The organism is Clostridioides sp. ES-S-0001-03, from assembly GCF_020676075.1.
In the GTDB taxonomy this organism is placed as follows: domain Bacteria; phylum Bacillota; class Clostridia; order Peptostreptococcales; family Peptostreptococcaceae; genus Clostridioides.
Genome location: NZ_JACVWJ010000005.1, coordinates 1 through 230,686 on the forward strand (window position 1 = coordinate 1; position 230,686 = coordinate 230,686).

At 28.3% G+C, this 230,686-nt stretch carries 207 protein-coding genes, 2 pseudogenes and 1 other annotated feature (1 of these 210 cut by a window edge); of the genes and pseudogenes, 32 read left to right on the forward strand and 177 right to left on the reverse strand.

Going from position 1 to position 230,686, the window contains the following annotated elements:
- Positions 1-265: 265 nt before the first annotated feature.
- From IC174_RS11120 to IC174_RS11210, 19 genes are all read right to left on the reverse strand, one after another.
- On the reverse strand, positions 266-1,240 hold the full coding sequence (locus IC174_RS11120) for a glycoside hydrolase family 73 protein (RefSeq protein ID WP_227482915.1): 975 nt from the start codon (positions 1,238-1,240) through the stop codon (positions 266-268).
- Positions 1,241-1,361: 121 nt separating this feature from the next.
- A complete protein-coding gene (gene wecB, locus IC174_RS11125) occupies positions 1,362-2,471 on the reverse strand; it encodes a non-hydrolyzing UDP-N-acetylglucosamine 2-epimerase (protein WP_227436609.1) in 1,110 nt (369 codons plus the stop codon).
- Between the two features lie 57 nt (positions 2,472-2,528).
- On the reverse strand, positions 2,529-3,614 hold the full coding sequence (locus IC174_RS11130; protein WP_227436611.1) for a glycoside hydrolase family 113: 1,086 nt from the start codon (positions 3,612-3,614) through the stop codon (positions 2,529-2,531).
- Between the two features lie 37 nt (positions 3,615-3,651).
- On the reverse strand, positions 3,652-5,733 hold the full coding sequence (locus IC174_RS11135) for a cellulose biosynthesis cyclic di-GMP-binding regulatory protein BcsB (protein ID WP_227482916.1): 2,082 nt from the start codon (positions 5,731-5,733) through the stop codon (positions 3,652-3,654).
- A 22-nt stretch (positions 5,734-5,755) separates the two neighbouring features.
- Positions 5,756-7,012 (reverse strand): glycosyltransferase family 2 protein, encoded by a 1,257-nt coding sequence (locus tag IC174_RS11140; RefSeq protein ID WP_227482917.1) that lies wholly within the window; start codon positions 7,010-7,012, stop codon positions 5,756-5,758.
- Between the two features lie 49 nt (positions 7,013-7,061).
- The gene (locus IC174_RS11145) at positions 7,062-8,726 is read right to left on the reverse strand and encodes a DUF2334 domain-containing protein (protein ID WP_227482918.1); all 1,665 of its coding nucleotides are present in this window, start codon (positions 8,724-8,726) and stop codon (positions 7,062-7,064) included.
- On the reverse strand, positions 8,716-9,564 hold the full coding sequence (locus IC174_RS11150; protein ID WP_227436619.1) for a diguanylate cyclase domain-containing protein: 849 nt from the start codon (positions 9,562-9,564) through the stop codon (positions 8,716-8,718). The genes IC174_RS11145 and IC174_RS11150 overlap by 11 nt, the downstream gene beginning before the upstream one ends.
- A 340-nt stretch (positions 9,565-9,904) precedes the next feature.
- Positions 9,905-10,957, reverse strand: coding sequence for an ABC transporter substrate-binding protein (locus IC174_RS11155; protein ID WP_227482919.1), 1,053 nt, complete (start codon positions 10,955-10,957; stop codon positions 9,905-9,907).
- Positions 10,957-11,631: an ABC transporter permease gene (locus IC174_RS11160; RefSeq protein WP_227436781.1), complete on the reverse strand. Its 675-nt coding sequence runs from the start codon at positions 11,629-11,631 to the stop codon at positions 10,957-10,959. The genes IC174_RS11155 and IC174_RS11160 overlap by 1 nt, the downstream gene beginning before the upstream one ends.
- Before the next feature lie 104 nt (positions 11,632-11,735).
- The gene (locus tag IC174_RS11165; RefSeq protein ID WP_227436623.1) at positions 11,736-12,572 is read right to left on the reverse strand and encodes an ABC transporter permease; all 837 of its coding nucleotides are present in this window, start codon (positions 12,570-12,572) and stop codon (positions 11,736-11,738) included.
- Between the two features lies 1 nt (position 12,573).
- The gene (gene potA, locus IC174_RS11170) at positions 12,574-13,617 is read right to left on the reverse strand and encodes a spermidine/putrescine ABC transporter ATP-binding protein (protein WP_227436625.1); all 1,044 of its coding nucleotides are present in this window, start codon (positions 13,615-13,617) and stop codon (positions 12,574-12,576) included.
- Positions 13,618-13,635: 18 nt separating this feature from the next.
- The gene (locus tag IC174_RS11175) at positions 13,636-14,175 is read right to left on the reverse strand and encodes a helix-turn-helix domain-containing protein (protein ID WP_021383760.1); all 540 of its coding nucleotides are present in this window, start codon (positions 14,173-14,175) and stop codon (positions 13,636-13,638) included.
- Between the two features lie 430 nt (positions 14,176-14,605).
- On the reverse strand, positions 14,606-15,295 hold the full coding sequence (locus IC174_RS11180) for a hypothetical protein (protein ID WP_227482920.1): 690 nt from the start codon (positions 15,293-15,295) through the stop codon (positions 14,606-14,608).
- A gap of 306 nt (positions 15,296-15,601) precedes the next feature.
- Positions 15,602-16,267 (reverse strand): amino acid ABC transporter permease, encoded by a 666-nt coding sequence (locus tag IC174_RS11185; protein WP_227482921.1) that lies wholly within the window; start codon positions 16,265-16,267, stop codon positions 15,602-15,604.
- A gap of 9 nt (positions 16,268-16,276) precedes the next feature.
- Positions 16,277-17,077 carry a transporter substrate-binding domain-containing protein gene (locus IC174_RS11190; protein ID WP_227482922.1) on the reverse strand — a complete coding sequence of 267 codons (801 nt, stop codon included), beginning with the start codon at positions 17,075-17,077 and terminating at the stop codon, positions 16,277-16,279.
- Positions 17,078-17,495: 418 nt separating this feature from the next.
- Positions 17,496-19,376 (reverse strand): CotH kinase family protein, encoded by a 1,881-nt coding sequence (locus IC174_RS11195; protein ID WP_227482923.1) that lies wholly within the window; start codon positions 19,374-19,376, stop codon positions 17,496-17,498.
- 16 nt (positions 19,377-19,392) lie between these two features.
- The gene (locus tag IC174_RS11200; protein WP_407812130.1) at positions 19,393-20,067 is read right to left on the reverse strand and encodes a DUF4956 domain-containing protein; all 675 of its coding nucleotides are present in this window, start codon (positions 20,065-20,067) and stop codon (positions 19,393-19,395) included.
- Positions 20,068-20,144: 77 nt separating this feature from the next.
- Positions 20,145-20,834 (reverse strand): polyphosphate polymerase domain-containing protein, encoded by a 690-nt coding sequence (locus tag IC174_RS11205; protein WP_227436630.1) that lies wholly within the window; start codon positions 20,832-20,834, stop codon positions 20,145-20,147.
- 343 nt (positions 20,835-21,177) lie between these two features.
- A complete protein-coding gene (locus tag IC174_RS11210; RefSeq protein ID WP_227436633.1) occupies positions 21,178-21,765 on the reverse strand; it encodes a LysE family transporter in 588 nt (195 codons plus the stop codon).
- 106 nt (positions 21,766-21,871) lie between these two features.
- Between IC174_RS11210 and IC174_RS11215 the strand changes: the two genes are divergently transcribed.
- Positions 21,872-22,759, forward strand: coding sequence for a LysR family transcriptional regulator (locus IC174_RS11215; RefSeq protein ID WP_227436635.1), 888 nt, complete (start codon positions 21,872-21,874; stop codon positions 22,757-22,759).
- Positions 22,760-22,812: 53 nt separating this feature from the next.
- Here IC174_RS11215 and IC174_RS11220 read toward each other — a convergent pair whose 3' ends face one another.
- On the reverse strand, positions 22,813-24,675 hold the full coding sequence (locus IC174_RS11220) for an ABC transporter ATP-binding protein (protein WP_227482924.1): 1,863 nt from the start codon (positions 24,673-24,675) through the stop codon (positions 22,813-22,815).
- A 35-nt stretch (positions 24,676-24,710) separates the two neighbouring features.
- Positions 24,711-26,438, reverse strand: a complete 1,728-nt coding sequence (locus IC174_RS11225) for an ABC transporter ATP-binding protein (RefSeq protein WP_227482925.1) — start codon at positions 26,436-26,438, stop codon at positions 24,711-24,713.
- Between the two features lie 72 nt (positions 26,439-26,510).
- Here IC174_RS11225 and IC174_RS11230 point away from each other — a divergent pair, with 72 nt between their 5' ends.
- Entirely contained in the window at positions 26,511-27,341 is an 831-nt protein-coding gene (locus tag IC174_RS11230) for a MerR family transcriptional regulator (RefSeq protein WP_227482926.1), read from the forward strand.
- 161 nt (positions 27,342-27,502) lie between these two features.
- On the opposite strand, the gene IC174_RS11235 is transcribed toward IC174_RS11230, so the two are convergent.
- Together IC174_RS11235 and IC174_RS11240 are read right to left on the reverse strand one after the other, a co-directional pair.
- Positions 27,503-28,126 (reverse strand): hypothetical protein, encoded by a 624-nt coding sequence (locus tag IC174_RS11235; protein ID WP_227482927.1) that lies wholly within the window; start codon positions 28,124-28,126, stop codon positions 27,503-27,505.
- 54 nt (positions 28,127-28,180) lie between these two features.
- Positions 28,181-29,260, reverse strand: coding sequence for an amidohydrolase family protein (locus IC174_RS11240; RefSeq protein WP_227482928.1), 1,080 nt, complete (start codon positions 29,258-29,260; stop codon positions 28,181-28,183).
- A gap of 206 nt (positions 29,261-29,466) precedes the next feature.
- On the opposite strand from IC174_RS11240, the gene IC174_RS11245 reads away from it, so the two are divergent.
- The 4 genes from IC174_RS11245 (at position 29,467) to IC174_RS11260 (ending at position 32,298) form a co-directional block, all read left to right on the forward strand.
- Positions 29,467-31,032: a helix-turn-helix domain-containing protein gene (locus tag IC174_RS11245; protein WP_227482929.1), complete on the forward strand. Its 1,566-nt coding sequence runs from the start codon at positions 29,467-29,469 to the stop codon at positions 31,030-31,032.
- 97 nt (positions 31,033-31,129) lie between these two features.
- Entirely contained in the window at positions 31,130-31,537 is a 408-nt protein-coding gene (locus IC174_RS11250; protein ID WP_227436649.1) for a helix-turn-helix domain-containing protein, read from the forward strand.
- A gap of 14 nt (positions 31,538-31,551) precedes the next feature.
- On the forward strand, positions 31,552-31,884 hold the full coding sequence (locus tag IC174_RS11255; RefSeq protein WP_227436650.1) for a hypothetical protein: 333 nt from the start codon (positions 31,552-31,554) through the stop codon (positions 31,882-31,884).
- 9 nt (positions 31,885-31,893) lie between these two features.
- On the forward strand, positions 31,894-32,298 hold the full coding sequence (locus IC174_RS11260; protein WP_227482930.1) for a DUF2185 domain-containing protein: 405 nt from the start codon (positions 31,894-31,896) through the stop codon (positions 32,296-32,298).
- A 187-nt stretch (positions 32,299-32,485) separates the two neighbouring features.
- Here the strand turns inward: IC174_RS11260 and IC174_RS11265 are convergent, their stop codons facing one another.
- From IC174_RS11265 to IC174_RS11275, 3 genes are all read right to left on the reverse strand, one after another.
- Positions 32,486-34,099: a sensor domain-containing diguanylate cyclase gene (locus IC174_RS11265; protein WP_227482931.1), complete on the reverse strand. Its 1,614-nt coding sequence runs from the start codon at positions 34,097-34,099 to the stop codon at positions 32,486-32,488.
- A 216-nt stretch (positions 34,100-34,315) separates the two neighbouring features.
- Positions 34,316-35,803, reverse strand: a complete 1,488-nt coding sequence (locus tag IC174_RS11270) for a sensor histidine kinase (RefSeq protein WP_227482932.1) — start codon at positions 35,801-35,803, stop codon at positions 34,316-34,318.
- Positions 35,793-36,509, reverse strand: coding sequence for a response regulator transcription factor (locus IC174_RS11275; RefSeq protein ID WP_054269556.1), 717 nt, complete (start codon positions 36,507-36,509; stop codon positions 35,793-35,795). The genes IC174_RS11270 and IC174_RS11275 overlap by 11 nt, the downstream gene beginning before the upstream one ends.
- A 480-nt stretch (positions 36,510-36,989) precedes the next feature.
- Here IC174_RS11275 and IC174_RS11280 point away from each other — a divergent pair, with 480 nt between their 5' ends.
- Positions 36,990-37,409 carry a hypothetical protein gene (locus IC174_RS11280; RefSeq protein WP_227482933.1) on the forward strand — a complete coding sequence of 140 codons (420 nt, stop codon included), beginning with the start codon at positions 36,990-36,992 and terminating at the stop codon, positions 37,407-37,409.
- Between the two features lie 90 nt (positions 37,410-37,499).
- On the opposite strand, the gene nagB is transcribed toward IC174_RS11280, so the two are convergent.
- The 3 genes from nagB to IC174_RS11295 all read right to left on the reverse strand — a co-directional run bounded on the left by nagB (position 37,500) and on the right by IC174_RS11295 (position 40,229).
- Positions 37,500-38,249 (reverse strand): glucosamine-6-phosphate deaminase, encoded by a 750-nt coding sequence (gene nagB, locus IC174_RS11285; RefSeq protein WP_227436662.1) that lies wholly within the window; start codon positions 38,247-38,249, stop codon positions 37,500-37,502.
- Positions 38,250-38,351: 102 nt separating this feature from the next.
- On the reverse strand, positions 38,352-39,485 hold the full coding sequence (gene nagA / locus IC174_RS11290; protein ID WP_227436664.1) for an N-acetylglucosamine-6-phosphate deacetylase: 1,134 nt from the start codon (positions 39,483-39,485) through the stop codon (positions 38,352-38,354).
- Between the two features lie 9 nt (positions 39,486-39,494).
- On the reverse strand, positions 39,495-40,229 hold the full coding sequence (locus IC174_RS11295) for a GntR family transcriptional regulator (protein WP_227436666.1): 735 nt from the start codon (positions 40,227-40,229) through the stop codon (positions 39,495-39,497).
- Between the two features lie 292 nt (positions 40,230-40,521).
- On the opposite strand from IC174_RS11295, the gene IC174_RS11300 reads away from it, so the two are divergent.
- The gene (locus IC174_RS11300; protein WP_227482934.1) at positions 40,522-41,364 is read left to right on the forward strand and encodes a S1 RNA-binding domain-containing protein; all 843 of its coding nucleotides are present in this window, start codon (positions 40,522-40,524) and stop codon (positions 41,362-41,364) included.
- Positions 41,365-41,452: 88 nt separating this feature from the next.
- On the opposite strand, the gene IC174_RS11305 is transcribed toward IC174_RS11300, so the two are convergent.
- From IC174_RS11305 to IC174_RS11500, 40 genes and pseudogenes are all read right to left on the reverse strand, one after another.
- The gene (locus IC174_RS11305; RefSeq protein WP_227482935.1) at positions 41,453-42,268 is read right to left on the reverse strand and encodes an ABC transporter permease; all 816 of its coding nucleotides are present in this window, start codon (positions 42,266-42,268) and stop codon (positions 41,453-41,455) included.
- Between the two features lie 10 nt (positions 42,269-42,278).
- Positions 42,279-42,965: pseudogene (locus IC174_RS11310) on the reverse strand (response regulator transcription factor).
- A 167-nt stretch (positions 42,966-43,132) separates the two neighbouring features.
- Positions 43,133-43,564 (reverse strand): hypothetical protein, encoded by a 432-nt coding sequence (locus IC174_RS11315; protein ID WP_227436674.1) that lies wholly within the window; start codon positions 43,562-43,564, stop codon positions 43,133-43,135.
- 116 nt (positions 43,565-43,680) lie between these two features.
- Positions 43,681-43,944 (reverse strand): zinc ribbon domain-containing protein, encoded by a 264-nt coding sequence (locus IC174_RS11320; RefSeq protein WP_227436676.1) that lies wholly within the window; start codon positions 43,942-43,944, stop codon positions 43,681-43,683.
- Between the two features lie 182 nt (positions 43,945-44,126).
- Positions 44,127-45,308, reverse strand: coding sequence for an NADP-dependent malic enzyme (locus IC174_RS11325; RefSeq protein WP_227436677.1), 1,182 nt, complete (start codon positions 45,306-45,308; stop codon positions 44,127-44,129).
- A 71-nt stretch (positions 45,309-45,379) separates the two neighbouring features.
- On the reverse strand, positions 45,380-45,928 hold the full coding sequence (locus tag IC174_RS11330; RefSeq protein ID WP_227436679.1) for a Fe-S-containing hydro-lyase: 549 nt from the start codon (positions 45,926-45,928) through the stop codon (positions 45,380-45,382).
- Between the two features lie 13 nt (positions 45,929-45,941).
- Positions 45,942-46,781: a fumarate hydratase gene (locus tag IC174_RS11335; RefSeq protein ID WP_227482936.1), complete on the reverse strand. Its 840-nt coding sequence runs from the start codon at positions 46,779-46,781 to the stop codon at positions 45,942-45,944.
- 183 nt (positions 46,782-46,964) lie between these two features.
- On the reverse strand, positions 46,965-47,444 hold the full coding sequence (gene ybaK, locus IC174_RS11340) for a Cys-tRNA(Pro) deacylase (protein ID WP_227482937.1): 480 nt from the start codon (positions 47,442-47,444) through the stop codon (positions 46,965-46,967).
- A 120-nt stretch (positions 47,445-47,564) separates the two neighbouring features.
- Positions 47,565-48,263: an ABC transporter ATP-binding protein gene (locus IC174_RS11345; protein WP_227482938.1), complete on the reverse strand. Its 699-nt coding sequence runs from the start codon at positions 48,261-48,263 to the stop codon at positions 47,565-47,567.
- Entirely contained in the window at positions 48,251-49,036 is a 786-nt protein-coding gene (locus IC174_RS11350) for an ABC transporter permease (RefSeq protein WP_227436688.1), read from the reverse strand. Before IC174_RS11350 ends, IC174_RS11345 begins: the two co-directional genes overlap by 13 nt.
- Positions 49,008-50,003: an ABC transporter substrate-binding protein gene (locus IC174_RS11355; RefSeq protein WP_227436690.1), complete on the reverse strand. Its 996-nt coding sequence runs from the start codon at positions 50,001-50,003 to the stop codon at positions 49,008-49,010. Before IC174_RS11355 ends, IC174_RS11350 begins: the two co-directional genes overlap by 29 nt.
- A 122-nt stretch (positions 50,004-50,125) precedes the next feature.
- A complete protein-coding gene (locus tag IC174_RS11360) occupies positions 50,126-52,060 on the reverse strand; it encodes a YgiQ family radical SAM protein (protein ID WP_227482939.1) in 1,935 nt (644 codons plus the stop codon).
- 233 nt (positions 52,061-52,293) lie between these two features.
- Complete coding sequence (locus IC174_RS11365; protein WP_227482940.1) at positions 52,294-55,836, reverse strand: diguanylate cyclase domain-containing protein; 3,543 nt, start codon at positions 55,834-55,836, stop codon at positions 52,294-52,296.
- An 880-nt stretch (positions 55,837-56,716) separates the two neighbouring features.
- Positions 56,717-57,967: a DUF1015 family protein gene (locus IC174_RS11370; RefSeq protein ID WP_227482941.1), complete on the reverse strand. Its 1,251-nt coding sequence runs from the start codon at positions 57,965-57,967 to the stop codon at positions 56,717-56,719.
- Between the two features lie 31 nt (positions 57,968-57,998).
- On the reverse strand, positions 57,999-58,940 hold the full coding sequence (locus tag IC174_RS11375) for a D-2-hydroxyacid dehydrogenase (protein ID WP_227436698.1): 942 nt from the start codon (positions 58,938-58,940) through the stop codon (positions 57,999-58,001).
- A 239-nt stretch (positions 58,941-59,179) separates the two neighbouring features.
- Positions 59,180-60,256: a pyridoxal-phosphate-dependent aminotransferase family protein gene (locus tag IC174_RS11380; protein WP_227436700.1), complete on the reverse strand. Its 1,077-nt coding sequence runs from the start codon at positions 60,254-60,256 to the stop codon at positions 59,180-59,182.
- Between the two features lie 355 nt (positions 60,257-60,611).
- Positions 60,612-61,127 (reverse strand): PaaI family thioesterase, encoded by a 516-nt coding sequence (locus IC174_RS11385; RefSeq protein ID WP_227436702.1) that lies wholly within the window; start codon positions 61,125-61,127, stop codon positions 60,612-60,614.
- Positions 61,128-61,434: 307 nt separating this feature from the next.
- Positions 61,435-62,505: a 3-isopropylmalate dehydrogenase gene (leuB, locus tag IC174_RS11390; protein ID WP_227436704.1), complete on the reverse strand. Its 1,071-nt coding sequence runs from the start codon at positions 62,503-62,505 to the stop codon at positions 61,435-61,437.
- Positions 62,506-62,511: 6 nt separating this feature from the next.
- A complete protein-coding gene (gene leuD, locus IC174_RS11395; RefSeq protein WP_227436706.1) occupies positions 62,512-63,003 on the reverse strand; it encodes a 3-isopropylmalate dehydratase small subunit in 492 nt (163 codons plus the stop codon).
- 14 nt (positions 63,004-63,017) lie between these two features.
- On the reverse strand, positions 63,018-64,295 hold the full coding sequence (gene leuC, locus IC174_RS11400) for a 3-isopropylmalate dehydratase large subunit (RefSeq protein WP_227482942.1): 1,278 nt from the start codon (positions 64,293-64,295) through the stop codon (positions 63,018-63,020).
- On the reverse strand, positions 64,252-65,994 hold the full coding sequence (gene leuA / locus IC174_RS11405; protein ID WP_227436712.1) for a 2-isopropylmalate synthase: 1,743 nt from the start codon (positions 65,992-65,994) through the stop codon (positions 64,252-64,254). Before leuA ends, leuC begins: the two co-directional genes overlap by 44 nt.
- 129 nt (positions 65,995-66,123) lie before the next feature.
- Positions 66,124-66,368: a binding site (T-box leader), on the reverse strand.
- A gap of 156 nt (positions 66,369-66,524) precedes the next feature.
- Positions 66,525-66,971: a hypothetical protein gene (locus IC174_RS11410; protein ID WP_227482943.1), complete on the reverse strand. Its 447-nt coding sequence runs from the start codon at positions 66,969-66,971 to the stop codon at positions 66,525-66,527.
- Between the two features lie 20 nt (positions 66,972-66,991).
- Positions 66,992-67,711 carry a phosphatase gene (locus tag IC174_RS11415; protein ID WP_227482944.1) on the reverse strand — a complete coding sequence of 240 codons (720 nt, stop codon included), beginning with the start codon at positions 67,709-67,711 and terminating at the stop codon, positions 66,992-66,994.
- Positions 67,712-67,829: 118 nt separating this feature from the next.
- Positions 67,830-69,095 (reverse strand): 30S ribosomal protein S1, encoded by a 1,266-nt coding sequence (locus tag IC174_RS11420; RefSeq protein ID WP_227436716.1) that lies wholly within the window; start codon positions 69,093-69,095, stop codon positions 67,830-67,832.
- Positions 69,096-69,307: 212 nt separating this feature from the next.
- A complete protein-coding gene (locus IC174_RS11425; protein ID WP_227436718.1) occupies positions 69,308-70,675 on the reverse strand; it encodes an MATE family efflux transporter in 1,368 nt (455 codons plus the stop codon).
- Positions 70,676-70,917: 242 nt separating this feature from the next.
- Positions 70,918-71,355 (reverse strand): COG2426 family protein, encoded by a 438-nt coding sequence (locus tag IC174_RS11430; RefSeq protein ID WP_227436720.1) that lies wholly within the window; start codon positions 71,353-71,355, stop codon positions 70,918-70,920.
- A 31-nt stretch (positions 71,356-71,386) separates the two neighbouring features.
- The gene (locus IC174_RS11435) at positions 71,387-72,016 is read right to left on the reverse strand and encodes an HAD family hydrolase (RefSeq protein WP_227436722.1); all 630 of its coding nucleotides are present in this window, start codon (positions 72,014-72,016) and stop codon (positions 71,387-71,389) included.
- Between the two features lie 21 nt (positions 72,017-72,037).
- Positions 72,038-72,925: a decaprenyl-phosphate phosphoribosyltransferase gene (locus IC174_RS11440; RefSeq protein WP_227482945.1), complete on the reverse strand. Its 888-nt coding sequence runs from the start codon at positions 72,923-72,925 to the stop codon at positions 72,038-72,040.
- 28 nt (positions 72,926-72,953) lie between these two features.
- The gene (locus IC174_RS11445; RefSeq protein WP_227436727.1) at positions 72,954-74,177 is read right to left on the reverse strand and encodes a DUF6080 domain-containing protein; all 1,224 of its coding nucleotides are present in this window, start codon (positions 74,175-74,177) and stop codon (positions 72,954-72,956) included.
- 396 nt (positions 74,178-74,573) lie between these two features.
- Entirely contained in the window at positions 74,574-75,716 is a 1,143-nt protein-coding gene (locus IC174_RS11450; protein ID WP_227436728.1) for an aldo/keto reductase, read from the reverse strand.
- Between the two features lie 139 nt (positions 75,717-75,855).
- Positions 75,856-76,722 carry a cation diffusion facilitator family transporter gene (locus IC174_RS11455; protein ID WP_227436730.1) on the reverse strand — a complete coding sequence of 289 codons (867 nt, stop codon included), beginning with the start codon at positions 76,720-76,722 and terminating at the stop codon, positions 75,856-75,858.
- A 253-nt stretch (positions 76,723-76,975) separates the two neighbouring features.
- A complete protein-coding gene (locus tag IC174_RS11460) occupies positions 76,976-78,523 on the reverse strand; it encodes a glycine betaine ABC transporter substrate-binding protein (RefSeq protein WP_227482946.1) in 1,548 nt (515 codons plus the stop codon).
- Positions 78,516-79,652, reverse strand: coding sequence for an ABC transporter ATP-binding protein (locus tag IC174_RS11465; protein WP_227436734.1), 1,137 nt, complete (start codon positions 79,650-79,652; stop codon positions 78,516-78,518). Before IC174_RS11465 ends, IC174_RS11460 begins: the two co-directional genes overlap by 8 nt.
- A 274-nt stretch (positions 79,653-79,926) precedes the next feature.
- Positions 79,927-81,021: a DNA polymerase IV gene (gene dinB, locus IC174_RS11470; protein ID WP_227482947.1), complete on the reverse strand. Its 1,095-nt coding sequence runs from the start codon at positions 81,019-81,021 to the stop codon at positions 79,927-79,929.
- 394 nt (positions 81,022-81,415) lie between these two features.
- On the reverse strand, positions 81,416-82,921 hold the full coding sequence (locus IC174_RS11475; RefSeq protein WP_227436738.1) for a DUF1846 domain-containing protein: 1,506 nt from the start codon (positions 82,919-82,921) through the stop codon (positions 81,416-81,418).
- Positions 82,922-83,182: 261 nt separating this feature from the next.
- Positions 83,183-83,533, reverse strand: a complete 351-nt coding sequence (locus tag IC174_RS11480) for a DUF6483 family protein (protein WP_227436740.1) — start codon at positions 83,531-83,533, stop codon at positions 83,183-83,185.
- Positions 83,534-83,756: 223 nt separating this feature from the next.
- Positions 83,757-83,948: a hypothetical protein gene (locus IC174_RS11485; protein ID WP_054272897.1), complete on the reverse strand. Its 192-nt coding sequence runs from the start codon at positions 83,946-83,948 to the stop codon at positions 83,757-83,759.
- A gap of 120 nt (positions 83,949-84,068) precedes the next feature.
- Positions 84,069-84,984: pseudogene (locus IC174_RS11490) on the reverse strand (ComEC/Rec2 family competence protein).
- Positions 84,985-85,154: 170 nt separating this feature from the next.
- Entirely contained in the window at positions 85,155-86,651 is a 1,497-nt protein-coding gene (locus IC174_RS11495) for a 4Fe-4S dicluster domain-containing protein (protein ID WP_227436744.1), read from the reverse strand.
- Between the two features lie 262 nt (positions 86,652-86,913).
- Positions 86,914-88,404 (reverse strand): 4Fe-4S dicluster domain-containing protein, encoded by a 1,491-nt coding sequence (locus IC174_RS11500; protein ID WP_227482949.1) that lies wholly within the window; start codon positions 88,402-88,404, stop codon positions 86,914-86,916.
- Between the two features lie 466 nt (positions 88,405-88,870).
- Here IC174_RS11500 and IC174_RS11505 point away from each other — a divergent pair, with 466 nt between their 5' ends.
- The gene (locus IC174_RS11505) at positions 88,871-89,071 is read left to right on the forward strand and encodes a cold-shock protein (RefSeq protein WP_227436749.1); all 201 of its coding nucleotides are present in this window, start codon (positions 88,871-88,873) and stop codon (positions 89,069-89,071) included.
- 173 nt (positions 89,072-89,244) lie between these two features.
- Here the strand turns inward: IC174_RS11505 and speB are convergent, their stop codons facing one another.
- The 15 genes from speB to IC174_RS11580 all read right to left on the reverse strand — a co-directional run bounded on the left by speB (position 89,245) and on the right by IC174_RS11580 (position 108,850).
- Complete coding sequence (gene speB, locus IC174_RS11510; RefSeq protein WP_227436751.1) at positions 89,245-90,123, reverse strand: agmatinase; 879 nt, start codon at positions 90,121-90,123, stop codon at positions 89,245-89,247.
- Positions 90,113-90,964 carry a polyamine aminopropyltransferase gene (gene speE / locus IC174_RS11515; RefSeq protein ID WP_227436752.1) on the reverse strand — a complete coding sequence of 284 codons (852 nt, stop codon included), beginning with the start codon at positions 90,962-90,964 and terminating at the stop codon, positions 90,113-90,115. The genes speB and speE overlap by 11 nt, the downstream gene beginning before the upstream one ends.
- A 35-nt stretch (positions 90,965-90,999) precedes the next feature.
- Complete coding sequence (gene speD / locus IC174_RS11520; protein WP_227436754.1) at positions 91,000-91,413, reverse strand: adenosylmethionine decarboxylase; 414 nt, start codon at positions 91,411-91,413, stop codon at positions 91,000-91,002.
- 60 nt (positions 91,414-91,473) lie between these two features.
- Positions 91,474-92,949: an aminotransferase class I/II-fold pyridoxal phosphate-dependent enzyme gene (locus IC174_RS11525; RefSeq protein ID WP_227482950.1), complete on the reverse strand. Its 1,476-nt coding sequence runs from the start codon at positions 92,947-92,949 to the stop codon at positions 91,474-91,476.
- A gap of 528 nt (positions 92,950-93,477) precedes the next feature.
- Positions 93,478-94,782, reverse strand: coding sequence for an MATE family efflux transporter (locus IC174_RS11530; protein ID WP_227482951.1), 1,305 nt, complete (start codon positions 94,780-94,782; stop codon positions 93,478-93,480).
- 97 nt (positions 94,783-94,879) lie between these two features.
- Entirely contained in the window at positions 94,880-95,719 is an 840-nt protein-coding gene (locus IC174_RS11535) for a MerR family transcriptional regulator (RefSeq protein ID WP_227436759.1), read from the reverse strand.
- Between the two features lie 143 nt (positions 95,720-95,862).
- Positions 95,863-96,501: a GntR family transcriptional regulator gene (locus IC174_RS11540; protein WP_227436760.1), complete on the reverse strand. Its 639-nt coding sequence runs from the start codon at positions 96,499-96,501 to the stop codon at positions 95,863-95,865.
- Between the two features lie 233 nt (positions 96,502-96,734).
- Entirely contained in the window at positions 96,735-98,600 is a 1,866-nt protein-coding gene (locus IC174_RS11545) for a glycoside hydrolase family 13 protein (RefSeq protein ID WP_227482952.1), read from the reverse strand.
- A gap of 6 nt (positions 98,601-98,606) precedes the next feature.
- Positions 98,607-101,027 carry a glycogen/starch/alpha-glucan phosphorylase gene (locus IC174_RS11550; RefSeq protein WP_227482953.1) on the reverse strand — a complete coding sequence of 807 codons (2,421 nt, stop codon included), beginning with the start codon at positions 101,025-101,027 and terminating at the stop codon, positions 98,607-98,609.
- Between the two features lie 13 nt (positions 101,028-101,040).
- Complete coding sequence (gene glgA, locus IC174_RS11555) at positions 101,041-102,483, reverse strand: glycogen synthase GlgA (RefSeq protein WP_227482954.1); 1,443 nt, start codon at positions 102,481-102,483, stop codon at positions 101,041-101,043.
- 28 nt (positions 102,484-102,511) lie between these two features.
- Entirely contained in the window at positions 102,512-103,642 is a 1,131-nt protein-coding gene (gene glgD, locus IC174_RS11560; RefSeq protein ID WP_227436767.1) for a glucose-1-phosphate adenylyltransferase subunit GlgD, read from the reverse strand.
- Position 103,643: 1 nt separating this feature from the next.
- Complete coding sequence (locus IC174_RS11565; protein WP_227436768.1) at positions 103,644-104,804, reverse strand: glucose-1-phosphate adenylyltransferase; 1,161 nt, start codon at positions 104,802-104,804, stop codon at positions 103,644-103,646.
- 759 nt (positions 104,805-105,563) lie between these two features.
- A complete protein-coding gene (locus IC174_RS11570) occupies positions 105,564-106,607 on the reverse strand; it encodes an SPFH domain-containing protein (protein WP_227436770.1) in 1,044 nt (347 codons plus the stop codon).
- A 20-nt stretch (positions 106,608-106,627) separates the two neighbouring features.
- Positions 106,628-107,074, reverse strand: coding sequence for an NfeD family protein (locus IC174_RS11575; RefSeq protein ID WP_227436772.1), 447 nt, complete (start codon positions 107,072-107,074; stop codon positions 106,628-106,630).
- Between the two features lie 189 nt (positions 107,075-107,263).
- Positions 107,264-108,850 (reverse strand): NAD(P)H-hydrate dehydratase, encoded by a 1,587-nt coding sequence (locus IC174_RS11580; RefSeq protein ID WP_227482955.1) that lies wholly within the window; start codon positions 108,848-108,850, stop codon positions 107,264-107,266.
- An 816-nt stretch (positions 108,851-109,666) separates the two neighbouring features.
- Here IC174_RS11580 and IC174_RS11585 point away from each other — a divergent pair.
- The 7 genes from IC174_RS11585 (at position 109,667) to IC174_RS11615 (ending at position 117,174) form a co-directional block, all read left to right on the forward strand.
- Positions 109,667-110,569, forward strand: coding sequence for an ABC transporter permease (locus tag IC174_RS11585; RefSeq protein ID WP_227482956.1), 903 nt, complete (start codon positions 109,667-109,669; stop codon positions 110,567-110,569).
- Positions 110,556-111,311: an ATP-binding cassette domain-containing protein gene (locus IC174_RS11590; RefSeq protein ID WP_227482957.1), complete on the forward strand. Its 756-nt coding sequence runs from the start codon at positions 110,556-110,558 to the stop codon at positions 111,309-111,311. The genes IC174_RS11585 and IC174_RS11590 overlap by 14 nt, the downstream gene beginning before the upstream one ends.
- 153 nt (positions 111,312-111,464) lie before the next feature.
- Positions 111,465-112,502, forward strand: coding sequence for an ABC transporter substrate-binding protein (locus IC174_RS11595; protein ID WP_227482958.1), 1,038 nt, complete (start codon positions 111,465-111,467; stop codon positions 112,500-112,502).
- Between the two features lie 799 nt (positions 112,503-113,301).
- Positions 113,302-114,204, forward strand: a complete 903-nt coding sequence (locus tag IC174_RS11600; RefSeq protein ID WP_227482959.1) for an ABC transporter permease — start codon at positions 113,302-113,304, stop codon at positions 114,202-114,204.
- Positions 114,191-114,946 (forward strand): ATP-binding cassette domain-containing protein, encoded by a 756-nt coding sequence (locus IC174_RS11605; protein WP_227482960.1) that lies wholly within the window; start codon positions 114,191-114,193, stop codon positions 114,944-114,946. Before IC174_RS11600 ends, IC174_RS11605 begins: the two co-directional genes overlap by 14 nt.
- A 156-nt stretch (positions 114,947-115,102) precedes the next feature.
- Positions 115,103-116,125 (forward strand): CD0873 family tyrosine ABC transporter substrate-binding lipoprotein, encoded by a 1,023-nt coding sequence (locus IC174_RS11610; protein WP_227433317.1) that lies wholly within the window; start codon positions 115,103-115,105, stop codon positions 116,123-116,125.
- Positions 116,126-116,157: 32 nt separating this feature from the next.
- Positions 116,158-117,174, forward strand: a complete 1,017-nt coding sequence (locus tag IC174_RS11615; RefSeq protein ID WP_227433318.1) for an ABC transporter substrate-binding protein — start codon at positions 116,158-116,160, stop codon at positions 117,172-117,174.
- Between the two features lie 213 nt (positions 117,175-117,387).
- On the opposite strand, the gene IC174_RS11620 is transcribed toward IC174_RS11615, so the two are convergent.
- From IC174_RS11620 to modA, 4 genes are all read right to left on the reverse strand, one after another.
- The gene (locus IC174_RS11620; RefSeq protein ID WP_227433319.1) at positions 117,388-117,945 is read right to left on the reverse strand and encodes a sugar O-acetyltransferase; all 558 of its coding nucleotides are present in this window, start codon (positions 117,943-117,945) and stop codon (positions 117,388-117,390) included.
- A 5-nt stretch (positions 117,946-117,950) separates the two neighbouring features.
- Positions 117,951-119,027: a sulfate/molybdate ABC transporter ATP-binding protein gene (locus IC174_RS11625; RefSeq protein ID WP_227433320.1), complete on the reverse strand. Its 1,077-nt coding sequence runs from the start codon at positions 119,025-119,027 to the stop codon at positions 117,951-117,953.
- Positions 119,028-119,711 (reverse strand): molybdate ABC transporter permease subunit, encoded by a 684-nt coding sequence (modB, locus tag IC174_RS11630; protein WP_227433321.1) that lies wholly within the window; start codon positions 119,709-119,711, stop codon positions 119,028-119,030.
- A gap of 148 nt (positions 119,712-119,859) precedes the next feature.
- Complete coding sequence (gene modA, locus IC174_RS11635) at positions 119,860-120,672, reverse strand: molybdate ABC transporter substrate-binding protein (RefSeq protein ID WP_227482961.1); 813 nt, start codon at positions 120,670-120,672, stop codon at positions 119,860-119,862.
- 192 nt (positions 120,673-120,864) lie between these two features.
- Between modA and IC174_RS11640 the strand changes: the two genes are divergently transcribed.
- The gene (locus tag IC174_RS11640; protein ID WP_227482962.1) at positions 120,865-121,794 is read left to right on the forward strand and encodes a helix-turn-helix transcriptional regulator; all 930 of its coding nucleotides are present in this window, start codon (positions 120,865-120,867) and stop codon (positions 121,792-121,794) included.
- Between the two features lie 171 nt (positions 121,795-121,965).
- Here IC174_RS11640 and IC174_RS11645 read toward each other — a convergent pair whose 3' ends face one another.
- The 8 genes from IC174_RS11645 to IC174_RS11680 all read right to left on the reverse strand — a co-directional run bounded on the left by IC174_RS11645 (position 121,966) and on the right by IC174_RS11680 (position 130,560).
- A complete protein-coding gene (locus tag IC174_RS11645; RefSeq protein ID WP_227433324.1) occupies positions 121,966-122,415 on the reverse strand; it encodes a hypothetical protein in 450 nt (149 codons plus the stop codon).
- A gap of 200 nt (positions 122,416-122,615) precedes the next feature.
- Complete coding sequence (locus IC174_RS11650; protein WP_227433325.1) at positions 122,616-123,587, reverse strand: alpha/beta hydrolase; 972 nt, start codon at positions 123,585-123,587, stop codon at positions 122,616-122,618.
- 189 nt (positions 123,588-123,776) lie between these two features.
- Complete coding sequence (locus IC174_RS11655) at positions 123,777-124,631, reverse strand: protein-ADP-ribose hydrolase (RefSeq protein WP_227433326.1); 855 nt, start codon at positions 124,629-124,631, stop codon at positions 123,777-123,779.
- A gap of 327 nt (positions 124,632-124,958) precedes the next feature.
- Positions 124,959-125,903 carry an ABC transporter ATP-binding protein gene (locus IC174_RS11660; RefSeq protein ID WP_227433327.1) on the reverse strand — a complete coding sequence of 315 codons (945 nt, stop codon included), beginning with the start codon at positions 125,901-125,903 and terminating at the stop codon, positions 124,959-124,961.
- Positions 125,896-126,921, reverse strand: a complete 1,026-nt coding sequence (locus IC174_RS11665) for an ABC transporter ATP-binding protein (protein ID WP_227433328.1) — start codon at positions 126,919-126,921, stop codon at positions 125,896-125,898. The genes IC174_RS11660 and IC174_RS11665 overlap by 8 nt, the downstream gene beginning before the upstream one ends.
- A 73-nt stretch (positions 126,922-126,994) precedes the next feature.
- Positions 126,995-128,563 (reverse strand): ABC transporter substrate-binding protein, encoded by a 1,569-nt coding sequence (locus IC174_RS11670; RefSeq protein ID WP_227433329.1) that lies wholly within the window; start codon positions 128,561-128,563, stop codon positions 126,995-126,997.
- A 115-nt stretch (positions 128,564-128,678) separates the two neighbouring features.
- Positions 128,679-129,590: an ABC transporter permease gene (locus tag IC174_RS11675; RefSeq protein ID WP_227433330.1), complete on the reverse strand. Its 912-nt coding sequence runs from the start codon at positions 129,588-129,590 to the stop codon at positions 128,679-128,681.
- Positions 129,574-130,560 carry an ABC transporter permease gene (locus IC174_RS11680; RefSeq protein WP_227433331.1) on the reverse strand — a complete coding sequence of 329 codons (987 nt, stop codon included), beginning with the start codon at positions 130,558-130,560 and terminating at the stop codon, positions 129,574-129,576. Before IC174_RS11680 ends, IC174_RS11675 begins: the two co-directional genes overlap by 17 nt.
- Before the next feature lie 329 nt (positions 130,561-130,889).
- On the opposite strand from IC174_RS11680, the gene IC174_RS11685 reads away from it, so the two are divergent.
- Both IC174_RS11685 and IC174_RS11690 read left to right on the forward strand, forming a co-directional pair.
- Positions 130,890-131,324, forward strand: coding sequence for a MarR family winged helix-turn-helix transcriptional regulator (locus tag IC174_RS11685; RefSeq protein WP_255605859.1), 435 nt, complete (start codon positions 130,890-130,892; stop codon positions 131,322-131,324).
- Between the two features lie 2 nt (positions 131,325-131,326).
- Positions 131,327-131,725 (forward strand): HsmA family protein, encoded by a 399-nt coding sequence (locus tag IC174_RS11690; protein WP_227433332.1) that lies wholly within the window; start codon positions 131,327-131,329, stop codon positions 131,723-131,725.
- 121 nt (positions 131,726-131,846) lie between these two features.
- On the opposite strand, the gene IC174_RS11695 is transcribed toward IC174_RS11690, so the two are convergent.
- The 5 genes from IC174_RS11695 to IC174_RS11715 all read right to left on the reverse strand — a co-directional run bounded on the left by IC174_RS11695 (position 131,847) and on the right by IC174_RS11715 (position 136,694).
- Complete coding sequence (locus IC174_RS11695) at positions 131,847-132,071, reverse strand: NifU family protein (RefSeq protein WP_227433333.1); 225 nt, start codon at positions 132,069-132,071, stop codon at positions 131,847-131,849.
- 36 nt (positions 132,072-132,107) lie between these two features.
- Complete coding sequence (locus tag IC174_RS11700) at positions 132,108-133,475, reverse strand: M20 family metallopeptidase (RefSeq protein WP_227433334.1); 1,368 nt, start codon at positions 133,473-133,475, stop codon at positions 132,108-132,110.
- 82 nt (positions 133,476-133,557) lie between these two features.
- On the reverse strand, positions 133,558-135,072 hold the full coding sequence (locus IC174_RS11705) for a DUF6179 domain-containing protein (protein WP_227482963.1): 1,515 nt from the start codon (positions 135,070-135,072) through the stop codon (positions 133,558-133,560).
- A 23-nt stretch (positions 135,073-135,095) separates the two neighbouring features.
- Complete coding sequence (locus IC174_RS11710; protein WP_227433336.1) at positions 135,096-135,530, reverse strand: DUF6323 family protein; 435 nt, start codon at positions 135,528-135,530, stop codon at positions 135,096-135,098.
- 252 nt (positions 135,531-135,782) lie between these two features.
- Positions 135,783-136,694 (reverse strand): recombination protein NinG, encoded by a 912-nt coding sequence (locus tag IC174_RS11715; protein ID WP_227482964.1) that lies wholly within the window; start codon positions 136,692-136,694, stop codon positions 135,783-135,785.
- A gap of 287 nt (positions 136,695-136,981) precedes the next feature.
- Here IC174_RS11715 and IC174_RS11720 point away from each other — a divergent pair, with 287 nt between their 5' ends.
- Positions 136,982-137,335 carry a GIY-YIG nuclease family protein gene (locus tag IC174_RS11720; RefSeq protein ID WP_227482965.1) on the forward strand — a complete coding sequence of 118 codons (354 nt, stop codon included), beginning with the start codon at positions 136,982-136,984 and terminating at the stop codon, positions 137,333-137,335.
- A 333-nt stretch (positions 137,336-137,668) separates the two neighbouring features.
- Here IC174_RS11720 and IC174_RS11725 read toward each other — a convergent pair whose 3' ends face one another.
- From IC174_RS11725 to treC, 10 genes are all read right to left on the reverse strand, one after another.
- Positions 137,669-138,607, reverse strand: a complete 939-nt coding sequence (locus IC174_RS11725) for a cell wall-binding repeat-containing protein (RefSeq protein ID WP_227433339.1) — start codon at positions 138,605-138,607, stop codon at positions 137,669-137,671.
- Between the two features lie 102 nt (positions 138,608-138,709).
- A complete protein-coding gene (locus tag IC174_RS11730; RefSeq protein WP_227482966.1) occupies positions 138,710-139,945 on the reverse strand; it encodes a glycosyltransferase family 4 protein in 1,236 nt (411 codons plus the stop codon).
- 44 nt (positions 139,946-139,989) lie between these two features.
- Positions 139,990-140,844: a hypothetical protein gene (locus tag IC174_RS11735; RefSeq protein WP_227433341.1), complete on the reverse strand. Its 855-nt coding sequence runs from the start codon at positions 140,842-140,844 to the stop codon at positions 139,990-139,992.
- 128 nt (positions 140,845-140,972) lie between these two features.
- Entirely contained in the window at positions 140,973-142,148 is a 1,176-nt protein-coding gene (locus tag IC174_RS11740; protein WP_227482967.1) for a phosphoribosylaminoimidazolecarboxamide formyltransferase, read from the reverse strand.
- A gap of 98 nt (positions 142,149-142,246) precedes the next feature.
- Positions 142,247-143,131, reverse strand: coding sequence for a fumarylacetoacetate hydrolase family protein (locus tag IC174_RS11745; protein WP_227433343.1), 885 nt, complete (start codon positions 143,129-143,131; stop codon positions 142,247-142,249).
- 354 nt (positions 143,132-143,485) lie between these two features.
- Positions 143,486-143,998: a PTS glucose transporter subunit IIA gene (locus IC174_RS11750; protein ID WP_227433344.1), complete on the reverse strand. Its 513-nt coding sequence runs from the start codon at positions 143,996-143,998 to the stop codon at positions 143,486-143,488.
- A 60-nt stretch (positions 143,999-144,058) separates the two neighbouring features.
- The gene (locus tag IC174_RS11755; RefSeq protein WP_227433345.1) at positions 144,059-144,841 is read right to left on the reverse strand and encodes a sulfite exporter TauE/SafE family protein; all 783 of its coding nucleotides are present in this window, start codon (positions 144,839-144,841) and stop codon (positions 144,059-144,061) included.
- Positions 144,842-144,933: 92 nt separating this feature from the next.
- Positions 144,934-146,055 (reverse strand): radical SAM/SPASM domain-containing protein, encoded by a 1,122-nt coding sequence (locus IC174_RS11760; protein WP_227433346.1) that lies wholly within the window; start codon positions 146,053-146,055, stop codon positions 144,934-144,936.
- Between the two features lie 47 nt (positions 146,056-146,102).
- Positions 146,103-147,467: a sulfatase gene (locus IC174_RS11765; protein ID WP_227482968.1), complete on the reverse strand. Its 1,365-nt coding sequence runs from the start codon at positions 147,465-147,467 to the stop codon at positions 146,103-146,105.
- A gap of 18 nt (positions 147,468-147,485) precedes the next feature.
- Positions 147,486-149,144, reverse strand: coding sequence for an alpha,alpha-phosphotrehalase (gene treC, locus IC174_RS11770; protein ID WP_227482969.1), 1,659 nt, complete (start codon positions 149,142-149,144; stop codon positions 147,486-147,488).
- Between the two features lie 281 nt (positions 149,145-149,425).
- Between treC and treB the strand changes: the two genes are divergently transcribed.
- Complete coding sequence (treB, locus tag IC174_RS11775; protein ID WP_227433349.1) at positions 149,426-150,865, forward strand: PTS trehalose transporter subunit IIBC; 1,440 nt, start codon at positions 149,426-149,428, stop codon at positions 150,863-150,865.
- 112 nt (positions 150,866-150,977) lie between these two features.
- Here the strand turns inward: treB and treR are convergent, their stop codons facing one another.
- From treR to nifV, 9 genes are all read right to left on the reverse strand, one after another.
- Positions 150,978-151,691, reverse strand: a complete 714-nt coding sequence (treR, locus tag IC174_RS11780) for a trehalose operon repressor (protein ID WP_227433350.1) — start codon at positions 151,689-151,691, stop codon at positions 150,978-150,980.
- 321 nt (positions 151,692-152,012) lie between these two features.
- A complete protein-coding gene (locus tag IC174_RS11785; RefSeq protein WP_227433658.1) occupies positions 152,013-152,708 on the reverse strand; it encodes a CPBP family intramembrane glutamic endopeptidase in 696 nt (231 codons plus the stop codon).
- A gap of 28 nt (positions 152,709-152,736) precedes the next feature.
- Positions 152,737-153,048, reverse strand: coding sequence for a helix-turn-helix domain-containing protein (locus tag IC174_RS11790; RefSeq protein WP_227433351.1), 312 nt, complete (start codon positions 153,046-153,048; stop codon positions 152,737-152,739).
- Between the two features lie 189 nt (positions 153,049-153,237).
- Positions 153,238-153,759 (reverse strand): nitroreductase family protein, encoded by a 522-nt coding sequence (locus tag IC174_RS11795; protein ID WP_227433352.1) that lies wholly within the window; start codon positions 153,757-153,759, stop codon positions 153,238-153,240.
- Positions 153,760-153,856: 97 nt separating this feature from the next.
- A complete protein-coding gene (locus IC174_RS11800; protein ID WP_227482970.1) occupies positions 153,857-154,351 on the reverse strand; it encodes a GNAT family N-acetyltransferase in 495 nt (164 codons plus the stop codon).
- Positions 154,352-154,384: 33 nt separating this feature from the next.
- Positions 154,385-154,834: a MarR family winged helix-turn-helix transcriptional regulator gene (locus IC174_RS11805; RefSeq protein ID WP_227482971.1), complete on the reverse strand. Its 450-nt coding sequence runs from the start codon at positions 154,832-154,834 to the stop codon at positions 154,385-154,387.
- Between the two features lie 242 nt (positions 154,835-155,076).
- Positions 155,077-156,069, reverse strand: coding sequence for an isocitrate/isopropylmalate dehydrogenase family protein (locus IC174_RS11810; RefSeq protein WP_227482972.1), 993 nt, complete (start codon positions 156,067-156,069; stop codon positions 155,077-155,079).
- Between the two features lie 20 nt (positions 156,070-156,089).
- Positions 156,090-158,015 carry an aconitate hydratase gene (locus IC174_RS11815; RefSeq protein ID WP_227482973.1) on the reverse strand — a complete coding sequence of 642 codons (1,926 nt, stop codon included), beginning with the start codon at positions 158,013-158,015 and terminating at the stop codon, positions 156,090-156,092.
- A gap of 24 nt (positions 158,016-158,039) precedes the next feature.
- A complete protein-coding gene (nifV, locus tag IC174_RS11820) occupies positions 158,040-159,233 on the reverse strand; it encodes a homocitrate synthase (RefSeq protein WP_227433357.1) in 1,194 nt (397 codons plus the stop codon).
- Between the two features lie 445 nt (positions 159,234-159,678).
- Here nifV and IC174_RS11825 point away from each other — a divergent pair, with 445 nt between their 5' ends.
- Positions 159,679-160,806, forward strand: a complete 1,128-nt coding sequence (locus IC174_RS11825) for a DEAD/DEAH box helicase (protein ID WP_227863168.1) — start codon at positions 159,679-159,681, stop codon at positions 160,804-160,806.
- Between the two features lie 294 nt (positions 160,807-161,100).
- On the opposite strand, the gene IC174_RS11830 is transcribed toward IC174_RS11825, so the two are convergent.
- The 13 genes from IC174_RS11830 to IC174_RS11885 form a co-directional block, all read right to left on the reverse strand.
- Positions 161,101-162,291, reverse strand: a complete 1,191-nt coding sequence (locus tag IC174_RS11830; protein WP_227482974.1) for a hypothetical protein — start codon at positions 162,289-162,291, stop codon at positions 161,101-161,103.
- A 646-nt stretch (positions 162,292-162,937) separates the two neighbouring features.
- Positions 162,938-163,753, reverse strand: a complete 816-nt coding sequence (locus IC174_RS11835; RefSeq protein ID WP_227482975.1) for an MBL fold metallo-hydrolase — start codon at positions 163,751-163,753, stop codon at positions 162,938-162,940.
- Positions 163,754-163,930: 177 nt separating this feature from the next.
- Positions 163,931-165,382 (reverse strand): glutamate synthase-related protein, encoded by a 1,452-nt coding sequence (locus tag IC174_RS11840; protein ID WP_227433361.1) that lies wholly within the window; start codon positions 165,380-165,382, stop codon positions 163,931-163,933.
- 133 nt (positions 165,383-165,515) lie between these two features.
- Positions 165,516-165,902, reverse strand: a complete 387-nt coding sequence (locus tag IC174_RS11845; RefSeq protein ID WP_227433362.1) for a desulfoferrodoxin family protein — start codon at positions 165,900-165,902, stop codon at positions 165,516-165,518.
- Between the two features lie 37 nt (positions 165,903-165,939).
- The gene (locus IC174_RS11850; RefSeq protein ID WP_227433363.1) at positions 165,940-166,329 is read right to left on the reverse strand and encodes a Fur family transcriptional regulator; all 390 of its coding nucleotides are present in this window, start codon (positions 166,327-166,329) and stop codon (positions 165,940-165,942) included.
- A gap of 31 nt (positions 166,330-166,360) precedes the next feature.
- The gene (rbr, locus tag IC174_RS11855) at positions 166,361-166,897 is read right to left on the reverse strand and encodes a rubrerythrin (protein WP_227433364.1); all 537 of its coding nucleotides are present in this window, start codon (positions 166,895-166,897) and stop codon (positions 166,361-166,363) included.
- A gap of 107 nt (positions 166,898-167,004) precedes the next feature.
- Complete coding sequence (locus IC174_RS21390) at positions 167,005-167,145, reverse strand: [Fe-Fe] hydrogenase large subunit C-terminal domain-containing protein (protein ID WP_413926929.1); 141 nt, start codon at positions 167,143-167,145, stop codon at positions 167,005-167,007.
- On the reverse strand, positions 167,100-167,264 hold the full coding sequence (locus IC174_RS11860; RefSeq protein ID WP_413926625.1) for a [Fe-Fe] hydrogenase large subunit C-terminal domain-containing protein: 165 nt from the start codon (positions 167,262-167,264) through the stop codon (positions 167,100-167,102). The genes IC174_RS21390 and IC174_RS11860 overlap by 46 nt, the downstream gene beginning before the upstream one ends.
- Positions 167,265-167,447: 183 nt before the next feature.
- Entirely contained in the window at positions 167,448-167,750 is a 303-nt protein-coding gene (locus tag IC174_RS11865) for a PTS sugar transporter subunit IIBC (RefSeq protein ID WP_227433365.1), read from the reverse strand.
- A gap of 21 nt (positions 167,751-167,771) precedes the next feature.
- Positions 167,772-168,182: a universal stress protein gene (locus tag IC174_RS11870; protein ID WP_227433366.1), complete on the reverse strand. Its 411-nt coding sequence runs from the start codon at positions 168,180-168,182 to the stop codon at positions 167,772-167,774.
- Between the two features lie 205 nt (positions 168,183-168,387).
- The gene (locus IC174_RS11875) at positions 168,388-170,316 is read right to left on the reverse strand and encodes an EAL domain-containing protein (protein WP_227433367.1); all 1,929 of its coding nucleotides are present in this window, start codon (positions 170,314-170,316) and stop codon (positions 168,388-168,390) included.
- A 189-nt stretch (positions 170,317-170,505) separates the two neighbouring features.
- Positions 170,506-170,994, reverse strand: coding sequence for a flavodoxin family protein (locus IC174_RS11880; RefSeq protein WP_227433368.1), 489 nt, complete (start codon positions 170,992-170,994; stop codon positions 170,506-170,508).
- A gap of 114 nt (positions 170,995-171,108) precedes the next feature.
- On the reverse strand, positions 171,109-172,119 hold the full coding sequence (locus tag IC174_RS11885) for a DUF4116 domain-containing protein (RefSeq protein ID WP_227433369.1): 1,011 nt from the start codon (positions 172,117-172,119) through the stop codon (positions 171,109-171,111).
- Positions 172,120-172,631: 512 nt separating this feature from the next.
- Between IC174_RS11885 and IC174_RS11890 the strand changes: the two genes are divergently transcribed.
- Positions 172,632-172,976: a hypothetical protein gene (locus IC174_RS11890; RefSeq protein ID WP_227482976.1), complete on the forward strand. Its 345-nt coding sequence runs from the start codon at positions 172,632-172,634 to the stop codon at positions 172,974-172,976.
- Between the two features lie 162 nt (positions 172,977-173,138).
- On the opposite strand, the gene IC174_RS11895 is transcribed toward IC174_RS11890, so the two are convergent.
- The 10 genes from IC174_RS11895 to nadE form a co-directional block, all read right to left on the reverse strand.
- The gene (locus tag IC174_RS11895) at positions 173,139-174,515 is read right to left on the reverse strand and encodes a sigma-54 interaction domain-containing protein (protein ID WP_227433371.1); all 1,377 of its coding nucleotides are present in this window, start codon (positions 174,513-174,515) and stop codon (positions 173,139-173,141) included.
- A 98-nt stretch (positions 174,516-174,613) separates the two neighbouring features.
- The gene (locus IC174_RS11900; protein ID WP_413926925.1) at positions 174,614-175,633 is read right to left on the reverse strand and encodes an electron transfer flavoprotein subunit alpha/FixB family protein; all 1,020 of its coding nucleotides are present in this window, start codon (positions 175,631-175,633) and stop codon (positions 174,614-174,616) included.
- Between the two features lie 13 nt (positions 175,634-175,646).
- The gene (locus tag IC174_RS11905) at positions 175,647-176,441 is read right to left on the reverse strand and encodes an electron transfer flavoprotein subunit beta/FixA family protein (RefSeq protein ID WP_227433373.1); all 795 of its coding nucleotides are present in this window, start codon (positions 176,439-176,441) and stop codon (positions 175,647-175,649) included.
- A gap of 10 nt (positions 176,442-176,451) precedes the next feature.
- Complete coding sequence (acrC, locus tag IC174_RS11910) at positions 176,452-177,594, reverse strand: acryloyl-CoA reductase (protein WP_227433374.1); 1,143 nt, start codon at positions 177,592-177,594, stop codon at positions 176,452-176,454.
- An 18-nt stretch (positions 177,595-177,612) separates the two neighbouring features.
- Positions 177,613-178,845 (reverse strand): CaiB/BaiF CoA transferase family protein, encoded by a 1,233-nt coding sequence (locus tag IC174_RS11915; RefSeq protein WP_227482977.1) that lies wholly within the window; start codon positions 178,843-178,845, stop codon positions 177,613-177,615.
- Between the two features lie 137 nt (positions 178,846-178,982).
- The gene (locus IC174_RS11920) at positions 178,983-180,323 is read right to left on the reverse strand and encodes a GntP family permease (protein ID WP_227482978.1); all 1,341 of its coding nucleotides are present in this window, start codon (positions 180,321-180,323) and stop codon (positions 178,983-178,985) included.
- 100 nt (positions 180,324-180,423) lie between these two features.
- Positions 180,424-181,218, reverse strand: a complete 795-nt coding sequence (locus IC174_RS11925; protein WP_227482979.1) for an enoyl-CoA hydratase-related protein — start codon at positions 181,216-181,218, stop codon at positions 180,424-180,426.
- 603 nt (positions 181,219-181,821) lie between these two features.
- The gene (locus tag IC174_RS11930) at positions 181,822-181,980 is read right to left on the reverse strand and encodes a hypothetical protein (protein WP_227433378.1); all 159 of its coding nucleotides are present in this window, start codon (positions 181,978-181,980) and stop codon (positions 181,822-181,824) included.
- A 156-nt stretch (positions 181,981-182,136) separates the two neighbouring features.
- Positions 182,137-182,859, reverse strand: coding sequence for a YebC/PmpR family DNA-binding transcriptional regulator (locus IC174_RS11935; protein WP_227433379.1), 723 nt, complete (start codon positions 182,857-182,859; stop codon positions 182,137-182,139).
- 82 nt (positions 182,860-182,941) lie between these two features.
- Complete coding sequence (gene nadE, locus IC174_RS11940) at positions 182,942-183,697, reverse strand: NAD(+) synthase (RefSeq protein WP_227433380.1); 756 nt, start codon at positions 183,695-183,697, stop codon at positions 182,942-182,944.
- 177 nt (positions 183,698-183,874) lie between these two features.
- Here nadE and IC174_RS11945 point away from each other — a divergent pair, with 177 nt between their 5' ends.
- Together IC174_RS11945 and IC174_RS11950 are read left to right on the forward strand one after the other, a co-directional pair.
- Positions 183,875-184,261, forward strand: coding sequence for a sulfite exporter TauE/SafE family protein (locus tag IC174_RS11945; RefSeq protein WP_227433381.1), 387 nt, complete (start codon positions 183,875-183,877; stop codon positions 184,259-184,261).
- The gene (locus IC174_RS11950; protein ID WP_227433382.1) at positions 184,261-184,632 is read left to right on the forward strand and encodes a sulfite exporter TauE/SafE family protein; all 372 of its coding nucleotides are present in this window, start codon (positions 184,261-184,263) and stop codon (positions 184,630-184,632) included. Before IC174_RS11945 ends, IC174_RS11950 begins: the two co-directional genes overlap by 1 nt.
- Positions 184,633-184,750: 118 nt before the next feature.
- Here the strand turns inward: IC174_RS11950 and IC174_RS11955 are convergent, their stop codons facing one another.
- The 4 genes from IC174_RS11955 to hflX form a co-directional block, all read right to left on the reverse strand.
- Complete coding sequence (locus IC174_RS11955; RefSeq protein WP_227482980.1) at positions 184,751-185,395, reverse strand: YigZ family protein; 645 nt, start codon at positions 185,393-185,395, stop codon at positions 184,751-184,753.
- 289 nt (positions 185,396-185,684) lie between these two features.
- Positions 185,685-186,128: an NUDIX domain-containing protein gene (locus tag IC174_RS11960; RefSeq protein ID WP_227433384.1), complete on the reverse strand. Its 444-nt coding sequence runs from the start codon at positions 186,126-186,128 to the stop codon at positions 185,685-185,687.
- Positions 186,129-186,213: 85 nt separating this feature from the next.
- Positions 186,214-186,882, reverse strand: a complete 669-nt coding sequence (locus IC174_RS11965) for a HEAT repeat domain-containing protein (protein WP_227433385.1) — start codon at positions 186,880-186,882, stop codon at positions 186,214-186,216.
- Positions 186,883-186,889: 7 nt separating this feature from the next.
- Positions 186,890-188,173: a GTPase HflX gene (hflX, locus tag IC174_RS11970; RefSeq protein ID WP_227482981.1), complete on the reverse strand. Its 1,284-nt coding sequence runs from the start codon at positions 188,171-188,173 to the stop codon at positions 186,890-186,892.
- A gap of 208 nt (positions 188,174-188,381) precedes the next feature.
- Here hflX and IC174_RS11975 point away from each other — a divergent pair, with 208 nt between their 5' ends.
- On the forward strand, positions 188,382-188,642 hold the full coding sequence (locus tag IC174_RS11975; protein ID WP_227433387.1) for a cysteine-rich small domain-containing protein: 261 nt from the start codon (positions 188,382-188,384) through the stop codon (positions 188,640-188,642).
- 107 nt (positions 188,643-188,749) lie between these two features.
- Here IC174_RS11975 and IC174_RS11980 read toward each other — a convergent pair whose 3' ends face one another.
- The 4 genes from IC174_RS11980 to IC174_RS11995 all read right to left on the reverse strand — a co-directional run bounded on the left by IC174_RS11980 (position 188,750) and on the right by IC174_RS11995 (position 192,843).
- On the reverse strand, positions 188,750-189,391 hold the full coding sequence (locus IC174_RS11980; RefSeq protein WP_227433388.1) for a TIGR01906 family membrane protein: 642 nt from the start codon (positions 189,389-189,391) through the stop codon (positions 188,750-188,752).
- 28 nt (positions 189,392-189,419) lie between these two features.
- Positions 189,420-190,970 carry an ABC-F family ATP-binding cassette domain-containing protein gene (locus tag IC174_RS11985; RefSeq protein WP_227482982.1) on the reverse strand — a complete coding sequence of 517 codons (1,551 nt, stop codon included), beginning with the start codon at positions 190,968-190,970 and terminating at the stop codon, positions 189,420-189,422.
- A 469-nt stretch (positions 190,971-191,439) separates the two neighbouring features.
- Positions 191,440-191,616, reverse strand: coding sequence for a hypothetical protein (locus IC174_RS11990; protein WP_227433390.1), 177 nt, complete (start codon positions 191,614-191,616; stop codon positions 191,440-191,442).
- Positions 191,617-191,958: 342 nt separating this feature from the next.
- Positions 191,959-192,843, reverse strand: a complete 885-nt coding sequence (locus IC174_RS11995; protein ID WP_227433391.1) for an N-acetylmuramoyl-L-alanine amidase family protein — start codon at positions 192,841-192,843, stop codon at positions 191,959-191,961.
- Positions 192,844-193,070: 227 nt separating this feature from the next.
- On the opposite strand from IC174_RS11995, the gene IC174_RS12000 reads away from it, so the two are divergent.
- Positions 193,071-194,078, forward strand: a complete 1,008-nt coding sequence (locus IC174_RS12000; protein ID WP_227482983.1) for a SpoIVB peptidase S55 domain-containing protein — start codon at positions 193,071-193,073, stop codon at positions 194,076-194,078.
- A 261-nt stretch (positions 194,079-194,339) separates the two neighbouring features.
- On the opposite strand, the gene yunB is transcribed toward IC174_RS12000, so the two are convergent.
- Positions 194,340-195,038, reverse strand: a complete 699-nt coding sequence (gene yunB, locus IC174_RS12005; RefSeq protein ID WP_227433393.1) for a sporulation protein YunB — start codon at positions 195,036-195,038, stop codon at positions 194,340-194,342.
- A 214-nt stretch (positions 195,039-195,252) separates the two neighbouring features.
- On the opposite strand from yunB, the gene IC174_RS12010 reads away from it, so the two are divergent.
- A complete protein-coding gene (locus IC174_RS12010; protein ID WP_227482984.1) occupies positions 195,253-197,928 on the forward strand; it encodes a transglycosylase domain-containing protein in 2,676 nt (891 codons plus the stop codon).
- 204 nt (positions 197,929-198,132) lie between these two features.
- Here the strand turns inward: IC174_RS12010 and IC174_RS12015 are convergent, their stop codons facing one another.
- From IC174_RS12015 to IC174_RS12030, 4 genes are read right to left on the reverse strand one after another with little or no spacing between them, the layout of a single operon-like run.
- A complete protein-coding gene (locus tag IC174_RS12015; RefSeq protein ID WP_227433395.1) occupies positions 198,133-199,068 on the reverse strand; it encodes a DUF1177 domain-containing protein in 936 nt (311 codons plus the stop codon).
- Between the two features lie 39 nt (positions 199,069-199,107).
- Positions 199,108-200,253: a M20 family metallopeptidase gene (locus IC174_RS12020; protein ID WP_227482985.1), complete on the reverse strand. Its 1,146-nt coding sequence runs from the start codon at positions 200,251-200,253 to the stop codon at positions 199,108-199,110.
- Between the two features lie 13 nt (positions 200,254-200,266).
- Complete coding sequence (locus IC174_RS12025; protein WP_227433397.1) at positions 200,267-200,731, reverse strand: hypothetical protein; 465 nt, start codon at positions 200,729-200,731, stop codon at positions 200,267-200,269.
- A gap of 14 nt (positions 200,732-200,745) precedes the next feature.
- On the reverse strand, positions 200,746-201,579 hold the full coding sequence (locus IC174_RS12030; protein WP_227433398.1) for a DUF3100 domain-containing protein: 834 nt from the start codon (positions 201,577-201,579) through the stop codon (positions 200,746-200,748).
- A gap of 148 nt (positions 201,580-201,727) precedes the next feature.
- Between IC174_RS12030 and IC174_RS12035 the strand changes: the two genes are divergently transcribed.
- Complete coding sequence (locus IC174_RS12035; RefSeq protein WP_227482986.1) at positions 201,728-202,600, forward strand: LysR family transcriptional regulator; 873 nt, start codon at positions 201,728-201,730, stop codon at positions 202,598-202,600.
- Between the two features lie 130 nt (positions 202,601-202,730).
- Here IC174_RS12035 and IC174_RS12040 read toward each other — a convergent pair whose 3' ends face one another.
- The 8 genes from IC174_RS12040 to IC174_RS12075 all read right to left on the reverse strand — a co-directional run bounded on the left by IC174_RS12040 (position 202,731) and on the right by IC174_RS12075 (position 209,894).
- Positions 202,731-203,750: a LacI family DNA-binding transcriptional regulator gene (locus IC174_RS12040; RefSeq protein WP_227482987.1), complete on the reverse strand. Its 1,020-nt coding sequence runs from the start codon at positions 203,748-203,750 to the stop codon at positions 202,731-202,733.
- A gap of 169 nt (positions 203,751-203,919) precedes the next feature.
- Positions 203,920-204,282 carry a stage V sporulation protein AE gene (gene spoVAE / locus IC174_RS12045; RefSeq protein WP_227433401.1) on the reverse strand — a complete coding sequence of 121 codons (363 nt, stop codon included), beginning with the start codon at positions 204,280-204,282 and terminating at the stop codon, positions 203,920-203,922.
- Between the two features lie 12 nt (positions 204,283-204,294).
- Positions 204,295-205,308, reverse strand: a complete 1,014-nt coding sequence (gene spoVAD / locus IC174_RS12050) for a stage V sporulation protein AD (protein ID WP_227433402.1) — start codon at positions 205,306-205,308, stop codon at positions 204,295-204,297.
- A 168-nt stretch (positions 205,309-205,476) separates the two neighbouring features.
- Positions 205,477-205,914, reverse strand: coding sequence for a stage V sporulation protein AC (gene spoVAC, locus IC174_RS12055; protein WP_021425350.1), 438 nt, complete (start codon positions 205,912-205,914; stop codon positions 205,477-205,479).
- A 238-nt stretch (positions 205,915-206,152) separates the two neighbouring features.
- On the reverse strand, positions 206,153-206,917 hold the full coding sequence (sigF, locus tag IC174_RS12060; protein WP_227433403.1) for an RNA polymerase sporulation sigma factor SigF: 765 nt from the start codon (positions 206,915-206,917) through the stop codon (positions 206,153-206,155).
- Between the two features lie 22 nt (positions 206,918-206,939).
- Entirely contained in the window at positions 206,940-207,368 is a 429-nt protein-coding gene (gene spoIIAB / locus IC174_RS12065) for an anti-sigma F factor (RefSeq protein ID WP_227433404.1), read from the reverse strand.
- Between the two features lie 13 nt (positions 207,369-207,381).
- Positions 207,382-207,717, reverse strand: a complete 336-nt coding sequence (spoIIAA, locus tag IC174_RS12070; RefSeq protein ID WP_227433405.1) for an anti-sigma F factor antagonist — start codon at positions 207,715-207,717, stop codon at positions 207,382-207,384.
- Positions 207,718-207,803: 86 nt separating this feature from the next.
- Complete coding sequence (locus tag IC174_RS12075) at positions 207,804-209,894, reverse strand: molybdopterin-dependent oxidoreductase (protein ID WP_227482988.1); 2,091 nt, start codon at positions 209,892-209,894, stop codon at positions 207,804-207,806.
- Between the two features lie 178 nt (positions 209,895-210,072).
- Between IC174_RS12075 and IC174_RS12080 the strand changes: the two genes are divergently transcribed.
- A complete protein-coding gene (locus IC174_RS12080; RefSeq protein WP_413926627.1) occupies positions 210,073-210,258 on the forward strand; it encodes a DUF6506 family protein in 186 nt (61 codons plus the stop codon).
- 314 nt (positions 210,259-210,572) lie between these two features.
- Here the strand turns inward: IC174_RS12080 and IC174_RS12085 are convergent, their stop codons facing one another.
- Positions 210,573-212,186 (reverse strand): DEAD/DEAH box helicase, encoded by a 1,614-nt coding sequence (locus IC174_RS12085; protein ID WP_227433407.1) that lies wholly within the window; start codon positions 212,184-212,186, stop codon positions 210,573-210,575.
- Positions 212,187-212,276: 90 nt separating this feature from the next.
- Positions 212,277-213,272, reverse strand: a complete 996-nt coding sequence (locus IC174_RS12090) for a calcium/sodium antiporter (protein ID WP_227482989.1) — start codon at positions 213,270-213,272, stop codon at positions 212,277-212,279.
- Between the two features lie 360 nt (positions 213,273-213,632).
- On the opposite strand from IC174_RS12090, the gene pflB reads away from it, so the two are divergent.
- Complete coding sequence (gene pflB / locus IC174_RS12095; protein ID WP_227433409.1) at positions 213,633-215,864, forward strand: formate C-acetyltransferase; 2,232 nt, start codon at positions 213,633-213,635, stop codon at positions 215,862-215,864.
- A 159-nt stretch (positions 215,865-216,023) separates the two neighbouring features.
- Entirely contained in the window at positions 216,024-216,758 is a 735-nt protein-coding gene (gene pflA / locus IC174_RS12100) for a pyruvate formate-lyase-activating protein (RefSeq protein ID WP_227433410.1), read from the forward strand.
- Positions 216,759-216,860: 102 nt separating this feature from the next.
- On the opposite strand, the gene IC174_RS12105 is transcribed toward pflA, so the two are convergent.
- The 11 genes from IC174_RS12105 to IC174_RS12160 all read right to left on the reverse strand — a co-directional run.
- A complete protein-coding gene (locus tag IC174_RS12105) occupies positions 216,861-218,531 on the reverse strand; it encodes a GGDEF and EAL domain-containing protein (RefSeq protein WP_227482990.1) in 1,671 nt (556 codons plus the stop codon).
- A 127-nt stretch (positions 218,532-218,658) separates the two neighbouring features.
- Complete coding sequence (locus IC174_RS12110; RefSeq protein ID WP_227482991.1) at positions 218,659-221,274, reverse strand: cell wall-binding repeat-containing protein; 2,616 nt, start codon at positions 221,272-221,274, stop codon at positions 218,659-218,661.
- A gap of 171 nt (positions 221,275-221,445) precedes the next feature.
- Positions 221,446-223,149 carry a hypothetical protein gene (locus tag IC174_RS12115; RefSeq protein ID WP_227482992.1) on the reverse strand — a complete coding sequence of 568 codons (1,704 nt, stop codon included), beginning with the start codon at positions 223,147-223,149 and terminating at the stop codon, positions 221,446-221,448.
- Positions 223,150-223,902: 753 nt separating this feature from the next.
- Positions 223,903-224,574, reverse strand: a complete 672-nt coding sequence (locus IC174_RS12120) for a hypothetical protein (protein WP_227482993.1) — start codon at positions 224,572-224,574, stop codon at positions 223,903-223,905.
- A gap of 24 nt (positions 224,575-224,598) precedes the next feature.
- Positions 224,599-225,237 (reverse strand): nitroreductase, encoded by a 639-nt coding sequence (locus IC174_RS12125; protein WP_227482994.1) that lies wholly within the window; start codon positions 225,235-225,237, stop codon positions 224,599-224,601.
- Between the two features lie 255 nt (positions 225,238-225,492).
- The gene (locus IC174_RS21250) at positions 225,493-226,302 is read right to left on the reverse strand and encodes a prepilin-type N-terminal cleavage/methylation domain-containing protein (RefSeq protein ID WP_285894571.1); all 810 of its coding nucleotides are present in this window, start codon (positions 226,300-226,302) and stop codon (positions 225,493-225,495) included.
- 46 nt (positions 226,303-226,348) lie between these two features.
- On the reverse strand, positions 226,349-226,723 hold the full coding sequence (crcB, locus tag IC174_RS12140; RefSeq protein WP_227433417.1) for a fluoride efflux transporter CrcB: 375 nt from the start codon (positions 226,721-226,723) through the stop codon (positions 226,349-226,351).
- A gap of 38 nt (positions 226,724-226,761) precedes the next feature.
- Positions 226,762-227,937, reverse strand: a complete 1,176-nt coding sequence (gene thiI / locus IC174_RS12145) for a tRNA uracil 4-sulfurtransferase ThiI (protein ID WP_227482995.1) — start codon at positions 227,935-227,937, stop codon at positions 226,762-226,764.
- Positions 227,938-227,982: 45 nt separating this feature from the next.
- Complete coding sequence (locus IC174_RS12150) at positions 227,983-229,134, reverse strand: cysteine desulfurase family protein (RefSeq protein ID WP_227482996.1); 1,152 nt, start codon at positions 229,132-229,134, stop codon at positions 227,983-227,985.
- 657 nt (positions 229,135-229,791) lie between these two features.
- Complete coding sequence (locus tag IC174_RS12155) at positions 229,792-230,514, reverse strand: amino acid ABC transporter ATP-binding protein (RefSeq protein WP_227433420.1); 723 nt, start codon at positions 230,512-230,514, stop codon at positions 229,792-229,794.
- Positions 230,515-230,572: 58 nt separating this feature from the next.
- Positions 230,573-230,686, reverse strand: the final stretch of a protein-coding gene (locus IC174_RS12160; protein WP_227433421.1) for an amino acid ABC transporter permease. 564 nt of this gene lie beyond the right edge of the window; 114 of the gene's 678 nt are visible here — the last part of the coding sequence; the start codon falls outside the window, past its right edge; the stop codon is at positions 230,573-230,575.

Here is a 230,686-nt window from a genome sequence, read left to right on the forward strand (position 1 = left end):
AGCCAGGATCAAACTCTCAAATAAAAGTTTATCAGGCTCAGATACTATTGTTATCTAAATATCTGGCTTTATGGTTTGTTTCTTGTTTTATAAATTAACCTACTGTTTAATTTTCAAAGTTCATTTTGTTCTCTTTCGAGTACAGTAATAATAATATCACCTTTCAAATAACAAGTCAATACATTTTTTTATGTTTTTTTACATTTTTTCTATTCTTTTGTATAAAACAAATTTATCTTGTTACACTTTCATGTAGAATTAATCCTTATTTTGTTTCCACTTTATTATCTATTAATTGTAAGTTATAGCTTCTAATAACCTCTATTAGTAGTTCTGCATATATACGATTCCCACTTTTATCTTCAGCTGTACTATATCCAGCATCTTCTAATGCTTGTGCCTGACTAATATAGTCTTTTGCTTCAAACAATCCATTTTTTCTATACCTTTTATTATTTACTAAAAATAAACCATGGTCTTTTACAGAGTCCTCTAATGAACCATATGACCTAAAACTTGCTACAATTTTTTCATTATAATGTTCAGAAGTTGAAATTGCTACACTTTTTCCCTTCCACGCTTTATCTGCCTTTATACCAAATAAATTATTACTTTGCTTTGTAAGTTTAGAATTGCCCCACCCAGATTCTAATATTGCTTGTCCAATTGTTATAGATGGTAATATACCATAATCGATATACTCTCTTATAGCTGAGTCTTCTAATTTCTTTATAAACTTAATTTTTTCATCACTATCTTTTAGTTCCTTATTTCCAAGATATGTGTATTCTAAATCCTTCATGTATTTTTTTGCTCTACTTTTTTGAGAAGCGTCAAATTTCAATTCATTCAATACTTTCTTAAACTTTTTTACCTTGTATACTTTTTCTCCTTTATCATTTTTGTCTTCTACTATAAATTTTTCACCAACATTTAATGTATCTTTCTTTTTTATATTACTTAAATCTTCATCATAAATTACCATATCTATAGCAAGTAACTCCTTCCAGCTTAATTGAACTTTTCCGCCCCCTGCTTCATCAGCTACATCCATATAGTATTCAATTTTAGTAGTTTTTATATCTCTTACCTTATATAAGTCTTCAAAATATTTTGTTATATTAAAAACAGCTATTATACTTGCTATTATAAACACAGTAATAAGTATCTTCTTAAATACAAGCTTTAACCTTCTTACAGCTTTATTTTTGCCTAAATTTTTTATACATTTTCTAGCCATATTATTCCCCCTTGCTAATTGTATTCCTTATCTTATCATAATTTTTATATTAAGTCGTTATATTTTAATTCTGTCTTATATAAAATTTAAATTAAGCTAACAAAAGCTAATTTAAGTATCTTCAATTAAATTTTTTTACTATTATATCCACTATATACTTGCTTGCATTTCCATCCCCATATGGATTTGAAGCTTTACTCATTTGAATATAATTATTTCTATTTGTTAATAATTGTTTTACAGAATTATATATATTTTCTTCATTTGTACCTATTAATTTAAGTGTTTTTGCTTCAATTCCTTCTATTCTTTCTGTCTTTTTTCTTAACACAAGTACTGGTTTCCCTAGCGATGGAGCCTCTTCTTGTATTCCACCACTATCAGTCATTATCATATATGATTTGTTTAAAAAATTGTGAAAATCAACTACCTCCAAAGGCTCTATAATGTGAATTTTTTTAGTGTTTTTCCCAAATACTTCACTGGCTATACTACGTATTTCAGGATTTAAATGTATAGGATATACTACCTGTACATCTTCAAATTCATCTACTATTCGCTTTACAGCTCTAAATATATTTCTCATAGGTTCTCCTAAGTTTTCCCTCCTATGAGAAGTCAATAAAATCATTCTGTCATCACCAAGCTTATCCATTATAGGGTGAGTATAATTTTCTCTTATTGTCATCTTTAATGCATCAATTGCAGTATTGCCTGTTACAAATATATTGTCTTCAGACTTTCCTTCTGAAATTAGGTTTTGTTTTGCCAAATTAGTAGGAGCAAAGTGTATATCAGCAATAATTCCTGTAAGTTGTCTATTTAGTTCTTCTGGAAATGGAGAATATTTATCATAAGTTCTAAGTCCTGCTTCTATATGACCTACTAGAACTTTACTATAAAATGCAGTTAAACTAGTAGCTAGAGTTGTCGTTGTATCTCCATGTACTAAGATTACGTCTGGCTTTTCTTTATCTATAATCATGGGAAGTTCATTTAAAACTTTACATGTTATATCATTTAAACTTTGCCCTTTTTTCATTATGTCTAAATCATAGTCTACATTTATATTGAAAGTTTCTATAACCTGGTCAAGCATTTCTCTATGTTGTGCTGTCACACACACAATACTTTTTATATGCTCTCTTTTTTCAAGTTCCTTAATTAAAGGAGCTACTTTGATAGCTTCAGGTCTAGTTCCAAATACAGTCATAACCTTGATGTCATCCATTTATATCTCTCCTAATCAACTATTTATATACTATAATTGTCTATTTATATAACAAATTTATTTATACCAAGATTTAATAATCTTTATACTCTCTTTTGATGGATAAAAGTTTTTTTCTTCATCAATTTTACCTACACAAAACACAGAAAAACCATTTATCCAATCCTCTTTTTCAAAAACTCTCCTATATGCTTCAAAGCATCTCGCTTGTTCTTCATCATTTATAATTTCTGAAGGAACATGATTCCATGGTTGAGAACTTGCATTTTCTCTATTTGAAAAGCCTAATTCTCCAAAAAATATCGGTTTACGATGAACCTTATAAAGATTATATAGTTCTTCTTTTATATTTTGTCCTCTATTATTCACAGTAGATGAATGTAAAGCAGAAACCAATTCATCAACTGTATTGACAGATTTATCACTTAACTCAAAATACGCTGCTATGGATATAAAGTCTAACTTATCAAAAAAATTATTATTTAGTTTTTGTTCATAAGATAATTTACTATTTAAATCACCTTTTCTTGTATACCACCAATTAGTTCTATATGTTACAAGACCATCAAATTTTGATTGTACAAAATCTATTATTTCACCCCAATTTTGTTGATATTCTTCTAGGTATACAAAATTAGAGCCTACATTTAAAACCTTTACATCCAATGGATTTGCTACATCTTCTATAAGTTCATTTAATACAGTATTTTGCCAGTTATAAAAAAATCTTTTTTTATTCATAGGATTCCAATCTGTCTCATACAACTCTCCATTTTTTATCCATGGATATGCTTCCAATATTGTGGAAATACCCTGCTTGTTTAATTTTTTTATTAGTTTGATTGCCTTTTTTTTGCTATTAGTATCTATTGACATGATATCAGAATTAATATCATCTACAGTTATAACTATAGGTACATTTATTGTATTCAATCCTAGCTTATCTATATCCTTCATAACTTGATTTATTTCATAATCTATAGATAAATTGGCTGATTTAATCTTGCCCTCATACTGGCTATCTACTAAACTTCTATTTTTTAATTCAATATTTACAAAATAAATTATAAATACAAAAGTTAAAATAATTCCTAAGATTAAAATATTTTTCTTAAATTTAAATTTGTTTATATTTTTATTCAAATCATATACCTCATTTTAAAATAATAAGTTTACTGTATTATCTTCTTTTATATTTCTTGATAAATAATATTGATAGAATTATAGCTACAGTTATAACAATAAAAGAAACAACAAAAAAAACTTTAGCTGTTTTACTTATATTCAATTCTCTACTTGAATCTTTTATTTCTTTATTTATTTTTGTATTGTAATTTAAATCTTTTACTTCTCCATATTCATCAATTGTTAGTGTATCTCCTTTTAAATCATTGCCTTGACTTTTATTTAATAAATAATCCATTCCTAAATATAAATTTTTTTCATCTATTGAGCTGATTACCATAATATTTCTTTGATTATTGTAAGGTGATTTTATCAATTGTATTGATGAAATGTTTTTACCATAATCGTCAATAAAGCTTATCTTATCATTTGATAAAAAGTTAGAATAGTTTTTATTGAACTTTACATTTAAGTTGCTATTTATCATCTTTATAACAGAGTTGTTAAGTGGTACTCCAAAAACTATAATATTCGCATCTTTATATTTATTGATAAACTCTTTTCCTCTAATTACATTTATGTTTCCTTCATGTGAACTAATATTTGCACCTAAATTAACACCTAGTCTGGACATCCATGTCATTGCTTGAGACCCAGAATAATCTGGCATTATTACAGTTAAATCATTAAACTTATCATTCTTAACAAATGGATATGGATAACTTTCAAAATTCAGTGACTGATTTTCTTTTGTCGATAATTCCAAGTAAGAACTATTTGACACGTATGCCCAAGGATTATTACTTTCTCTTGTAACACAATTTAAATTTTTTATATTTAAATTAAACACCAACTTAACTTGATAGTAATTTTTATTATCTATATCTTTAGGTATTTTTAATTCTAGCTTGTCATTGTCTGAATATGCTCTATCTAATTTTTTACTTCCTACAACAACATCATTTATATATACTGTAACTAATGACTTGTCAAAATCCAAATTATCAGAATATCTTAAATTTAAAACAATCTTTGAACCATTATTTAACTTTCTACCTTTTGGTATTCTAACATCAAATAAAGCTTGTTGACTAAATGCACCTTCCAATAAAATATCTGCATATCCTAATTCTTCTAAAGTCATATGTCCTAAATTTAATTCTTGTTCACCATCAATCTTTATATTAGTATCTTTATTTACAAGTATTGATGATGATAGAATTTGATTAGAAAGTCTATTGTCTATCAATACTTTAGATGCTTTTATTAAATCTTCTTCATTACTACCTATTACCACCAGCATCTTCTTATTATTGTTATACGGAGAATTTATCTGCTTAATTATACAATTTGAAGATAATAAAGTTTGTTCCTTTGCACTTAGAATATTCAAAATTTCTTCTGCTGTATTTTCAGGTTTACCAATGTATATAATGTTATCATCTGACCAGTTCTTCATTTCTGAATATAATTTAACGTCAAACTGTAACTTATCGTTCTGTGTTATTTTTCCAAATTCTGATGCTAAATTAAACACAGCTGTAGATTCACCTCTACTCATATTATCTGGAACTACTAAAGTTGTATCTAATTTAAAATTTTCTTCAATTTCTATATATGGATATGGATACTCATTTATTGAATTGCCCAATTTTTTCTGCTTATATCTAATTGATGTATAAGATTCCTTATGAATAACCATCCAGTTTCCAGTGTTAGAATCATCCTGACATATTTTGTCAGATATTGTTTTATATGCTTTTACTTTTATTTCATTATATCCTTGTATTATATAATCTTTAGGTATTGATACTTTTAATGTATCTTTATAATCTTTTTTGGCATTTAGTTTAATCGATTTTATTGGTACATTATTTATTAAGATAGTTAAACTTGAAACATCTCCATTTAATATTTGACTCTTACTAAAATTAAGATTAAATAATACTTCCTCAACATCCCAATTTTTGTTTACTTCAAAAAAAGTACTATTGCTACCTATAACTCCATCAATAGTTACATCTCTTTCAAACTTATAATTTTTGACTTTGGTTTCATCAGCTTTTACTTCATCTACAAATGCGATATTTGAAAAAAACAATACTAAAGATACAATTAATACAACAAATTTTTTCATGTTAATACCTCCTGTACATGAATTAAAATCTTTCCGTTTTATACCATTTAACTTCTCTTTTGAAAATTATATCTTTTAAATACTCTACCATTCCTTTTATAGCAACAAATAGCCATAGTTGAGAATATGTAAAATACATAAGTGCTACTATAAATATATTCTCAATTGTAGCCTCACCTTTTTCTATAGTTAAGCTTATACTCACTTCTATGATAAATAAAATGTATGATAGTATCCATATTATAATAAAGTTGATTGGAATAGAAATCTCTATTAATTTAAATATACTTAAAACAAATAAAATATCTGAGATAATAACAGATGTTAAAAATAGAAAATATACAGAAAAAAAGTAGGCTATATCAAATACAATTTTATTTTTACCTTGTTTAAATATATTTTTTATATATTTCATTAAAACGTATATATTCCCTTTTGCCCATCTGGTCCTTTGCTTCATCCAAACTTTAATAGTTTCTGGTTCCTGTTCCCATGTTATCGACTGTGGCACAAGCTTTATTTTATATCCTAACTTATATATTCTAAAGCTAATTTCTGTATCTTCTGCAATTGCTTTGCTATCCCATCCCCCAATTTCTTCTATAATATTTTTTCTCAATATAAAGTTAGTTCCTGGTATTGTACATAAATTAAATAATTGCCATCTACCAGCTTGAGACATCCATTGAAAGCTTAAGGTTTCAATATTTATAAATTTCGTCAATAGATTTTTACTTTTATTTCTAGTTCTAAACTTTCCAATAACAGCACCTAATTCATCATCTAGAACTATTGTTTGTATTAAATACCTAAGTGCATCTCTATCTGGGGTGTTATCTGCATCATATACTGCTATAAACTCTCCTTTTGAAATTTTATATCCAATATTTAATGCATTTGATTTTCCCTTACCTCCAGTCATGCTATCTGTATTTATAATAGTAAAATTATAGTTTTTATATTTACTCTTTATGCTTTCTAAAATTTCTCTACTATTATCAGAAGAGTTGTCATTTATCACAATAAGTTCCATTTTATCTTTAGGATAATTAAGTAGTAATAAAGATTCCACAGTCCTACCTATCACCTTTGCTTCATTATGAGCAGGAACAAGTATTGATACCACTGGATATCTATCAATTTTTTTTATTTTTTTATCAAAGTTCTTAAAATAAAATAGATATCCTCCCATAGCTAAAACTATATTTATAAGTAGTAAAGACCATATACTAAATAAACTAAATATAAATAGATACTCTGATACATTTAATCCTCTCATAAAATTCACCTAAAATCTTTTTAAATATTAGCACTTCATCTAAACTTTTTTATTTTAAAAATTTCTTTTTATCTATTTTTTTAAAATATATAAATATAATTACAAAAACTAAAACACTTATAGATACTATTGATATTAAAATTTTGCTGATTTTAGATATAGATTTAAACCTAGTTTCATCTTCTTTATTTTTTTCTAAATTTCTATCATAGTTGACTTTAATTTCATTACCATTATTTCTTATTTGTATCTCATCAACCTTTACCCAATTATCAAAATCTCTTAAATCCAAAAACTCTATATTTTGTTTTTCTAGGTATTCTATTGTATCTTTCAAATATTTTATATCTAAATACGAATGAAAGAAAAAACCACCACTAAAACCTCTGACAATAGATAGTGTATCTAAATTTTCTTTTATGTTTTGAAAAGTAAGTTTATCTTCTGGGTCTATATATCCCAAATTTTCAGGAATGAATATGTTAAATTCTTCTGTATCCCTAATTACATATGGATACGTATTTGTGCTAAATTTTTTATCATTATTTTGATGTTGCCCTACATAAGTAGAAAAATATTTTTTTAATTCTTTATATCCTTCAGATTCTATTGCATAATGAGGAGCTTCAAATGCAAGAGGATAAATTCCATTTTCTATACATATTCTAAGCCCTTTTAAAACCCTATCTTTCACAAAAATTGTCATATTTTCTTTTAATGGCTCATCTTTTTCCCCATCCCAAAATTCATATCCTTCTCCAGAAACTTCTTCATTTTTATATTTATGTGTGTATCCATGTAATATCACTGTACCACCCTTATCTTGCATATATTTTACTGCTTTAACAATCTCAGGGCTTTCTGATAAAGTCGTTATCTTATGATTTTTAGGATTTACATAAGCTGGTATCAAAGCAATTGTAAATGGTATATTCTTATTGCTTAAATAATCAGCTATTTTTATTAATTCTTTTGGTTCTCTAAATGCATGTACATCTTCTATTCTTACGAATATACGACCTTTATTGAAAGTTTTAACATTAAACACATCATTTAGTGAATCACAAAATATATAAAATAAAACACCATCTAAATCCAACTTTGACACATAGAAAAGATTTTTATCATTTACAATATACGGATATTCATTTACTGTATCACTAATAGTTCCTATAATTTTATTGTTTTTATCTGTTGATTTTACAATATTAAATAAATAGTGTTCCTCCAAGTTATACTCTTTACCTTTATAGGTTACACTGTTTATATTATTTGTTTTTTTTACATATTCTAAGTTATATTTCTTATATTCCAACAGATTTTCTATACCATGCCCTAACCAGCAGATGACTCCTTTATAGGAATCTAATGAATTAATTAAGGTGTTAGTTTTTTCATCATTACTATATGAATTTTCATTTATTCCTATAATAAATATATGACTATAATAAGTTTCATTTATCTCATTATCATAGTTGCTTAATTTTAATAACTCTATATTTGAGCTAAATCTACCTAATAGAGTCCTCACAATTTTCAAGATATCTCGATTGTAAGATGTTTCTTTCTTAGAATCATAAATAACCAGTACCTTATTTGTATTAGAATAAGTCTCTACCGCATATGAGCATATATTAAAATTTGACATTATCAATACTATTAAAAGCACAATTAACACTTTAGATAAATTTTTATTGTAAGTTTTAAACATCATACTGCAATTCCTCTTCAACCATATTCTTAAAATTTATACTGTCTCCAAAAGTATCTTTATACTCTAAAATTGCAATTTTCACATCTATATTTACATATCTTCCTTTATTATTTAAATCTAAGTTTAACTCTTTTATCCTCTTCTTTATTCTATCTCTAACAACTTTTGAGCCTTCTAATGCTGTGTTTGGCATCAGTATTCCTATCATATCTTTTTGTAAACTGTATATTATATCTTCATTTCTTGTACATTCCACAATATTTGAACTAATATATTTTACTATTTTGTTAGTTTTACTTTCACCAAATATAGTCTGTAGGTTTTCATAATATGGTAATTTTACTATCATAAGAGAAAAAGTAGTAGTATATCTGACTGACTTACTTATTTCCATATCTACATCATTATAAAAAATTTTTAAGTTTCTAAGCCCAGTTTCATTATCTATAGTTACTAGTTCCTTATATTGTTCAGTTAATTTTATATTTGTAAGTTGTAATTCATTTATGTTTTTATTTATGTTCCCCATTATAATTGAAGATATTGGTATTGCTATTATCCATATATATGATATAAACTCAACATCTATATTGTGAGTAATATTGTTATATAAAATATAGGATGTATATATAAATATAGTTATTGAACTTGTTATTAAACCAACTACTGAGTTTGATAAATAAGTTAACATTATTATAAAAAAAATAACTGATAACATTATAAATACATTCAGTTTATTTTCTGTTCTAATAGATAGTATTACTATCCCAACAATTAAAAATATAAAAACAAACAAACTTAACATTAATAAATCTATCTTTTTATTTGTCCCATTCATTTTTTATAAATTTACACCTCCAATTATTTTATTAAGTTGCCCATTTTTTCTAATTATTATTAAAATCAATATGTAAATAATTTTTTAAATTAATAAAAATAAATTAAATTATATATATAAATAAATAATAAAAAAACAAGCAAATATTTAAGATTAATGCTATCTATTTGCTTATCTTTAAAATAATTATCATGTATGTATTTATAGTAAATAAATTATATATATCTATAACATACACATATTTATGTATAAGCAAAAAAATAAAACTGTTCAATAATTAGAAAATAATTTCTAAATAAGAACAGTTTTATTAAGTAAATATTATTAAATAAATAATACTCTATTTTGATTTTAACTCTATCCAAGCCTTATCGTATAACTTGATGTTTTCACCAATATCTTCAAAAGTTTCACATTTAGCAAGTACATCCTTAGATGGATATGCAACAGGATTGCTAGTTATTTCTGGGTCCAATAACTTTAGTGCTCCTGTATTAGGTGTTGAATATCCAATATACTCAGCATTTACTTTTGCATTTTCTGGGTCTAGCAAGAAGTTTATAAATAACTCAGCTTCTTTTTTATTTTGTGCTGTTGTAGGTACACACATAGCATCCACCCACTTGTTTGTACCTTCTTTAGGTATAGCATAATCAAGGTCAGGATTTTGATCCATCAATGTAACTGCATCTCCAGAATACAACATCCCCATTGCAACTTCTCCACCTAATAATCTATCTTTTCCTTCGTCGTTTACATATGCTAAGACCAAATCCTTTTGCTTTATTAAAAGATTTTTTGCTTCATTTATTTCTTTTGGATTTACACTATTCATACTGTATCCTAATTTTTTAAGGGTTATCCCTATAGTATCTCTAACAGAGTCAAACATCATCATGTTTCCTTTATATTTTGGATTCCAAAGTATATTCCAACTATCTATAGGCTCTTTAACTTCTTTTTTATTATATAAGATTCCAAGAGTACCCCACATATATGCAACACTATATTCATTAGTTTCATCATATACAGGATTTAAAAAACTCTTATCTAAATACTTCATATTAGGTATATTTTTAAAATCTATTTTTTCCAAAAGACCTTCATTTTTCATTTTTTCCACCATATAATCTGATGGAAAAACTAAATCATAATGAGTGCTACCACTCTTAACCTTTTGATACATCATTTCATTAGTATCATAAGTTGAATACTGAACTTCTATTCCTGTTTCTTTTTCAAACTTATCTATAAGAGATTCATCTATATAATCACCAACATTATATACATTTAGAACCTTTGTAGAATCTGTTGACTTATTACATCCTGTAAATAAAGTTGCTGTAATCATACCTACAGTTATAAGGGATATTATTTTCTTAAACTTAATCATTATTTAGTCCCCCTTACTATAGATTCTTTTTTATTAGCCAATAGAAGTAATCCTAAAACCACCGCAAACATTATCGTTGATAATGCATTTATTTCAGGCTTTATACCTCTTCGAGCCATTCCATAGATTTCTATAGAAAGATTACTTACACCATTTCCAGCATTAAAGAAACTTATTATAAAGTCGTCTATTGACATAGTAAATGCAATCAAAAATCCAGAAACTATACCTGGTTTTATTTGTGGTAAAATTACTTTTCTAAGAGCATACATAGGTGTTGCTCCTAAGTCCATAGCTGCATCTTCTATATTATCAGGTAATTGCTTCATTTTTGGTAAAACTGAAAGTATAACATATGGCAAACAAAACATTATATGTGCTAATAACATTGTTGTAAAACCAAATTCCATTTTTACAAATACAAATAGACTCATAAGGGCTACTGCTGTAACTATTTCTGTATTTAAAATAGGAAGGTAGTTTACATTCAGTATTAATTTTTTACTCTTCCCTCTCATCTTATGTATTCCTATAGCACTTATAGTTCCTACTATTGTTGATATTACAGATGCTAATATAGCTATAACAACAGTGTAATATAAAGCACTCATTATACTTTCATTTTGAAGTAATTGACCATACCATTTCCACGTAAATCCATTCCATCTTGCCATTGATTTTGAATCATTAAAAGAAAATAGTACCAATGCAAATATGGGTGCATACAAAAATAAGAATACTAATGCTAAATATATATTAGAAGTTATTTTCTTTAATTTTAAAATAGTAACCCACCACCTTCTTTGTCAGATTCATCTCCAAATTTTGACATTATCGACATGGATATTAATATTACTATCATCATAAATATCGATATAGCTGAGCCAAAGTTCCAATCTCCAACAACTGTGAATTGTTGTTCAATTAAATCTCCAACTAACATTATTTTACCTCCACCTAGCAGTCTTGATATTGCAAAAGTAGTAACTGCTGGCATAAATACCATAGTTATTCCAGACATTACTCCAGGCAAACTCAAAGGAAATATAATTTTTCTAAATACTGTCATGTTATTTGCACCTAAATCATGAGCAGCATTTATTAAATCATTATCCATCTTTGAAAGTGCTGTATATATTGGAAGAACCATAAATGGTAAAAAGTTATATACCATACCTAAAAGTATAGCAACATTAGTATACAAAATTGCTAATGGCTGTATTCCAAACCATCCTAAAAACGTATTTAAAAGTCCATTTTTTCCTAATATAGCTACCCATGCATACGTTCTTAAAAGAAAATTCATCCACATAGGAAGAATAAACAACAGTATTAATGAACCTCTTCTACTTACATGAGCTTTTGAAATTATATATGCCACTGGATAACCAACTACAAGACATATCAATGTAGCTACTCCTGCTAAAAGAATAGAACGAGCAAATACTTTAATATATATAGGGTCTATTACTTCTTTATAATTCTCAAGTGTAAATGCATAACCTGTACTTGAGTCTTTTGTAAAACTGAAAAATACTACTAGTATTAAAGGAATTATTACAAATATCGCACTCCAAACTACATATGGATATGCTAAAAAAGATTTCTTCTTCATATTAGTTACTCTCTTTTCTCATTATATGGATGTCTTCTGGATATATGTCCATGCCTAGTTCTACTCCAACTTCAGCATTTTTAGTATTATGAAGTATCCACAATCTTCCATTTTCATTTAATTCTATTTCATAGTGCACTCCTTTAAATACTGTAGATGTAACTTTCCCCTTTAACATTCCTTCTTCTGGCTTTACCATTTTTATATCTTCTGGTCTTATTACTACTTCTATATTTTCATTTTTTTCAAATCCTTTATCTACGCACTCAAACTCTCTATTACAGAAATTTACTTTATAATCTTCCATCATAATTCCATCAAATATATTACTTTCACCTATAAACTTTGCTACAAATGAATTTTTAGGTTCATTGTATATATCTTGAGGTGTTCCCATTTGTTGTATTTTACCTTTATACATTACAACAATAGTATCTGACATAGTAAGAGCCTCTTCTTGGTCATGAGTTACAAACACAAATGTTATTCCTAATTTTTTTTGAATTCTTTTTAATTCTATTTGCATTTCTTGTCTTAATTTCAAATCTAATGCTCCAAGTGGCTCGTCTAGTAACAATACTTTTGGTTCATTAACTAAAGCTCTTGCTATTGCAATCCTCTGTTGTTGTCCTCCACTTAATGAGTCAACTTGTCGTCTTTCAAAGCCTTCTAGTGCAACAAGTTTTAAAACCTCTTTCACTTTAGCATCTATTACATCTTTTGGAGTCTTTTTAATTTTTAGTCCAAAAGCTACATTTTCATATACATCCATATGTGGAAATAAAGCATATTTTTGAAACACTGTATTTACTTGTCTTTCATATGGTGGCAAATTATTTATCTCTTTACTTTCAAATAAAACTTTACCATCATCAGCATACTCAAACCCTGCTATTATTTTTAATGTAGTAGTTTTTCCACATCCACTTGGTCCAAGTAAAGTTAAAAACTCATTTTTCTTTATATCTAAATTGAAATTATCTAAAACAGTAAGTTCCTCATAATGCTTAGATATATCTCTTAATTCTATTATATTTTCTACCACTTATTAAACACCTCTATTCTAAAATGATGGTGGCGTACTTACCCAAATCACTTTTGCTGTCGTTTTACCTTCGTTTGATATATAGTGATTTGCTCTTGGTCTAAAGTAAAAGCTTTCTCCTTTTTTTACCTTATTTTTCTTTTCGCCTATATGAACATATATTGAACCTGCTAATACATATCCAAATTCTTCACCTTCATGTGGCTTTTCTTCTTTATATTGTCCACCTGGATACAATGTTATTATTATTGGCTCCATTTCATTTTTTTGTGAATTTGGAATTAACCACTTTAATTTATATTTTAAATCTTCATCTTCAGTTTCAAACATGTCTTCTTTTGTAAAACTAATTCTTTCGTCATCTATTTCATTAAAAAATTCCCTTAAATTTGTACCTAATATCTCAAGTATATCTATAAGGGTAGCTATGGATGGTGATGTTAAGTTATTTTCTAGTTGAGAAATAAATCCTTTTGACAATTCACATCTATTAGCTAACTCTTCCTGGGTCAGTTGTTTTTCTGTTCTTAATCTTTTTATCTTTTCACCTATATCCATGTTGCACCTCCTAATTTTTGTTTTATTTTACTAAACATTTTGTTTACTAAACATTGAGTTTAAAATTTGTAAACAACATAGGTAATTATATATAAAATTTAGATATAATACAAGACTTTTTTGCTAATTTTTTTATTTTTTTAGTTAGAATAAATATAAGTATTTTAAAGGCTTTGAAAATACACAATTTGAATGTGTTTATATTAATATCTATAAAGTTTAGTATCTCTAATTATAAATAAATCAATTCATATAACATATATAAAAGCTTTTAAAGTCTTAGAATATGTTAAGTAAATAAAAAATTGCTAAAAATCTATATTTTATAGTTTTTTAGCAATCCATATCTTTTAATATTTGAAATTTTATATATTTACAAGAAAATTTTTATTTATAATTACTATATACTTCTAATTAATTCTTTATAGAGCTATTTAGCCATATTTTGAGTAGCAGGTTTTTTATCTCCGCTCACATACAATTTTATAAATTTTATATCATCTATTATAAATCTATGTTTGATTTTACTACAATCTAATTTAAACAAATTGAATAATATTTGTGTAAGATATCCTAGACCAAATGCACTTATTATAGTTCCTATGCCAACTTTTCCACCTAAGAAAAATCCAACTATTAATGCACCAACTTCTATAGTTCCTCTTATTAAGTTAAGTGATTTTCCTGTTTTCTTTTGAAGAGCAACCATCAAACCATCTCTGGATCCACTTCCTAGACCACTTCCCATGTAAAATACCATTCCAAGAGCTACAAGCCCCAAACCTAAAATTAACATAATTATTCCTATTAATACACTATCCGTCTTTGGAATTAAGTTAGTATATAGAAGTAAGTCCATAAAAAAGCCAATTAATAACATATTGAATACAGTTCCCCATCCTACATTTTCACCTAGAATAACATCAGCTATAACTACTATAGAGCCTACAATTATAGAGGCAGTCCCTATAGTTATTCCTACATGATTTGAAAGACCTTGATGAAACACATCCCAAGGAGATAAACCTAGGTTACAATTTATCGTCAATACTATACCAATTGAACATATAAATAGACCTAAAACCAGCTTTGAAAATTTCCATAATACTTTTTGTAACAAAATCTACCCCTCCTAAACATAATTTAACTACTCACCTTAAATACCAAAAGTCAGCAGTTTTCGTGCAAAAATCCTATCTTATAAATTTTATAATCTAACTCTATGATACATCATTTTATGCTAAATAACTACCATTTTATTACAATTTGGTTACAAATTTTCAGATTATTTTTTTGAAGAAATAATTTATGTTTTCTACAATTAAACACTATTTTTTCAATTTTATTTATAATTAAATAATAAAAGCTATTTAAACATATTTTATTATATTTAAATAGCTTTTATTTTATTATGGTAATATTATTGTTAGTATGCAGCATTTAGTTTTTCTTCTATTTTCTTTTGAATAAATCCAAATACAAATAATATGAACCAATACACAAATCCTGCTACTAAGAAAGCTTCTAGATATTTATATTTACTACCGCCATTATAATTTGCTGTTGCCATTATTTCTATTACCCCTATAGTAAAAGCTAGTGATGAACCCTTAATTAAATCTACAAAGTGATTAGACAATGCAGGTATAGCTACTCTTATAGCCTGTGGCATAACTATTCTTCTAAATATTTGTACATTTGTAAGTCCTATAGAAGCCCCTGCTTCATATTGTCCCCTATCAACAGAGGAAATAGCTCCTCTTATAGTCTCTGACATATATGCTGACATATTTACTGACAAAGCAATTATTATTGCAGTAAATGGAGACATTTCTACAAGTGCTGGAATAGCTCTTGGCAATCCAAAATATAATGCATACAATTGAACTAGCAATGGTGTGCCTCTAAAAATTGATGTATACACTTTGACAATTTGATTTAATACTTTAACCTCATTATAGCTTATCAATGCCATTACAATTGCTATCGCTAGAGATAGCGCTAGAGATATTAAAGCAATTATTATTGTTTCTTTAGATGCTATAAATATTTCTGGTAAAATTTTAAACATGAATGATATATCTAAACTCATAAAAGTCACCTATCTCTCAATTGTTATATCTTCCCCAAACCATTTTTTAGAAATTTCAGTAAGAGTTCCATCTTTTCTCATAGCTGTTATTGCTTCGTCAACTTTAGCTTTTAATTCTTTTGATTTTTCATCTTTTTTAAATGGATATGCATTTATCTCTTCATAGATAGGTTCTCCAACAGCTATAAAGTTTGAGCCAGCTTTTTTATTTCTAGCTGCTGTAGCTGAAACAGAAATTATTCTTGCATCAGATCTTCCAAGTTCAAGGCCTTCATATGAATCTGCTCCATCATTAAATACTAATTCCATTGAATTGTCTTTATTTTTTTCTTCCATTATAGCTCTTTCAGATGAGTTTGCACCAACCTCAACTTTCTTACCTTTTAAATCTTCAAGACTTTTTATCTTATCTTTATCTTCTGGTCTAATAGTTATCATTAAAGGATTATAAGCATATGGTACTGTGAAATCATATACTTCTTCCCTTTCTGGTGTTATACTTATTTGTTGAGCTGCTGTATCTGCTTTTCCACTATCTACCATACCAAGTAATCCACCTGTATCCCCATTGTTTACTTCATACTTAATTTCAGAATCTAATCTTTTCCCAATTTCATTCCATATATCAATTTCAAAACCTTGCATTTTCCCATCTTCTCTAAAATTAAATGGATAATACTTTGCTCCTGTAGCTACTGTAATAGTCTTCTTTTCTTCTTTTTCAGGCTCTTCTTTTGTTGAACAACCTATTGTTAATCCACAAATAACTAACCCTAATGTTAATAAGCTTAATGCTCTTTTCCAATACATTAAAATCCCTCCATACTTGATGATATTTTTATTTACATGAATTTAAACTTTATTTATATACCATAATTTAGTTTTATAATTTTTAAACTTACACATCACTCTTTACTTTAATATAAGTTAAATTTAAAACATTCATTTTTATGGATATTTCTACAAAATATAAATTTATTTTCCATTTACCCCAAAATAATCGTATTATACTTTTCATACTTTGTCTAATCGTTTTTTTCTATGTACTTTTTTAATAGAATTAAATTTTACTATATCATTGTAAAATTATAAATGTACGAAATTACAACGATTATTAATCTAACACTAATAAGAAAATACTTTTTATTAAAAACAAAGATATTAAAATAAAAAAAATACTGTTAAGTAGATATTTACTTAACAGTATCAATATTATTTGTATCTGAATCTATTTTGACTTTATAAATTTTCTTCGGTTTATCTTTGATACACCTACTAACATAACTGACATGATTATCATTGAAACTCCACCTAAAATTAATTTAGAGTATGTTGTTGTTTTATTCATAGAGTCGCCTCCTTTATTACCAAAACCCCCAGCTTCCTTTGGATTACCTTGACTTCTATCTATATTCATATCTCCATTTTTACCATTCATATCACCCTTATCCATATTTCCCATTCCTGGTGGTGTTTTACCATCCATGCCTTCAGGTGGCTCTGGCATGCCACTCATATTATCATCAGAATTTTCTGTGTCTTTACTTTCACTTGAACTATTATCATCAGAAGTTTCCTTAGTTGAAGAAGATTCTCCACTTAATTGAGCTTTTATAGTTTTACTCATATTTTCTGCAACTTCTAAAACTCCTGGTATTGACTTTCCACCTTTACCCATAGGCCCTCCTGACTTTTCATTAGTATCATCACCACTTTTATTGGTATTTGTATTATTCTCATTTTCACTATTATCTGTAGTGTTATTTTGAGTATCATTATCTGTATTAGTTTTGACTTTGCTTAATGTTAATTCAGCATTAACTTCTTTTTCATTACTTTTGTTTTCAAAACTATTATTTTCATTATTAAATTCTTTATTATTAGATTCTTTATCACCAAATCCCTTATTATCACTAGAGTCTTCAATTGAAGATGTTATATTTTTTTCAAATTCTTCATAAGTATAAAATGCTGTTGGGTCTTCTTTTACATATGATGCTATCAAGCCATGTAATTTTGTTGTCATATTTTCCAGATAATCTGAATCCAAGTACTTGGTTACTATTTCTTCTAGATATTCATGATACTTAGCTTTATATGTATCATTTTTTAATAATGCAGATATTAAAGGTCTATCTTCCAAATTACCTGTTGTAGGTTCATCAATAGCTATAGATTGACTACCTCCACCAAAACCACTAAATCCACCAAATGACATATTAAAGTCCCATGGCAACATAGAAAACACTCCATCTTGTTCATATAAATAGTAATTATGAGCGAAACTACCTTGATAACTATCAAGATTTAATAAAGCTGTACTTATTGCTATATTTTTGAGGACAGAATCTACATCAAGATATTTTTCAATATCCTCACCTGTATCTAAAGATTTTAGTAGTTTTGTAACTTTAGACCAATCAGCAGTTTTCTTGTCACTTTCAACGATTAGATTTGAATAACTATCTGGGTCATCACCCTCATATTGTAATGAGGCTCCTTCATCTGATTTGTATAGGTCTCCAGTTACATCTCCAAAATTATTTTCAAGATAAGATTCCTTTAACCCTTCTACTGCCAAATATAATCCATGATATTCACCATTTATAGAAACTTTAGCATATGCAAATTCTGGAGTAGCTAATCCCATCTCCTCACAGACACTATAAGTTAAAAATTCTCTCATATAAGATGGGTCAGAATAACAGTTATTAAGGTTTAATTGAGTAAGACCTTCCATACTTTGACTAGTATTATATTTATCGAAATTAATCTTATAGCTATATCTATCACTATCACTATTTGCTACAGATGTAAGACTTGAATTTCCTTTAGTTCTTATACCAACGTTTCCATATGTGTCTCCATTTACAGTTACTTTTGCAACTTTAAATTCTTCTTTTATAGCATTTTCATTCATATCTTCCAAGTCACTTTCATCTATTTCTATATTAACTTCCATAACCTTGTCTCTGTCAAAATATTTTTCAATATATACATTGCTATATAAATCAACATTTTTATTATCATATGTACTGTAAACTCCAACTACTGCACATAAAAATATAACCATAATTGAGATAAGAAGGGTAAATTTTTTATCTTTCATAAAAGATTACTCCTCTCTATGCTACATAGTCACCATTATAACTTACAAGAACTGCATTAGTAACTCCATCGACTTGGCTTAAGTCATTTATAAGACTTGTTTCTCCGTCTTTCATTCTTACTTCAAATACCAATTCTATACCTTTTTCTGGTGTAACACTTTTTGATTTTATTTGATATTTAGAAAATACTTTTTTAATTTTGTCAGTTGCAATATCTTCTGAATTCTCATTATTACAATTTACCATCAATATATATGGTGTTTCAGATATTGTTTTGTTTGAAAAGAATATTAGAATCAATCCCATGATTATTGAACCCATAACAGCTAATGGAATCAAACCTGCACCTAAAACTATGCCTGAGCCTAATGACCAAAATAGAAATACCAAATCCATTGGGTCTTTAATTGCTGTTCTAAATCTTACTATAGATAAAGCACCAACCATACCTAGAGATAAAACTACATTTGATGTAACTGCCAATATTACGAAAGTTGTAAGCATTGTAAGTGCTACAAGTGACACATTAAATGGTCGAGAATACATAATACCCATATAGGTTTTTTTGTAAATCATATATATAAACAAACCTACTAAAAATGCTGAACCTAGAGCTAAAGCACTATCTACAAATGAAAAACCTGATACATTTTCTATAAAACTTGATTTAAAAATATCGTTAAACGTCATAACTAAAATCATCCTTCCTATTTTTTAATTTTTTTATTTTATTTGGACGCTCTTTACCTAAAATTTGAATTTAAATCCTATATATACAATCTACTTGATGCATACTTTGAAACTGCTGTAGAAGTAGTTTTATTAATCTGAACCAAATCTTTTATAAAATCTGGTATAAACTCATCATATTTAACTTCTAATACAGTCATATTTTCATCAATAACTGATACTGTTGGCAATTCTTTATTGAATAAATTGACTGAATTTACAGAAGTCTTAATATTGCTATCGATTGTAACTCTTACATTTCCAAGTGGATAGACAAAAGCTTCTCTATCATAATCAACTATACTTTTTGCCTCCAATCTTTCACATTTTATTTTTAAATAAAATTCTCTTAATAAGCAGTTTGTCGATTCTTTTAAAAACTCAATGTCATTTTTTAATATCTTCTCTACTTCTTTTTTAGTTAAACTAGCTGACAGTTTTGATGTCATATTATAATGTTTTATTTTCTTCTCCAATTTTATATAAGAAAGGTCATTATTATAAAATCTTATTCTAAACTTTTCTCTCATTGCAACTCCATTTAACTTATCTAAAAGTGCTTTATCTTCAGGAGTGTCAAAATATAAACTTCTGATAAGATACTTTCCATCTTTTGATGCATTTCTATCTTTTTTCATTATTGGATAAAGCCTTGATTTTAAAGCTAGGACATCAGCTTCAGTTATTTTATGTTTCATCTCAAATCTATAGTTTAACTTCTTATCCATTATTATCACCTCTCAATTCATTTAACTATGTTTGATTTATTTTATATTTAGAGTATACTTCACTTGACTTTGTTAAATCTCCGTAAAATAAGTGCATCTTTATGGCATATATGTGGCAAACAAGATTAAGCTGATGAGATTTCTATAAATTTATTAAATTTTATATGGTATTAGATTCTGTATAGTCAATGAATAGTTGTTTTAGAGGTAAAAAAAAGAAGATGTTATTTATAGATAAATTAAATATTTCAAATAAAAAATCAAGTTTCTTATTCAAAATGATATAATCCATAATTCCATCTTCTAAATTTATAATACTAAATAATTAAATTTATATGCTTAATTATGTTAAAATTAGTTTTACTGCACTCCAAACAAGTACTAGTGCCATAATAATATTAATTACTTTATAATGCTTGTTTATATATTTTTGTAAAATACCTCCTGCTAGAGCCCATGTCAAAGTCCCAGATATGCCTACAATACTATTACAAACTGCTGCTGATAATAAATATTCAACTGACTGTGACACAGGTATTACATACCCTGTATATACAGTAATAGCAAATATTATAATTTTTACATTGACAAACTGCAAAATAAATCCAGTCCAAAAGGATTCTTTCTTCACATCACTATCATTGTTTGGTTTGCTCTTAGCTACTTGTATTGCTAACCAAATAATATAAAGTGCTCCTATGTACTTCATAATACCAGTAATCATTGGTATAAACTTTGATAATTCAAGGCATCCAAGAGCACATATAAACATAATACATATAAATCCCATACTAATTCCTATAACCACTGACTTTCCTTTTTTCCATCCATTATTACTAATTGTGTTTAATGCAAGAATATTATTAGGTCCTGGTGTAAAACCTGTAACAAATGCGTATGGTAAAAAAGACAATAAAACTTCACTCAACACTTGTAATCACTCTCCTTTTATATTATAATACTATAAATCAAACAATAAAAAAAATCGAAATATTTAAATCTATACTTCAATTATATTGAATGAAATGAGGATGAGCATGTATTTTAAATACCTACAAACTTTTAAAACCATAATAGAAGAAGGTAGTTTTTCTAAAGCAGCAAATAAACTCAATTACACACAATCAACAATAACATTCCAAGTGCAACAGTTAGAACAAGAGCTATCTACACACTTATTTGAAAAGATAGGAAGAAAAATGGTTCTAACTAAAGCTGGCAAAAATCTAATACCTTATGTGGATGACGTTCTATGTTCTGTTGATAAAATGAAGAATTTTGGTACTGACTTGTCTGAGTTACGTGGTGATTTACATATCGCAATGGGAGAAACTCTTATTTGTTATAAAATACCTCCTATTTTAAAACGTTTTCATGAAATGGCACCAAATGCAAGGCTATTTCTTCGCTCAATGAATTGCTATGATATTAGAAATTCTTTGCTTGCAGGAAGCATTGATTTAGGAATATTTTATAAAGATATTGGAGGCTTGGGAAATTCTATTTCTACCTATACTGTTGGAGAATCACCTTTGACACTAGTTGCATCTCCAAAAGTAAAAAAACAATTCCCTGATTTTATTACTCCAAACCAAGAATTAGATATACCTTTCATAATAGATGAGCCAGCATGTATTTTTAGACAAATGTTTGAATCATATTTAAATGAAAAAAATATTACTCTAGACCATACGATTGAACTCTGGAGTATACCTACTATTAAAAATTTAGTAAAAAATGATATGGGAGTGTCATACCTTCCTACGTTTGCAGTAGAAGATGATTTGAAGACAGGAGAACTATGTGCAATAGATACAGAGTTAGATGATAGAAGCATTGTAGCAGTATGTGGCCATCATAAAAATAAGTGGATTAGTCCCCTTATGCAATTATTTATTGATTTAGTTGTTTCAAATGAAAAATAGATAGACTTATTTAAAATAAGTCTATCTATTTCTTATCATATTAATTATTTTAATTACACAACTTCTTCGTCATATTCACTTGAAAATTGGCTATTATAAAGTTCTTCATAAAATCCTTTATTTTCAATAAGTTCTTTGTGATTTCCTTGTTCAATAATAGTACCTTCTTTCATTACTAATATTAAATCCGCATCACGAATAGTGGATAATCTATGTGCAATAACGAAGCTAGTTCTTCCCTTCATTAAGTTATTCATTGCCTTTTGAATCTCAACCTCTGTTCTAGTATCTACGCTAGAGGTTGCCTCATCAAGAATTAACACTGATGGGTCTGAAAGTATTGCCCTGGCAATTGTTAAAAGTTGTTTCTGACCTTGAGATAGATTAGAAGCATCCTCAGTCAATACGGTATCATAACCTTTAGGTAAAGTTCTTATAAAGTGGTCTACTCTTGCTGATTTTGCTGCATTTACAATCTCATCCATTGTAGCATCTGACTTACTATAAGCAATATTTTCTTTTATACTACCATTAAATAGCCATGTATCTTGTAGAACCATTCCAAACATAGTTCTAAGTTCTCCACGTTTTAAGTCTTTTATATTAACTCCATCAATAGTAATTCTTCCACCTTGTATCTCATAAAACCTCATAAGTAAATTTACAAGAGTTGTCTTCCCAGCTCCTGTAGGTCCAACAATTGCAATCTTATCTCCTGCATTCAATTTAATATTAATGTCTTTCATAAGAATAGAATCATCACTATATCCAAATTTAACATGTTCAAATTCCACTTTACCTTTAGGCATGTTGATAACTTTTGAATCTTCTTTGTCCTTTATTTCTTCAACTTCATCCATAACTTTAAAAACTCTCTCTGCAGATGCAATTGCAGCTTGAAGCATATTTACAATATAAGATATCTCTGTAGTAGGCTCTGATGCTTGATTTACATATTGTATAAACGCCTGTATACTACCAAGAGTCATTGCTCCAGTTGATGCAAATACACCTCCCACAACTGCTATAATAACATACCCAATTTGATTTATAAATCTAATAATTGGAGATATAGCATATGATGAGAATTGAGCTTTTCTACTAGCATTATAAAGATTTTGATTTAATTCTTTGAAGTTTTTTATAGTATCTTTTTCTTTACTAAATGCCTTGACTACTATTTGACCAGTAAACATCTCTTCTATATTGCTATTTAATTCTCCCAATGCTTTTTGATTTTCTGAAAATCTATTTTGTGATTTTCTTGCAATTATAACAGTAATACCTAAGGAAACAAGCAATGTTACAGCTGATACTATTGTAAGTGGTATACTTATGCTTATCATCATTACAATAGAACCAATCACTGTGACCACTGCCGTAATAAGTTGCATTAACCCTTCTTGTAAACTATCTGCTACCTTCTCTAAATCATTTGTGACGATACTAAGTGTTTCCCCTTTTTTGTGGGAATCATAGTACTTAAGAGGAAGCTTATTTAATTTATCACTTAAATCTTTTCTCATGTTAAGAACTAAATTTTGTGCAACCCCTGACATAATATATTGTTGTATATATATGAATACTGCACTAATCAAATATAACCCTAGAAGTATTGATATTATACCTCCCATAGTACTAAAATTCACACTGAACTTTGTACCTGTTTGAACTGCAGTTTTAATCCCATTAAATAATTGGTCAATAGCTTTTCCCATAACCATTGGTGCTAAAACTGTAAGAGTTGAACTTACTAATACTGAAATAAAAATCATTAATAACTTAAATTTTTGTTTCTTCATATATTTCAATAATCTTTTAGTAGTCTTTTTTGCATTTTTAGCTTTTTCTGCTGACATACCATCCTCAAAACTAAGTACATCTACATCTTGTTTTTCTGTTATTTTTTCACTCATATTACACCTCCAAATACACAGATTGATTCTTCACTCTATGCAAGTTCTTCTTTACTAAGCTGTGAATCTGCGATTTGCTTATAAACTTCACAATTTTCAAGTAACTCTTTATGTTTTCCTATACCTACAATTTCTCCATCATTCAAAACTATAATCTGATTAGCATCCATAATTGTACTTATACGCTGTGCTATAATTATGGCTGATGAATCTTTAATTTCATTCTTCAATGCTTTTCTAAGCCTTTTATCTGTATTGAAATCTAATGCAGAAAAGCTATCATCAAAAACATATACTTCTGGTTTTCTAACTAATGCCCTTGCAATAGATATTCTCTGTTTCTGGCCGCCAGATAAGTTATTTCCTCCTTGTGCTACGAACGAATCATACTTATCTTCCATATCAGAAATAAATTCATCAGCTTGGGCTACATTTGCAGCATATTTTACTTCTTCAATACTTGCATCTTCTTTTCCATATCTTATATTTTCTTCTATTGTCCCACTAAATAAAAAGGCTTTTTGTGGTACAAATCCAATCTTGTCTCTAAGCTCTTTTTGAGGCATGTTCTTAATATCTTGACCATTTATAGATATTTCTCCAGATTGAATTTCAAAAAAACGTGGTATTATATTTGCAATAGTAGATTTACCAGAACCAGTGCTTCCTATAATTGCAGTTACTTCTCCAGATTTTGCTTCAAATGTTATATTGTTTAAAACAGGTTCCTCCGACTGTGAATATGAAAAAGTTACATTTTTAAATACTAAATGGCCTCTTTCTGAAGTAATATCTTTATATCCATTTCCATCTACAATTTCAGGTTCTATGTCTAAGATTTGGTTTACTCTATCTGCACAAGCTCCTGCTCTAGGTATGTACATAAATACCATTACTCCCATAATTAAATAAAATAATATTAAGATACAATACTCAACCAGTGCCATTATATGACCTATCTCCATATTTCCATTACTTACTCTCATACCACCAAACCAAATTATACTCACTATACCTAAGTTCATTATTAACATTACAACAGGCATAAGTACTGCAAATATTTTATTTATTGAAATTGCTGTTTCAGAATAATCTATTGCAGTTCTATCAAATCTCTTTTTTTCAAAACGACTTCTATCAAAAGCTCTTATAACTCTTACTCCAGTTACTACTTCACGTAATACTCTATTCATATTATCCATCTTTATTTGCATCATTTTAAACAATCTGATAACTTTTTTACCAACCAAAAACGCAGATAACATGAATAGAAACATTACTGTAACAATAATAATTGTCATTACTTTATCTATAGAATATGCTAAGAATAAACCACAAACTGTTATGATTGGTGCTGGTAATACCAACTGAATAAACATAAACAAAGATTGACCTATTAAAGTAATATCACTAGTACTCCTAGTAATCATTGAAGCTGTTCCTATTTTATTAAAATCATTTATTGATAAATCTTGTGATTTTATAAATACTGCTTCTCTAATATCTCTACAAAATCCAGATGAGAGATTTGATGATACTTTGCAAACTAAAACAGCTGATAAAGCTGTTATACCTGCTGCTATCAACATAATTAAACCTGTCTTTACAATATAATCTACATCCCCCTTTACTACACCATTATTTACTATACTTGCTGTAAGTGTTGGTATATATAAAGTTCCAAGAGTTTGTAAAAATGTAAACATCAGCACTGTAACAATTAAAACTCTATATGGTTTTAAAAAACGAATTAATTTTTTCATACAATCACACTCCTTTATAGAATATTATGATAAACTATACTGTAACAGGATAGTCAAGGAGGAATTTTAATTATGAGTCAAATTTCGAAAAATTATTTCACAACTGGAGAATTTGCAAAGATTTGTGGAGTCAATAAAAAGACGCTTTTTCATTATGATGATATAGGTCTTTTCTCTCCAGAGTTAAAGAAGGAAAACGGATATAGATACTACTCATACCATCAACTCAGTATTTTTGGTATAATTTCTTCTCTTAAGGAAATTAAAATGCCTTTAAAAGAAATTAAAGCTTATATAGATAAACGAACTCCGAATTTACTAATTGAACTTTTAGAAAAGAAAACTCTTGATATTAACAATGAAATTGAAAAATTGAATAATATTAAGGCTTTAATGGAGTCTACTATTTCATTTACTAAAAAAGCATGTAATATAGATGCAAATACGATTACTTTAGAAGAACATGAGGAAGAGTATTTAGTCAAAACGCCTCTTACTTATAAAGAACCCTTTCTTGGAGATGATGATGAAAACTTTTTATATGAATGTATTAACTTTATGGATAACTATGATTTAGGTGATGATGGTATGATTGGTTCAATCATTAAAGGCGAAGATATAATGAATAGAGATTTTGAGTCATATTCATATTTATTTACAAAAGTTAATAAAGACTATAAGAAATATCCTACATCAATCAAACCAAAAGGGCTTTATGTAACTGCTTATCATAAAGGAAGTTATGAAACTATTAATAAAACTTATGAAAAACTATTAGAATTTTTCAATCAAAATAATTTATATATGGGAGATTTTGTTTATGAAGAATATCTTCTATATGATATAAGTGTAAGAGATTCTAATGAATATCTAACTCAAATATCAGCAGAAGTTAAAATGTAAAAGGAGATACTAAAGAATACAAAAATGAATGTAAAGATTAATAATGAGTATAGCAAATTAAATAAATTTTATAATAGTATTATCTAAAGCATACAGAAGTTTATTTAAAAAGATGTAAGTGATTTTATATAAAATCACCTACATCTTTATTTATATTTAAACTAATTTCTAGAGTTATCTAATAGCCATTTTTCTGCATCTTTATAAAGTCTATCAACCTTCTCTGGTCTATCTATTCCGGGGAGTTCTTGATTTATTTTATATCCATCTGTACTAAGCATATAAGAAAGACTTGCATATGAAGGTCTATAATCCTTTATATCTTCCTTAGAAATTTTGACATCCCCATCCTGATAAACAGGTAAAATTATATCTTTTTCATATATAGCATCCATAGATATTATATACCACATATCGTCTATCTTTTGAGTCTTATACAGAAACTTGACATCTGACTGAAGTTCAACTAAATTTCCATCTATTTCATTTCTAATATGGATAGCTCCCATTGTAATTGATACTGCCTTATCTTTATTTACCCAAACTAATGTATCACAAATTTTATGTGGCGCATAAGATTTCATCTTACTTGATTCTTCTACGAACCCCTCTCCACTACCTTGATACCAAGATATTGAAACAGTAGATTCCTTTGCAAAACATTTTTTCATTTCATCCCATAACGCATTATCTCTACAAAACCTTTCAAATTCTATAAGCTCTTTTACACTATTTTTATCCACTATATCTTCTATAGAATTTTTTCCTGGTCTACTTAATAACATGTTCTCAATCTCCTTTAACATAAACTTCTTTTATTTTTAACAATACTCAATTCATTATCTTACTTTATTACCCTTTATCCATACACCTTTTATATTTCTAGTTGCTGCTATATCTTTAATTGGGTCACCTTCAACCATTACTAAATCAGCTCTTTTTCCCTCTTTTATTACTCCACGGTCATTAAGACCTAATAATTTTGCTGGTAAACTTGTTGCACTCTCAAGTACTTCAATTGTATTAAGACCTGCCTTAACTAATAATTCAAATTCACGATGAAGAGATTCCCCATGTTTCACTATACTAATAGAATTTTCATCATTATTTGCATCAGTTCCAGCTAATATCATCACTCTAGCTTTTTTCAATGTAGCTGTATTTTCTATTGCTGTTTCTAACCTAACATCTTCTCTTCCTGTAGCTTTTTTTATATTTGATACTATACTTTCCATCATAACTATAGTTGGAATTGATATAAGATTTTTCTCTTTTATCCTTTTGGCTACATCATCAGATAATTTACCTATAAAAGGAATATGATTTATTACATCAACATTTGCTTTTTCTGCATATTCATAAGCTATAGTTGTAGGTGCATGAGCAAATACTTTTTTACCATGTTCATGAGATATTTCAACTACTCTTTTTATTGTCTCAAAATCAAAAGCCGTTTTAGATGTTTTAGGGTCTTCTATTATGATTTTTACAAAATCTGCTCCTTGTTTAATTTGTTTCTTAGCAAAATTTTCAGCATCTTCAATAGTGTGTATTTTACTATCTTTAAACCCCATTCCCATAAGATGAGGGTGCGATTCTGGTGCAACAGGTTCATATACACTACGAATATCAGTTAATCCGTCTAAATTTCTTAAAGATTCTACTACATCTTTACTATTAGTTGCCATATCAAGCATAGTAGTTATACCCCAATCAGTTGCGTCCTCCAAGTTTTTTAAACTATCCAAATGTATATGAGAATCAATAAATCCTGGAAGTAAAGTGCATCCTTCTCCATCTATAGTAATATCAGATATTGTTTTTGATGATATCACACCATCTTCTATTACAACACTCCTTTGTTCTGAAAGTTTTTCTCCATCAAATATTTTAACATTAGTAATTTTAGTTATTGCCATACTTCACCCTCCCTTTATTTTTATTTATTAAAAATTTAATTCTTATTTAATTAAAAATTTCTTACTTTGATATTTTCTTAATTTATATAACTAATTATATATAAATTAATTTACCTAAACTATGTGTTATAATCTAAACTTTAATGTAAAATATACTATATTGATTGTGCTATAGTACAATCAAGTATAATTAGAGAAGGTTTAGCATGAAATTAACAGATTTAATGAAAGATATATCTCAATATATCTCAGTATTAAAGCCATTTCCAGATGAATATATAGACATTACTAGCTTGAATATTTATAAGAATAATCAAACTGAATTTACTACTGGATGTTTATATTTAGGAAATATATCAGATATTACTGTGGATTTGAACAATATAAATTTTTTAGGTATATTTATACAAAATGAAGTTAACATTGATTTAGAAAGATATAATTTAAACTCAGATATTTGTATCATAAAATCAAAAAAAGAGAAATATGACCTTTTTAGTGAATTGTTAAATATTATGAATCAAGAAATACGTCTTAGTTTATGTTCTCAAAGGTTTTTTGATGTGGTTTCTGAGAATAAAGGCATACAATATTTAATTGATATAGCACATGAAGAATTTGGCTATCCCATGATAATTCGTGACTCTACCTTCAAAATTTTAGCTCATTCTTATGATGTTAGTGATATATTGCAACTTACTGAAGATTCTAATGGAGATAAATATTTAGACGAAGAAACTATAAATTACATAAAATATCAAAATATACATAAAAAAATACATTATAATAAATCTATTAAAGAAGAAAATAAACCAGACAACTGGATTGGTACATTAATCTCATCCGTGTGTGTAGAAGAAATTGAAATAGCTCATATAGCTATCTGTGAATGGAAAATTCCATTTAATAAATTTCACTTCAAATTATTAGAATCGCTTAATAAAGCTTTATCTCTAGAACTGCAAAAAAATAATCTGTTTAATATAGATAAAAAACTTATTCCTAATTATATACTTTCTGATTTGTTGGAAAAAAAGTATCTAGATGATGATACTATAAGCAGAAGATTTCATTATCTAAATTGGACTAAGTCAAATTCATTAAACATAATGGTAATAGTAAACAAAGATAATAATTACTTTGACAGTAAAGTTCCTTTTATTATGCAGTCTTTAAGTGCATTTATACCATCTAATAATTGTGTAGTATACAAGTCTACTTTAGTTGTTTTTATTAATGATTCTTTAATTCATAATTTAATTGAGCATGAAAATAAAGACTTTATTAATTACTTAAAACTAAATTCACTTTATGCTGGAATAAGCCCAAGATTTTCAAAGCTATCTGATAGTTGGAAGTATTATATTCAAGCCAAAAAAGCTAGTGAAATTGCTCAAAAATATGACATAAACTTTTCTCCATTTGGGAAAAGCATACCATATATCCTCTACGAGCTACTTAGTACCAACTATGATTTATATGACCTCAATCATCCTGCTGTAACCAAACTAATTGAAGAAGATAAAAAAAATGGTTCTAATTTTTTAGAGACCTTAAAGCAATATATCTACTTTAATAATTCACCAAGCAAAGCAGCTGAAGTTTTAAATATCCATAGAAATACTCTGTTTTATAGAATTAATAAAATAAAAGAAATTACAGGTATTACACTAGATTATGCTGATGAAATACTTCAGATTTATATTTCTATAAAAATGATTGAAATTAACTCAAGAAATAAGACCTGTTTCAACACATATACAGGCATGTAAAAATATTTTGACACACTTAAATCACTATTGTAAAAGATATTTGATAGATTTTATCCTCTCAATATGACAAAATAATTATAAAAGGAGCGATAGCTACATGGAAATTGGAAAGAAACTGAAAAATGCTCGTATAAATTCTGGATTGACACAGGAAAAAGTTGCAGAAAAAATTAATGTATCACGACAAACAATTTCAAATTGGGAAAATGAGAAATCTTATCCAGATATTATAAGCGTCATCAAACTAAGTGATTTGTATTCAATTAGCTTAGATGAATTATTGAAAGGAGATAATAAAATGATTGAACATTTAAAAGAAAGTACAAATCTAGTTAATAGTAATAAAAAGTTAATAACTGCAATTATTATCAATATTATATTACTTATTTTATTTGTGCTATTTAATAGCTTTATACCAGACAACTACTACTTTATGGTTAGTGTATTTTGTACAGCAATAATAAGTTCATCAGCATTGTTCTACCAAATTATAAGAAAATTTTAGGAGGTGTACTCATTATGGAAGTGAATAAAACTATGCTTATTTTGATATGTTTTGCTGTAGCTCTTGTGGGTTCAGTTGGTGTTGTATATCAAATTTATCATATGACTGTGATTGATGCAAAAGCTCGTGGATTAAAACATCCTAAATTGTGGGGATTATTTGCTATGAATGGTAATAATTCGAGTGGTTTAATAATATACTTAATAGGTAGACGAAAATACCCTATTATAGATATGTCTAAAGAAGATTGTAAAGAAATTGAATCTAGAAAAAAATCAGTTGGAGTTGGATTGATTTTTTTGGCTATCAGCGCTATAGGTTTGGTAATATGTATTACATTATTTTGAGTTAAGAAAATGCTAATTGCTTTTGGAGATACAGATACACAAGAGTATATTGATAATCCTAAAAACATGACAATTGTAGATTTTAATACTCTTGTTAATATTGAACCAACTACTTTAAATATTTTTTATATGCCTATAGGAACAGACCTAGAATTTCGCTCTGATAAAAGTGGAAAATATTTTATTGACACAAACACAAGGAAAGAAATTAGAGAACTAGTTAAACATCCTGCACAAATAGCATTTGAAAAGAATCTAAAATTTTTAAATCAGGAAAATTATCCAGTAGAATTCTTTCAAAACTTGTTTCAGAAAAGCCACAAACTTGAACCCTTCATTGTGGGAGAGACAGATTTTCCAAGTGGAGAAGTCACAGAACTTACAATACCATTTATGAATCCTACATATTTTTAAACTATAAAACTTATTGACAATTTGGTTTTAATAAATAGAATTCTTTTAAAATACATAGTGCTTAATTAGACATGAAAATAAGGCTATGCTTTTTATGGTCATAGCCTTTAACAAATACTTACAAATTCACTACATGAGTCAATTTTTTTAATAATTTAACTATATACTCAAACTATATCTTCTAAATTCACTGTATATATAATTCTTCTTCAAATAAACAGTAAGAATTTTTTCCAGAGGCCTTTACATTATAAAGAGCTCTATCTGCATTTTTAAACAATTCTAAAAATGAATTTCCATTTTGAGGATGTCTTGCAATACCTATACTAACAGAAGCCTCAAAGCTAAAACTTAAATCATTGTAGTTCTCATAAAGTACTCTATTTAATTCTTTAGCTTTTTTATGCAAATTTACTTCTGAATGATAATCTTGCATATATACTACAAATTCATCTCCACCAATTCTTCCAACTAAATCTTCATTCCCAAAACTATCTTGTATCTTCTCAGCAAAAGTTTTTAATACAAAATCACCAAATGGATGCCCAAAATTATCATTTATTTCCTTAAAATCGTCCAAATCAATAATGAATAATGCATCTTTTTTATTGCTTTTATTTGTAGATATAACTTCTTCTACTAATTTTTCAAAGGTACCTTTATTGTATATATTTGTCAATGAGTCACTTTCTGCTCTAGTTTTCAACTCTTCGTATTTTTTTATATCACTATCTACATCTACAATTACGCCTACAACCTTCAAAAGTTCATTTTCATCATTAAAAATCTTTGTTACTGATGTTCTACACCAAAGGTATTCGCCATTAGATTTTTTTAAACGATAGATTACCTGATTATGTTTGTTATTTTCTTTAATACACTTAAGAAACTCTTCAAATCCACTATAATCTTCCTGATGAACTAATTCTTTATCCATAATCTCTTTTAAAAGATTGTCACATTTACTACTATATCCAAATTTTTCATTCCATGCTTGAGATACAAATGATTTATTTTCTTTAGCATTCCATTCAAAGACAACAGAGTCAGTCTGTTCAACAATAATTTTATAACGTTCATTACTGAGCCTTAATTCTTCCTTATGAATTATTTCTTGCTCAAGTATTTCATACTTCATAGATAATTTAGTTTTATCTATAATAGATTTAAATAGATAAAACACGATAAAATTAATATATAAAATACCAACACTTGATATTAAGTTTAGAAATTTTAAACTTTCAGAACTAAAAAAATTATTTACATCAAAGATAGAAATAGTCAGAAATAAGCTGAACAAAGGTATTGCAAGTAAAATAACCCAATACTTTATTGGCATATCTGAATGTACATCTTTTTTAAATAAACAAACTATCTTGCATATAAATAAAAAAACTATCTTAGATAAAATTGTGGCTGGTACTCTTATAGTATTGTTTTCAAACATTATTTCGAAGCCTTCTTTTATAAATAAAACAAAAATACTTGTTACCACAATTTCTGATAATATAAAGAATACATTTAATAAAACAGTCGCAAACAATCGTGTCTTTGTATTTCCTTCATATAAAAATGATGATGAAAAAATAAGGATGAAAATTAAAGGTGTTGTGATTACAGGATTTAAAGTTATTAAATTACAGACTCCTAAACATATTATAAAACCCAATCTAGCATATCTTACAGCTCTTGTATATCCTTCTTTCTGACCTAAAAAATCTGATAAAAACATATGGACAACAAAAGCTTCAAAGATAACTGTTACTAAATTTGTAATATCAAAAAGCAGTTGTTCTTTCATACATATTTTTTATAAAATAAGAAGCTTACTTAAGCTAAATACACTTCAGATTTTACTTTTCCTTTCTGCATATATATTTAAGCACCTACTTTAATTGTCAACCATTATAATATATGTCAGCTTAATATTGTTCTTTTTTCAACAGTATACAATAGATATATGTAAAAAACAACTTCAAATATTGACATATTTCTTTAATATATATCAATATTATCTTTATAACTTAAATACTATAGTAAACTTAGCTCCTTTTTTACCATTTTCCGCATATATACGTCCACCATGTTTATTTACAATAGATTTAACTATTGATAATCCAATTCCATGATTTCCCCCAACTCCCTTATAAAATCGTTCAAAAATATGAGGTAAATCGTCTTTATTAATCCCAATCCCATCATCTTCAACTACAACAACTATATTTTTTTGATTATATTTACATACTATTTTAATTTCACTCTTAGCATACCTTAAAGCATTTTCTATAAGATTCATAAATGCTTTGGATACATTTTTTTCATCACATTCAAATAGAACCATTTCTTCATCAAACTCATAAATAAATTTTATACCTTTATTTGCCGCTCTTACATTTTGTCTAGAACCACAGTTTGAAAGTACTTCCCTTAAATCACATTCTACAAGGTCATAATCTTTAGTTATGTTATCAATTTTAGAAATATATAACAAATCTTCAACCATATCACTCAACCTATCACTTTCTTCAAGTATTATATCACTTGCATGTTTGCTATCTATTACATTATACTTTATGGCTTCTGCATAACCTTTAATGGACATAAGTGGAGTCCTAAGTTCATGAGAAGCATTTTGAAAAAATATTTTTTGTTCATTATCATACTTATCAAGATATTCAGCACTCTTATTCATAATATTTGAAAGTTCTACTAATTCCTTATCTGAAAAGTCAAAGTAAGTTCTTTTAAAATCTCCTTGACCCATTTTTTTTGCAAAACCACATAACTCTTTTATCGGCTTAGCAATTTTTTCAGATAAAACTACTGCTGTAAATATTGCTAATATCCCCGCAAAGCACATTACAAATATCAATACAATATTTATCTTTTGAACTAGATTTAAAGTCTTTGATATATCTATAAAAAGAATCAAATATTTATCTTGTTCTCCATATATACTAGTAATTTTTACAGTAGAAATATAATAATCTTTACTTCCAGTGGATATACGTGTGTTTTCATCTGAGTTTAAGTCGAATTTTTCATTTTGGATACACTTTTTAATCGATTCCATCTCATCAATATTCTTTAAGAAATCATCCTCTCTTGTTGGAAATATCAAGTTATACTTTGAATCAACCACCATAGCATCAGCATCTGATTGTGTTTCTGCCATCCTAACTTTATCTTGTACATTTCTCATAAAATTAGATAATGCTTTTGGAGGAAGCTTTCCATCATCTTGAGGAGGCTTAATAGGTCTAAAATTGCTATCCATATGTTCTACTATTTCTGTAGATTTTGTTAGTTCTTCATTTGCAGTCGTTTTTATGTACGTATCAAGCAATATATTAAAAGATACTAATATTATCATAAAGACTACAATTATTAAACACAATATGCTCAATAAAATTCTAGTTTTTATGCTTATATTTTTCTTTGAAAATTTTAATTTAAATATGGATTTAATCTTATTTCCTCTCTTTTTATCATTTTTATTTTCCATCTGAATTTTTCTCCTTTAATCTAAACCCAAAACCCCAGACAGTTTCTATCAAAATATTTGTATCTAAAATTTTTTTACGTAGTCTCTTTACCGTATCGTCAGCAGCTCTTGTCTCAACTTCTATATCATATCCCCATATTTTATTTAATAATTCATCTCTAGAAACTGCTCTGTCTCTATTTTCAAACAAATAAGTTAATAAGTTGTATTCATTTGGTGTTAAGTCTATATTGTCACTTTTATTTGTAACGATTTTATTTTTTTTATTTATTGTTATATCACCAAATTTCAATTCCATATCTACAGAATCACCATACTTATCATAAATTTGTTTCTTTTCAAATTCTATCCTTCTAAATATCGACTTTACTCTCATAACTAAAGACATTGGGCTAAATGGCTTTGTAAAATAATCATCACTACCCAAAGTTATCCCTGTAATATAATCTATATCTGTATCTCTTGCAGTAAGCATTATTATTGGAACAGTACTCTTCTCACGAAGTTTCGTACATACATCAAAACCACTTAAACCAGGCATCATTATATCTAGGATTACTAAGTCACACTCTTTTTTATTAAATTGCTCTAAAAGTTCGTCACCTGTTTTAAAATCCATAACATCATGGCCTTCATTTTTTAAGAATGTCTTTACCAAATTTCTTATATTATCTTCGTCATCTGCTATATAAATTAACTTATTCATACACTCACTCCTTAATAAACTCTTAATTTAAATTAAATAGTATAAATACATTGATTAAACAATAAAATCCCAATATGTAATATAAATAATATTTTTTACTATATTTAAATTATATCAGCTTTTTATGGTACATTAGTTTTAAAATTGTTTAGATTTTAAGGCAATTTTAAGGCAAAAACAAATTATTATAGAATTTATCAGACTCAATACAAAATGTTATAAAATAATAATCCAACTTCTAACTATATTTATTCATTTTCTACCAAAACTGATATTTCTCAGACTTTTTATTGAATATTCAAACAATTAATATTATAGTTATATTAAGTAATACAGTTTACTTCAAGCATAAAAAACATTTATTCATATATCATACTTATTCCATTCTCAATTAATTTTATGGATTTCTTAAACTCATTGACAAAATTATATTTCAACAAAATAAAACTAGGTAAAGTATCTCTGAAGGGAGAATTTAAAATGAAAAAAACGCTTAGATATCTTTTATTTTTAATTATTCTATTAAGTATGTATTTTTTAGCTGTTAAATTGAATTTTGACTTCTATCGTAAATTTGGCACTGGTTTTATGCAAGACTTTAAAAAATTTATTTTTATTAATTTAATCTCCTCTGGTGGCATTGGTTTATTGTTAGGAACTGAATTATTTATTAAGGAGTATAAAAAAAATGGCAATTGGTATATTGATATTCCAAGATTAATCCTTCTCTGTCTTCCATCTTTTTTACTAACATTAATGCCTGTATTAATATTTATGTTTCCAGTTGGCAAAATTCCAATTATAGGTAGTTTTATTATGCTTGACCGAATACCACTTAATATAATAATTTTTAATATATTATTTGGATACTTCTTGATAACGAGTTTTCGTAAAAAATAATAACTAAATAACTTAAGTAAAAAATAGCTATCTTTAAATAAATTTTATTATTTAAAGATAGCTATTTTTTACTTAAAACCAATTATATTCTTATACTAATTTATAATCTTTTGGATTCAGTTTACTTGCTGCTGCTTCATCTACTATAACTATAGTATCTTTGTGAAGTTGAAGTATAGAACCAGGAACTTCTGGAGTTATATCCCCATAAACAGTTTTATATACTGCATCAGCTTTTTCTTCTCCTGAAGCTAAAAGTAATATTTTTTTAGATTTTAAAATTGAACCAATTCCCATACTTACAGCTTTTTTAGGAACATCTTCTCTTGATTCAAAGAATCTTGCATTAGCTTCTATTGTAGATTCTGTTAATTCAACTACATGAGTTCTTTTTGCAAATTTATTATCAGGTTCATTAAAACCTATATGAGCATTACGACCTATTCCAAGTACTTGTACATCTATACCACCTGCTCTATCAATAGAAGCTTCGTAATTTATACATTCTTTTTCAATATCATCAGCCATTCCATTTGGTAAATGAGTATTTTCTGACTTAATGTTTACATGATTAAACAGATTTTCTTTCATAAAATAATCATAACTTTGGTCATTAGATATTGGCAACTTATAGTATTCATCTAAATTAAAGCTTATTACATCTGAAAAATCTACTATATTTTCATTATATTTCTTAACTAAATCTCTATACATACCTATTGGTGTACTTCCCGTAGCTAATCCTAATATTGAATTTGGCTTTAAAACTATTTGAGCTGCTATCATTTCAGCTGCTTTTTTACTCATTCCATCATAATCTTTACATACTAATACTCTCATTTTGTTCCTCCTAAATTTTAGCTAATACTTTAATTGATATAAGTTTAATTTATTACTATTTTTATATAACTTTTATTTTATTTAAAGCTTATTTTTTACATTCTACATATTTTTGTATACTACTTCACCCAAGCATAGAGTCATCTTGCAGTCCAAGTTTTCATCAAACACAGCTATATCTGCATCTTTACCTATATCTAGACTTCCTTTTTTATCATTTATGCCTAAAGATGTTGCTGGGTTCAAGGATGCTAAATTAATTGCTTCATTTACTCTAAGGTTTGTATTATTTAAAAAGTTAAGTACCATTTTATTTAAAGATAATACACTACCAGCTAATGCACCATTTTCAAGTCTTGCTTCATTGCCTTTTACTATAACTTTTTGACCTCCAAGAGCATAGTTTCCATCTTCAAGCCCACCTGCTTCAATAGAATCCGTTATTAAAATCAATTTTTCTCTACCTTTATTGTTCAATATAAATTGAAATAAATCTTTATTTATATGGATTGTATCTGCTATTAATTCACTATATACATCAGTTGTAAGTGCTGCACCAACAACACCAGGATCTCTATGGTTTAATCCAGTCATTGCATTAAACATATGAGTTATATTTGTTACACCTAAGTTTATAGCTTCTTTAGCTTGCTCATAACTTGCATTACTGTGACCTATAGATAAAACTATATTTGTACATCTTTTGATTTCTCTAGTAAAGTCAAAGTCTATATCCTTTTCTGGAGCATAAGTTATTACCTTTATAACATTCTTGTATTCTTTGATAAATTCATATTTTGAATTTATTATAAATTTTTCATTTTGTGCCCCCTTATAATTTTCATTTATAAAAGGTCCTTCTAAATGTGCTCCTAATACTTGAGCTCCTCCAAGTTTTCTACTTTTAGCTTTTTTGATAACTTCAAGTGCATCATAAACATGCTCTTTATCCATTGTCATTGTAGTTGGAAGAAAAGATGTTACACCATGTCTCATTATTGATTTTGAAATTGTCTCTATAGATTCATCAGTTGAATCCATTGTGTCTTTTCCCATGTTTCCATGTATATGAATATCAATAAGACCTGGAGAGATATATTTACCACCAACATCTATAACTTCACAATCATTTGGTATCTCATCAGATATATCAATTATTTTTTCATCAAATACTAGTACTTTGTTTTCTAAAATTTGATTCTTTAATATTATTTTCCCATTAATTAAACATTTCACCTTATTCACCTACTCACTCAATACTATTTCATATTGATATTTATCTGTTCTAAATATCGATATGGTATACTCTATAGGATTACCTTCTTTATTATAAGAATTCCTATGAAGTTTAAGGGCTAAAGAACCTTCTTCTGTTTCAAGTAGCTTACTTTCTTCATCTGAAAGTATAATTGGCTCCATTACTTGCTCAGCTTTTTGTATCTTATAGCCATATTTCTCATTCAAAACTCTATATAATGAAGAATTATCTAATATTCCTTTTGTAAGACCTTTACACATTTCTTCTGATAGATACACTATTTCTAATCCAAATGGCTCTCCATCTGTATATCTAAGTCTAATAATTTTATATATATTTGTTGTATTATCACTTATTCCAAGCTTTCTTTTTACTAAATCGTCTGGTAGTTCCATCTCAAAGGATAATATATCAGTTCTTATGTTTACTCCTTTTTCTTTCATTACATCAGTAAAACCTTTTACATTTGAAAACTGATACTTCTTTTTTTGCTTTGCGACGAATGTACCCTTTCCTTGTACCCTATAAAGAAGACCTTCTGTAACTAAGCCAACAATAGTTTTATTCACTGTCATGCGACTTACATTTTGTATATTACAAAGTTCTCTTTCTGGTATTATTGCATCACCTTCTTTAAGTTCACCAGTTTCTATCATCTCTCTTATTATGGCACTTAGTTGAGTATGCAATGGTATATTACTAGATTTATCCACTATTTTCATAAAATCACCACTTTTCAATATGGTATATACCAATTTTGGTATATACCAATTATACTTTAAAAGAAAATTTATTTCAATACTTTTAACTTATTTTGTAAAAATTTTAGGGAAATCTAAAGACAAAAAAGAAATTGGAGTTTATACTATATAAGAAGCTAAATAATTGAAAATGCATGAATAATTACATTATTTATTATAAATTTCACTAATACTAATATATATACTGTGAAACACTACTACATAAGAGTAGTATAACTAAATTGTAAATATAAAATGAGAGGATGATTTTAATTTGATAAAAATAGGTGATTTTAATAAACTTATAGTAAAAAGAAAAACAGAATTTGGATATTTCCTAGATGGACAAACTAATAACACCAAGGATGATGTGCTTCTTCACAATAGATTAATAGGAAAAAATGAAATAAATATAGGCGATGAAGTAGATGCTTTCATATTTAAAGATTCTGATGACAGAACTGCTGCAACTTTAATACCTCCTTTAGCTAAAGTTGGAGATGTTGCTTATCTAAAAGTGGTTGATAACACTGACATTGGTACTTTTATAGATATGGGGCTTACAAAAGACATACTAGTTCCTTTTAAATCTAAGACCTATCCATTGTTTAGAGATGAAAAATATTTATTTTATATATATTTGGATAAAAGCGGAAGAATCGCTGCTACTACAGACATAGATTCATATTTAGAAACAGACCATACTTACAATGTAGGAGATATGGTAAATGGAGTTGTATATGGGTTCCAAACCAATAACTCTGCTATGATATGTGTTGACAATAAATATGCTGGTGTAATCCTTCATAATGAATACTTTACAGAATTAAAAGCTGGAGATGTTCTTGAAAATTTACATGTTATAAAAATATATGATGATGGTAAATTAGGGCTTTCTCCTAGAGGAAACAGAAAAGATGAACTTGATACCTTAGAAAATAAAATTTTAAGCTATTTAGAAGGTTCAGATGGATATATGAGATTTAATGATAAATCTGACCCTAAAGATATTTCTATCTTATTTAATTCAAGTAAGAAAAATTTCAAACGTGCTCTTGGAGTACTTATGAAGAAAGATTTAATTTATCAAGATGAAGATGGAACTTATTTAAAATAAATTATATAACACAAAAATCGAAGTAAAAATGAAAGATATTTTCTATTTCATATTTACTTCGATTTTTTATTTAGGTTACTACCTATATTTATTGTGCATTTACTACATCTATTATGTCTAGTTCACAAATCTTTTTAATTGGTTTTCTTACTGAAAGTAAAGTTATTATTATCATAGTTACCACAATGATAAACAGCAAATCAAAAGGTATTTGCCACTCTATATGAAACTTTAATGTTACTAAAGATACAAATATATACCTATGTAATATTAATCCAAGTACACTCCCCAGTAAACAACCACTTAAAGCATATGTACTTGACTCTACTATTACCATTTTTCTTAATTGCTTATTGGACATGCCTATTGCACGCATAATACCATAGTAATTTATTCTACTTGTAACACTTATATTCATACTGTTTATGATATTAAACATACTTATAATGGCAATTATAAATACAAACCCATATACAAAAATTGCCATAGTGTAAAATGAATTTCTAGCTTCTAAGTTACCTTGTCGCTTATCTCGAACCTCTAAATTATCATCTAGTACACTTCTTATATTTTGAATTAAATTTCCAGGAGCATCTTCATCAACTTGAGTATCAATTATTACATAGTCTTTCATACCTGTTACATTTGTAAAAGTATTTTCAGATGTTATAATATTTCCAATATATTTATCTTTATTAGTAGTGAATACTACTGGTATTTTTGATTTATCAACACCCATACTATGTAAGTATCCAGCTATATTATAATCATGTTCTACCAATGCTCTTTTATAATCATTGGTTATATTTACAACTACTATTTGACCTACTACTATAAACATCAATAAAACGGATATAATAACCAAAAAAAATATTTTTATGTCTTTATTAGAAAATATCTTCATATTAACACCCTCACTTTATAACATTCCATTTGTAACCCATTCTTCTAACTGTTAATAGAAATTTTGGATTTTCAGGATTATCTTCAATCTTATTTCTAAGCCTTCTCACATATACTGACAGAGTGTTATCATCTACAAAACTACCATTTCCATCCCATAACTTGTCCAATATATTTTTTCTTGTAAGTACGATATTTTTATTTTTCATAAATAGGCACAATAATTTATATTCTGCTGTAGTAAGCTCCAGCTAAATTTCATTTTTAAAAACACGATTTTCAAGTAATTTAACAGTAATACTATTTGACTTTAGTTCAGTTACATTTTCATTTGTAAAATTATAACGTCTAAGTAAAGCTTTTATTCTTGAAATTAACTCATTTAATTTAAAAGGTTTTGTTATGTAATCATCTCCACCCATATCAAGCCCCATGACTACATTTACTTCTTCATCAGAAGCAGTTAAAAATATAATTGGCACATTAGAAACTTCTCTTACCTTTTTACAAATATCAAAACCATTACCATCAGGTAAGGATACATCCAAAATCAGTAAATCATAATTTTTTTCTTTGTACATTTGCAATGCTTCTTTTACTGTTCTTGCTATATCAACACTAAAGCCACTCTTTTGTATGGAAAATTCTAATCCATATATCAAGCTTAAATCATCTTCAACCAACAATATACTACTCATCTCAATCACTTCCATTTTATTTATTTTTATTTTTCATTTATTATATACTTAACTTATTATATTTTTACTCTTTTAAAAATACAATACTTTGAAATCCTAATAATTAAAAAAGCTTAAAATACACTAAGTATTCTAAGCTTTTTTTAATCACATTTTATCTATTTGTATTATTTATTTTTTAAAATACTATTTTCAATACTGACTTTATCAAACATTTCACTATCTTTACTATTATCTATAAAAATATCACTTATATTTCTAATATTTGTTGAATAGTTACCACTAAGTCCCATCTTATCGAAATTCATATTCCCTAGCTTTTGTATCACAAATCCCATTGATGCAAGTAAAATAGCAAATATTATATACTGACTAAAGTTACTCATATAATAATTTATAATAGTATATTCATTTCCTGTGAATGCCAACTGTTTTGTAGATAGCATAGTATATATGTATTCAGTACAATTTATAAATACATATATACCATAAATAACCAACATGACAGATAAACAATACATTGTAATTGAAACCTTTGATATTTTTTTTAATTGTTTAACTCTAAAAGCTTTTTTCAACTTCTCAATAAAATCTTTCATTTTAACTCCTCCAATACATTATTTAATAAAATATAATAATATTAGTATATAGAGTTAATGTGTTTATAGTATTAAGTTTTCATGAAGTTTATATGAGTTATTGATTTTGTATAAGCTTATTTCCAGCGTTTTAATTTTGGAAAGAAATTATTCATCATACTTCTTGCTTCATCTTCAGTCATACCTTTATTACTTTGAACCATAGGAGGTATACAGATTTCTATCATCTCTTCCATACTTATATCAGCAGTAAATTCACCATCTTTAAAACAATAACTACAGTAATCATCACTTTTACTTCCATCTTTATTTGTTCCATACAATTCATTAGTACATCCCATTGGCATGCCACAACATTGACAAAATCTAGTTTCTTCCATATATAATCACTCCTTGTATATTTTTCTTTGGCTCTTGACCATATTTAAATTATAGCAATATTAATATGACATGATTATGTCATATTAACAATAAAAAGACTAATAAAATTATATATTAATATATAAATTCTATTAGTCTATATTTTATTTACTCACTTAAGTTTTGGATTCTTAAATAAAAATTATATTCTATTTACTTTAGTCTTTATTGCTGCTTCTTTAACTGCTTCAGCAACATTTTTTACTACATTTTTGTTAAATACATCTGGTAATATATATTCTGGACATATTTCTTCATCAGTTATTGTATTAGCAATTGCATATGCAGCTGCTATTTTCATTTCTTCATTTATTTCTTTAGCTTTCACATCAAGTGCCCCTCTAAATATTCCTGGAAATGCTAAAACATTATTAACTTGATTAGGGAAATCTGAACGACCAGTTCCCATTATAAACGCTCCACCTAGTTTTGCTTCCTCTGGCATTATTTCTGGAGTAGGATTTGCCATTGCTAATATTATTGGTTTTTCAGACATACTTTCAACCATTTCTTTTGTTACAGTTTTTGGACCTGAAACACCTATGAATACATCTTTACCTTTTATAACATCTTTCAAAGAACCTTTTTCATTTCTTATATTAGTTACATCTAACATTTCTTTTTGAACCAAATTTAATCTTTCCATGTTGGCTTCCAGTGCACCACTTCTGTTACATAATACTATATTTTTAACATTCATTTTAAGTAATATTTTTGCTATTGCTATACCTGCAGCACCTGCTCCATTTATAACTATTTCTAAATCTTCTATTTTTTTGTTTTCAATTAACTTTATTGCATTTATTATTGCTGCTGCCACTACTATTGCAGTACCGTGTTGGTCATCATGAAAAACAGGTATACTCAAAGATTTTTTTAATCTATCCTCTATTTCAAAACATCTTGGAGAAGATATATCCTCTAAATTTATTCCTCCAAATACTGGTTCCATTAATTCCACAGACTTAACTATTTCATCTACATCATTAGTCTTTAAACATATTGGAAAGGCATCTACATCTCCAAATTGCTTAAATAATATAGATTTACCTTCCATAACAGGTATAGCTGCTTCAGCACCAATATTGCCTAATCCAAGTACAGCACTTCCATCACTAACTACTGCTACTAAATTACCTTTAGAAGTATATCTATAAACATCCTCTTGATTTTCATGTATTTTTAGACAAGGCTCTGCAACACCTGGCGTATATGCTGTTGATAAATCATCCTTAGTTTTAACTTCTACCTTACTTTCTACATTTATTTTCCCTTTATTAATTTCATGCATTTCTAATGCCAATTTTGCATAATCCTTAGACATCAATCTTCCTCCTTAAAATGTTTACAATTAAATTGTTTTGTATATTTAGTATTTATATAAATTTTCAAAATTTATTTACATTCATAAATTGCTCTTCCTTGTTCATAGATATTATTTCCATAACTATCTATAGCTACTGTAAGTTTAAGGTCTTCTACTACAATCTTTCTTATAGCTTCAGGTCCTAAGTCTTCATATGCAATAATTTCACATGATTTTATAGAATTTGAAATGTATGCACCAGCTCCTCCTATTGCTGCAAGGTAAACTGCTCCATACTTCTCCATACCTTGTATAACTTCTTCACTTCTTTTTCCTTTACCTATCATCAATCTAAGACCTCTCTCTAAAAGAGGTATCGTCAAATCATCCATTCTATAACTCGTCGTTGGACCTGCTGCTCCTATAACTTCTCCTGGTTTTGTTGGAGTAGGACCTACATAGTATATACCTTGACCATTTACATCGAATGGTAACTCTTCACCTTTATTTATACAATCTATCAATCTTTTATGAGCTGCATCTCTTGCTGTATAAAGTATACCACTTAGACTAATTGTATCTCCACAATTTAACTTAGCTATATCAATCTCACTTACAGGTGTAGTTATCTTTATCATTTTATTTTTCCTCCTAAATTACTACCTTTTTATGTCTTGATGCATGGCAGTTTATATTTACAACAACAGGAAGACCTGCTATATGTGTAGGAAAAGTCTCTATATTTAAACCTAAAGCTGTTGTAGTTCCTCCTAACCCCTGAGGTCCTATCCCCAATTTATTAATAGAGGCTAATAATTCACTTTCTAATTTTGCAATATTTTCATCTTCATTAAATTCGCCTAGTTCTCTAAAAAGTGCTTTTTTAGCTATTTGAGCACATTTATCTACAGTTCCACCTATACCAACTCCAATTACCATAGGAGGGCATGGATTAGGTCCAGCTTCTGAAACTGTATCAATAATAAATTTTTTAATTCCTTCTAATCCATCTGATGGCTTTAACATCTTCATTTTACTCATATTTTCGCTTCCAAATCCCTTAGCAGCAAACTCTATTTTAATTTCATCGCCTTTTACCATTTCATAATGAATAATGGCAGGAGTATTATCCTTTGTATTTATTCTACTAATTGGACTTACAACAGATTTTCTCAAATATCCTTCCTCGTACCCTTGTCTTACGCCCTCATTTATAGCATCAGTAATTGTATCTCCTTCAACTAAAACCTCTTGTCCTATTTCAACAAAAAATACAGCCATACCAGTATCTTGGCATATTGGTATATTTTTTTCCTTTGCTATTTCAGCATTTTCAACTAATATATTTAATATGTTTTTTCCCACTTCACTTTTTTCAGTTTTAGCTTTCTCTTTTATACAGCTTAAGACATCATCTCCTAAGTATAAACTAGCTTCTATGCAAAGTTTTTTTACTTGTTCAACAATTTGTTCAGATTTTATCTTCCTCAAGCGAACATCCCTCCATTACTTTATAAAAAATATTCGTAATCATATTTACACTTTACCATCATTTTTAAAATTTCTCAATATTTTTATATCAATTACATAATAGTAGTTAAATGTTTATTTTTAAGTCATTATTTATTTTATTAATCATATAATTTTTTGTCATCAATTTTTTATCTGAAATATCTATTTTTTTATTACATCTGTAAACTCTACTTTTATAAGTTTCTGTAAATCAAGTGGTGATAATTCTATTTGGTATCCTATTTTTCCAGCACTTACTATAATTGTATCTAATTGTTTTGCACTTTCATTTACAAAAGTCTTATAAAGCTTCTTCATCCCTACAGGAGAACAACCACCTCTAATATATCCTGTAAGCTTATTTATATCTTTTACATGAATCATATCCACACTTTTTTCTTTAGCTACTTTTGCAGCTTTTTTTAAGTCTAAATTTTCATGTACTGGTATTACATATACATAAATACTATTACTAACTCCTTGAGTTACTAGAGTCTTATATACTTCATTTACATCTCTTCCTATATCATGTGCTACCTCTACACCATCTACATGTTCACTTTTGACTTCATAAGATAGTACCTTATAATCAATTTTGTTTGAATCTAAAATTCTCATAGCATTAGTTTTTACTTTAATCATACATTCACTTCCTTTTTATAAAATACGAACATTATCCATATTTTCGAATATTCTGTACTATTTTAATAGAGTATTATAGTTAAAATAATTATATTTTAAAACAACAATATTATTATAACTCTATATTAACTTCAAAACTTCATTTTTTTCCAATTCACTAGAATTTTTTAGTTCTTTTTTTATTCTCATAGGAGAATCTCCTAAAATAAAGATATTATCTGCTAAAAATAATGCTTCTTCAATATCATGAGTTACAAATAAAACAGTTCTTTTTTCTTTTTTAAGTATGTCTTTAAAATTATCCATTATTATTTGTTTATTCTTTGCATCAATAGATTTAAAAGGTTCATCCATTATAATAGTCTTTGATGGATAGATAAATGCTCTAGCAATATTGACTCTTTGCCTAAGCCCTCCACTAAGCATCTGAGGATAAAAAATTTTATATTTAATAATTCCAACCAAATCTAAATATTCATCACAAATTTTATCTAATTGAGTTTTACTGTAGTATTTATTTACAACTATCTTTATATTTTCTTCTACAGTTAGCCAATCTATTAGCCTATCTTCTTGAAATATGTAACTTACATCTAGCTTACTCCCAATTTTATTTGAACTTTCTTTAATATTTAAATTACAAGTATCATTTTCTATAATACCACTTATTATATTTAAGAGAGTAGTTTTTCCACATCCAGATTTCCCAAGTATACAGTTAACATTATCTATATAAAAATCAATATTAAAATTTTTAAATATAATATGATTATCATATTTTTTATTTATATTCTCAATACTTAACCTTATCTTTTCCATAAAAAAGCTCTCCTTGACAAAAATTTTTGAGCTACTTGTAAAATGACTGATATTAAAACTATTATAATTATCCATGCAAATATCCCAGATGTATTAAAATTAATTTTTTCAGTTTGTATCATAGTCCCAATACCATATGTAGGTTGACTATATACCTCTCCTGCTATAGCGACTTTTAAGCTTAATGAAAATGTCGATACTAATATAGATATAATTTGAAATTTTATAGCTGGTAAATAGATTTTCAACACCTTATCTATAAACCTTATCTTATACACGCTTGCCATTTCTAATAAATTTTTATCAATATTCAATATTGCTCCTAAAACACTCTCGTATAAGATTGGAAAAACTATAGTAAACCCAACTATAAAAGGTGTAGTATCTTTTTTAAACCAAATTAGTGCAAGTATTACTAATATCATCGTTGGTATTGAACGTGCTAGAGCATTAATTGGCTTTAATAAATTTCTAAAAATCCTGCTTAAGTATGCTACTATAGACAATATGATAGCAAAAATCAAAGCAAATAAAAAACTAAAAAAACATCTACCTATTGAGTAAAGTATGTCTATATAGAAATTAGAATTCAATGCTATTTCTTTGATACTACTAGAGACTTGATTTATAGTTGGCAAGAATATATCATTGTTAATTTTTAAAGCAATAATTTGCCACAAAAATAAGAGGATAACACAAGAAAGTGTTACCTCTAATTTGTCTATAAATTGTTCTTTAATTTTCTTATTTTTCAACAAAGTATATTGCTTCATCTGGCACTTTGCCTCCTACTGTCTTATCATCAAAATTAGCTAATTTTTCATAGTAGTTTTTGTAATCATTAATCATATCTTTAACTGGAATATACTTTAAATTAGCTCTTTCAAGAGCTTTGCCTATTATTTTAGGTTCAGTAGATATTTCTATCTCCTCAGAATATTTACCTAATTCCTCAGGATTTTTATTTGCCCAATCTACACTATTTGATAATTGTCCTAAGAAAGAATCTACAAATTCTTTATTATCTCTTAAAAAATCAGATTTGATAATTAATGTAGATTGAGGATATCCATCCTTTGAACCACTTACTTCTTTCCATGAATCATTTAAACTTTTTATAATTTTTATATTTGGATTTTTGGACATTAAAGCACTAAGTGCAGGTTCTGGAACAATCCCTGTTGTAATTTTTCCTGTAGCCAATAATGGTACTAATTCACTTGCAGAGTTTACATAATTAAAATTTATATCTGCTGGATTTATATCCTTTTGTGATAAAAGACTTCTTATTGTTATATCTGGAGTAAGACCTTTCCCTGTACATCCAACTTCTTTCCCAATTAAATCAGAATAATCCTTTATATCATCTGTTGATACTAAATAAAGAGACCCCATACCTACAGTACCAACTATATTATAACTTGAAGTTTTATTATATGCTATTGCAGCCATATTTGATGGAACTATAGCTATATCTACATCTTTTTTCATTACTCTAGTAGAAATTGCCTCTGGTGTTTTCTCAATGCTATAAATTGTTTCATATCCATCTTTAATTGCTGGATTTTCATTTGCTAATTTCGCTACTGCTACCGCTGGCAATCCATCTGGAACAGCTACCTTTACTTCTTTAACAACTGCTGGTTCTTCTTTTGGCTTTTCATTTTGTCCTTGTGAACACCCCACTAAAAAAATTACACTTAATGCTGCTGATAACATTATATAAATATACTTTTTCATCTCTTCCTCCCGAAACTAACTTTTTATAAAATAATTATATTTATTTATATTAATTTCTGTTAATTTATCGAATAATCCTTCTTATTTAAATAATTTTATTTACTATTTACCTACACTCTATTTTAATATTTTTTCTTTCTCTTACTTGGACTTTTTTGTTGTTTTTTATTTTTTCTATTATTTGCATTATATTTTTTATTTTCAGTAGAAGACTTAGACTTATTTTTATTAGAATTATTTCTATTAAAATAAGGTTTCTCATCCTTTGGTTTTATTAGACATCTATGTCCAAAACCTATCAAATCCTCTCTTCCAGCTTCAACTAGTGCAGAATATACCAAGTCATAGTTTCTAGGTGCTCTATACTGTAATAAAGCTCTTTGCATTGCTTTGTCTCGTTTTGATTTTGGGACATAAACTGGCTTCATTGTAAGTGGGTCTATTCCTGTATAAAACATTGTAGTTGACAGTGTCCCAGGAGTTGGATAAAAATCTTGAACTTGCTCTGGTTGATAATGAGTATCCCTCAAATATTCAGCTAACTCTATGGCACTATTTAGTGTAGACCCTGGATGACTAGACATTAAATATGGTATCAAATATTGTTTTTTACCTAATTCTTCATTTATAGCAAAAAATTTCTGTCTAAACTTATCATAAGTTTTTCCTGCTGGCTTTTGCATATATTCTAAAACTTCTTCTGATATATGTTCTGGAGCCACCTTCAATTGACCACTTACATGATGTTCTATTAGCTCTCTAAGAAACTTATTATTTTTATCTGCCATTACATAATCATACCTAATACCAGAGCGTACAAACACTTTTTTTATGTTAGGTAATTTTCTTACAGCTCTAAGTAAATGTAGATACTCACTATGGTCTGCATCTAAGTTTTTACATGGTGATGGTGATAAACATTGTCTATTTTTACATGCACCTTTAGTAATTTGTTTGTTACATGCTGGTCTTCTAAAATTAGCTGTTGGACCTCCAACATCATGTATATATCCTTTAAAATCATTTAATTTTGTTATTCCTACTGCTTCATCAATAATTGATTTCTCACTTCTACTTTGAACAGCTCTTCCCTGATGAAAGGTTATTGCACAAAATGAACAACTACCAAAACACCCTCTTGAACTTACTATGCTAAATTTCACTTCTTCTATAGCTGGTATACCACCAGATTTCTCATATACAGGATGATATGTTTTTTGATATGGTAATCCATAAACTTCATCCAATTCTTCTCTATTTAGAGGTTTCTCTGGCTTATTTTGAACTAAATACTTACTTCCATGAGGTTGAACAATTATGTTTCCTCTAAATGGGTCTTGTTCATCATATTGAATTTTAAAAGCCTCTACATATTTCATTTTATCTTCACATATTTCTTTATATGATGGAATCAATATATAGTTATCGTATATTTCTTCTAGTGTATCTGCAACATAACATGTCCCATCAATATGTCTAATATATTTGGGGTCATATCCATCATTAAGTGCATTAGCTACATCCACAATCTGCTTTTCACTCATTCCATAAACTAATAAATCTGCTCCACTATCTATCAACATTGACTTTCTAACCTTATCACTCCAATAATCATAATGGGCAAATCTTCTTAAACTAGCTTCAATTCCTCCTATTACTATTGCAACATCGCTATATGCTTCTCTTATTTTATTACAATAGACTATTGTGGCTCTATCTGGTCTATAACCCATTTTTCCACCAGGAGAATACATATCCTTATCTCTATGCTTCTTACTCACTGAATAGTGATTCACCATTGAATCCATATTCCCTGCATTAACCAAAAATCCAAGTCTAGGCTTTCCTAATTTCATAAAATCATCTGTCGTCTTCCAATTTGGTTGTGCTATTATACCTACCTTATATCCAGCATTTTCTAAAACTCTAGATATTATTGCTGTACCAAAACTATGATGGTCTACATATGCATCACCTGTAACCAACACAAAGTCTAGCTCTTCCCATCCTCTATCTATCATATCTTGTTTACTTATTGGTAAAAACCTATTTTCCATATCATCACCTGCTCAATGTATATTTAACAAATACTTTCTTAAAATTAAAAATATCTTTTAATTTTGTTCTTAACGCTTAATTATAACACAAAAAATACTTAAAACCACAACTTAAATAATTTATATGAACGTTTTAGGTTCAATAAATCAAAATTGTGATTTTAAGTAAATCTATAATACAGTAGTTTAAACGTTTTATTCAATTAGTTAGGAAATCTTTACAAGAAGCTCATTTAAATATTTGCTTCAGACTCAACACTATTTACTTCACTACCAAATATTAAACATGCATCTTTACCATCAAACCATTTTAAAGCTGTTGCCGTTATATTTACATTTACACCAAACTTTTTGTTACGCATAAATGATTTACAAGTATCAGTTCCATCTTTTAAACAACTCATAGGGCATTTTCTACATTGTTTATTCTGATTGTTCCATAGTACTTTATAACATAAATCACCTACATGTGTATCTGGGGCTGACTCAAGCATCTTTTTATTGATAAATAACAGTTCATATGTGTTTCTGTCAACAACATAAGCCCATATGTCCATGTTATCCATTACAGACTTTTGAACTTCTAAAGATTCCTCTAGCTTACTTTGGATACGCATTTTTAATAAAAACACACTAAGCGTCTTGGAAATAAATGTCAGTGTATCCACTTCATCACTGGTCCACATACGATTATATGAACATTCATCAAATCCTACAAATCCTCTAAATTCATTACCTTCTAAAATTTTACATTGTAATATTGAACATATCCCTTGTGCTTTAAGCAAATTTTTTAAATCGCTATTGAGATTATCAACATCATTACAATAAAATAATCCATCTGCATTAAAATTTAAAAGATAATTGCCTAAATGACCATAGTAAATATTCTTAAGATTATCAATTTCTGCTGTTATTCCTTCATTACACCATTCAAATGTATTTTTACAGTAGAGGTTATCATCTGAGTTTTCAAATATATAGACACGACTCACATTAAAATGTTTACCCACAATATCAAGAATCAAATTTACAGCCATTTCTATATTATTTGATTCATACAATATATCAAATATATAATTTGTAATATGTTCCTTAAAAGACCTTGCTACATTGGTATTTTCATCTGTATTTCTTGTATTTGCTATATATTGTACTTTATCAATTTTTTTATCATACAAGGCATAACGATTCTTTCCTTTACCCTTAGCTGAATAAAGAGCTATGTCCGCATTTCTAAATAACTGCATGTAATCTGTTCCATCTTTTGGAAATCTAGCAATCCCTACACTCAAAGATATTTTATAATTATATCCTTTACCTACAAAAGACCTCTCAAACGTTTTGACCAATTCCTCTGCTTTGTTCATAATATCTTTTGTTTCAGAAATATCTTTCATAAAAACAATGAACTCATCTCCACCAATTCTTCCTACTATATCAGATGCTCTAAATAAATTTATTAAATCACTTGCAATTTCACTTAATACAGCATCACCATATAAATGACCTAAATTATCATTTATACCTTTAAAGTCATCAATATCAATAATCATTAAAGTACCTTGTCTGTTTTTATCCAATGTTATATATTCTTCTATAAGTGCTTGTGATGCTTTTTTATTATATAAACCTGTTAGTGGGTCTTTTTCCGCTCTCTCTTTTAATTTTTCAGCTTCTCGTTTTGATTCATCAATATCAGTTAAACTACCTACAACTTTATAAGGTATCCCATTATCATCAAACAGTGTCGTTGCTTTTATACTAAACCATGCATAAGTGGTATCTCTAAGTCTAATCTCACACTCCTCATACTCACTTCCTGATGAAGTGAGCTTAGTTAATAAAATAAACTTATCTATATCATCATGATATATATCAACTGATTTAATTATATTTTTCGTTGCATTTTCAGTTATAGGGTCATAACCAAATTTATTATACCAATTAGGAGAAATACTCATTTGGTCTTTTTCTATATTCCATTCAACTATAATATTTTGTGTCTGCTTTATAATAATCTCATGACGTTCTTCACTCTTTTTAAGCTCTTGCTCTAATAATTTAGCAGAAGTAATATCGACAATTACACTACATAGTACTGAGTTTCCATTTTCATCAACTATTTTTCTTCCTTTTAATAAAATCCATATAATACTACCATCTCGTTTTTCAACTCTTCGTTCGCATGCAAATGTATCATTTACTTTAAGTTGCTTATTTATATCATCAATCATTCCAGCTCTATCATCTCTGAAAATCAGCTTGATTAATTTATTATCTAATTCATCTTCTAACTGTTTACGTGTGTATCCAATCATATTTAAATAACCTTCATTTAAATATATACTATCAAAATCATCATTTATCTCAGTTATCACTATTCCACCAACAATGCTATCATTGATAGTCTCTATTTCAAACCTTTTTGAGTCTAATTCTTCTTGTATTTTCTTGAGTTCTGTTATATCAGTTAAGACTCCTTGTATATATTCATTCCCTTTACTCTCTTTTATAGATTTACTTCTATCTAAAACCCAAATTATACTTCCATCTTTTTTTACAATTCTATATTCAACTTCAATTTTATCTTGTCTTTTTAATTGATTTAAAACGATACTATTAACCTTGTCTACATCTTCTTTATAAATCATATTTTTAAATTTATTTTTAAAAACTACATCTAAATCCTCTTCAGAATAACCTGTAAGTTCCAAAAACCCCTGACTTACATAAGTCATAGTCATATATTTATCTTTTAAGCAGTTTTTAACACCTCCTAATATATTATCAGTAAGTGCCTTAAATTTTTCTTTTTCATTTATAATAGTCTTAGTATTGTTATTTATAATATAAGCTATATATACAACAAAAATTAATATAACTAATAATATTTCTAATGCAAATATGTATACATCATACGAAATATTATCTGACTGAATATATACTACTTCACTTGGTACAACAGAAAAAATATACCAATCATTAATTCCAAGTGGTTGATAATTTAACATAAATTTCTTATTATCTAAATTATAGTTAGAATATCCAGATTTATCATTTTTAATATTTTCTTTTATAACTTTTAAACAATTTACTTCCTCACAATTATCCTTATTAAAAAGTTTAAATACACATGATAACATTTTACTATTTTCGTTTGTATTTTGAGCAATTACATCTCCATTTTTTTTGGCAATATAAACGTGTGCTTTTTTATCAAATGCAGATAAGCCTAATAATTCATTTAATTTAGTTGAATCATAAGCTCCACTTAAAACACCTGCTACTTTTCCATCTTTATAGATAGGAGTAGCTAAAACTATTATTTCTTTCTTATCAATAATGGATTTTAAAGATTCTGATATGTTTTTTTCTCCATTTTTAGCTTTTTTAAAATAATCTCTATCTTTTAAATTAGTAATAATTCCATCATTAGAATAACTTTTTCCATCCAGTGTAGAAACAGACATTCTAATTAAAGAACTTCGCTTTACTCCAGACTCCATTAAATTAATCATCATATCATTATTTATATTATCTAAATTTCCCATAAAACTAGCAATAGATTCAAGCATGTCAAATTGACCACTAAGTTTTGTCTTAAGATTAATTATGTTATGCTCCGTAAACTCTGACAAATATGTATGCGTGGTCTCTTTCAACTTATTATCCAATTTAAACTTAAACTTAAAAATAGCCCCACAGGTTAAAATAATTATAATAATAAACAAGATACTAATACCTAAAATTTTTGGCTTTAGTCTGTTCACCATACTCACATCCTCATTACATATAATATATTATATGTTTATATTATATCTTCCTATTTTTATACATATTTTATTTCTTCCTATATTAGAATCAAACAACATATAGTTAAATTTATCTATAAAATTTTCATTTTACACTTCTTTTAATTATATATTAATTGATGTATAAAAATTATTCTCTTTTATAATACTTATATTAATAAATTCCTTATAATTCTTTTCATGCTTATAAATACCTCAATCAATTTTTTAAGTTCCTCTTAGATAAGATACTATTTAACATTGTCCCACTTTAATTTAAAGATAAAATTAAACTCAATATATCCTCATTTTCAACACTTTAATTTTAATGAATATTTTAAAAATATAACTTAATTTTCTTTTGATTTTAATAAGGCTTAATAACATAGTATATACTAATTATTATTCATTATTTTTCTAATTAATCACTATACTTTTTATATAATCAATCCTGTTTCCAAATTGAATTACCATTTTCTTAAGCTTCAACACTATAAAATAATTATAAGCTTCATACTCATCCTTGAAACTTAGTTTCCGAATAATAATTCTAGCATGTCACTTTAATATCCTTTTATTTTTCTAATTTTGCTCATATAACAATATAGTCTATAATAATAACAAATATCTTTTAACGCTTATTATAAATACTGTCTATATAAATTTCCATTCTAAATTATAACATACAATATTACTCTATTTCTGTTAAATGTAAATTTTTACCATATAAAAATCTAAAAAAAAAGATAGCTTTTTAGAAAAACTATCTCTTATAATTTAAAATTACTATACTATTATTTTTAATTAAAAATTAAAGGCTAAAAAGTAGTAGAGTTTACTTTTTAGCCTTTAATTTTATTAATTATTCATTTATTTCGTGTAAGAATAGCCCACATCTTACCTTAGGTTCAAACCATGTTGACTTAGCTGGCATTATCTTGCCTGCATCTGCTACTTTTATTAAATCCTCAATACTAGTAGGATACATTGCAAACGCTACCTTCATATCTTCATTAACTCTTCTTTCTAATTCCTCAATTCCTCTAATTCCACCAATAAAATCAATTCTTTTATCTACTCTAGGATTTTCAATTCCTAAAATAGCATCAATCACATAATTTTGTAGTATAGAAATATCTAATGAGTCAACTGGGTCTTCTATGTCTAATAAATTCTTATTTGCCTTCATTTTGTACCATTTATCACCTAGATACATTCCGAAAGTTCCTTTTTTGTCAGGTTTATATTTTTCTTTACCTTTCATTTGTTCTACATCAAAATTTTCTTTTATTTTATTTATAAATTCTTCTTCATTTAAACCATTTAAGTCTTTGATAACTCTATTATAATCTAAAACCATTAGATTTTCATCTGGTGCAATCATTGCTATAAAATAATTAAATTCTTCTTTTCCAGTATAGTTTGGATTTTTAGCTCTCATTTCTTTAGCTACATTTTCTGCTGAAGCTGTTCTATGATGACCATCTGCAATATATAAATAATCTAATTTTCCAAATGCATTTACTAAATTACATATTATATCATCATTATCAATCTTCCACACTGTATGCTCTATCTTGTCATCTGTTATAAAATCATATAAAGGCTCATGATTATCCATAAAATCATTTATCATATCATCTATTAATCTTTGATGTTTGTAAGTTACAAGTATAGTTCCCGTATTAGCATCACAGTATTTTATATGATTAGTTCTATCAACTTCCTTTTCTGGTCTAGTGTACTCATGTTTTTTTATTGTTCCATCTAAGCTTTCATCAACTGAAATACATGCAACTATACCAACTTGAGCTCTGCCATCCATAACTTGTTTGTATATATATATACAATCTTTTTCCTCTTTTACTAGAATTTCTTGTTTTCGAAATTCGTCCAAATTTTCTCGTGCTTTTAAATAAACTTTTTCATCATATAAATTTATATTTTCATCTAAATCAATTTCTGATTTATCTATATGCAAAAATGAATATGGATTCCCTTTTGCAATTTCTCTAGCTTCTTCACTATTCATAACATCGTAAGGAAGTGCTGCTACTTTATCTACTATATATTTATTTGGTCTAATCGCCTTAAATGGTTTAATCGTTGCCATTACTAAATTCCTCCTAATTGTATAAAATATTTTATAATGCTACCCCTATTAGATTGTTGAAGTCAAGAAAGTAGTCTTGAATCACATTTACAATTTCTTCTCCAATTCTTTCTTGAGCCTCTACTGTAGATGCTCCAATATGAGGTGTAGGAGAAACTCTTGGGTGATTTACTAAATCTAGATTTAATGTAGGTTCTTGCTCATAAACATCTATAGCTGCTGCTGATAATTTACCCTCATCTAATGCTTTTAGTAAATCTTTTTCGTCCACCAAACCGCCTCTTGCACAGTTTATTAAATAAGCTCCATTTTTCATCTTATTTATTTCTTTTTCAGTTATTACTGCCCCCTTATTCTTATCAAAAGGTATGTGTAAAGATAAGAAATCTGCTTTTTGTAAAACTTCTTCCATATCACAGAATCTATATTTGTTAAAGCCTTGTGCTTCACCCATTATATCAGTATATATGACATTCATTCCTAATAGTTCTGCCCTCTTTGCAACTTCTTTTGCAATTCTTCCAAAACCTATAAGTCCTAATGTTTTTCCATTAATTTCTGTACCTTTGTATTTTTTCTTTTCCCATTTTCCATCTCTCATAGTTACATTTGCAGTATTTATGAATCTTGCAAGTACAAATAATTGACCTATTGTAAGTTCTGCAACAGATATACTGCTTGCATTTGGAGTATTCATGACTTTTATTCCATTAGCTTCTGCATATTTAACATCTATATTGTCTAATCCTACCCCACCTCTTACTATCAATTTTAACTTTTTACCTTCTAATGCTTTGTCTATTACATCCTTAGTAACCTTAGTAGCTGAACGTACTACAAGCACATCAACATCTTTAAGTTTATCTCCTAAAACATCTTTTTCATAAAACTCTTCTATCACATTAAAATCTAACTCTCTCAATTTTCTCGCTGCATCTTTCTCTATTCCATCAGTAATTAATATATTATACATAACAAACTCCTCCAATTATATTCACTTAATTTTTCCAATTTTTATTTTTTAAAGTATTTTCATCACTAAAAAACTTTATTTAATTACACTTTCTATTTATATAATTTTCAAAATATTTTTTATTAAAGTCATATCAAATTTCATTAATGTTTGTTAAAAATTTAATATGTAATTTTCATAAAACACATTTTATTTTATATATTTTAAATTTAACTTAAAATACACATAATTTTGTAATATTACTTATTAAAACCTAATATATCATCAATATTATCTAATAATTCTTGTACATCTTCGACAGTATAGTCACCCATATGTGAAATTCTAAAAGTTTTTTCTTTTAAATTGCCATAGCCATTTGCTATTTGGAATCCTCGTTCTTGTAATTTTGAATTTAAATTTGATACACTAATACCTTGAGTATTTTCTATAACAGTAAGTGTATTGGATAAGTGATTTTCATTGGTAAAAATTTGGAAGTGTTTTTTAGCCCAGATTCTAACTAAGTTTGCCATGTCTTCATGTCGTTTGAATCTGTTATCTAGGCCTTCATCTAATATATTATCTAATTGGAAATCTAAAGCGAACATGTGAGAAAGAGATGGTGTTGAAGGGTATTGGTAGTTTTTCTTGATTAAGTATTCATACATTTCTAACAAATCAAAATAAACTCCTCTAAAAGGTACTTGCTTCGCTCTATCGATTGCTTTTTGAGAAAATGTGCAAATAGACATTCCTGGTGGTAATCCCAGTGCTTTTTGTAATGATGTTATACAAATATCTATTCCAATCTTATCAACCTCGACTTTTATTCCACCGGCTGAACTTACAGTGTCTACACAGTAGACCACATCTTTATATTTTTTAACAACTTCTCCAATTTCTTCTATTGGATTTCTTATTCCAGTTGAAGTTTCATTGTGAGTTACGGTTATTAAATCATATTCTCCGGTAGAAAGCACCTTATCAACCATTTCTGGTGTTGTTGCCTCTCCTAATTCAACTTTAAATATATCCGCTGGGACATTATTAGCCACTGCCATTTTGTACCATCTATCACCAAAGGACCCACAGGAAAATACTGCTGCCTTTTTGGATGTACAGGAACGAATGGAGCCTTCCATTAAACCAGTTCCGGACGACGTGGATAAAAGTATCGTGTTGTTGGTATAGAATAATTTTTGCATTTTTTCACTTATACTTTTTTGAAGTATAGATGCATCTTTCCCTCTATGTCCTATCATTGGTGTAGCCATCTTTTCCAAGACTTCTGCTCTAACATCAATAGGACCAGGAATAAATAATTTCTTACTCATTATAATTCCCTCCTTTTTTAGTTTGTAATATGGATAGTGTGTTTACTGTCCTTATTTTTAATATCTATAATATCAAGCTAAATTAAGTATGTCAACATAAAAATTATATTTTATATATAATTTATTTTCTATATTTTGTGAAATCATCCATTTTATACCTCATCATTAGTTTGAATTTTCTGAATTTTTCCCATAAAAAAAATACACTTTTTAAATATATAAATTATTTTTTTTAACGTGTAAATTTAATGCTATTATAAGAATTTTTTTTAAGTATAGCTAAGTTATTTTTATCTTATGTTTTTCAATTTTATATTTTTTTACACATCATTTTACATAGCAAATATGTAATCACTTAAATCTCAATATATTCAACTTTTTCTTCTGATTCAGCAAAGAACCATTCTTCATCAGAAAAATCACCTTCTGCTATTTGACCAATAGGCATCTTCATATATTTTCCAGTTGCTGTTACTGCTATCTCTCCATTTGGCAAAATTATTTCTCCTGTACCTTCAAATAATTTTCTATTTTCTTTAGTTATCCTTCCAACTACTTTTATAGTAGCATCTGTTGGTACTGGCTTTTTATATTTCAATTCCAAAGATACTGTAACCCCCCATATTTGGTCATCATTTATACTTACAGCTCTTCCAATAGTCTCATCTAATATTGCAGCAGACATACCTCCATGAACTCTCCCTGGATAACTCTGATGCCAATCTTTTGTATTACAAATTGATACAAGTTCTCCATTTTCAAGTTCATAAAAATCTGCTTTTAATCCTAATTCATTTTGCGTTCCACAAACTAAACAAGATTTACTACTATTTTGCTTTTTTAAAACCTTATATTTTCCCAAAAACTCCATCTCCTAACTAATATTGACAGTCACTTAATATTCATAATACTAAAATATATTATATAATATTAATTAAATCCCTGCAAATTTCTAATAAACAAAAATAGGCTATTTCAGCATTAAAATCTTAATCCAAAGTGTTATTTTATAAAAAAGCACAACGTGATTTTATGTAATTAAAATTACCTAAAATCATGTTGTGCTTTAAAAATAAAATATCTCTTCTACCCCAAATATAAAACTATTTCACAATAAATTTTTTACTAATGCCCCCCATTATATGACCAAATCGTATTATATAAATTAAACTATAATTCTAAATTTCATTTACTATTAATTCTCCCATTTTCTTTGTACCAACAACAGTTCCTATACTATTATATATATCACTAGTTCTGTATCCTTTTCTAAGTACATTTTGTACTGCATCTTCAATGCATTTAGCTTCATCTTCTAGATTAAAGCTATGTCTTAACATCATTGCGACAGATAAAATAGTTGCAATTGGATTTACAATATCTTTTCCAGCTATATCAGGAGCACTCCCATGTATTGGTTCATACATTCCAAAGCTATCTTCTCGAAGTGATGCAGATGGTAACATACCTATAGAACCTGTAACCATGGATGCTTCGTCAGATATTATATCTCCAAAGATGTTATTAGTCACTATTACATCAAATTGGCTAGGGTCTTTCACAACTTGCATAGCAGCATTATCAACATACATATGTGATAGCTCTACATCATCAAATTCTTTAGCTAAGTTCTCCATAATACCTCTCCAAAGTCTTGAACTTTCAAGCACATTTGCTTTATCTATACTGACAAGCTTCTTCTTTCTATCTCTAGCGATTTCAAAAGCCCTTCTTCCAATTCTTCTTATTTCATTTTCATTGTATACCTCTACATCATAAGCCTCTTCAACACCATCAATAATCTTTCTTCCACGTTCTCCAAAATAAATGCCCCCTGTTAACTCCCTCACAACAACAAAATCAATGCCTTTTTCTACTATATCTGCTCTAAGTGGTGAAGATTCCTTTATACTTTCATATATAGTTGCTGGTCTCAAATTTGCAAATAAGCCTAAGGATTCTCTCAATTTCAAAAGACCTGCTTCTGGTCTTGCATCCCCTTTACATTTATCCCACTTTGGACCCCCAACAGCTCCAAGTAATACCGCCTCGTTTTTTCGACATATTTCAACAGTTTTATCAGGTAGAGGTTCTCCAGTTTCATCAATTGCACATCCTCCAGCCAATACATATTCACAATCAAATTTATGATTAAATTTATAACAAATTTTATTTAAGACCTTTATACCTTCTTTTATAATTTCTGGCCCAACACCATCACCTTTTATGACTGCTACTTTACAATTCATACACCATTACCCCCTGTTTACCTTTATTGAGTTAATTAAACCTTCATTTGTTATGATATTTTGCATAAACTCAGGAAATGGTTCAGCCTTATATTTTGTTCCTTTTGTTATGTTTTTTATTACACCTGTTGAAAAATCCACTTCTATAGTATCACCTTCTTCTATGCTATTAGCTGCTTCCTCACATTCAAGTATTGGAAGCCCTATATTTATAGAATTTCTAAAAAATATTCTAGCAAAAGTTGATGCAATTACACAGGATACTCCACTTTCTTTTATTACGATTGGAGCATGTTCTCTTGATGAACCACATCCAAAATTTTTAGTTGCAACTATAATATCTCCTGCCTTTACTTTAGATACAAACTTATCATCAATATCTTCCATACAGTGTGTTGATAGTTCCTTATAATCAGCTATATTTAAATATCTAGCTGGTATTATTACATCTGTATCTATATTATCACCAAATTTAAAAACTCTTCCATTAGCAATCATAAACTTTACCTCCCTTAAATTATTTCTGATGGTTTTGATATTTTTCCAGTTATAGCTGATGCTGCTGCTACAGCTGGACTAGCAAGATAGACTTCTGAATCAACATGACCCATTCTTCCTACAAAGTTCCTATTTGTTGTTGAAACTGACCTTTCTCCTGCTGCAAGTATACCCATATGACCTCCAAGACATGGTCCACATGTTGGTGTAGAAACAGCTGCTCCTGCTTCTATAAAGATAGTAATATATCCTTTTTCTATTGCTTCAAGATATACTTTTTGAGTTCCAGGAAATATCATCACTCTAACCCCATCTGCAACTTTTTTACCTTTCATGATTTCAGCTGCAACTTCAAGGTCTGATATTCTTCCATTTGTACAAGAGCCTATTACAACTTGGTCTATCTTTATATCGTTATCAATCTCATCTACTGTTTTAGTATTTTCAGGAAGATGTGGAAAAGCTACTGTTTCTTTTAATGTAGCTAAGTCAATTTCATATACTTCATCATAAATTGCATCTTCATCTGCTTCGTATACATTTAAAACTTTTTCTGTTGTTGTACATTTATGTGAATTTATATATTCTATAGTTTTATCATCTACTGGAAAAATTCCATTTTTAGCCCCTGCTTCTATTGCCATATTACAAATAGTAAATCTATCATCCATAGATAGATTACTTACTCCATCTCCACAAAATTCCATTGATTTGTAAAGTGCCCCATCAACACCTATCTTCCCTATTATATGAAGTATCACATCTTTTCCAGTTATCCATTTATTTGGCTTATTCTTTAGGACAAATTTTATTGCACCAGGTACCTTAAACCAACATTTTCCTGTAGCCATGCCAGCTCCCATATCAGTTGAACCTACGCCAGTGGAAAAAGCGCCTAATGCTCCATATGTGCAAGTATGAGAATCGGCACCTATGACTACATCTCCTGCTGTTACTATACCTTTTTCAGGAAGAAGAACATGTTCTATTCCCATATCCCCTACATCAAAGAAATTGACCACTCCTTTGGATTTTGCAAAACTTCTTGTAAACTTACACTGCTCTGCACTCTTTATATCTTTATTAGGTGTAAAATGGTCCAAAACTATTGCCACTTTAGATTTATCATAAACATCCTCAATTCCTAACTTTTCAAATTCTCTAATAGCTACTGGTGATGTTATATCATTGCCTAAAACTATATCTAAGTTTGCTTCAATCAATTGTCCTTTCTTAACCTCATTTAAATTAGCATGTTTCGCTAAGATTTTCTGCGTCATAGTCATCCCCATTTTCTGCTTCCTCCTCAATATAACTTTTATTTATTGCATTCATAAGAGCATTAATAGCTGCTGTATTTATATTTTCTGATATGCTTACCCCAAAATAAACTTTATCATTATGTTCTATTCCCACATAGGCCACACCTCTTGAATGTGAACCTTCCTCTAATGCATGTTCCCAATAATATCTAAATTTATAATCTTTCATTCCACATTGTTTTAATGCATTATTAAATGAATCTACTGGCCCATTTCCTATTCCAACAATCCTTTGTTCATTACCCATATAAGTTACTCTTGCAGTCATCTCAATCATATTAGTATCATCAGAATCATCACTTTCATAGTTTATCTCATCCATTGATTTTATCTTATATTTCTTAACTTTATATGGACTCTCAACATCAATATATTCCTTCTTGAATAAGTTAAATATTGACTCACTGCTAAGTTCCGCTCCTATTCTATCAGATTCCATTTTAACCACATTTCCAAAATCAGCATGCATATTTTTAGGTATCATGAAACCATAATCTGTTTCCATTATATAAACAGCTCCACCTTTTCCAGATTGGCTGTTTATTCTAATGATTTCTTTGTATTCTCTTCCTATATCATGAGGGTCTATTGGTAAATATGGAACTTCCCAACAACCATCATTTCTATTGCTAATTGCTATCATACCTTTTCTAATAGCATCCTGGTGAGAACCTGAAAAGGCACAATGTACAAGATTTCCTGCATATGGATGTCTATCATGTACTGTAAGTTTTGTACAGTCTTCATATATTTCTATCATTTTATCAATATTACTAAAGTCTAATTCTGGGTTTATTCCTTGTGTATAAAGATTAAGACCCACATTTACTATGTCCATATTACCAGTTCTTTCACCATTTCCAAATAATGTACCTTCAAGTCTATCTGCTCCAGCTAATAATCCAAGTTCACTTGCTGCTGTACAAGTTCCCCTATCATTATGAGTGTGTAAACTCATTATAATAGAATCTCTACAGCTTATATTTTCACAAAACCATTCTATTTGGTCTGCATATATATTTGGTGTTGCCATTTCTACTGTTGATGGAAGATTTATTATAACTTTCTTTTGTGGCGTTGGTTTCCACACATCTATAACTGCCTCACATATCTCAAGTGCATAATCCATTTCTGTACCTGTGAAACTTTCAGGTGAGTATTCAAAAATAAACTCTGTTTCAGGATATTTCTTTGCTTCTTCATTGAATAATCTTGCTCCCTCAACTGCTATATCTATGATTTCTTGTTTACTCATATTAAAAACCACTTCTCTTTGAAGAACAGATGTAGAATTATATAAATGTATTATTGCTTTCTTACATCCTTTTACTGATTCAAATGTTTTTTCTATAAGATGAGCTCTAGATTGTGTAAGTACTTGTATAGTTACATCATCTGGAATCATATTTTCATCTATTAGCTTTCTTAAAAATGTATACTCTGTATTTGATGCTGATGGAAAGCCTACTTCTATTTCTTTAAACCCTGTATCCAAAAGCATTCGGAACATTCTGACTTTTTCTTCTACATTCATAGGTGTTGGCAGTGATTGATTTCCATCTCTTAAATCGACACTACACCAAACTGGAGCTTTTGTTATTTCGTTATCTGGCCATTTACGATTTACCATTTTCATTCTATTATATTTTTTATATTTTCCATATTTCATGTTATTTTCCCCCTTTTCTGTTTTTTGTATTCAGTATACCTTATATCGACGCAATTCTACCCCTTTTCAATTCATAAGTACAAATGTTAGATTTATCATTAGAATAAAAATAACCCCATCTCTAGTAAAACTAGAGACGAGGTTTTGCTCGCGGTACCACTCTATTTAGCTTTTTAAAAAGCTCCCTTAGTAATAGCTACTACTAATTATTATAATAGCTATTTTTCCTATAACGTGGAAATACGGTTATCCTAAGTTACACAACTCAGGAAACAGCTCCTAGACAAGTTCAGAATTATCAACTGCTAAATCACACCATACTTTAGCTCTCTGGAAGTTTCATGATTCTTACTACTTCTATTCATCGCTTTTAAAATCATTTAAATTTTCTAAATATTTTGATTTAATAGTTATTATATACACATTAAAATGTATTGTCAACATAAAAAAATAATTATCTGTATTTTTTTATTATTTATTTTTGTCAAGTAATATTCTAAATCATGCTAACTATTGAAAATAGTATGGTATTACCCCTTAAATTTTTTTATCTTTTCATCTATTGTACTCAATAATTTTTTTTCATCTTCCAAACTCAATGCATTTAATCTAATTTTGTAATTAAAATTATCAGAACATATATTTAATATATTTTTTGTTACTTCTATTTTTTCTATTACTTTATAGTTAAATTTTTGATTTTTTCTAGCTTTTATACTGAAAATACATTGATTATTTATTGATATTGAATGATTATCAAGAGTAAGATATACTTTTCCCTTATATCTATTTGAAAAATCACGACCTTGCTTAAAAAGAAAAACCGCTGTTATTATACATAAAAGATATAAAAATGTTGTTGAGTATATAAAAATTGTGGCCAAAATTATAAGAGCTAAAACCATATTTATAACCATTCCCTTTTTGAAATAACCATTGTCATAATAATTCATGTAGATAAACTTATTTTTACTCAAATTTTCTCACTCCTAAAATTCTAAAAATTTATATTAAAAAACTCTACAATTTCATCTTCATGATAATTTATTACTAGTTCTTCTGGAAAATCCACTGATTTTAAAACTTTCTCTGCACTTTCAAATTCACCTATAGAGTAACATATATGCGAATCTGTACCAAGAATAACTCTTACACCATATTGTTTACATAATAGTAACATTTCACTTGCATTTTCCCAAGTTCCAGTTCTATGAGAATTTGAACTTAATGAAGAGTTATTTATTTCTAAAAGAATATTTTTATCCTTTGCTTTTTTTACTATAGACTCATAATCTAAAGGATATCTACTATCATCTGGATGCCCAATTATCTTTACTCTAGGTTTATCCATCACTTTTAAAATAGCATTTGTATTTTCTTCTTTTGTACCTGAAGCTATACAAGGTCTATGCAAACTTGCAATTATATAATCTAAATGTTGTAGCATGTCTTCTGGAACATCTAAGTTTCCATCATAATCCATGATATTTCCTTCTATACCTCTAAGAATTTTTAAATCTTGTATTTGGCGTGGAAGTAGATGTAAATTATAGAAGTAAAATGGATGTGGTCCTCCTGGCATATTAGGACCATGGTCTGATATGCCTAAATATTTTATATTTTTTTGAATTGCTTCTTCAACATTTTCTTTAAAAGTACTATGTGCATGTCCACTTATTAAAGTATGACAATGTACATCTATAATAGCTTTTTTCATTAATTTTCCTCCTAATACTGTATATAAATTTTTATAGATAGTTGAAGGGCTATTTTAAAACTAAAGCTGTCAAAATAGACAGAGTAATGTTTTAAAACAGCCCCCCTTTTTGATTATTTTATATTTCTAAGTCTTTAAATTTATCTTTAAATAATTCTCCAATACTTCCTAGAGATTCTTCTACTTCTAAAAACTCTGTTATATCCTCTTCTGGCTCTCTAGTTGCTTCTTTTATCGAAACTAACATTCTCTTAGTTTTTGGTTTAAAATCAAGAATTTTAACTTTAATTTCGTCTCCAATATTAACAACATTAGTAACTTTAGCTACTCTAGTATCACTCAATTCAGAAATTGGTAAATAAGCATCTACACCTTCTTCGATTTGGACAAAAGCTCCCTTTTCTATAATTCTAAGAACTTTAGCATTAACAACATCATCAACTTGTAATTCTTTTGCTATTAAATCCCATGGGTCATTGTTTATATCTTTTAATGCTAGTGCAATTTTTTTAGTTTCTTGATTTACATCTAATACATAAACTTCCACTTCTTGACCTTCAGAGACAACATCTTCCACACTTTCAACTCTTGTCCAAGATAGGTTATTTATATGTGCTAATCCTTCAATTCCACCAATATCTATGAATGCACCATAAGACATTATCTTTGTTACTTTACCATCTCTTTTCTGACCAACTTCAAGGGAATTAAACAATTCTTCTTTAGCTAATTTAATACGAGCTTTTTCTTCTTCTCTTTCATGTTTTATTCTAGCTCTTTCGGCTTCCTTTTCTGCCTTAATTTGAACTCTTCTTTCTTCTCTCTCTTTATTTATACGTTCTTGTAATACGTCTCTATGAGATGCTACAAATCTATTTTTTCTAGCATCCATTTCTTTTATATATACTTCTAAGTTACGACCAACAAATTTAGACGTATCTGTAATAAACTTTGTGTCAAGCTGAGAAATTGGTATAAAAAATGTATATGTATTGTAATTAGCAAATACACCTTTTTCTATATTTTTTTCAACGTTTACAGTTATTATTCTATGTTCATCATAAGCTTTGTGTAAATCAGCAAAATCATTTTTTCTATCTAATTGTAACTTAGATAAAGTTATTGTTCCATCTTTTTGAGATACTTTTGTTATTATAGCAGTTATTTCATCATTTATATGATATAACTCTTCTATAGATTGATTTTTTTCTATGTTTAATTCACTTATAGGTATTATTCCATCAAACCCATAACCTAATTCTAGTTGTACTTCATCATTTCTCACTGCAGTTATTTTTCCAGTTATCAATTCCCCAACTTTCACTTTGCTGAACACTTGCTCTTGTTGCTCAAGTAGCTCTTGCATTGTTAAATCATTTTCCATTATATAAACATCCTTTCCTCTTATTGATTATCATATCTGTAAATATTATACCATTAATATTGCAAATACTTACATTTTTCTTACTATAATTTTAAATTTTAATTCTAGTTTGTATCTTTGTAAATTATAAAAAATATCTTCTTAAATTAAAATACAAATTTTAATTTTTAACTAATAATATATGCTCCTAAAAACTTTCTACTATTTATATTTTACTCCTCTATTACTTTAGGTTTTGATAGAGAACATTTATAAAACACAAAGAAACAAATTGCTGTAATAGTGGCTGCTGTTATATCTGCAATCGGCTCTGCTAAAAGTACAGCAAAAAGTTTTTCATCAAAAAACATTGGAAGTATAAATATTAAAGGTATCAAAAGTACAACTTTTCTAAGAAGAGCTAAAATTAAAGATATTTTTGCTTTTCCAAGCGCTAAAAATGTCTGCTGGCAAGCTAATTGTATTCCAAACATAAAAGAGCCAGCAAAATATATTTTTATACTCCAACTAGTCATACTAAGTAATTGTGGGTTTTTGTTAAATATACTTACAAAGAACGTAGGGAATATCATAAGTAAAATCCACAAAATTGCAGAGTATGTAAAACATGATAATAAACATAACTTAAAAGTCTTTTTTACTCTGTCAATCTGTCCTGAACCATAATTGTAACTTATTATTGGTTGTGCCCCTTGTGTAAATCCCATGTTAGGAAGCATAAGAATTTGCATTATACTACTCATTATTGCCATTGAACCTACTGCTAAATCTCCTCCATACATCTGTAATTTGCTATTTAGGGCTATAAGCACTAAACTTTCTGTAGATTGCATTATAAATGGAGAAATTCCCAGACCTAATACTGGCAAAATAATACTTGCTTTAGGCATCATGTATTTCTTTTTTATCTTAAGTATACTTTTCTTTCCAAATAGAAATACCAATACCCAAATAGCAGAAACTCCTTGTGCAATTATAGTGGCTAATGCAGCTCCTTTTACCCCCATACCAAATCCAAATATAAAAATTGGGTCTAGTATTATGTTTATCAAAGCTCCTATAGCAACCGTAATCATACCAGTTGTCGCAAATCCTTGAGTATTTATAAAGGTATTCATACCTAGTGAAATTTGAACAAATACTGTCCCTATTAAATAAATATTCAAATAATCCATTGAATATCCAATTGTAGATTCGCTTGCTCCAAATAGCCAAAGTAAGGGTTCTTTTCCAATCTGAAAACCTATAGTCAATAGTATCGCCAAAATAACTAATACAGAAAAACTATTACTCATTATTTTCTCTGCCCCATCATTATCTTGTTCCCCCATTTTTATAGCAGCTAAAGGTCCTCCCCCCATACCAATTAAATAACTACATGAAGTTATTATAATTATTATAGGAAATGCTACTCCAACACCTGCCATAGCAACTTCGCCACTTTCCATTCTACCAATAAAGATTCTATCTACTATGTTGTACAAAACATTCACAATTTGTGCAATAATAGCTGGTGTAGCCAATTTAAAAAGCAATTTGCCTACATTCTCACGACCTAAATCAGTATTTGAATTTTCCATCTTAAAACCTCCTTAATAATTTAATGTTTAAATCTATTACTATTAAAAATACATTTTATATAAAAACTTTATTTTATTGATAGGCAAGTTTAAATTAATTTCCTCATAAATACTACTATACTATATTTCTTTTATGATAGTAAACATTTTAAGACCAAATGAATTTAAATATTTTGTCTAAATAAAAAATATTTTTCACATATTTTCATAAAAAAACTATCCAATAGTATATTTGGATAGTTTTATATTATATGTAGAGAAAGGGCTGACACTATGACTCCAGACAATAAATTTCCTAAAAATACTCCTATAAAAGCATCTTTTATTCTCATTTTTAGTATTGAGGCTATCGCAGACGCAGTCCATGTTCCTGTTGTTGGAAGTGGTATGCCTACAAATAGTATTATACCTATTATTGAAACGCTTTTTAATTTCTTCATTCTTGAATTTATTTTTTTATCAATTGTGTTAGCAAGTCCCTTAAATAACTTTTTACCTTTCAAAAATTGCAATATATGTCTAAATGTCAATATCAAAGGAATTGATACTAATGTAGAACCAATCACACTAAATACATAAACCCATATAGGATTTAAGCCCATTGCAATACCTATAGGAATGGCTCCTCTTAACTCTGTTACAGGAACCATAGACAAAATTAATATGTGCAAATATCCCAAACTATCCCCTCCTATTCTAAGTGATATAAAGCTATGAATTTATTTGTTCTATAACCTCACCATTTTTCTTATTAACCAAAAATGCATTTTTAGCTAAGGAAAGCATAGGTAAATCACTTTTAGAGTCTGAATATGCATATGAATTTTCATAATCAATCTCAATTCCAAGTTTATCTAATACAGTATTTATTCTCTGTATTTTTTCAATTCCCTTGCAGTTTTCGCCAATGAATTGGTTTTTGTATCTTGAATTTTCACAAAATAGCTCAGTGCCTATAACCTCATCTGCGAAATCATAATACTTAAAGTACTTCATATATGCATATGGAGATGCAGTTATCATAATTACAACATTATGCTCTTCTTTGTTTTTATAAATTACTTTTTTTATAGACTCATTAATTTTTTTCATTATACAACTATCAAAAAAATCTTTTAACTCGTCTTCGCTAAAATCTACTATTGGATAAAAGATTGCCTCTTTTGCTTTTTTCAAAGGTACTATTTTAACCAAATACATCATTAGAGTAAAAATTATGTATGGCAATTTTATAATAGTCTTAAGTGTTTTATTTTTTAAAGAATAAATAAAAAAGTCTACCATACTATCAGTATTTATAACAGTATAATCTATATCGAGCAATAATACACTTTTTTTCATAAGTATTTTCCCATCCTATCACTAAAAAATTAATATTATTAAACATGTAATTACCCATAAGATTACGTTTATTTTTAAAGCATTATCTTTTAGTATAATGTCAGTAGGATTTCCTTCATTTGTTTTGTTAATTATATAATTATATCTAAGTACACCATAAACTACAAATATTGTTGTAAATATCATATCTGGTTTTTCTGGATTACTTGTAGAATATAATGCATAGCATACAATTGTAGAACTTAGTATAACTATCATCATTTGATTTAAATTTTCTATATCATAATCTTCTAGTATTTTTCTATGCTCAACTGCATTATCTTTTAAAATTATGATTTCTTTTTTGCGCTTTCCAAGAGCTAAATACAGAGATAAAAAAAATGTACATAATATTATCCAGTTTGATAATCTAACATCTATAGCTACACATCCTGCATAAACTCTAAGTATAAAACCAAGAGATATAGAAAACACATCTAATAGAATTATATTCTTTAACTTAAGAGAATATAATATATTATTTATCAAATATAAAATGAGAATTATAGTTAATTTAAAATTAATAACCGTTGACAAGCAAATTGAAATTAAAGCTAAAACAACAAATAATATATTCGCACTTCTTTTACTTATTCTTCCACTTGCTACTGGTCTATTACGTTTTTTAGGATGTCTTTTATCTTTATCCATATCTATAGCATCATTTAATGCATATGCTGATGATGATATCAAACAAAAACACACAAAAGCTATAAATGTATTTAACAATAGACTTATATTTAGTATATTGTTTGAAAATATTATAGCAGCAAATATAAATAAATTCTTTATATACTGCTTTATTCTCATTAATCTTATATAATCTGAAATTTTAGTAAGAAGATTAATTATTATATTTGTCTGTTTCATAAACTTACTACCCTTTCAACATTATTTTTTAAACAGGATATGATTTTATCCCAATATTTAAAATTTCTATAAATCCATTTATATTACTAATTATTATAGTGACTAGCAACAATGATAAAAATATATTGTACATACTTTTTTCATTTTTTCTAAGTGCTTTAGTAAAGTAAGCTAACAAAACTATAACAGCAAAACTAAAATTTATAGTCATTATACTTGAATTAGTCAGATTGTACCCTATTATACCATGTAAAACTAAATTAAATAAAATTATTCCCATACACAATTTAGGAACTCTTTTTTCTGAGTTCTCAATAACAGCTAAAACACAAAAACAAAATGCTAATAAAGTAAGGATAACTGGTATCGTTGCAACTTCTCCATTTTGTAAAAATAGTCCTTTTTTAATCTCTGCTCCAGGAAAATAAAAAACTGAATACAATAATCTTTCTATAATCATTGCAACTTTTTCTAAAATAGGCTCTCCACTTATAAACTTTGTATCATATTGTATTACATTTCCAAGATTCATAAAACTTTCATAAGATTTTGTTGAAACTACACAAATATATGCCATTAAAATAAATGTAATTAAATGCTTTAATATTTTTCCTATTTTTAATTTAAATTCAAATATTATGTTAAGCAAATACAAATATATATTACTAATAGTTATTCCAAATAATGGTATAGCTGCTAATTCTACTAAATAAGAGTTTTTTCCGTTCATTTTATTTGCAATAAATATAAAAAATATTAATGTAAACTGACTATATATAAATCTTTCTACATTTAAGGTCATAAATAGTTGTGGAAAAGAAAATATCATTATCATAGTAAGTAAAATTAAGGTTAACCTCTGCATTTTTATTTTTTTAATATGATTAAAAACTAAAGTTATAGATATAGCACTAGTTACTATTTGTAGACAAATCAATCCAAATCCATAAGCAGTATTAAAATCGGTTGTCCCTGGATTTGCTATCGAAGTACATAGTAAATATATTGGATATGCAAAAATTGATATAATAGCTGAAAATAATACGTGCTTGCTATTGTCTTGATTTATAGCAAATACATTTAAATTGAATAGTACACCTGTATCTGTATCTAATAACACATCATAAGTGTTGTTCAAATCATAAAATATTGTAGTTTTAGAAAAGAATGCTATTGTTATTATTAAATAAGTTATTATGACTAATATAAATAAAAACATCTCATTTTTATATTTAAATATATTATTTTTCAATATATATCACCCTCCATTCATTATATAGGATTTGTTACTACCTACAATTTATTCTTTTAATTATAATAATCACTTTTATAATATCCTTACTTGTTTTATTGTAATTGAATAATTCCTTATTTACAACCACAATATTTACTTTATTAAAAGCTATAATTAAATAAAAATTATTTGTGTAATATATATTGAAAGCTTATAAAATTAGAGTTTGCAAGTAATTTTATTGTAAAATATTGGAATAATTCAATGTGAAAATAGATACTGTCAGTTAGTATAGATAAAATTTACCCATAATAAATTAAAGCATAATATATAAGGAGACAAAATCATAATTTGTCTCCTTATATATTAAACCTTATTAAATACTATACAAATTTTAAGTACAATATAAACTGACTATACTGTGACATTATTGACTCCATGTTCTTCCCATTGCTTAATTTCTCTTAATCTGTCAATTATCGGTAAATGTTGAGTACACTCAATTTCACATTTTCCGCAAGCTATACATTCTTTAGCTTTTGCTTTACTATTCATTGTATAATTCCAATGTGCTAGCCCATAGACCGATTTTGTCATTTCTTCATCACTCTTTTTAAACATCTGTTTTTCATTATAAAAAAGCATATATGCTGGAGTGTTTATATCTTTTGGACATACTTTACAATATCCACAACCTGTACATATTTCATTCATATTTTTACTTAATCTAGTTTCAATATCATGTATATCTTCATCTGAATATATTTTATGCTCATCTGCAATTTTACAAGCATCATCTATATCCTGCTTTTTATTAACTCCTATTAACGATATATTTATTTGTGGAATTCCTATGTTAAATCTTAAGGCTGATTCTATAGTACTTTCACCTTCTCTTGCTAGAAAAGAAAGCTCTTCATTGTACTTTGGAATAGTTCCACCACTTAATGGATTCATAGCTACAACACCATATCCATTTTCAATAGCATGTTTAGCACCTTTTAATCTATATGGAAAGTTTAGTATATTAATTCCCATAGTAACACCTTCAAACTTATTTTCATCAAGAACCTTTATGACTTCATCTCCTGGCTGATGAGATGAAAATACTATGTGGTCTATCAATCCTTCTTCTTTACATTTTAATAGACCCTCATACTGACCTCCAGGTCTCATTGCAAATTCATAATGTTCCATCTTTCTAATATTCCATATATGATAGAAATTTATTTTAGATACGCCCAATCTTTCTATTGACTTTTTCACAGCATCTATTGCTTTTTCTGCTGTGTCGTATACTTTTGGCTTTCCTTTTGTAGATACGTAAAAGTCTGTTTTACCTTCTTTTATCATTTGTCTAAAAGCTAGTCCAAATATATCTTCGCTTCTGTCATCACAATACCCTGGTGCTGTATCAAAATAATTAATGCCCTTTTCATATGCATATTTAATTAAATCTGCATTTTCTTGGTCATTTTTTTCTAAATCAAATCTTAATCCTCCATATCCAACTACCGAAACCATTTTCCCAGTCTTTCCATATTCAACGTATCTCATAATAAATTCCTCCTTAGGTATATTAAGACTTAATTTCTCTATAAAAAATATTATACCATAAATATTTTCTGAAAATATTTATGGTATAATATTTTTTTTATGAATTATAAATTTTTATACTTATGTCTTTATAATCAAATTAAAAGCTATAAAAAGGTTCAATATGCACTATTACCTGAGCATTTTCATTAATTTCTTCTTGTATTTGTTTCTCAATTTTATGTGTTAAGTCATGTGATTGCTCTACACTTATAAATGGGTCTACCATTACATGCATATCAATATAAATAACACTCTTACTACCTCTACTTCTAATATTATGAACATCTCTCACTTCATTAAATTCAAATACAATTTCCCTTATATACTCTTCATCTACAGCTACTCTATCAACTAAAATTCCAATAGACGGTTTAAATATTCCATAAGCTGAATAAATTATAAACCCAGAAATAATAATAGGAACTACAGATTCTATTATTACTGGAAATCCTAACTTAACACCAACTAAAGTAACCAATACTCCTAAAGACACAAATATATCACTTCTTGTATGCAATGAGTCTGAAATTAAGACATAACTATTCAGTTTAGTTCCAACTCTATACTCATATATACAGACAAAAATATTTATAAAAAGAGTAATGACTAGAGCAATTAAACTTTCTATAGTTATAGAAGGTGTAACTGGGTTTGCCAGTCTTGATATAGAACTAAGAATTATCTTAACTGCTATAACAAATAGCATACCACTAATAAATAAACTGGTTATAATTTCAAATTTTTTATGCCCATAAGGATGATCTTTATCTTTTGGTTTAGATGCAAAAAAAATACCTATTAATCCTACTATATTAGATGCTCCATCTGACAGAGAATGAAACCCATCTGCTGTCATACTATAACTTTTAATTTTATTACCAATAATTATTTTTAATAATGCTACAGCAAAATTGGCAAATAAAATTATCCATAACACTTGCTTCACTTTTTTATAATTATCCATAACTGTATACCTCCTCCCTTCGACTTAATCGAAAAAAGACTATGTATCAATATCAATTGACTAGATAAAGCAAATTGTATATATGCACACTTACTATATTTATATTCAAAGTTGGTTGTACTTGTTCATTCAATTTAAAAATTAATTATGAATTAAAAATCATAATATAGGTTTTGTATACAAAAAAATAAGTTATAAATAGTATTTAAAATACTATCTATAACTTAAGTTCATAATATAAACTATTAATTTTCTATACTAAACCTTCTTTAACTAAGAATGAATGAGCAACCTCTTCTGGTGATTTTCCAAGCTCATCAACTTGATAGTTAAGTTCTCTCATAGTTTCTTCATTTATTTTTCCTGAAAGAATATTCATCACTTTTTCTAACTCAGGATATTTCTTAAGAGTATCTTGTCTCACTAATGGAGCCGCATAATATGGAACAAAGAAGTTTTTGTCATCTTCTAATATCTTAAGATTAAACTTCTTAATAAGACCATCAGTTAAAAACGCATCTACAACTTGAGATTCATTATTATCTAAAGCTGTATATCTTAAACTTCCATTCATAGCTTTTATATCTTTGAATTTTAGACCATAATCTCTAGAAATACCTACAAAACCATCTTCTCTATTTTCAAACTCTAAAGTTGGTGAGAAAGTAAAGTCACTACTATATTTAGTTAAATCAGAAATAGTGTTTATTCCATATTTCTCAGCAGTTTTAGGCATCATGGCTAATGTATAAGTATTGTTAAATCCAATAGGGTCAAGTAAAGTTAATTGATTCTCTTTTTCCATAGTATCTTTAACAACTTTATATGCTTCATCAGCATCTTTAATTGGAGCATGCTTCATTACATTTACTAAAAGTGTACCTGTATAATCTACATACATATCAAGTTCACCAGATTTAATAGCATTAAATGCAACAGATGAACCACCTAGATTTAAATTCTTTTTAACATTAAGGTCTGTATTTTTCTCTATCAATTCAGCATAAACATTACCAAGAATAAGTTGTTCTGTATAATCTTTTGAACCTATAGTTATTGTCTCTTTTTTGCTTGAAAAACTTGAACCAAAAGTAACAAATAACATTGCAATAATTATTATAGCAGATACTACTTTAAGCCCTATATAATTTTTCTTTGGAGCCTTTGGATTTAAGCCTTTTGGAGTAACTGCAACTTCAATCTTACTAAATAAATAATCAACTAGCAATGCAATTATACACGATGGAATTGCTCCTGCTAAAATCATATTGTTATTTACAGTTTGTACACCTGAAAATACTAAATATCCCAGACCACCAGCACCTATAAATGCTGCAAGAGTCATAAGACCAACCGCTGTAACAGCAGAAATTCTAACCCCACCCATTATTATAGGCAAAGCTAAAGGAAACTGTATTTTAAATAAAGTTTGATTTCTTGTAAGACCAATACCTTTAGCCGATTCTAATACTACTGGGTCAATACTTGTTATACCTATATATGTGTTCTTTACAATTGGTAATAATGAATATACTACTACCATAAATATTGCTGGTTTGCTTCCTATACCAAGTACTGGTACAAGAAGACCCAAAAGTGCCATTGATGGAACTGCTTGAACTAAGTTTACAAATCCAAGCACAATTTTTCTAAGAGATGGTATTCTTGAAATAATTATTCCTAGAGGAACACCCACTAGTATAGCTATCAAAATAGATGTAACAGTTAAGCTCATATGTTGTATCAAAAGCTCTATAATCTTATCTTTTTGCAATAGTATAAAATTAAAAAAATTATCCAAGGACACTCACCTCCATCTCTAGGAATTGCTCACTTAAAACAGAAAGTAAACTACTTCTAGTAATCAGTCCTACTAATTTATTTTCACTTGAAACAACTGGAATATATCCAACTGAATTACAGTTCATTATATTTAGTATTTCTACTAAATTATCACCTTCATTTACATGCAAAGGCTCTCTTGACATAATATCACCAAGCAATGTCGATTTATCATGACGGTCTTTCATATCTTTTACAGTGACAATACCTTTTAGTGTTCTAGCTCTATCTATGATTAGTAAGCTATCAACCTTACTCGTTCTCATAATTTCTATACCTTGAGTTACAGTTCTTGTTGAATTAACAGCAATAGGATTTTTTATCATAATATCTTTTGCTTTTATATATTCTGGATTATCCCAGACTCTATCTTCTCCAATAAAGTCTTTTACAAAATCATTTGCTGGATTTCTAAGTATGTTCTCTGGAGTATCATACTGCGCTATTCTTCCATCTTTCATAATACAAATCTTATCAGCTATCTTTAAAGCTTCATCCATATCATGAGTTACAAATATTATAGTTTTTTTCAGTTCATCTTGAAGAGAAAATAATTGTTCTTGTAAAGATGTTCTTGTTATTGGGTCTAAAGCACTAAAAGGCTCATCCATTAATATTATTTCAGCATCAGTTGCAATGGCTCTTGCAACACCAATTCTTTGCTGTTGACCCCCACTAAGCTCTGAAGGATACTTATTTAAAAAATCATCACTATCAAGACCTACCATTTCAAGTAATTGTAAAGTTCTTGCCTCAATTTCTTCAACTGACTTTTCCTTTTTTAAACGTGGAATTAACTCTATATTCTCTTTTATTGTAAGATGAGGAAATAGACCTGTGTTCTGTATAACATATCCTATTTTCCTTCTAAGTTCTATTTCATTTTCTTGAGAAATTGGTTTACCATTAATATATATTTCACCAGATGTAGGTTTTATTAATTTGTTTATAAGCTTCAAAGTAGTAGTTTTCCCACAACCACTTGAGCCAATTAAAACTACCAATGTGCCTGTTTCGACAGCTAGAGAAATATCATCTAATATTACATTATTTCCCATTTTCTTGGTTACGTTTCTTATCTCTATCATAATTTATCATCCCCTCTTTCGACAAGCAACCCTTGCCAACGCAATAAGTTGTTTTTATAATTATATCACAATATCCCCTTTATGTAAACAAAGTACGACTTTTGGGTTAATACATATTAGTAAACATTACTATAAATATCAAGTATTTGTATACAATACTCAAATTTAAAAGATATAAAAAAAAATAAAAAAATCTTAATAAAACAATACAACACTAGCCTTAATTATATATAATTAAGGCTAGTGTTAATTCATTCATTTAAACAAATAGTCATCACTGAATACTATCCATATACTCAAATAAAGTAATGTCTTTGTAAGTTTCTTTTTTGTCGCTTAAGTTTGATATTGTAACTCCTAATAGTCTAATTTGTTTTCCATTCATTTCAACATTTCTCAATAAATTGTCAACACTATTTCTTATATCATTATATTCATCAATATAATGTTCTAAACTAAGACTTCTAGTTATCTGTGTAAAATCCTCATACTTAACTTTTAATGTCAACGTCTTTCCAAATTTCTCAGAGTTTTTTAATCTATGGCACACTTCCTCACAAAGTTCATCAAGGATATTACGTGTTTCCTCTTCGTCAATATCCAAGTTATGACTTAGTGTAGTCTCTGCTCCAACAGATTTTCTAACTCTATTTGGCTCTACTGGTCTATCATCTATACCCCTTGCAAATTTATATAAGTCATATCCTTTTTTCTTAAATATGTTCTCAAGTTCAAATAAATCTAAACACCTTAAATCATATCCTGTTTTTATCCCTAAATTTTTAAGAGTATTTGAAGTGACTTTTCCAACACCAAAAAATTTATTTACAGGCAATTTATCTAAAAAATCCTGAGCATTTTCTTCATTTATTACAGTCAAACCATTAGGCTTTTTTAAGTCTGATGCTATCTTAGCAAGAAACTTATTATATGAGATACCCGCTGAAGATGTAAGTCCAACTTCCCTAAATATATCTCTTTTAATTTGCTTTGCTATTTCAATTGATGAATCAATATTCTTTTTATTTTTTGTTACATCTAAATATGCTTCATCTAAAGATAGTGGCTCTACTAAATCTGTGTATCTATAAAATATATTTCTTATTTGATTTGATACACTTTTATATACCTCAAATCTAGGTCTTACAAAAACTGCATATGGACATCTATTGTAAGCTACAGTGGATGGCATAGCTGAATGTATGCCAAATTTTCTAGCCTCATAAGAACACGTTGCAACTACTCCTCTGCTTTGTGGATTTCCACCAACAACCACAGGTCTACCTTTTAATTTTTTATTGTCTCTTTGTTCTATAGACGCATAAAAAGCATCCATATCTATATGAATTATTTTTCTATAAAATTCCATTCTTATCACCTTAAAGTATAACTAGATTAAATTTATTTACATCACTGTTTTAATTATACCAAACTTATGTTTCTTTATGCTATTTTTTCATCTATTTTATTTATATGTCAATACTTTCTCTTACTAAAACAGTTTATAATCAATTAATTCAATACAATTTATAAAAAATCATAAAAAACACTTGCAAAAACTAGGTAAAAGCTTTACAATAGGTATTCCAAGGAACTAAATTAAAATTCCTTATGGATAACAGTATATATATTAATTTAAATGGGATGTTTTAAAAATAAAAGACTGCCTTATACAAGACAGTCTACTGATTTTATTATAATTGTAATGGACTGCTCAAACTATTACTTTAAAACAGCCCATATTTTTTTGTATAATTATATTTTTAGCTATAGTAAAGATTTTGTGAAGGATACTCTGGGTCACAAGTTACATCTATACCAAGCTTTCTAAATGTTTGTTCATCATCTCTATTTAATATAGTAGTAGAATGTGCTTGACACCCTTTTAATAAAGCTAACTTTTCCATAGCAAATTGTGCAGTTGGATTAGTTACAGCACAAATACTAAGAGCAGTTAAAACCTCTTGACAACTAAGTGAAACATTTCTACTTGCTAAAGTTTTTGTTTTTAAATTTATAATAGGCTCTAATATTACAGGTGATATTAAGTGCATATCATCAGATATATTAGCTAAATGCTTAATTGCATTCAGTACTGCTGCTGCTGTTCCATTCATTAAGTCAGAACCTTTACCAGTTAATATTGTCCCATCTTCTAATTCTAGTGCCACTACAGGACAAGTATCATTTTTATCAGCATTTTCTTTTAACTTATTACTGTAATTTCTAGCAGGTAAAACAACGTTTCTATCTTCTGGCTTTAAATTAAGCTCTTCCATAATCATTTTCATTCTATCATAAGCACCTTTATCAACTTGTCCCTTTTTATACTCACAAGCAGTTTTAAAGTATCTTCTTATAATTTCTTCTATAGAAGCTTTTCTTATTACTTCATCATCTATTATTCCAAAACCAACTCTATTAACACCCATGTCAGTTGGAGATTGGAAAATTGATTCTTTTCCAGTTATTTTTTCTATTATTTTTTTTAGCACTGGGAATAACTCTAAATCTCTATTATAGTTTACTGACATTTCACCATACGTTTCAAGATGGAATGAATCTATCATATTTACGTCTTTTAAATCTACTGTAGCTGCCTCATAAGCTATGTTTAAAGGATGTTTCACAGGTATATTCCAAACTGGGAATGTTTCAAATTTAGAATATCCAACTACATTTCCTCTTTTATTTTCATGGTATAACTGACTTAAACAAGTACCAAGTTTTCCACTATTAGGTCCTGGTGCTGTTACTACTACAATTGGCTTTGTAGTTTCTATATAATCATTTGCTCCATATCCTTCATCACTAACTATAGTTTCAACATCTGAAGGATATCCCTTTGTTGGATAATGTTTATAAACTTTGATTCCTCTACGCTCTAACTTATTTATGAATACAGTCGTTGCAGGTTGTCCCTCAAATCTAGTGATTACTACACTGTTTACATCTAGCTCATAACCTCTTAAATCATCTATTAATCTTAAAACTTCCATATCATAAGTGATACCAAAGTCACCTCTTATTTTATTTCTTTCTATATCTCCTGCATACACACAAATTACAACTTCAACTTTTTCTTTCATATGTTGTAATACTTTTATCTTTGCATTTTCATCAAACCCTGGAAGTACTCTTTTTGCATGAAGGTCTCCCATTAATTTTCCTCCAAACTCCAAATAAAGCTTGTCAAAATTATTTACTCTTTCTAAGATATATTTAGACTGCTCTTCTAAATATTTTTTGTGGTCAAATCCTATTTTCATCTTAACACCTCACTAAATTAAATTTCTTTTTGATAACAGTATATTTATATATATTTTTTTAGTAAAACATCTTATAAAAAAATGTTAATACTTTTTCACTCAAAGTAATATTATACATTTAAGATTAATTTTTTTCAAGATAGTTTTATGGTAAATAAGATATACTTATATTATTAATAAAATAAGAATATTATATTTAAATATATAAAATATAATATTCTCATCTTAACATTAATTTATTTTAATATATTTATACATGCTTTATTCTAAATTTAAAACTTTCCTAATATCTTCTATCCCTTGATAAACTTCTTGTTTAGAAAAATTCATAGCCTCTAATTCTTCATCAGTTTTTTCCATAAGCATAGTATAAAATTCTATTGCTATATACTGCATATTTTCACTATTTACAGTTTTAGCTTTATCAAATAAAATTTCTTCTGCTTCATTCACATTTCCCTGGAAAACTAATCTTTTCAAGGTTATTAATATAACTTCTTCTTCAGTATTATATACTAAATCTTTCTCTTCATATTCACTGTATTTTTTCCCCAATAAGAATCTTGCAACCATCAATTTTATCTCATTGAAAATCTTATCCACTATAGCCATATTTACATCTCCTATAAATAAAATTTATTTTCTTTTTAATTATACCAAACTTTATAGAAAAAATTATTGTATGTAAATAAAATGATGAATAAATAAATTTTAAATAATAAAAAAAAGAAGGTAGCGGGGGATCTCCGACTACCTTCAAACACTAGATTGTGATTGGTTTGGTATTTTGTTTATACCCACCATAAGCTTTTTTAAATCATTTAAATTGATTTTTTTAGCATCCACATCCTCCATCAAAACCGTCACCACATTCGCAAAGTATTAATAATAATATTAAGAAAGGTATCCATGCACATAAGTCCATCTCAGCCCAACAGTCTTGGAATGCTAAGAATAAGAAAAATAATATTATTATCCACCAAGCACATCCGCCAAATCCGCCTTCACCAAAAAATCTATCCAACATAATATGTTACCTCCTAGTTATTTTGTATGTGGAGTTTCAGCTCCTAAAATATACTATGTTTAAGGTCTTATATTTGCTAATGATTTTTTTAAATTTTTTTATACAATTTTTCAGAAAACACTATTGACTTACACTTAATTTATTTCCATCACTATCTATAACTATCTCTCCATTATTAAGTAAGAAAAGTTTTTATATCTAATTTTTTTAATATTTCTAATACTTCTTTATCAGGTTCTTTTTTTTGTGAGCAAGTAATAGCAGCATATTTTGGTGAAATAGATTTTAAAAATGCTTCACTTAATTTATCATACCTTCCATGATGAGGAATTTTCACAAAATCGTATTTTAAAGTATTTTCACTTATAAATTCAGCTAAACGTTCTTCTTCTGCATCTCCTGCAAATAAAAAATTGTGTGTGCCATAATTTATACTAGTGATTATTGAGTAATCGTTTGAACTCTCATACTCACTTTTTAAAGCTGGTTGTATGCTTATATTTGCATTATTAACTACAATATTCATTTTTTCTTTCAATATTATGGGCTCTATACCAGTTTTTTTAAGTGAGTTAACATATTCATCATATTGTTTACTGTCTTTTTTATAATTTGCTTGTATTAAATTATTCACTTTAACACTGGACAACACACTATCAACTCCACCTATATGGTCTTTATCTAAATGAGTTAAAATTAGATAATCAAGTGTATTTATTCCTTTTTCTTTTAACTTATTAACTATTTGTTCACCATCTTTATCTTCTCCTGTATCAATCATTATGGCTTTTTTGCCTATCTCAATTAATATGCAATCTGACTTTCCAGTATTTAGTATAGTAGTTTTAAATGCAGTATTTCCTATATCATTTTGAATATTATTTTGACTCATACTATTTTTCTCACTATCTAAATAAGATTTACTTGTTGACTCTGTCTTACCATTAGCAGTTACATTTACTACAATCAATAGAACTGCAATCAAAGATACTGTTGTAATTAAAAACATGATGTCTTTTAATATTATTTTCTTCATCCAAAAGCTCCTATAAATTTTATTTATTACATATTTATAGTATAGCAATGCTGACATAATAAAATACACCTAGAAAAAGGGCAAATTCTAGGCATATTTGTGGCATTAAATATAACAAATAGTTTAGTTTTATAATTGTAACTAAGTATTTTTTAAAATATTAATTAATACTATCTTTCTAAATTTAAATCTTCAAACTCTTTTATTTTATCATTAGATAAAACACTCTTCTTAGTTGACTGTCCATTTTTTCTATCAAAAGTATTTTTAGCTTTTGCACCTGATAAGAACTTACCAGCTCCATTAATACAGCCTTCTTCGCACATCATTCCTTCTATAAAATTACCTTCTAATCTACCTAATTTAGCCATTGTCATTGTTTTCTTAATTTGTCTTGGTCCAGAAACTTTTATAGGCTCAAAATCAAAACTGATACCTTTTTCAGCAATATAATTTTGTATTGATTTTGTGAGCCCACCAGATGCTCCAAATCCTCTTCCAAAAATTGAACCATCATTTATATCATCATTTGAGCATTTTGACAAATCTACATTAAAAGCTTCAAATAATGCCATTAATTCTTCAAAAGTAAGTACATAATCTACTGCATCTTTTAAACATTCCTCAGTTGCCTCACTCTTTTTTGCAGTACATGGACCTATAAATACTACCTTAGCATCAGAATCAAATTTTTTTACGAATCTTCCTGTGGCTACCATAGGTGATACTGTAGAAGATATTTTATCAACTTCATCTGGGAACATCTTCTCTATATACTTAAAGAAGCCAGGACAACATGAATTGGTCATATACTTATCTCCAGATTTTATTCTTTCAATAAATTCATTACTTTCATGAACTGTAACTGCATCTGCTCCACAAGAAGCTTCTATCATATCTATAAATCCTAGTGATTTTACAGCATTTTTTAATTGTCCATATGTAATATTACTATCAATTTGACCTGTTATTGCTGGAGCTACTATAGCATACATATTTTCTTTTCTTGCAAGTTTTTTTGCAACTGGTGCTATCAAACTCTTGTCACATATTGCTCCAAATGGACAGGCTGACATGCATGCACCACAATTTATACAATTATCTTCATGTATCATAGCCTTCATAGTATCCCTGTTAAAATCTAACGCCCCAGTTGGGCATACACTTTTACATGGTCTTACAACTTCTGAGATAGCATCATATTGACATGAACTTTTACACATTCCACAAGCTTTGCATAAATCATGGTTTATATAAGCTCTTCCATTTATATAAGAAATTGCTCCAAACTTACAAGCTTCTTTACATCTATGTGCCAAACACCCTCTACAAAGTTCTGTTACTGTAAATTCATTTATTGGACATCTATCACATGCAGCTTCTACTATATACATAATTTGCTCATTAGAACCTAAATTTACTGAATCTGGATTTATATTTTCATATTTAGCATTTGGTGTCAAACTCAGTGCAAGCTGTGCTCGTTCAAGAACTACCTCTCTCTCTTTATAAACGCAACATCTATATCTTGCTTTCTCTCCTTTAATTATTTCATATGGAATTTTTTCTATATTTTCTTTTGTTAAATTTTCTTCAATTGATAACTTTGCTACAACTGTTAAAACTTCATGTTTTAATCTTTTTAGCTGTGTTTCGAACTCAAACATAAGTACTCCTCCCTATAAATCACCTATTTCACCTATATTTATACTATTATGTATATTGTATTTTTTATTTATTTCCATAAATTATTATAACACAGGCATAGTTTTTGTTAAGTTATATACAAAATATTATATATCTAATTTTTATTTTAAGTACTTAAACATCTTGATATAAATCTAAATAAAAATAGAGTTATCCTAATGTTAAATTACAACTTAGAACAACTCTATTCTCCATCTATATTTTTTATGATTATCTATAGATTTATTTTTCTAGATTTATATCACTAAAATCTTTTATTTTTGTATTTGCTAAAACACTTTTCTTAGTTGATTGAGAATTTTTTCTATCAAATGTAGCTTTAGCTTTTGCTCCTAGTAAGAACTTACCAGAACCATTAATACATCCACCTTCGCACATCATACCTTCTATAAAGTTTCCTTCTAATTTCCCTAAATTAGCCATAGTAATTGTCTTCTTAATCTCTCTTGAACCAGAAATTTTTACAGGTTCGAAATTAACTCCAATACCTTTTTCAGCAAGATAATTTTCTATAGCTTTTGTAAGTCCGCCAGCAGCACCAAAGCCTCTTCCAAATATTGATGCATCATCTATATCTTCATTTGAACACTTAGCTAAGTCTATATCAAAGGCTTCAAATAGTGCCATTATTTCTTCAAAAGTTAGTACATAGTCAACAGCTCCTTTTAATTCCTTTTTAGCTGCTTCATTCTTTTTAGCTGTACAAGGACCTATAAATACTACTTTTGCATCAGGTTCATAATTTTTTATAAATCTTCCACTAGCTATCATAGGAGATACAGTAGAAGATATTTTTCCTACAAGGTCTGGGAATGTCTTTTCTATGTAACCAACAAATCCTGGGCAACAAGAGTTTGTCATAAAAGTGTCTCCTTTTTCCATTCTTTCAGCAAACTCTAAACTTTCATGAACTGTAACTGCATCTGCTCCACAAGCTGCCTCTAGTACATCGACAAAACCTAATGATTTTATAGCATTTTTTATTTGACCATATGTAACATTTGCTTCAACTTGACCTGTTATAGCTGGAGCTACTACTGCGTACATTTTTTCTTTTTGTACTAATTTTCTAGCTACTGGAGCTATCAAACTCTTATCAGATATCGCTCCAAATGGGCATGCTGACATACAAGCACCACAGTTTAAACATTTATCTTCATGTATCATAGCTTTCATATTTTCTCTATCAAACCCTAAAGCATTAGTTGGACATACGCTCTTACATGGTCTTACAACCTCTGAGATGGCATCATACTGACAAGCTTTTTTACACATTCCACAAGCCTTACATAATTCATGATTTATATAAGCCATTCCTCCAACATGTGTAATAGCCCCAAATTTACAAGCTTCTTTACATCTATGTGCTAAACAACCTCTACAGATATCAGTTACTGTAAATTCATTTATTGGGCAACTATCACATGCTGCTTCTAAAATATATATTATTTGTTCATCTTCTCCTACATCCATTGTATCTAAATCTATTTTATCTTGACCTGGCAATAGTCCCATACTTACATTTACTCTTTCAGATATTATAGCTCTTTCTTTATAAACACAACATCTGTATGTAGGTTTCTCGCCTTTTATTATTTCATATTGAATATTATCCATTGCTTCTCTTGTAAGGTTATCTTCTTTTCCAAGCCTAGCTATTGCAGTTAAAACATCATGTCTTAATTTGTGTATTTGTGTTTCAAATTGAAACATGTTAATACCACCCCCGTAAATAATTTTATACGGTATTATTATAGCATAATATTTCCTTTTATTAATATATATGTAAAATATTATATATTTAATTTTTATTTTATCGAATTCATATATTGTTTTTTTATTTTATTATATAATAATAGTGATATTTCTGAAATTTCACTATTTTTAAATTTTATTTTTAACCTATTTTATAATATTTTTTATTATTTTTTTAAATTTTATTTTTTATTTTTCAATTTATATATTACATTTTTTGATATTAAATTTACCAGACTCTCTCAGATTTCTATTTTATTTTCTTTCATTATTAATATATTTTTTAATAAATTTTTTTAAATTATAAAATTGATTAACTTTTTTTAAAATTTCAATTGCTTTTTTTTAAAATTTATGCTATATTAATAGAACAGACTTAATTTATTTAGTTTGTATTTTTTAATAAAGCGGAGGTTTTTTTATAATGAAAAACGGAATAGTAAAATGGTTTAATAGTGAAAAAGGATTTGGATTCATATCAGTAGAAGGAGAAGACGATGTTTTTGTACATTTCTCAGCTATACAAACTGATGGATACAAAACTTTAGAAGAAGGCGAAAAGGTTAGCTTTGATATAACTCAAGGTAATAGAGGACCTCAAGCTGAAAACGTAAATAGAATATAATTATTTAATTTAAATATATATATTTTAGAAAAAGGAGCTACATAAGGCTCTTTTTTATTGTTTAAATTTATTGTTTAAAAAATAAAGAAGTTACCTTAAAAAAGTGCTAAGCTTAAAACAACTTATTTAAAGTAACTTCTTTATTTTATAGTATATTATTTATACAGACTTCTCTACCTAAATTTACTTGATATTATTAAACATAATTCTCTCAATACTTTGCATGCTATAACTGTTGATACTCCTGTCGTATCATAATCAGGGCTAAGCTCTACAATATCACAACCAACTATATTTATATTAGATTTTTTTATAATCTTAAAAACATCTTGAAATTCTCTATAATTTATACCACCAGGTTCTGGCGTGCCTGTTCCTGGAAATACAGATGCATCCAACACATCTAAATCTATAGTTAAATAAACATTTTTCCCATTCAATTTATTAATTATCTTTTCAAATGTATTTATTCCACCGACTTCCATATAGGTATGTTTTTGTTCTATTGCAAACTTAAATTCTTCTCTTGTTCCAGACCTTATTCCAAATTGAAATATTTTATCATCTCCAACAATATCCCATACTCTTTTAATTACTGTTGCATGAGAATTTTTACTGTTATTATATTCTTCTCTTAAATCTGTGTGAGCATCAAAATGAATTACATACACATCATTATACTTCTCATAAACTGCTTTAAAGGCTGGTAAAGTAACTAGATGTTCTCCACCAATCATAAATGGAATCTTTAAATCTTCAACTATACTAGCAGTTTCATCATATATTTCTTTCAAAACTTGTTCTGTATCTCCAACACTAATTTCCAAATCTCCATAATCACATATATTATAATCTTCTAAATCCAAGTCTAAAAAAGGACTATATGTCTCAAGACCATAAAATTCTTTTCTCATTGAGCTACTTGCAAATCTAGCTCCAGGTCTATTTGAAGTAGTTCCATCAAACCCTACTCCAAACACTATCAGATTTGATTCTTCATAACTTTTATCCATACCCATAAATGTATTTATATGATAGAAATTACTCTTCATTTAGCATCTCCTTTACATATTGAGGTAACATAAATGAACCTAAATGGATATCACTATTATAATACTTCGTTTTTAAATTTAATTTTTCCCAGCCATCTCTATCTTGATTCTTTATTGGGTCTAGTTTTTTTGAAGCAAAGCCAAATAACCAATGTCCAGATGGATATGTTGGTATATGTGCTTGATAAACTTTAGCTATTGGAAATATCCCTTTTAACTTATCGTTGGCTCTTTTCATTTCCTTAGCATTAAACTCGAAATAAGGACTTTCACTTTGATTTACCAAAATTCCATCATCAGTTAGTATTCTATAACAATCTCTATAAAAATCATTTGAAAAAAGTCCTTCTCCTGGTCCTATTGGGTCAGTTGAATCTACTATTATCAGGTCATAAGATTTGTCATAAGCTTCCTTAACAAATTTAACTCCATCTTCAAAATATAAATTTACTCTTTCATCATCTAATTTACACGAACATATATCTATATACTCTTTAGACACATCCACAACCATTTTATCTATTTCAACCATATCAATTTTTTCTATTTTAGGATAACGACTTAACTCTCTTACTGTACCGCCATCTCCACCACCTATAACTAAGACTTTTTTAATATTTAGATTTGTAGCCATAGGAACATGAGTTATCATGTCATGATATATAAACTCATCTTTATATGTCACCATCATTAAACCATCTATTGTCAGAAACTTACCAAATTCCTCACTATCAAACACATCTATTCTTTGAAATTCAGATTTTCCTTCAAACAAATGTCTATCTACTTTTATAGAAAATCTTACATTTTTTGTCCATTCCTCTGTATACCAAAGTTCCATATAATAATCCTCACTTTCATTTATCTATTTTACGTTTATACTGCTTCAGGTTTATGAGTGATTTTACCTAAATCTTTTTTTGAATATTTTTTTATTTTTGTTGTCAATCCTCTTGGAATTTCTGTGGACTCACTTCTTTCTGATTTTAGAAGCTGTTCCAATAATTCAAAACTTTTCCATGGGTCTATATCACCACAAGTGAAAAAATCCGCCGCTGCATAACCATATTCAGGCCAAGTATGTATTGTCAAATGAGATTCAGCAATTATTACAGCACCTGAAACCCCCCAAGGATTAAAATGGTGAAATACAGAATCAACAATTGTAGCCTTTGCGTTTAATGCTGAATCATTCATAAAATTTTCTATAAGATGTGGGTCTTTAAGTATACTCTCATCACAGTTATAGTATTCTACTAGTATATGTCTTCCTAGTGTTTCAAATTTCATTTCAATCCCAACTCCTTTTACATATTTATATGTACTATTGTATTTATCCAATAACACAATTTATTTTATAACGAGTATTGTATCTAAGTTTTTATCTTGCATATCAGTCAAATATGCATTACTCTTTTTTAAAAAAACAATATACTCCATAATTTCTTTTGTTATTAATTCTCCTGGAGTAACAATTGGTATGCCTGGTGGGTATGCCATTATTGATTCTCCACAAATTCTACCTATGCATGACTTAATATCTATGCTTTCTTTAGATGCATAAAAAGCTTCTCGCGGATTAAGCTCAATAGTTGGATTTATTTGAATCATATTAAACTCATTTAACTTGGTTTCTTTTCTATAATTTTTTTCAATTATAGAAAGAGCCTTAACCAATCTGTCAATATCTGATTTGTTGGTTCCAATAGACACAAGTGCCAAGATATTGTACAAATCGCCTAGTTCTACTTGAATTGAAAACTTTTTATACAACAAATCATACACTTCAAAACCAGTTAAATTTAACCCTTTTACATTTATACATAATTTAGTTTCATCTATAAATTTAACACCTTTTCTTTTTAATATTTCGGTAGACAAAACATCTATTCCATCTATTTTATTTAATCTAGCTTTTGCATATCTAGATAAATTTAATGCTTTTGATAATTGTTCTTCTCCATTTTCAACTAGGTTAACTCTTGCTCCATCTATACTTGCCATAAGTAAATAAGATGCAGATGTAGACTGTAACATGTTGATTGACTGAAGTACTTTTTCAACTCTTATATTTTCTCTATTCAATAAAAGTGCTGAAGATTGTGTCAATGCTCCTCCAGTTTTATGTATACTTACAGCCACCATATCTGCTCCTAAACTTATTGCAGAAGGAGGTAAATCTAAATGAAATGGAAAATGAGCACCATGAGCTTCATCTACTAATACTAAAAGATTATTTTTATGACATAATTCTATGATGCTCTCAAGGTCTGCACAAGCACCATAATAAGTTGGATTAAGTAAAAATAAAGCTTTTATATCGCAGTTTTTTTCTATTTCCTCTTTAACTTTCTCAATAGTAATATTTAAACTTATACCTAATTGCTCATCAAATTCTGGTTGTATAAATATTGGTATTCCTCCACAAAGTATTAAAGCATTTATTACTGACTTATGAATATTTCTTGGTAGCAATACTTTTTCTCCTGGATTTATTACACTTAAAATCATTGCATGTATTGCTTGTGTAGTACCATTAGTTATAAAGAATGCTTCATCAGCCATATAAGCCTGTGCTAATAAATCTTGTGCATTTTTTATGACTCCAGTTGGATTAGATACATTATCCATAGTGGGTGATGAGTTTATATCCATTTTCATGAGATTTTCACCTAGATATTTATTTAATATATCTACACCTCTATTTTTCACATGTCCAGGTACATCAAAGCAAGCTATATCTCTTTTTGAATATTCTTTTAATGATTCCAATAATGGAGCACATTCATAGCTCAATTCAACTGCATTTGCGAACTCACTGTCCATGACTTTAAATTCATCCCCTCTCTATATTCTAATATTTTCATTGTTTTTATTTATTATTTCTATTTTTTATTTTTACTTTTATTAAACTCATGATATTTATTATATTAACAAACAAGTATTTTTACAAGTGTTTTTTTATTTCATATCAAAAACCTATACCTTAGTGTTATCAATATTTATAAACTTTTATATTTTTTATTGTTTATATTAATTTTTTTTAAAATTAGTATTTGTAAACTTTCTTATTTTTAGTCAATTTCTTATTTTTATTTTTTTCAAGTTTTACTAACGCTTTAAGTTTAATATTTTTAATTAGTATGTATTCTATTACTAAACTTTTATACTATTTTTATTTTATATATTAAAATCCATAGTTTAGTGTAACTAAATAATTTTCATATTTGTAGATTTAAATTTTTTATAAAAATTATTAAAATTTAATCTAATACTATAGAATAAATTCTATTTATGCAAACAAAAATAGAGTAGTAAATAAATTCACTACTCTAGATTTATAGTATCATAACATTATAGACTTATAGCATTTTTTGTACATTCCTTTATATTTGCTACTTTACTCATAATTATAACTGTTAAAAGTTCTGAAACAGCCATACTTACCCATATTCCATTTACTCCAAATAACTTAGAAAAAACAAGTAGTATAATTGGCAACAGTAGGATTGAACGTAAAACGCCTATAATATTAGAATGTACTGGCATTTCTATCGCCTGATAATACATCATAGTTGTCAAATTCTTCCCAATCATAAGATAGGCTAAATTAGCCATATTAAGTGCAACATAGGCCATTAAAATAATTTCTCTATCACTTGTAAATATTTTTATAATTTCTTTTCCAAATAAAAAACATATTACTGTAAACATTATAGATACAAAGAAACTCATTTTTGTTGCCATATTATAATAGCCTAACATTTTTTTACTTTCTTTAGAACCAAAATTATAGCTTATAAGTGGTTGAACACCTAAAGTTATACCCATTAAGAGATTATAAATATTAGTAGTTACATAGTTTACTACAGCATAAGCAGAAAGACCTACATCTCCAACAACTCTTGTCAAAACTATATTATGTGCAAGTATAATTATTGAAAAAGCACTCTCTGCAAAGAATGAGGGAAATCCTATATTAAATAATTCTTTTAAAACATCCTTTTCTATCTTTGCTGAACCAAAAGATAACTTACCTTTTTTAAACATAAAATGAGGTAACATTATTAAAAGTGTGGATAGTTGACCTAAGCCACTTGCAATTGCTGCACTTTTTACACCAAATCCAAGCTTAAATATAAATAGATAATTTAAAGTTATATGAAATATTGTTCCTGACACAGTAGCTATCATAGCAAGTTTTGGTCTTCCATCATTTCTTAAAAAACTACAAAAAACAAGACCTAGCAAATTTGGTAGACAGAAAATAGCATAAAATGTTAAATATTCAGAAGATAATCCTACTAAATTTTCTGTTGCTCCCATAATTCTAACTATATGCTCTGAAAAAAGTATACAAATTATTGTAAGAGATAAACTACCTATTATTAAGATTTTTATCACTTGTCTAAATATATTTACAGCCCTTTCATCATCTCTAGAACCAAATTTTTTGGAAACTAGTACTCCTCCTCCAACTGCCATTAAACTGGATAATCCTAAAAATACCATTACAAGAGGCATTACTATACTAACAGCTGTAAGTGCTGAATCGCCTAGTCCTTTTCCCAAAAATATTCCATCTAATATTGTATTAAATGATGATACAAACATAGCAAGAGCTGATGGTATAGCATACTCTAAAAATTTTTTTGCCATTAAAAATCTCCCTCCCATAGATTATTATAATAAATATTATTTCACTATATAAAATACTAATCTATCCTCTGAGGGTAGAGTCAAGTTTTTTTGTATACTATTTTTTTCTTATTTCTAATTGAACCAATGTCTTTTCTTTTGTATCTGAATCTACTCTGGAAAGCATCCATATTTCATTAAAATTTCCAACAAGTTCTATATTATTATTCTTTGCATAATCTATTATTTTTTGATAATAATCATAGGCATTATTCCAATTATCATCATATATAATTGTTAAATATTCACCTGCTGGTAAAATATGCTCATTCTCATATTCTTCTCTTTCTTTAAAATCTACTATATCATCATATAATAATGCTTTACCTTCTTTGATTACTTTCTCATATGAAATACTACCTGAGATTATAGGATATACATCATTATACTTATCTTGAATGTGTAAAATAATATGTCTCAGATACATCTCAAGTTCCACTTCATCCTTTGAATTACATTTATATACATTTACTTTTCTTTCTTTATTGTATTTTATAAATACATTATTTAAATCATATTTTAACAATTCATTTACTTTAAATTCTATATCATTTAGATAATTTTTCACATCTGATAGTTCTTTTATTTTATTTTCTATCATTTTATTTTGTCTATCAATTGTATTCATCATAGAATCAATTGAACTGTCTGAATCAATTAATTTTTTTATATCTTCAAGAGCCATCCCCATAATCTTACAGTACTTAATTACATCTATACTCATAAATTGTTCTCTTGAATAATACCTATATTTATTTTCTTGATTTACATATGCTGGTTTTAATATACCTACTTTATCGTAGTATCTTAGAGTTTTTATTGATAAATCAAAAAGTCTAGACACTTCTCCTATTGAAAAATATGTTTTTATATTATCCCCTCCCTTTATATTTTGCATTAAAATAGTACTACATTAACCTATAAATATCAATATAAAATTAATTGTATTTTTAATTAATTTTATATTGATATTTATATATTAAAAATAATAAAATAATGATAGAATTATAAAAAAATAAGAGAAGCTTTTAAAAGCTTCTCTTATTCCATCTCTGCTATAGGTATCGTTTTCCAATGTTTTCTTAAAATTGCTTCAACATTTTCTGAATCCTTTGCTCTCATAAACTTCACTGCCTCAATATGTTGATTATTGCTGTAAGTTAGCATTTTATACAATTCTTCTTCATTGTCGCTAGTATATGACTTTGACATAAAATTATATCTAAGAGAGTTCAACATATTTATTAACACCTGATTATCTGATTTTGCTATGTATATATCGTGAAATTCATTGCTTAGTTTTAAGTAGTTATTGTAATTTTTATACTTTATAGAGATAGCCATCATTTCTGTTAACTCGTCCATTTTTATTAAATCTGATTCAGTTAAATTTTCTAAAGATGAAGAGCCTGCTAACGCATCTAACATACCAATTACAGAGTATGTGTCTAGTTTTTCCTTTTCCTGAAACTCTTTTACCACAAATCCCTTATTAGGTATCTTTTCTAGTAAATTTTCACCTGCCAACCTCGTTAGTGCTTCCCTTGCTGGTGTTCTACTAACTCCAATAGAGTTACAAATTTCAGATTCAGTAATTCTCTGATTAGCTTCATACTCTCCATTTTGGATTTTTTTTGATATATAGTCATAGACTTGAGTTGTAAGTGGATCTACTTTCATAAGACACTCCTCCATATTAAGATTATAAAAGTTAAATCTCCCTACAACTTCAGTAGAGAGGTTTTGTTTTATCTTACTTATCTATATAATATCATAACTTCTATATTTTTTACACTTCTTTGTATATTTTGAAATACTAAAATTTTTATGATAATTTAAAACAAAAATGTAGCAAAACCTTTGATAAATCAAAATTTTTGCTACATTTTTATTTTTAACTTAAATTATTATACTTAAAATACACTAAAAATAATAAATGATTTAGAATCCATATGGATTTTTAATTCATTGTTTTCTATCTGTATATTTTTATTTATATTTTTAAGATTATACTTTATAGGTATTTCCTCTATAAAGTTACCTTCTATATTTAATGATATATTTTCAGGATTGTTACTTCTATTTATTAAAATCAGTATCCTATCATTATATTCATTAAATCTTATAAATGCAAACACATTGTCATTTTTAGTATATATGAATTCTGTTTCTCCAGAACTTAAAATTTTATTTTTATTTCTGATTTTTATAATATTTTTATAAAAATTTAACATATCTTCATCTTCATTTTTCCATGGATATGTTCTTCTATTGTCTGGGTCTACATCTCCACAAAGACCTGCCTCATCTCCATAGTATATATATGGTACTCCTTCAAAGGTCATCTGCGTAGCTACAGCAAGTTTCATCAAATCTATATCATTATTTAATTCAGTTTTAGCTCTTGTGACATCATGTGTTCCAATTAAATTTAAATTAGACTTAAATGATTCTTCTGGATAATTTTCTTTAATTTGCATATATTTATTGCTAAGTTCATATGAATTAATTTCTCCTTTTAAAAATGAAAACATATTATTTCTAAATGGATATCCCATAACAGAATCTAATTCTTCACCTAATAAATAGCTTCTCCTTTGACCATAACTAATCTTATTTGAGGCATCTTCCCATACTTCCCCTATAAGTATAGAGTCATTATCAGCTTCTTTTAGTTCCTTTCTCAGCTCTCTTATAAACTCAGTTGGCAGTTCATCTGCAACATCCAATCGCCATCCTTTAATCCCCATATTCATCCATTTGTTTATGACACTATCCTTGTCATATATTATATAATCCATATAGCTTTTTTCTAATTCATTTGTATTTGGCAAGGTCTTTATATCCCACCAACTTTTATATTTATGAGGAAATTCTTCAAACACATACCATGAATAATATGGTGATTCTTTTGATTGATATGCACCTAAACTATCATAATTTCCATACATATTAAAATACTTACTATCTGCTCCAGTGTGACTAAAAACACCATCAAGTACTATTGATATATCTTTTTCTTTTGCTTTATCAATTAATTCTTTAAATGTATCTTCATCTCCAAACATAGGGTCAATCTTTTTATAATTTCCTGTGTCATACTTGTGATTACTAGAAGCTTCAAATATAGGACTCAGATATAATATACTCACTCCTAATTTTTTTAGATACCCAAGTTTATTAATTATTCCCCTTAAATTTCCACCATGAAAATCCCATCTTATAATATCCCCTCTATTGTCCTTTATGTACATAGGTATATCGTCCCAATTGCCATATATAAAGCTGTTTTTTTTAGGATTATCAACCTTCCCATTACGATTTCCATTGTTAAATCTATCTACAAATATATGGTAAAGTACTCCTTCTTTGTACCAGTTTGGCACTTTAAAGTCTCTATAAACAGTAATTTGATATTTATTGATATCATTATAATTATATTCACAAGTGTATCCATTTTCTCTATTCTTTCCATAGAATACAGTCTTTTTCTCACCATTTATTTCAGCAATCACTTTAAAATAATAAAAATAAACACCAGTTATATCAAATTTTCCAACCTTACAATAAAAATACTTTCTAAGTGTATTATTGTTTAATTCTTCATTTAAAATTATTGTTTTTGATTCATCTTCTTTGTTTATTTCTAGGGAAATAGACTCAACATTATATCCTTCATTTACTTTGACATTAATCATCAATTCTTCATCAAATTTTAAAGCTCCAAACGGAGCCTTAAAATTTTTATCCCAAGAGTTATATTCTATTATGTTTTGCATTTATAATCACACCCTTTTAAACCAAATGTCTTTTGCATATTCAGAAATTGTTCTATCAGAAGAAAAAAATCCTGAATTAGCTATATTAACCAAAGACATTGTATTCCATTTTTCTTTATCACGATATAGTTTGTTTATATTTGCTTGAGCTTGCCCATAATTTTCAAAATCCCTCAATACAAAGTATTCATCATTGTAAGTGGTAAGTGAATTATAAATACTTCTACCTTCTTCACCTAGGTTAGGAATAAATCCATTTATTAAGTCATCTACTACTCTTTTTATATCCATGTTAGAATGATACAAATCAAGTGAAGAATATCCACCAAACTTATTATAATTAAGTACTTGCTCTGCACTAAGTCCAAATAAAAACATATTTTCTTTTCCTACTTGTTCACATATTTCTACATTTGCACCATCTAATGTTGCTAAAGTTATAGCACCATTCATCATAAACTTCATATTACTTGTTCCTGATGCTTCTTTTGTTGTCGTTGAAATTTGTTCACTCACATTTGCTGCTGGTATTATTATCTCTGCTAATGATACACCATAGTTCTCTATAAATACGACTTTTAACTTGTCCTTTACTCTAACATCATTATTTATAGTACTTGCAACTGAATTTATAAATTTAATTATGCACTTGGCTAAATAATATCCTGGTGCAGCTTTTGCTCCAAATATAAAAGTTCTTGGGTCAATATTTAAATTAGGATTGTCAAGTAATTCATGATACATATGGAGTACATTAAAAATATTCAATAGCTGCCTTTTATAAGCATGCAACCTCTTAACCTGAACATCAAATATAGAATTAGGGTCGATATTTAAATCGTATTTATCATTTATAAAATTTGCTAAATTTACTTTATTATTGTATTTTATATCATCAAGTCTTTTTAAAACAGAAGAATCATTTTTAAATTTTTCAATATTCTTTAGCTGTAAAGTATCTGTTTTCCATGAATCACCAATTAAATCTGTTATTAAATTGCTAAGTTGCGGATTTGAACTTATAAGCCATCTTCTATGTGCAATTCCATTAGTTTTATTGTTAAATTTATTTGGTTCGTCTTGATAAAAATCTTTTAAAACTTCTGTTTCAAGAATTTGAGTATGAAGCTTAGCAACTCCATTTACACTGTGACTTGTTACAATACATAAATTTGCCATATTTATGTTGTCCCAGTCTATTATACTCATTCTTCTTATTTTATCTTGGTCATATCCTTTATTATTTAATTCTTCTACATACCTTCTGTTTATTTCTTCTATTATCATATAAATTCTTGGTAATAACTCTTTTATCATACTTACAGGCCACTTTTCCATTGCTTCTGACATTATAGTATGATTAGTATAAGATACTGTTTTTTTAGTTATCTGCCATGCTTCATCCCAAGATAAGCCTTCTTCATCAAGTAAAATTCTCATAAGTTCTGGTATACACAAGGTAGGATGTGTATCATTTATATGAATTGCCACCTTATCAAATAAATTACTGATGTTTAGTTTATTCTTTTTATACTTCCTTATTATATCTTGTACACCTGCACTTACAAAGAAATACTCTTGCTTCAGTCTCAATAATTTTCCTGCATAATTTGAATCATCAGGATACAACACCTGTGAAATTTCTTCAGTATAGTACTTGTGTTTTAGGGCCTCTTCATAACTTCCTGAATAATTTAGAGCATTTGAAGTAAGTTCTCCAAAGTCTCTTTTTGGTATCTCACTTTTAAATAATCTTAAAGTATTGATACACTGATTCTGGTATCCGATTATTGGTATATCATAAGGCATTGCCATTACAGGAAGATAGTTTTTATGGACTACTTTTAAATGGTTTCCCTCCTTAATCAACTCTACTTCTCCACCAAACTTTACCATCGTCGCTTCATTTGGTCTTACAGTTTCCCATGCATAACGTCCTTCTGTAAGCCAGTTATCAGGTACTTCGACCTGATAACCATTTACAAATTTTTGTTCAAATAAACCATATTTATATCTAATTCCATATCCTTGACCACTTATGTTCAAAGATGCCATAGAATCTAAAAAACATGCTGCTAATCTTCCAAGACCACCATTCCCTATAGCTGGGTCTACCTCAGCTTTGATTAAATCATCTAAGTTAATTCCTAATTCTAGTAATCCTTCTCTAACTTCTTCTTCAATATTTAAATTTAGTAAATTAGATTTTAATTGTCTTCCTATTAAAAACTCTAGACTAAAATAATAAACCTCTTTTTTCTTATCTAATTTCGTAGCAACCCATTTTTTTGCTATTTCATCTTTCAGTAGACTACATAATACATTTAACAATTGTTCATCAGTAGCTTCCTTGATAGACTGTGCATATAAGCTATACATTTTCACTTCAAATTTTTGCTTGAATTTCTTTTTGCTTATTGTTACCAAAAAAACCACTCCTTTAATCACATATGTCTCTATATGTTTCTATATACTCCTTAGCTGATTTTTTCCAACTATTATCAGTATTCATTGCATTTTCAACTACTTTAATCCATTTTTCTTTATCTTTAAAAACTTTAATTGCATTTTGCAAACAGAAAAACATCTCATGAGCATTGTAATTTTTAAAACTAAATCCATTACCTTCTCCAGTAAATTGATTGTAAGGTATTACAGTATCTTTAAGTCCTCCAGTTTCTCTAACTACTGGTAAAGAACCATATCTCATAGCTAGCATTTGACCTATACCACAAGGTTCAAATAGTGATGGCATCAAGAATATATCACTTGCAGCATAAATTTGTTGAGCCAACGATGCATTGAATGTAATTCTAGCAGATACTTTATCTGAAAAATTAGAATCATAATAATTAAACATTGATTGATATTGATGTTCCCCAGTTCCTAAAATGACAATTTGTAAATTTTCCCTCATAAGCTCAGGCATCATATAGGCTATTAAATCAAATCCTTTTTGAGAAACTAGTCTTGAAACTATCCCTATTAATGGAATAGATGAATCCTTTTTTAATCCTAATATATCTTGTAATCTTAATTTATTTTCCAATTTTTTCTCAATAGAATTTACATTGTAATTGACAAATATATCCTTATCTTTCTCAGGGTTATTCAGGTCATAATCTATGCCATTTAATATCCCTTTTAATTTGCCTGATTCCTTTCTAAGTAAACCATCTAATTGTTCTCCATAAAAAGATGTTTGTATCTCATTTGCATAAGTAGGACTAACAGTTATAACTTTATCTGCAAAATTTATTCCAGCTTTCATAAAATTTATTGAACCATAATACTCTATATCTCCATTATCAAAATATTTTTCAGGTAAATCTAATATATCATTTAAGACATACTTATCAAATACACCTTGATATTGTAGATTATGTATAGTATACATAGTTTTTATATTTTTATACCCCTCAAGGGTTGCATATCTCTCTTTTAAAATTAATGGTAACATACCTGTGTGCCAATCATTTATATGTATTACATCTGGATAAAAGTCAATTCTACTTATAGCTTCTAAGACAGCATCTGTAAAGAATGTATATCTTTCTGCATCATCTCCATACCCATAAATACTCTTTCTCTCATCTTCTCTTCTAAAATAAAATTCATTGTCTATAAAATAAAATTTAACACCATCTAGTTCCATTTCTAAAAGACCACAATATTGATTTCTCCATCCAACGCGTACACTAAAAACGGCTATTTCTTTTAATTGATCTTTTAAATAACTTGGTATAGTTGAATATTTAGGCATTATTACCCTTACATCTACACCTTCTTTTTTTAATTCTTTAGGCAATGCATAAGATACATCTCCTAATCCTCCAGTTTTAGCAAAGGGCCAACACTCTGCTGTTACATAAAAAACCTTCACTAGCTATTCCCCCTTCTAAAAAATATTTTTATATATTCGTATTTTTTTCTACTACAATAGGATATTTTTCATCTCCTTTTAACTCTTTTCCTTTTGATACACTTGTATTTTTATCTAGTATTGCATTATATAGTTTTGCATTTGACTTTATTACACAATTTTGCATTACTATTGAGTTTTCTATAACTGTTCCTTTTTCAACATTAACTTTTCTAAATATAATGCTATCTTTTACAGTACCTTCTATTAAGCAACCTGATGCTATAAAACTATTTTCTACCTTTGCACTATCTGTGTAAATTGTAGGTGACTCATTCTTTTCTTTAGTAAATATTTTTCTTTCAGAATACAGTAATTCATCAGCCACTTCTATTTCTAATAAATCTTTGCTCATTTGAAAATATGATTCAACAGAATTTACACATTTCAAATATCCTGTATACTCATAAGCTCCTATTTTCATATTTTCTGCTTCTTCAACAATGAACTCTTCTAAATAACAATAATTCCCTTTATTTACAATATTATATATACATTCTACAAAATCTTCACGTTTCATAATATATGTTTCCATACATATATTTGCTCTAGGGAATTTTCCTAAATTATTTCCTACATTTATTACTCTGTTATTACTATCTAAGTTTAAGGTTAGATTACCAGCAAAATCTTTATTTGCATTGTTTACATTTTTATATATTATAGTTATATCATTATGAGATTTTTTATGGTACTCCAAAGCCTGAGAGTAATCTAGGTTACATAACATATAACTTGGAGCTATTAAAATGTATTCTTCTTCACTTTTCTCTATATAATCAAGATTAGCTAGTATTGTGTATATATCTCCTTCTCTATGTGAGTAAGTATTTCTATACTTAGTATTTTCTGGGCTAAAAATTGATAAACCGCCCTTTTTTCTACTTAAATCCCAATCTTTTCCACTACCTATATGGTCTGTCAATGATCTATACTTTTCTTTTGCGAATATTCCAACTTTTGTGATTCCTGAATTTATCATATTAGATAGAGCAAAGTCTATTATTCTATATCTTCCAGCTATTGGTGTAGAAGCTATCGGTCTTCCATAATTAAGTTTATTTATTGCAGGGTCTCCTTTTTTGTTTAAATTTATTATACCTAAACATTCATTTCTCATCTTAAAGACCTCCTTCTATTAATACGCATCTAGGCTCTATATTTTCATATTCAGAAACTACATTTATCTCATTATTTACATTTTTTATCTGAACATTGTCATTTATAGTTGCACATTCACCTATCATAGCTTTTTCTATAGTTACATTTTCTCCTATTACAACATTTGGCATGATTACTGAATCAATTACTTTACTTCCTTTTCCAACAACAACTCCATGTGATAATACAGAGTTTCCTACTTCTCCTAAAATTCTACAACCATCAGCTATCATTGATCTATGAACATTTGCACTTTTGCCTATATATTGAGGAGGCATTGCCATTGTATTTGTATATATCTTCCATTTAGGGTCTGATAAATCCAGTGTTTCTGGAGATTTAATTATATCCATATTTGCATCCCATAAACTTTGTATAGTTCCTACGTCTCTCCAATACCCCTTAAATGGATATGCATACATTCCAACATTATCCTCTAACATTTTAGGTATTAAATTCTTTCCAAAATCATCATAATTTATATCTGAATTTTTTTCTGCTTCTTTAAAATAACTTCTCAACATTTTCCAATCAAATATGTATACTCCCATAGATGCCAAATTACTTTTAGGTTCACCTGGCTTTTCTTCAAATTCATAAATACTTGAATCTTCATTTGTATTCATTATGCCAAATCTAGAAGCTTCATCCCAAGGTACTTCAATTACTGCAATCGTAGCCTTAGAGCCTTTTTCTTTATGAAATTTTAGCATTTTACTATAATCCATCTTATATATATGGTCACCAGATAATATTAATACATATTCTGGATTATAGGTATCTACAAAATCCATATTCTGATATATAGCATGTGCTGTACCATTATACCAATTTCCCTCTTTTTCATTCATAAATGGTTGTAATACATATACTCCACCATTTATTCTGTCTAAATCCCAATGACTTCCCATACCTATATGAGAATTTAATATCAGTGGTCTATATTGAGTTAAAACACCTACAGTATCTATACCAGAATTTGAACAATTACTTAAAACAAAGTCAATAATTCTGTACTTTCCTCCAAATGATACAGCTGGTTTTGCAATTCTCTTTGTGAAAACTCCAAGTCTTGAACCTTGCCCCCCTGCCAAAATCATAGCTAACATCTCTTTTTTCATTTAATGACACTCCCCTCATCTAGTAATTAATATTTATAATTGCATTTTTACCTTTATAAACTTTTAGTCAATAAATGTTGTGTATAAATTTTGCCCAAATGATAATGTAATAAGAGTAAAATAATATAAACTATACAATTTCTATAATGTATACCCCATAATTACTTTATTGAAGTATACATTATTTTCCATAAGTGCTATAGTACTTATAATATTCAATTCCTAGTTAGAAAATAATATAAACATTTATTTTATAGATATAAAAAATATTTTTTATAAATCAATTTATATCATACAAACGTACTTAAATTTTTATGCTTTTTTGATTTGATAATAATAGAACATAATATGACATGATTATCTAAAAATCTTTAAATAATTACTAGCTAATTTTATTTTTTGTTATTTGCTCATCTATGATTAAATCATTGAATTATAAAATTTTAGTTCTATTGTTAGACATATTCATTATGTTTGATATTTTTATAACTATATATGTTATCAATATAAATATCCAAATTAAAGTTACTTTCTTTTCCTATATGTTTTATTTAATATTATATAACACTTTTTACATTAGTAAAGGGTAAATTGTATAAAAATTCTGTTAATTTATTTTTAAAATCGCGTTTTATAAATAAAAACAAAGAAGAAGACCTAAAAAACTATAAGTCTTCTTCTTTTCAATGTGCATTCTATACTATATTTAATTAATTCGACATTTAATTTCCATTTCCTTCCTACTATAAAAAAACTCTTTTATTTTTTTAATGAATCATTTCCACTAAATGCATCTTTTACATCTAATATATCATTTTTATCATCACTCATGACTTCTTTTATTCCTTTGAATGTTCCTAAGAAATTAACTGCTTCTGAAGGTAAAACCAATTTTGTTGACTTACCTTCAGCCATTTTTTCAAGTGCTTCCATAGATTTTAATGCTAAGATATTATTGTCAATGTCAGACTCTTTCATAGCTGAAAATACTAATTTCAAACCTTCTGCAGTAGCCATTTGAGTTCTTTTAATCATTTCAGCTTCACCTTGTGCTTTAGCAATAGCTGTTTGTCTTATAGCCTCAGCTTCACCTTCTGCTACCAATATAGCAGACTCTTTTTCTCCTTCTGCTACACGTACCATAGCTTCTTTTCTTGCTTCTGCTGTTAATATAGCAGATTGTTTTTCTCCTTCTGCTTGTAATATAGCAGCTGACTTATTACCTTCTGCTTGAAGTATTGCTTCTCTTCTTTCTCTTTCCGCTCTCATTTGCTTTTCCATCGCAACTTGAATATCATGAGGAGGCATTATGTTCTTTAACTCTACTCTATTTACTTTTATTCCCCATTTATCTGTTGCTTCATCAAGGATTGTTCTCATTTTTACATTTATTATATCTCTTGATGTTAGTGTTTCATCTAAATCAAGTTCACCAATTATATTTCTTAAAGTTGTAGCTGTTAGATTTTCAATAGCAGCTATTGGATTTGCTATTTCAAATACATATCTAACTGGGTCTGTAACTTTATAATATACAACTGTATCAATCTGCATAGTTACATTATCTTTAGTTATAACTGGCTGAGGTGGGAAATCTATTACAATTTCTCTCAAGTCAATCACATATGCCATTTTATCTAAAAATGGTATCAAGAAATGTACTCCTGTTTCAGCCACTTTTTGAAACTTACCAAGTCGCATTATTATACCTACTTTAGATTGTTTTATTACTCTTATACAAGTTAAACTTATTGCTACTACTACTATTATTAATACAATACTTAAAACAACTTTCATGCCCATAAATATATCCTCCTTTTATTTTATTGATTCGTCACACTAGTTGCAGAATTTACTTTTTTAACAACTAGTTTTACCCCTTCTATTTTTAATACTTCTACTGTAGAACCCTTATCAATCTTTTCATCATCTATAGAAATAGCAGTCCATGTTTCATGTTCAACTACAACTAAACCAGTTTGATTTGGAGAAATTTCCTCTGTAACAACACCTTTTTTAGATATCATTGCTTGTAAATTGGTGTTAGATTTATAAGTTTTATCTTTTTTTACAATTTTCTTAGTAGCTACAACTAACATAGCTATAGAAATTACAGCAAATATTAAAACTTGTAAAAATATACTCTTTATAAAAGTACTTAAAAATATAAGTATTACTGCTCCCACACTAAACCATATTAGTGTTAAGCTTGGAGTCAACATTTCTGCTATTCCAAATAAGACTGCTACTATTAACCATATCAACTTCATACTATCTACCCTCTTTTCATATGAATTATCAAACACTATATAAATCATATTCTTTATACAATATATTTGAATATGATTTTAAACAATCAACCAAAAACCAATAAAATAAGTCAATTTGAGATTAATTTAATAGTATTATATCAGCATACTTTGTTAAAGTTGTTACAAAGTAGTATCAAATATTAGTAATTAAATAATCAAAAACTTGTTCATTGTTAACGAAATGTTACTTATTAAATCTGTTGCATTTACTGTATACATACTTTTTCCTAACTTATCTCCTATATAACCATGTACATATGCTCCACTCACTGTAGCTTCAAGTATATCCATACCTTGACCTACAAAAGAAGTAATCATACCAAGTAAACAGTCTCCCATTCCACCAGTTGCCATACAACTATTTCCTGTAGGATTTATATATGTTTCTTTACCATCTGTTATGATAGTTTGATATCCTTTTAAAAGGACAACTACATTGTATTTTTGAGCAAATTCTTTTGCCACATCTACTCTATGTTCTCTTATATACCCAATTGAGTCACCTGTCAACCTGGCCATTTCTCCCAGATGTGGAGTAATTACAAACTTATTTTTCCACTCTAAAAACTTATAGCATCTATCCTTCATAACATTTAATCCATCTGCATCCAATATTATTGGACAACTAGAGTTTTCTACTACTCTAAGTAATCTCTCAAAAGTTTTGTGATTATCTCCCATTCCTGGACCAAAACCAATTGCATTGCTAGAGCTCAATAGTTTATCAACTCTCTCTTCTTCAAAATTTACAGTCATTGCTTCAGTGAGTCTAATAGATACTTTTTCTTGTACATCTTTACTACTAATCAAAGTTACAAGACCACTTCCACTTTTAACAGCAGATTCAGTTGCTATGAAACTAGCCCCATAAAATCCTTTTGAGCCTGCAACTATAGATACTTTTCCAAAATCACTTTTAAATCCATTCTTATCTCTTCTTCTAATATTATTTTTTACAAAACTCTCATCAGTTATGAATTCATCATTATGGTATTTTCTTGTAATAAAATCTGGAATACCTATTTTTTCTACAATTACATCCCCAATAAGTGAGTTTACATCATAATTTAAAAAACCTCTTTTATAAAACTCAAAACTAATTGTTTTTTTTGCTTTAATACAAATTCCAAGTATACTTCCTTTGTCACTATCTATACCAGATGGTATATCTATAGAATATGTATTTTTGCTGTTATCATTTACTATATCAATTACTTCTTTAAAAATACCAGTTATTTCTCTCTTTAGTCCTGTTCCAAATATTGCATCTATTACAACATCACTTTTAGATACTGCTTCCTTAAACATTGTTAAATTTTTATTTTTAATTATACTCTGTTTTTCTGTTTCAATAATTTTATCTACTTTATTTTTATTTATATAGTCATTATATTCCTCGCTTAAATCATTTTTATCAATATTTATAATATTAATCCCCATATTTAAAAGTATATTATAATTGATTTTAGAACATTCACTTAGTTTCTTGATATTACCAATTAAAAAGACATTTACATTTTTTTCTTTTAGCTTTAAATGTCTTGCTATTCCAAGACCATCTCCACCATTATTTCCAACACCACATACAATTGTATAATCATTATATATATCTATATCCATGTTTCTCATTGCAGATATTACTGCATTTTCCATCAATACAATCATTGGAATTCCCAATTCTTCTACGCATGCATTATCAACACTTCTACTTAAATTCGCTGTACCTATCAACACATATCATCACTCCTATAAAATTAAATACTTCCTAAAATATTTAAATAAAAACATATAAATATCTACTGAAGTCTTTTTAATCTTGTAAACATCTTGAATAAAAACATCAAAAATAAGATTCCTAAAAATAATTAAAAAAATAATAAAAATTCTGAATTGAAATAATCATTCAATTTATTATATCATATAATTTTGGTCATTATATTACTTCAAAATCTATTTTCATTAATTCTATAAAAAGTTTACCTTTTGCTCAATTTGTTTCTAAAATCCAAATGAATTTTAATTTTTATTTATAAATTAAAATTTAAGAAAACTACCCAATCCTATACATAAAACTTTTTTTATTCGAACTCAATTTTCTGACAATTTAATAATTTTTCAAAATTTATTGTTGACTTTTATTTTTTACTGTATTAAACTAATTACTATACAAAATATAAAACAAAATTTTCAAAATTATTAAATTAAAAGGAGAGGTAAATATGAAGACTTTATTAAACAAACAAGTACGATTTTTTAGTAGCCAATTTAGTTAGGGTTTGTAGCTAAGTTAAGACAAATTGTCATAACATAGATACAGACCCCTTAGGATTACCATTTTTAAGGATTGTATCTATGTTGGCTATAGTGATTGTTGTTAAAGTTTTTATTTTATCATCATATTATAGAGAGCCACATGGATTATACTGTGTGGCTCATTCGTGTTTTTGCCATACAGTTATATGTACTGTGTGGTTTTTTTATATCCAAAATTTAATTTTCAATTATATTTAAAAAATTATTTTAAAATATTTTCAAAGGGGTGTTTTATTTATGTCAGGTATTATATCTGTAATGACGCAAAGTTTAATTTTATCAATCATGGCACTGGGGGTTTATATAACTTACAAAATCTTAGATTTTCCCGATATGTCTGCTGATGGTAGCTACACAATGGGAGCTTCTATTGTAGCATTTTCTCTTACTAATGGGATTTCTCCTATAGTAGCAACTTTAATGGCTATTTTATGTGGTTGTATTGCTGGTCTTGTAACTGGTATACTTCACATTAAATTTAAAATATCTAACTTACTTTCTGGTATTTTAGTTATGGGAATGCTCTACTCTATCAACCTAAGAATAATGGGAAAATCAAATATCCCACTATTTAGTTTTAAACATTTATTCAATGGAGAAATATCTCCTATAGTTTTAGCTCTAGCATTTGTACTTATCTGTAAAGTACTTTTGGATTTATTCTTAAAGACAGGTCTTGGATACACTCTAAAAGGTGTTGGTGACAACTCTCAAATGATTAAATCTTTGGGTATAAACATCGGTTCTATAAAAATATTAGGGCTTATGATTTCAAATGGACTTATAGCTTTATCTGGTAGTTTGATGGCTCAATTCTTAGGATTCTCAGACGTAAATATGGGTATCGGAACTTTAGTACTTGGAATTGCATCTATCATAATTGGTATTACATTATTTAAGAAATTTACTTTTATTAAAAATACTACTGCAATAATTGTTGGTTCTTTCATATACCAATTCACTATATACTTTGCAATGAGTTTAGGTATGTTATCAACTGATTTAAAACTAATAACTGCCATAGTTATAATAGCTTTCTTAGCTACTGGTAACTTAAATATCTCACTAAAAAAAAACAAGTGCAAGGCTAGTACCAAAAATAAATCTGAAAAAAGAGGTGTTATAGATGTTACAAATTAAAAATATTTCAAAGAGTTTCCCAAATCCATATGGTCAACCTAATACTATATTTGAAAATTTATCCCTTAGTATAGAAGACGGTGAATTTGTAAGTATCATAGGTAGTAATGGAACTGGTAAATCTACTTTATTAAATATAATATCGGGATTATTAAAAGAATCCTCTGGTGAAATCACTCTAGATAATACTAATATAACAAATTTAGCTGAACACAAAAGAACTCAAATAGTAAGTAGAGTTTTTCAAGACCCAAGCTTAGGAACTTGTCCTTCTATGACAGTTAGAGAAAATTTATCTTTGGCTCTTAATAAGGGGAATTTGCTAAATTTAAAGAGATGTCTTCGTCATAAAACAAATGACTTAGAACACTTACTTGAAGGAATTTCTCTAGATTTAAAAAAATACTTAGATATCAAAGTACAATATCTTTCAGGAGGTCAAAGACAATCACTTTCACTAATTATGTCTAGTTTAGCAAGCCCTAAGGTTCTATTATTAGATGAGCATACAGCAGCACTTGACCCAAAGACATCAAATGAAGTAATTGAATTAACTGATAAAATTATAAGAGAAAAAAATATAACTACACTTATGGTAACTCACAACTTAAAGCATGCACTTCAATATGGAGATAGATTGATAATGCTCCATAAAGGTGAAGTGGTCTTAGATGTAAAGGGAAAAGAAAAAGAAGAATTAACAGTTGAAGAAATCTTAGAAAAATTTGAATATGCTGTTTAAAAGTATGTATTATGATAATTTAATTTTAGCTTAGTTACAAATTAGTTTATTTATAAAATAATTGTAAAATCATAATATTTTTAGCAATACTACAACCATTCATATGAATATATGAACATATATAATAATAAAATTTTTGAGGGGGATATAAAAATGATTAATAAAAAAAGATTGGTAAGTTTAATTTTAGCTGGTACTCTTGGAATATCTATGCTCACTGGATGTTCTCAAAATGGAGGCTCAGATGCTTCAAAAGACAATGAAAAAACAGACAAGAAAGAAATAAAAAATATAGGAATCACTCAATTAGTAGAACATCCATCTTTAGATAAGGCAAAACAGGGATTCATAAAAGCACTAGAAGATAAAGGTTATAAGGATGGAGATAATATAAAAATAGACTTCCAAAATGCACAAAATGATATGCCTACTACACAAAGTATTGCAAGTAAATTCGTATCTGATAAAAAAGATTTGATATATGCTATATCTACACCTTCAGCTCAAGCAGCTTATAATGCTACTAAAGATATACCTATAATCATGACTGCTGTTACAGACCCTGTAGAGGCTGGCTTGGTTAAATCTCTTGAAAAACCAGGTGGAAACGTTTCAGGTACATCAGATTATCTTTCAATTGATAAAACACTTGAATTGGTTAAAACTTTAACTCCAAAAGCAAAGAAAATAGGCGTTATATACAATACTAGTGAAGTTAATTCAAAAATACAAGTTGATTCTCTACATGATTATGCTAAGAAAAATAATTATGAAGTTGTTGAAAAAGGAATCAGTTCTTCAAGTGAAGTTAACCAAGCTATTTCTAGTTTAGTTGGCAAAATAGATGTTTTATATGTTCCTACTGATAATTTAATAGTTTCTTCTATGCCTATAGTTTCTAAAGTAGCTAACGAAAACAAAATACCTATAATAGCTTCTGAAGAAGGCTCTGTATCATCTGGTGCTTTAGCTTGTTGTGGAATAGACTATGAAAAACTAGGTTACAAGGCTGGAGAACTTGCTATTGAAGTGTTAGAGGGTAAATCTGTTGGTGATATACCTGTTGCTATGTTAGATGAAACTGAAATAATAATCAATGAAGATACACTAAAAGCACTTGACATGCAAAAGCTATCAGCAGATAATATAAAGTATATAAAGTCAGATAAAAATGCAAAATCTGCAGAGTAAAATGTAGTAAATTCAAAAAAGTAGGTAATATGAAAACTTTATATAGTAAGTACTCTTATCCACCCTAACCCTTTGAAAATTGTACTTATTGTAGCAATTTATTGCATATAAAGTTATTCATTTTCCATAAAGTCGTCTATTTTGACGACAGATTATGAAAGTTATATAACTTTCTAATCATTATTTGAGCTGTCTAAATAGAAATTTAAATTTCTTAGACAGCTTTTTTTTATAAATTTTAATATCTACAGCTTTATCTTCATTCCACATTTTTCTTTAATTAAATATTTTTTCACAAAATTCCCATTCAATTTATAAGTTTAGGATAACGTTTTTTCCAATTGATACATTTTCTTTTAAAAATTCCAAGTATACACTATGTAGTATCTTAATTAAATTTAGCAGTTGACTTTTATTATTGTATAATTTATAATTTATAACAAGTCAAGAATACATATAATTTTCTGACTAATTAAAATATTAAAAGGGAGAGATAATTATGAATACTTTATTAAACAATAAAAAATATTATTATTACTATAGCCACTATTTCTAGGGTTTGTACCTACGTTTTAACATAGATACAGACCCCTTAAGACTAGCAAAACTTTGGGATTGTATCTATGTAGGCTATATTGTTTATAGAGTTTTCATTTAACTATATAAGAGCCACATAGATTATACTATGTGGCTTATTCGTGTTTTTACCACATAGTTGTTTATACTATGTGGTTTTTTTATATACAAAATTAACAAATAATTAAAATTATAAAAATATTTTTAAAGGAGTGTTTTATTTATGTCAGGTATTATATCTGTAATGACGCAAAGTTTAATTTTATCAATCATGGCACTGGGGGTTTATATAACTTACAAAATCTTAGATTTTCCCGATATGTCTGCTGATGGTAGCTACACAATGGGAGCTTCTATTGTAGCATTTTCTCTTACTAATGGGATTTCTCCTATAGTAGCAACTTTAATGGCTATTTTATGTGGTTGTATTGCTGGTCTTGTAACTGGTATACTTCACATTAAATTTAAAATATCTAACTTACTTTCTGGTATTTTAGTTATGGGAATGCTCTACTCTATCAACCTAAGAATAATGGGAAAATCAAATATCCCACTATTTAGTTTTAAGCATTTATTCAATGGAGAAATATCTCCTATAGTTTTAGCTCTAGCATTTGTACTTATCTGTAAAGTACTTTTGGATTTATTCTTAAAGACAGGTCTTGGATACACTCTAAAAGGTGTTGGTGACAACTCTCAAATGATTAAATCTTTGGGTATAAACATCGGTTCTATAAAAATATTAGGGCTTATGATTTCAAATGGACTTATAGCTTTATCTGGTAGTTTGATGGCTCAATTCTTAGGATTCTCAGATGTAAATATGGGTATCGGAACTTTAGTACTTGGAATTGCTTCTATCATAATTGGTATTACATTATTTAAGAAATTCACTTTCATTAAAAATACTACTGCAATAATTGTTGGTTCTTTCATATACCAATTCACTATATACTTTGCAATGAGTTTAGGTATGTTATCAACTGATTTAAAACTGATAACTGCCATAGTTATAATAGCTTTCTTAGCTACTGGTAACTTAAATATCTCACTAAAAAAAAACAAGTACAAGGCTAGTACCAAAAATAAATCTGAAAAAAGAGGTGTTATAGATGTTACAAATTAAAAATCTTTCAAAGAGTTTCCCAAATCCATACGGTCAACCTAATACTATATTTGAAAATTTATCAATTGACATAGAAGACAGTGAATTTGTAAGTATCATAGGTAGCAATGGAACTGGTAAATCCACTTTATTAAATATAATATCGGGTCTTATAAAAGAATCTTCTGGTCAAGTATTATTAAATAAACACAATTTATCTAATTTGGCTGAACATAGAAGAACTCAAATAGTAAGTAGAGTTTTTCAAGACCCAAGTTTAGGAACTTGTCCCTCTATGACAGTTAGAGAAAATTTATCTTTGGCTCTTAATAAAGGTAAGTTATTAAATCTAAAAAAATGTCTTCGTTATAAAAGAGATTTTCTAGAAAATTTATTAGAAGGAGTTTCTCTAGATTTAAAAAAATACCTAGACGTACAAGTACAATTTTTATCAGGAGGTCAAAGACAATCACTTTCACTAATTATGTCATGCTTAACAAGTCCTTCAGTTTTATTACTTGATGAGCATACAGCAGCTCTTGACCCAAAGACATCAAATGAGGTAATTGAATTAACCGATAAAATTGTAAGAGAAAAAAATATAACTACACTTATGGTAACTCACAACTTAAAGCATGCTCTTCAATATGGAGATAGATTAATTATGCTCCATAAAGGTGAAGTGGTCTTAGATGTAAAGGGAAAAGAAAAAGAAGAATTAACAGTTGAAGAAATCTTAGAAAAATTTGAATATGCTGTTTAAAAGTATATATTATGATAATTTAATTTTAGCTTACTTACAAATTAGTTTATTTATAAAATAATTTTAAAGTCATAATATTTTTAGCAATACTACAACCATTCATATGAATATATGAACATATATAATAATAAAAAAATTTTTGAGGGGGATATAAAAATGATTAATAAAAAAAGATTGGTAAGTTTAATTTTAGCTGGTGCTCTTGGAATATCTATGCTTACAGGATGTTCACAAGGTGGAGACTCTAGCAATTCTAAACAAGAAAATAACTCTAAAGACAAAGAAGTTAAAAAAATTGGTATAACTCAATTGGTTGAACATCCAGCATTAGATGCTACTAAAACAGGATTTGTAAAAGCCTTAGAAAAAAATGGATTTAAAGATGGAGAAAATATTGATATAGATTTCCAAAATGCTCAAAATGATATGCCTACTACACAAAGTATTGCAAGTAAATTTGCATCTGATAAAAAGGACTTAATATTTGCAATATCTACTCCATCTGCTCAAGCAGCTTATAATGCAACTAAGGATATACCTATACTTATAACTGCTGTCAGTGACCCTGTCGCTGCTGGCTTAGTTAAATCAATTGAAAAACCAGGTGGAAATGTATCTGGAACATCAGACTTTGTTTCTGTAGAAAAAGGATTAGAACTACTTAAAATATTTGCTCCTAAAGCAAAGACTATAGGAGTTATGTACAATACTAGTGAAGTTAATTCAAAAGTTCAAGTTGATGCTTTAAAAGAATATGCTTCTAAAAATGGTTTTAAAGTTGTTGAAAAAGGAATAACTACTTCAAATGAAGTCAATCAGGGAATTTCTAGCTTAGTTGGTAAGATAGATGTTTTATATGTTCCTACTGACAACTTAGTAGCTTCTTCTATGCCAATAGTTTCTAAAATAGCTACTGAAAATAAGATTCCAGTTATAGCAGCTGAATCTGGTCCAGTTGAAAAAGGTGCTCTTGCTTGTCAAGGTATAAACTATGAAAAACTTGGTTACAAAACAGGTGAAATGGCTGTTAAAATTTTAAATGGTGAATCAGTTTCTGATATGCCTGTAGCTACATCAGATGATACAGATATCATTGTTAATGAAGATATACTAAAAGCTTTAGGTATGGAAAAACCTTCTAATGAAAATATTTCTTATGTAAAAACTAAACAAGAATAAATATAATAGATTTTTATGAGGGAGTGGTCAAAATGAAGTCCAGTAAGTTGATAAATTTAATTTTAATTGGTGTTCTTAGTGTATCTACCATTACAGGTTGTTCTAAAAATAATGAAGGTGAGTCAAATAAATCATCTGATAAAAATAATGAAATTAAAAAAATTGGTATTACTCAATTAGTTGAGCATCAAGCTTTAGATGCATCCAGAGAAGGATTCATTAAAGCTCTAGAAGATAATGGATTTAAAGATGGTAAAAATATAGAAATAGATTATCAAAATGCTCAAAATGATATGCCTACTACACAAACTATAGCTAGTAAATTTGTTTCTGATAAAAAAGATTTGATATTTGCTATATCTACTCCATCTGCTCAGGCATCATACAATGCTACTAAAGATATACCTATACTTATAACTGCTGTAACTGACCCTGTTTCAGCTGGATTTGCAGATTCTTTAGATAAACCAGGTAAAAATGTTTCTGGAACTTCTAATTTTACACCTATTGATAAGAGTTTAAAGGCTCTTGATATACTAATCCCACAAGCAAAGACTATAGGTGTTATATATAATACTAGTGAGGTAAATTCTAAAGTTCAAGTTGATAACTTGAAGAAATATGCAAATGATAAAGGTCTTAAAGTTGTTGAAAAAGGAATTAGTTCTTCTAGTGAAATAAATCAAGCTGCTTCTAGTTTAATGGGTAGCGTAGATGTTATTTATGCTCCTACAGATAATTTACTTGCATCTTCTATGCCTATCGTTTCTCAACTTGCTACTAAAAATAAAATACCTATAATAGCTGCAGAGGAAGGTATGGTAAAAGGTGGAGCATTAGCTTGCCAAGGTATAGATTATGAAAAATTAGGTTATAAGACTGGTGAGATGGCTGTTAAGGTCCTAAAAGGAGAATCTAAAGTTTCAGATATGCCTATAACAAGTTTAGAAGAAACTAATTTAATTATTAATGAAGATACTCTAAAGGCACTTTCTCTAGATAAACCTTCTGACAAGAACATAGTTTATATTAAAACTGAAAATAAATAATTTGACCACTCTAATTAATATAAAATATGAAAATAAAGTAAAATTTAATGATATTTTTATATACAATCAATATGCCTGTTTCTATGAATCTTTCCAAACATAAAAACAGGCATATTTTTTTATTTTAATATATTGTCTATTCAATTTTACATTGATATATTTCTTATCCAAAGATAATATATTAATAATCTTAACTTATTTATATAAATAAAATTATTCTTCTATATGTTTTATTACTCTACATGGATTTCCAACGGCTACAGTATTTGATGGTATATCTTTTGTCACTACACTTCCTGCACCTATTACCACATTATCACCTATAGTAACTCCTGGAGTTATAATCACGCCTCCACCTATCCATGCATTATCTCCTATCTTTACAGGTGAACCATACTCTATTCCTGAAATTCTAAGCTGTGCCTCAATTGGATGATAAGCTGTATAAATTTGAACATTTGGAGCTAACATTACATTATCACCAATTTCAATTTTACATACATCTAAAAAAATACAGTCATAGTTTGCAAAGAAATTTTCACCTACATGTATATTATATCCATAGTCACACCTTATATTTTGTTCAACATTTATTTGATTCCCAACTGAACCAAATAGTTTTTTTAAAATATCCACTCTTTTTTCATATTCATCTTCCAAAGAGTTATTAAACAACCTAGTTAATTTTTTACAATACTCTCTTTCTTTTACTAGCAATTCATCATTTGCATAGTAACCTTTCCCTGACAACATTTTTTCTTTTTCAGTCATATAAATTACTCCTTTTCTTTGCAATTGTACTTAAAGCAAAATAAATATTCCTGTGGAAAATCTAAATAAATGCTGTCTCCCTTATCAAATTTCATTTTGTTTTTTTCTAATTCTATCTGAATAGGCATACTTTTGCTAGATAAATTATTGTTTATAGCATATATAGTGTATGTAAATGGATTTTCTATAATGTTAATTAGTCTAAAACATAACTTGCCATCTAAATTTTCACTAGAATCTAAAACCTTAATATGATGCTCTCTGATTCCCACATATTCTATATTATCACCTATGTTTCCAGTTAATGTCAACTTACATCCCCAATCTGTAGCATAAATAGTATTGTTATCTATTCTATTTAATCGAGATATATTTTTACATCCTGTTATTTTTGCTTCTATAAGATATTTTGGAGACTCAAATAGTTCTTTTTTAGGTCTTTTTGGAAGACCTTCTCCTTTATTATAAACCATAATATCATCACAAACTCGGTAAGCTTCTTCAATATCATGAGTAACAAACAATATATCTCCCTTATAATCTTTTAACATATTCATAAGTTCTTTTTCCATATTACTTCTCAAATGATGGTCTAATGCAGAAAAAGGTTCATCTAAAAGTAGTATATCTGGAGATGTAGCTAAGGCTCTAGCTAGTGCTACTCTTTGTTGCTGACCACCAGATAATTGCCAAGGGTATCGACCCTCAAATCCATTTAATTTAAGTATTTCTAAATATTTCATTATTATTTCCTTTTTTTCATCTTTACTTAACTTTGAAAGACCAAGTTCGATATTTTGGCTTACAGTCATGTGAGGAAATAATGCATAGTTTTGAAATAAAAAACCAATGTTTCTTTCTTGTGTTGATAAATTTATCTTTTTTTCAGAATCAAACAATACTCTTTCATTTAATATAATCTTACCTCTTGTAGGTTTTTCAAGTCCTGCTATACATTTTAATGTCATACTTTTTCCAGAACCAGATTCACCTAAAAATCCTAAAATTCCTTTTTCCTGTTCAATTTTTACTTTTAATTTAAAAGAGGATAAATCTTTTTCAATATCTACATATAAACTCAACTATCTGCACCTCTTTCCTATTATTTTCTGCTGGAATTCTGACCAATAATTTAATAATAAAATCATTGCTATAGATATCGCTACAATAATCATAACCCACATCATAGCTTTATTCATATCTCCACCTTCAACTGCAAAAAATATAGCGATTGGCATAGTTTGAGTTTTTCCAGGTATATTTCCAGCTATCATAAGTGTAGCACCAAATTCTCCAAGTGCTCTAGCAAACGACAACACAAGTCCACCTATTATCCCAGGCCAAGCTAATGGTACTGCAATCTTTAAAAAAACTTTCCATTCATTAAGACCTAAGGTTCTAGCAGCAGACAACATGTTGCTATCAATTTGTTCAAAAGCTGACCTTGAAGTTCTATACATCATAGGAAAAGATACTACTACTGCTGAGATTACAGTTGCTGTCCAGCTAAATATTAAGGTTTTATCAAAATTCAGTAAAAATTTACCTACAAAGCCATTTTTCCCACATAACAACAATAAAAAGAATCCAACAACTGTGGGTGGCAAAATTAATGGAAGTGTAAAGATACCATCTATAATACCTTTCCACTTACCTCTATAGTTAGCCATAATATATGACACAAATATTCCTATTATAAAAGTTATTATCGTTGACAAAAAAGCTGTCTTAAGTGATATCCATAAAGGTGACCAATCTGTCCCCATTTTTTCCCTCCTTAATTTAAATGGAAATAGTGAAATTAATAAATATATTAATTTCACTATTTCCATTTTATTATAATATACAATTATTTTCAATTTTCATTTATTTATATACAACTTCTTTTTAATTACATATAAATTATTTGTAAGCTTATTCTACTTTTTTATATCCAAATTCCTCAAAAATCTTTTGTCCTGCATCACTCAACAGGAATTCTTCAAATTTCTTAGCAGCATCTGCATTTTTACTAGCTTCAATTACTGCAACTGGATATGTAATAGGTGAATGAGTTTTTTCATCTGTTTTCTCAACTACTTTTATTTTATCATTATTCACAGTGTCACTAAAATAAACGAATCCAACATCTGCATTACCTGATTGCACCCATGCTAAAACCTCTTTTACATCTTTTGCAAACACCAATTTATCTTTTAATGTCTCTTTTAAATTTAAATTAGTTAATACTTCATCTGCATATTTACCTGCTGGAACACTTTCAGCCTCTCCAACTGCAATTTTCTTTACTTTATCTGTAGTTAAGTCTTTCATACTAGATACATCACTACCAGCTGAAGAAATAAGAACTAAATCATTTTTAACTAAATCTTTCATAGTATCAGAAACCAATAACTTTTCTTCATCTAAAGCTTTCATTTGTTTCTGACCTGCTGAAATAAATAAATCACATGGTGCACCTTGTTCTATTTGCTGTTGAAGTGAACCTGATGCTCCATAGTTAACTGTAAGCTTTACATTGGAATCAACTTTTTTGTATTCTTCTTCAATTTTTGCCATTGCTTCTTTTAAACTTGCAGCAGCAGATATGTTTAGTTCTACTGTCTCACTGCTTTTATTTGTTTTTTCTTCTTTACTATCATCTTTTGGACTTTCTTTACTACTACATCCAACTGTCCCCAAAGTTAAACATGCAACTAATCCTAATATTCCCAATATTTTTTTCATAATACTCTCCCTTTTTGTAAATTTGATACATATTTTAATTCGTTTTATCATGTTTTATCACGTTTTGTTATGTATAACTTAATTATATATACCTGCTAATAAATTTTCAAGTAAATTATTTATATTACTTTTAAATATTTTTCTACATTTTTCTTTTTTTAATGTTAAAATAACCTTATATGGAGGTGGATTATGGACTCATTATCATCTTTGACACCTGTTGAAGTAGCTGAATTATTAAAGATAACAAAAAATACTGTATATGAATTAATCAAAAGAGGTGAACTTCCTTCTTACAAAGTAGGTAAAAAAATAAGAGTTGATATTAAAGATGTCGAAGAATATATCAACAATCAAAAAACTGGTAAAATTAAAGATACACATTTTAACAATAAAAATATAGATATTGATAATAATTGTAAAATTATTATTTCTGGTCAAGATGTAATATTAGACATTTTAGCTAGGTCTGTTGAAAAAAGATTAGATAGAGTAAATACATTTCGCTCTTATATAGGAAGTTATAATGCTTTATATGAATTATATAATGGCAGGGTTTCTATAGCATCATCCCATCTATGGGATTTTGAAACAGACGAATATAATAGTACTTTTGTTAAAAAACTATTGCCAGGAATCCCATGTGTACTTATAAATCTAGCATATAGAATGCAAGGTTTTTATGTTGCTAAAGGAAATCCTAAGGAAATAAAAGGTTGGAATGATTTAACCAGACCAAATATAACACTTGTAAATCGAGAAAAAGGGGCTGGAACTAGAGTTTTGCTTGATGGCAAACTTAGACTTTTAAATTTTAATGGCACTGATATAAATGGTTATTATAATGAAGAATTATCGCATTTAGGTGTAGCAAGCAAGGTTTCTCGTGGTATAGCTGATGTTGGATTAGGCAATGAAAAAGCTGCTCTACAAGTAAACAATATTGACTTTATTCCTCTTCACAAGGAACGTTATGATTTGGTTATTAAAAAAGAAGACTTGAAAAACCCTGTCTACCAAACTATAATTAGTATAATTAATTCAGCTGAATTTAAGGCCGAACTTCAAGGTCTTGGTGGATATGATTTGATTGACACAGGCAAAATCATAGCAGAAGTTTAAAAATAAAAATCGCAATCTATTTTTACATGATTTATAAATTAATTGTAAAGTAAATTGCGATTTTTATGTATGCCAAAAACGTACATCAAAAAACTCAGTCTATCATAAAAACCTATATTGTTCATTTTGGTAGCCACATATAAAATTCAATATACTAAATAGTTAAATATATTAATATATATTTACATAATAGTAATTTTCCTTAATGTAGATTAACGTATTATGTGTTTTTGATATGAATAATTTTCCTATCTTGTATACATGTGGTAAAATAAATGAGTTTAATAGGTTATATACAAAGTTGCTTTCTTCTTGTATCTTCTCAACTAATAAATTATTAATAAAATTATCTTTTTCATTTTCAATAACTTCACTCCAATTTATTTTAACTTTTAATATGTATCTTCCAACTAAGTATACACATTCTGTAACAAATAACAATAATACTATATAATCAGCTCCTCCTGATTGATATAAACTTCCTGATACTAAGGGTTTAGCAAAAAAGTTATAAAAATTTAAAGTATCTCCTGTATAGTCAAAAAATATTAATAGTAATCCCAAAACTCTTAATACTCTCATATTCAACATGCCTTTTTCTTTATTATTTTTGTTTTTCATATATACTACCTCTCTTTTCGTTAGATTTTATTGTATATAATACTAACTCTTTTATTTGAGGTACAGGTGAATTTAATTGGTAGTTATTTTCATTTTCATAATCAATTAATTCATATTAAATATTTATATTTAATATGAAAAATAGCTTATTTATTTTGTAATAAAATAAATAAGCTATTAAAATATACAACTAATTTCTATTAATTGATAATACTACTATCTATAAACCTAAAAATTCTATTGAAATATGCTCTACTATCAGAGTCATATCCAGCAACATGTTCAATACCTTCTATGAGCCATAGCTCTTTTTTATTATGCTTGACTAAGTCATACATGGTTTGGCTATTTTGATAATTACAAACAGTGTCTTTTGTTCCATGTATAAATAGTATAGGAACATTACTCTTTTCGATTGCCTTATATGGTTCTACATCACTATACCAAAATCCAGATTTAAATTTATTATACACATCCCCACATGCTACGACATAATTTACTAATACATTTGGTATATGTTTTTCTATTACTCCCATTCTAATGGCATCCTTCATTTCAGAATATGGAGAATCCAATATATAAAAATCGACCTCTTGACTTTCTGAGTTTATAGCTGTATGCATAGCAGCTGTTCCTGCACCCATAGAAAATCCATGGATTCCCAATTTACCATCTGGGAATTTATTTTTTACAAACTTAACTATACTATCTAAATCATATCTCTCATAAAGACCAAATGTATAATTGTCGCCTCCACTATTACCAGTATTTCTTTGATTGTAAATCAATACATTATAACCTTTATCTAAGTATTCATATGCTATTTTTAGCATTTCATAGTGATTACTTCCCATTCCATGAACAATTATAATAGTATTTTTTGTTTTTATATTTGAATTCATAAAAAGACTTTCAAGTTTGTAATTATTAGAACTTTGTATCATCAGCTCATCTGTCTTGTAGTTTTTCAATTTATCTAAGGGCTTATCTTTCCTCTTAGAAAATACTTTTAATACATCTTCTTTTTTTATTAACTGTTCTGAGCCAACTGAGCTATCGTACACCAATTTGCCAAATATATACGATATGATTAACGGTATTAACAGAAATACAACTGATACAATTATTACCTTATTTCTTAAACTAATATAATTCTTAAAACTATTTTTCATATTTATTTACCATTTAATTTTCCTATATTTTGTTTTTTAAAAGTAATACAATCGCTACTTATACTACTCTTATGATTTCTATTATACCTATTAATCTACTAAAATTACAAATTATATTTTATCAATCATTAATATTTATAAGCTATTGCCTTATCTAATAAATATTACTAGATACTTTATTGGCAAGTGCTATCTAAATATTCTTCTATATTTTTCTTCTTCCTCTTCTGTGAATACATTAAATACAACTTTTAAATTTTTCTCAGGATTTTCTTTTAGCCATAATCTCACTCTATTTACAGCAAGATTAGCTGCTTCTTTTTTTGGATATCCAAATACCCCTGTAGAAATACCACAAAAAACGATATTCTTTATTTCATCAATTTCTCTTATAGTATTTAGAGATGATTTGTAGCAATGTAGTAATTGTTTTTCCTGTTCTTTGCTTGGCTGACCACCAGATACAATAGGTCCAACAGTGTGTACTACAAATTTTGCAGGTAGACAATAACCTCTAGTTATTTTAGCATCTCCTGTATATTCTAAATGTCCTTGTTTTTTTATTATTTTGTCACAATCTTCTCTAAGTCTAGGACCTGCGCATGAATGTATCTCATTATCTACACATAAATGTAATGGTTGTAAACATCCTAATAGCTTATTGTTTGCAGCATTTACTATTGCATCTGCTTTTAAATTAGTTATATTGCCTCTCCATATAGCAATGCCTTCCTCAACTTCTTCTATATCATTTACATCTACTAACTCTCTTTCTTCACATTCAATTAACAATAAGTTATGTAACATACTAAGTATCTCTGGAGCAATTTCTTTTGGTGGATATACATTAAGAAGTCCTCTAAGTATATCTCTAGGCTTGATTTCATCATTTGATAAATTGTATATTTTAGAAGGAACTTCTTTTGAAAAATATGCAATTAAAGTGTTTATATTTTTCTTTCTTTGTTCGTCAGTTAGAGGTTTGATACTTCTATCAAAATCCTCAAATAAGTTTACATCATCAGCATAATCTCTCCACTTCATAGCTATCTCTCCATTCTTTTATTTTAGAATTATAAAAAATAATTATGTATTATGTACATACTTATTTATTTCTATAAACACTTACATAAATCCTGTTAAAAGTGTAAATTTTTTAATATTAATATATTTAAAGACAAAATATAGAACAATTTTAAGTATTTTATATAAACCTTTATAAAATAATATGCTACTTGCTAACACTTTAATCATAAAATTTTTAAATATAATAATTAAAGGGAACGTTCTAAAGCTTACACTTTTACACATAAATTTACATACATAAAAACCACTCTAAATAAGCAACTCTTACCTAGAATGGTTTTTACACTAAACAACTTTTAAATTTTGTTGGTATTTATTTATATCTGATTTAGAAGCATATACAAAATGACCATCTGAAACCTCAATCCAACTTGATAACTCATCACTTGAACAATTATACATACTATAATTATATTCCACTCTATTTCTTACCTTAGCATATCTTGGGTCAGGAATAGGAATTGCAGAAAGTAAAGACTTTGTATATGGATGTATAGGATTATTATACAACTCTTCTGAATTCGCTAATTCTACTAATTTTCCATTATGCATAACTCCTATACGGTCACTAATATGTCTCACCATAGATAAATCATGCGCTATAAATAAACAAGTTAAATTCTTTTCTTTCTGTAATTTTTTAAATAAATTTACTATTTGTGCTTGTATAGACACATCTAAAGAGGCTATCGGTTCATCAGCTATTATAAACTCTGGGTCTACTGAAAGAGCTCGAGCTATACCAATACGTTGTCTTTGCCCACCTGAAAAGTCAGAAGGATATTTATTTGCATAGCTTCTATCAAGTCCCACTAAATTTAACATCTCATAGACTTTATCCAGTCTTTCTGCTTTATTTTTACAGACACCCTGAATTTTAAGTGGCTCTGAAATTATATCTCCAATTGTCATACGAGGATTTAATGATGAGGTAGAATCTTGAAAAATAATCTGCATACTTTTATTTACATCTTTTTTTACAAATTTATATGATTTTTTATCTGAGATACAATTTCCCTTATAAATTACGTCTCCACCAGTAGGCTCATGTAACTTTATTATAGTTTTACCAGTTGTAGATTTTCCTGAACCAGATTCTCCTACTAAACCAAATATCTCTCCTTTATATATATCAAAACTTATATCATCAACTGCTTTTACAATAGTACTTTTATCCAAATGAAAATATTGTTTTAAATTTTTTATTTCTAGTATTTTTTCTTTATTCATTAGAAATCACCCTTCCACCATTTACCCTAACTGGTATATTTATTTTAGGTGCATCTGGATGCAATAACCAAGTTGCTGCACTGTGTGTATCATTAATTTTAAACATTGGTGGCTCCTTTTCATAATCTATCCTAAGAGCATTTTTATTTCTTACTGCAAATGCATCCCCCTTTGGAGGATTTAATAAATTTGGAGGCATTCCAGGTATATTATACAAATAATCTTCTTGTGAATCTAAAGTAGGTAATGAACCTAATAATCCCCAAGTATATGGATGTCTAGGGTCATAAAATATATCTTCTACTGTTCCTATTTCTACAATCTTACCTGCATACATAACTGCTATCCTATCAGCCATAGTTGCAACTACACCTAAATCATGAGTTATAAATATTATTGATAAGCCTATTTTATTTTGTAGTTCTTTTATTAAGTCAATTATTTGAGCTTGTATAGTCACATCCAAGGCTGTTGTAGGCTCATCAGCAATTAATACTTCTGGATTACAAGCTAGTGCTATAGCAATTACTATACGTTGCCTCATTCCTCCTGAAAAATGATGCGGAAATTGTTTAAATCTTTTTTCAGGATTATCTATCCCAACTAATTCAATAAGCTCTATAGCTCTTTTCTTAGCTTCACTTTTACTTATGCCTTGATGGATTACTATAGCTTCAGTTATTTGCTTTCCTATTGATATGGTTGGATTCAAAGATGTCATAGGGTCTTGAAATATCATTGATATATCTCTTCCTCTAATATCTTCCATTTCTTTCTCAGATTTTTTAACTAAGTCCTTTGATTTAAATAGAACCTCTCCACTTTTGATATATCCATTATATGGAAGTATCTTTATCAAACTTTTGCATAATACAGATTTTCCACAACCAGATTCTCCAACTATAGCTAGTGTTTCACCCCTTTTTAGGGTAAAGGACACATCTCTCACAGCCTGTACTTCGCCTTCTTCTATTTTAAAGCTTACAGATAGATTATTAACCTCCAATAAATGTTCCAAAAACCATCAACCCCTATGCTATTCAAACCTTAGGGATATATTTCATCCCTAAGGTTTCTAATTAATCTAACTATTATTCTATTGTCCAATCAGCTATGTTCCAGAATATCCCTACACCATGATGACCTAAAACTGTATCAGGTGTTAAACCTTTTATATTTGGTTTTCCAACATATATAGCATCTATATAAGCAATAAATGTATATGGCATATCTTTAGTCATCTCTACTTGGAATTGTTTATATAACTTTAATTTTTCATCTTTATTTTCTGTTTCTCTTGCTTGTTGAAGTATTTTGTCTATAGTAGGATTAGAATAAGCACTGTAGTTTGCACCTTTATCTGTTCCAAATACTTTATATGTATGGTCATCTGGGTCAAATGGACTTCCCCAACCGATTAAGTGCGCATCTTGATTAGCCCAATCTGTTTCAGTTACAACTACAGCTTTAGCATCAACACCTATTTCTTTTAGCTGTTGTGCACATATTTTAGCCATATCAACTCTAACTTGGTCACTTTCGCCAGCTGTTATTTCAAAAGCTAATTTAGTACCTTCTTTTTCATATATTCCATCAGAACCTAACTTCCAACCTAATTTTTCAATTTCTTGCTTAGCCTTTTCTGGATTATATTCAAATTTCTCTATATCAGGATTATTATATGGTCCCATTTGTAAAGGTGAATATGCGGCTACACCATGACCCAATAATACACTATCAACTATTGCTTTTCTATCTATTGCATAACTTAAAGCATTTGGTAATCCTTTAGTCTTTTCATCTTTAAAGAATTTAGAATTGAAGTTATATAGTATACCTCTATAATCTGCAGTTTTCATTATATTTACTTTAAAATTCTTTTCGTCTTTCTCAAAATTAGACATATCTTTAGGAGTTACTTGTGCTAAATCTAATTCACCTGATTTTAATTGCATTGCTTTAGCTTTGTCATCTGGTACAATCTTAAATACTACTTTATCCAGTCCTGGCTCTTTTACAAAATAATCACTATTTTTAACAAGTGTTATACTTTGCCCTTTATCCCATTTTTCAAGTTTGAATGGTCCAGTACCTATTGGTTTTTGATTAAATCCATCAGTAGTTATATCTTTACCTTCTAATGCATGTTTTGGTAATATTCCAACTGTTAAATAATCAAGCATTGCTGTATTTGGTGCTTTTAAAGCAATTTTTATAGTAGTATCATTAATTACATCAATTTTTGTTATATCTTCATAATTTGATGCTATTTCAGAAGCATTGTCTGGATTCATTATAGTTTCCATTGTGAATTTAACATCATTTGCTGTAAATTTCTCTCCATCATGCCACTTAACATCATCTCTTAAATTAAAAGTATATGTATTTGTTGCTTCATCAAATTTCCAATCTTTTGCTAGACAAGGAACTACTTTATTATTTTCATCATGAGCTGTTAATCCATTAAATATCAATGAATTTATTTCGCCATGTTCATATAGTGCTGGATTTATACTTGTATAGTCATTACTTCCATAAACAAGTACTTTACCATCTTTAGGTTTATCTGTTTTTTTGTCCCCATTTCCTGCACTCGAACAGCCTGCCATTAGACTAAGTATCATTACTAGACTTAAAACTTTTAATTTTTTTAATTTCATGATGCTCCCCCTTTTGCTTTTAATAATAAATATTTTTTAAAGCTTTGACCCCATTTATTTAAATAGATATTTCAAATACCTTAGTATTTGCTTATTTAACACTTAAAACGCTGATTTATAAATTACTTGATTTTTTATTATTGCTCTTTCTTATATAATTACCAATATTAGTTATACAGACCAATGTAGTAACTAAAAATATACCTGGAATTAGGATAATCCACCATCTATTTGAAAGCAGTGCTTCTTCTGATAAAGATAGCATACTTCCCCAAGAAACAATTTCTATTGGCAAACCAATTCCTAAAAAACTCAGTGTTGACTCAGTTCCAATAGCTGCACCTATATTTGTTACTACCATAAACATTATTGATGCAACAAAGTTTGGAAGTAAGTGCTGTTTTAATATATATAAAAATCCTCCACCCATACTTTTAGCTGCTAGTATGTACTCACTATTTCTTATTTGTCTAACTTCAGTCCTTACAATCTTAGATATATTCATCCAACTTGTTATCCCTATTACTATGGACATAGATATTGGATTTGAATTCCCAAGTATCGCTTGTACAAATATTATAATTAATATTGATGGTATACTAAGTATGATTTCTGTAAATCTCATCATTGCATCATCTACAAGCTCAGATGCTGAACCGCTTATGCTACCATAAACAATTCCTATAATAGTTGATATTATTGTCGAAAATATTCCTATAAATAAAGATATTTTTCCTCCATACCATATCATAGAATATATATCTCTTCCCATTGAATCTGTTCCAAAGAAAAAATCTTTACTTGGAGCTAAATTAGAACTTACTAAATCCATATATGTTGGCTCATGTGTCATTATCAAAGATGAAAATACACTTCCAATAACTATAATGGATAAAATTATGATTGATATATATGGTAACTGTTTAAATTTTTCAAACAGAGTTTTTTTTATTTCTATTTGTTCATCTTTTACTACTGAAATATAATTTTCTCCTACAATCTCAAAATCACTACATTGCGGCTTCATTGTTATCACCTCTATCGTACTTCATTCTAGGGTCTATTTTATTGTTTATAATTTGAGCTAGCATATTTCCAAATACCACTAAAGCTCCTGTTATTAGACATAAAACTAATAACATATTATAATCGTGATACTTTGCACTCTCAAAACAAAGAGTTCCTAACCCTGGATAAGAAAAAACCTTTTCAACTACATAAGTTCCTCCTAATATATGAGGTATTGAAATAGCCATGATACTTATATATGATGGCATTATATTTCTCAGGCAATGCTTAAAAACAATGGTTCTATTGTTTAAACCTTTTGCTTTACATAGCAATACATAATCTTCTCTTATTTCTTCTAGCAATTTATTTCTTATCATATATGTGTAATACCATAAATGGCTCAATATAAGTACTGTAAGAGGTAATATTAAATGAGATATCCTACTTGATATACTATATTCCTCTCCCATTGAATAAGCTCCACTACTTGGAAGTATACTTAGATTTATACTGAATATAAGTATAAGTACTAAAGCAACCCAGAATGATGGAATACAATTGGTTATCGTACCTAGTTTACATATAACCCTATCTATAAGCTTATCTTCATGCAATGTACAAAAAATTCCTAAAAGTAATGCTAGAACAAAGGTAAGTATGTATCCTGAACCACCTAATATGATAGTATTTATATAAACATCATTTATAACAGAAGTAACATTTTGCTTATATTTAAATGAAATCCCAAATTCTCCTTTTGATGCATCTGAAATCCATTTTATATATTGACTGTATATTGGTTCGTTTAGACCAAGTTTTTTCATAGCATTTTCTTTTTCTTGAGTACTCATTCTTTCTACACCATCTCCATAGTAAGAAATTAATGGGTCTCCTGGAGCAAGTCTTGCCATATAAAAAACCACAAAAGATAATAAAAACATTACTAAAATAAACTGCAACAACTTTTTAACTATATCCTTTAACAAACCCCTATTCCCCCTTTGTTGCAATAAAAAAAACCACCAAAAGCAAGCGTCAATCGACGTTTAAACCTTCGTGGTTTTATTATCATTAAATAAAAATTAAATTTTAAATATTTATCTATAAACCAATTTTAGCATCATTTATGTTGTGTGTAAACAAACTTTTGAAAAATTGTTAAAATTTCATCAAATTGTTTTATTTTTACCTAAAATTAAATTTTTATGATATTACTAATCTCTTATTTATTACATAATTATTAAATTTTATATTGACTATTTACTGAAACTATATTATATTAGTTTCTATGCAAACTATCTAAGAGGTGATTTTATTGAAAACTAATTATGATTGTTTTAGAATAGCTATGCTTCTAAAAGAACTCTATTCTAAAACAATGTACACAGTAGAGGAAAATTTTAAGGAAAATGGATTAACACATCAACAGATTATAGTTATAAAGCTAATAGCTCATAATCAAGAACTAACAATTTCACAACTATGCGATGAGATGTCTTTAGCTAAAGGAACGGTATCAGGTATAATCAGTAGATTAGAGCAATTTGGATATGTAGAAAAGTTCAAAAAATATGATGATAAGAGAAATACATATGTTAAATTTACAGAGGATGGACTTGAATTCGCCACAAATTTTAAAAGTAAAATGCAAGAAAGCTTTGATGGTATTTTTAAAAATTGTGATGAAAAAGAATTAAATGAATTAGTAAAAAATCTTAGAAATATATTAGCAAAAATAAAGGAGAGATAATTATGAGTTCTAAATTAATACTTGCAATAGTGTTTATAACATCAGCTTTAATTTTTTACACTATAGGTGTATTTGGAGAAAGAAAAGCTAAAATTTTAAAAAAGAAACATGTAATTATATTTTGGCTTGGTTTAATATTTGATACTTTAGGAACATTTACAATGAGTAATATAGCTAATAGCCACGCTTTTGAAGTGAAGTCTGTATTGTCCCAAAATCTTCATAGTATAACTGGTCTCCTAGCAATTGTGCTTATGCTTTTTCATGCAGGCTGGGCTACTTTTGTTTTGTATAAGGACGATGAAGATAAGAAAAAATTCTTCCATAAGTTTAGTATAGTTGTATGGACTATCTGGTTAATTCCATACTTTATAGGTATGTTTATTGGTATGGCTGGATAATAAATAAAAAAAAGTGTGTAGGAAAATGAATATACACTTACACACTTTTTCATATATATCTATAATGTTTTACTTACTCTTTTACACAGCTTAATAAATCCTTATGTATAATTTAAATTTATTAAACACCTAACACTTGAGTTACTCCTGGAACTTCGCTTACCAAAACATTTTCAATAACAGCTTTTATTGTCATAGTTGCTCCTGGACATCCACTACAAGCACCTTGTAATCTAACTAAAACTACACCATTCTCATTTACATCTATAAGCTCTACATCTCCACCATCTCTTTGTAATACAGGTTTTATCTTTTGTTCAAGTACTTTTTCAACTTGTTCTCTCATAGTTATTCCCCCCCAGAAATATTTTTATTACCAAGATTATACCAATGGTTTAAATTTTTGTCCATCTAATGATTTTTCAAACTCTATATTTGCCTCATCAATAATCTTAGTATTCATAAATACATCATAAGCACTACAAGCCAATACCTTAGCTGAATTTATCATAGCTGAAAATCCTATACTTGAACCAGCTGATGCACATGACTGCCATGTGTGGCTTGCCACACCAACAGGCCATGCTGCCATTGCAAATTGAGCTACTGGTATCACATAACTTACATCTCCAACATCAGTAGAACCAGCTAATCCCTTATCTTCTGCTCCATCAGCTATACCATGATGTATATAACTGTCCACAATAGATTTATCGTCTTGGAATGCTGTAGCTACACCTAGTCTCTCATCCTTAGTAAGAGTAGCACATAATTTTTTTGCAAATTCTTCTTCTTCAGGAGTAGTTTTAGGAGTTCCAACAAGAATCATATTATCGTATACTAAATCAGTTAAACACTGATTTGGTATATAATCATAAATCCCATCAGTAATTACATACTCCATTTCAGTCTCTGTCATCATAGCTGCTCCTTGTGCCACTTTTATTAGCCTATCAAGAACATTCTCTGCATCCTTTGCTTTTTTACCTCTTATAAAATACCAACTTTCCGCAAAACCAGGAACTACATTAGGTCTTCCTCCACCATTAGTTATAACATAATGCATTCTTATAGAGTCAATTACATGTTCTCTTAAATAATTTGCTCCTACATTCATAAGTTCAACAGCATCTAATGCGCTTCTACCATTATGAGGGGCTTGAGCTGCATGTGCTGTTATTCCCTTAAACTTAAATCTAGCAGATAAATTTGCCAGACTTCCACCTCTCCATGTGCCATTTATATCAAAAGGATGCCATGTAAATGCGCAATCTACATTATCAAAACATCCATTTACACACATTACAGTCTTTCCTCCACCTTCTTCTTCAGCAGGACAACCAAAATATTTTATTGTTCCATTAAATTTATTTTTTTCCATAAGTTCTTTGATAGAAACGACTGCTCCTACACCTGCTACACCCAATAAATTATGACCACATCCATGTCCAGATTCTCCCTCTACCAATGGATTTTTTTCTGTACTCACAGATTGTGATAGTTCTGGCAAAGCATCATATTCGCCAAGTATTCCAATTACTGGCTTACCTTCTCCAAAACTCGCTATAAATCCAGTGGGTAAATTGTCTACTTCTTCAATTTCAAATCCTTTTGACTTTAGATATTCCTTTTGAATACTGCTTGCATACTTTTCTTCAAAAGCTAATTCTGGATTTTCCCATATTTTTTTAGATAAATCAATTAATTCTTCTCTTATCTCCTCAATATTATTTATAATATATTCTTTCATAGTCTCCTCCACAGATATGTATTTTTGATATGCTTTACAAATTATATTATATACTAACATTCTATTTATTCACAATTTTTTGTTAATTAATTTGATTTATATATTCTTCTATACAATGTATTTTTTCCTTATTTTTTTTCTTCATAAATTCAATGTACTCTCTTTTCCATGGTGTAGTTTTATTATTTTTGTTTAGTAATAGTTCTAATAAATTAATTTCTTCCATTCTCATATCTTCATAAAATACTACACTTCCTAGTATTGCCAATTCAAATTCACTTAATGAAGCAAATAGCATTAGATAATCATCCCCAAATAAGCACTCAGATTCAAGAATATCAATAAAGTCTTTTTTTGCATTGATATTTTCCTTTATTATTTTTATTTTTTCAATTATAGAAGTACTCTCTAGTACAGCATTGAATATCGCTCTAAATGACTCATCATCTAATTTATTTTCATCATCAACAATATACTTTTCTAAAGGTTCACTTTCATTCTTACTTACAGTTATCATACTTTTAAAAGTGCCACTTTTTATTGAACTTAGTACAGACTCAATAAATATCTTCTCATATGCTTTTATGTATTTTATCATGGCTTCATCTTCTATATTTAATCTTTCTATCAAAACATCAATTGCTTCTTCAAGCAATAAAACTATTTTTTCATTTATTATACTTTCTTTATTGAGCTCTTCAGAATTATTAAAATCAAAACTATTACTTTCTTCAATAAATTCAACTACATTATTTTCCTCATATTGCTTAATTTCATCTTCAAAAGTATGATTGTATATGTTTTTAAATTGTTTTTCTAAAAATTCATATTCATATTCTGAAATCTTCAAATTAGTTGATTCATTACCTAAAATTGTAGAGAAAATAGAGTTATTTATAATAAGTTCAAATAAATTTATAAGTATAACATCACAATCTATTTTATAAGTTATTCCATAATCATAAAATAATTTTTCTCTATCTTTCTTTCTAAATAAATTACAAAATCTATTTTCTATATCCATACTCTCAATATAATTTTTCACATAATAAATTCCTTGAATATCCATATCATCTAATGCCAATGGATAATCTATACTCACTGGAATATCATATGCTTCAAATTTTATACTATAGTTTTTAAAGAAACCAGACAGTTCCATTAAAGTATCATTATACGCCATTAAATTAGTGTCTAATTTTCTACTTTTCATTACTTCATAAAATTTTTCTAACTCAAGTAAATCATATTCAAGAATTTTAATGCCTTCTAAGTATACATACTTAATATTTTTAGACGTCAATTCTGCAACTCTTTTTTCTATACTTTCAAGTTTACTTACATATGCATCAATAGAATACCAAATTGAAAGCAATAATTTTTCAGCAACTTCAGTCTTTACTGATGTACTTTGACCATTTGTATATTTTTTAATTAAATCTATAAGAATTAAGGATATTTCCTGTTGTATGTTATATACTTCTCTCTCATTTATTACTTTACAATCCATACATTCTTTAAGTAGAGATATTGCATACTGATTTTTTATTAGATTATTTTCATTTATATTGATGTTGGTTAGATTATTATTTGACATAGTAAGTTTCCCCTCTCATTAGATTAAACTTCTCCAAATTTAAACTTTTTTGCAAATTCCTCTGCTTCTCCCCTTACATTATCCATATTCCCTGTAAATTTTTCATAAAGTTCATCAAGTATTTCTATAATTTCATCATCACAAATTTTATCATCTGTTTCATTTTTTAAGTAATAAAAGATTTCTTGCATATCATTAATAATTTCTAAATAATCATCCATATTCGTAAACTGTGATGTATATATGTTTTCTATTAATTGTTTTGTAACTTTTATATCTAATTCTATTCTTCCATATCCCTTTAAAGTATCATTTCTTGAAGTTATTATATCTTTTACATCCGCTTCAGAAAGTACTAGACCATAACACTTAGATTCTTTATTAGTTTCAAGCAATTCATTTCTTTCTATTTCCTTTAAATTTTGATGCATAGAACTCAAAATAATAGGTGATATCATTTTAAAATTCTCCTTTTTTATTTTTTCTATTGACTTTTAATTCATTTTATGTTATATTTAAATTAGTATATTTATTAACTTATAGAACTACTTATAATAATATTATTATAAGTAGTTTTTGTCAACTCAAAATTACTATTTTAATTAAATTTTTCAATAAAAAAAATATATCATTACTCAGATATATTTTTTATAACTATTCATCAATTTAATAGTTATTTATAATTAAAATCTAAAGAATGATATATTAATTTACTTATCTTTTTTAGCTCTACTTCTGCTTTTCTTTACATTTGAGCAATTTCTACAGGAAGGTGAACAGTATTGAGATTTAGAATTTGTAGGTATATAAATCTTTCCACAATACTTACATTTATTTAAAGATGCAGGTTCACTTGTAATTGCAAATGCATATATAGTTTCAATAGCTGTTTTTAAAGAATTAAATTCCCATGCAATTGTGGGTTTATCTAATTGACTTATAGAAAATCCAATCTTTTGAGGGTTAAACCCTCCAGACATAATAGTCACACTTTCAGTTAGTAGGTTAGACATGTTTTTATAGACACAAATTTGATTAAAATGTCTACACATATCCTTAGCAAAATTTACAATCCAATCCAATTGTTCTGTATAAAACCTTGAAAATACTAAATCTAAAATCAATGGTCTTTTTCCAAAAAACTTGGGTGATTCCTCTCGTTTTGATACATCTATACCTCGTTTATATTTTTTAAAGTATACATCTTCATCACTTGCAAATGGGATGAACATATTTACATACTCATCATTATTCAATATATTCTCTTTTGTAATATAATTCTTTTCAATCATCAGTACTCTTTCTTCACCAACAATATCTCTATTATATACACTTGAATAAATTAATCCTAACAACCCATATTTCTTTACAAATTCAAGTACTTCTTTTTTTAATCTCATTTCTTTAGTTTCTTTTGATATCTCTTGTAATGCTTCTTGTCCTATGCGAATTATATCTACTATAATTTCATCTGCAACATCAAATGGATTGTACATAGTAAATACAGCATCTTCTGTTGGTACTATATACAGTTCATCTTCTTCAGTAATTTTATATTCATAATCACTATAGCGAATCCAATCACTTGCAAAGTTTCCAATTAATTCTATATTTTTATTCATAATAACAGCCTCCTTTGAATGTAATAGTTAAGATTTATTAACTATTACATTTTTAGTTTATTCTATAATTTTCATCATGTCAACTCTTCTTTTAATTTTATATAATATTAAGTCATATAATAACTCTAATTAGCCTAGATATTGATACTAAGTAATAGTAAACTTATAATTAATTTTATCAAAATCTATTTACATTTGAAATTAATCTCTTTATAATAATATGTAATATATAAATAATTTTACATATTACATATTACATATTAATTATAAAGAGAGGTACTAAGAAAATGGATAGAAAACGTGAATTAAAACAACTATATAAGGAAATGAAATTTGACATTGGTGTATTTATGATAAAAAGTGATACTACTAAAAAGATTTATCTTGGAAAGAGCAATGACATAAAAAGCAAGTTTAACTCCCTCAAATTTCAACTTGGTGCTGGGTCATGTATGGTAAGAGATTTAAACAATGATTGGAAAAAATATGGAGAAAAAACATTTACATTTGAAATTTTAGAACTTATAAAACACGATGATAACAAAACTAAAAAAGACTACTTAGAAGAATTAGATATTTTAGAAATGGTTTGGTTAGAAAAGCTAAAAGAAGATAACTCTTATGAGATTTATTCTTTATAAAAAATAGGCATCATATCTTCTTTTTTGATGTAAACGTGATAGGATGGAATTGTCATACAATTTTGTGTATGACTCCATTCACATTTTCACTTATGAGGATAATTGATTCGTATATATGAATAGCTCACGTACTCTTTTTTAACATATACAATTCAATTTAGTATATAATTTTGATACATAATTTTAATAAAAAAACCTTCTAATTGATTTTTATCATAAAATCAACTAGAAGATTCATATAGTTTAACATTTATACATTATATATCACTAAAATATAAGCATTATACTGACTTTTACTATATATTATGTATTCATTTTACTAACAACATTTTATTATTTTGTAGCTTCTAAACATTGCTCTATAACCTTATTATCATTTATACCTATTGCAGTAACTTTATTAGCATTATTTAATATACTCTTATCGCTTTTGTCTGAAACTAAAACAACAGGAGCGTTTTTAGCCATTGGTGAAGCAACTAAAGCATAAACTAAATCATCTCCACTTGCCACATAAAACTCTTTTGTTTCATTATAAAACTTCTTAATTACATTCTTATTAGTTTCATATCTATCACTACCATCAATTCTAGTTGCTCTATATCTACTTACTATATAATCACTTAGTGTAGATTTTCCTCCAATAGCATATACTGGAACAGGTGAAACACCAAACCATGGGTCTAAATCTGTATCTTCTTCTGCTGAAGCTATATCCTTTGTCAATAAAATAGGAGCACCATCTCTGTATGCAACAGACGCAACACTCACTGCATCAGCCTCGTCTTTAAATCCATTTACTAAAAACGTCTTATCACTACTCTTTATCTTTTCTATTTCAGCTGCAATTTTATAACTTGTATCTACTCTATCTACTCCATCAATTCTTATAACCTGCATTCTTCTCATAAGTAGCATTTTTTCTACATCTTTACTTATAGTATTTTCGCCACCTATTATATATATCTTAGTAACTCTATTAAGCCTTTGTAAAGTGGCTTCTGGTATATCATTCTTATTAGTTAATAAAATTGCTGCATTATTTACCCCTGCAAGACCACTAGCAGAAATACCATCGACCATCGTAGAATCCGAGTTGATAAGTACAGCTGTTGTATAATCTTGCTTATCAGAAATAATACCAGCTGTTTCATATTTATCCGTTCCCTTGATATTTTCGATTTTATCTAGTGCATTTGCTGATGTTGGAAAACTAACACTTAATAATAATGCTGAAATACCTAATGCTAATATTCTTTTACTAAACTTCATAAATTACCTCCCTCAAAATAAATATATTTAGTATTAGTATAATATAAATTCGCTTAAAAGTAGTGTAGAAATAGTTACACTTTTTTTATAATTTAAATCACTCTAAATTACACACATCTCATCCATTAAAATAACTTCATTCATCCTATAAGCTAAAGCGTCCCATGTTTTTTTTGACATATCTGCAAATGACCTTTTCTCTAAATTGGATAATAGATACTGTATTTTAGAGTCCATTGCATTATATAAATTCTTCTCAAATATAGATAACTCTTCTTCATTTGGAATACCTTCTCCATGCATAGAAGGTAGAGTTACATATTCTATCTTGCCAGAATCATTAATTTGGCTACCAATCCACTCTCTAACACCAGGAATATCAGTGGTAATTACATCTAACCCACATGATAAAGCCTCTAAAACTACAACTGGTAACCCTTCATAAAACGATGGTAATACAAGTATATGTGACTTATTAAATAACTCCGCTAAGTCACTTTGGTCTAATTTTCCTAGGAAATTCATTTTAAATGGAGATTGATTTGCAAGCTTAACAATCTCATTATAAGATTCAATATCACTTCCTGTACCTGCAAAATTGACTTCTATTAAATCTTTACGATATATTAGTTCAGATATAGCTTTTATAAATGGAATCAACCCTTTTGACTTACATATCTTCCCTGCAAACACTATCCTTATCTTATCACCTTGCATTTTATAATTTTTATCATAAAATACACTATCATTGTATCCACTGCCAATCACAACTACTTTACTTTCACTTACTCCAAAACTTTTTACAATATCATCTTTTTGCTTTTTATGAAGAGCAAATATTAAATCCAATTTTTTTATATTTGATATTATATATTCTTTTTCTAAATCTATAGTATTTAACTGTCTTAAACAAGTCCCATGACAAACAGACATAACTTTAATATCTTTCACAATCTCTCTGACAAATGCTGTTAAAAGATATAAATGATGACATATTATAATATCTGGCTTAAAATCTTCCATAGCTCTGTCTATATTTATTTTAAATTGATGTTTTAATCTATCTATCATTTCTACATTTAAATCTCTATATCTAGTACTTTCATATGGCATAGAATCACTCATTCCTACAACAGGAAAATTTAGTTCTCCACAATTATACTTTACTGGATAAAAACTTATATCACTTGAAAAACAGTTTACATTGTCATTAACATCTATACCTGCAATTACAGCTTGCTCATGACCTATTTTTTCAAACCCTTTTATCATACCGCACATGTATATTCCACTACCCGTACTATTTGGTTTTTGTGTTATTATATGAAGAATTTTCACTTTTTTACTTACCGCCCCTCTAAAATTAAACAATTTCATATAATCTAATCATTATATATATCTAGATACAAACAGGATGAATCATCTTTTACTTTAAATCTTGGAACCTTAATTGCTTTATAGTCGTTATCCTCAAAGTCTCTAACTTTATTATGTATATATCCTATACCAAATTTTTCTGCTATACGTATCAATTCTTCTTCTTTTATGAGGTTATACCTATCACATGCACTTGTAAAGCCATCACTTGTTAACATCAATTGAAAATCTTTTTTTATTTCTAAGTATCCATATATTGAATTTTCCACAGCATCCTCATCAAAATCCAATATCCAGTATCCATCTTTGGTATTCTTTTTCAATCTATTGCTTACTATTGTATCCATGACACTTGACTTTATCTCATCAAAAGTCATTTCTTTTAAATTAGAAAACTTACTCATTTCATCAAACACAGCATTATCAAATTTACAGATAGTTCTATCTTTTATGACTTTAGAATCTCCATTTTTAATAAACAAAGCACAATCTCCTAATAAAAAATACTCTACTTTATTTTCATGAAACTTAACAATGACTATAGAACTTGATGGCAAATCTAATTTTTCGACCTTTATTCCATTTAATTTCATCTCATACTCTTTTTTAACTTCTTTTATCCCACTACTGATAATACTCTTTAATGATTCTTCTCTATTCATATTTTTATATAAATACTTATTCCACCACTGAACATACCATCTTGCATCGCTTTCATTTGATACTAAGTTTTTTCCATTGAGCCCTGTCGCACCATCCAAAATCCACGCACCAAATGGGCTTATACCAACTACATCTTCATTAAATTTAGCTGTACCCTGACTACACAATAGGCTATAGTCTCTTATATTTAAAGCCATATCATCCTCCAAATTGAATATCTAAAAATAAAGTTCTATTTAAAATTATACAGCAAATAAAAAAATCTACAACAAAACTTGTTGTAGATTTTTAATTTAATCAGTATTTAATTTATATTCTTTACACTTTAGTGATGGAACAATCTATTTTTAGTAAATACCATAACTATATTGTACTTATTGCAAGTTAATATAACATTATCATCACGAATAGAGCCACCTGGTTGTGCTATAAAACTTACTCCACTTCTTTTAGCACGTTCTATATTATCTCCAAATGGGAAAAATGCATCAGAACCAAGAGCTACTCCTGTTAGAGTTTTAAGCCATGCTCTTTTACCTTCTCCAGTAAGAGGTTCTGGTTTTTCTTCAAAGAAATTTTGCCATATACCATCAGCAAGTACATCCATATAATCATCAGAAAGATATACATCAATAGTATTGTCTCTATCTGGACGACCTATATCTTTTTTAAATTTTAAATTTAATACTTTAGGATGTTGGCGAAGATACCAAATATCAGCTTTATTACCTGCAAGTCTAGTACAGTGAATACGTGATTGTTGTCCTGCACCTACTCCTATTACTTGTCCATCTTTAACATAACAAACTGAGTTTGATTGTGTATATTTTAATGTGATAAGAGCTATAATTAAATCACGCTTTGCGTTATCTGTAAAGATTTTATTATCAGTTGGGATATCTTTTAACAGGTCTTCATTTATTAATATTTCATTTCTGCCTTGTTCAAAAGTAATTCCATAAACATCCTTTGTTTCAATAGGTTCAGGAGTATAATTTTCATCAATTTTTACAATATTGTAATTACCTTTACGCTTTCCTTTTAATATTTCAAGAGCCTCATCTGTATATCCTGGGGCTATTACACCATCAGAAACCTCTCTCGCTATAATAGTTGCAGTTTCTTTATCACACACATCTGAAAGTGCTATAAAATCTCCATAAGAAGACATTCTATCTGCCCCTCTTGCCATTGCATAAGCACAAGCTAATGGAGAAAGCTCTAAATCATCAACAAAGTATATTTGCTTTAAAGTATCTGATAAAGGTATACCTACTGCTGCACCTGCTGGACTTACATGTTTAAATGAAGTTGCTGCTGGAAGACCAGTAGCCTCTTTTAATTCTTTTACAAGTTGCCAACTATTAAATGCATCCAAAAAATTTATGTATCCAGGCTTTCCATTTAATACTTCTATAGGAAGTTCTCCATTTTTCATATAAATCTTTGATGGTTTTTGGTTTGGATTACAGCCATACTTTAGTTCTAGTTCTTTTGCCATATACTCATCCCTCTCTATAGTAAATTAATCTTAAATTTGACTAATTCCATATTAATTAAATTATTCGTACTAATAAAATTATATGGCATATTTATCCATTAATCAACTATATTTTTTAAAACTCCTATTCCTTCGACTTTACATTCAACCACATCACCATGTTTTAAATATACTTGAGGATTCATTCCCATAGCAACACCTGCTGGAGTTCCAGTTGAAATTATATCTCCTGGTTTTAGAGTCATTCCTCTTGATAAATCACTTATTACAGTAGGTATATCAAATATAAAATATTTTGTATTAGAATCTTGTCTTACTTCTCCATTTACCACACTACTTATATCCAGTTTTAAAGGATGCTCAAATTCTTCTTTATGTACTATGCAAGGGCCCATAGAGGTATGTGTATCTAAACTTTTTCCTCTATACCACTGCACATGTTTGTCTTGAAGTGCTCTTTCACTTATATCATTCATTATTGTATATCCAAATATATATTCATAGGCATCTTCTTTTGATATATTTATACCTTCTTTTCCTATAATTACTGCCAGCTCTGATTCATAATCCAGCTTTTCTACTAAATCTCCATGCAGACTTATCTTATCATCTACTCCAATTGCCTTATCTGCTCTTTTAGAGAAATAAATAGGATAGTCTGGCATAACTACATTTTTTATAACACCATCTGGAATTTCATTGACATGGTCTTTATAGTTTAGACCTAAACATATAATATCTTTTTTAGGTCTTACAATTGGGGAACATAATTTCACTTCTTCTAACTTATAACACTTTGCATTTTCAAATGAATTGTTTTTTATTTTTTCTAAATCACCTGTAGATACATTTTCAATAAAATCATTCATATCTGTATATAATTTACTTAATCCTAAACTATTAATTTCATATATACTATTTGCTTCTGAGTTAAATACACCTATATTTTCTTCATTGCCAGTACAGAAAGTTACAAATTTCATTTCTATTCCTCCATTCAATAATTTGATTAATAATATTTTATTTTTATTAGTTTATATCAATTGTAATAGATAATATATATATGTCAATATATATTTAAAAATAGAGTTCTAAAAAGTATAACAATTCATAAATATCAGAAATTATTATAAGTAATATAATTAGTAAAAGTAAAATAATTATAAGAATGGAGTTTTAAAAACTTTATTTATGCAGATAAATTTTCTATAAAACACAATAAAAAAAAGGTATCCTTAATAAAATAAGCATACCTACACTCTTTCAATATTATTATATACAGCCATTTTATAGTTATAATATTTTTTATTTAGACAAAACCTCTTGGTAAAACCTATTTACTTATAAACTTTCATTAAATCTTCTCCAATACATATATCTCCAGTTCTTAAAATTTCAACTCTATCTATGTCATAAGAATTGGTTATAACTATAGGAGTTATAACAGATTTAACGCTTTTTTTAATTTTTTCTAAATTAAATCTTATAAGTTTTTGCCCACAGTAAACTTTATCTCCTGCATTTACTAATACTTCAAATCCATCTCCATTCATCTTTACAGTATCTAATCCGATATGTATTAGTATCTCCAAACCATCTTCACTCTTTATGCATATAGCATGTTTAGATGGCAAAAACACTTGAATCACCTCACCATCAACAGGAGAAGATACGACTCCTTCTTGTGGCTCTATAGCAATCCCATCACCTAGCATTTTACTAGAAAAAGCATCATCAGGAACATCAGTTATACTTAATACTTTCCCTGTAAGTGGCGATTGTAATATTCCTTTTATATAATTACTTTTTACTTCTTCATTTTTATTTTTTGAGAATAACTTTTTGAACATATTAAATCTCCTCATTCCAATAATTTAAATTAACTTCTCGTATTATCTACATTATACACTTTAATTCATAAAATATATTACCTGAAATATACTATATATATTTATTCCAGTAATAATTATAGTCATATACGAGAACATATATTTAACTCTTTTGTCATCCATATTTTTACTAATAGAGGAACCTATAATTCCTCCCAACACTGCTCCTATTATCATAAAAGGTAATCCAGATAAATCATATATACCAAACCCTGTATTTATGAAAACTGTAACTAACTTTGAAATATTAGAAAATAAAATAGTTATAATGGAATTAAACGCAGCTTCTTTAACTGATAATCCAAATAATATTGTAAACACGGCCACATTTATAGGACCTCCACCTATTCCTAAAAATGAAGATGTAACCCCTAAAAAAATGCCAACAATAAAATATGTAATGTTAGTATTAAACTTAACATTTAAACTTTTATCTCTATATAAATAAACCATTACTAACAAAATAATCATCATAATATTTTGAGTTATTTTTATTATAGAAGGATTATTTACATATGAAATAGATAAATCTAATAACCTTTGACCTATAGTACCTCCTAATACTGATGCTACACCAATTAAAATAAGTCTAAAGTTTATTTTAAAAAGTTTTGATTTAATTTGTTTATATACAGAAACAATTGCCATCGATAACACAGTAAAAGATGATAACACACTTATAGTTGAAACATCAAATATTCCAATCAAATCTAGTACTGGCTTTATTATTACACCTCCACCAATGCCTGTTATAGCTCCTATAGTTGTTGAAAGTACAGCTATTGCAAATAAAATTACATTCATTTAAAACCATCCTAACTAAATTTACTCTGCTCAAAACCCTTTAATTATACATAATTTTTAATCACTTTAACTTAGAATGCTAAATACTAAAATTATTTTGGTATTTGATTTTTATATACTAATACTGATATTTTTTCTAAATCACCAAAAGTAGACATTAAAAATTCTTTATATCCACAGTAATTATTACTAGAATCAATATACATAGAATTTTTCATTCTTTTGCATCCACCACCACATATTTTGTGAAAATTACACTTTAAACAAATACTTTCTTTGTTTATATCTTTATGCAAAAATTCTTGCATTTTAGATTTTCTTAAAATATCCAATAAAGTGTTATCTTTTATATTACCTAAATTAAAGTTATCTAGTACATAAAAATCACATGGATATACACTTCCATCAGCCTCTATTACAAATTGCGGTTGGCATTTCCCAATTATCCCACAGGTACTAGGAATTCCTGTAATTAAAACAGATATAAGATTATCGAACAAATTAATACTTATATAATTTCCTTTATCAAACTCATTTTTCCAAAGCTTAAATATTATTTTATAAAAGTATGCAAAATATTTAGGTTCTAAAGAGTACTCTGACTTAGTTTTACAGTCTAAATCATCTAAACAAGGTATAAATTGTATATACTTCACATTGTTTAATTTTATAAAATTAAAAACCTCTTTTGGATTAAGTGCAATCTGTTTTGTCAAAACACACAGTATGTTAAAGTTTATCTTGTGTGTTTCCAGTAGTTTTTTTGTATTTATTACATCTATATAACTTCCCTTATTATCTGAATATACACGATTTTTATCATGCAAGTCTTCTAGTAAATCTAATGATAATCCTACTAAAAAATTATTTTTCTTTAAGAACTCACACCATTGATTATCAATAAGAGTTCCATTAGTTTGAATAGAGTAGTTTACTGTTATATTTTTTTTTATTTTACTAACATACTCAATAAAATATTGGAAAAATCTTAATCCAGCTAAAGTAGGCTCTCCACCTTGAAAAGCAAATGTAACTATATCTCCATTATCCAAAATTTCAAATGTATTATTTACTATGTTTTTTATAGTGTCTTCCTGCATAATACCATAGGATTTTACTTCTCTTAAATCACTCACATTTCCATAAAAACAATATCTACATCTCAAATTACATAACGATGAAACAGGTTTAATTAAAACTGATATACTTTTCATTATAAAAGACCTTCTTTATTAAATATTTTTTACTTGTTTAATATTTTCTACTTATCAGATAATAGTCTATAATATTCGTCTCTTCCTGGATAAGCTCTACCCTCTTCTATTTCTGTTTTCCATCTACTTGAGCCTGTTCCTTTTACAGGTCCTTTTAAAAGTGGGTCATTCGTTTCTAACATCCAATTATCAACTTTCTTTCTCAATTCCTCTGCTATATCTTGATAATCTAAATCATTTATTAGATTATTTTCTTCTAGTGGGTCCTTTCTTAAATCATAAAGTTCTTCTTTATCATTAGGAACATAAAATTTATCTCTAACAGCTTTACCTGATAAACTCAAATGTGAATCAACTGTAATATATATTTTAGGCCCATCTTCAAAATTTTTAACATAGCTATATTCATTAGTCCTTATGCCTCTCATTGGTCTATATTGGTCATGCCATGTCATTTCTGTAAAGAATGAGTCTCTACCTATATCTTCATTAGTTTTTAATAAATTGGCAAAACTTTCTCCATCTATATTTTTAGGAATTTCAGCTTCAATTAAATCTAGTATCGTTGGCAATAAATCAACATTACATAATAATGCTTCTTTTTTTACATTTTTTTGAGAGGAATTAGGTAATAAAATTATAAGTGCTGTCTCTAATCCTGCTTCTTTTAACATTCCTTTAGCTCCTGGAAAAGCAACTCCATGGTCTGTTGTCAGTATAACAATTGTATTTTTATCTAATCCTGTTTCTTGTAATTTATTATATATTTTGCCTATTGCCTCATCCAATACTTTTGCTGAACCATTATATAAAGCTATATCTTTTCTTACATCTTCTGTATCGGGTAAAAACTTAAATACCTCTACTTCATCCAATTTATCTGCATAAGGTTTATATTCATCAAAATCTCTATGTGTTTCAAAAAATCCTATATTTAAATAAAATGGCTTTTCCTGATTTTCTTTATATTCCTCTAAAAATTTAACTGCCTCTTTAGCAACCTTAGGAGCTCTATCCCCTGGAACCGATATAAAATTATCATATCCTAAGTCATAAGTTGAAGAAAATACTCTATCTTTTATTGGTGGTGCTTCATCTATTGTTTCATGGCTTAGTCCTATTAATGTTGTTTCATATCCGTTTTTTTGTAACTCCATAGGAAGTGTTGTATGTTTAGAATCTATACAAAATCCTAGATGTGCAAGTCCCATTAACCCATTATTGTGAGGGTATAATCCAGTTAGTATACTTCCTCTACTTGGACTGCATTGAGGTGCTGCACAAAAATAATTATCAAATTGAATTCCTTCTTGAGCTAATTTATTTATACATGGAGTTTCCACATTATATCCATAGTTACTGAATTTTCTACCACTGTCATGAGAAATCATAAGTAAAATATTTGGTTTCATTAATACTACCTCTTTCCATTATTTTTTTATATCCTTACTATAAAATGCTACTGTTTCATAAGGTCTTAACTTTAACTTAGGTTCTAAATCTCGCTTTTCATAGTTCCCTATCAAATATGTAAATGATTTTCCTAAAAATTCCTCACTAATCTCAACTTCAACTTCACAATCATAGAAGTTGTTAAATACTATTAATCTTTCATTTTCTAAGCCTCTAACATAAGCATAAACCTTATCATTATCTAGTAAAATTCCCTTATAGGAACCTTCAGATATAATATTTAATTGCTTTCTTAAAGATATTAACTTTTGATAGAAGTTAAAAATTGACCCTTCTTTAAGTTCCTTTTCAACATTTATCTCTTTATAATTTTCAGCTATTTTAATCCATGGCTTCCCATTTGTAAAACCTGCATTTAATTTATCTGACCACTGCATAGGTGTACGACTATTATCTCTGGATTTGGACTTTATAATATTCATTATTGTTTCTTTTTCAATTTTATTTTTTAAAAATTCACTATACGCATTATGAGTTTCAACATCTAAATAATCATCTATTCTTTCAAAATTTGGATTTGTCATACCTATTTCTTCACCTTGATATATATATGGTGTTCCTCTTAATAGATGTATTGTAGCAGCTAACATTTTTGATGCTTCAACTCTGTATTCTTCATTACAAAATCTACTAATAGCTCTTGGTTGGTCATGATTATTCCAAAATAGTGCATTCCAGCCACCGCCACTTTCAATCTTTTCTTGCCATTCATTTAAGAGTTTTTTCAACATCATAAAGTCAAAAGGTATATCGCTCCACTTTTCTCCATTTTCATAATCTACTTTTAGATGATGAAAATTAAATGTCATTGAAAGCTCTTTTTCTTTTGGAGAAGAATATAATATACAATTTTCAATAGTTGTTGAAGACATTTCTCCAACAGTTGTTATGCCCTCAACTCTTCCAAAAGTTTCTTTATTCATTTCTTTAATAAATTCATGGACAATAGGTTTATCTGTATACATTTCTTTTCCTATATTATTTGTAGAGTCTTTCAATTCTTCATCTTTGCCAATTACATTTATTACATCAAACCTAAATCCCTTAACTCCTCTATCTATCCAAAAATTTACAACTTTATATAATTCTTCCCTAACCTCAGGATTACGCCAGTTGAGGTCGGCTTGTGTAACATCATATAAGTGTAAGTAGTACTTATCTGTATCCCCAAATTTTCCCCAAGCATCTCCACCAAATTTAGATTTCCAATTTGTTGGTAGTTGATTATTTTCTTTGCCATCTCTAATGAAGTAGAAATCTTGATACTTTTTATCTCCTGCCAAAGCTTTTTTAAACCATTTATGTTCTGTTGATGTGTGATTTAACACCATATCCAGCATCAACTCTATATTATATTTTTTACTTTCATCCACTAACTTTTCAAAATCCTCCATAGTTCCAAACATAGAATCTATTGATGTATAGTCAGCAATATCATATCCATTATCCCTTTGTGGAGAAACAAAAAATGGGTTAATCCAAATTATATCTACACCTAATTTATATAAATAAGGTAATTTCTCTATAATTCCTTTTAAATCTCCTATCCCATCATTATTAGAATCATTAAATGATTTTGGATATATTTGATAAATAACTTTCTTCTTGAAATCCATACGCAAATTTTTCCTTTCATTTTTGTCTAGACAATTTTTATATTTTTATAATAAACCTTTTTTTTGTTAAAATCAATATTTACTCTAAATAAAAAAATATATTCCCTATACTCCTTCCAAATTTTCTCTTACTTTTCTGATTTTCCAATAATATACAATTTATATTTTAGTAATTAAATTTCAGAAAAATTTAGGATAACGTTGACATAAAAATTTCTCTATGGTATATTATTTTCAAAATTTGTCTATACAACATCACATTCTAAGGGGGAGGTAATTTTATGAGTACATTAAAAGAAAATACATATCATAAAGAGCAGGTTGAACAAATCCTTGAAGCAATTGGGGGAGTAGAGAATATAATATCTGCAACACACTGTATTACTAGATTAAGATTTGCTCTAAATTCAGAAAGTAAAGTTAATGTAAAGCAATTAGAACAAATAGATATAGTGAAAGGAAGCTTTACCTCAAATGGTCAATTTCAAGTTATTATAGGTCCAGGTCTTGTGAATAAAGTTTATGCTACATTAATAGAAATTACGGGGCTTAAGGAAGCAACAAAATCTGAGGTTAAAGAGATTTCTAATAAAAAATTAAATCCACTTCAAAAAGCTATAAAGGTGTTGGCAGATATATTCATTCCTATATTACCTGCTATAGTTGCCTCTGGTTTATTGATGGGTATAAATAATCTACTTGCTAACCCAGGAATTTTCTATGAACAACCCTTTTTAGAAGTTCATAGCAATTGGGCTGGTATATCTAATATGATTAATCTTATAGCAAATACTTCTTTTTCATTTTTACCTGCACTAATAGGTTGGTCAGCCGTTAAAAAGTTTGGAGGAAATCCTGTACTTGGTATTGTATTAGGTCTTATTTTAATTAATCCAGATTTAATGCCTGGTGCACAATACTCTAAAACACCTGAAGCTGTTACTTACTGGAATATATTAGGTTTTAATATTGCTAAAATAGGCTATCAAGGACAAGTAATCCCTGTTTTATGTTCTTCTTATCTTCTAGCAACAATTGAAAAGTTCTTAACTAAAAAAATTCCTGAGATGGTTCAACTTATTTTTGTTGCTCCTCTTACATTATTAATAACTGGTTTCTTAACATTCTCTATCATAGGTCCTATAACAATGTCATTTGCAAACTTAATTACAAGTGGAATTCTTGGATTATTTGAAATTAATGCAGTCCTTGCAGGAGCACTTTTTGGATTCATATTATCTCCATTGGTTATAACAGGAATGCATCACTTATTCTTAGGTATAAATTTACAAATGATAGGTACTTTAGGATTTGCTACATTATGGCCAATACAAGTTATGGCTAGCCTTGGTCAAGGTGCAGCAGCTTTGACAATGTTCTTTATATTAAAAAATAAAAAAATCAAGGGTGTTGCATTAACAGCTTCAATTTCAGCTTGGTTAGGTATTACTGAACCTGCAATATTTGGTATAAACTTACGTTATCGTTTCCCATTCATAGCATCTATGATAGGTGCAGGTATAGCTGGAGGGGTTGTATCTTACTTTAATGTTAAAGCAAGTTCTATAGGTATATCAGGGTTACCAGCGTTTTTATCTATATTTACAGACCAATGGGGTGTTTACTTCTTGGCAATGGGACTTTCTATAGCCATTACTTGTATCCTTACATACATATTCTCAAAGAGCAAATACTTTAATAAAGAATTTATAGAAAATTAAATAATATATGGTCTAATAAAAAAAGAGTGTCTAAATATACTGAAACCCAATCATTAGAATTTTGATTTAACAATTGAGGGTACAGTACAAAAAAGACACTCTTTTTATATAATTAAAGATTTCTTCTTCTTGCAAAATCTACAAATCTAAATGTATCAACTCTATGTCTAGATTCATGATACTGAAATAATCTTGTATCTTCTAAATAAACTTCACTTCGTATCACTACAACATGTGTGTCTGTTCCAACATCTAGCAATATTTTATCTTCTTCTGTAACAGGAGCTACTGTTACTTCTTTATTTGCATAACCTATTTTTAGTTCTAAATTTTTCTCTATATAATTAAATATTGAACTTTGAACCGCTGTTAATGGTATTTCTGGTATTATTTCAGATATAAAGTAATCTTTATCTAAAATAACAGCTTCTCCATTAATTTTTCTAAGTCTTTCAACTGCTATAATCTTAGTTTTTGTATCTATATCTAGTTTTTTACAAATTTCTAAGGGCATAATCTCCTTTTTATTTTTTAGTACACTTATTTCTGTATCTAAATTTTTATTCTTTTGTAATTCATTGAAACTAATCAACCCTGACCCTTCTATTTCAAATTTATTTATATCTAAAACAATAGCCCCTTTACCTTGTTTTTTTTGTATAAACCCCTTCTCTAGTAAAAGCGACTGTGCTTTTCTAATAGTTTCTCTTGATACTCGATATTTTTGAGCAAGCTTTACTTCTGTTGGTAAAAGCTCTCCTACTTCATATACATTATTTCTTATATCTTTCTCTAAATCTAAATATATTTCATAAAATTTCTTCAAGTAAATCACTCTCATTCATAATTAGTTTTAGTTTGTACACTCATCTTATTTTATATAAATATCATATTATTGGCTAACCTGTCAAATAGTCTTCTTAATATTTAAAAAAATAAATTGTATAAGTAATACATTTATTTCTTACTTGTGATAGAAAATATATTTACATTCAATTTGTATTGTAGCAATTTATCCAGTTCTTATATAAATTTATTAAAATAACTTCATAAAAAAAATAAACTCCAGATACTAGAGTTTATTTTATATATATAGCTATCATTTATTCTCTTCATGCACTTATTACAATTATTTAAGTATATATAATCATATTATCTGTCTAGTAAGTATAGTAAACAGACTTCTCAATATTATACAAAAGCTTACATCTTTAAATCTTGACTTAACAATACCAAGTATAATACCAAAAACAGTACCTATAATAATTTTTGAAATAACAACTTCAAATGTATAGTAAGAGTTATTATATAACATTATGTAATTACGTATAACATCTATATATCCTATATTATAAATACCAGATAAGATAGATGTTATACATACAACTTTACTCTTTGATTTTATAAAATTGTTTAAATAATTCCAGATGTACTCTCTAAAAAATAATTCTTCAAATACTGGAATTATTAATACAGATAAAGTCATCATAGTTACATTAAAAAACATATAGCTTCTATTATAATAAATTGAGATTACAGCTAGAGATAAGACTACTATAAAAAGTATCAACTTACACCTTTTTATAAGTACACTATCTTTATTTTCCTTGAAAGCTTCTGTAATCTTTCTATTTCTCATTTTATTATACAAAGAACTATTTTTCAAAAATAAAATTAATGATAATCCAACTAGTGTAAAAGAAATTAAATTTACAATATTAAAATTTTCAAGAGTAAATTCAAATTGACTTAGAAGTATATAATTTAAAATCATTCTTACTATCTGAACTATGAACATCAATGAAATAGAATCTATTATACATTTTTTATAACTATACTTCATCCCCAATTTAAATCACCCCATGTGTATACTAATCGTAAAGTCCATTTAGTACTCTACTCACAGTTGCTTTACTCCAACTTGTTTCACTTGAAATTTCTTTATAGCTTAAACCATCTCTTCTCAAGTTTTTTATATTATTTATATCATCATCAGTAATTTGCTTTTCCTTTGGCTTAAGACTATTTTTATAACTTCTAAGTCTATCTAATTCTGATTTCAAACTATCTACTTCAAATTGTTTTTTTTGAAGCTTACTCTCATAAGAGTCTCTCATTTCATTAAATTCTTTGATGTAATTTACTTTCCAATCCTCATCAATTTTTGTTTTAAATATACCCATATTTGAACCTCCTTAAATTTTGTTACTATAGTTATGTATCGATTATAAACATTAATTTCTATACTTATCTTTAAAATCCTTGTACATAACCCTTATATAAGTTAGTAAAATTCAGATATATTTTTACAATTTTAAATATATATTAACAATATCAAAAAAACATACTGTCTTAATATAATATATTATACATTAAAATTTATTAAAATGGACTTTTTCATAATCCAAATCAGAGTCACAGTATGATTTTTTTTCTTCATCAGGGTAGCCTATAGAAATTATACATTCTACACTGTACTTATCAGGTATGTTCAGTTCATCTCTAATATATTTATCAGCATCTATACTATCATCATGCATCCTATTTCTTACCTGTATCCAACAAGAACCTAATCCAAGCTCATGAGATTGAAGCTGTATATATGAAGCAGCAATACTTGCATCTTCTATCCAAACATCATTTTTTTCTTTATCTCCAATAACTACAATAGCTAAAGGTGCATTTTTTAGGAAAAACCCACCACCTTTAGTCCTACACTGAGATAAATTAGTCAATGTTTCTTTATCGTCTACCACGATAAATTCCCATGTTCTAAGTCCCTTTGATGATGGTGCTAAAAGAGCCGCTTTTAATATCTTATCTAACTTCTCTTTTTCTACTTCAACATTTTTATACTTTCTAATACTTCTTCTTTTTTTTAGAAATTCAATCATCTAAATCAACCCTTTCATAATAGCATACATTTGGCTTACATTATTCCCCTACTAGTACTAAAAATGTATCCTTTAGCCTTTGTATGATAAATACTTTTTATAATATTTTATCATAACAATAGAAAGATTTCTCTTTTCCTAGGAAACTCATTTCACCAATTTTAATAAAGCCACATTTTATAAGCAATGAATTCATCTTTGAGTTTATTGAATATGTATCACTCTTTAAATATGATACATCGTTTTCTTTAGCTAATTCTTCAGCAAAATTAACTAGTCTAGATGCAATTCCCATCTTTCTAAAACTTGGATTTACTGCCATTCTATGTACTACCATAGCCTTATCATTAGATGACCAATTTAAATCTATATATTCTTTAGGTTCATCATAATTAATACATATAAATCCTGCTATTTTTCCATCTACTTCTTCTACATATAAATCTTGTTTCTCAATGTCAGAAATAAAGTCTTTATCTGATGGATAATTTTCATCCCACTGTGTATTATTATAGCCTTTCATTTCTTCTACTGTTGATTTTATAATTCCCATAATACTATCTAAGTCACTTATATTTGCTTTTCTAATCATAAAAATATCTCCTTATATTCATCCATTAATTTATTATCTTTTTACTCTAAACCATTCTTCTTCTATATTTTTTCTCATTTTCTCTAGTATATTATTTGCTGTTTGCTTCTCTTCATCTGTAAGATTATTAAAACATATTTCTATACTTCTATTTTCTTCTTCAATTATTAGCTCATATACTTCTAAAGATTTATTGGTAGGAGTTAAATTGTATCCTCTTTTGTCAAACTCATCTTGCTTTTTATCTACATATCCAGCTTTTATTAACTTCTGTATAGCTTTAGTTGTAGTGGCCTTATCTACTTTTAACACATTTGATAATTCTACAAGGTTTATTCCAGGATTTTCACAAATTCGTGTTAAAAAAGTAAATTGCCCTTTTTGTAACTTTAATTCTTTGTACTTCATATCATTTATTGAATTTACTGCTCTAGATAAAGTACCAACTTCTCTTAATATATTACTGTCTAAAGTTTTAATCAAATACACCTCCAATCAATATCTCTAAATTCAAAATATTTTTAGTTGAACTTTCAACCATATTTGTATATTACCATATATTGGTTGAATACTCAACTAAAAAAACAATCTTTTTACATTTATTTTTGTTTTTGACTGGATGTTTACAAATATATCATTACAAAACTAAATTAAGAGCTGTTAATTGTCCCGTATACAATTAACAGCTCTTTTTAAAACTTACATCATATTATTATAAACAACAACTAAATATACTTACATACCTCATCTGCAAATTCGGTAGTTGAAGCTGAACCACCTAAATCTACAGTTAATTTGCTTCCATCAAGAAATACTTTTTCTAGAGCTGTTTCTATCTTTTGTGCATTTTCATATTCTCCTAAATATCTAAGCATCATTACTGATGATTGAATAAGCGCTGTTGGATTAGCCTTATTTTGCCCAGCTATTTGTGGAGCACTTCCATGAACAGCTTCAAATATAGCACAATCTTTACCAATGTTTGCACTTGGAATTATACCCAAGCCTCCAACAAGACCAGCTCCTAAGTCAGATAGTATATCTCCATAAAGATTTGGCATTACCATTACATCATAATTTTCTGGATTTAAAACTAAGTTCATAGCTGCTGCATCTACAATTAAATCATCATACTCAACACCATGTTTTGATGCTACTTCTCTAAATACATCTAAAAACAAACCATCAGACATTTTCATTATATTCGCTTTATGTATAGCAGTGACTTTTTTTCTCTTGTTATCTTTAACATAGTTACATGCAAAGTCAACAATTCTCTCACTTGCTCCTCTTGTTATTATCTTTATACTTTCAGCTGCATAATCACCTATCTTATGCTCTATACCAGCATATAAGTCTTCTGTATTTTCCCTTACTACAACTAAATCAACATCTTCATATCTTGACTTTATACCTTTAAAACTCTTAATTGGTCTTAAATTAACATATAAATCTAATGCTTGTCTCAAAGTTACATTTACACTTCTAAACCCTTTCCCCACAGGAGTAGTGATTGGACCTTTTATAGCTATTTTGTTCTTTTTTATACTATCTATAATATATTGAGGAAGTGGAGTTCCATATTCCTCAATAACTGCTTCTCCTGCATTAACTTCTTCCCATTCTATCTCTACTCCAGTAGCTTCTACAACCTTTTTCATAGCTTTCGCAACTTCTGGACCTATTCCATCTCCTGGTATAAGTGTCACTTTATACATCAATATTCCCTCTTTTCATATTAATTAGCTTGATTCTTAGTGTAATTTAATTTTCCACCTGCTTTTAATACATCAACTTCTTTTGCTGATAATTCGACTTTAACTTTGAAAGAAGTTCCTTTACTTATATTCTTAACCTCTAAAACACTGCTATCTAAATTATCTAAAATATTTGGTATTTCCAGATTATCTAAAAGAGATAAATTTTCATAATCTTTTTCATCACAAAACTCCATTGGAATTATTCCACTGTTTATTAAATTGGCTTTGTGTATTCTTGCAAAACTTTTTACTATTACTCCTTTAACACCAAGATATAATGGTGCTAAAGCAGCGTGTTCTCTGCTTGAACCTTGTCCATAGTTGTCTCCACCAATTATAAATCCACCATTATTATCTTTTGCTCTTTGAGGAAACTCTGTATCCACAGTATTAAAACAATAGTTTGCAAGATATGGTATGTTACTTCTAAAAGGAAGTAACTTGGCATTTGATGGCATTATATGGTCAGTAGTTATATTATCTTCTGTCTTTAATATTACGTTTCCACTTATAGACTCACTTAGTTCTGTGTTAAGAGGGAAAGGTTTTATATTAGGACCTCTAACTACTTCTACATCACTTCCTACATCAGAAGGCTTTATTATCATACTATCATCTATTAAAAATTCACTTACATCTAAGTTTTCAAATTTAACATCAAATTCTCTTGGGTCTGTAAGTTCTCCTTTTATAGCACTTACTGCTGCTACTTCTGGGCTCACTAAATATACTTGTGCTGATAGAGTTCCACTTCTTCCATAGAAGTTTCTATTGAAAGTTCTTAAGGATACAGAATCAGTTCCTGGAGATTGCCCCATACCTATACATGGCCCACAAGAGTTTTCTAATATTCTAGCTCCAGCACTTATTATATCTCCTAAAGCTCCATTTCTAGCTATCATTTCCATAACCTGTCTTGAGCCTGGTGCTATTACCAAACTTACATTCTTATGAACTTTGTTTCCTTTTAAGATTTGAGCTACTTTCATTAAGTCTTCATAAGAAGAATTTGTACAGCTTCCTATCGCAACTTGGTCTATTTTTATCTTTCCTATATTTTCAACTTCATCTACATTATCTGGACTATGAGGCTTTGCAGCTAATGGTTTTAATTCATCTAAGTTTATAGTAATCTCTTCATCATAAACTGCATCTGAATCAGGTTTTAGTTCCATCCATGCATCTTCTCTTCCTTGACTCTTAAAAAACTCTAATGTTTTTTCATCACTTGGGAATATTGAAGTAGTTGCTCCAAGTTCAGCTCCCATGTTTGTTATTGTGGCTCTTTGTGGAACAGATAGATTTTTAACTCCTTCTCCTCCATATTCGTAGACTTTACCTACGCCCCCTTTTACAGTTTGTTTTCTCAACACTTCTAATATTATATCTTTTGAAGATACCATATTATTTAATTTTCCAACTAAGTTTACCTTACAGACGATTGGTGCTTTTATATAGTATGCTCCTCCTGCCATAGCTAGAGCAACATCCAATCCCCCAGCACCAATAGCCATCATACCAACACCACCAGCAGTAGGCGTGTGACTATCAGAACCCAAAAGTGTATCTCCTGGTGTTGAAAATCTTTCTAAAAATACTTGATGGCAGATACCATTTCCTGGTTTAGAAAAATAAACACCGTATTTGTCAGCTACTGTTTGTATATATTTATGGTCATCTGCATTTTCAAATCCTTGTTGTAACATATTATGGTCTACAAATGCAACACTTCTTTTTGTTTTTACTTTATCTATGCCCATAGCTTCTAATTGAAGATATGTCATTGTTCCAGTGGAATCTTGTGTTAAAGTCTGGTCTATTTTTATCCCAATTGAATTGCCAGCAACAGCCTCTCCATCCACTATATGTTTTTTGATTATTTTATAAACTATATTATCTCCCATACTTTCCTCCTAAACAATTATATCTTAAATATATGAACCTCTAACTGCTTCTTCTTCTGTTGTACCTTTTTCATGTGCTAGTATATCACAATATAATTGAAGAATCTCTTTATCCATCAAACTTCTTTTCAATCTTATAGATGTAGCTCTTATTGCATTTAATAATTTGGTAGCGTTTTCTGGAGAAATATACATTTCATATTCACTCAATTTATTTATTACTGCTGCTCTTCCTGAATGCTTTCCTATTACTATTTTTCTTTCAAGATTTACTTCACTTGGGTCAAATGGTTCATAGTTATGTGGGTCTTTTAATGCTCCATCAGCATGTATACCAGATTCATGTATAAACATATTATCTCCAACTACTGGTTTCCATGTAGGAAGTATTCTTCCTGATGCTTGTGACACATATTCACATATTCCTCTAAATTTTCTAGTATCTACGTTATTTAAATCACATTTATAGATGCATTTAAGTGCCATTAAAACTTCTTCTAATGCTGCATTTCCAGCTCTTTCGCCTAAGCCATTAACTGTAACTCCAACATAATTTGCTCCTGCTGCTAATCCTGCAAGTGCATTTGCAGTTGCCATACCAAAATCATTATGTGTATGCATTTCTATGTCAAAATTAGTTCTTTCGTAAAGAGTTTCTATTGCATTTTTTATAGAAAAAGGATTCATAACTCCTACTGTATCACAATATCTAAATCTATCTGCTCCTGCTTGCTTTCCAACATTTATAAACTCAGTTAAGAAGTCGATATCCGCTCTTGAAGCATCTTCTCCATTTACTGAAACATATAATCCGTTTTTCTTTGCAAATTCAACTGTCTTAGCCATATTCTCTAAAACCCAACCTCTAGAAGTTCTAAGTTTATTTTCTATATGAATATCAGATACTGATATTGATATGGCTACTGCATCAACACCACAAGAAATAGATTCTTCAACATCTTTTATCACTGCTCTATTCCAAGCCATTATATCTGCTTTTAAATTTCTATTACATATGTGCTTTATTACATTTTTTTCGTCTCCACCCATAGTAGGTATACCAACTTCAATTTGGTCAACACCTAAATCACTTAACATTTCAGCAATCATTATTTTTTCTCTATTCGCAAATACAACCCCAGCTGTTTGTTCCCCATCTCTTAAAGTAGTATCTACTATTTTGATTTCCTTTGCTCTATCTTTTGATATAATGCACATATTAATGCCCCCCTTAGTATACATTTAGTTTTAATAATATTAGGTCTTATCTTTCAGTGATGTCTCTAACTTTTGATTATTTTTTTATTTTTTATTCATTTTAATTTCATTTGCAATTTATTTTTTTAGCTTTTCATATCTTGTAATCTATTATATTACTTTATATTAATTATTGCACTATATTTTTTCCTTTTTGTGAAAACTTCTTAAAAATGAAAGTTATTATGTTTTTCTTGCATTTTAATTTAATTTATAAATAGATTTATTTTCAAAAAACCTTTTAAAATAAACCTCTAAAATTCTAGCTAAAATCTAATTTAATCTACACTATATTTTAAGAGTTATACACTATATTTTTAAACTATATAAATAATAATCGAAAAAATTACTAAAAATACTTACAAATATGATATTATTAATTGATTAATAAAATAGAAAATTTTTCATGAAAGGTAAGATAATAATGGATTTTAAGAGCTTAGGAATTAGCGAAAATACTATAAATATTATAAAAACATCAGGAATAACAACACCTACACCTATACAAAAAGAAAGTATCCCCTTAATAAAATCAGGAAAAGATGTCATAGCCGAAGCGCAAACTGGGACAGGTAAAACACTGGCTTTCCTGCTTCCGATATTTGAGAATATATCATTAGATGTAGATGATATACAAGTACTTGTACTGTCTCCAACTAGAGAACTTGCTATTCAAATAACAGAAGAAGCTATAAAACTTAAAGAATCTAAGGATATAAATATTCTAGCAGCTTATGGTGGAAAAGACATTGGTTCTCAGATAAAAAAACTAAAAGGAAATATTCATATGATTATAGCTACACCAGGTAGACTTCTAGACCACTTAAATAGAAAAACAATTGACCTTAGCAAATTAAAAACTTTTGTTTTAGATGAAGCAGACCAAATGTTGCTTATGGGATTTAAAAATGAAGTTGAAGCTATTTTAAAAGAAACTTCAAATAAAAAACAGACATTATGCTTTTCTGCAACTATGGATTCTCAAGTTAAAAAATTAGCTTATAGATATACAAAAAATCCTGTTGTTGTTTCTATTGAAAAAGAAGAAATTACTCTTACTAATATAAAGCAGGAAGTAGTAGAAACTACAGATAGAAAGAAATTAGATGCTTTATGCAGTGTTTTAAATGAAGACAATCCTTTTATGGCTATAATATTCTGTAGAACTAAAAGAAGAGTTGACAACCTTGAAGAGGCTCTTGCTATACGAGGATATAATTGTCAAAAGTTGCATAGTGATATTGCACAATCAAAGCGAGAAAGAATAATGAAATCATTTAGAAATTTAGAAATACAATATTTAATAGCCACAGATGTAGCTTCTCGAGGTCTTGATATATCTGGAGTAAGTCACATATATAATTACGATTTACCAGAAACGCCTGAAGACTATATTCATCGTATTGGTAGAACTGGTAGAGCTGGAGAACAGGGTTATACTTGTGCTTTTATTGACCCTAAAAATGAGAGAATGTTAAGTGAAATTGAAACAGCTATAGAATCTAAAATTAATAGAAGAATTATAGAATTATAATATATAAGGCAACTATCAAATAATAAAACATATTTTCAATATTTATTGTATAAATAAAGACAGTATAAATAAAAATTGAATAAAGTCATAAATAAAAATGTATGCGTACTTATCCTAGATAAATTCACATACATTTTTATATTTTACTTTATTTTCATATCATTTCATTTTAATAATATTGTTAACATCATTTTAAATTTTTTCTGCTATTAATATTATATTAATTTTTCACTTAAATCATCATTAATGAATCTTTTCTAGACCATCTTTTTATACTTAAACTACTAATTTATACTATAAATTCTCAACATTCTCATCTAAATCAGCTGGCCACTTAGCCTCTGGATGTTCTTTGGCAAATTTCTTATTCTTATAGTGACCTAATGTTAGAAAAGGTATAACTATAGTGAATAGACCAAGATAGCCACAATACCCATATCCATACTTAACTATGTTACTTAACCCTGTCAAAGATATAAGCATTGATACTACCATTATTGCACATGCTGTAAATACTCTTCTTTTCATTTTTGAAGAAAGGAAAGAAAGTGCTTTATGGTCTTCAAATCTATTTACAAGACCAAATATTGTAGTTACTCCTGTAGACATCAAACAAAGGAATAGTGCTACATTATAAATTATGTATATAGTGTTATTTCCAGATTGACCTGCAACATAAAGAGTAGGAAGAGTTGTTTGCCCAGCAGCAGTAAATTCTCTATACCATCCCATTAACATAGTTACAGCAAGCCCCAACGCAACTGCATTCATAACAAATGAAACTAGCATTGCTTTAGTAGCTTCTTTGGAATTTTTAAGAAGTGGTCTTGAACAGCTTGCAAGTGTAGGTATAACAACTGATTGGAATCCTGCATAAATAAGAGTATTAAGTATTGGCTTAAAGTATCCAGGTGTGAAGCTCGTTTTATTTGAAAATATTTCAGATATTTCTGGTACCTTAGCTTTTATACCCACTATGAAAATAGTAAGAGTACATACTAATATAGCTATTGTCATTGCTGTTGCTGCTTTAGATACAAGCATAGCTCCAAATATAGTAAAAACAAGAAGTACAATTCCGATAATAAAGACAGCTATAAAATAATTAATTCCTATACTTTGGAAAACTGCTGCTGCACCTGCTATAACAGCACTTACAGCTATTAAAACCATTAAATAATAATATATCTCCCATATTATTTCAAGCTTTGGATATGGATTCCAAAGTTCACAAAATAAGTCCTTATAATTCTTACAATTATTATTATTATACATTATAATAACTTCTCTCATAGTGGCAGTAAGTATAATCATTGCTAAAATTGCCATGAGTGGTGCAATCCATCCATATTGCACATAATACTGTGTTTCTTGATTACCTGTAGCAAACCCTCCACCTGCATGCGAACTAAAAAGAACACTTGCAACTCCAAATATAGCTAGAATAGAGCCTGTTGCTTTTGCTTTTTTTACATTTTTTTGCATAAAATCATCCCCTCTAGAAATAATAGTAAAAATTTATAATTTAACATACATTTGACAAAAGAATAACATTTTTGTCAAGTTAATTCAACCGTAATTTTTCTAAAAATTTACAATTTTAATTTTTTTATTTCTAATTAGGTAAATTTTATATATTTATTTTATTATTATGAATTAATAATATTTTTATATCCTGTTATTTTATATGAAATCGTTTTTACAGTGTTAAATTTTTTACAAATCAATTTCTATAATTAGAAAATACTTAACATACCTATAATGGTCATAATTATTTATTACTGTATTTGCGTTCTTATTGAAATCATTAAGATTTATATATAAAAATAAATTTATATTTAAAATAATATTGTATTTAGATAAACTAATTTAATTTATTTCTCTTATATCATTATTATTAATACATGATATAATTATCTACTAATGAAAATACTAAATAATTAAAAATAACTCTTCTTTCAACAAATTAATACTATACATTTCTATTTATCTTAAAATAAATACATAATATAAAAAAGATACTTTCTTTTAGAAAGTATCTTTTTGCTTTTAATTTATACACCTGTAGTTGTTGTTAATTCCCTTAATTTTTTTAAATAAAATTTATTTTTCCAAACTCATTATTAATATACTATATATTTATGGTTAATCCTACTCCAACTTCATTTACATTTAACATTTCATTCATCTTGGCTTTTACCTTAAAAGAAACACAGTGACAAGGATACAACATTTTTATTTCTTCTTTTTTTAAATATTGAATAGTACTATCTAGTCTATCATCCAATTCAAAAAGATGAAAACCACCCAAGGTTCCAGCAATTCTATCATCACCACATAATTTTTTGGCATACTCCACTATATTACAAATTCCACTATGAGAACATCCTGTAACAATAAAAACACCTTTATCGGTCTTACATGCTATAGCTGAATCATCTAAAACATAATCATCCTCCCATAAATCTTCTGATTTATATTTTCCTATTTTAGCTCTTTTTTCAAAATTATTTACAGATGGAATCTCTCCTAAGAATATACAATTTTCACTTATCTTAAAAGGTTTGTTAGTTGGTTCATACATAAAAGTATTTCTAACTTTCTCAATAGAAAATGGTGCTCCTATATTATCCTCCCCACATTTTTTAGGTTCAAAACAATTAGGGTGTGCTATAAGTTTAACTTTAGATAAATCATATTTATTTTCTAAAAATTGAATACCCCTTGTATGGTCATTATGTCCATGAGAAAAAATAATATGAGTCAAGTCACCTAAATCTATATCCATTTTTTCAGCATTTGATATAAATATTTCTGAATATCCTGCATCAAATAAAATTCTATTTCCATCAATTTCAATATAGTAACTAACTGCTGGTTCTCCAACAAAGTATCTATCAATATATGTATTATTATCAACGAGAACTTGTATCTGCATTTTTTCCATACTAATCACTCCTTAAATTGTTGTTTAGTTTAATAGTACGATATTACAAGGTATTTTACAATTTAATCTCTCCAATTTTCACATTAAAAAAGAGAATTCTATAATATAAAATTCTCTTTTTATAAAATCTATTTTCTTTTATAAACTCATATTTTTAAATAGTTTTCTTTATAAAATTTATACATGTTGTATATTCGTATAATTTGATATTTCAGAGTTAACTGTATATAAATCATCAACGCTCAAATCATGTATATCTTTATGACCAGAAATTCTAGCAAAAGTCTTAAGTTCTTCTAGACTAACATTTAAGAAATTTGCCACTCTATTTGCACTATTTTCTATATGTAATCTTTTTCTTAACTCCTCATCTTGAGTAGCTACTCCTACAGGACACTTACCAGAACCACATATACGATATTGTTGACACGCTGCTGCCATAAGTGCAGAACTAGCAATAGCAATTGCATCAGCTCCCATAGCTATAGCCTTAGCAAAGTCAGTAGATATACGAAGCCCACCTGTTATAACTAAATCTATATCTAATCCATGTGTATCTATGTATTTTCTAGCACGATAAAGAGCAAATATTGTTGGAACTGAAGTTGCATCCTTAAGTAACTTTGGACTTGCTCCAGTAGCTCCACCACGTCCATCAATAGTCATAAAATCAGGTTTAGCATAAGCTATAAATTCCATATCTCTCTCAATGTGCCCTGCTGAAATTTTAATACCAATTGGACGTCCTTCTGAAACTTCTCTAAGTTCATCTACAAGTTTCTTTAAGTCTTCTTTTGATTGTATTTCTTCAAAACAAGATGGGCTTATAACATCTTGCCCCACAGGTTTATTTCTAACTTTTGCAATTTCTTCAGTTACTTTTTCACCAGGAAGATGCCCTCCCATTCCAGGCTTTGTTCCCTGACCAATTTTTATCTCTATAGCATCAGAATTTTTAAGATTTTCTTCAGTTACACTATATTTGTTTGGTACATATTCAAAAATATACTTATATGAAGCTTCCTTTTCTTCTGGTAATATACCACCTTCGCCACTACACATAGCTGTTTTATTTTTAGCTGCACCTTTTGCTAAAGCTATTTTTAACTCTTTAGACAAAGCACCAAATGACATGTGAGAAATATAAACTGGATTTTCTATTACCATAGGCTTTTTTGCTTTTTTTCCTATTATCGTTGTTGTATTTACTTCATCATGTTCATTTAGCGGTAATGGATTTAATTGAGCTCCCATAATTAAAATATCATCCCAAGAAATTACTGGTAGTTTAGTTTTCATAGGCTCTATTATAGACTTTCCTGTAACAGCCATTTCATGAATTATATCCATATGTTGTTCAACTTCATCATCTCTTCTTAAATATGTATTTAAATAATTTAAATCGCCTGTTTTTTCACTACTCACATCAGATTTTTCTTGAACAGATGCTTCTATTTTATTTTCTTTCTTTTCTTCACCTTCAAAATACACTGTACTTATTTTTCCAAAATAACTACGACCCTTTGTACATACAGGACATGTCCAGTCTTCACTTAACTCATCCCATGTTTTATCATTTTTAGATTCATCATAAATATATCCACAAACACTACATTTATAAATTGACATATTATTTTCTCCTTATACGCTATTAATCTCAAAATAAATTAAGATTTGAGATTATATAAATTTATAGGAGGCTATTTTTATAGAAATAAATTTCTATTTTTTAGCCTCCTTTTTAATTCAGTTTATTTAAATATTACAATTCAGCTTTCCATAATCCATGTAAATTACAATAAGCATATGCAGATATTACTTTATCGTCATCATTCAAAGCAAATTTAACTACAGGTTCTCCATCTACTGCTAGACATTTACGTTGACCACCTTGTTCAGTCATAAGATACACCCATGCTATATGATGTTCTTTAGTCATTGGATGAGCAACACTACTCACTTTAACAGTAACATTATTTCCATCTACTTCAATCACAGGCACATGTTTTTCAACTGCTGCATCTGTTGTATTAGGAACAAGCTCTTTCATAGGCTTTCCACAACAGAAAACAGGAACACCTGCACTGTGTATCATCCCTATAAGATTACCACAAGTCTCACATATAAAAAATCTTTTTTCACTACACATAAACTCACCTCATTAATTATTTTTAGAATTTGAAAAGTTAACCTACTTGACTACACTTTCTACAATTATTACAAATCCCTTTAAAACTTATGTTATAAGATGTTATTTTTATGTCTGTTTCTTCTGATATTGATTCTTTTAAATTGCTAAGAATTTCAGATTCTAAATCGTACACCTCTCCACATACTTCACATATAATATGATAGTGATTTTCTATTCTACCATCAAATCTATCTGGATTTCCTGGAATACTAACTTTTTTTATAAAACCATGTTCTGTTAGCTGAGCTAAATTTCTATACACAGTCCCTAAGCTTAAGCTCGGATTATCTTTTTTTAGACTTTCATACAAACAATCAGCAGTAGGATGAACTGGATTATTTAATATTTCATTTAAAATCAGTTCTCTTTGTTTAGAAAATTTCATAGTTAACATTCCTTTTTAATTATAATAATTTTTAATAGTTTTCAGCTTTTATATTGAAATAAGCTTTTGGATGGTCACATACAGGGCATTTTTCTGGTGCTTCAGTACCTACATACACATGACCACAGTTTTGACATTGCCAAACAACTTCTTCTTCTCTTTTAAATATTTTTCCTTCATTTAGGTTTTCTAAAAGTTTTAAGTATCTTTCTTCATGTTCTTTTTCTATTCTTCCAACAGCTTCAAATAAATAAGCTATTTTGTCAAATCCTTCTTCTCTAGCTTCTTTAGCAAATGTTGCATACATGTCAGTCCACTCATAATTTTCACCTGCTGCTGCATCTTTTAAATTTTCTTCTGTTGAAGGCATTCCATCATGTAAAAGTTTAAACCATAGTTTTGCATGTTCTTTTTCATTGTTAGCAGTTTCCTCAAATATAGCAGCTATTTGATTGTAACCTTCTTTTTTAGCTTTTGATGCATAGTATGTATATTTATTTCTTGCTTCTGATTCCCCTGCAAATCCTGCCATTAAATTCTTTTCTGTTTTAGTTCCTTTTAAGTTCATAATTAATTCCTCCCCTTTTTAATAATAGTAATGATTACTATTTCTATATTTATATAGTATATTAATTTCCACATTTTGTCAACTATATATAATATTATTTTTTTTATTTAAATATTCTCATTTTCTAATATATTATTTAACATATAATTTTTAGAATTATATTCTGGATATAAATTTGGTATCAGTTCTGGATAAAATGTTTCTACAAACTTAACCCAAACTGGACAGCAACTTGTAAATTTAGTGATTTATCATTCTTTGTTATAAGCTCTATTAATTCAGATGCTTCTTCCATAATGGTTAAATCAGCTGAAAATGTAGTATCAAATACATAATCTGCCCCTAATTTTCTTAAAGCAGAAACCATCTTTTCTTCAACATATATTCATCCCTAAGTATTGCAAGATTGTCCTTTTCAATAGGAATTCTAACTTCAGTAAATGAGTGTTTCATCTAAATATTGTCTAATAACAAATATAATTTAATCCTCAATATTAAAAAAGCTTCAAGTAAATACTATTTACTTGAAGCTTTTCCTATATTTTTAAGATTAATTTAAATCTATTAAAATTTCATTTACTATAGATTTTGCATCACTTATTATATATTTTGGTTCGACCTCATAAAACTCCCTATCTATAAATCTATCAATCTTTTCTATACCCTCTATAGAATCACTTGTAACAAATAACACTATAGATGCATCTTCTATATCATACATAGAAAGTTCATTTTTTATACTTCCATCGTTTTGAATTTCATAAACTAAGTCAAACCCTAAAATATTTGCAGCTTCTTTAAGAGAATTTGAACTTTTTTCACTTTCACAAACTGCTGCTATTTTTTTATTCATATTTCAGATACCTCACTAATTCTACTCCGGTACAATCATTACTATACACTTTGCTTGTTTAACTACACTTGCTGTTACTGAACCTATCATTCGTGTTAGACCTTTTTTAGTAGATTTTGTCATAACTATAATATCTACATTATCTTCTTTTGCTTTTCTAATTATTTCATCTCCTGGATAACCAAAAGTAAAATGAACTTTAACATCATACTCTCCCATTATCTCTGCTGCTCTGTCCAGGATTCGTCTTCCTAAGTTCTCAGAATTCTTTATCTCTTCAGCTAGGGATATGCCATCAATAAATACTAGTTCTTTTACATTCATTATTTCCACTTCGACTTCATCTTTTTTGAATATTCCTTGTATAAATTCCAAAGAATGCATACTTCTTTCTGTTCCATCAATTGGTACTAATATTTTCTTTTTATTCATGTCACATCTTCCTTTCTTACGTTAGAATAATTAAGTAAAATATATATTTTAAGCTATAAAAATATATAATAAATCTTTACTCTAGGAATTAATATTAAATATTAATAATATATATAATAATTTTAATATTTATTATTGTGTTAATTTTATAATATTTAGCTAATAGTGTCAATGAACAAAATTGTAATTAAAAAAATAAAGGGTATTAAACTGTAAAAGCATTTTCTCTCAACAAATCCCTTAAAATTTCCTCTGGAACAGGTTTAGAAAAATAATACCCTTGTAAATATTCACAATTCATAGACTTTAAATCTTTAGCGTATTCAATGGTTTCAACACCTTCTGCTACAGCTTTCATATTTAATTTATTTATAAGAGATATAATAGTTTCAACTGTGAGTTTATGCTTACTATCTTCATTCATAGACCAAATCAGACTCTTATCTAACTTAATTACTGAAAATGGTAAGGAAAGCATATTAGTAACTCCAGAATAACCTATCCCAAAATCGTCAAGTGCAAATTTAACCCCTAAAGTAATTAATTTTTCCATTGTCTCTCTAATTATATTAAATGAACCTGATGCCACAGTTTCTGTAATTTCAAGTTTAAATTTATTTGGTGACACTTTGTATTTTTTCATAATATCAAACAAATCATCAGCCAAATTCTTTTGCATGCATTGTACTACAGAAAGATTGACAGCTATGGTATCTAACTTTAAATCTTCAAAATCATCACTAGCTATAAATTTACATACCTTCTCAAAAACCACTAACCCAATTGAATTAATAAGACCTGTCTGCTCTGCAATTGGTATAAATTCATCTGGTGGTATAAACCCTAACTCTTTATGTTCTAGCCTAATCAAAGCCTCTGCTAAAGCAAATCTATCTTTACTAGTAGAAAATATAGGCTGATAATATACATCAAAGCCATCATTTTCTAGAGCTTCTTTCAAACAATTTTTTATTATATGTTTTTTCTTTATCTTTTCACTTATAGATGCATCTGCATAAATAACTTGTCTTGATTCAGAGCGTTTTGCTTCATGTATAGAGAAATCAATTGCAACTATAACATCTTCTGTCGTTTCAGCATTTTCTGGAAAAGAAACAACTGCAATACTAGTTGATAAGTTAAAACTTATCTCTTCTATTAGCCATGCTTTTTTAAATCTTTCTTCTATCTGTTTAGTAATTTTCTCTGGAGATATACCTAACTGGCTATTAACAACAATAGAAAATATATCTCCTCCTATTCTATACACATGATTTACATCATGAATATGAATCAAATATTTACCAACCTCTTTTAATGCAATATCTCCATTTTTAGTTCCAAAGGTTTCATTCATAAATTTGAAATCATCAAGAGCAATTGTAATGATAAATCCTGATTGTTCAGTATTTATATTTAAATCTAGTTCTTGAATAAAGGATTGTCTATTAAGTACACCAGTAAGGTCATCAATGATAAGACCTCTATTCTGCATGGAGAGATATGTCAAGAGCAAACTACATGCACATGCTGTTCCTGTAAGAAGATACTGTAAAAAAATTGCCTGCAAAATAATTGCTATAATTGAAACTATGAGAAAACCTCTAATAGCCCATATTTTAGATTCATGCATTGCTTTTTTGTATTTAAAAGATAAAAATGCCGAATATATTGCATAAAAGAAAAATGATAAAAAAGTTGCAGCATATCCATAACCACGTACATAACCTGTTTCTTTTGACAGTCCAAATAAAATGTGTGTAAAAGGATTAGTTATAGATAGAATCATACAAATTATAAGTGGTATAGATAAAAATAAAAGCTTTTTTTTCATATATCTAATATCTTGATAAATAATAGCCATGACATAAAATAATACAAGAGCCGCTGGTATTGGCAATAAAAATAAATATATTTGATTCAATGAAGCAGTTAAAAAAATTGGAAGTTTGTCTATATTATTTAGACAAAGTGAGCCTAAAACATTTGAAATTATGAATAAAAATGAACAAATTAAAAGTGCACAATATATTTTATTTTGTAAAGTAGGTATAAATTTACTTTTAAAAAAGTATACCATCAAAAAAATAACTATAATTGCAGAAAAAATTTCATATTCTATATGCCATACCATAAACTTACCTCACTATTATCGTTTAATTTTATCTATTTTATTTAATATAATATGTTTACAATCATATTATAATTCATATTGATAGCATATTGAGTAATTTTATGGAAAATTTTTATTTGTATACAATTTTTACCTTAAATCCCCATTAAAACATTAAACTTATTTCAAGCATTGTTATGTATATAGAAATTAAGCAAATAATTCTTTTGCTTTTGTAGCAATTCTTTCTCCAAATATTACAGCTTTTTCGTCTTGTATTTCTGGTCCTTCAATTGAATGTACATGTCCTAAATGTATAAATGGTTTTCCTAAAGAGCCACCTCCAGAGTACACAAGCATTCCCTTAACCATTAAATGCCCTACTATAGTAAGAATTGCTACATCAGGACCTCCACAGACATAGTCACATGTAGCAAAAACTGCTCCCAACTTGCCAGCTAGATTTATCTTTTTTGAATCCTCATCAAACCATTTTTTTACTTCCCAAGTTGTATTAGCTAAATATGTTGGTGTTCCAAATATTACTGCTTTACTTTCATTTAAATACTCTGTATCAATACTATCTAATCTCATAAGTCTAACTTCTATTCCGTCTACCTTTTTAGCACCATCTTCTATTAACTTAGCTACCCTTTCTGTGTTTCCACTTCTTGTTTGATACAATATTGTAATTTTCAATTTCAATCCCTCCTTAATGTGTAATAAAAATAATTTATTATATGTCAAATTATAGCACTTATTTTACTATCCTACAAAGAACTATCCAATTATTATTTAATTAACTATTTTATATTAAAAAATCCCCAAACTCACCTTTAACTTATTTATTTCAATCTCAACTATATCTGATATATCTTCAAAAGACATGCCTCTATCATGAAGTTTTCCTGCAATTTTGATTTTTGCATTTTCTTCTCCTTTTTTAATCAAAGCTCTATTTTCTTTTTCTATTACATTTCTAACGTATCTTTTTGCAAATGGCTCATTGCCATCGCATAAAACTTTATATTTTTCTTTATCTCCTTTGACAAAACTAAGAGCTCTTTTATCTTGTTTAACAGCCTCTGTGCAAATTTCTTCTGTTTGTTCTTTCACAAATTTTAGAGCCATTCCATATTGTCTCACTGCTTTCAAGCATATTCCAACAGTCTGTTCCTTTACAAATTCTAAAGCCATACCGTTTTGTCTTACAGCTCTTAGACATATTGTTTCTGTCTGATTTTTTACAAACTTCAAATCAAGCCCATTTTGTCTTACTGCTTCCATACATATTTCTTCTGTCTGATTTTCCACCCATTTTAGGTTATAACTACATTGTTTAACTGCTTCCATACATATTTTATCTGTTTGATTTTTTACCCTTGCTAATCCAAATTCACTATTTCTAACTGCTTCTATACATATTTCTTCTGTTTGCTCTTTTACAAATGCTAAAGCTGTGCCATTTTTTTCAACAGCTCTTAAACATAATTCTTCTGTCTGATTTTCTATATATTTTAATGCTGTTCCATCTTGACTAAGTGCTAACATACATATTTCTTCTGTTGGATCTTCAACAAATTCTAACATTCTCCAATCTTGCTTGACTGCTTCTATACATATTTTTTCTGTTTGATTATCAACACACTTTATTGCATTACAATTTTGTTTAACAGCCTCCAGACATATCTTTTCTGTTTGATTTTTTATGTATATTAAATTTAATCCATTTTGCTTTACTATTTCTAAATACTCATCTTCTGTTTTATTGTCAAAGTCATCATTATCTATTGATTCAAATATATCATTTTTATTCTCTTGCATATTTTAAGTTCACTCCTTATAAATTTTATAAAATTCAATAAATTTACTATCATTTTTATTTTATCAAATAATATAAGAATTTTTCAGTCTTGTTTTTTTTTATAAAATCATTTGTGTGTTAAAAAATAAATTAATTGCTTTAATTCCAGTATACAATACCCAAAATATGTGGTATATTTTAACTATAATATATTTTTATATATTACAGTTGAGATATTTAAAGTTAAATTTATATAAAATACCTTTATTTATATATCATCTTTATTTATATATCATTTAGATTGGATATATTTTTTATTTTCTTTTTTAGTTTTTCGGGTTAGTAAGGGGTTAGTAATTTAGATTTTCATAGGAAATTATTTTTAAAATTAGTTTTTATTTATAGCTAATTTATTTATGTTGTAATTAAATAAAACTAAATATAATTTAAATAATTCCTTGAGATAAATTTAATAAAACTTAGAGTCCTTATCTAAGCTTAAAATACTAAAATTATTAGGAGGATATAAATTATGGACCAAATTAAGCGCTTACACGAATTGCAACAAAAGTCATACTTAACTAAAGAAGAATTTGAGGAGTTAAAAAACAACACATATATTGAAAAATTTGAATTGAGAGATGAATGTGACAACTCTTATATTTATAATTTTTACACTAATGATAAATGTAATGATATAAAATTTATAAAATCACAATTTATTGTTACTCTTATAAAAAACGGTTTTTTATGTGATTGTGGTGGTGTATTTAGACAAAAGAAAATAGTTGATGAATATAATTACGGATATAATGCTATATATAAATGTGATTCTTGTGGAAAAGAACTTGATAAAGAAGTGGAAAATTATGATTAAATAATAAGATAAATATTTTAAAACATTTTTTATAAATATTAAATAAAGTAAAAATCACTCTAATTTTGAACTATACCCACTGTTTTGTACAGTTAAAACAGTGGGTATGGTTCACTGTATAAGGGTGATTTTTTGTGTGCCTTAATCTTAATTCAAGTCATCTTAATTGTTTAATTCAATTTCATACTTTTTTATTTTCTTATACAAAAGACTTTTGTGTATTCCCATAACCTCTGCTGCCTTGGAACATTTCCAATTGTACTTCCTTAACACATCAATAATTAAACTCTTCTCATAATTTTCAACCATTTCATGAATTGAGCAATTACTATCCACATTACATTGAGCTACTCTGCTTATATTATCCATTTTAGATGGAAGGTCACACATCATAATGACCATATCATCACTTACAGCATAAGCACTTTTTATTACATTTTGCAGTTCTCTTATATTTCCTGGCCAAATATAGTTAATAAAACAATTTTTAACTTTATCACTTAAAACCTTCAATTCCTTATATTCAACATTTAATTTATTTAGTATATAATTTGCTAACAATAAAATATCATCTTGTCTGTCCTTTAATTCCATCATATGAATATTTATTACATTTAACCTATAGTATAAATCTTCTCTAAATAATCCCTCTTCAACCATTTTACTTAAATTCTTTCTTGTAGCAGAGATTACTCTTACATCTATTTTTATAGTTTTAAGACCTCCAACTGGTTCTATTTCACTTTCCTGAAGAACTCTTAAAAGTTTTGCTTGCATGGTCAAAGGCATGTCACCTATTTCATCTAAGAAGATTGTGCCATTATTTGCAACTAAAAACTTACCTTTTTTGCCTCCTTTTTTTGCTCCTGTAAAAGCTCCTTCGTCATACCCAAATAGCTCTGATTCTAATAGTTCTTCTGGTATTGCAGCACAGTTTATACTAACCATAGGCTTGTCTGCTCTACTGCTATTATTGTGAATTGCTCTAGCAAAGACTTCTTTACCTGTACCTGTTTCACCTGTTAAAAGCACTGAGAAGTTCGTTTTAGAAGCTTTCATACCTGTTTTCTTAAGTTCTATGAAATCTCTATTTTCACCTATGAGCTTGTCAAAACTACATTTATCCTTGAACTGTTCTTTATAATATTGGAGTTCCATATATTCTGACATTAACTTTTTAGCTACATCAAAGGATTGTAATCTAAATTTAACTTGAGCTACCCCTGCAACTACTTCTCCATTATCATTCTCCACATAAGACCTACTTACTATTACACTTTTTTCTTTTGTTTTTCCACCTGAGTAATGGTGTATAGCTCCTTCTTCACAATATTTATCTCTCATAATATCTAACATTTTTGTATTTGGTATAATACTTTGTATATTGTGTCCTATTATATCGTCTCTTTCTTTCCCTAAGAAGTCACAATATTTATCGTTAATATCTATGATTACTCCATCTTTATTTACAACAATAAAACCATCATCAGTCATGGATAATACTCTTGCAAATATATCCTTATACCAGTGCTCTTTCATTGTTTCATCCCTCCACTATAACCTTCAGCAAAAATAATAAGTCTTACAATACAATATTATAAGACTTACCATTCTATATATTCAATGTTTTCTAGAAGTTACCTATTTAATGATTCTATCATTTCAGGTAGAATTTCATATAAATCCCCTACAATTCCATAGTCACATATACTGAAAATAGGTGCCTTTGAATCTTTATTTATAGCAACTATATATTTAGAATCACTCATACCTGCTAAATGCTGTATTGCTCCAGATATCCCGCACGCAATGTATAACTCTGGTCTAACAGTAGTTCCTGTTTGTCCCACTTGATGAGAATGTTCTATCCACCCTGAATCTACTGCCGCTCTTGAAGCACCAATTTCTGCCCCCAATTTATCAGCTAATTCTTTTATTAGTTCAAATCCTTCTGCCCTCTTTAATCCTCTTCCTGCTGATACTATTATTCTAGCATCAGTTAGATTTATAGATTTCTTTTCTTTTGGAAGAATTTCTACTAATCTAGTTCTAATCATTTTTTCATTAAGTTCTGGAGTAACAACCTCTAAAACTCCAGTCTTTGATTCAGTTCTTACAGCTTTTGCCATAACACCTGGTCGAACTGTTGACATCTGTGGTCTATTTTTTGGACAAACAATAGTAGCCATTAAATTTCCACCAAAGGCTGGTCTTGTTTGTAATAACTTATTATCTGTTGAATCTATTTCAAGTTTTGTACAGTCAGCAGTTAGACCTGTTCCAACTTTACCTGCAATTCTAGGTGCGATATCTCTTCCTATAGAAGTAGCTCCAACTAGTACAACCTCTGGCTTTTTCTCTTCAATTAAACCTGCAATTGAAATTGCATATCCATCAGTTGTGAAATCTTTAAGAAGAGGGTCGTTGATATAATAAGCTTTATCAACACTATAGTGAAGTAACTCCTTTACTTCTTTCTCTACTTCATATCCAGCTATTACAACTGCAAGCTCTTTTCCTAATTGGTCAGCAAGCTTTCTTCCTTCACCAATAAGTTCTATAGTAACAGGATTTATTTTACCTTCCCTTTGCTCTCCTATTACCCAAACACCATTATAATCATTTAAATTTATACCTTGATTAACTTTTGCTCTCATCATCTTAACACTCCTATACTAGTTTCAAATCGAATAGTATTTCTATTAGTTTCTCAGCTTTTTCCTTTTTATTTATACCTTCGATTATTTCATTATGCTTGTCTTTAACTGGTACAAAAGACTTGTAAACATTTGTAGGCGAACCCTTTAATCCAATTTGAGTTGTATCAACAGCTAAGTCTTCAAGTGTTAACACAGTAATCTTTGCATCTCCATTATTGTAAGCTTCTAAGATTCCTTTGACACTTGGATATCTTGGATTATTTAACTCTTTTATAGCAGTTAATAAAACTGGCATCTTTGCTTCTATTAAATAATCTCCTGTCTCTGTATAACGAGTTACTAGTAATTTATCATCTTGAACCTTTACTTCTTTTGCATATGTAACCTGTGGGACACCTAAGAATTCTGCAACCTCTGGTCCAACCTGAGCTGTATCTCCATCTATAGCTTGTCTTCCACAGAATATTACATCATACTTTCCAACCTTCTCTATAGCAGCAGCAATAATTGTAGATGTAGCCCAAGTGTCTGAACCACCAAAAGCTCTATCTGAAATTAAATATGCTTCGTCAGCACCCATTGCCAAAGCTTCTTTTAAAGCACTTTTAGCTTGAGGGGGTCCCATGCTTACAACCTTAATCACTGCTCCTAGTTCATCTTTTATTTTTAAAGCTTCTTCTAAAGCATTTCTATCATCTGGATTGATTATACTTGGTACACCATCTCTTATTAGAGTACCTGTCTCTTTATTTATTTTAACTTCGTTAGTATCTGGAACTTGCTTTAAACAAACAACTATATTCATGCTCTTCCTCCTATCCTAGTACTGCTCTTGAAATAACAACCTTGTGTATTTCTGAAGTACCTTCGTAAATTTCTGTTATCTTGGCATCTCTGTACATTCTCTCTAATGGATAATCCTTCATATATCCATATCCTCCATGGATTTGAAGAGCTAGGTTTGTAACCTCTCTTGCAGTACGTGACGCATTGTATTTTGCCATAGCAGCTTCTTTAGTGTGTCTTTCCCCTCTAGCTTTCAAGTCTGCAGCATAATATACTAACAACTTTGCTGATTCCACCATAGTCGCCATATCTGCTATATACCATTGAATACCTTGCAAAGCTGAAATTGGCTTGCCAAACTGAACTCTTTCTTTAGAATATTTGATACTCTCTTCTAAAGCACCTTCCGCAATTCCTACAGCTTGAGCTCCAACTCCAATTCTTGCTCCATCTAGACAAGTCATAGCTATGTTAAAGCCTTTCCCTTCTTTTCCTAATAAATTAGACTTTGGAACTCTACAATTATCAAATATTAACTCTGCAGTTTCTGAACCATGGATACCCATTTTTTCTTCAATTTTTCCTATTGAAAAACCTGGCGTACCTTTGTCAACGATGATAGCAGACATGCCCTTTATTCCCTTTGATGGCTCTGTCAATGCAAATATTATTAATGATTCTGCTTGACCTCCACCAGAAATAAAACACTTAGTCCCATTTAAGACGTATTCATCAGTTGCTTCATCAATAATTGCAGTTGTTGCAGCTCTTGCAGCATCTGAACCAGCATTAGGCTCAGTTAAAGCAAAGGCACCTACACACCCACCTTCAGCCATCATTGGAAGGTATTTTTTCTTTTGTTCCTCAGTACCAAATTTCAAAATAGCTTGAGCGTATATTGTGTGTATTGATAATATTGCTGCAGATGCTGCACATTTTTTGGCAACCTCAGTAACAACAATTACCTTTTCTATATCTGCTCCACCAGAACCGCCATACTCTACAGGTGTTCCAATACCATTAAAGCCTATTTTAGCCATTTTGCTAAAAAGCTCTCTTGGAAAAATACCTGTTCTATCTGTTTCAGCAGCTATTGGTGCTATTTCATTCTCTGCAAATTCTTTTGCTACTCTTTGAAGCATTAGTTGTGCTTCTGTTAATCTAAAATCCATAAAATTTCCTCCTATTCATTAACGTACTTCACATGTTTCTTTATTCATTGCTACAATTCCAGACTCAATTAGAACTTCTATATCAGAATCACTGTATCCAAGCTCTCTCAATATCTCATCTGAATGTTCTCCTATAAGTGGAGCATCACAAGTCATGTTAACTTCAATGTTCCCAAACTTAACTGGAGTGGATGCAAGCATTGTCTTATTTCCATTTTTACTTGTATGTTCATATATATAGTTATTAGCAATAGCTTGTTCATCAGTTACCACATCATTAACATGTTGAATTCTCTCATGGGCTATATCCGCAGTAGTAAGCTTTTCAACCATCTCATTTTGAGTAAATTTTGCAAATTCACCATCCAAAATATTAATAAGTTCTGTAGCATTTTTCTTACTTTCTACTGAAGATGCAAATTTCTCTTCTTTTATTAAATCTTCTCTTCCAAATAATCTGCAAAGTGCCTCAAAATATCTTTCATGCTCTAGAATGCTTAAGAATATCCACTTTCCATCCTTACAACGATAAGAGTTTATTACTGGAGAAATGGCATTTTTTCTAGTTTTTGGATACTCATCACTAAACTGTGTAGATGCTAATAAAGATGATGCATTCCATATTGCTTGTCCAAATAAAGATGCCATTACTTTTTGTCCTTTTCCAGTCTTAGCTTGTTGGTATAAAGCTGCACATATACCTCCAGATAAACTGCAAGAAGTTGTGGCATCTCCAAAGGCTATAGGTGGGTTTATTGGACTTGTATCCTTCTCTGCAATATCAAGCATAGCTCCACTTCTTGCCCAAAAAGCAACTGTATCAAAACCTGCATTATCCTTAGCAGGTCCGAAATCACCAAAACCATTTATTTGTCCCCAGATAAGATGTGGATGCTTTTTACTTAATGATTCATAGTCAAGACCTAGTCTTTTTAGCGCTCCTGTTCTATAGCTTGAAACAAATACGTTTGCTTCACTTAAAAGCTTATCCATAATTTCAATTCCAGCCTCACTCTTAAGATTTATAGACAAGCCTCTTTTATTTGAATTATATGTGCTGTAAAAAGGATTATTATAATCATCTATTGGCATTGTCATTGTTGCCCCTGTCTTTCTTCCTGGGTCTCCAAAGCTTGGCTCTACCTTAATAACATCAGCACCCCAGTCAGCTAATATTTTAGAAGTACCTGGACCTGCTACAAAATATGTTAAGTCAATGACCTTAACTCCTTCTAATGGTTTATTTAACACTTTCAATTCCTCCTTATACTGTCAACTTGGTATTTTAAATATGGTATTTATGTTATTAAAACATAAAATTTATTATACATACTTTGAAAATTGATTCTACAATATCAAAATATAATTTATACTTTTTATCTTTTCTGTTATGGTAATCCTGGGAACATCGTAAACAGAAGAACTGCTACTACAGTTCCAATAATCGGGGTTAAAACAGTTACCCAGAATATTGGCATATAAGCATCCTTATGTGATTCATTACATAGACCATTTGTTACAGTAACGATATATCCATTATGTGGAAGTGAATCTAATGCTGCTGACGAAATTGCCATAGTTCTAGTTAATGCAGCAGCAGAAACACCCTTAGCTAAAAATACTGGTCCAAGAAGTGGAGCCGCAATTCCAAGTCCACCTGAAGCTGACCCACAGATACCTGCAATAACTGTAGTCCCAACTGCAGCCCCTGCAATAGGAGGTCCAGGAATATTAGTCATAGCATTAACTATGAAGTCAAAACCAACTGCTGATTTTACAACTGAGCCAAATGCAACTACAGCACAAGTATTACATATTGCTACTACTGTAGTTTTACATGCATCACCAACATGTCCAACTATTTTGGTATTATCTTGATATTTATTTAACAATAAATACACTAATAAAGCTCCAATAAATACTCCTACCTCAATTGGTACTATTGCTTTTCCATTAATTTTCACATTGATTATCAAGATTGATACTATTAATGGAATTAATGCAATTAGACCATTAGGACCATTTTCTCTCTTGGAATTAGTTGCTGCTACTTCATCAAATGTATCTGATTCATGTGCTATAAAATGCCCACCATTAGCCTTTTCTTTTGAAACCATTTTGTATAAAATAATGCTTCCAACTATAAACATTACTGCACATGATATAAATCCATTTACTGCTCCAGCCATAATATCTGTTCCTAATGTTGAAGCTGGGACAATATTCTGAATCTGAGGTGCCCCTGGTGCAACCATAGCAAAAGTTGAACATCCAAAAGTCAAGGCTGCTGGTATAAATCGTCGTGGCAAATCAGCTTCTTTAAAAATTTCTAAAGCTATCGGAAACACAGCAAAACTTACAACAAAAACGCTTACTCCCCCATAGGCTAATATTCCACAAGCTATTGGAATAGAAAGTAATGCTTTATCCTTCCCAATCCATCTTACAATCATCTTAGCAATAGATTTTGCTCCTCCAGTAATCTCCATTATTTTTCCCATTAAGGTACCTGTTAGGAAAATAAAGAAATTTGCCTGAAGAAATCCAACAAATCCTGTCATATAATCCACCTTAAGTGCATCATACACATTTAAATTTCCTGTTATAGCAACTAATAATGAACATACAATTGCTATTATAAAAATATTTACGCCCTTCATAACCATTACAACTAGAAGGGATAGGGCTATGATAATCCCTACTAAACTTATAATTACTCCCGTATTCATAAATTAACTCCTTTTAAAATTAAACTATAAAACTATATGTATTTTTTCACGAAATTTAGATTTTAAATATGTTCTATATTTGTTTCAATAGTTATAATAGCTACTTATTTTCAAAAATCGGTTTTCTCTTTTCTATAAAGGCATTCATTCCTTCTTGCTTATCTCTTGTAGCAAAAGTTAAACCTGCAATATCTTTCTCTAATTCAAGAGCATTTTTTAAATCCATATCTATCCCCTTATTAATAACAACTTTTGCATATCTTATTGCTATTGGTGCTTTTTCAACTATTTGGTTCATCATATTCATCGACTCTTGTAAAAGCAAATCACTTGGAACCACTTTATTAATAAGACCAATAGATTTAGCTTCTTCTGCATCTACTTGCCTTCCTGTAAAAATTAATTCTTTGGCTATCCCAGTTCCAACAAGTCTTGATAATCTTTGAGTTCCACCAAAACATGGAATGACTCCTAAATTAACTTCAGGTTGCCCAAATATAGCCTTTTCTGATGCAATTCTAATGTCACAGCTCATAGCAAGTTCACATCCACCACCTAATGCATATCCATTAACTGCTGCTATTACTGTTTTCTCAAGAGCTTCAATTTTATCGAAAATCCCTTGGGCATAACCTGCATATTTTCTGCCTTCTTCACTTTTATAGTTTTGCATCTGACGTATGTCAGCTCCAGCTACAAAAACTTTGCCTTCTCCAGTAATAATAACTCCTAATATTTCATCCTTTTCTGATACTACATCAATAACTTGAGATAATTCTCTAAGAGTGTCATTGTTAAGAGCATTTAAAGCTTTAGGTCTATTTATAGTAATAACACAGACTTTATCCTTAACTTCCACCTTAAGATTTTTCAAATTGTCCATTACAAATCCCATCATATTCCCCCCATTATTTATTGTTATTTTTTCTACACTTTCTTGTTAATATATAGTAGCAAGTTCTACGCCAACTTATATTTAATTTCTCTATTTTTGTTAAAAAACTGTTTTTTTTGATAAAATAAACAAAATATACATAAATTTCACTGAATTTTTAATAATTTTTAACTTTAGAATTGATTAGATTGTAATTCACGAAAGAATTTTTATCCAACAAAACCCATAAAACAATATTTTTGTCTCATTTTCGAGAAAATACTTAAAAAACACAGTCTCATTTTTGAGAATGCGGTCTCACTTTTGATATTTTCACTAAAATAGTTTAGGTAATATATTCACAAGTTTATTTGAACTCTAATAAAGAAGCCTTTATTCAACATATAAATAGTTTATTCTCTATTAATTTGAGTAGTTAATATTTTAGCTTAATATATCTATGTATCTGTTCCAATATTATAAATTTTTTAACGAAAATAGGAAAATCCAAAAAGACTTAGTGTCTAAATAGATTTTCCTATCTTAAATGCTTCTGATAATTTTAGATTTGATTTACAATTTTTAGAAGATAATGAATATTATATTTATACTTTTCCTCTAAAATTAGATAACTCCATTTTCTTTTAAATCATTTATTTTACCACTATCAAAGCCAAGCCAACTTCTATAAATCTCCTCATTATTTTCTCCTAAAGATGGCGCTGGTACATTAATTTGAGCTTTTGTTGTCATCAACTTAACTGGATTTCCATTGACTCTCATATCTCCTATAATAGGATGTTTAATATCTACAATATTTTATAAGATATATTTTTATAGAACAATTTTTATAGACATAAAAACACCTCTGAACCATATTAACATATTATTATGCAAACATGGCTCAGAGGTGTATACATTTCTAAGATATTAGAATATTTATTCTTCCATTTCCCAGTTATGATATATATCTTGAACATCATCATCTTCTTCAAGCATATCAACTAATTTATTCATCATTTTTAAATGAGATTCTTCAGTTAGTACAGTTGTAGTTTGAGGTATCATCTTTACATCAGCAGATATAAATTCATACCCTTTTGCTTTTAATTCATCACGAACACTAGAAAAATCTTCTGGTGTAGTTATTATTTCATAACCATCTTCTTCTGTTATAAAATCTTCAGCACCTGCTTCTAATGCAACATCCATTAATTCTTCCTCTGAAACGCCATCTCCTGCACCAACTAATATTTGTCCTTTGTTATCAAACATAAAAGACACACATCCAGTAGTTCCTAGGTTTCCTCCGTTTTTATCAAAGTAATATCTTACATTACCAGCAGTTCTATTTTTATTGTCAGTTAAAGTCTCTACTATAACAGCAACCCCACCAGGTCCATATCCTTCATAAACTATAGTTTCATAGTCTTCTCCAGCACCTGCACCAGCACCTTTAGCAACAGCTCTATCTATATTATCATTTGGCATATTATCTGCCTTAGCTTTTTCTATAGCTGTTTTTAATGCTGCATTATATTCTGGGTCTGCTCCACCTTCTTTAGCTGCAACGGCTATTGCTCTAGCATGTTTAGTAAATATTTTTGCTCTTTGAGCATCTTGTTTACCTTTTCTATTAATTATATTTCCTATACGTCCCATATTTCCACTCCTTAATACGTACAATTAATTATTCTAATTTTTATCACTTGTAAATTTTATCACAAATCTTGAAAATAGTAAATTAGAACTTAGGAGGTTGTGCAGGCGTTTTTCTCTTGTGTTCACTTATTCTATGAAGTCTTTCTATTATCTCTTGGTCTCTTTGAGGAACTTCATCTAATCTACCTTCTAATACAGCATCTATCATATTGTAAGTAGTTCCCATTTCATTTTCATCTGTTTGTCCTTCCCAAAGACCTGCTGAAGGAGCTTTATTTATTAAATCTTCATGAACACCAAGTTCTTTTGCCCATTCGTATACTTCAGCTTTAGTTAAATTTGCAATTGGTAAAATGTCAACTCCACCATCACCAAACTTAGTAAAGTATCCAGTGTGTATTTCTGCAGCATTATCTGTACCAACAACTAAATATCCTAAGTTATTAGCAATTGTGTAAATAGTACTCATTCTTACTCTTGCTCTTAAATTTGCATCTGTCATTTTTAAATATTCTTCTCTATATAAATGTTTCTCTTTTAAATTTCCTACCACCATGTCTAATATAGCACTTTGTGGTTCTATAAGGTCTAAATCAAGATATTCTATATCACATCCTTCTATAACCTTAAGTGCATCTTCTCTATCTTGAGGATTACTTTTTATGCTCATTATAACTCCCATAGAGTTTTCTGGAAAAGCTTTTTTAATTAAATTGGCAACTACTGCTGAATCAATTCCTCCAGATACACCAACAATTAATCCTTTTGCATTTGCCTCATTAACCTTATTTTTAAGCCATTCTACAGTTTTGTCTATTTGTATTTTTATATTCGACATTGTTATCTCCTCTCAATTTACTACTTTGTTTGAATATATTATACCATATATTAATATGTTGTTTTAACATGTTTTTTTTTATTCAAATTTAAGCAAAAATGAAAGATTATATTTAATATTATTTTATATAAATATAATTTGCCTATTTTGGTAAAACTATTTTAGAAGGTGGTTTTTATGAAAAATACTAATAACTTAAGGAAAAAATATTTTGATTTCAATATAAAAAATACGATAATTGGAGTATTTACAGGATTTATAAACGGAGTATTTGGCTCTGGAGGTGGTACTCTTTTAGTCCCAATATTAAATGATATTGTGAAGGTAGAAGAACATAAATCTCATGCAACAGCTCTTTCTATAATCATTTTCTTGACAACAGCAAGTTCTGTTTTATATGTTTCTAAAGGAACTTACGACATTAACTTAACAATAAAAGTTGCGGCAGGAAGTATTGTTGGTGGTATTATAGGGGCTAAATTACTAAATAAAGTTACTGGAAAGTTTCTTAGGATTTCTTTTGGCTTGATTATGATAATTGCAGCATTAAGGATGGTGTTTTAATGTTATTTGCTTTAATTGGATTTTTTGCAGGAATTATTGGAGGAATGGGAATGGGCGGTGGAACTATTCTTATTCCTGCTCTCGTTTTACTTGCTGGTATAGATACTAAAATAGCACAGAGTGTAAACTTACTTTCCTCCATACCTATGACTTTGATAGCATTAGCTATACATATCAAAAATAAAAACGTAATTTTCAAATTAGTTATTCCAATAGCTGTATTTGGAGTGTTAGGAGCTATATTTGGCTCACTATTAGCTAATTATTTATCGTCTGATATATTGAAGAAAATATTTGGAGTGTTTTTACTTTTAGTTGGTTTATTTGAAGTTAAAAAAGGATTCTGTGCAAAGTCTGATAAAAGCCATTAAATTATTTTAATATAAATTAATGGCTTTTATTTTCTATATAACTATTCTATTTTTATGCTTTTATCTTCTATATTGCTACTCTACTTTTTTACTTTTAGCTTAAATTACAGTAAGATTTTTATAGTAAAATTTCTCCATCCTGTTCAGATAAATAAAATTCTTCGCCTAAAACTATCTTTCCTGTTCCACTTGTTATATCAATCATTTTCTCTGATAGTTTTTCCACATCTTCTAACTTTGAATATACTATTATCTCAACATTATCCTCATATATGGTATCTTTTATAAAGTACCCTAAATTCATCAGTTCATTTTGTACCTTTCCAAGTTGAGTATAATCTATCTTAACTTTAACTTCTTGGTACATTACCTTACTAATTATTTTTCCAGCTTCTAAGCCTAATTTAGCACCTTTTGTATAAGCTCTAACCAGACCACCTGCACCTAATTTTATACCACCAAAATATCTAGTGACAACTACTACTACATCTCTCAAGTCCTCTTTTTTTATGACTTCTAATGTTGGTATCCCTGCTGTTCCTTGTGGCTCTCCATCATCACTATACCTTTGTATATTCATATTTTGTCCAACTGTATAAGCCCACACATTATGATTTGCATCTTTGTGTTTTTTCTTTATTTCATTTATAAATTCTACTGCTTCTTCTTCACTTTGTATAGGCTTAGCATATCCAATAAAAACAGATTTTTCAATTGTTATTTCATCTGTTCCAAATTCGTGTAATGTCCTATAATTACTCATTATAACTCCTCCTATTTTTGTCATTTGCTAAAATATATCTTTATTTATAAAAATTACTCCAATTAAAATGTAAATAGAATTTTTAGTATTCATTTAGTTAGCATTATAAGACAATTATATAATAAAATCACAAGATTTTTAATTTTTATTTTTAATATAATTTATTGATACATAAATCAATATAATTTATTAAAATACAAATCAGATAAACTATAAAGTATACATTTCTAAAACTTGGAATTAAAAAAGGAAGGGTCTATCCCTTCCTCAAAACTCTATAAATTCACTACTAGTTTGCTGGAACATCGTCGCCCTCTGAAACTAATTTCTTTAATTCTTTAAACTTTTTATAAGATACTTCAACTAAAGCTTGCTCTTTATGATGTGACAACATTTCTAAAGCATCTTTTATCTTGTAAAATCCACCTTCTTGGAATTCAGGAGCAAGTACACATTCAGTATTACAAGCTTCCATAACATACCACATTATCGCATTGCAAACTTCTTGTTGTCTACTTCTTGAGAAAAATTCATACATAGTATCGCCAGCTACATCTATCATTTTAGCGTCTATGCCAGTTTCTACTTTAACTCTTTCAACAGCACTTTCATATGGAAGTCCTCCTCCAAGTATCTTTCCTTTTGGAAGTGTCCATTCACCTCTATCATTTTTTACAATAAGTACTTTATTAGCATAAAACACTACTCCACCTGCACAACGTCTTACTATCATTTGAAACCCCTCCCATTAATTTATTAATTACCTTGTTAAACTCCATAAATAAATCATTAAGTAAACAAATTGCTTTAATAAAAAATTACTTTTTCAAATTTAATAATGCTTCAATGGCTTCATCATAAGCTCTAAGCACGTACTCTTTTTCAAAATTCTTATTCTTATCTTTTAACTGCTGTAAAATCTTTAAACTGTTTTCATCTCCTAATTTTGAAAGAGCTTTTGCACAATATTGTCTAGTTTGTGCATTTTTATCGTAGAGACCTTTTTGTAAGACTTCTCTACTACTTGGTGACTCAATCTTTCTTATTGCTGAATAAGTTATTCTTCTAATATCTGAGTGTCTGTGGTTTGTGAGCTGATGGAGTAACTTCAAAAATCTATCATCTTTTAGCTCACCTGTTGCCCAAATTAAAACAATCAAATCTTCAGCATTTTTCTCTACAAGGATTCTTTTGAAAACCTTTCTCTTAAAGTATACCATTTTTTCGTCATCTAAGCTATCCATAAAATCAAGTCTCTTAATTTTATCTAATTCTAAAAATTTATCTAAAATGTCCTTAGATGCCTCAAAATCATCTTTTTGCATTTCTTTTATCTTCAACTTTGCTTGTATAAGTTGCTCACTTGCTTCAACATTTGAAATGTTTCTAATTTTACTAATTTGAGATACTGTTTTAGATTCTTTGTAAAGAAGATAGGTTATAAAATAATCTTCAAGATTATCTATATTTTCCCAATTTATATCCATATCAAACCTATTTTTCTAATATGTACTCTCTATAGATATTAAAATCTTCTTCATCTAAATTTACATCTAATGTTACACCATTTTCCCCATACTCAAAATTCTCCACATTGTATTTATCTTTTATTCTACTAAATATATCACCTCTTTCATAAGGTAACATCAAACTTACTGAATAAGTATTTTCCATTAAAGCAATTTCTATCATATTTAATAGTTTATCCATATTTATGCCTTGTTTTGCAGATATATACACAATATCTTCTTGACTCTTAGGATATATATCTAACTCTAGCTTATCTACTTTATTGTATACAAGTATATGTTTTTTATCATTTGCACCAAGTTCTTTTAATACACCTTCAGTTGTACTTTTTTGCAATTCATAACTAGTGTTCGTTGTGTCAATTACGTGTAAAATTAAATCTGCATATTGTACTTCTTCTAGTGTAGCCTTAAATGCCTCTACTAAATCATGGGGAAGTTTACTAACAAATCCAACAGTATCTACTACTAAAAATTCTTTCTTGTTTGGCAAAAGAGCTTTTCTTAAAGTTACATCTAAAGTTGCAAAAAGCATATCTTTTACAAAAACTTCTTTTTCTTGTTCATAATCCTTGTGTGTCTTTATTAATTCGTTTAGTAAGGTCGATTTTCCTGCATTTGTATATCCAACAAGTGCTACAATTGGTATATTTGATTTTAAACGCTTAACTCTTTGTGTCTCTCTATTCTTTTTTACCTCTTTAAGTTCACGTCTTATATCCGCTGCTTTATTAAGTATATGTCTTTTATCTACTTCTAACTTTTGTTCACCAGGTCCTCTCGTTCCAATTCCTGCACCAGTTCTACTCATTTCACCACCCATTCCATAAAGTCGTGGTAATCTGTATTTTAATTGTGCTAATTCGACCTGTAATTTACCTTCTTTACTAAGTGCTCTTTGAGCAAATATATCTAAAATTAAGGTAGTTCTATCTATTACTTTTTTTCCAACAACATTTTCAATATTCCTAATTTGAGCGCCAGATAATTCATCATTAAAAATTACTAAAGTAGCATCTAATGATTCACTATATGCTCTTATTTCCTCTACCTTACCTTTTCCTATATAATAAGCTGCATCAACAGCTTGCTTATTTTGAATTAAGCTACCTACAACCTCTGCTCCAGCAGCCTTCGCTAATTCTTTTAGTTCTTCCATGGATTCGTTAGTGTCTATATCATCACTTTTTTTAACTATTGTTGTCAAATTCAGACCTACAAGAAGTGCTCTTTCTTGAATTTCTTTCACTTAATCACCTCATTTTTTGTTATAAAACATAATCTAATTGTATTAAAAACACTTACATTATTTCTCTGTTGACTAATTATACCATTAATAATATGATTAAGAGTACTATATTATCAACTATTAATAAAAATATTGTATAATTATATTATCACCAAAATCTTATATAGTTATAAAAGATTTCATATTTTATTTAAATTAGGAGGAAAATATGGGCGAAAATTATAAATTTTTTAATCACAAAGATTGTGAGTTTTTCCCTTGTCATAAAACTGATAAACCAGAAGAATTTAACTGTTTATTTTGCTATTGTCCTTTATATGCTTTAGGAGAAAATTGTGGAGGAAACTTTAAGTACACAGAGAAAGGCATTAAAGATTGCAGTAGCTGTATACTACCTCATAAAAAAGATAATTATAATTATATTATGGGAAAATTTCAAGACTTAGTTAAAATTACTTGCAAAAAATAATTTTTTATTAAAAATAGCTATGCATAAATATTTTTTGACTCCTTTTCGTCTAAATAATATTACATAGCTATTTTTATTATATAAGTTTTAATTTATATCGCTCTACCTTATATCTTTCTACTTTTAAATAATTTACATAATTTATACATTGCAAAAATCAACATGCTTACTGCAAAAATCAATATTAAAATCATCATTCCAGCATGAAAGAAAAATTCTTCTGGAAGCATATTTATAACTGGGTCTAAATCAGGATTAAATATCCAATAATCATTTCTAAATAATAATTTATGAAAAATAATAAATGATTTTTCAAAATTCAACAAAATAGGAAGTGCCAACACTACTGGCATTATTATCAATGTCATTGATATAGTTTTTAGTAGTTTTATATTTTTATTTTTTATACTTAATATAATTCCCACCAAAGAAATTATCATTAATAACTTAGCTAATTTATTGATATTTTGAAATATATTTCTCACTTCTTCAAAATGTATTTTCCCTTCTGGAGAAGATTCTAATGTTGGTAACTTAAACTCAGATACATCCTTGCTTAGGTTGTAATCTATTAAGTAATCATAATTTAATTTTATATCATCTTTAGATAAACCAGATAACTCTGATATGTTTAAATAATCAATATCAAAATAATAAAGTTGCTTAAATCCAACAGTAAAATTAATAGCACCTACTATTACAACCACACTTATACACACTGAAAAAATTATATTTAGAAACTTTTTCATGAAATCCCCCCAGTAACAAATTAATTACCTAAACGATTTTAGTAGTGAAATCTTCTATATTCCATACATCATCGACAATTTCTGAATAGAATTCTGGCTCATGGCATACTAAAAGAACTGTACCTTTAAATTCTTTTATAGCTTTCTTTAATTCGTCTTTTGCATCTACATCTAAGTGGTTTGTAGGCTCGTCTAATACTAAGAAGTTTATATTTTTTAGCATAACTTTACAAAGTCTAACCTTGGCAGCTTCGCCTCCACTTAATACTCTCATTTGACTAGTTATATGCTCATTAGTAAGTCCGCATTTTGCAAGGACTTGTCTAACTTCAAAATTCGTAAGACCAGGGAATTCACTCCAGACTTCATCCATAGGTGTATTATTATTTTCTCTTGAACTCTCTTGTTCAAAATATCCAACTTCTAAATAATCTCCCAATCTAACATTTCCACCAAATGGTTTTATTATTCCAAGTAATGTTTTTAATAATGTAGATTTACCAATACCATTCATACCTTTTAAAGCAACCTTCTTTCCTCTTTCTAAATGGAAGTTAAGTGGTTTTGTTAACGCTTCATCATAACCTAAAACTAAGTCTTCTGTTTCAAAGATTATCTTGCTTGCTGCTCTGGCATCTTTAAAAGAAAAAGTAGGTTTTATCTTTTCCTTTGGTCTTTCTAGTATTTCCATCTTATCTAGTTGTTTTTGTCTACTATTAGCCATTCCTCTTGTTGCAACTCTAGCTTTATTTCTGGCTACAAAATCTTCTAACCTTTTTCTTTCTTCAACTTGTTTATCATAAGCTTGCTCTTCTTGACGTTTCTTTATATCATTCAGTCTTACAAATTCATCATAATTACCTTTATATCTATTTAACTCGCCATTTTCCATATGATATATTACATTACAAGTATTATTTATAAAGTCAATATCATGTGATACTAGAACAAAACTGTTTTCATATTCCTGAAGATATCTAGTAAGCCATGTTATATGTTCCTCATCTAAATAGTTTGTAGGCTCATCCAGTATAAGAATAGTTGGATTTTCAAGTAAAAGTTTAGTCAGAAGTACTTTTGTTCTTTGACCTCCACTTAAATCAGTTACATCCTTATCAAGACCAATCTCTCCAAGACCAAGACCATTTGCAACTTCTTGTATCTTTGCATCTATCATATAAAAACCACTATTTTCAAGTATAGTTTGTATTTCTGCTGTTTCTTCAAGAAGCTTACTCATCTCATCATCACTAGCTTCTCCCATCTTGTCATACATAGCAATCATTTCTTGCTCTAAATCAAACATATGCTTAAAAGCTTCTCTAAGCACTTCTCTTATACTTTTACCTTTACTTAATACTGTATGTTGGTCTAAGTAACCTACTGTAGCTCTTAAAGACCATTTTATATTTCCAGCATCAGGCATAAGCTTTTTCGTTATTATATTTAAAAAACTCGATTTTCCTTCTCCATTAGCGCCAACTAGTGCAATATGTTCACCTTTTCTAAGTCTAAAGGATACATTTTCTAATATTGTTCTTGCTCCAAATCCGTGGCTTACGTTTTCTACTACTAGCATTCTAACACCTCTCAAAAAAATTTTACACATTCTATACTATAATATATTCTTTTTAAACTTAAATCAAGTATTACCAATATTTTTAGTTATATTTACAATAATTTAACTGAGAATAAACTTTATAGCTGTATTATGTAAAATAAAAATAGATACTTTCATCAATGATAGAACTTCTTTATCGACTAAAAAATACATGCATGCTATAATTTCTTTGTAGCCTGTTTAATCTTTAAATTATAAAATGGTTTCTGATTGATTCTCAAATAAACAAAATTTCTTATGAACATTAATATAAGGTTTTGACACAATGCAAATCATTTGATATTTACAGACACAATTATTAGAATAGAATAAAACCAATTTACGTTTGCTTGCCTTAGGCGATAAGTGGTGCTACAGGTTATTTATCTAAACGGAGGTGAAAAATAGTTATTAAACAGAAAAAATATTTCATTATTATTTATATTATTTATGCATTGCCAATTCCATTTTCTCTAATAACATGGATTGGAACTATCATTTCTGTTGCTGATTTAGGAATGGTAAACTGGAAGATTTTAAGTGAGATTATACAATCTGTGATTGCTTTAATTACTATGCTACTTGCTGGTTTATATCCTATCTCATATATTATTTCATTAATCAAAACTCGTGATAGTAAAAAGTTTTCTTTATTTAGTTTTCTTCCTATAATACACATAATTCTTTTTGTTGTTTTCTTCTTTTTTTGGTCTTTTCTTAATAAAGTATATCAGCTTTAAATTCTTCCTAAATATTATCTAACTTTACAAAACTATATAGTTAGGGTTTATTATGAAAATATAGTCATATATGTAAATGTCTATTTTTCCATTTAATGTAGGTTTGTAGTCTCTTATACAAACAGGTATGTAGCCTTGTAATTTGCTTTTTCACTATTATTTGAATAAAAAATAGAGATAAAAATTAGGAAAATAGTACCATCCCAATTTTTTTCTCTATTTATGTTTTATTTAAAATATTCATCTAATCCATCTGCTACACATTGCATCATTTTTCTTTGATATTCTGGATTTGACATCATTTGGTCTTCATTATAGTTGCTCATAAATCCCATCTCTACTAATACAGCTGGCACTTTTGACCAGTTAAATCCAGTCAAATCTCCTCTTTGAACAATTCCATTTATCTGTATCCCAGCTTGTTCCATGTTTGTTTTGATGAATTCTGCACATCTATTACTATCTTCATATATAGGAGCTGTATATTTTCCATCCTTCTCAGGAACTAATATAGATGCACCAGTCTTTGAAGAATTATTTAAACTATCTGCATGTATTCTTACAACCATATCTGCTTTTTTCTCATTAGCAAGTATTGCTCTTTCTGAGTTACTTATATTTACATCATGTGTTTCTCTAGTCATTATTACATTGTAACCTTTAGACTCTAATATATTTTTTAAAACTACAGATGCTTCAAGATTTAAAACATACTCTGCTTTCTTTGTAGCTATACCTTCTGTTCCTGAAGATACTCTTGCTTTTTGAGATGAAGAACCTGGAGCTACTGGTTCTAAATTACTATCCCCTTTTCCTTGATGCCCTGGGTCTATACAAATTAAAAACTTTTTATTTTTTTGAGTTTCTGTTTTATTATCTGATTTATTATCCTCTGACTTATTATCATTTTTGCTTTTTGAATTTGATTTATTTTCATCTTTATCTTTATCTTTTATATTTTTATTTTCATCTTTATCTGTTTTTTCATTTTTAGTAGTGCCTGAATTAATTAAATTTGTTGTCTTGTAAAAATTGGTAACTGGATTTGATGTACCTATAATTATAATTCCCATGGCAATTATACAAGTAACTAACAATCTATATTTTTTCATCTTTTGCTCCTTTCAATGATAGACAGCTATTATCTATTTTAAATTTATATGAATATGTATCTATTTTATCATATACCTTGTTTATTTTATTTATTTTTATGAAAACTAAGGAGTTATTGTGCCAGTTTTCCAAGCATCAAAAACTGATTCTTGAGCAACATAATATTGAAGCAGCAAGAAAATTTCAATTTTATTATTAAAATATTTTAATAAGAAAGAGGTGTTCTATGCAATTTAAAAATTTTTATTTTAAAGATAAATCTTTAAGTAAAAGAAACAACTTAGCTAAGTCAAAATTTACAATTGTTTTAACATTTTTATTTTTATTATATTTTTTCTCAAATAATTTAATTTATGCACAAAATTTACAAAAAAGTGAACCTCAATATTTAATACCTATAGGAAATGTTCTTCAAATTGATGCAGAACTAAAAAATATCATCGTTAGAAGTCCTGGTGAAGCATCTCCATTTAGATTAGGTGATGCTATAATCAAAGTAAATAATATAGAAGTTGATGGATATAGTGATTTTGCTAATACACTAAATGCTTTACCAGAAGAAAAACCAGTGTCTATTTTATTAAATAGAGGTGGTCAACTTTTAACAATGAAAACAACTAAACACATATTAGAAAAAATTAGTTTTAATAACTTACTTTCTGGATTTGCTACTTTAACTTATATCAATCCAGAAACCTCAGAATTTGGTGCTGTAGGTCACCCAATAAGTGTTGGTAATTCAAGAAAAATACCTATAAAATCAGGTTCAATTTCTACAACTAAGCACCTCGACATAGAAAAATCCTATCGAGGTAGTGTGGGATGTATAAATGCAAAAAGAGAAAATATTATTGGTAGTTTTACAGAAAACACTGATTTTGGAATAAGAGGTCAAATTAATAACTTTGATATTTCTAGCTTAAAAAAATATAAGGTAGCTTCACTAAATGAAGTTAAACTGGGAAAAGCTCAAATAATTTTACAAAACAACTCTAATGAATGTAAAAAATATAATATTGAAATTATAGATATAGAAAGCCAAAACCATCCTGAGAGTAAAAGTTTTAAAATTAAAATCACTGACAAAAACCTTTTAGCTCAAACTGGTGGTATTGTACAAGGTATGAGTGGTACTCCAATAGTACAAGATGATAAAATAATAGGAGCAGTTTCTCATGCCATTGAAAATGACCCAGCTGTAGGTTATGGTGTATTTATTAAATGGATGCTTTAGATAATAAATTATATAAGTAATTTGTAACTCTTAAATCATCATTAAATAAATGTTTATAATATATTTGGTCTGAAGACATATTTCTTCACTCTACAGACCAAATATATTAAATATTTTACATACTTTAAAACATAAATTTTTATTACAATTATATTAATTTTTATTACAACTATATTGATTCTTATTTATTACTTATTATTGACATAATTTTTATTTATAAACTATTATTTTAAATTTATTAAAAAATAAATATCATTAATATTATTTGTTAGCATTTTTTCCAGTGTTAGGTAAAACATTGCCAAGGTTCTTTTCAGGTATATTTACATAACTTTCTGGAACATCACCTACTATTATAGTCTCACAGATAGGTATCTGAGCTTTAATTTGTTTTGTTGAAGTTATAAGTGGGATTACTACTTTCACTTGAGTTTGAGCTTCTAAATATATCCTATGTCTTGTTTGATTTATGCCTGAAGACTCAAATTCCGTTTTAAAGTTTACTGATACTGTTCCTATAGGTTCAATAGATACTTCAAGTTTAGGACCGTATTTAGCTAATATAGGACTTCCTAATGCTGTTCCTATAGGTATGTAAGAATCTGCTGTTTTACCTTTTTTTAATTCATCTTGTATTTCTAAAGCTATTGCAGATGCAATTTCATTCATCATAATAGTATTTGCTTGTATCATAGTTATTTTTCCGTTATTATCAAGCTGTATATCCATTAAATCTTCATAATTTATTTTCCCTTCTACCATTTCAGCAACAGCTTTATTTATAGACCTGTTTGCCAATTCAAGAGCTTTTGTTTCTGCTAAAACTGTAATTGTTGGTCTTAAACTTTTATCTATATATATGAAACTGCCTATAAATACAGACAAGAAAAGAATTAACAAGAAAATAGCTACAATTTTTCTAAATTCATTTTTCTTTTTTCTATCTACTATCCTATTCAAATTTATCCCCTCCTATTTATTTATATGTAACTTTGGCATAATTTTTATAATATTTGTCAAAAATAAATAAATAAAAATATAGACTTATTAATACATTTTGTTTATACATATCTACAATGTACAGAATATTATAGCAAATTCATTTTTTCTATTAATTACAAAATTACTCCTATTTGTGTTATAATATTGCATTAAGTAAGGAGGTTAAAATCTTATGAATAACGATAATGATAAAAATGGAAATAAAATAAGAAGAAAAAAGGTTAGTTCATCTAGTAGCTCAAATAAACCAGTTAATAGAAATTCAGCTAACAAAACTCATTCAACTAAAAGCAAGAAGAAATCTAAGAAAAGTGATAAATTTAAAAAACTAAGAGTATTTGGTATAGTATTTTTAGTTTTATTAGTTGTTGGTGCAGCAGGTACTGCTGGATTAGTATTTGCATCATTAAGAGATGTCTCTCCAGTTACAGAAGCTGTTTTAGACAAGCAAACAAACCAGACAACTACAATTAAATACGCTAATGGAAAAACATTATCTACTGCTCCAAGTGTAAATAAAAAGACACCCGTTCCATTAGATAAAATTTCAACTCATCTTCAACATGCAGTAATTGCAATAGAAGATGAACGTTTTTATGAACACAAGGGTGTTGACATTAAAGGTTTATTTAGATCAGTATTAAAAACTCTTACTGGTACTAAGCAAGGTGGTAGTACTATTCCTATGCAGGTATCTAAGATGTTATTGACTACTGAGCAACAAACTCTACCTCGTAAAATAAAAGATATTTATTATGCATATGAGATGAGTAAGACAGTAAGTAAAGACAAAATACTAGAAACTTATTTAAATAACTTCTTCGTTGGAAAGGGTCTTGCAGGAGCTGAGGCTGGTGCACGTGGTTATTTTGATAAGTCTGCATCTGACCTTACTATAGCTGAGTCAGCACTTCTTGCTGGTTCAACTAAAAATCCATCTAGGTTTTCAGCTTACAAAACTTCTAAATTAGATGGAAATGAAACTAAGAGTGACTTAGAGAATAAGTTGTTATTTTTTGTTAATACAACTGATGATGATTTAGATGACCCAACTCAAGTAGACTTTGATATGATTGAGAAATTAAAAACTTGGGAACTTATATCTAGTGATACTTATAGACAGCTAAAAGCAGGTACATTAGTTGTTAGAAAAGCTATAAACAACCCTGAAGCTAAGAAAAGACAAGAAATTGTTCTAAAGAAAATGTTAGACCTAGGATATATAAAACAAAAAGAATATGATGAAGCAATTAATGCTAAGATAGAAATAAAATTACCTAAATCAGCAGATAAAGTTTCTTCATCTGTAGAAGACCTTATTGAAAGTGAAGTTATAAATGCCCTAATGGAACAAGGACATACAAATGATGAAGCTCAAAACTTATTCTACAATGGTGGTCTAATTGTAAATACAACTATAGACCCTAAAATGCAGGATGCTTTGGAAGAAGAATTTGATAAAAATAGCAATTTCCCAGGACATATGGTTGGATCTGATGGAGTTAGCCAACCACAGTCTGCAATGGTAATTTTAGATTACAAAAATGGTGAAATAAGAGCACTAGCTGGAGGCCGAAACATAAGTGGCAGAAAAACTTTAAATCGTGCTACTAGCCCTCATCAGCCAGGTTCTTCTATAAAACCTCTAGCAATTTATACACCAGCTATTGATACTTTAAAGATTACACAATCAACTGCTCTAAATGATGTTAGAGGAGGGTATAAATTTGAAGAAAACACTAAATGGAATCCAAGAACTACCACTAGTGGTCATGGCTCTATGAGTTTACGTAAAGCTCTTGCTAAATCTTCAAATACAATAGCAGTTAAAACTGCTGAGATGCTTGGAGATTCTTATGATGAATGTATAGATATAATGATGGACTACTTAAAGAACTTTGGCATAACAACTGTTAAAAATAGCCAAACAGGAGCAACTGATAGACAGTTCCCAGCATTAACACTTGGTGGTATGGCAAGTGGTATTACTCCACTTCAGATGGCTGCTGCTTATGGTACATTAGCAAATCAAGGAGTTTATGTAGAACCATCTATTTACACTACTATAACTACTTTTGATGGGCAATTATTAGTTAAAAACGCTCCTGAAGAGCATAAAGTTGTAGACCCAGAAGTAGCTTATGTTGTTACAGATATGTTAGAAAGTGTAATTACTGAAGGTACAGGTGGTATTGCATCACTTCCTAAAGGAATGCCTGTTGCAGGTAAAACAGGTACTACAAATAGCGCATATGATGCTTGGTTTGTTGGTTATACACCTTATTATGTAGGAGCAACATACATTGGAGATGATGCTGGTAGAAAAGATGATGCTGGTAACACTATAAAACGTAGAGATGTTCCACATGGAAGTACTAGTACAGCAAAACTTTGGCAAAAAATCATGGCAAAAATACATGCAAATTTAACAGTTACTGAATTTGAAGTTCCTAAAAATGTATATTTTACAAAAATTAATTTAGAAGATGGAGGAAAGCAATCTTCTGGCTCTAAAGCAGCATTTATTGAAGGTACTGCTCCTTCTAGAGTAAGTTCTCAGCCATCTCCTGAAGATACAAAGAAACCAGATAATAATCAACAAGAAGAAGAAAACAATAATAACAACAATAATTCAGGTAATAATGGTGGTGGCTCTACTCCTCCTGATAACGGTGGAAATAGTGGCGGTACTACTACTCCTCCTGACAATGGTGGAAACAGTGGCGGTACTACTAACCCTCCTGACAATGGTGGAAACAGTGGTGGTACTACTAACCCTCCTGACAATGGTGGAAACAGTGGTGGTACTGTCACCCCTCCTGATGGTGGTGGAAATACAACACCATAGTTTAATAAAAGATTACATTTAAATATTAATAAATAATTAAAATTCAAACAAAAATATAAGGAGTTGCCTCAAAGTGATTTTTAGAAATCCTCGATGAGACACTCCTTTTTTAGTAATTATAATTAATGTGGCGATTGTTATAATATTTATATATTACAAACTATATAAACTTATTACAAACTATATAAACTTTATATTTTTTGCTTATTGTATACCAAAAGTTTGGAATGCGTTTAATTTCCCATATCTTTTGATAAGTATATCCCATTCTTCCTTATCATAAAAATCACACTTATTTACACCAAATAATTTGCCAACTTCAATTGCAAATCTACCAGCTGACTCTAAATCACTAAAATGAGTTGCACCTGTAGCACATCCAGCAACAGGCATTTCTGTAGTAATTGCTACTCCAACTACTGGAGAATTTGTAGCAACTGCTGGCTGTAAAATACTATTCAAGTGATACAGGTCATTTCCATATGGTGTTATATCTTGAATAGATAAAGGAAATACAAATGGAGATTTTCCAGTTACAGTCTGTATAATATCTAAAAGATTATCACTAGTTTTCAATATGTACCCCTCTTTGACAGTTGGCGATATTGCAAATCCTCTAGTATTGATTATTCTATTACCTTTAGTAGTATCGATTGAAAGTATTGCATCACAACTACTGTCAACTTCATTTTCATTCATAGTTGTCATATCTATTGGTGAATCCATAAAAGGTGTAGGATAATGCTCTTTAGTTGGAGCATCTGGACAAATATGAGTAGAAATTATAATATCTCCTTCTAGCACATCTCCTTTTCGTTGCATATCTAAAAGTTTCGCTGCTACTGAAATTGCTACTAATGCTCCATCACCATCTGAAACAAAACCTATTACATCTGGTCTTGCTCCAATACCTCCAAGTCTGCCTAAAATACCTAAAGTAGGGGCATTTCCTCCGTTTAATTTACCATTCTTACCAGCAATTGTAAGCTTAACTAAGTCTGTAGAACCTTTACTTGATGATAGCTTTTTTACTATTATATTTTCTCCACCATAGCTTTGTAAGTATGTCTTCACTTCTTCTCCACTTGCAGTTGATTTGTCTAAAATGTCATAAACCTCTAATACTTGTTTTAATATCATATTTAGTCTCCTTTCTTCATGTATTTTTTTAGTAATACATTATTTACTGTACAAAACATCTACACCACACATTGCTAGTACTTTAATTGCTTTTATAAGTGCTATTTTTCCTTCTTCGCCACCAGCAGCTACAGCAAATTCTTCTGTATGAGTTGCAGTGTTTTCTTTTAATTTTATATATGCTTGTATTGCAGGTATTTCATGAGTTAAATTTCCAGTATCAGTTGAACCAATACCTTGAGTTAAATCTCTTTCAATATAATCTTCGCCCAATACTTCAAAATTTTCTCTAACTATATTTACCAATCTTGAATCATTTTTTATCTCTTTATATATCTCATCTAATTGAATTACTTCTACACTAGTTCCTGTAGAAATTGCAGCTCCCTTAGCACAATCTTTAAGCATATCACAAATTTCATTTAGGTATTCTATACTTAATGCTCTTACATTAAATATAGCTATAGATTTTTCAGGAATTATGTTGTGTATACTACCTCCATCATTTATAATTCCATGTACTCTTGCATAATCTTTAAGATGTAATCTCATGCTATTTACACTATTGAATAATGCTATTACTCCACTTAATGCACTTCTTCCTTCCCAAGGATAAGCAGCAGCATGAGAAGCTTTTCCACTAAAATCAAATTTTAAGTTAACTTGAGCAAATGATATATCATCAGGTATTGAAGCATCACATGGATGTAAAATTAATGCAGCATCTACATCTTTAAATACCCCTTCTCTAATCATAGTTATTTTTCCACCTACTCTTTCTTCTGCAGGTGTTCCAAATACTTTTACAGTTCCTTCTATATCATATTTTTTTATAACTTCTTTTAAAATAATACCCGCTCCAACAGAACTTGTACCTATTATATTATGTCCACAAGCATGTCCCATACCTGGAAGTGCATCATATTCAGCTAGAAAAGCTACTGTCTTTCCACCAGTTCCATTTGAGTATACTGCCTCAAAAGATGTTTCTAATCCTCCTACACCCTTTGTCACATCAAATCCATTTTCTTCTAATAAATTACATAATGCTTTTTGTGATTTAAATTCTTCAAATGCTAATTCTGGATTTTCAAATAAAGATTTGGATACCTTTTCAAATGATGCTTTTTTCTCATCAGATAACAGCTTTATATCTTCTTTGATTTTTAATTTTAATTCTTTCATACTTACTACCTCCTTAAATCATTCCATTTATTTTTAGAACTGTTTGAGATATAAAAGCAGAACCAAAATAAGTAGATGTCATAACTATAAATGATATAACTACTAGCTTCCAACTCAAAGTCTTTAATATGTCTAATTGGTTACCTACAGAAATTCCTGCAAAAGCTAATAATGGTGTTACTGTAGACATAAAATTGATTTTTCCTATATTACTTGCTATAAAATCTCCAACTGGTGATATGGGAAGTGATAATACAAACGCAACTAAAGTCGCCCATGCAAAACCTGGTAAATTTGGTCTCTTAACAAAATTCTTTATTACAATAGCAATTATTACTAATATAAACCCAAATACACTTCCAATCAACAAATCTTTAGCCTGTGTTTTAAGTGCTATAGCCTGTCCAAAGCAAATAATAATATATATGAACATTACTATTTTTATCTGTTCCATAATAGTCTTCAAAGTCTTTTCCATCTATACATCCTCCATTATAAGACATCTCTTGTTTTTGTTTTTTTTCTACTTCTAAACTTCTCAATAATCGGAGCCACTTTACTATAATAATAATTAGCAACTGGTAATGATAAAAATAATTCTATGTATATTCCAGTAACAGCTGTAATCAATCCACTGGTAGCTGAATAAGCTAAAATCTGTTCAGACATATTTGGGACAGTATTCATCAATGATGCTGTTGCAGCCCCCATCATAGAACCACTTCCCATTCCTGATGCCATTGCTAAAGCATATGGATGAAAGCCTATAAGAACACCCAATGGTGCCAAAAATGAAAATAATAATGTTCCAAAGATACTACCACTTATATAAGTTCCCAATGTTCCTATACCTTCTGGTGAATTTAATCCATACTTATCCCCAATAATTCCTAGTGCTGTGTCACGACATAATGAAAAAGTCCCTCCTAATGCACTTCTTCCAAGACCTAGTGCTACTCCAACAGGTAATGCTATCAACATTGTACCCATATGACCAAACTCTTGTAATAAAAGTGCTGGTCCTGCTTGAAGTAATATACCAACTTTAGGACCTGCATTAATTCCAAACATTATTCCTAATGGATATAGAGTTAAAGATAAAAGATATGGAGATACATTTATTTCATTATCTCCTATAAACTTTTTTAAAGCTGGTATAACCCTTCCTAACAAATGAGGTGAAACAGCCATACCTATAAAGATAGCCCATAGTATACTAAGTAAAGTTATATTAATACCCATAACTTTAAATGAAATAGGCCCAATTAATTCAGCCAATACTGTAATTATACAGGCTGCTATCAGAGCATTTTTAATTCCTTTCATTTTTATACCTCCTTGCAATTTTTATAATTTTCTTACAATATAAGTATTAGTGATTTAATTATATATTCTCTCATAGACAATGTATAATATAAATTTTTCATTATTTTTATATGCTTTTAGTCATAAAGTAAAAGGAGGATTAAGCATCATGGATTTATTACAATTAAAATATTTTCAAGTTGTAGCTTGTACTGAAAATATGACTAATGCTGCTAAGCAATTACATGTAACACAGTCAGCACTTAGCAAAAGTATAGCTCTACTTGAAATGGATTTAGGTGTAAAATTATTTGACAGGAAAGGAAGGTCTATTAAATTAAACTATCGTGGAAATATTTTCCTTAAAAGAGTTGATTCTATACTTAATTTATTAGATACATCAACCAAAGAAATAAAAGATTTAGCTTGTAGCGAATTTGACCAAATCAAATTAATCGTACTTACTGCATCAGGGTTAATTTTAGATGTACTTAGTGAATTTAAAAAATTACATCCAAATATTTCATTCAAATTAATGCAACATATTCCAAAATCAACATTTGACTACGATTTTGATATATGTATTACTTCATATTGCTTTGAATTTAAGTCATCAAATTATGAAGTATTAACTAGTGAAGAAATATTTATAGGTGTACCTTACAGCAATCCACTATCAGAGCTTAATAGTGTGTATTTTAAAGATGTACAAGATGAGAATTTTATATGTTTAGATGAAGGTACAAATTTCAGAAAAATTACAGATAGATTTTGTAACTATGCTGACTTTGAACCTAATGTAGGTTTTGAATGTGATTCTCCTTCAACCGTTTATAATTTGATAAAAGAAGGTCATGGAGTTGGATTTATTCCTGAAAAATCATGGTGTATAGATTATGAATCTTCTATTAAACTATTACCTATTAATGATATAAGATGTGAGCAATTTATTGAGCTATATTGGACAGATAATAAATTTTTAAACAAGTCAACAAGAATGTTTATTGATTTTATAAAAAACTATCTTAATGAAACTACTTAAAAAATAATAAATCTCAATGTTGTACCGAGACTCAAAAGTTAGATTTTATACTGGAATGAACTTTCATTCCAGTATTTTTATTTATTCAAGTTTTTATTGATATTAAATTCTATAATCAACTGGATTACTTTTAGTCTTTTATTCTATTAACGCTGTTTCTTATAATTAGTCTTGGATAAAGTTTTCTTGGGATATGTTCTGTGCTCTTTTTATTTATTGTATTTACTAAACTATCTACTCCATTTTTTATAACTTGCTCTCTTGGGTCATCTATTGTCGATAAGTGTGACCTAAAGTAAGATATTAATTCAATATTATTATATCCTATTACAGATAAGTCTTCTGGTACATTTATACCATAAGTAGTTTTTAATTCTTGTATTATAGAAATAGCTGGTACATCTTGTTGCACAAATATAGCTGAAGCCTTTTTTATTTTATCAATATGATTTCTTAATAGTTCAACTTGAGATTCAAAATCCATTTTAGATTCAATTACATCTGTCTTTAAATTAGCTTCTTCCATAGCATTTAAATACCCTTTGGTTCTATCTTCATGCATTTTTGAACTCTTATCTTCTGAAGTTATTGTTATTATATTTTTATGACCATGGTCGATTAAATGTTTAGTAGCTATATAGCCTCCATATACGTTATCGTCCCAAAAGAAGTTATCTACCTCTCCTACAAAAGATGGCTTAAAATATATGAATACGTGTGGAAAATTATTGTCTTTTAAAAACTCATACTCTTCTTTTTTTATTGATTGAGACACTATTACTAATCCATCAACCATTTGTCCATTAACCATTTTATAGACATTACTATCACCACTAATGTTGTTATTGGGCTGTATTATAAAGTCGTACTTATTAGTCTCAATAGAATTTATAGAACTGTCCATTATATCACTAAAAAATTTTCTAGTGTCTTGATGATTAAAATTATTTGAAAAGATTACCCCTATTCTATTTGTTTCTTTTTTTGCTAGATTTCTCGCATTTACATTAAAATGAAACCCTAGCCTGTTAGCCTCTTCCACTACCTTCTTTTTTGTTTTTTCAGATACATTAGGATTATTGTTTAAGCACCTAGAAACAGTTGAATAGCTAATGCCTAGGTTCCTTGCAATATCTTTAATAGTTACCATCTTTATCCCCTACTTCACTTCATTTTATTTTTGCTAATATAATACTACACCATGTTGTAAATAATTGTCAACTTGATTATGTAAACGCTTGTAAGTATAAAAAAATAGGTAGAATCTAAAAAGATATCTACCTACTTTATACAAAAAATTATCATATATTTAAGTGGTTTTATGGTTTTGCTTTTGGTGTAAATACTACCGACATAATATATCCAAAAAATATAGCTGCGGCTATCCCACCAGCTGTAGCAGTTGTTCCACCTAGGAAAATACCTAAAAATCCATCACTTTGTATTGATTTTATTACTCCTTTGGCAAGTGAATATCCAAATCCTATTATAGGAACTGTTGCACCTGCTGCTGCAAACTTAACTAATGGTTCATAAAGTCCTAGAAAAGTTAAAACTACACCAGTTGTTACATATGTCACCATAACATATGGAGTTTGCATTTTAAAGTAGTCCATCATTACTTGAGCTATTAAACATATAATTCCACCTACAATAAATACTCTTACGTATTCCATTAACATATATATCACTTCCTACTCATTTACTATTACTACTGCATGTGCAACACAAGGTATTGTTTGCTTTTGTAGTGTACTTGTTGGTGATAATAGTGCTCCTGTTGATACAAGCATTACTTTGTTAAATTCTTTTTTTCTTAATTTTTCATATATATATCCTGCAAATACTGTAGCTGAACATCCACATCCACTCCCACCACAGTGAACATCTTGCTCTTTAAGGTTAAACATTTCTATACCACAATCAGTATAACACTTTGAAATATCTACACCCTTCTCTTTCAAAAAGTCTTCTGCTATTTGTTTGCCAAGTGTACCTAAATCGCCAGTAGCAATTATGTCAAAGCTATTTGGGTCATCATTAGTATCTTCAAAATAAGAATATATAGTATCTATTGCTGCTGGAGCCATGGCTGGTCCCATATTATTACCATCATCAATACCTTTATCTATTACTTTTCCAACTGTAACATATTTTACTTTAGGACCTTCTCCATTAGGAGCTAATAAAACACTTCCTGCTCCTGTAACTGTCCATTGAGCTGTCATTGGCTTTTGATTTCCTAATTCTAGTGGAAATCTAAATTGTCTTTCTGCTGTACAATAATGGCTTGATGTTCCTGATAGCACTAAATCTGCAAAACCACCATCTACAAGCATAGAGCCTATGCAAAGTCCTTCTGCCATTGTAGAACAAGCGCCATATATACCCAAAAATGGAATTGCTAATTCTCTTGCAGCAAAAGATGCTGGTACTATTTGATTGATTAAATCCCCGCCTAGCATATAATTTACATCTGACAGTTTTTTTCCTGCCTTCTGTATGGCTTTCTGAGATGCAGTCTCTACCATTTTACTTTCAGCCAATTCCCAAGTTTTTTCACCATATAAATCATCAGTCATAATCATATCAAAATAATCTTTTAATGGTCCTTCACCTTCTTTAGAACCAACAATAGTACCAGCTGATATTATTGTTGGTTTATTCTCTAGCTTGACTGTTCTTTTTCCAATTCTTTTATTTTTCATATTTTCACACCTTTTTAATTTTGCATTTTAATATTTAATTTTTTAATATTAATTAAAAATATTAATTAAAATCTGCATGATTATTTCCTAACTAACTACTTCCATAACTATTTTTCAGATTTCATATCTTCTTCATAATTAATAAAATTTAAATTAAATAAAAATCCTCTAAAACATCTTAAAAATATAATAAATAATTCCACATAAAATAGAAGAACCTATACCATAAACTAAAACTGGCCCTGCAATTTTAAATAAGTTTGCACCTACACCTAATACATATCCTTCTCTTTTATACTCCATAGCAGGAGATACTATTGAGTTAGCAAAACCTGTTATTGGTATTATAGAACCAGCTCCTGCTCTTTTTCCGATTAGGTCATAAACTCCTAATCCAGTTAGAAATGCCCCTATAAATATCAGTGTTATTGATGTAGCGGAACTAGCACCTAATTTATCAAGACCTCCAACTTTCATGTATAAATCACTTATGGCTTGCCCTATCATACAAATAATTCCACCTACAATAAATGCAAGTGTATAGTTTTTTAAATATGTAGGTTTTGGGCTTATTTGGTCTACATATTTTTTATAATTTTTATCCATACTAAACACCTCTCTAAAGTATTATTTGTTAATTTTAAAAAAATAAACCTATTATTTATTTTAGACACTCAAAGTTTTGTCAAAAAATAAAAAAGATGCCTAATAAAGAAAATAATTTATTTTCTATCATAAAGACACCTTGTTTTTTAATATTTTTTATTTGAACTTATAATTTTTTAATAGTAACTTAAAAACTTAATATAAAAATTCTAAAAAGTTTAATATATCATAAGTATTATCATGATATATATTCTTTTAACTTAGATAATACTTTTTTCTCTATTCTTGATACTTGAACCTGTGATATATTGAGCATTTCTCCTATTTCACTTTGAGTCATATCTTCAAAATATCTGAGAACTATTATTTGACGTTCTCTCTTATCCAGTCTTCCAAGTATATCCTTTAATAATATATTATCTACAACTTTTTCTTCCTCACTTTCTCCTTTCATGCTTATCTTATCAATAAGGCATATTGGAGAACCTTCTTCTTCATGAATAACACCTTGCAAATACTCTACATTAAAATTAGCTTCCATAGCCATTACTAAATCTTCTTTTTCTACATCTAATGCTTGAGCTATTTCTTCTATACTTGGTTCTCTGCCTAGCTTTTTAGTTAAAGCTTCACTTTCCATCTTGGCCTTTACAGCTATTTGCTTCAATGACCTTGATACTTTTATCATACCATCATCTCTTAAGTATCTCTTTATTTCACCTAGAATCATTGGTACTGCATAAGTAGAGAATTTAACATTAAATTTAGGGTCAAATTTATATATTGATTTTATTAAACCTATAGAACCTAATTGAAATAAATCTTCTCTATCATACCCTATATTTAAAAATCTAGATACAACGCTCCTAACTAGACCTAAATTACTTGATATTAATATTTCTTTTGCCTCTTCATCTCCATTTTGAACTTTATCAATAAGTTCTAGAGTCTCTTCATGACTAAGAAGAGGTTTTTTTTCTTCTCTGGCAACAGTTACTTCCATAATAAAACCTCACTTTTGGACTTTATTTAGGCAAATTTATTTTTTTAGTCATTTCAATTCTAGTGCCATTATCTTTTCTAGAACTTACCTCTACATCGTCCATAAAGCTTTTCATAACTGTGAATCCCATTCCTGATCTATCAAGTTCTGGTTTTGATGTATAAAGTGGTTCCATTGCCTTCTCCACATTTTCTATTCCATACCCTTCATCTTCAACTACGATTTTTATAGTATTTCCCTCTATCTCACATTTCAAAAAAACAAACTTAGAACTGTCTTCTTCATATCCATGTATTATAGCATTTGTAACAGCCTCAGAGACAGCAGTCTTTATATCAACTAATTCATCTACTGTTGGGTCTAATTTTGCTGCAAATGATGCTACTATAACTCTTGCTAAACTTTCATTTTCTGATAGTGCCGAAAATTTAACTTCCATAATATTATTCATCACATACTCCTCCCTACAAAGAACTTAGAGCTTCTTCATACGTATCATAAATGCCAATAATTTTATTTAACCCAGATAAATCAAAAATTTTCTTAACTCGTGAACTTATATTAATTACTGAAACTCGTCCCCCTTCATTAGAAATTTTTTTATATCTACCTATGATGACACCTATACCTGAAGAATCCATAAAATTAATATTTCCAAAATCAAATACAACATTTTTTACTTGATTAACACTTAATAAGTTATCTATTTCTTCCCTTATTTCATTAGCTACATGGTGGTCTAGTTCTGAGCACATAAATTCTATGTATAGATTCTTATGTTCTAAGGAATATTTTACCATCAAAATCCCTCCTTCAATAGTTTTGTAAAAATAGTAACTTTTAATCAATTCTATAATCGCATTTCTATTCCTTCAATGAAATTTAACTAGTTTTGTCGTATTATTTCTACCATCGTTTCATTATATGTTACTTGACCACCAATATCCGATATACCAGTATCTGTTAAACTATTAGGATTGCCATGTTTCTTCCACCATCCAACATACATTTTTACTATATAATCACTTACTCCACTATCTATATTTATCTGTACATCTATTTTTGTTTTTTTTGACTTTAAAGTTACAATATCCTTATTGTTAACACCTATTTTTCTAGCCATAATTTGATTTATATACGCTTGAGCTATAGATGTCTTATCCATAAAGTGTTGACTAAACAAAGTATCTGCATGGTGATTAGTTAGCAGTCTAAAAATATTTTTCCTATTTTCATCTTCAAAGTTTCTAGTTTTATTACTTATATACACTGGAATTGGACTAATTCCTAAATCTCTTATCCTTTCTGAATAAAGTTCATATTTTCCAGATGGAGTTTCGAACTTCTTATCTTCCCAAGCAATAGGATTATGTATAGTAAAATAACTATTTTTAAGTTTCTCTATATCTAGACTTTTCTCAAAACGTTTAAGCGGCTCAATTACTTTTTCTAAGTATTCTTTTTTTGTTACAAAAGGATAACCTTCTAGTTTCATCTTTTTAGCTAACTCCATAAAAAAATAATACTCATCCATCAATTCATGCTTTGGTGTTACTGCTCTTTCATTGTATGTTATATATGGATTGGTCATTGAACTATAAATTATATCTTCACTTTCAAGCGTATTTGTACAAGGTATAAATAAGTCACATAAAGTAGCTGTGTCAGTCATAAACATATCAAAGCATACTTTAAATTCAATCTTTGAAAAAACTCTTTCTAACTCTACTAAATCTGGCAATTGATTTAACATATTACTTTTAGTTATTACTGCCATCTTTATAGGAATATTTCCTTTTAGTGATTTACTTGACATCTTATCAAACTTGTTCAATGTATTATTTGGTTTCTCTAATGTATTATTAACTTCATCTGATATACTGTCTTTTAAGGATTCTTCTATAAACTTGCTAATATTACTTACATAAAACTCCCTATCTTCGCCATATGATTGGCTATTATAAGGGTCAGCATCTATCACATTTGGATAAACCTTATTAGCATAATTCACTCCACCACCACTAAATCCTATTTGACCTGTTATAGCTCCTAATGCATCTATCGCTCTTATTGTATTTCCTCCATTTTTATACTTTTGAAGACCATAACCTACATTTATACTTGAATATTTATTAGCATATAAATCAACTAATGCACTTATATCCTTTTCTTTAACACCACATTCATTACATAAAAAGTTTAAATCTAATGAATCCAAATATTTTTTATATTCCTCAAAACCAACAACATACGAATTTATATATTCTTCGTTCTGCAGGTTATCTTCTATTATAATTTTTGCCATAGCTATAGCTAATGCTCCATCTGTTCCAGGGTTTACTTGTATGTACTTATCTGCCATTTGAGCAGTCTTTGTATATATAGGGTCAATGACTACTATTTTTATCCCTTTTTCTTTGGCTTTTTTAATTATTTGCATAGTATGAATGGTAGTATATGCTGGATTTTTTCCCCATATAAATATACTCTTGCTGTTTAGCATATCTTCTATAGCATGTCCCTTAGCTACTCCAAAGTCATACTTTTGGGCATGCATTCCTGCACTCCAACATGGGCCACCCTTATGCCTACTAACTCCTCCATAAAAATTAAAAAATACATCTCCTATATATTTTAATATAGACCCACTTCCATATTGGTCATAGTGCATAATAGACTTTGATGTATAATGTTCTTTATAAAATAGGAGTTTATCTGCCATTATCTCTAATGCTTCATCAAAAGAAATCTTTTTCCATAGACCATCTACCTTTAACATTGGAGTCTCTATCCTATCTTTATGATTTAATCTATCTAAATGAGCAAACCCCTTTTTACATATAAATCCTTTTGTATAAGGATGATTTCTATCTCCTTCAATTTTTATCACATTATTTCCTTTAGTATAAACATTAAATTTACAACAATCATGGCAATCTAGTGTACATCCATGACTTAATTTCTTTATTGTATCCATAAAATATCTTTATCTCCTTATAAAAGTTACATATTCACTATATTTTCATTAAATTTCATATACTTAAAATACTCTGTTTAAGACATAAGTATATTTTATCAAAATAAATTTAAAAATACCTTATAAATATGATATTCATATAAAATTACTTTTAAGCAAATTAAATTGAGAAAGTACTATGCTATCATTAGAATTACAAGAAAATGAGGAAAAAGGATATACAGCTATTGAGCTATGTGCTGGTTTCGGCAATGAGGGTATTTATAGAATTAAAAAGGCTGTTGGACCTAAGGTTGCTGTGGGTGCAGTTAAATTTGATTTTCATCCAGCCTTTGGCTTTAAGAGTGGCGATGAAATATTCTAGTAAGTGGTGTTTTTCTCTATACATGTGCCTATCATAAAGTGATAAATCAATCTCTTACTTCCATTATCAAATGAAAATCATATATTAATTTTTATTTGATTATTTATTTTCTAATATATTTTTTATACTTATGTAAATAAAGCACAAACAAAATTTAAAATGTCTTTAATAATACTATTATATAAAACAATAAAAGCCTTATGTTGTTGACTCTTACAGATTATTTATCATCTGTTTTGAAAACACATTAGGCTTTTTAAATATTCAATATACTATTTTATATATCTTTCGATTATATTTTTATATACTATATATTATTTTTTCTTTTTATTGGCTTTTTCTATATTAATTTTGTTACCTTTTATCTTAATATCTTTCATTTTTTCAATTACTGTTTTTGCATCTTTTTTAGGTATTTCAACAAAAGTATACTTATCATATATATCTATAGTTCCTACCATTTTACCTGGTATTCCAACTTCTCCAGCTATAGCACCAACGATATCTTTAGCTTGTATTCTTTGATTTCTACCAATATTGATAAACAATCTAATCATACCATCTTTAGCTCCAGTAGCACCTTTTCTATCTCCACGTTCTCTTCTAGGTTTTTCTTCTATTATTTCTTCTTTCATTTCTTCCCCTAGAGATAACTTAACAAGTGCAGCAGCAATATCAACCATTGCATAATCTTCATCATTACAGAAACTTTCTAACCATTGTAATTGTTTAGTTAAATGACCTTCTTCTATAGTTTGTTTAACTTGTGCAAAGAAAGAGCCTACTTTTTTCTCTTCAACATCAGTTATTGTTGGTATATTATGCTTGATTAATTTAGATTTAGTATATCTTTCTATATCTTTCATCTTTCTCATTTCTTTTCCAAATACAAAAGTAAATGACATACCTTCTCTACCAGCACGACCAGTTCTACCAATTCTATGAACATAGTACTCTTCATCTTGTGGTAAATCATAGTTAAATACACATTCAACATCATCAACATCTATACCTCTAGCCGCAACATCAGTAGCAACAAGTATATCTATTGTACCATTTCTAAACTTATCCATTACTATATCTCTTTGTGTTTGTTTTAAGTCACCATGTAATGCATCTGCAAAATATCCTCTTGCTTGTAAATCTCCTACTAACTCATCTGCTTTTCTTTTAGTATTACAGAAAACAACAGATAATTTAGGGTCATACACATCAACTAATCTACATAATACTTCCAATTTATTTGATGATCTAGTTTCTATATAATATTGTTTTGTATTTGAAACTGTAAGTTCTTTTCTAACAACTTTTATATGTTCTGGGTCTTTTTGATATCTCTTAGTTAAATCTAAAATTCCTCTTGGCATAGTTGCTGAAAAGAAAGTTGTTTGTCTTTCTTCAGGAATCTTACTTAAAATCATTTCTATGTCTTCTCTAAATCCCATATCTAGCATTTCATCTGCTTCATCTAGTATAATCATTTTTACATTATCCATCTTTAATGTTTTACGATTAATATGGTCTATTGTACGTCCAGGTGTACCTATTACAACTTGCACACCACTCTTTAGCGATTTTATTTGTCTATCTATTGGTTGACCACCATATATAGGTAATGTCTTTATTCCGTGCGAGTATTTAGCTAGTTTTCTTATTTCTGTAGATACTTGTATTGCAAGCTCTCTTGTTGGGCAAAGTACTACAGCTTGTAAACTTCTATTATTTGGGTCTATTGTTTCTAGTATAGGTATACTAAAAGCTGCTGTTTTCCCCGTACCAGTTTGTGCTTGTCCTATAACGTCTTTACCTGACAAAATTGCAGGTATAGACTGTGCTTGTATAGGAGATGGCTCTTCAAACCCCATTTCAGCTATAGCTTTTTTTATTCCCTCACTTATTGGTAAATCTTCAAACTTTGTTATATTCATATATTATTCCTCTCCGTTATCAATTAATCTTAACCTATCCATTATATACTTTTTTAGGATATTCTGCAATTAATATTTTTAACAGTATGATTAAATAATATACATAAAATACAAAATTGATATATATATAAAATATGTAAATAACATTAATACACCTTGTAGTCTACTAAGTCTATTTGATTTAAGAGTTGGTACTATTACTAATAACAATAATAATATCATGAATGGTATATCAAGTTTTCTATTTTGAGATAATATTGGTATGTCATTTGGTATTGCTGATACAGCTATTACTGATACTATGTTCAATATATTTGCACCTAGAATATTTCCTACAGATATTTCATGATGATTTTTTCTTATGGCAGTAATTGAAGACACTATCTCTGGTAAAGAAGTTCCAAGTGCTATTATAGTCAAACTCACTATACCTTGAGGTATATTAAGAAAACTAGCTATTCTTACACCACTCTCTATAAGAATTTGAGAACCTATTATCATCATTATTAAGCCTGTAGCAAAAAGTATTAGTATTTTTATAATTTCTGCTATAGAAAAACCTCTGTACTGTTTACTCTTCTTTATAGGTATTTCTTTAATAGTATCTTTTTGAATACCTCTATTTTTAGTATTCGATTTTCCTACAACACTCTTATAGTTATTAACCATATAAAAAATCAATATTATTATAAGTAATAATGAATCTCCTCTTGTTATAACTCCATCTAACCCCAATAAAATTAAAACTATAACAGATACTATTAATAGTAAAGACTTAGAAAAAAACATTTTTTTATCTACATTAAATGGACTTAGAAAAACAACTAAACCTAATGCTAACCCTGTATTACATATTATAGAACCAATTGCATTTCCTAAACTCATTGTAGTATGACCATCAATAGAAGCAAGTAATGACACTGTAAATTCAGGCAATGTTGTTGCAAAACTAACAATAGTTGCTCCAAGTATAATTTCTGAAATATTCGTTTTTCTACCTATCTCTACAGTACAATTTATAAAGATATCTGCGCCTTTAGTAATTAATAGGAAACCTACTAAAAATAATATCACTGTGATAAACAATATATCACCTCCCCCTATTAAATAAATATTCAAGTTATCAAGATGTATGCTTTTTCTTTTTTGTACTGAGATTTATTTATTTCTAATTTATAATTTTTTCAAATATTACCTTATTATTTTAGATATTTATTTGTTTCATTTTATTAATATATGGGTATAATTTCATCACATTACTAACATATAATTTGTTTTATACTTTAAAACGACATTTTTTTATTTTTCTTGTATACAGAATACGCATAATATGTTATTATTATATTAGAAAATATATTTTTAAAAAAATATATAAAACAAATTAAGTATATAAAAATTAATTTTAACAACATTATTTATCATTTAAATCTAAGGAGGAAATACTTAATGAATGCATGGCAAGGATTTAAAACAGGAAGATGGACTAAAGAAGTAAATGTCAGAGAGTTTATACAATTAAACTATTCTCCATATGAAGGAAATGACTCTTTCTTAGCTGGTGCTACTGAAAACACTAAAAAACTATGGGACAAAGCAATGGTCTTATTTAAAAAAGAAAGAGAAAATGGTGGTACTTTAGATGTAGATACAAAAACTATTTCTGGAATAGCTGCATATGCTCCAGGATATTTAGATAAAGTATTAGAAACAATAGTTGGATTACAAACGGATGCCCCTTTAAAAAGAGCGGTTATGCCATATGGTGGTATAAAAATGGTTGAAAATTCATGTGATGCTTTTGGATATGAATTAGACCCTGAAATAAAAGAAATATTTACTAAATATAGAAAAACACATAACCAAGGAGTCTTTGATGCATATACTCCAGAAATGAGAGCTGCTAGAAAATCTGGTATAATAACAGGTCTTCCAGATGCTTATGGTAGAGGTAGAATAATAGGTGACTATAGAAGAGTTGCTTTATATGGTGTTGATGCCTTAATAGAAGATAAAATTGAACAAAAGAAATCGTTAGAAGTTTCTTGCATGGATGAAGAAGTTATAAGACTAAGAGAAGAAATAACTGAACAAATATCAGCTTTAAATGAACTTAAAAAGATGGCTGAATCTTATGGCTTTGATATATCAAAACCAGCAACTAACTCAAAAGAAGCTGTACAATGGTTATACTTTGGTTATTTAGCTGCTGTTAAAGACCAAAATGGTGCTGCAATGTCTTTAGGTAGAACGTCTACTTTCCTAGATATATACTTTGAAAGAGATTTAAAAGCTGGAACAGTGACAGAAGAAGAATTACAAGAATATATGGACCATTTTGTTATGAAATTAAGAATGGTTAAATTCTTAAGAACTCCTGATTACAACAATTTATTCTCTGGAGACCCAACTTGGGTAACTGAGTGTATAGGAGGTATGGGAGTAGATGGTAGAACATTAGTTACTAAAAACTCATTTAGAATGTTAAATACTCTATATACATTAGGACCATCACCAGAACCAAACTTAACAGTTTTATGGTCAACTAGATTACCTCAAGGATTCAAAGATTTCTGTTCTAAGGTATCTATAGATACAAGTTCAGTTCAATATGAAAATGATGATTTAATGAGACCATACTGGGGAGACGATTACGGTATAGCTTGTTGTGTATCTGCAATGAAAATAGGTAAACAAATGCAGTTCTTCGGAGCTAGAGTTAACTTAGCAAAAACTTTATTATATGCTATAAATGGTGGTATTGATGAAAAATCTGGTGCTCAAGTTGGACCAAGATTTGAGCCTATAACTTCTGAGTATTTAGACTTTGATGAAGTTATGAGTAAATTTGAACCATTTACTGATTGGTTAGCAAACTTATATGTAAATACTTTAAATGTAATACATTATATGCATGATAAATACTCTTATGAAGCATTAGAGATGGCATTACATGATAGAGATATATTTAGAACTATGGCTTGTGGTATGGCTGGATTATCAGTTTGTGCGGATTCATTATCTGCTATAAAACATGCTAAAGTTAAGACTATCAGAAATGAACAAGGAATAGCTGTTGATTTCGAAATAGAAGGAGATTATCCAAAATACGGAAACAACGATGATAGAGTTGATAGTATAGCTGTAGAACTAGTTGAAAGCTTCATGAATAAGATAAGAAAAAATAAAACTTATAGAAATTCTTATCCTACTCAATCTATACTTACAATAACTTCAAATGTTGTTTATGGTAAGAAAACTGGTAATACACCAGATGGTAGAAGAGCTGGTGCTCCATTTGCTCCTGGTGCAAACCCAATGCATGGTAGAGATACTAATGGTGCTTTAGCTTCATTATCTTCAGTTGCTAAATTACCATATGAGCATGCTCAAGATGGTATATCTAATACTTTCTCTATAGTACCTGGTGCTTTAGGAAAAGATATGGATGAAAGAATAAATAATCTTTCTGCAATGATGGATGGTTACTTCGCTCAAAATGCTCATCACTTAAATGTTAATGTATTTGATAGAGCTACTTTAGAAGATGCTATGGAACATCCAGAAGAATATCCACAATTAACTATAAGAGTTTCTGGATATGCAGTTAACTTCATAAAATTAACTAAAGAACAACAATTAGATGTTATAAACAGAACATTCCACGGTAAAATGGCTTAGTCTTTAAATTTTTATACTTTAGCTAAGATTACTACTGTGTAGAAAATAAAAATAAATGGCTATCTTATACTTGAATTATTTCTGGTATAAGATGGCCTTTTTTAGAGAAATATTATAACTATTAATAAAGTTATCAAAATATATTGTGAGGTGAACTCTATGATTAAGGGAAAAGTACACTCTATAGAAACATTTGGTACTGTAGATGGTCCAGGAATAAGATACATACTATTCTTTCAAGGATGTCCTCTTAGATGCAAATACTGTCATAATAGAGATACATGGGATACCAAATCTGGAAAAGAATATACAGTTGATGAAATAATAACTGATGCTCTTAAGTATACTTCTTTTATGAAGTTTTCTGGTGGAGGTATTACTGCTTCTGGTGGCGAGTCTACTCTTCAACCAGAGTTTTTAAGTGAGCTATTTAAAAAAGCTAAAGAAAATAACATACACACTTGTCTAGATACATCTGGATTTGTAGATATAGAAACTATAGACTCAGTTTTAGATAATACTGACTTAGTTTTGCTTGATTTAAAACATATGGTTGAAGAAAAATCTATTGATTTGACTGGTGTGGGTATGGATAAAGCTTTAAAACTTGCTAAACACTTAGAATCAAGAAATATTCCAGTATGGATAAGACATGTTTTAGTTCCTGGAATTACTGATGATATAGACAACTTAGAAAAATTAGGTAAATTCGTTGCTACATTAAAAAATGTAGAGAGATTCGAATTACTGCCATATCATTCTATGGGAATACACAAATGGGAAAATCTAGGTATTGATTATGAATTAAAAGATGTTCCTGATGCTACCAAAGAAGATATTAAAAAAGCTAGTGAAATAATCTCTAAGTTTGGAGCAAAAGTGTATAATAGCTAATACTACTTGAGATTAATAGTTATCACAATAAAATAAGGTAAAATATAAGATTTAAAAAACCTTATATTTTACCTTATTTTTAGTATACTTTATCTACACTCATCAATTTGATAATTGAAGTCTATAAAACTCAGATGCACTTACAGGTCTACCAAATAAAAAACCTTGAATAATATCTACACCTAAACTCTTCACTATATTGTATTCTTCATAGGACTCAATACCTTCAACACAAACTTTTAAGTTGATAATATGAGCTAATTTAATAATATATTCTAGGAAGGTATGTTCATAACTATTATATGTAATATTCTTAACAAAACTTCTTTCAATCTTTATTATATTAACAGATAACTCTTTAAGATAATTTAAAGATGAATATCCAGTACCAAAATCATCAATTGCAATATGTACTCCAATACTTTTTAAACTAATAAACTTATCATTCAATAAATTTATATCTGGTACCCAACAATTCTCTGTTAATTCTAAAATTAAAAATTCAGGTTTTAATTGATATTCTATCAAACATTCTATTATAAAATCTCTAAAAAAATCTTCCTTTAGTTGAATATATGATACATTTACAGATATCTTGAAATCTTGATTTACTTTATGCCATTCTTTACACTGTTTTACAGCCTTTTTTATAATCCACTTTCCTACTGGTATAATTAGATTACTTTGTTCTAGTATTGGTATAAATTCAACAGGAGATACTTCTCCATAAGTATTTGAATGCCATCTCAAAAGTGCCTCTGCTCCTATGACATTTTTGTTAAATGCATCTACCTGTGGCTGGAAAAATAATTCAAGGTCATTAAAATCATTTTCAACACACTCTCTCAACTTCTGTTGCATTGAAATTACTTTTAACTTATTTTCATAGAGTTCTTTTGAAAAAAACTTCATTCTATTTTTACCACCAATTTTTGCGATATCTAACGCAATATCAGCATGTTTAAATAAGTCCAAATAATTATCTCCATCTTCTGGATACATAGCAACCCCCGCAGTTATTGTACAATAATATTTATTTGATTCGATTTCATGCTGAGTATTTGTATACAATTGTATTTTTTCATATAAATTTTCTATAGCTTCTTTATTGCACATAGGGTAAAAAAATGCAAATTCGTCTCCATCTAATCTGTACAATCTAACATCCTTAGGTAAATATTCTAAAACTTCTGTAGCAATTGCACGCAAAACCTTGTCACCATAAGAGTGTCCATATTTCTCATTTATATTTTTAAAATTATCAATATCCATGATAAACATAGCTCCACTTGTATAGATTTTCTCTTTTGTAATACAATTCATTCTGTATTCAAATTGTTCTCTATTCCATGTCCCTGTGATAGAATCAAATTTATTCTTTTCGCCTATATTCTTTATCCTACCAACCATAATTATAGTTTTTTTATCATCTGATACATAAGCTTTACCTCTACAAGAAACCCATACTATCTCTTCATGCTTGTTTATTAATCTATACTCTAAATTGTGTTCATCCTTTTCTCCATTTAGCAAGACTTGTATATCGTCTTTCCACACTTGAACATCATCTGGATAAATAATTTTGCTCCAACAATTGACTAAATCATATTCTATATCTTTACTTAGATTAAATTCATCAAAAACAGTTGAGGATATTTTAAAATTATTCTTATTTATATCCCAAAAAAAAATATAATCTTCTGTATTTTGAGATAAAAGTTCAAAGAAAATTTCTACCTGATTTAAATCTAAAGAGTTTAGTTCTTCTCTCATCTTTTCCCCCTACAATATAAGTAATATAGTAAGATTATAACCCTACTTATAATAAAAATAAAAGCAGGGTTATAATTTATTACTATTAGTGTAGTTTAATCAACAAAATATTCTTATTTAGATTATACTATTTTACTAATTTTTTTATTTCATTAAATGCATCCTCATTTCCATTTCCTCCTACCTTAGTTATCTTGTCAAATTTCTTACTTTTAACTAAAGTTTTTTGAGACTCATCAAGTGATTTTTCTACAATCATTACTGGCGATTTATTTTTACCTGCTAAAACACCTACTGTTAAAGCATCTATTAAATCATTTTCTCTTAGCGTCCCATTTTTTGTTACATAAAGATTTCTTAATTCTTTATCCTTATAAAACTCTTCTATTACTTTTGAATTTGTTTTATTTCTATCTTCTCCACCTATTCTCTTTGGATTTGGAAATTGTTTTTCTATAGATTTTGGCAAAGAAGTTTCTCCTCCTATAATATAAGATTTTGATATTTCTTCTTCATCTATAAATTTTTTAATAGATATAATCTCATTTTTTATATTTGTAAGAATTATTGGAGTTTTATTTTGTGCTGAAATACCACCAACACTTATTGCATCTGCTAATCCATCGTGTCCATTGACTACAGATACTTTTTCTACATCTACTATTTTATCTATTTCTTTAGCAAGTTTTAGAGAAGTTGAATATCTATCCACTCCACCTATTCTTACAATAGTAAACCCTTTTAATTTTAATTCTTTTTCTAAATCGGAACTTAATGTATTTTCTCCACCTATTATATAAATATTTTTTGCTTTTAATCTTTTTATCTCTGCTTCTGTATTTGTATTTAATTTATTTTTTTCAGTTAATAAAATAGGTGCATTTTTAGTAGATGAAAATGGAGTTGCTGATAGGGCATCTGGTATTGATGTACTATTTACTAGTATCACATTTTCAGCTGATTCAAAACCTCTTTTACTTATTTTTATAGCAGTTTCATATCTATCATCACCTGTCAAATTTTCTTCTGATGGGCTAGTTGTATTAGTAGATGAGCCTCCACTACTTCCACCACTACTTCCTCCACTATTTCCACCTGAATTATCATCTCCACCTGAATTATCAGATATCTTTTCCCATTGAGCATAAAGTGTTATATTATCATCAACATTAATTATCTCACTTCCATCACCTTTATATGGAGTTCCACTACCATCTGGTTTTGTATTCCATCCAATAAATTTGTATCCTTCTTTTGTAAGATTTCCTGTATTCGCTTTTACACTTGTATTTGCATTTCCATCATGCAGTTCATCTTCAGGTACATCTCCTTGTCCACCATTATTTTCATATTTAACTCTGTATTTATCTGTCCAAAATGCATAAAGGGTTGTATTTATATCCTTTATGTTAAACTTTTCTCCTGATTTATATCTACTGCCTGTATCATCTGCTTTTGTACTCCAATAAAAATTTCCTCCTCTACCAGAGGGTGCTACTAAACCATTATCACCAAGTACAGTAACTTCATCTCCTTTTCCATATACATTATTATCTATTGGAGCTGTACCTGTACTTCCATTTTTATCATATGTTATTCTACATTCCTCTTTCCATTGTGCAAATAAAGTTGTATTTTTCGTAAGGTTAAATTTATCACCATCTCTGTATGAAGTCCCTTCACCATTATTTTTTGTATTCCATCCCATAAATATTGATCCAACTTTAGATGGTATCTGGCTTGTAACAGTTACTTCAGCGCCTTTTTTATGTTTTTCTTCTGATATACTTCCTGCTCCTCCATTTAAGTTATAATCTAATTTATATCCCCATTGTGCATATATTGTATCTCCTGAGATATTTGGCGGAATAGGGTCTCCTTCTTTAAAAGATGTACCACTTCCATCTTCTTCTGTATTCCACCCTATGAATTCTTCATCACCATTGATAAGTCCACCTGACCCTGGGAATTTGTCAGCCTCTCCTGGTTTTGGCAAATCTGGAAGTGTACCTGTTCCTCCATTACCATCCAGTTGCAAATCATATTCCCATTGTGCATAAAGGTCTATGTTAAAATTGTCATAATTTTTTAATAATACCTCAAAACTTGAGCCTAAATTATAAGATTTTCCTGTGCCATCAGCTTTTGTATTCCACTTTGTAAGTTTATAATTTGTTTTTTTAAGGTTACCTTCATTTTCTTTAATTTGCAAATTATCATTCTGATGATACTTATTTGAATCTGATGGAACATTACCTGAAGTATTTCCATTTCCGTTATATCTTACTTGTAAAAAGTCTGGAATCCAAATGGCGTAAAGTGTTATATCTCTGTCTATACCTACTGCTACTATATTTTCTCCACCTGCATATGGTTGAGTACCACTTGCCAAATGGTCCCTTGAGACACTCCAAGCATCAGTATGATAGTTTCCTCTTGTAAGGTTACTACTTAGTGCTAAATAAGAATCAAAATCATCAAGGTCATATACTTTTGGACCTGTTATTACTGGTCCAGGAATAAACGCTCCTCCACTAAGTATAGCTTCATTTATCGTTCCTCCAGTAGCCCCATTACCATCATAAGTTATTGTAATATTATTAACTCTCCTTAAGTTTTTATCTTGAATCTGCTTATTAAATATCTTATTTAAATCATACTCAGCAAAAACATTTGAATAATTTAAAGGAATTATAGCAAATGTAAGTATACATATAGTTAATTTTTTTAACTTTTGATTCATCAAAACCCTCCTTATTTGTTTAAAAAATAATTTTATTTTTTCATTTTGTAAAATAAAGAAATACTGATAAAATCTATATCAGAATTTCTTATAACTATTAGAATCTTATTCTTATATAAATATTAAAGAAGATTCTAACTTATAAATTACAATAATAAACAACTTATATTATTAATTTTTTTGCCACACTGCATATAATATGATATTTCTTTCTCCCATAGTGATTGTTCCTGATAATATTGTTGATGGGTCATTTCTAACTGTACTCCAACCTACAAATGTATAAGTATCGGCATCAAGCCCATTAGTATTTCCTAAAACAGTCACAGTATCTCCTTTTTTATATTCTGTTGTATCACTTGGTACTGAACCAGAAACAGCTACTCCTGAAGGGAAGTTTGATACATAAGCTACCCTATAAGTTTTTTCGGCTACAGTAAAATAAATTGTATTTGGATTAATTCCAGAAGAATTAAGTGTAACTGTCTGAGACTGACTTGCTGGGTCTAATTTATATCCAGCAGGAACCTTTGTAGAATCTGGAGTTATTGTATGGTTTCCAAGTACAGCATTAACAACCTCTGTGTATGTATCTCCAACTATATTACCATATTTATCTTTAAAACCAATTGTTAAAGTACGTTCTGCTTCTGAAGGCATCTTACTTACTGTAAAGTAAACTCTATCTGGTACAAGACCACTGGTACTAAGATTTACCATTTCAAATTGATTATCTGGATTAAGTACATATCCATTTGGTACCTTTGTAGAATCAGATTCCACTCTATGATTTCCATATTCAGCTGGTAGTGTAACTGTATATGGGTCTCCAATTATTGCTCCACTATCTTTATCTTTAAAGTTAACTGTAACTATACGATTTACAAGTGGAATATCAGGACTTACTGTAAAGTAAACAATACTCTTGTCAAGACCTGTTGGTTGTAAATTAACAGTCTGAGTTTGATTAGAAGGATCAAGCTTATAACCATTAGGAACTTTTGATGTGTTTGGTGTTACATCATGTGAGCCTAGTATATCTGGAATTTCTTCTATATAAGTACTTCCAACATTATTTCCATCTTTATCTTTAAATCCAACTATAAGAACACGATCTTCTTCTGGAACTCCTGCATTATCAGGAATAACTGTAAAATCAACTACATTTGGATTAACTCCATTTTGAACAAGATTTACTACTTTAGATTGACTTGCCGGATCTAATTTATATCCAGCAGGAATTTGTGTAGTGTCAGGTGTAACAGTGCTATTTCCATACTTAGCTGGAACTTGAGTTGTATATGACCCAACTATAGCTCCTGTTTCTTTATTTTTATAATTAACCTTAATAGAAAGTTTTGCATTTGAAATCTCAGTAGATGCATATGATGTTCTTGTAGCGTTTCCATTCCCTGTATTAGGTGATGTATAGCTCCAATTTACTCCAGACATGTCTCGATTTGTAACAAAAGAATAAATTCCTGTCATTTGACTTCCTGTTATCCCTGCAGATGGTATGCCATTAGGAAATCCATAACTTGTTCCATAAATAGTTGAAACTTTTTCCCCATTAACTTGTAATACCCATCCTTCTTGAGAACCTCCTTTTGGGTCAGTTCCCCATACATACCTTACGTTTACTGAATTTCCACCACATGGAACAAATAACGAGAAAAATGTTACATATCCATTTCCCATATTTGCACGAAAATCTACTTGATATCTTCCATTAATATCATATCTTCGCTCTTTATTTTGTAGTACTTCATTATTAACTTTATCTGGTAAAGTTTGTCCATATGATGGTACTCCTACGCCAACAACTAAAGCTAAGGTTGCCAAAAAAGATGTTAGTTTACTCAATCTGTGTTTCATTAAAAATCCCCCTCCAATATTTTTTATTTCAAACAGATTTTTCATACTTTATTTTGCATAGTCTTTATCAAAACTATTTATTTAAAGTCTAATTAATCTATTATGAAGTCTATCTTAAAAGTGAAGTTTTTATAGTTTATTTAATTTTCACTTGAAATCCTTTTTATTAAATAAAAAATATATTTAATTTTTACACAAAGATATTAATGCTCTATAGACTAAATATTTTAATTTTATTTTTGTAGAATTAAACAACCTAAAAAACAATAAAGTAAGATATTTTATATATTTATATTACTTAAAGTAATTAACTTTAATTGTTTTCAATTTCATAAAAATTAGTTGTGATATAAGTATGATATGTGTTTAGAGTATCAATAATTTTTTAATTAAAATAATTATTTCAATTAAAATAATTATTTTAATTATGGTTATTATAGTTTCCGTTTGTTATAAAAAGTCACTATTTATATGATTAATAGTTTTTTTTACATATATATACATTTTTTAAAAAAAATTATATATATATGCTATTAAAATTATAATTATTTCTTTAACTTGTAAACAGTCGTTCTGTACTTTTACTGATAATCAATTATTAGAAGTGGCAAAAAATTTTGAATGGCTTTGATATACATTTTTTATAATATTCTTATAGTTTTTTTTACATAAAAAAAAACCCTTTTATAACTAAGGGTCACTTTTTCCTTTATTTTACATTTATTGTATCATGATTTTTTATTTATTTCAATCTTATACCACTTTTTTCCAAAATATTATTATTATTTTTTTATCTTTTTCGACTTTATATTCTTTATACATAATACTTAAATTAATTAAACTCATTTTATTATTATCTTTAATTTTATCTGTACTAGCATATAGTTGTTCTCCAAAAGACATATTAATCTTGCTTAAACCGCTACTTAATTTACCACTCTCAAATAAATCGAATTTGGTAGGTGAATGACGAGTTTGACTACTCATTTCCATATTCTTAGTACGAATATCATCAGATAAACTAATTCTCATACTATTAGTTTTAGAAATATTTTTTATATCACAATCAGATGACACTAAAGTCTTTGTGGTATAGTAAGTTAATCCTTTTACATAATCGTATTTATCTTGAGAATTTTCTTGATTAATATCAGATTGTTTAGATTCTTTTTTAAGTGTACCCTCTTTGATTAATTGACTTGAATATTCCTGTTTTTGATTTTTCAAATCATTAATTTGTTGTTGTAATGCTTCAATTTTCATATTTTTTATCTTAGAATCCATATTTTTATCAGTTTTCAAATCTGTGATAAAACTTTCTAGCTTCTGTATTTGCTCATCAAACTTTTCTAACTTGTCATTACTTTTATTGCTATAATTACTCTGATTTACATGTGTACTTCTTGTATTAACAGATATAGACATTATAACTACTCCTACTCAAATATTCTAAACTCTAGAGACTTTATAAACTACATTTCTAGCTTGTGGTAAATTCCCTTCTGGGACACCAACAGCAATACCAAATGGTACAGAATATCCTTCTGGTATATCTAGTAATTCTCTATATTTTTTATTTGTATCAAACTTCATCTTTATTGAATCTGATTCTTTTACATCATTGTCATCCAACACACTAACAAGACCTACAATATCCCCTTGCTCAACAGGTGTAAATAGACCCCTAACCATTCCTATTATGCAACTCCCAAGCCCTAAAGCTTGTGCAGCTGTTGTTATGTTTCCTGTAAGTATTCCCACATCATATGGAGCCCATGAACTCTCTTCATCATAAGAAATAAATAAAACAGTTGGTGCACCATAAAATAATTTAAAATTTTTATTTATTTCAACGTTACTAACTTCATGAACTCTAGAAAGAGTATCATCACTAATCTCTTTTAAAAGTTTCTGGTCTTGTACAACAGTTATGTGCCATGGCTGTTTATTACACCCTGAAGGTGCTGCAAATGCACAATGTAATAATGTATCTAATTGTTCATCTGTAATTTGCTCTGTTGTAAATTTTCGTATACTTCTACGTTCTTTTATCAAGTTTATTGTTTGATTATCTTGTAAATTATTCATTATATCGATTCCCCTTTTTATGTATTTGTTAGTTTAAATACAAAATCTTTAGAAAATTAATTTTTATAATTAAACTTCTTTATATTCTTAATTATAATTATTTTTAGTTTATATGTGAAGCTTTTATAACATCAAAACATCAATATATCTACCCCACAAATAAACTTAAATACAAAACTGGTATCACTCAACTATAGAAAATATCATTTTTCTATAGAACGATTAATACCAGTAAAGTTGATAAAGTTTGCTATATTAATTTAAAGGACCCCAACCAGCTTTTGTATGAATCTCTGTTTTTACAGATTTAGTCTTACCATCAGCTGAATCAACATTCCATGACCTACCTGCAACAGAAATACCATTGTTACCTTTATACCATCTACCTTCATCATAATCATAAACTAAAGATGTGTACCAATTACCTCCAGTCTTATCATTTGCAAATACAACTACAGTAGCATCAGATTCAGTAGGGTTATATGCATATGGTTGTATATATAATGTTGCCTTACTTAAATTATATTTCTTTTTAAATTCATCTGGAATTGTAGGCCACCCATTTTTATATTTATTATTTAGTAAATAATTTCTAAAAGCATCATTCCCTTTTGAAGGCCCTGGTATTACAGAAGGGTCTACTGCAAATGATGCAATCAAGTCCATCATACTTTGGTGTACATCTCTAGCCATCTCAACACCATCTGGATGTTCTGTACAAGTAACATAAACTCTTGCAATACTTTCTTCTCCAGTTATTCCATCATAACCATCATCAAACTCTGCTGAATATGTTCCACCTGACTTACACTTTGGCTCTGTTTCAAAATACTTACCATCCGTATTTTTTAATACATCTTTTATAACTTCTTTTTTATCTTTGCTAGGTTCCTCAGCCACAGCAATAACAATTTGAGTCTTTATATTTTCTCTATTGGAAAGACATGTTACTGCTTTACTTTTCTCTATATTTTTAAAAAGTGCTGGTAACGCAACTATAACCAAAATTCCTATTATAGATATAACTACCAATAATTCAATTAGTGTAAAACCCTTTTTATTCATAATAATCATTCCCATTAAATAAAATTATAGTGTTTAATTTAATCTGCTATACAGTAATAAAGTGTCTACATAAAGTCCTTCCAACAAAAACTCCCAAAATACTTAATGCCAAATTAAAAAATATGTTTAGTCCAAATAATATATAATTCCCACTATCAAAAAACTTTACAGTTTCGAAGCTAAAAGTAGAAAATGTAGTTAGTCCTCCCATTAAACCAGTTGTCAAAAACAATTTTAAATTATTAGAAATAGAATCTGTCCTTATACTCATTTCCATTACAAAGCCAATTAAAATTCCACCCAGAATATTGACCACCAAAGTCCCAAATGGAAACTTAGTTCCTACAAACTTTAGAGATATTAAATATCTTAATATAGCTCCTAAAAATCCACCAATACCAACATATAATACTTGAATCACATATAACACCTACCCCAAATAACTAAATCACTTCCATATTAAAATTCTATGTCTTCAACCTCTATTCCGTCAATTGCATCCTGTACTAATTTTTCAATATCAAGTGACAACTCAGATTTTTCTATTTTTTCTAGTCTAGGTTTAGTAACAGGTTTTCTAGGAGAAAATACGCTACAGCAATCTTCTTCAGGTATTATAGATGTTTCAAAAGTCCCTATTTTCTTAGCTATATCAACTATGTCTGATTTGTCCATAGCTATAAGTGGTCTAAATACTGGTAAATTTACAACAGCATTAGTGCAAGTAAGCCCTTGTATAGTTTGAGATGCAACTTGACCAATACTTTCACCTGTAATCAAAGCATCACAATGTCTTTTTTCAGAAAGTTTTTGTGCTATTCTCATCATAAATCTTCTTGAAAGAATAGTCGCTTCTTCTTCATTACCATTCTCGCCAATTGCTTTTTGTATTTCTAGTATATTTACTTTATGAAGCCTTACTCTACCACAATATTTAGCTAATATCTTAGCTAAATCTTTAACTTTTTCTTGTGACCTTTCACTTGTGAATGGATAGCTGTGAAAATGCACTGCTTCTACTTCCATACCCCTTTTTGCGACCATCCATGTTGCTACTGGACTATCTATACCACCAGACAAAAGAGACATCGCTCTACCATTAGTTCCAAGTGGTAATCCACCGTATCCAGGTATAGTATCACTATAAACCATAGTATGAAATTCTCTGTATTCACATTTTATTTTAACTTCTGGATTTCTTACATCAACATCAATTCTATCTCCTACCTTTGATAATAAGTACCCACCTATATCCATACTCATTTCTTGAGAAGTTAATCTAAAAGATTTATCTCCTCTTCTTGACTCTACCTTAAAAGTTTTATATCCAGCATCTATTTTTTCTTCTAGCATCTTTAAAGCTATTTCTTTTAATGTATCATAATCTTTTTTAGCTCTTACTCCAGGACACACACCTACTATACCAAATACTTTTCTAACTTCTTCAATAACTTCTTCATAATCATAATCTTCTAAATCGACATATATTCTTCCATACTCTTTATATACATTAAATTTGCCAATTGGCTTTAACATATTTCTTATATTTCTTATAAGTCTATTCTCAAATATATATCTATTTTTTCCTTTTACTCCAATTTCTCCATACTTTACTATTAATATATTATACACCATTTCACCTCTTAAACTACTTTCTTCTTATTATTTATACAGTATTCTTTATTTCTTTCTCATTATTGACCTTAAATCACAAATTGATTCTTTTAATACTTTCACAGCTTCAGATATCTCATCTTCTGTATTCATATCAGATAGGCTAAACCTTATTGTTCCATTGATTTCTTCATTTGTAAGACCTATGGCATTCAAAACATGACTACCTTTTTTCTTAGAAGAACATGCAGATCCAGTTGACACATAAATTCCTTTTTGCTCTAGGTAATGAAGTAAAACTTCTCCCTTCGTACCTATAAATGATACATTTAATATATGACATACGCCATCTTCTGGAGAATTAATTTTTATACCTTCTATATTCTCAACTATTTTATTTCTAAATATGTTTTTTAAGTTATTTATCTTCAAAATAACAGCATCTAAATCTTTACTTAATATATTTACAGCTTCTCCAAGCCCATATATTCCAGGTACATTTTCTGTTCCAGACCTAATTCCAATTTCTTGTCCTCCTCCTGTTAGCATAGGCTTTAAGCGATTATTTTCCTTAATATACATAAATCCAATTCCCTTTGGACCATGAAATTTATGTGCACTTACACTCATAAAATCTATATTGTATTTAGATGGTCTAAAGTTTATTTTTCCATATGATTGAATAGCGTCTACATGGAAATATATCTTCTCTTTTAAAGACTTCAGATATTTTCCAACTTCATCTATTGGCTGTATAGTTCCTATTTCATTGTTAACATGCATCATACTTACTAAACATGTAGCTGATTTTATAGCATTTTTCAAATCTTCTATATTTATCTTTCCATCTTTTCCGACCTCTAAGTAAGTTACTTCAAATCCATCTTCTTCTAAATCTTTTAGTGTGTTTAAAACAGAAGGATGTTCTATATTTGTAGATATTATATGATTTCTTCTCTTCTTATTTAGATTGGCAATACCTCTTATTATAGTATTATTACATTCTGTTCCACCTGATGTAAAATAAATCTCTTTATCTTTCGCGCCTAGAGATTTAGCTATAATCTGTCTTACTTCTTTTATACCTTTTTCAACTTCCACACCTTTTCTATGAACAGAAGAAGGATTTCCATAATCCGTACTAAGTGCATATACCATTTTATCTATAACTTCTGGATAAGGTTTTGTAGTTGCACTATTATCTAAGTATATTTCCAACTTAATTACACCTGCCTTTATTTAAAATCTTCAACTCTAATTATTATACCATTAATTACAGTATTTTTTTTGTTAATCTTTATTAAAAAGATAATCTTAAGTTTATAGAATCTTCTTTCATAAAAATCTAGTTTTTTCACTTAACTACAAAATTTTATGCTAAAATATAATATATTTATACTATACCCTACAAAAATACGTGATAACATACAATATATGATAAAATAATATATTATATAAAATAAATATATTATTTTATACATATACTTATTTTTGCTATAAAGTCTATTTTTATAAGCTTACTTGTTATAAAAATAACTTTTATAATTTATATCAAAAAAAATATTGATTTTTGTGTCGCATTTTGTTATAATAAATTAAGGTTATCCCCCTGGTAACCCTAGTTAGTTAATATATCTATTCCCAATACCCTTTCATAAGGATATATTTTATATTTATTAAAAATCGAATTAATATCGGAAACTAATTCGATGGAAAAAAAGAGCTTACCCCGAGCTCTTTTTTTTTCTGCAAAAATATAATATTAAGCTAAGATAAAGTTAATGTCAGTATAATTTTAGTTTTAAAAATTATATTAATTATCACTAAAAAAGGATGTATTGAATTTCTAATATCAATACATCCTTTTTTTATATATTATAACACTTTTGCTAAGAATGATTTTGTTCTATCGTGTTTTGGATTTCCAAAGACTTCTTCTGGAGAATCCTCCTCAAGAATACTTCCTCCATCTATAAAGATAACTCTATCTGCAACTTCTTTAGCAAATCCCATTTCATGAGTTACAATTGCCATTGTCATTCCTTCTTTAGCAAGTTCTTTTATAACATCCAAAACTTCATTTACCATTTCTGGGTCAAGAGCAGATGTTGGCTCATCAAATAACATCATATCTGGTTCCATAGCAAGAGCTCGCGCTATTGCTATTCTTTGCTTTTGCCCTCCAGATAATTGTGATGGATATGAATCTTTTTTATCTAAAAGACCAACTCTACTTAATAAAACTTCTGCTTTTTTTTCTGCTTCTTCCTTAGTCATTTTTTTTAATTTAATTGGTGCCAATGTTATATTATCTAAAATAGTCTTATGTGGGAATAAATTAAAGTTCTGAAACACCATACCTATATTTTGTCTAACTTCATCAATATTAGTTTTTTTATCAACTAAATTTTTTCCTTCAAATATTATCTCTCCACCTGTAGGTATTTCTAATAAATTCATACATCTAAGAAGTGTACTTTTACCAGAGCCACTTGGACCTACTATAACCATTATTTCGCCTTTAGCGATTTCTAAGTCTATATTTTTTAATACATTTAAATCTCCAAAAGATTTACTTAAATTTTTTATTGTAATCATATTATCACTTTCCTTTTTACTATTCTATGTTTTCCCTAAATGCTAAACATGCTCTCATCTAGTTAGACACAGATAGTTTCTTTTCTAATAATCCAACTAATCTTGATAGAGTAAATGTTATAACAAAATAAATTGCTGCTGCTACTATTAATGGCTCTAATGCTCTGAATGC

Bases quoted from the DNA above. Each gene is read 5' to 3' on its own strand.
- IC174_RS11185 (WP_227482921.1), bottom strand. From the start codon at position 16,267: ATGAGTTTAGATATATCATTCATGTTTAAAATTTTACCAGAAATATTT.
- IC174_RS12040 (WP_227482987.1), bottom strand. From the start codon at position 203,750: ATGGTAACTATTAAAGATATTGCAAGGAACCTAGGCATTAGCTATTCA.
- IC174_RS11710 (WP_227433336.1), bottom strand. From the start codon at position 135,530: ATGATATCACCTATTATTTTGAGTTCTATGCATCAAAATTTAAAGGAA.
- IC174_RS11800 (WP_227482970.1), bottom strand. From the start codon at position 154,351: ATGATTAGAAAAGCAAATATAAGTGACTTAGATAGTATTATGGGAATT.
- IC174_RS11455 (WP_227436730.1), bottom strand. From the start codon at position 76,722: ATGGATAATTATAAAAAAGTGAAGCAAGTGTTATGGATAATTTTATTT.
- sigF (WP_227433403.1), bottom strand. From the start codon at position 206,917: ATGGAAGTAACTGTTGCCAGAGAAGAAAAAAAACCTCTTCTTAGTCAT.
- treB (WP_227433349.1), top strand. From the start codon at position 149,426: ATGAGTACATTAAAAGAAAATACATATCATAAAGAGCAGGTTGAACAA.
- IC174_RS11605 (WP_227482960.1), top strand. From the start codon at position 114,191: ATGTTACAAATTAAAAATCTTTCAAAGAGTTTCCCAAATCCATACGGT.
- IC174_RS11740 (WP_227482967.1), bottom strand. From the start codon at position 142,148: ATGGCAAAAGAACTAGAACTAAAGTATGGCTGTAATCCAAACCAAAAA.
- IC174_RS11965 (WP_227433385.1), bottom strand. From the start codon at position 186,882: ATGGATATAAATTGGGAAAATATAGATAATCTTGAAGATTATTTTATA.
- IC174_RS11585 (WP_227482956.1), top strand. From the start codon at position 109,667: ATGTCAGGTATTATATCTGTAATGACGCAAAGTTTAATTTTATCAATC.
- IC174_RS11565 (WP_227436768.1), bottom strand. From the start codon at position 104,804: ATGAAAAAAGAGATGTTAGCTATGATTTTGGCAGGGGGGCAAGGTTCA.
- IC174_RS11160 (WP_227436781.1), bottom strand. From the start codon at position 11,631: ATGGCAAGATGGAATGGATTTACGTGGAAATGGTATGGTCAATTACTT.
- IC174_RS11230 (WP_227482926.1), top strand. From the start codon at position 26,511: ATGAGTCAAATTTCGAAAAATTATTTCACAACTGGAGAATTTGCAAAG.
- IC174_RS11750 (WP_227433344.1), bottom strand. From the start codon at position 143,998: ATGTTCAAAAAGTTATTCTCAAAAAATAAAAATGAAGAAGTAAAAAGT.
- IC174_RS12030 (WP_227433398.1), bottom strand. From the start codon at position 201,579: ATGAAAGGAATTAAAAATGCTCTGATAGCAGCCTGTATAATTACAGTA.
- IC174_RS11745 (WP_227433343.1), bottom strand. From the start codon at position 143,131: ATGAAATTTGTAACTTTCTGTACTGGCAATGAAGAAAATATAGGTGTA.
- IC174_RS11980 (WP_227433388.1), bottom strand. From the start codon at position 189,391: ATGAAAAAGTTTCTAAATATAATTTTTTCAGTGTGTATAAGTGTGGTT.
- spoVAE (WP_227433401.1), bottom strand. From the start codon at position 204,282: ATGTTAATGGAATACGTAAGAGTATTTATTGTAGGTGGAATTATATGT.
- IC174_RS11235 (WP_227482927.1), bottom strand. From the start codon at position 28,126: ATGTTATTAAGTAGACCAGGAAAAAATTCTATAGAAGATATAGTGGAT.
- IC174_RS11825 (WP_227863168.1), top strand. From the start codon at position 159,679: ATGAAAGGTAAGATAATAATGGATTTTAAGAGCTTAGGAATTAGCGAA.
- IC174_RS11765 (WP_227482968.1), bottom strand. From the start codon at position 147,467: ATGAAACCAAATATTTTACTTATGATTTCTCATGACAGTGGTAGAAAA.
- IC174_RS11450 (WP_227436728.1), bottom strand. From the start codon at position 75,716: ATGAGATACGTTGAATATGGAAAGACTGGGAAAATGGTTTCGGTAGTT.
- IC174_RS11505 (WP_227436749.1), top strand. From the start codon at position 88,871: ATGAAAAACGGAATAGTAAAATGGTTTAATAGTGAAAAAGGATTTGGA.
- IC174_RS11920 (WP_227482978.1), bottom strand. From the start codon at position 180,323: ATGAATACGGGAGTAATTATAAGTTTAGTAGGGATTATCATAGCCCTA.
- IC174_RS11790 (WP_227433351.1), bottom strand. From the start codon at position 153,048: ATGGGTATATTTAAAACAAAAATTGATGAGGATTGGAAAGTAAATTAC.
- IC174_RS11370 (WP_227482941.1), bottom strand. From the start codon at position 57,967: ATGGCAACGATTAAACCATTTAAGGCGATTAGACCAAATAAATATATA.
- IC174_RS11120 (WP_227482915.1), bottom strand. From the start codon at position 1,240: ATGGCTAGAAAATGTATAAAAAATTTAGGCAAAAATAAAGCTGTAAGA.
- IC174_RS12035 (WP_227482986.1), top strand. From the start codon at position 201,728: ATGGATTTATTACAATTAAAATATTTTCAAGTTGTAGCTTGTACTGAA.
- speD (WP_227436754.1), bottom strand. From the start codon at position 91,413: ATGAAATTTGAAACACTAGGAAGACATATACTAGTAGAATACTATAAC.
- IC174_RS11385 (WP_227436702.1), bottom strand. From the start codon at position 61,127: ATGGAGTTTTTGGGAAAATATAAGGTTTTAAAAAAGCAAAATAGTAGT.
- IC174_RS11165 (WP_227436623.1), bottom strand. From the start codon at position 12,572: ATGAAGAAGAAATCTTTTTTAGCATATCCATATGTAGTTTGGAGTGCG.
- IC174_RS11715 (WP_227482964.1), bottom strand. From the start codon at position 136,694: ATGAATAAAAATATAGAATTAATTGGAAACTTTGCAAGTGATTGGATT.
- IC174_RS11900 (WP_413926925.1), bottom strand. From the start codon at position 175,633: ATGAGAGCAAAAGTTAATCAAGGTATAAATTTAAATGATTATAATGGT.
- IC174_RS11650 (WP_227433325.1), bottom strand. From the start codon at position 123,587: ATGAAAAATAGTTTTAAGAATTATATTAGTTTAAGAAATAAGGTAATA.
- glgD (WP_227436767.1), bottom strand. From the start codon at position 103,642: ATGAGAAATGAATGTTTAGGTATAATAAATTTAAACAAAAAAGGAGAC.
- leuD (WP_227436706.1), bottom strand. From the start codon at position 63,003: ATGATTGCTAATGGAAGAGTTTTTAAATTTGGTGATAATATAGATACA.
- IC174_RS11975 (WP_227433387.1), top strand. From the start codon at position 188,382: ATGGGCGAAAATTATAAATTTTTTAATCACAAAGATTGTGAGTTTTTC.
- IC174_RS11275 (WP_054269556.1), bottom strand. From the start codon at position 36,509: ATGAATAAGTTAATTTATATAGCAGATGACGAAGATAATATAAGAAAT.
- IC174_RS11140 (WP_227482917.1), bottom strand. From the start codon at position 7,012: ATGAGAGGATTAAATGTATCAGAGTATCTATTTATATTTAGTTTATTT.
- rbr (WP_227433364.1), bottom strand. From the start codon at position 166,897: ATGAACTTAAAAGGAACTAAAACAGAAAAGAATTTAATGGCAGGATTT.
- IC174_RS11755 (WP_227433345.1), bottom strand. From the start codon at position 144,841: ATGAATGTAATTTTATTTGCAATAGCTGTACTTTCAACAACTATAGGA.
- pflB (WP_227433409.1), top strand. From the start codon at position 213,633: ATGAATGCATGGCAAGGATTTAAAACAGGAAGATGGACTAAAGAAGTA.
- IC174_RS11525 (WP_227482950.1), bottom strand. From the start codon at position 92,949: ATGGACAGTGAGTTCGCAAATGCAGTTGAATTGAGCTATGAATGTGCT.
- IC174_RS11360 (WP_227482939.1), bottom strand. From the start codon at position 52,060: ATGGAAAATAGGTTTTTACCAATAAGTAAACAAGATATGATAGATAGA.
- IC174_RS11590 (WP_227482957.1), top strand. From the start codon at position 110,556: ATGTTACAAATTAAAAATATTTCAAAGAGTTTCCCAAATCCATATGGT.
- IC174_RS11850 (WP_227433363.1), bottom strand. From the start codon at position 166,329: ATGAAATTTTCTAAACAAAGAGAACTGATTTTAAATGAAATATTAAAT.
- nagB (WP_227436662.1), bottom strand. From the start codon at position 38,249: ATGAGAGTATTAGTATGTAAAGATTATGATGGAATGAGTAAAAAAGCA.
- IC174_RS11620 (WP_227433319.1), bottom strand. From the start codon at position 117,945: ATGACTGAAAAAGAAAAAATGTTGTCAGGGAAAGGTTACTATGCAAAT.
- IC174_RS11330 (WP_227436679.1), bottom strand. From the start codon at position 45,928: ATGATAAAGATAACTACACCTGTAAGTGAGATTGATATAGCTAAGTTA.
- IC174_RS12075 (WP_227482988.1), bottom strand. From the start codon at position 209,894: ATGGATACAATAAAGAAATTAAGTCATGGATGTACACTAGATTGCCAT.
- IC174_RS11205 (WP_227436630.1), bottom strand. From the start codon at position 20,834: ATGGATAAGAAGTTAAACTATAGATTTGAGATGAAACATAAAATAACT.
- IC174_RS11220 (WP_227482924.1), bottom strand. From the start codon at position 24,675: ATGAGTGAAAAAATAACAGAAAAACAAGATGTAGATGTACTTAGTTTT.
- IC174_RS11690 (WP_227433332.1), top strand. From the start codon at position 131,327: ATGAGTTCTAAATTAATACTTGCAATAGTGTTTATAACATCAGCTTTA.
- IC174_RS11135 (WP_227482916.1), bottom strand. From the start codon at position 5,733: ATGAAAAAATTTGTTGTATTAATTGTATCTTTAGTATTGTTTTTTTCA.
- IC174_RS11355 (WP_227436690.1), bottom strand. From the start codon at position 50,003: ATGAAAAAGTATATTTATATAATGTTATCAGCAGCATTAAGTGTAATT.
- IC174_RS11545 (WP_227482952.1), bottom strand. From the start codon at position 98,600: ATGCAAAACATAATAGAATATAACTCTTGGGATAAAAATTTTAAGGCT.
- IC174_RS12105 (WP_227482990.1), bottom strand. From the start codon at position 218,531: ATGAGAGAAGAACTAAACTCTTTAGATTTAAATCAGGTAGAAATTTTC.
- IC174_RS11145 (WP_227482918.1), bottom strand. From the start codon at position 8,726: ATGATGTTTAAAACTTACAATAAAAATTTATCTAAAGTGTTAATTGTG.
- IC174_RS11280 (WP_227482933.1), top strand. From the start codon at position 36,990: ATGAAAAAAACGCTTAGATATCTTTTATTTTTAATTATTCTATTAAGT.
- IC174_RS11725 (WP_227433339.1), bottom strand. From the start codon at position 138,607: ATGAAGTTTAGTAAAAGAATATTAGCATTAGGTATTTCAGCATTATTA.
- IC174_RS11905 (WP_227433373.1), bottom strand. From the start codon at position 176,441: ATGAATATAGTTGTTTGTTTAAAGCAAGTTCCAGATACTAACGAAGTT.
- IC174_RS11195 (WP_227482923.1), bottom strand. From the start codon at position 19,376: ATGAAAGATAAAAAATTTACCCTTCTTATCTCAATTATGGTTATATTT.
- spoIIAB (WP_227433404.1), bottom strand. From the start codon at position 207,368: ATGAATAATATTATGGAAGTTAAATTTTCGGCACTATCAGAAAATGAA.
- IC174_RS11655 (WP_227433326.1), bottom strand. From the start codon at position 124,631: ATGAAGTGGAGAGATTATGCTGATGATGTAAACTTATTTGAGGATTTT.
- leuA (WP_227436712.1), bottom strand. From the start codon at position 65,994: ATGAAATATGGAAAATATAAAAAATATAATAGAATGAAAATGGTAAAT.
- IC174_RS11660 (WP_227433327.1), bottom strand. From the start codon at position 125,903: ATGAATAAAGAAAAAATACTAGAAATAAAAAATTTAAAACAATATTTT.
- IC174_RS12155 (WP_227433420.1), bottom strand. From the start codon at position 230,514: ATGATTACAATAAAAAATTTAAGTAAATCTTTTGGAGATTTAAATGTA.
- IC174_RS11485 (WP_054272897.1), bottom strand. From the start codon at position 83,948: ATGTTGGATAGATTTTTTGGTGAAGGCGGATTTGGCGGATGTGCTTGG.
- IC174_RS11465 (WP_227436734.1), bottom strand. From the start codon at position 79,652: ATGATAGAGATAAGAAACGTAACCAAGAAAATGGGAAATAATGTAATA.
- IC174_RS12110 (WP_227482991.1), bottom strand. From the start codon at position 221,274: ATGAATCAAAAGTTAAAAAAATTAACTATATGTATACTTACATTTGCT.
- IC174_RS11760 (WP_227433346.1), bottom strand. From the start codon at position 146,055: ATGAAAAGTATATCAGTTTTAATTAAACCTGTTTCATCGTTATGTAAT.
- IC174_RS11845 (WP_227433362.1), bottom strand. From the start codon at position 165,902: ATGTGTAGTGAAAAAAGATTTTTTATATGTGAGACTTGTGGTAATCTT.
- IC174_RS11600 (WP_227482959.1), top strand. From the start codon at position 113,302: ATGTCAGGTATTATATCTGTAATGACGCAAAGTTTAATTTTATCAATC.
- IC174_RS11365 (WP_227482940.1), bottom strand. From the start codon at position 55,836: ATGGTGAACAGACTAAAGCCAAAAATTTTAGGTATTAGTATCTTGTTT.
- IC174_RS11885 (WP_227433369.1), bottom strand. From the start codon at position 172,119: ATGCAAGAGAATAAAAATGATATATTTGAATCAATAGATAATGATGAC.
- spoIIAA (WP_227433405.1), bottom strand. From the start codon at position 207,717: ATGGTAAAATATTCCTTAGAACATAAGAATCTATACATAGAATTTATG.
- IC174_RS12010 (WP_227482984.1), top strand. From the start codon at position 195,253: ATGAATAACGATAATGATAAAAATGGAAATAAAATAAGAAGAAAAAAG.
- IC174_RS11645 (WP_227433324.1), bottom strand. From the start codon at position 122,415: ATGAAAAACAAAAATAATAAAGAAAAAGGCATGTTGAATATGAGAGTA.
- modB (WP_227433321.1), bottom strand. From the start codon at position 119,711: ATGGGGACAGATTGGTCACCTTTATGGATATCACTTAAGACAGCTTTT.
- IC174_RS11315 (WP_227436674.1), bottom strand. From the start codon at position 43,564: ATGAAAGATTTTATTGAGAAGTTGAAAAAAGCTTTTAGAGTTAAACAA.
- IC174_RS11985 (WP_227482982.1), bottom strand. From the start codon at position 190,970: ATGCTAGTAGTAGAAAACGTAAGCCACGGATTTGGAGCAAGAACAATA.
- IC174_RS11735 (WP_227433341.1), bottom strand. From the start codon at position 140,844: ATGGCTTTAAATATAAGAGACTATAGCCTATTGTGTAGTCAGGGTACA.
- spoVAC (WP_021425350.1), bottom strand. From the start codon at position 205,914: ATGGATAAAAATTATAAAAAATATGTAGACCAAATAAGCCCAAAACCT.
- IC174_RS11540 (WP_227436760.1), bottom strand. From the start codon at position 96,501: ATGAAAGTAGATCCACTTACAACTCAAGTCTATGACTATATATCAAAA.
- modA (WP_227482961.1), bottom strand. From the start codon at position 120,672: ATGAAAAAAATATTGGGAATATTAGGATTAGTTGCATGTTTAACTTTG.
- IC174_RS11240 (WP_227482928.1), bottom strand. From the start codon at position 29,260: ATGGCAATAACTAAAATTACTAATGTTAAAATATTTGATGGAGAAAAA.
- IC174_RS11265 (WP_227482931.1), bottom strand. From the start codon at position 34,099: ATGAAAGAACAACTGCTTTTTGATATTACAAATTTAGTAACAGTTATC.
- IC174_RS11305 (WP_227482935.1), bottom strand. From the start codon at position 42,268: ATGAAGATATTTTCTAATAAAGACATAAAAATATTTTTTTTGGTTATT.
- IC174_RS11475 (WP_227436738.1), bottom strand. From the start codon at position 82,921: ATGAAAATAGGATTTGACCACAAAAAATATTTAGAAGAGCAGTCTAAA.
- IC174_RS21250 (WP_285894571.1), bottom strand. From the start codon at position 226,302: ATGAATAAAAAGGGTTTTACACTAATTGAATTATTGGTAGTTATATCT.
- IC174_RS11595 (WP_227482958.1), top strand. From the start codon at position 111,465: ATGATTAATAAAAAAAGATTGGTAAGTTTAATTTTAGCTGGTACTCTT.
- IC174_RS12085 (WP_227433407.1), bottom strand. From the start codon at position 212,186: ATGAATATAACAAAGTTTGAAGATTTACCAATAAGTGAGGGAATAAAA.
- IC174_RS11945 (WP_227433381.1), top strand. From the start codon at position 183,875: ATGAAAAATACTAATAACTTAAGGAAAAAATATTTTGATTTCAATATA.
- IC174_RS11955 (WP_227482980.1), bottom strand. From the start codon at position 185,395: ATGAGTAATTATAGGACATTACACGAATTTGGAACAGATGAAATAACA.
- IC174_RS11815 (WP_227482973.1), bottom strand. From the start codon at position 158,015: ATGGGAGATAATATAGTTTATAAAATAATCAAAAAACATATAGTGGAT.
- IC174_RS11670 (WP_227433329.1), bottom strand. From the start codon at position 128,563: ATGAAATTAAAAAAATTAAAAGTTTTAAGTCTAGTAATGATACTTAGT.
- leuB (WP_227436704.1), bottom strand. From the start codon at position 62,505: ATGAATTGTAAAGTAGCAGTCATAAAAGGTGATGGTGTTGGGCCAGAA.
- IC174_RS11995 (WP_227433391.1), bottom strand. From the start codon at position 192,843: ATGAAAAAATATAGATTGTTAGTTACTTGTATAATTGCCATGGGAATT.
- IC174_RS11350 (WP_227436688.1), bottom strand. From the start codon at position 49,036: ATGAAGCAATATACTTTGTTGAAAAATAAGAAAATTAAAGAACAATTT.
- IC174_RS12015 (WP_227433395.1), bottom strand. From the start codon at position 199,068: ATGATATTAAAACAAGTATTAGAGGTTTATGACATTTTAGACAAATCA.
- IC174_RS12080 (WP_413926627.1), top strand. From the start codon at position 210,073: ATGCTATCATTAGAATTACAAGAAAATGAGGAAAAAGGATATACAGCT.
- IC174_RS11610 (WP_227433317.1), top strand. From the start codon at position 115,103: ATGATTAATAAAAAAAGATTGGTAAGTTTAATTTTAGCTGGTGCTCTT.
- IC174_RS11380 (WP_227436700.1), bottom strand. From the start codon at position 60,256: ATGAGTAAGAAATTATTTATTCCTGGTCCTATTGATGTTAGAGCAGAA.
- IC174_RS11890 (WP_227482976.1), top strand. From the start codon at position 172,632: ATGGACCAAATTAAGCGCTTACACGAATTGCAACAAAAGTCATACTTA.
- IC174_RS11270 (WP_227482932.1), bottom strand. From the start codon at position 35,803: ATGGAAAATAAAAATGATAAAAAGAGAGGAAATAAGATTAAATCCATA.
- thiI (WP_227482995.1), bottom strand. From the start codon at position 227,937: ATGGTGTATAATATATTAATAGTAAAGTATGGAGAAATTGGAGTAAAA.
- IC174_RS11640 (WP_227482962.1), top strand. From the start codon at position 120,865: ATGGACTCATTATCATCTTTGACACCTGTTGAAGTAGCTGAATTATTA.
- IC174_RS11570 (WP_227436770.1), bottom strand. From the start codon at position 106,607: ATGGGCATGAAAGTTGTTTTAAGTATTGTATTAATAATAGTAGTAGTA.
- IC174_RS11840 (WP_227433361.1), bottom strand. From the start codon at position 165,382: ATGTCAATTTATAAATGTAGTGTTTGTGGATATATTTATGATGAATCT.
- IC174_RS11830 (WP_227482974.1), bottom strand. From the start codon at position 162,291: ATGCAAAAAAATGTAAAAAAAGCAAAAGCAACAGGCTCTATTCTAGCT.
- IC174_RS11705 (WP_227482963.1), bottom strand. From the start codon at position 135,072: ATGTCAAATAATAATCTAACCAACATCAATATAAATGAAAATAATCTA.
- IC174_RS12000 (WP_227482983.1), top strand. From the start codon at position 193,071: ATGCAATTTAAAAATTTTTATTTTAAAGATAAATCTTTAAGTAAAAGA.
- IC174_RS11215 (WP_227436635.1), top strand. From the start codon at position 21,872: ATGTATTTTAAATACCTACAAACTTTTAAAACCATAATAGAAGAAGGT.
- IC174_RS11720 (WP_227482965.1), top strand. From the start codon at position 136,982: ATGGATAGAAAACGTGAATTAAAACAACTATATAAGGAAATGAAATTT.
- IC174_RS11150 (WP_227436619.1), bottom strand. From the start codon at position 9,564: ATGAATGGGACAAATAAAAAGATAGATTTATTAATGTTAAGTTTGTTT.
- IC174_RS11530 (WP_227482951.1), bottom strand. From the start codon at position 94,782: ATGGCAAAAAAATTTTTAGAGTATGCTATACCATCAGCTCTTGCTATG.
- IC174_RS11225 (WP_227482925.1), bottom strand. From the start codon at position 26,438: ATGAAAAAATTAATTCGTTTTTTAAAACCATATAGAGTTTTAATTGTT.
- IC174_RS11785 (WP_227433658.1), bottom strand. From the start codon at position 152,708: ATGAAGTATAGTTATAAAAAATGTATAATAGATTCTATTTCATTGATG.
- nadE (WP_227433380.1), bottom strand. From the start codon at position 183,697: ATGTCGAATATAAAAATACAAATAGACAAAACTGTAGAATGGCTTAAA.
- IC174_RS11295 (WP_227436666.1), bottom strand. From the start codon at position 40,229: ATGAAAATAGTGGATAAATCTAGTAATATACCATTGCATACTCAACTA.
- IC174_RS11935 (WP_227433379.1), bottom strand. From the start codon at position 182,859: ATGGGACGTATAGGAAATATAATTAATAGAAAAGGTAAACAAGATGCT.
- IC174_RS11440 (WP_227482945.1), bottom strand. From the start codon at position 72,925: ATGAAACAGACAAATATAATAATTAATCTTCTTACTAAAATTTCAGAT.
- IC174_RS12125 (WP_227482994.1), bottom strand. From the start codon at position 225,237: ATGAATAATTTACAAGATAATCAAACAATAAACTTGATAAAAGAACGT.
- IC174_RS12115 (WP_227482992.1), bottom strand. From the start codon at position 223,149: ATGAAACACAGATTGAGTAAACTAACATCTTTTTTGGCAACCTTAGCT.
- IC174_RS11860 (WP_413926625.1), bottom strand. From the start codon at position 167,264: ATGGTTTCTGCTTTAAGAAAATTAGGGGCAGATTATGTATTTGATACT.
- IC174_RS11325 (WP_227436677.1), bottom strand. From the start codon at position 45,308: ATGTCTAAGGATTATGCAAAATTGGCATTAGAAATGCATGAAATTAAT.
- IC174_RS11575 (WP_227436772.1), bottom strand. From the start codon at position 107,074: ATGAAGTTGATATGGTTAATAGTAGCAGTCTTATTTGGAATAGCAGAA.
- IC174_RS11495 (WP_227436744.1), bottom strand. From the start codon at position 86,651: ATGTTTGAGTTCGAAACACAGCTAAAAAGATTAAAACATGAAGTTTTA.
- IC174_RS11835 (WP_227482975.1), bottom strand. From the start codon at position 163,753: ATGGAAAAAATGCAGATACAAGTTCTCGTTGATAATAATACATATATT.
- IC174_RS11260 (WP_227482930.1), top strand. From the start codon at position 31,894: ATGCTAATTGCTTTTGGAGATACAGATACACAAGAGTATATTGATAAT.
- IC174_RS11255 (WP_227436650.1), top strand. From the start codon at position 31,552: ATGGAAGTGAATAAAACTATGCTTATTTTGATATGTTTTGCTGTAGCT.
- IC174_RS11795 (WP_227433352.1), bottom strand. From the start codon at position 153,759: ATGATTGAATTTCTAAAAAAAAGAAGAAGTATTAGAAAGTATAAAAAT.
- IC174_RS11320 (WP_227436676.1), bottom strand. From the start codon at position 43,944: ATGGAAGAAACTAGATTTTGTCAATGTTGTGGCATGCCAATGGGATGT.
- IC174_RS11190 (WP_227482922.1), bottom strand. From the start codon at position 17,077: ATGTATTGGAAAAGAGCATTAAGCTTATTAACATTAGGGTTAGTTATT.
- IC174_RS11175 (WP_021383760.1), bottom strand. From the start codon at position 14,175: ATGGATATAGGTGAAAAGATAAAAAGATTAAGAACAGAAAAACAACTG.
- IC174_RS11695 (WP_227433333.1), bottom strand. From the start codon at position 132,071: ATGAGAGAACAAGTTGAAAAAGTACTTGAACAAAAGATAAAACCTGTA.
- IC174_RS11925 (WP_227482979.1), bottom strand. From the start codon at position 181,218: ATGGGATTTGTAATGGACAATTTGAAAAATCTTAAGGTGGAAGTTAAG.
- IC174_RS11700 (WP_227433334.1), bottom strand. From the start codon at position 133,475: ATGAAAGAATATATTATAAATAATATTGAGGAGATAAGAGAAGAATTA.
- treC (WP_227482969.1), bottom strand. From the start codon at position 149,144: ATGGATTTCAAGAAGAAAGTTATTTATCAAATATATCCAAAATCATTT.
- spoVAD (WP_227433402.1), bottom strand. From the start codon at position 205,308: ATGAAAAATAAAAGAATTGGAAAAAGAACAGTCAAGCTAGAGAATAAA.
- IC174_RS11415 (WP_227482944.1), bottom strand. From the start codon at position 67,711: ATGAAAAAAGCTATTATAGATGTACATTGTCATACTTTAATAAGTGGA.
- IC174_RS11810 (WP_227482972.1), bottom strand. From the start codon at position 156,069: ATGTATAAAGTGACACTTATACCAGGAGATGGAATAGGTCCAGAAGTT.
- leuC (WP_227482942.1), bottom strand. From the start codon at position 64,295: ATGGGGATGACTATGACGCAGAAAATCTTAGCGAAACATGCTAATTTA.
- IC174_RS11245 (WP_227482929.1), top strand. From the start codon at position 29,467: ATGAAATTAACAGATTTAATGAAAGATATATCTCAATATATCTCAGTA.
- acrC (WP_227433374.1), bottom strand. From the start codon at position 177,594: ATGGATTTTAGATTAACAGAAGCACAACTAATGCTTCAAAGAGTAGCA.
- IC174_RS11615 (WP_227433318.1), top strand. From the start codon at position 116,158: ATGAAGTCCAGTAAGTTGATAAATTTAATTTTAATTGGTGTTCTTAGT.
- wecB (WP_227436609.1), bottom strand. From the start codon at position 2,471: ATGGATGACATCAAGGTTATGACTGTATTTGGAACTAGACCTGAAGCT.
- IC174_RS11250 (WP_227436649.1), top strand. From the start codon at position 31,130: ATGGAAATTGGAAAGAAACTGAAAAATGCTCGTATAAATTCTGGATTG.
- IC174_RS11535 (WP_227436759.1), bottom strand. From the start codon at position 95,719: ATGCAAAATATAAAGGGAGGGGATAATATAAAAACATATTTTTCAATA.
- IC174_RS11870 (WP_227433366.1), bottom strand. From the start codon at position 168,182: ATGAATAAAAAGAAAATATTAGTACCAATTGATGGAACAGAAAGAAGT.
- nifV (WP_227433357.1), bottom strand. From the start codon at position 159,233: ATGTGCATTATATCAAAAGATAGAGCAAAGGAAATCAAAATAGTAGAT.
- IC174_RS11500 (WP_227482949.1), bottom strand. From the start codon at position 88,404: ATGTTTCAATTTGAAACACAAATACACAAATTAAGACATGATGTTTTA.
- speB (WP_227436751.1), bottom strand. From the start codon at position 90,123: ATGAAGAGTAATTTCTATCATATAAATACATTTATGGGTATGGATAAA.
- IC174_RS11425 (WP_227436718.1), bottom strand. From the start codon at position 70,675: ATGGAAAATTCAAATACTGATTTAGGTCGTGAGAATGTAGGCAAATTG.
- IC174_RS11675 (WP_227433330.1), bottom strand. From the start codon at position 129,590: ATGAAGCCGCAATGTAGTGATTTTGAGATTGTAGGAGAAAATTATATT.
- IC174_RS11930 (WP_227433378.1), bottom strand. From the start codon at position 181,980: ATGAGAGTCAATGGAAATCCAGTTAAGTTGATGACAACAAAAGCTCAA.
- IC174_RS11435 (WP_227436722.1), bottom strand. From the start codon at position 72,016: ATGAAAAAAAGTGTATTATTGCTCGATATAGATTATACTGTTATAAAT.
- dinB (WP_227482947.1), bottom strand. From the start codon at position 81,021: ATGGAATTTTATAGAAAAATAATTCATATAGATATGGATGCTTTTTAT.
- IC174_RS11420 (WP_227436716.1), bottom strand. From the start codon at position 69,095: ATGGAAAATGATTTAACAATGCAAGAGCTACTTGAGCAACAAGAGCAA.
- IC174_RS11155 (WP_227482919.1), bottom strand. From the start codon at position 10,957: ATGATTAAGTTTAAGAAAATAATATCCCTTATAACTGTAGGTATGATT.
- IC174_RS11875 (WP_227433367.1), bottom strand. From the start codon at position 170,316: ATGGTATGGCATATAGAATATGAAATTTTTTCTGCAATTATAGTTATT.
- IC174_RS11480 (WP_227436740.1), bottom strand. From the start codon at position 83,533: ATGGCTATAGTGGATAAGATTTTCAATGAGATAAAATTGATGGTTGCA.
- pflA (WP_227433410.1), top strand. From the start codon at position 216,024: ATGATTAAGGGAAAAGTACACTCTATAGAAACATTTGGTACTGTAGAT.
- IC174_RS11950 (WP_227433382.1), top strand. From the start codon at position 184,261: ATGTTATTTGCTTTAATTGGATTTTTTGCAGGAATTATTGGAGGAATG.
- IC174_RS11345 (WP_227482938.1), bottom strand. From the start codon at position 48,263: ATGGAAAAGATAAGGTTAAGTATTGAGAATATAAATAAAAAATATGAT.
- IC174_RS12025 (WP_227433397.1), bottom strand. From the start codon at position 200,731: ATGGAAAAGACTTTGAAGACTATTATGGAACAGATAAAAATAGTAATG.
- speE (WP_227436752.1), bottom strand. From the start codon at position 90,964: ATGGAACTTTGGTATACAGAGGAATGGACAAAAAATGTAAGATTTTCT.
- IC174_RS11895 (WP_227433371.1), bottom strand. From the start codon at position 174,515: ATGAAAGAGCACTGGTATAAGGATATATTTGCAAGAGTATTATCCATG.
- IC174_RS11865 (WP_227433365.1), bottom strand. From the start codon at position 167,750: ATGAATAAAAAAATAGCAGCAGTTTGTGAAAGTGAAAAAAGTTCAAAT.
- IC174_RS12120 (WP_227482993.1), bottom strand. From the start codon at position 224,574: ATGTCTATATCTGTTAATACAAGAAGTACACATGTAAATCAGAGTAAT.
- IC174_RS11375 (WP_227436698.1), bottom strand. From the start codon at position 58,940: ATGTATAATATATTAATTACTGATGGAATAGAGAAAGATGCAGCGAGA.
- IC174_RS11200 (WP_407812130.1), bottom strand. From the start codon at position 20,067: ATGACGTTTAACGATATTTTTAAATCAAGTTTTATAGAAAATGTATCA.
- ybaK (WP_227482937.1), bottom strand. From the start codon at position 47,444: ATGATTAAAGTAAAAACTAATGCTATGAGAATTTTAGATTCAAACAAA.
- IC174_RS12020 (WP_227482985.1), bottom strand. From the start codon at position 200,253: ATGAAAGAATTAAAATTAAAAATCAAAGAAGATATAAAGCTGTTATCT.
- IC174_RS11960 (WP_227433384.1), bottom strand. From the start codon at position 186,128: ATGATAGTAAGACGTTGTGCAGGTGGAGTAGTGTTTTATGCTAATAAA.